Below are 230686 nucleotides of genomic sequence, written 5' to 3' on the forward strand. Positions count from 1 at the left end.
CACGGTATTCGACCCGTGCGGATGAGGACTTGCCGGAGTTGTACTGCGGGACCCGCACGAGAGCGGAGCGGTTGCGGTGGCCCCAGGAGATGTAGGACGGGGCTTCGTGGCCGGTCCACAGCCGCTTATAGGAGTTCACGTGCTGGTTGGTCACCGCCGAGATCTCGGCGGCGTGGGTGAGCAGTCCGGCGATGAACTGACGGCCTGTCCTCGACAGCTGATATTCGGCGCCCGGCTCGAAGAAGGCATTGTTCTCACCTTCGAACAGGGAGACATGCGTGTGCATCCCGTTGCCCGGGTGCTCGGCCATCGGTTTGGGCATGAACGAGCCGTAGACACCTTGAGAGATCGCGACTTCTTTGATGACCGACCGGAAGGTCATGACGTTGTCGGCCATGGTCAGCGCATCGGCATAGCGCAGATCGATCTCGTTCTGACCCGGTCCGGCCTCATGATGGGAGAACTCCACGGACAATCCCATCGCTTCGAGCATGGTGACTGCTTCGCGGCGGAAGTCGTTGGCCGTTCCGCCGTTGACATGATCGAAGTAGCCGGCCGTGTCGACGGGCCTCGGCGCAGTGCCGTCGCTGATTCCGGAGACGGGGTCGAGGTTGTCGGTCTTGAACAGGTAGAACTCGATCTCAGGATGCACATAGAAGGTGAAGCCGCGTTCGGCGGCCTTCGCCAGAGTGCGTTTGAGGACGTTGCGCGGATCCGCCGGCGCCGGTTCGCCCCCGGGGACGTGGATGTCGCAGAACATCCGCCCGGTCGGTTCGGTCTCTCCGCGCCAGGGCAGCAGAGAGAACGTCGAGGGATCGGGTTTGAGCACCATATCGGCTTCGAACACCCGCGACAGTCCCTCGACTGCCGATCCGTCGAACCCGATGCCTTCGGAGAAGGCACCTTCGAGTTCGGCGGGGACGATGGCCACGGACTTCAGCTGTCCGAGGACATCGGTGAACCAGAGTCGGATGAATCGCACTTCACGATCCTCGACGGTCCTGAGAACGAATTCCTCCTGACGCGACATTCAGCCGTTCCACTTCTCGTCGTCTTCGTCCCACTTCTGATTGCGCTCACGTGCCTTCTCCAGGGCGGCGCGGGCGACTTCTTCGGTCTCGTATGGCCCCATACGGTGGGTCCAATCGCTGACCAGCCCCTTTTCGACGGTGTTCGTCTCGAGGTTGAAGTAGTACTTCGAGTTCGGATCGTCGATATCTTCGTAGAGTCCCATGGCGAGCCTTCTCTCCTCAGCGGGGTTCTGCATTGACACTTTCAGCTTACCGTTTCGGGAGCCGAACTGACGGCACCTGCTCCTCGCGCTCGGTGAACGCCCCGATCTGCGCTTGTGGTGCCGTCTGTCCTCGGCTGGAATCATGTTTTCCGCGCTATCTGGTACTCAAACGCACTGATTCCGTATTCGGGATGACGAAAACAGATTTAAAGGTTTGCTCTCCAAACCTTCAAAGGAATAGAGTTGACACCATCGACGCCCGACGGAGAAGTCGGTCGCCTCCGCCCCTGCGGCACTTCATCAGGAGAGAAGGACACACAATGCGCATTTCAGTGCCCACCGAGGTCAAGAACAACGAGTTCCGAGTCGCCATCACCGCTGCCGGCGTCAACGAACTCGTCGCCCACGGCCATGAGGTCACCGTGCAGGCGGGAGCCGGCGAAGGCTCCTTCATCACCGATGCCGAATACGAGGCAGCCGGAGCCACGATCGCCCCCGATGCCGCCACCACCTGGGCCGCCGGCGACCTCGTGCTCAAGGTCAAGGAGCCGATCGCCCAGGAGTACGGCTTCCTGCGCAAGGACCTCGTCCTGTTCACCTATCTCCACCTCGCCGCCGATGAGGCGCTGACGAAGGCCCTGATGGAAGCCGGCACCACGGCCATCGCCTATGAGACCGTCCAGCCCGACGGCGGCGGCCTGCCGCTGCTGGCTCCGATGAGCGAGATCGCCGGTCGCCTGTCGACTCAGGTCGGTGCCCACAGCCTGCTCAAGGCCGGCGGTGGTCGCGGCATCCTGCTCTCCGGAGTCCCCGGCGTCGAGCGTGCCAATGTCGTCGTCATCGGTGCCGGTGTGGCCGGGACGAACGCCGCCCGCATGGCTCTGGGCCTCGGGGCGAGAGTCGAGGTCATCGACATCAACATTCCGCGTCTGCGTCAGATCGATGAGACGTTCGCCGGTGCCATCGGCACGAAGGTGTCGAACAAGTATGAGATCACGAAGTCACTGGCCGGTGCCGACCTCGTCATCGGTTCGGTGCTCATCCCGGGCAGGAAGGCGCCGAAGCTCGTCACCGATGAGATGGTCGCCGGGATGAAGCCGGGCTCCGTCCTCGTCGATATCGCCATCGACCAGGGCGGCTGCTTCGAGAACTCGCGACCGACGACGCATGATGATCCCACGTTCACCGTCCACAACTCGGTGTACTACTGCGTGGCGAATATGCCCGGTGCCGTGCCGAACACGGCCACGGCGGCGCTGACGAATGCGACTCTGCCGTTTGCTGTGAAGATCGCTGATCAGGGATGGCACACAGCGTTGTCGAACGATTCGGCGCTGGCCCGGGGGCTCAACATCCACAACGGACACGTCACCAACGACAACGTCGCCGACGCATTCGGCCTCGAAGCCGTGTCCGTGGCACACGCGCTGGCGAACTGAGACCTTCGCACACGTATTGCTACCTGACGGCGGTTCAGCAACCTCGCGCGAGGTTGCTGAACCGCCGTCAGGTAGTTCTGGGGGTGCGGCTCAGTCCCGGGTGACGATGGTCGTGTACCTGAAGTGCTCTTCGCACAGTCTGCCTGCCTCCACCCCGTCACCGGCGGCGATCGCCTCGACGATCGCGGCGTGGTCGTCTACGGCGTGGTCGAAGAGCTCAGCGGAGAACGGGTCGTGACGGAAACCGGCGTTGATCTTCGTATCGAGGTCGATGGCCATGCGCACGAGTTCCGGGTTGTGCCCGGCGCGGGCGATGGCGAAATGGAACTGCGCGTCCGCGGTGCGGGCGGCGGCCGCCTCGGCGCGCTGGGAATAGACCTCGGCCAACTCACGGAGTTCGCTCAGCTCCTCCTCGGTGCGTCGGCGCGCCGCGGTCGCCGCCAGCGAATTCTGGAAGACCGCGCGAGCGTCGAGAAGATTCCGACGTTCGGCATGGAATTCGTCGATCCTGCCGGCCATGGGCGCCAGCGCCTCGGGGCGGGCGGTCTTGACGAACGTCCCTCCCCCACGACCCCGGCGGCGTTCGACGACACCGAGCCGTTCGAGCCGCAGCAGGGCTGCGCGCACGCTCGAGCGAGACACCTGGAGATCTGCGGCCAAGGTCCGTTCGCCCGGCAGCAGAGTGCCTTCCGGCAACGCTCCCACGGCGATTCCGGAGAGGATGTGGTCGGCGATCTGCTGCGGCGCGCTCGTCAGGCTCACCACGTCGCTCAGCCCGGCGAACTCGTGGCCCGCCGATGTCGTGTCCTCGCTCAATCTGCCTCCCGTTTCCTTGGCACGGCTGCTTCCGATTCTAGACTCCACAGGGCCCTCGCCGCGGCATCGACAGGCGAGCAGGCGGCGGGACAAAGCCGCGTTTCCAGCATAGGATCGACACCATCATGACTGTTCACACTCGCCTGCTCACGCCCGGCACCATATCGCCCGAACGCGGTGTGCCGAAGGACATCCCCCGCCCCGAATACGTCGGACGCGCCGACGCCGATGAGGGCCGCGGAAACAATTTCTACAGCCCCGAGGAGATCGAGGTCGTCCGAGCGGCCGGTCGGATCGCGGCCGATGCCCTGGCCGCCGTCGGCGAGATGATCGCCCCCGGCATCACGACCGATGACATCGACAAGGCAGCGCACGAGTTCATGTGCGATCACGGAGCGTACCCGTCGACGCTGGGCTATCGCGGGTTTCCGAAGTCCGTATGCACCTCCGTCAACGAGGTGATCTGCCACGGGATCCCCGATTCGACCGTCATCGAAGACGGCGACATCGTCAATGTCGACATCACCGCGTACTACCAGGGCATGCACGGGGATACGAACTACACATTCACCGCCGGCGAGGTCGACGAGGAGTCGCGCCTGCTCGTCGAACGCACCTATGAGTCGATGATGCGCGGAATCAAGGCGGTCAGACCCGGCCGTCAGATCAACGTCATCGGACGAGTGATCGAGAAATATGCGAAGCGCTTCGACTACGGGGTCGTGCGCGACTACAGCGGCCACGGTGTCGGCCGTGAGTTCCATTCCGGCCTCATCATCCCCCACTATGACGCAGCCCCCGCCCACGCCGAGACGATCGAGCCGGGAATGATCTTCACGATCGAGCCCATGCTCAACCTCGGCACGATCGACTGGGACGTCTGGGATGACGCCTGGACCGTGGTGACGAAGGATCGCAGACGCTCTGCCCAGTTCGAACACACACTGGTCGTGACCGAGGCGGGTGCCGATATCCTGACCCTGCCCGATGTCGACACCGCGATCGCCGCGGGACCTGCACACGAGGGGAATTGAGATGAGCGCGGAGACCTCCCCACGGTTTGCGATCGGCATCGACATCGGAGGGACCGGGATCAAAGCGGCGCTCGTCGATACGGTCACGGGAAAGCTGCCGTTCAAGCGGCTGCGCGAGCTCACCCCGAAACCGAGCACCCCCGATGCGGTGGCCGCGACGATCGCCACGCTGCTGGATGCGCTGAGCGCGCGCGCCCTCGAGCTCGAGCTCGTCACCGATCGTGCGGATCTGGACTCCCTGCCCGTCGGCTGCGGGTTTCCCGGAGTCATCCGCGAGGGACGTGTCGAATACACAGCGAACCTCGATCAGAGTTGGATCGGTTCGCCCATCGCCGAGATCATCAGGCAGAGCACCGGCCGCACGGTGTATTTCCTCAACGATGCGGATGCGGCCGGCCTGGCCGAGATGATCTTCGGCGCCGGTCGCAGACACCGGAAGAAGACGGTGCTGCTGACGACGCTGGGCACGGGAATCGGAACCGCCCTGTTCACTCAGGGCCGGTTGGTTCCCTACACCGAGCTCGGTCATATCGAGATGAATGGCGCCGATGCCGAGACGCAGGCCGCGGAATCGGTCAGGACCCGACTGGGACTGACCTATCCCGAATGGGCGGCCCGGCTGCAGCAGTACTATTCGATGATCGAACTGCTCGTCGCCCCGGATGTCATCATCGTCGGCGGCGGTGTCTCGAAGTCCCATGACCAGTTCCTGCCGCTCATCAGGACGCGAGCCAAACTCAAACCGGCGAAACTGTACAACAACGCCGGAATCGTCGGCGCAGCGATGATCGCGGTCAACGGCGGAAAGGCGAAGGTCCGCCGCAGCCGATCATGAAGGCCGCAGCCGGTCCTGAGAGGTCGAGCGCCTCTTGAGGGCGTGGAGGGCGAGGGTGAGGACAGGCCACCGATAAGCCGGGTTCTGTCGACGAGTCGGTCGCCCTTCTCGCCTGACGGTCATCTATCTGGGACCGATGTTGCCACCGGCCTCTAGCAATCCACCCGACGACTCGGCGAGCAGCCTCGAACGTCGTCTGTCTGATCTTGCTCCGGATGGGGTTTACCCAGCAGCGACGGTCACCCGCCGCTCTGGTGGTCTCTTACACCACCGTTTCACCCTTACCCAGTCGGAACTGGGCGGTCTGCTTTCTGTTGCACTGGCCCGCGGGTCGCCCCGGGTGGGTGTTACCCACCATCCCTGCTCTGTGGAGCCCGGACGTTCCTCAGCCGAAATCGGCCGCGACCGCCTGGTGACCTGTCCTCAAGCATCCCAGTGTAGTCGCTCAGCTAAGCTGCGATCCACGCAGGGCCTGTGGTGCCGCGGCGCCCATGCGCCGAACGTGATGAACCTCATCCGCACCGGGTCCGAACCGGCTCAGTCGGTGATCATACGATGGGGTGGTGAAGATCCTGCTGCCGCCCTCCGAGGGCAAGACTCCGTCGTCAACCGGCCCCTCCCTCGACCTCGACAGACTCTCGGCTCCGGAACTCACCGCGAAACGCAAGCGGGTCCTGTCCGCACTGAAGAAGGTCTCGAAGCGTCGGGATGCCCTCGAGAAGCTCGGTGTCGGAGCGTCACTGGCAGAGGACGTCGAACGGAACACGGTTCTCGATGAGATCCCCTGCGCTCCCGCTCTGCTCACCTACTCCGGGGTCCTCTACGAGGCAATGGGCGCCGGCGAGCTGGTGGCTCGTGCGGAACGGGACGAGACTCTGCGCGAACGCCTCCACGACGTCCACGTCTTCTCGGCCCTGTTCGGTCGAGTCCACGGACTCGATGAGATCCCCGCTTATCGTCTGGCGATGAAGACCGATCTGGGGACCCTGGGAAAGCTGACGTCCTATTGGAAGCCGATTCTGGCGAAGTCGTGTTCCCTCGACTCCGCCGAGGTGGCCCTCGACTGCCGTTCGAGCGATTACCGTTCAGTGTGGCCGGGACCCAACGATCAGGTCGTCACCATGGGCGCCGTGTCCGTCAGTGACGGAAAGCGTCGTGTCGTCTCCCATTGGGCGAAGTTCTACAGGGGTGAGTTCGCCGGTCGGCTGCTCTCCGACGACCGTCCTCTGCCGGAGACTGCCGAGGGGCTCCTGGCGCGGGCCGAAGAGTTCTACGAGGTCGAGTTCACCGCACCGACGAAATCGAAACCGGCGAACCTCATGATCGTCCTCCGGGACTGACCTGTCCTCCGGAGGCGAACGGCGATCGGCTGAATCGAGTTCAGCTGCGGCGCAGGAGCACCGCTTCGCACTCCTCGCACTCATAGGTTTCGTTGACATCGGCTCCGAGCATCCCATGCCATGCGGCCCCGCCGATCTCCTGCCCGCACGCCTGACAGTTCGGCCCGTTGAGCAGCGCGGCTCCGGGCCCGCCCTGCCGGACATTGGCATCGAATGCCGTGAGCAGCTGCTGCGGCATTTCGCTTCTCGGACCTGCCGCAGCGGATTCGTTGTCGGCGATGAGGTCACGCAGTTCGGCCTTCCGGTCCTTCACCGCGGTCTGCACCTCTTTGCCGGAGGCCGTGACGTCGGCGATCCGATCATCGACTGCCGAAAGCTCGGCTTCGGCGGCCTCGAGGTGTTCCATCTCCTCCAGCTGTGACTCCTCGATCTCGGAGACCCGAGCTTCGTGACCGGCGATCTCCTCCTGCAGATTCACCATGTCTCGGCTCGTCAGGCCGGTGCCGTCGTTGAGTTCGGCGGTCTTCTTCTCGATCTTCGCCCGCTGTGCTTCGATGAGTTCGGTCGCTTCGGCGATGGCCTGCTGGTGGCCCTCGGCGACTGCGGCGGCTTCGGTCCGCTTCTCTCCGAGCTCCTTGTGGCGGGTGATGAGCTCCTGTAGCTCTTCGGCCCGCTTCGGATTGTCGTGTTCGAACCGCAGAGCACGTCCGTGGGCGGTGAGCTCGATGAGGGTCTGAAGTGCCGTTCTCTGGCTGTCGGTGATGAGCATCGTCGGTCTCCTCGTCAGTAGCGTTCGACCCAGGGGTCGGTGTTGACCGCCGAGTGCTGCAGCGAGACGGTGAACCCGCGTGCGGCGAATTCGGCTTCCAGCGCTTCGGCCGCCGCAGTGAGCCACACCGTCTCCGACGCCCAGTGGGAGACGTCGATGAGCGAGAGCCCGCTCTCCCGGCGATTCGCAGTGTCGAGCGCCTCTGTGGCGGGGTGGTGGCGCAGGTCGGCAGTCACATACACGTCGGCCCCGCTGGCTCGGACCTCGTCGAAGAGCGAATCACCGGCGCCGCCGCAGACGGCCACGCGGGTCACTGGCGCTGCCGGGTCGCCTGCGATGCGCACCCCGGTCGTGGTGCGCGGCAGGTGAGCGGCCAAGCGTCTGGCCAAGTCTCGGACAGGGGTGGGATGATCAAGATCGCCGACGCGACCGATCCCCGTCGGCTGGGAGTCGGTGTCCGGTCCGTCAGCAAGGCTGTGCGCAGCCAAGGGCTGCGCATCCTCGATGCCCATGAGTGAGATGAGCACTTCCGAGACTCCGCCGCGAGCCGAATCGGCGTTCGTGTGCGCGTTGAACAACGCAATATCGTTGCTGATGAGCGTGTGCACGGCCCCGCCCTTCAGCGTTGCGGCGTTGACCGACTTCACGGGTTTGAGCATGAGCGGATGATGGTTGAACACCAGATCCGCACCAAGGACGACAGCCTCGGCGATCACAGCGTCCATCGGGTCCAGTGCCAAGAGGATCGAACGGACCTCGGCGTCGGGGTCACCGACCGCCAATCCCACGGAGTCCCAGGACTCGGCCAGGGCCGGCGGCCACAGCGAGTCGAAGACCTCAACGCAGTCGCTCACCTTCGGATGTCTCATGCCCCCACACTATTACATCGGGGCCGGCGACCATGGCCTGCATCGCGGTGGCCGCGACCATGCCGAGGGCGAGGCAGAGATCGGCGGACGATTTTCGACGAACGTGATTTCGCTCATATATTAGGACCATGACAACTGCACGCACCTCCTCCGACTCACCCGCCATCGGAAATTCGTCCACGGTCTCCGATCTCATCCGCCGCAGTGCCGGTCGCTTCCCCTCCGACACGGCCCTCGAGTTCGCCGACCGGATCTGGACCTATGCACAACTCGACGCTGCCGTGACTGCGGTGGCCCGCGAACTCGACCGTCTCGGCGTGGCGAAGGGCGACCGGGTCGCCGCCTATGGAAAGAACTCCGATCTCTTCGCCCTCCTCTACCTCGGCTGCGCCCGCGCCGGGTTCGTCCATGTGCCGGTGAACTATCAGCTGAAGAACGACGAGCTCGACTACATCCTCAGCAACTCCGGCGCCGAGATCGTCTTCGCCGATGCCGACCTCATGTCGGCTGTCACCTCGACTCCGACCGGAGCCGGGGCGCAGGTGATCGACTTCGCCGCTCTGGTTCCGGTCGCCACGTCCGATTCGATCGCCCCTGCCGGGACCGCAGAGTTCTCCGTCGACGACACGGATGTCGCGCAGCTGCTCTATACCTCTGGCACCACCTCGGCGCCCAAGGGAGCGGTGATGACGCATCGTGCCCTTCTGCACGAGTACCTGTCATCCCTCATGTCACTCGACTTCGCTGCGACTGACCGTGCCGTCCATGCGCTCCCCCTCTATCATTCGGCCCAGATGCACGTCTTCCTGCTGCCTCTGCTGTCGATCGGGGCGCACAACATCATCGTTCCGGCACCGGTTCCCGAGCAGCTGCTGGCCATCTTCGAAGAACGCAAGATCAATTCGTTCTTCGCCGCGCCCACCGTCTGGGTGGCCCTGGCCAACAGCCCCGATCTCGAGACCCGCAATCTCGACAACCTCCGCAAGGCCTACTACGGTGCCTCGATCATGCCCGGGCCGATCCTCGACCGCCTGCGCACCCGGCTGCCTCAGTTGGGATTCTTCAACTGCTTCGGACAGTCCGAGCTCGGACCGCTGTGCTCGGTGCTGCGCCCCGAGGAGCATGACGATCATCCGGGCTCGGCCGGTCGTCCGGTCATGTTCGTCGAAACCCGTGTCGTCGATTCCGCAGGCAGCGATGTCGGGCCCGGTGAAGAGGGAGAGATCCTCTATCGCTCGCCGCAGCTGTGCGAAGGCTATTGGAATCGTCCGGAGGCCACCGCAGAGGCGTTCGAGGATGGCTGGTTCCATTCCGGCGACCTGGTCAAGGTCGACGATGCCGGATTCATCGAGGTCGTCGACCGAGTCAAAGACGCGATCAACACCGGTGGTGTGCTGGTGGCCAGTCGGCAGGTGGAGGATGCGATCTTCGAGCTGCCCCAGGTCGCCGAGGTGGCCGTGGTCGGAATCGCCGACGAGAAGTGGATCGAGGCGATCTCGGCATTCGTCGTGCTCAAGGACGGCCAACCGCCGCTCTCGGCCGAGGACGTCGTCGCGCAGGTGAAGAATCGCCTGGCCGGCTTCAAGGTCCCGAAGCGGGTGGAGTTCGTGGCCGAGCTGCCGAAGAACTCGGCAGGGAAGATCCTCAAGCGCAGCCTGCGCGAGACCTGAGTCCGTCGGGTGCGCTCACCTGCTCAGGCGTTCGCGACCTGAGCGGTGCCGGCGCCTCGCCTGCGGATGATGGGATCGCGGTGGTCGGCCGCCTCGGCGCGCTGAGATTCAGAATCACGAGCCTTCGCGCATTCGCCGTCCCGGCCGAGGATCGTGAAGCCGTTGTCGCGGATCATGGCGAGGTCGTCGGCAGCGGCCTGACCTTCGGCGGTGAGGTAGTCGCCGAGGGAGATCGAATTCGCCAGGTGCAGCGCCATCGGCTGCAGGGACTTGAGATGGATCTCGCGGCCGCCGGCCAGGCGGATCTCGCGGTCGGGGCAGACGAATCGTGCCGTCGAAGGGGACGAGGAAGTTGATCGGGATCGAGTCGGATTCGAGCTCCTTCAGGGCGAAGAGCGCCTCGACGATCTGCTCATCGCTTTCGCCGAGGCCGACGATGAGCCCGCTGCAGGGTGAGAGTCCCGCCGATTTGGCGAGTTCGACGGTGTTGGTCCGGTCGTCGTAGCTGTGGGTCCTGACAATGTTGTCGTGGAAGGATTCGGAGGTGTTGATGTTGTGGTTGTAGGCATCGGCTCCTGCCCCTTTCAGCGTTTCGGCTTGACCGTTCTTGAGGATGCCCAGGCACGCGCACACCTCGACCTCCGGATTCTCATCCTTGAGACGTTCGACGATGGCACCGACGCGATCGACGTCACGGCGGCTGGGTCCGCGACCGCTGGCGACGAGGCAGACGCGGGAGGCTCCCCCGTCGATGCCCTTGCCCGCCTGATCCATGGCCCCCTCGATGCTCAGCCACGAGTATCTGAGGATCTCGGCTTTCGACCCCAGCGACTGAGAGCAGCAGGTGCAGCTCTCCGGGCACATTCCCGACTTGAGGTTGACGAGGTAGTTGAGCTTGATCGTCATCCCGAAGTGCTCCCTGCGCAGTCGTGACCCGGCGTTGACGAGGGTGAGGAGGTCCGTGTCGGGTGTGGACAGCAGCGTCAGCGCCTCGGCTTCGGTGATCGCGCCTCCGCCGAGGATGGAGTCGACAAGTCGGTCAGGGTTCACAGTCGAATGGTCCTTTGAATCTGCGGAAATGAACGTGTTGAGAGTCTGCCCAGGTCAACAATCCTGAACACTGTTCAACACTGTATCAGAGGTGTGATTCTGCTCTCCTCTTCGGGCCCTGGTCGCAATGTCGTCGCATGCCGAGCGGTGACCGAGTCGGCGCAGCGGTGACCTGGAGCATAGAATTCTTCCGATGGCACGGGCCCCTGTCCGGTCCCGGGTTCGGGCCCGGCACGGGGACGAACGGAACGAGGAGCACAATGGCGGATTCGGCACAGACGGACGCTCAGGACAGAACAGGCAGCCGTCGTGGCTGGCGTCTGCACGGGGACGGGCGGACGATCGCCTCCGGTGAAAAGGTTCTGCCCGAGGAACGCCTGAGCTGGCCGCGGACCATCAGCATCGGCGCTCAGCATGTCGTAGCGATGTTCGGAGCCACGTTCCTCGTCCCGCTGCTCACCGGATTCCCGCCGTCGACGACGCTGTTCTTCACCGCCATCGGGACGTTGCTCTTCCTGCTCATCACGAAGGGCATGATGCCCTCCTATCTCGGGTCGTCGTTCGGTCTGCTCGCTCCGATCGGCGCCGTCACGGGGTTCTCGGCAACCGCCGGGGAGGAGCTCGAACCGCACGCGATGGCGCTGGCTCAAGGCGGAATCATCTCCGTGGGAGTCACCCTTGCGCTGGTCGGCCTCGTCGTCCACTTCGTCGGCGTCCGGTGGATCGAGGTGACCATGCCGCCAGTCGTCACCGGCGCCATCGTGGCACTCATCGGCCTCAACCTGGCCCCGGCCGCATGGGACTGGGTCAAGGCGGCTCCCCTGACGGCCGTGATCACGATCGTCGCCATCCTGCTGACCACGGTGCTCTTCCGCGGAATGCTCGGCAGGCTCTCGATCCTCATCGGCGTCCTCGTCGGATACGGCGCGGCATGGCTGCAGGGCGAGCTCGACTTCTCCACAGTCACGGAGGCGGACTGGGTGGGGCTGCCCGCATTCCACGCTCCGGCCTTCGATCTCGGCTACCTCGGACTCTTCCTGCCCGTCGTCCTCGTCCTCATCGCCGAGAACATCGGTCACGTGAAGTCGGTCGCCGCAATGACCGGCCGCGACCTCGACAGACTGACCGGCCGCACTCTCTTCGCCGACGGCTTCTCCACGATCCTCGCCGGGTCCGGAGGCGGTTCCGGAACGACGACCTATGCCGAGAACATCGGCGTCATGGCCGCGACCCGCATCTTCTCCACCGCCGCCTACCTGTGCGCGGCTGTCATCGCGCTCATCCTCAGCATGCTGCCGAAGTTCGGCGAGATCATCGCCACGATCCCTCCCGGCGTCCTCGGCGGCGCGGCGACCGTGCTCTACGGAATGATCGGAATGCTCGGCGTTCGGATCTGGGTGGAGAACAAGGTCGACTTCTCCAACCCGATCAATCTCAACACCGCCGCGGTCTCGCTCATCGTCGCCATCGCGAACTTCACCTGGACGCCGGGCGGACTGCAGTTCGAGGGCATCGCCCTGGGCACCGCCTCGGCGATCATCGTCTATCAGGTCATGAAGGCGATCGCCCGGTGGCGCGGTACGGATCCCGACCTCGTTGCCGAGAACTTCGCCGAGGCGGCCCGCCGCTCCGACTCCAGCGACGGAGATGAGCCCACCGGAGTCGATGCCGTACCCCGGGAGCCTGGCTCGCCTTCCTGAGAGCGAATCGCGGCGGCATGCACCGTCATCATCTTCTGGGCGCATCGTCATCACGTGCCGAACCAGCCATCGGGCTATGGCCTGAGTATCTGTTCGGAATGTGATGACGGTGGTGCTGTGAGACAGAGGAGTCTGTCTGCACCGCGGCCCCGGAGACGGTCTGGACAGCAGGTTTCAGGGCCGTGACGTGCGGGGACGGCGGGCCGCAGATGCAGAAGTGCCGCAGCCTCGCCTGAGCGATGCTGCGGCACTTTCCCTTGGTCGGGATAGCGGGATTCGAACCCACGACCTCCTCGTCCCGAACGAGGCGCGCTACCAAGCTGCGCTATATCCCGTGACCAGGAACTACTATAGCGATGGGAACGCGATCTGAAAAATCGGGACGGGCCGCTTTAGAAGAATGAAAGGTATGTCTCATTGGCACTGACAGCCGAAAGCATCACCACCACTGCATTGGACATCCTTTCGCGTTACGGTCTCGGCGACCTGTCCATGCGCCGACTCGCCCGTGAACTCGAGGTTCAGCCCTCGGCGCTGTACTGGCATGTCAAGGACAAGCAGTCTCTTCTCATCCTCATTTCGCGCAGCCTCAAGGCCGAAGTCGACACTCTCTGCCCCGGTGCCGCCGACCCCCTCGCAGCGGCCATGTCCCTGCGGGAGGTGCTGCTGAAATACCGTGACGGCGCCGAGATCATGCTGCTGGGCTATTCGATCGACCCGGCAGAAGTCACCCCGCAGGCGCTGACGGCCGACCGTCTGGGCGCCGAACTCTCTCAAGGCATCCTCACGCTCACGCTCGGAGCCGTCGCCGTCGAGCAGAACCGGAGACTCTTCGAGGTCGACCCCGCAGATGCGGCAGAGAATTTCGCGGCGAATGCGGCACACCTGCTCCGGTCGGCCCGGACACAGCGCTGACCGACGCTGTGATCGCCGGCATTCCCGTTTCGCGGCTCACCCTGGGGTATGACATACTGATCGAGCGCTGTCGGAGTCTTCGACGACGCAGGTGGGGCCTATAGCTCAGTTGGCTAGAGCATCTCGTTTACACCGAGAGGGTCGGGGGTTCGAGTCCCTCTGGGCCCACCGTCAGGGCATCCCGCAGAAACGGGGTGCCTTCTTTCATACCTCGACTGAGGTTACGCCGATGGCGGCTGTCCGCTTCGCGTCTCCTCGCAGGACCACAGTCATCGCCCCGGTGATAGTTTCGATGAAGAGCCATCGAAACGACTGAGAGGGGCCGCTGTGGCAGTTGAACCCGTCATCGACGTCCGGACCGTTCCGAAGCCGGAGCGCCATCCGCTCATCATCAGGACATATCAGGAACTTGACGTCGGCGCCGGTCTGGTCCTCATCAACGATCACGTCCCCGAAGGTCTGCGTGTGGAGATGGTCCGAGAGTTCGCCGATGCAGTGGGATGGGAACCGCTCGAGAGCACCGAGGATGAGGTCCGAGTGCGCATCATCCGCCGTGCGTCCACCCCTGCGCCTCGCGTCGTCCTCGACGTCGCCGAGCTCAGCGACCCCGTAGAGGATTCCGGGTCCGTCTGGCAGCTGCCGAGCCGGCAGCGCGATCTCGACGCGAACGTCATCGCGCTGGCTCCCGGCGGGGAGATCCGCGAGCACACCGGTCCGCCCCTCGACGTCCTCATCCATGTCCTCGCCGGCGCAGGCACCCTGGAGATCGAAACGGGAACGATCGACCTGTCCCCCGGGCAGATCGTGTGGCTGCCCCGACGCTCCCGCCGTCGCTTCCTCGCAGACGCCGAGGCGGGACTGCAGTACTTCTCCGTCCATCAACGCAAACAGGGACTGAGCATCACAGCCCGGCCCTGACCGCAGTGACGACTCCGGCCGCCGAGGTCGCGCTCAGACCTCCTGGCCAGGGTCTGTGATCAGCTGCCGGGTTCAGGATCGTCGGGGCGGGCTGCGGCGATCGCGATGAGTCTGCGCAGCACCGCCTCGTCGATGTTCTCGAGTCGACGCACATAGACGCAGCCGGCACCCTCGGTGTACTTCCCGAGCTGCGGGAGCAGCTTCGCCCCCGCGGGCAGGTCCTTGAGACCGTACAGCGAGAGCTGGGTCTTGCGCGGGGAGAATCCCGTCGCCGGCCACTCACCGTGATTGCGCGGGTTCACCGGCGACCGATAGCGGTACCGACCGTAGCCGACGATCGAGGGACCCCACATCACGGGTTCCTCGCCGGTGACCTCGCGGAAGATCGCGTCGAGGCCGAACCCGTCCTCGCGGCGCTTCTCGGGAGCCACAGAATCGAGGTATGCGGAGACATCGGCATCGGTCGGCTGGGTCTTGTTCTCTGCCATGAGATCAGTATGTCAGCGTTGACAGTCAACCGGATAGAGCCGCGACGATCTCTTCGCCGAAGGCATCCAAGGCATCCGCGCAGCCGGTGCGCGGCTCAGTGCGCGTGAATCGAGACTGCGGGGTTCAGGATTCCTCGGGAATCCAGGCAGAACCGTCCTCGACCCGATAGATGAGATTCGTGCGCGTATGCGCCACGGCAGGATACCGAGTGAGATAGTCGAGCACGAAGGACTGCACCGCCGCGGTGTCGGTGGCGACGATATGCAGCAGATAGTCGTCGGCTCCGGCCATGTGGTACATCCGCACCACTCCCGGGAACTTCGGTGCAGCCGCGGTGAACGCGTCGATCTCGGCCCGATCATGCTTGGCCAGGCGAATCGACACGAGCGCCTGCAGCCCCACACCCAGCGCGGCCGGATCGACATCGATATGGAAGCCGCGGATGACACCCAGCGTCTTCAGTCGTCTGAGACGCAGGGAGACCGTCGATTCCGAGATCCCGACGGCCGCGGCGAGGGCGGCTCCCGAGGCACGCGCGTCGACGTTGAGTTCCTGAAGCAGGCGCCGATCGGTGCCATCGAGTGAGACATTCTGCGACATGAGTCACAGTCTCCCATAACTGATCGCAGACTCTCCCAGAAGTTCTCAGATCATCGCAGGTGATTTGGAAATCATTGCGCAGGCCGGGAGAAGTGTATTGAATACGGCTATGACACCTATGCACCCCGAGACCCGAATGGTCCACGGCGGGATGGACGGCCTCGCGGAGGCAGGCGTCCACGTTCCCGCGATCGACCTCTCCACCACCAACCCGGTCAATGACGTCCGCACGGGCGGAGAGTCCTACGAAAGCCTCGCCGGCGGACACTCCTTGAAAGACGGAGACTCCCCTGTCTACCAGCGGCTGTGGCAGCCCGGCGTGGCGCGTTTCGAATCCGCGCTCGCCGAATTGGAGAACGCAGACGGTGCCGTCGCGTTCGCCACCGGAATGGCCGCCATGACCGCCGCACTCCTCGCCGCGGTCGAGGCCGGCACTCCCCATATCGTCGCCGTCCGGCCCCTCTACGGAGGCAGCGACCACCTTCTCGAATCCGGTCTGCTCGGCACCTCGGTGAGCTGGGCGAAAGAGACCGAGATCGCCTCGACCATCAGACAGGACACAGGGCTCGTCATCATCGAGACACCGGCGAACCCCAGCCTCGACCTCGTCGACATCGAGGCCGTCGTCTCGGCAGCAGGAGACGTGCCGGTCCTCGTCGACAACACCTTCTGCACCCCCGTGCTCCAGCGCCCGATCGATCACGGGGCCGCGCTGGTCCTGCACAGCGCCACGAAGTACCTCGGCGGTCACGGCGATGCGATGGGCGGAATCATCGCGACGAACAGCGAATGGACTATGCGTCTGCGCCGCGTCCGCTCCATCACCGGAGCCCTCCTGCACCCGATGGGCGCCTATCTCCTCCACCGCGGACTGCGGACTCTGGCTGTGCGGATGCGCGCGGCCCAGGACACCGCCGGCGAACTCGCTCGCCGGCTCCAGACGCGCCCGGAGGTCGCCCGCGTCCACTACCCCGGGCTCGCCGATTCCGACCCTCGCGGGCTGGTCGGTTCGCAGATGCACGGCGGCGGGGCGATGATCGCCCTCGAACTCGCCGGAGGGTTCGAAGCCGCCCGGACCTTCGTCGAACACTGCGACCTCATCGTCCACGCCGTCTCGCTCGGCGGTGCCGATACGCTCATCCAGCACCCGGCCTCACTCACCCACCGACCCGTGGCGGCCACCGCGAAGCCCGGAGACGGCCTCGTCCGCCTATCGGTCGGCCTCGAACATGTCGACGACCTCGCACGTGACCTGTTCACGGCCCTGGACGCCATCCGCGAAGCAGCCTGAGATCCTTGACCCTGACGTAGCGTCAACTTCTAAGCTGTCAGGCATGGACTGGTCCATCCAGGAAACAGCACGGCTGACGGGAACGACGAGCCGAACCCTGCGTCACTATGACGCAATCGGTCTGCTGCCACCCACGACCATCGCCGCCAACGGCTACCGCTGCTACGACGAAGCGGCTCTTGTGCGCCTCCAGCGCATCTTGCTGCTCAAGGAGCTGGGTCTGCCGCTGACGACGATCGCCGAGGTGCTCGATCGGACAGACGATCCGGTCGAGGCACTGTCGCAGCATAGGGTCTCGCTCGGACGCGAGAGAGACCGACTCGACCGACAGCTCGCCGCCGTCACCGCCACCATCACACGATTGAGAGCAGGTGAGCCGCTCATGGCTGAAGAGATGTTCGATGGTTTCGACCACCGCGCACACGAAGAGGAAGTGACCAGGCGTTGGGGTGGCGACGCCTACAGACGGGGAGACGAATGGTGGTCCCGGAAGACCCCCGAGCAGAAGCTGGAATGGAAAGCCGACTTCTCCGCGCTCGCCGAGGACTGGATCGCCGCCGCCGAGGCGGGGGCACGGCCCGAATCGGACCGCTGCCAGGAACTCGCCCGACGGCATATCGAATGGCTGAGGGCGGTTCCGGGCACCCCTGCCCATGATCCCGAGGGAGACCTCGCAGGCTATGTGCGCGGCCTCGGACAGTTGTATGTCGACGATCCGCGATTCGGCGCGAACTTCGGCGGCAGCGCCGTGGCCGAACTGGTCAGGGACGCTCTCGACCGCCGCCTCGAGGCCCACAGCCTCTGAGGCGGTCGGAGTCGGCGCTGACCGATTCAGGACAGTTCGGAGAGTGCCTGTCGGATCTTCTCGGCAGGCGCCTCCAGCTGCTCGGGCGTCTGCATGGGCGCACGGTCGGAGATGTCGAAATCATCCATCGAGTTGGTCGGCAGCACATGGATGTGCAGGTGGGGCACCTCGTAGCCGACGATGAGGAGCCCGATGCGCTCGCAGTCGAAGGCCCGCTTCTGGGCTTGGCCGATCTTCTTCGCCACTGCAGTGAGGTGGGCGAGAAGATCGGCATCAGCGTCGACCCAGTGAGAGATCTCCTCTCGCGGAACGACCATGACGTGGCCTTCCGTCATCGGAGAGACATCGAGGATAGCGACGCACTCGTCATCCTGATGGACGAAGGTGCCTGGGATCTCTCCGTTGATGATCTTCGTGAACAGCGTGGCCATTTGAGTCCTCCTCAACAATCTCCGAAGTCGCCGTCGATCGGCACTTCGGTTGCGGCTCGATTATCCGAGGCAGGACAGCGCCGCGGCGAAATCCTCGGAGAAGTCCCGAGTCTCGGTGCGGGTGACCTGCCTGCCACTCATGATCGTACCCGCAGGTGAGATGACGAAGACTCCTCGTTCGGCGACTCCGTGGATCTCATCGAAGACACCGAACGCACGTGCGGCGCCGCCGTGAGGCCAGAAGTCCGAGGCCAGGATGACGGCGGTGCCCGCCTGCTGAGCCCACGCGGCCAAAGTGTATTTGGAATCCGTGGATACGACGATCACATCGACGGCATGGGAACCCTGCCGCATCCGCTCCTGCCATCCGTCGAGGGCGGCGAGTTCGTCTCCGCAGATCGGAGAGAAGGCGAACGGAACGAATGCGAGCACGACAGCGGCACGCGGGGCCGCCTCGGTGAGGGTGAAGACCGATCCGAGATGATCGGGAAGGCTGAGATCCGGGGCCCGGTCACCGGGCCGCAGGATCATGAATAGTTCTTCTTGCCCACGAGCCGGAATCCGGCCCAGTCCTCGGCGGCACTGACCGTCGAGGTCACGTGCATACCGGCGGTGGGCGCCGCTTCGGAGATGTCAGCGGGGCTGATGTGTCCCGGGCGATTCGCCTTCGGACTGAGCAGCCACACGACTCCGCCCTCCTTCAGAGTGGTCTGGGCGTCGACGAGGCCGTCGATGAGATCATCGTCGTCCGACCGCCACCACATGAGGATCACGTCGTAGACATCATCCTCTTCGCCGTCGGCGATCTTGTCACCGATGATGTTCTCGATCGCCTCGCAGAGTGCCTGATCGACGTCGTCGTCATAACCGACCTCTTGCACATAGTCGCCCTTGTTCAAGCCGAGGTTGTGTCCCAGCTCGTTTGCGAGGGTCGAAGTGGAGGATGTCCTTTCAGAAGCGGAGTTGCTCATGCCTGTATTGTTCCGCCAACAGTGGTCAAGGTGCAAATATCGGCGCGTCCGCGCGCGGCAAGCGCACTCAAACAACACTCAATCAGCTCACCGGCCCGTGACCAGGTCCGCTCGACAGGGCACATTCGTCAGAGAGATCACAACTTCGCGGGAGCGCGAACTCTGTCTGCCCGTACTAGGCTGACAGGTGTATCGGGTGGACCCTGGGCTCAGACAACCTGCGGAGGACACACCATCCGATGGACATGATCTCTACACCAAAGAAGATCGTGGAGCTGAAGAGAGGACCACATCGTGGACAATCGGAATCAGGGCGGGCCCATCCTCAACGGGCTGCCCAGCCAGGTGCCCGACATCGACCCGGAGGAGACCGCTGAATGGCTGGCCTCCCTCGATGGCCTCATCGATGAGGGCGGTCGGTCTCGAGCACGCTATGTCATGCTGCGCATGCTCGAGCGCTCACGCCAGAAGCAGATCGGCGTGCCCAGCCTCACCGCCACCGACTACGTCAACACCATCGGCCCGGAGAACGAACCCTGGTTCCCCGGCGATGAAGAGGTCGAACGCCGCTACCGCCGCTGGAACCGCTGGAATGCCGCCATGCTCGTCCACCGTGCACAGCGCCCCGGCGTCGAGGTCGGTGGCCATATCTCCACCTACGCCTCCTCGGCGACTCTCTACGAGGTGGGCCTCAACCACTTCTTCCGCGGCAAGGACCACCCCGGCGGCGGCGACCACATCTTCTACCAGGGCCATGCCTCCCCCGGCATGTACGCCCGCGCCTATCTCGAAGGCCGGATGAGCGCCGATCAGCTCGACGGCTTCCGCCAGCAGCAGTCGCACTTCATCGACGGCAAGCCGCAGGGACTGCCGTCCTATCCGCACCCGCACCAGCTGCCCGACTTCTGGGAACACCCGACGGTGTCGATGGGTCTGGGACCGATGAACGCGATCGCGCAGGCGCAGTTCGACAAGTACCTGCACAACCGCGGCATCAAGGACACCTCGCAGCAGCAGACCTGGGCCTTCCTCGGTGACGGTGAGCTCGACGAGCCCGAGAGCCGCGGAATGCTCCACGTGGCCGCTTTCGAAGAGCTCGACAACCTCAACTTCGTCATCAACTGCAACCTGCAGCGCCTCGACGGACCGGTTCGCGGCAACGGCAAGATCATGCAGGAGCTCGAGTCGTACTTCCGGGGCGCCGGCTGGAACGTCATCAAGGTCGTCTGGGGACGTGAATGGGACGCACTCCTGGCCAAGGACCGCGACGGTGCGCTCGTCAACCTGATGAACGCCACCCCCGACGGTGACTATCAGACCTACAAGGGCGAGTCCGGTGGGTTCGTCCGCGACAACTTCTTCGGCCGCGACCCGCGGACGAAGGCAATGGTCGAGGACTACAGCGACGAGCAGATCTGGAACCTCAAGCGCGGCGGTCACGACTACCGCAAGGTCTTCGCCGCCTACAAGGCCGCGATGGCGCACACCGGTCAGCCGACAGTCATCCTCGTCAAGACCGTCAAGGGCTACTCGCTCGGACCTCACTTCGAGGCCCGCAACGCCACGCACCAGATGAAGAAGCTCACGGTCGACGACCTCAAGCTCGCCCGTGACCACTTCCAGATCCCGATCTCGGACAAGCAGCTCGAGGACAACCCGCAGCTGCCTCCGTACTACCACCCGGGAGTCGACGCCCCCGAGATCAAGTACATGCAGGAGCGCCGCTCTGAGCTCGGCGGGTACTCCCCCGAACGCCGATCCGCCCATATCGATCTCAAGATGCCCTCCGACAAGGCCTACCAGGCCGGCCGCCGCGGATCGGGCAAACAGGCGATCGCCACCACGATGGGCTTCGTGCGCGTGCTCAAGGACCTCATGCGGGAGAAGGAGTTCGGTCACCGGATCGTGCCGATCATCCCCGATGAGGCTCGCACCTTCGGCATGGACTCCTTCTTCCCGACGGCGAAGATCTACAACCCGCACGGGCAGAACTACGTCTCCGTCGACCGCGACCTGTTCCTCGCCTACAAGGAAGCCACGGACGGTCAGCTGCTCCACGTCGGCATCAACGAGGCCGGAGCGACCGCGGCACTGACCGCAGTCGGCACCTCGTATGCCACGCACGGCGAGCCGATGATCCCGTTCTACATCTTCTATTCGATGTTCGGCTTCCAGCGGACCGGCGACTTCTTCTGGGCCGCCGGCGACCAGATGGCTCGCGGATTCGTCCTCGGCGCCACCGCCGGACGCACCACCCTGGTTGCCGAAGGTCTCCAGCACGGCGACGGACACTCGCATGTGCTGGCCTCGACATACCCGTCCGTGGTCTCCTACGACCCGGCCTACAGCTATGAGATCGCACACATCGTCAAGGACGGCATCCACCGGATGTACGACCCCGCCGATGAGCGCGACCCCGATGTGCTCTACTACATCACGATGTACAACGAGCCGATGGTGCAGCCGGCCGAGCCGGAGGACCTCGACGTCGACGGCGTGCTCAAGGGTCTCTACCTGCTGAAGAAGGGGCCCGACAACGGCGGGCCGAAGGTCCAGCTCATGGCTTCCGGTGTCGGTGTGCCGTGGGTGCTGGAGGCTCAGGAGCTGCTCGATCAGGACTGGGGAGTCTCGGCCGATGTGTGGTCGGTGACCTCGTGGACAGAGCTGCGCCGCGACGGAATGGATGCCGAGAACGAGCGCCTGAAGAATCCTCAGGCCGAACCGCGTGTGCCCTATGTGACCGAGAAGATGGCCGAGACCGAGGGACCGATCATCGCGACCTCGGATTACATGCGCGCAGTTCCCGACCAGATCCGTCAGTACGTGCCCAGCCACTTCACTTCGCTGGGAACCGACGGCTACGGAATCTCGGATACCCGTCCGGCGGCACGTCGCTACTACCTCGTCGATGGGCCGTCCGTGGTCACCCAGGCACTCATCTCGCTGGCCGACACCGGAAAGATCTCGATCGACAAGGCCACCGAGGCGGCGCAGAAGTACCAGCTCGACGATGTCCGTGCCGGCAGCTCGGGTTCGACCGAGGGTGCAGGCGCCTGATCTCGCGCCCACCCTGAGCGCTGATATGGCCGGAGTCCCCAAGATTCCGGCCATATTTGTCGGTTTTTCCGATTGTTTGTATGTCGCTGACAACCGAGTTGTTCTCATTCATCTAAACTCGTGGTCATGATGTCTGATGCCGAGACCCTGCGCCGTCGCGCCGAAACCGCCCGCAGACTGCGCGCAGGAGTCGGCGTCCTGTCCTCGGTGACTCTGCAGCGACTGGAGGCGCAGCTGCCCTGGTACCGCTCGATGTCGTCATCCGACCGCTCCTGGGTGGGACTGCTCGCGCAGTCCGGCATCTCCTCGTTCGTCGACTGGTATCGCAAGCCCGATACGAATCTGCGGGTGGTCTCCGACATCTTCAAGACCGCGCCGCGCGACCTCATCCGCGCCATCAGCCTGCAGCAGACGCTGCAGCTGCTCAAGATCGTCGTCGAGGTCGTCGAGGAGCGCGTCCCGGACATCGCCCGCCCGGTCGAACAGCCGGCCCTGCGCGAGGCCGTGCTCATCTACTCCCGTGAGATCGCGTTCGCCGCCGCCGACGTCTATGCCCGTGCCGCCGAGGCCCGAGGCAGCTGGGATGCCCGCCTCGAAGCGATGGTCGTCGATGCTCTCGTCCGCGGAGATTCCGTGGACGAGCTGGCCAGCCGCACTGCGGCCTTCGGCTGGCAGTCCGAAGGGCCCGTGTGCGTCATCGTCGGCCGCGCCCCGCAGCGCTCGGCGAAGAAGGGATTGGACGGCATCCGCCGCAAGGCCAGCCGGTGGGCCGATGACGCGCTCGTCGGCATCCACGACAACCGACTGCTCATCGTCCTCGGCGGAGTCACGGAACTCGACGATGCCGTCGAAGACCTCTCCGACTGCTTCGGACCCTCCGAGGTCATCGTCGGACCCGCTGTGCCGGGCCTCGCCGAGGCGGCCACCTCGGCGAAGGCGGCGATCCGGGCTCTCAAGGCGGCGACCGCCCGCCCGGATTCCCCACGCCCCGTCAAGGCCGATGACCTCCTGCCGGAACGAGCTCTGTCCGGGGACCGCATCGCCCTAAGCGAACTCATCGAGCGCTATTACGAACCGCTGACGTCGGGAACGGGACAGCTGCTCAAGACCGTGAGCGCCTATGTCGAATTCGGGTCCTCCCTCGAGGCCACGGCCAAGGCACTGTCCGTGCACCCGAACACCGTGCGCTACCGGCTGCGGAAGATCACGGACGCCATCGGACTCGATCCGACGACCTCGCGTGATGCCTTCGTCATCCACATCGCGTTGGTGTATGGGCGACTGTCCGAGGACGGCGTATTGTCGGACAGCGACAAATCTCATTGATTTCAGCCCAGAGTCCATTAGATTGATCAACGGAACCCAACGAAAAGAGAACTGAGTGCTTGCAATCACCTGTCCGGGCCAGGGAGCCCAGAAGCCCGGCTTCCTGAGTTCGTTCCTCGAACTCGACACCTTCTCGGCACAGATCGACGAACTCTCGACCGCCTCGGGGATCGATCTGCGTCTGCACGGAACCGAATCCGATGACGAGACGATCAAGGACACTGCGGTGGCACAGCCTCTGCTCGTCGCCTCCGCCATCGCCTGCGCAGCCGAACTCGGTGCCGGCCCCGCCGTCGTCGCCGGCCACTCCGTGGGCGAGATCGCCGCCGCACAGATCGCGGGCATCTTCACCCCCGCCGACGCCATGCGCTTCGTCAAGGTCCGTGCCGACGGAATGGCCGCCGCTGCCGCCGCCACTCCGACCGGCATGTCCGCCGTGGTCGGCGGTCAGCCCGACGACGTCCTCGCCGCCATCGAGGCCGCCGGAGCCAGCCCCGCCAATGTCAACGGCGGGGGCCAGACAGTGGCTGCCGGTTCGCTGGAGTCGCTCGACGCCCTGGCCGCGAACCCGCCGGAGCGTGCCCGGGTCATCTCTCTGGCCGTGGCCGGTGCCTTCCACACCGATTTCATGGCTGCGGCCACGGAGGATCTCGCCACCACCGCCTCGGCGATGGAGGTCTCCGATCCCACTGTATCCATCCTCAGCAATTCCGACGGCACTGCTGTCGAGGCCGGTCGTGAGTACGTCGACCGCCTGGTCAAGCAGGTCACGAATCCGGTGCGCTGGGACCTGTGTCAGGAGTCGCTGCTGAACGCCGGGGTCACCGGAATGATCGAACTCGTCCCCGGTGGAACCCTCACCGGCATCGCCCGACGCGCCATGAAGGGCGTCGAGACATTCGCCATCAAATCGGCCGCCGACCTCGACGGCGCGCGTGAGTTCGCGGCAGCCCACGCCTGAGAATCGAAAGAAGACGCCATGCCTACACTCAAGACTGCCGAGCTCGGCACCTTCTCACGGATCGCCGGAATCGGTGCCTACCGTGCGGAGAACCTCGTCACCAATGACGATATCGCCGGACCGATCAACTCGTCCGACGAATGGATCCGTCAGCGCACCGGAATCATCACCCGGCGTCGGGCCAGCAAGGATGTCGGTGTCCTCGAAATGTGCGAAGAGGCCGCTCTCGAGGCGATCGCCTCCTCCGGCCTCAAGCCGGAGGACATCGGCGGAGTCATCATCTCCACCGTGACATTCCCCTACTTCACCCCTTCGGCTGCGGCCGCACTTACGGACCGCCTGGGCACCGGTCCGGTCCCGGCGTGGGACATCAGCGCCGCCTGTGCGGGCTACTGCTACGGAATCTCGCAGGCCGACGCCCTCGTCCGTGCCGGAACCATGGACAACGTCCTCGTCATCGGTGCAGAGAAGCTCTCCGACGTCATCGACCCCGAGGACCGGTCCATCTCGTTCATCCTCGGTGACGGTGCCGGTGCGGTCGTCGTGTCGTCGGCCGACGAACCGGGAATCTCGAAGACCGTGTGGGGCTCGAAGGGCGAGAACTGGTCGACCATCCGGATGACCGATTCGCTCATGGACATCCGCGACAACCGCGAGCTGCCGTTCCCGACTCTGCGCCAGGACGGTCCGACCGTCTTCCGCTGGGCCGTATGGGACGGCGCCGAGGTGGCCAAGGAAGCGCTGACCGCGTCCGGAGTCGAAGCAGAGGATCTCGCGGCGTTCATTCCGCACCAGGCGAACATGCGCATCATCGATGAGCTCGCCAAGCAGCTGAAGCTCCCCGAGTCGGTCGTCATCGCTCGTGACATCGCTGACAACGGGAACACCTCTGCGGCGTCGATCCCGCTGGCGACCGAGCGACTCCTGCGCGAGCAGCCCGAACTCAGCGGCGGTCTCGCACTGCAGATGGGCTTCGGCGCGGGCCTGGTCTACGGCGCCCAGGTCGTCCGCCTGCCCTGAGAAACACCCATTCACGGAAAACTCTCCGTGAATGTCCTAAGATATTCGGCGGGACACTCGTCGAAAAGTTCCTCAAACGGTCGAAAAACCCTCGACCGAGATCAGAAAGTAGGAAAGAAATGGCATTCACCGAAGCTGAAGTCCTCGCTGGGCTGGCAGAGATCGTCAATGAAGAGACCGGCCTGGCTGTCGAAGCAGTCGAAGCCGACAAGTCGTTCACCGATGACCTCGACATCGACTCCATCTCGATGATGACCATCGTCGTCAACGCTGAGAAGAAGTTCGGCGTGAAGATCCCCGATGACGACGTCAAGGACCTCGTCACCGTTCAGGACGCTGTCGACTACATCAACAAGGCTCAGGAAGCCTGACCCACAGCAGCCGAACACGGCCCGTCCACAGACGGGCCGTGTCCACACTATCGACGAGGTTTGTACCATGACATCTAAAGTTGTCGTCACCGGAATCGGTGCGGTAACCCCCCTGGGCGCGACTGTCGATGCCACTTGGGAAGCCATTCTGGCCGGCAAGTCCGGCGTCCACACCATGGACAACGATTGGTCAGAGAAGTACGGCCTCGCCGTGGACTTCGCAGCGCAGGTCGACCCACAGGTCGTGCCCGACAATCTCAAGCGGGTACAGGCCAAGCGCCTCGACCCCTCGAGCCAATTCGCCCTCATCTCCGCTCGTGAAGCCATGACCGACGCCGGTCTCGAGGAGACCGATCCGGAACGTACGGCCGTCTCCTGGGCCACCGGAATCGGCGGTGTCTGGACTCTGCTCGATGCCTGGGACACCCTCCAGGAGGAAGGCCCTCGACGGGTCATGCCCCTGACCGTCCCGATGCTCATGCCGAACGGTCCTGCGGCCGCGATCGGAATGGAATTCAAGGCCCGCGCCGGCGTGCAGACTCTGGTCTCCGCCTGCGCTTCGTCGACCGAGAGCCTCGGTCACGCCTTTGACGTTCTAGCTTCGGGCAAGGCTGATGTCATCATCGCCGGTGGTTCCGAAGCTGCGATCCACCCGATCACTCTGGCCGCGTTCAACTCGATGCAGGCGCTGTCGCGTCGCACCGATTCGCCGGAGGCCGCATCGCGTCCCTACGACGTCGACCGTGACGGCTTCGTCATGGGCGAAGGAGCCGGCACGCTCATCCTCGAGACCGAGGAACATGCCAAGGCTCGCGGAGCGAAGATCTACGCCGAGGTGGCCAGCTGGGGCATCTCGAACGACGCCTACCACATCACCGGCGGGGAGCCCGAGGGCAAGCATGCCCTCGCCGCCATGCAGCAGGCTCTCGACGGCGGTGGGATCACCGCGACCGAAATCAAGCACGTCAACGCTCATGCGACTTCGACTCCGGTCGGAGACATCCCGGAGTCGCTGGCCATCAGCGAGCTCCTCGGCGACAACGTCTCCGACGCTCTGGTCTCGGCCACGAAGTCGATGACCGGCCACCTGCTCGGCGGTACCGGTGCGGTGGAAGCGATCCTCACGGTCAAGGCTCTGCAGACGCGCACTGCTCCCCCGACCATCAATATCGATGAGGTCGATCCGAAGGTCGAAGGAATCAACATCGTCCGCGACACTCCGCAGGAACTGCCGTCGGGTGATATCGCTGCGATCACGAACTCATTCGGCTTCGGTGGTCACAACGCCGTCGTCGCGTTCCGCTCCGTCTGACACCGCAGCTCTACGGCCCACTCCAGGGTGGACAGCACAGGTTTCAACTTGGGCTGTTCACCTCGGAGTGGGCCGTTTCCATCGGTGCGCAGGCCGAACACCCGCACAGGTAGGCGAAATGGGCACACCCGAGGCAGGTAGGTGTGCCCATTGACCAGAATCGAGCCGACCGAACCGTCACATGACTGTACGACCCGGAGGCGACGGAGAGCGGCTCAGCCGACCTTGGTCAGCCAGCGGACCGGTGCGCCCTCACCGGCATGGCGGAATGCGTCGAGTTCCTCGTCCCACGCTTCGCCGAGGGCGATCGCCATCTCCGAGGAGAACTTCGCGGGATCGCCGGCAGCGCGTTCCATGACTGTGCGGATGCGGTCTTCGGGAACGAGGATGTTGCCGGCGGTATCGGTCACGGCGTGGTAGATGCCCAGATCGGGTGTGTGGCTCCACCGTCCGCCATCGACTCCTGCCGAGGGCTCCTCGGTGACTTCGTAGCGGAGAGAATCCCAGCCGCGAAGCGCCGATGCGATACGGGCTCCGGAGCCTGCGGGCGCGCGCCAGCAGACTTCTGCGCGCACGAGACCTGGAGCTGCCGGCTGGGGTGTCCAGTCGAAGCGTGCTTGTGCGCCGATGGCCCCGCCCGCTGCCCACTCGATGTGAGGGCACAGCGCACGAGGTGCTGAGTGGACGAAGAGTACGCCCTGTGTCATATCCATTTCTGCCTCCTACCTCGGATACGTCTTCCCCTACGATCCGAAAGGAGGTGCTGACCACATGATAGTCGATGTTCGACGTGCAGCCAAGCATCAAAGACGCTGGTGGCGTCGGGTGTCTGCTGGTGGCCGGCGATCGACGTTACGGTGGGCACATGACCGACGAGCACAGTGCCGAGGACGCAGCGCCCCAGGACCATCCGCATGTTCCCCAACCAAGCGGATACGGTGCTGTGGGTCCGCGAGCCGATCGACTGCAAGGACACGGGACTGTCCGACGGTCTGGTCGCGGAGCTGGAGGCATGGGAGCAGTTCTACTGCGACTCACTCGATCCTGATTTCACAGGGGTGTCCAACGCGGCCGTTCGCGCCTACAGCGCAGTCGGAACGCGGCTGGCAAATCGTGTCGCCGACGAAGTGGGCCCCAGTTCATCGTCGAGTTCGCCTCGCGTACAGAGAGCACAGAGATCGTCCGGGCGCGATCAGACCGTCGGGCATCCAACTCCGCAGCGGAGTCGGCCTTCACACAGCTGTTCGACGGGGTCGAGGCCGACGAACGTGAAGCTGCCGAGTTCATCAGGGACAATCCGGGCGGAGAGTGGGTCGCCTATGCTCCGCTGTCGGGCACCGTCTTCAAGCCGAATCCGAGCCGGCAGGCCGAGACGGCGTCCGATGAGGACTGACGACGGCGCGACATCGATCGGACGGTGTCAATGGTTGATGGTGCCCCCGGTCGGACTTGAACCGACGGCCAAGGAATTATGAGTTCCCTGCTCTAACCAGCTGAGCTACGGGGGCCGGCCGAGACAACATTAGCACCATCGGCGTCCGCTTCCCCATTCTGATCACACGCGCATTCTGTGGAGCCGTGGCGCGCAGACTCGACGGTCTCAGGCCTGCAGCTTCGCCGTCGCGGTGAGGGGGGCGACACGAGTGAGAACGCTGCGTGCCGCGTCGACGCATGTATAGCGGTCGGTCGTGATGTAGACGTCGAAGACGGTCTGTCCGTCGCTGCCCGGATCGCTGCGTTTCGACGCCGCGACCATGCCCGACCAGTCCGGTCCGACCACGACGACCCCGTGTTCATTGCGCATGGGATCGGAGGCATCGACGAGTCCGGTGCGCACTCCGGGAATCGGCGGTCCGTCGAATCCGCCGGAGAACATAGCGGTCAGCCCCACAGTGTCCCGGATCTTCTCGTACCTCAGTCGTGTCGCCTCGGAGAACCCGTCGTCCTCTCCGAACACGCCGAGGGTGATCGTCGCGGTTCCCGACGCCAGAGCACGTTCTTCCAGAGCCGCGATCTGGGCGATGAGCAGTTCGCGGTTCATCACCAGCGGTTCACGTCGCAGCCCCTGCGAGATCGAGTACGGAGTGCCCAATGCCGGCAGATTGCGTGAGTAATGGGAGACGAGAGCGTCCTCGCTCGGTTCGGAGAACGACTGCGGCTGTTTCGTGGCCTCACCGAAGTAGGGTCCGGACATGAATCGCGCCCCCAGTGCACGCACACGGTCCAGATCGTCTTCGGTCTCGACGCCGTCGGCGAGGATGACCGCTCCTGTGCGTTCGAGGTGGGCATGCAGCAGACGATTGAGCTCGGCCAGATGAGAGTCGCAGTCGATGCGCAGAACGTCCGGATGGAGCCCGACGACGGAGGGGTTGACCAGCGGGACGAAGGACGTGCTGCGCAGGTCGGCACCGACCGATGACATGCCCACTCCCCACCCCAGGGCGCGAGCCGAGCGCACAGAACGCAGCACCGAAGCCGGGGACGAGGCGACCCGATTGGCGTCGAGCTGCAGGATGACCGAACGGTCGGGTTCCCCGGTGCGATCCTCGAGAGTCGCAAAGGATTCGGATTCGGAGCGGAGGAACAGGCGATTCGACTTCGGCAGCCCGGCACCCTCTGCGGTGCGCAGAGCCGAATCCCGCAGAGAGGCATCGATATCACCGGTGATCGTCGAGGCACGCATAGCATGGCGCAGGTTCTCGGACTCGGCGCGGCCCAGCTCCGGATCGCCGGTGGGAGCCTGCAGAATCTGATGGCCGACCCGCTGGAAGGTCAGTACATCGACGACGGGGGCGAAATAGGTTTCGATCCCGCCCGAGCGCACGAGTTCCTCGAGCGCGAGCTCGTCATCGGGTACGGCCTCGACCACTGTGTTTCCTTCCATGGGCTGATGTGCGTTCACAGTCTTCCATATTCGGACACAGCCGATTGTCTAAAATCCGTAACATTATTGCGCTGACAGCTGAGGATGATCTTTCCTCCGCCGGGCGGGCCGCGATCGGCGGCTCAAGCGCGGCGGGGACCGCCTCGGCGGACTTCGATGAGACCGACGACTCCGGCGAGGACGACAACGACGACGATCGCGGCGAACGCCCCGACCATCCCCCAATGCCAATCGCTCACAGCGGTGATCGAGAACGCCAGAGCAGTCATGATCGCCAGCCCCATCGAGGTGCCGATGCGCTGACCGGTCTGGAGCACTCCTCCGGAGGATCCGGCGTATCGCAGCGGGACTTCCTGCAGGGTCAGGGTCTGGTTGGGGCTGATGACCATACCCTGAGCGGTGCCGATGAACGCCAATGTGAGCAGCATCCACCACTCGCTGCCGATGCCCCTGGACAGCAGCGCGACGACGCCGATCGTGGCCAGCAGGCCGACGAGGCAGAGGGCGATTCCCCACACCACGAGGCGGCGCCCGACCTGGAAGACGAACCGTCCGGACACGTCGGCGGAGACGGCTGAGCACAGTGCGGCCGGCAGACCGATCATGCCCGCGGCCAGAGCCGTATGCCCCAGGCTCTGCTGCATGTACATGGCGACGAGAACCCAGACGCTGGTGACGCCGAGGAAGTAGAGGGCGATGATGATCGAGCCATTGCTGAAGCTGCGGATGCGGAAGAGGTCGAGATCGACCATCGGCGGCCGGCCCATGCGCGCATAGCGGCGTTCCCACCGCGTCCACAGCCAGATCGCACCGACGCCGAGCGGGAGGGAGAGCCAGATGAACCAGCCCAGCGATGATTCGACGAAGGGCAGGAGGATGAGGAGCACACCGACACCGAGGAGGACCACTCCCACAGGGTCGAGGTCCTTGTCGTCATCGGCGTTCTTCGCTCCCTGGTCGACAGCGGGTCGCCAGGCGCCGCTCGGCAGCCAGGCCCGGGCGAGGACGAGAGAGGCGATGGCGAAGGGCACATTGACCAGGAAGGTCGCCCTCCAGCCGAGGTCACTGCCGAACAGGGCGATGAGGGCTCCGCCGAGCACCGGACCGATCGCCACAGACAGACCGACGGTGGTGCCCATCAGCCCGAAGGCACGACCGCGCGGCGGGCCCTGGAAGTACTGCTGCAACAGCCCCACGACCTGCGGGTTGAGGAAACCCGAGCCCAGTCCCATGGCCACTCGGGAGATGTTGAGTGTCAGCGGGTCCGGGGCGACTCCGGCCACCAGCGAGGACAGACCGAAGAGACCCACACCGATGACGAACAGCTGGCCGCGCCCGAAGACGTCACCGGCTCGTCCGGCGGCGACGAGGACGACGCCGAAGGACAGCGCATACCCGGTGAGAACCCATTGCAGAGCCGAGGTGGAGGCGTCGATATCGGCGGCGATGGAGGGGAGGACGACGTTGATGCTGGAGACCGAGAGCAGCGACATGAAGAGGGGAACGAGGCCGATGATGAGGATGCGCTTCTGCGTCTGCGTCATCTTCGTGCTCTCGCTCACTCGGTCTCCCCTGTTAGGCGTCGTCTCTGACTGGTCTCATACGGTTGCAGAGGATTCCGTGGGCCTTCAGCTCAGCGCTCGCCGGCGGGCACCCATCCGAGAGCCGGTGCGACGTACTTTGCGAAGGACTCGAGGACGTGCAGATTGCAGTCGACTCCCAGTTGGCTGGGGATCGTGAGCATGAGGGTATCGGCGGCCGCGATCGCCGCATCGGCCTTGAGCTCTTCGATCAGTGTGTCCGGTTCACCCGCATAGGTGCGACCGAAGGTCGAGCGAGTGTCATCGATGATTCCGATCTGGTCTCCCTGTCCGGCTCCGCGTCGCCCGAAGTAGAGGTCGTCGAGGTCGGTGGTGATCGGGAAGATGCTGCGGCTGACGGAGACCCGCGGCGTCCACTCATGCCCGGAGTCGCTCCATGCCTGTCGGTACCTGGCGATCTGTTCGGCCTGGAGGTCACCGAATGCGGCTCCGGTCGCTTCGGTGAGCAGGGTCGAACTCATCAGGTTCACTCCCACCCGTGCCGCCCATTCGGCGGTTTCGGCCGAACCGGCTCCCCACCAGATGCGTCGATCGAGCCCGGGCGAATGCGGTTCGAGGCGCAGCCGCGCACCGGGACCGAACTGCTGCGGATCGGCTGGGGCGAGTTCCTCGCCGCGGATGGCGCGGAGGAAGCGGTCGAACTTCGCTCGGGCCATGTTAGCGGCTTTGGACTCGGTGGGATCGTCGTATCCGAAGGCCTCCCAGCCGCGCAGCGCCGGCTCCGGAGAGCCGCGGCTGATGCCCAATGCCACTCTCTGGTCAGAGAGCAGATCGAGGGCGGCGGCCTCCTCGGCGAGGTAGAGCGGGTTCTCATAGAGCATGTCGCGGTTGTGACACTCGTTCCGTAAGCTTGGTTGCATGGTCGAACTGGTAGCGCTGAGGAAGACGAACGAGGTGGCCGCGTACGTCCGCGCCTCCATGGACCGCAAGGGCGACCGCTGGACGGTCGATACGCAGCTGAGGAAGATCAGGGCGCTGGCCGAGGCCAAGGACTGGAACGTCGTCGAGGTCTACGAGGACAACGCCGTGTCGGCGACGAAGAAGCGCCGCGCTGGCACCCGCTGGGCCGAGATGCTGGACGACGCCCGCGCGGGCCGCTTCTCGATGGTGGTCGCCGTGGACATGGACCGGCTGCTGCGCAGCACGAAGGACCTCAACACCTTGATTGACCTGGGGCTGCGGGTCGTCACCGTGGACGGCGAGATCGACCTCTCGACGGCCGACGGCGAGTTCCGAGCGACGATGCTCGCGGCACTGGCCCGGTTCGAGGCCAGGCGTAAGGCGGAGCGTCAGATCAGGTCGAACGAGCGCCGACGCTTCGAGGGCATCCCGACGAGCGCCTGGAAGGCGTTCGGGTGGACGCGAGAGGGCGAGCTGATCCCGGAGGAGGCCGACGCCGTCCGGCGGGCTTTCGCCGCGTTCCTCGGCGAGCCGTCGCTGTCGATCCGGCGAATCCGCGAGGATCTGAACGGTGCCGGTCATCTCACCGCCCGCGGGTCGGAGTTCTCCGTCGATGCCGTGCGCTACCTCCTGGCGAACCCGCTCTACGCTGGCTACATCAAGCACTACGCGTCGGGCGAGCTGTACCCGGTGCAGGGCGACGCGTTCCCGCCCATCGTCGGTGAGCAGACGTGGCGGGCTGCGGTGTCGAAGCTGGAGGACAACGTGCGGAGATCGGCGAGGCAGGGTAACCAGCCGAAGTACCTCCTGTCCACGATCGGCCTGTGCGGCAAGTGCGGGGCGACGCTCGTCTCTGGGACGAACAGCCGCAAGCAGCCGACGTATCGCTGCGGCGAGCAGTTCCATCTCACCCGCCAGCGCGAGCCCGTCGATGCGATGGTGACCGAGGCGGTGCTCACCCGCTTGTCCTCGGTGGATGTGCACAACCTCGTGATGCCGCAGGAGGACGACGGGCCAGATCACGAGGAGTTGCTGACGGAGCGGAACGCCCTGGTCGAGCGGGTGAAGGAGCTGAGCCCGCTGCTGCGTGACATCCATCAGCCGGTCCTGGAGATCACGGCGGCGATCAACGACGTGAAGGCCCGCATCGATGAGATCGACGCGGAGCTGCTCGACCGTTCGGTGTCGGTGGCGGCGAAGTTGCTCGCGGACGTGGACGAGCCGGTCGGCACCGCGGAGCGCCGCGAGGTGGTCGAGGCGAAGTGGAAGACGTTGGACGTGGACCGCCGCCGGATGCTCGTGGACGAGCTGGTGACGGTGACCATCGAGCCCATCGCGCCCGGTCACGTGAAGTTCGACCCCGACCTCATTCGTATAGAGCCGCGTCGCGACTGACTCATGAGTCGACTCGTCATTGCAATGGTGAGTCGACTCGTGGGAGAATGGTTGCAGACAAGAAGATCCCACCGGGGCCGCGACTTAGAAGCGCGGGGTTCTGCTCCCGGATGAGTAGCCGGTCAAACAGCCCAATTACCGTGGCGGGGAACCGGAAGATACTCATGTCTGAGGACTTCCGATGTCTGTCGTTATCGACGTTCCCCGCGCATCCGCGCTCGACCGCCCTGGCCTCGATCAGGGCTCCACTCCTTCTCCGCAGGCAGACGGCCTCGATCCCGTCATCGCCGCCGCTCGTGCTGCTGGTCGTCTGGCCGGTGAACGCCTGGCTCGCACGCCCCTGACCCCGCGACAGCGCGCCGCGGTCGCCGCCGTGATGGGCGGTGGTCACTGATGAGCGCCAACTCCTCCGCCTTCGACCACGTGAACGGCTTCCGCTGGCGACAGGGCGACCCCTCCCTCGCCGAGTCCGAGGCACGTCTCTACGACCTCGGCGTGCTCCGCTCCGTGCTGGAGGAGTCCGTCGAGATCGCCGTCGCCGACGCCCGCGCCGATGGGGTGACCTGGGCGAAGATCGGCGACGCCCTCGGCGTCACGCACCAGGCCGTAATCAAGCGCTACAGCAAGGGCGGTGCCCGATGAGCACCACCGACCGCACCAGCGCCCTCGTGTCCGCCGACCTGACCCCGCCCGGAGGGCCTGGCCTGGCACCCGCCGAAGGCGGGCTGCCCGTCGTCGTTCCGAACGGCGAGGACATGGGCTCTGAGCCGAAACTTTTTCCCGCTCAGAAAACGGATATCGGATACACGACCGACGAAGACACCACTGATAACAACGTTTCCCCTGGTCAGATGCCTGTGTGCACGCGCGACTCCTTGGGTTCGCGCGTATCCGTTTCAGAAACGGATACCTCGTCTGCTCCAACGGATACCGCAGTGGACTACTCCGCGTTCGATGTGCCGGGCGCTGATCCCAGCGATGACGTGGAGCCGTTCGAGGTGCCTTCGTCGCCGGAGCACATCGAGGCTGCCCGCGCCTTCTTTGAGGCACAGAAGGCCGCCGAGACTCCGGAGCAGGTGAAGCGCGCTCAGACGCTCTCGCGGGTGTTCTCGGTGATGCAGTACGCGAACCACCCGGAGACGGGTGAGCCGATGTGCAGCCAGGAGCAGCTGGAAGCCGGGCTCGCCCTGCTCGAGGAGCAGTTCGGTGCGATGTGGTCGGCATTCATCGCTCATCCGCTCGATCGCCTCGTGGAAGTGGACGAGGGCACCGTGGAGTGCCGGTGCGTCGGTCTCAAGGGCTTGCACTGGCACCTCGTGCTGCTGTTCAAGGAGAAGCGCCCGAAGATCCGCACGGTCTCGAATGCGCTGGAGATCCCGAGTGCCCGCGTGCGGGTGCCGAAGGAGGTCGTGGCTCAGGAGGGCGGGGACCAGCACAAGGGCTCCGGTGCCGCGCCGAAGGCGTTCTTCGACTTCTGCGAGTACCTGCCGCACGAGTCGCGGCGGGCCGATGCGATCCCTGGCGTGCACCAGACCGATCGAACGTACTTGACGGACAGCACGCAGGACGGCAACCCGGGCAAGTACCAGTACGGGCGCGGGCGCGTCGTGGCGAACTTCGACTTCAGCGCCGAGCTGGACGCACACATGGCCGGTCGCGTGTCGGCCGCCGAGGGAGGGAAGAGCCTCACCGCCCGGAAGCGGAAGCTTCGGCGCGCGGTGATGGATGGAATGACGCTCGCTGCGGCCGAGGTCGCTGATCGGGATGCGTTCGCCGATGATCTGCCGCGGCTGGAGCTGCTCCGTTCGCGCTACGAGCAGAAGCGGAGCGCTCTGGTCGCGGAGGGGCTCGGTACGGCGTGGCACAAGTCGGTGCTGACGATCTGCGGACCGAAGGGGTCGGGTAAGGGCATCCTCGCCGATGAGGTCGCCGCGCAGACTCAGGCGCTGGTTGCTCTGGCCGGCTGCGACTGGCCGTACGTGCAGCCGCCGGGGCGCAATGCGCTGGAGGCCGTTGGGGAAGCGAAGATCGCGCACCACGATGATGCCCGGTTCGACATCACGCCGACGTATGACGAGACGTTGCGGTACACGGACAACCACCGGGCCACGGAGGCGTACAAGCGCCACACACGTAGCGGGCAGGTGGTCGCGCCGCGTCTGATCATGATGTCGAGCACTGAGACGCCGCAGTCGCTCGGGCTCACGATGAAGGCGCGCAAGCCCAGCGACGTGCTGGCGTTCAACGCTCAGGGCTCGAAGCGGTTCCCGCCGGTGGATATCGATGAGTTCCTGCGCCGAATCGGGTGGGCGGTCGAGGTGTCGATCCCGGAGTCGGTCCAGCTCACCGGTGATGATCACCAGGACTATCCGGTGATCCGCGCCGAGATGCTCGTGAGCATCCGCAGGGTCACGGTGAATGCGGCTCGCCGGATCGAGCCGGTGCTGAGTCGTGAGGGCGAGCCGCTCGGCGAGATCACGACGACGCACGAGATGGCTCCGGTCGCGGTGGTGAAGGGCGCTCAGGACGCAGCGCGCTTCCTCGCCGTGTCGATCCTGATGGAGAACAACCGGGACGTGATCGAGCTGATCCCGGAATCCGAGCTGGCCGCGTACCTCGCGCAGAGGGCCGCGATCGAGGTTGCTGCCGCCGAGGAGAGCGAACGACGCAAGCAGGCTGTTGCCGCAGCTGCCGAAGAGGCCGCGCAGCGCGCTGCCGAGGCCGCGGCCAAGAAGCGGGAGAAGGAGATCGAGCGGTGGGAGGCGGAGCGGCGCAAGCTGGCGACGTGCACCTGTTCGCCGCGCCCCGCTGCGTCCTATGGGCGGCATGCCGACACCTGCCCGGTGCTCACCGAGGACGAGCGTCGGCAGCGCGCCGAGGCGCACCGGGCGGAGCTTGACCGGAAGGTCAAGCGCCTCCGCGCGAACGGCGGGCTGCTGGTCGTGGGAGGTGCGCGATGAGCACCGAACGTGATGCGCTCTTCCAGGGGGTCGAGGGGGCCGGAGGCCCCTCGCAAGCAGCCGGGGAGGACATGAGCTTCAGCGAAATGTCCGACACGGCTACTGCTTGCCACTCTGGCGTACAGGTGGAGCAGCGGACCGACTCCCAGGTGAACACGGGTCGGGCTGATGCGGAGGCTGTGCGGCAGAGTCACGGCGGCGCGAAGCGTCGTCGTGGGGGCCGCGCGAAGCTCGATACCGACTTCGGAGAGGCCACGCTCGCGGCGCTTCGCACTCGTGCGAAGCGGCTCGGGCTGGCTCCGAGTACGTGGGTGCGGGCCGTCGTCCTAGATGCCCTCCACGCCTCTCGGAGCGAGGAGCTGGACGCCGCCGTGGCCGCGCACCTGCTCGGCGTCGAGGCGCGCGCGCAGGTGTCGGCGGACGCGCGCGAGCTGGCCGCGCAGATCCGCCCGCTGGCGATCAACGTCAACGACCTGGACCACCGAGCACGTGCCGGTGAGGCGGTGGCGCTGTCGTCGGAGGTGCCCGAGCTGATCGAGCTGCTGCGCGAGGTCCGCGCCCTGCTCGGTGATCGGACGGCCTCGTGAGCACGACGCACTACAGCCCGAGCGCCAGCGCCGCCGACACGGAGCGCTATATCCGGGGCAAGGAGGACGAGCGGGGCGTCGCGATCACGTGCGATGTGCCGGGAGGCCCCGGCGCGTTCTCGGCGCGCGCTCGGGCGCTCACGCAGAACACGACGCGCGAGGTCGAGGCGCTGCACTACCGCCAGTCGTTCAGCGACGAGGAGTTCGACCCGAAGAACCCCGAACACGTGCAGCGGGTGAACGACCTGGGCTACCAGCTCGCCAAGAAGATGCACCCGGATTCCGACTGCCTCGTCGTCAGTCATGTGGATGGGCGGGGAAAGAAGCCGCACAACCATATTTTGGTTCTCAATCACAACAACCGCACGGGAAAGGCGCTCTCGGACTATCGCACGTTCCACGACCGCAAGGCCGGGAATCAGAAGGGCGTGCAGTCGGCGAACGACGAGCTGATGCGCGAGCACGGGCTCTCGGTCGTGAAGCGGCTGGAGCACGCGCCGAAGGACTGGGAGCTGCGCCGCGAAGACTTCGCCGAGGGGTCGCTCGACCGCGAGATGGGCGACCGGATGAGTGCGGCGCTGGCCGATCCCCGCGCGGTGGACAAGGCCGGTCTGGTCTCGGTGATCGAGGAGCAGAACCAGCAGCTCGGTGATGACGGGGATCGGGTGCCACGGATGCGGCTGCACAGCCCCGTCAGCAAGAAGGGCAAACGCGCCGGGCAGGAGACCTGGACGCTCTACATCGAGGACCGCCGCGGCGAGTCCGGGCGTGCCGAGCGCCGCAAGCGCACGAGCGCACTCTCGGCGGACTTCACCCCGGAGGGCGCGCAGGCGTTCTTCGACTACCACCAGCAGCAGAAGGAGCAGGAACATGAGCGCAGCACTCGACAGGCTGAAGCAGCAGAACGGGCCCGTGCAGTCGCCGCAACCGCTCGGCAGTCCGGAGACGATGGAGCTGTTGACCTCGATCCTCGCCGCCGTCGAGGCGCAGAATACGAGGATCGCCACGCTGACCGAGCAGCAGAAGAAGCTCGCGGGGTTCGTGAAGGTGGACAGCGAGGAGCAGGAGAAGCAGCTCTCCGCGATCTCGCATCAGCTGACCTCAACGTCGCCGCCGCCGGAGTCGAACGAGAACAGCGAACTGCTCGCCGGAATCGCGTCCACTCTCGCGGGTATGAGCGTGAACCTCAACGGGGAGAGTCTGAAGGGCTCAGCCTCTAAGTCCGAGGCTGCCGCCAAGCATCTCGATGAGAGCCGGGCTAAGTTCGAGCGGGCCGCGAACGGTGCGCAGAAGGCCTGGCGGGAGTCGATCACCCAAGCCAGCGCCGAGGCGACGAGCGCGATCAGCACGGCCCGGGATCAGGCTGTGCAGTCGATCGAGAGGGCCGCTGCCGACGCCGGGGCCGTGGCAACAGCCAAGATTGACGCCGCGAACGAGCGGGCCGAAAAGATCATCGCCACAACGGCGAAGCTGGAGGCCCGTCAGCTTTGGTCTGTCGCCGCGTCGATGTGCCTCGCGCTGCTGCCGGTCGCAGTGATCGTCGCGGGTGTTTGGATGGCCGTCGCCGGGCTTATCACGGGCGCTCAGTGGGCCCTCGACGTGGACGGGAGCGTGTGGCTCGGGATCGGTCGCTGGCTCGTGGTCTCCATGGGCCTCGCCGGGGCCGGCTACGGACTCTTCGCGTCCGTCCGCTGGGTCGCCGGTCTCGTGGAGACCTGGAAGGGCCGCGGGATGCCGAGGTGGCCCCGTTGGCGGTGATGGCTGGATCCGATCGAGCTACCGGTTCCGATCAGCAGTCGAAGGATTTTCGCAGCAGCCAGTCCTGCGGCCTCGGTGCCGCCGCCGTAGCCTGACGAGCATCCCGGCCGTGACGGCCATCGCGACGGCGATCCCGGCACCGATGATCCAGGGATTGCCGAGGAGCCCTCCGACGCCTGCGAGTGCTCCGCCCGCCGCGATGAGCGGCAGGCCGCAGCAGAGCAGCAACGGAAGCGCGCAGCATGCCAGTAGGAGCAGCCCGGTCCCTGCGGCGACGATGGGACCGGCGCGCCGTTCGTCGCGGTCGTGATCGGCGCTCATCGTCTGCACCTCTTCCGGATGAGATCTCCCCGATTGCATGCGTTGCCGTTCATGCGCAGCACGAGAGCAGTGACGGGTCGGTGGTGAAGGACTTCGCGGCGATCCGGATGCCTTCGGTCATGGTCAGGTAGGGGGCCCAGGCGTCGGCGACTTCGGCGATGGTCTTGCCGAGCACGTGGACGCCTGCGGCGGCGAGTTCCCCGGCGTCCTTGGCGACGGCGGTGAGGCCGAGGATCTCGCTCGTATCGGCGTTCACGACGATCTTGATGAACCCGCGGGTGTCGCGGTTGATCACCGCCCGGGGCACATACTCCAGGGGCAGCACGCGGCAGTCGCAGCGGATCCCCGCGGCGACGACCTCCTTCTCGGTCATCCCGACCGCGCCGATCGCCGGTCCGGTGAACGTCACCCGCGGCAGATGGGAGTAGTCGACGGACCGGTCGGCGTCGGCGAACGCGTTCTCGGCAACGAGGGTGCCGTGGTGGGCCGCGACGTAGACGAACTCCGGGTGCCCGGTCACGTCGCCCGCGGCCCAGATCCGCGGGTTCGACGACTGCAGATGGTCGGAGACGACCACCTCGCCGGAGTCCCCGGTCTTCACCCCGACCGCATCGAGGTTCAAGCCGTCGGTGACGGGACGGCGTCCGAGGGCGACGAGCACCTGGTCGGCGCGGAACTCCTGCGAGCCGCCGGACACGTCCGCGGTAACCACGACCTGCCCGGTCGCCGCGTCCCGGGACACCCGGGTCGGCACCGCGCGGCGGACCACCCGGATGCCCTCGTCGGCGAACACCTCCTGCAGTGTCCGGGACACCTCCGGCTCCTCCTTCGACGCGAGCCGGGACCGCACCAGCACGGTGACCTGGGAGCCGAGGCGGGCGAACAGCTGCGCCTGCTCCAGGGCAACGTAGCCGCCGCCGAGCACCAGCATCGACTCGGGGACCTCGGTCAGGTCCATCGCCGTGGTCGAGGTCAGGTACCCGGCCTCGTCCAGGCCGTCGATCGGCGGAGCCCACGGCCGCGCACCGGTGGCGACCAGGTAGTGCTCGGCCTCGATCGTCTCGACCGCTCCGTCTGCGGCGGTGACCTCCAACACCGGCGCGTCCGGGGTGCCCGCGAACCCGGCGTCTCCCCGCCGGACGTGCCACCCGTATGAATCGGCGACGTCGGCGTACTTCTCGCCCCGCATCGTCTCGACCAACGCCTGCTTCCCGGCGATCAGCGCGGGCATGTCCACTGGGCCTGCCGTCGTCGCGATCCCCGGGAACCGGTCGGCGGCGTCGGCGGCGACGTGCCGTGCATCGGCGGCGGCGATGAGGGCCTTCGACGGCACGCAGCCCGTGTTCACGCAGGTGCCGCCGAGCGTGCCACGCTCGATCATCACCACCGACTTCCCGAGCATGGTCGCGCGAATCGCGGCGGCGAACGCTCCGCCGCCCGATCCGATGATGGCGAGATCGTACTTCGTAGGCATCGCTGCTCCCGTCAAGGCTTGGACTTCTGTTCCGTTTCAGCCATACTGGACCTTCCAGTGCAGGGGAAGGTCAAGCGTGGCCCCTGCCGAATGATCGGAGGCCGCAATGCGCATCGGAGAACTCGCCGAACGCGCGGGCACCACCTCGAAGACGCTCCGGTTCTACGAAGAGCAGGGACTGCTGCCCCCGGCCGACCGGACGCCATCCGGGTACCGCGACTACGCGTCCGACGCCGTCGCCCGGATCGACTTCGTTCACCGTGGCCAGGCCGCAGGCCTCACCCTCGCCCAGATCCGCCAAATCCTCGACATCCGCGACAGCGGCCACGCGCCCTGCGAGCACGTGCGAGACCTCCTCGACGCGCGCCTGGCCGAGATCGAGCAGCAGATCGCCCAGCTCACCGCCCTGCACGGCACCATCGCCGACCTCCGGCACGACGCCGCGCACCCGGACCCCGACACATGCAGCCCAGACCAGGTCTGCCGGTACCTGTAGAGGGACGCGGACCGAGAAAACGAGAGCCATAACACGAACATGCGCTAGCGCATATCGATGACCCCGGTGCCGATCTCGATCGTGCGGGTCCTCGCGGCGATCGTCGACAGCAGCGGAACCGGAGAGGCCGCCTGAGGTGCGAAATGGTGGACACGGAAGTAGGCGCCGTTGATGCCGAGTTCGTCGGCGCCGACGGAGATCTCCACGGCGTCCCGCAGCATCTGCCCGGCGTTCAGTTCGCCTTCTGCGTCATAGTGTCCGAAGCTCAAGAATCCGAAAGACTTCATGGCGGATCAACCTGCATCGTGTGACACCTATTCCCACCACAGCAAAGGTGCCTCGGCCTGGGGCCCTGCGGCCACGAGAAAGGCCCCGTCCGATCGGACGGGGCCTTGGCTGCTCCCCCGGCTGGGCTCGAACCAGCGACCCTTCGATTAACAGTCGAATGCTCTGCCAACTGAGCTACGGAGGACTGCCGCAGTCTCCTGCGGACGTGCTCTCCAGCTTAGCAAACCTCCCGGCCTGCGAACAAAATGGCGCAGAGTGCTTTAGCTCACAGAATTCAGGGTTTCCCCACTCGTCGCCGCAGGGTTGCCTTACAGTCAGGACAAACACAGTCCACAGCCATCTTCGCCGCCGTCGTGCGCGATAGACTCGAAGCGATCCGCTCCCCACATCTGCACCGTCGATACCGGAAGACTCATCGTGACCATAGTGGCAATCGCCCTCGCCGTCCTCGCGGCCGTGGCACTGGCCTATGGCGCCCTGTATCAGCACGACGCGGTGGCGGGTCAGGATGACTCTCACAACGGACTCAGCTGGGCGCATTTCGCCGAGCTGCTGCGCAACCGCCGGTGGCTCGTCGGCCTGATGATCCTCGGTTTGGGAACGGCAGGGAATTTCGTCGCCCTGGCCCTGGCACCGGTGATGGTGGTCCAGCCGATCGGGGCGTTCTCACTCATCGTCTCCGTGCTGCTCGGGGTGCGTCACCGCGGACTCCAGGTCAACAGGCGGCTCGTCCAGTCCGTCATCTGGTGCACCGCCGGTGTGACGCTCTTCGTCGCGCTCTCGGCCACGACCGCGCAGTCCGAGGTCCACCTCGGTGCCGATGCGCTCCCGCTGTTCTGGATCACCGCCGTCGCCGTCGTCGTCGGCCTGGTGATCATGCTGGCCTTCCGACATGCCCCGCAACTCGTGCTCATCATCGCCGCCGGACTGCTCTTCGCCTGCGTGGCGACGAACGCCCACCTCGTCAGCGTCCAGTTCCTCCAGGCCGGGCTCGATCAGGTCACCTGGATCAATGTCGCCGCACTGCTGGCGGGCGTGGCGCTGGGGTCCTGGTTCGTCCAGAATGCCTATGCGGCAGGGCCTCCTGAGATGGTCATCGCCGGGCTGACCGTCATCGACCCGATCGGCGCCGTCATCCTCGGCACCATCGTCCTCGGCGAGGCGGCCCACTCCCCCGTCTGGCTGATCGTGCTCATCACGCTCACCGGATTGGTCGCCTGCGCGGCCGTCGTTGTATTGTCGCGGTATCATCCCGATGTCAGAGATCGAGAAGCTCAGCGCAGGGACGCCCGCCGTTCCGACACCATGACCGACACCGAGGAGAGCTGAATCCTGTCTGCGCACCGTCCCACTCAGAAACGCCGAATCCTCATTCCGGCGGAGACGTACGCCCCCGAAGTCAACGGTGCCGCGAAGTTCGCCGAACGGTTGGCCGAAGGACTCGCCGACCGCGGCAATGACGTCCACGTCGCCTGCCCCTCAGCGACGGGCAAGCCCTCGGTCAGCGTGGAGAACGGTGTCACCGTTCACCGCCTCACCGCCCACCGGTGGCCTCTGCACCCGACCTGGATGATCTGCATGCCGTGGGAGACGAAGCCTGAGCTCTCGCGACTCCTCGACAGCGTCCGCCCCGATGTCGTGCATACTCAAGCCCATTTCGTCATCGGCCGTTACGCGTTCTCCGAATCGATCCGGCGCGGAATCCCCGTCGTGGCCACGAACCATTTCATGCCGGACAACGTCCGCCCCTACCTCAAGGCCCCGAAGGCGGTTCTCGACGGCGGCACCGCCATCGCCTGGTGGGACCTGCGCCGGAAGTTCCAGTCCGCCGATTTCATCACGGTCCCCACCCAGCTGGCCGCCGATCTGCTCACCGAGAACGGATTCTCCTCCCCCATCCGGGCGGTGTCCTGCGGGATCGACCTGCAGCGCTTCGCTCATCTGCGTGAACTCGACTGCGCCGAGTCACGGTCCATTCCCCCGCGCGTCCTCTTCGTCGGACGCCTCTCCTCGGAGAAGCATGCCGCCGACATCGTCGAGGCCGTGGCGAAGACCGATCCGGAGCTGGGACTCGAAGCCGATATCGTCGGCGGCGGTGACCAGGAGGAGCCGCTGAAGCAGCTGGCGTCCGAACTCGGCATCGCCGATCGTGTGCATGTGCTCGGAAAGATCAGCGACAAGGCTCTGATGGAGGCTTACCAGCGCTGCACCTTCTTCTGCATGCCCTCGACCGCTGAGCTGCAGTCCATCGCCACCCTCGAGGCGCTGGCCTCCCGCAAGCCCGTGGTGCTTGCCGACGCGGTGGCGCTGCCGCACCTCGTCCGCGACGGCGTCAACGGGTATCTGTTCCCGCCGCGTGATATCGACGCGTTGGCCGATCGCTTCACCCGCATCTGCCGGATGCCCGATGCCGAACTCGATGACATGTCGAAGGCGTCACTCGACGTCGTGGCCAAACATGATATCGAATACACCCTCGACACCTTCGAAGCGATCTACGACGGAGTCATCCGAGACGCCATCGACTCGTCGGCGGCCTGAGGGCGCAGCGGCCTCACGAATCCGCAGGCGCGACGAAGACCATCGGTGCCGTCGACATTCGAGCGAAGTCGACTCCGGAGATCATGTCATCGACGGACTTCCACCGACCGCCGACGTCGCCGAAGCCCAGTGACTGCTGCGTCCAGGCGAAGAAGTCCGGGACAGCCCACCCGAGGCTGCGCAGCTGCTGATAGGTCACTGCTCCATCGCGCTTGGCCAGTCGCTGACCGCTCTCGTTGAGCACCAGCGGCACATGCAGCCAGCCCGGCTGGGGCAGTCCCAACAGCTCGGCCAGATAGGCCTGACGAGGCGCTGAGGAAGCGAGATCGTCCCCCCGCAGAATCTCGTCGATTCCGCTCGCTGCGTCATCGACGACGACGGTGAGGTTGTAGGCGAAGATGCCGTCGCCTCGCCGCAGCACGAGATCGTCGACGAGGGCATCCACCCGGCCCAGCAGCACATCGTCGACGCGGTGCTCTCGATTGTCCGCGCGCAGACGCAGCGCCGGTCGACGGTTGTTCGCCTCCAGTCTCCTCCGGTGAGACTTCCGTTCACCCTCACCGAGGTTGCGGCAGGTCCCGGGATACGCCCCGGGTGGTGCGTGCGGCGCACTCGGTGCCTCGGCGATGTCCTTGCGTGAGCAATAGCATTCGTAGACGAGCCCATCCGCCGCCAGCTTCGCAATCGCGGCCGAGTATTCCTCGGCGCGTCCGGATTGGACCACAGGCGGCTCATCGGGAGTGACTCCGAGTTCGGCGAAGATTTCGAGCTGTGAGTCGGCCGCTCCGGCCTTCACCCGGTCGAGGTCTTCGATCCTCCACAGGAACCGTCGGCCCGTCTGCCGGGCTCGCACATAGCTGAGCAGTCCGGAGCGGATGTTGCCGATGTGGAGGTCACCGCTCGGGCTCGGAGCGAAACGGCCGGCGCCGACAGCTGGGTCGGATCCGGTCACTGACGGGACACGAGATCGCCGTACTGCGGGAAGCGTTCGAGGTAGTCCTGCACATAGGAACAGGTCGGCACGATTGACGACCCATCGGTCCTGATGAGGTCGAGCACCTGCGTGACGAGGGTACGGGCGAAGCCGCGTCTGGAGAAGTCTTCGGAGATGATCGTGTGCTGCAGCTCCACGGTGTTCTCATCGATGACCTGGTAGGCGAGGAACCCGATGAACTCCCCCGGGGTCTCATCGGTGAACAGTTCGTACCGTTCGCGGTCGAGGTTCTTCACGACTCTGACCGGTATGGGGCTGAGCTGAGGCTCTGGCATTGGTGCACTCCTTCATGGCCGACTCCTAAGTGAACGATACATGGTGTCGCGTGGCCCGACCGGCGACAGCCGGGCCCGCGACGACCATCGGGATCAGTCGACGATCGCCGTGGTCAGCCCCTCGCCTTCGGTGTCGGCGGTGGTCTTGCGCTGAAGTCGGGCCTCGAGCCAGCGAGCGAACCCGGCGACGATCATATTGATGATGATGAACAGGGCCGCACCGACGATGAACGTCGGCAGCAGGTTGTTGTACTCGCGGCCGATGAGGTTCACCTGGTAGAGCAGGTCCTGATAGGTGACGATGAAGCCCAGCGCCGAGTCCTTCAGCAGCACGACGATCTGTGCGATGATCGTCGGCATCATCGCACGCAGCGCCTGCGGCATGAGCACCAAGCTCATCACCTGACCCGACCGCAGCCCGATCGCCATGGCCGCTTCACGCTGACCGGTGGGCACGGCGAGGATGCCGGCGCGGATGATCTCGGCCAGCACCATTCCGTTGTAGAGGGTGAGCCCGAAGACGACGGACCAGAAGGGACCGATATCGTTGCCGAACAGAAGGAACATCGCGAAGATGAGCAGCAGCACGGGCACGCCGCGGAAGAACTCGAGGACGATCGTTCCGGGAACGGAGACGACCTTCCTGCTCGACAGCCTCAGGAGGGCGAAGACCACTCCGACCACCATCGCGAGGACCGATGCCACGACCGCGACCCTGAGGGTGGCGAGCATGCCTTGGAACAGCACCGTCTGGATCTGGGCGAAGGTGAATGGGTACCACTTCTCGGGTTCGAGCTGACCGGCATCGGCGAACTTCCAGATCACAAAGGCCACGAGTGCCAGCAGAACGATCAGTGACACGATCGAGAGGATGATGTTGTTCCGGCGGGCCTTCGGGCCCGGTTCGTCGAACAGGACTTGGGTCGGTGCGCTCATCGCAGAATCACCAGCTTCTTCTCCAGGTAGTCGAAGACACGGCCGAGCAGCAGAGCCAGGATCAGATAGGCCAGCGCTGTGCCGAAGAGCAGCGGGATGACGAGGTCACCACGGATTTCGATGGCGTTGCGCATCGCGGAAATGAGCTCTCGATTGTTGAACGCGGAGGCGATCGAGGTGTTCTTGAGCATCGCGATGATCACGCTGCCCAGCGGCGGGATGACCGTGCGGAATGCCTGAGGCAGAACCACTTCGCTCAAGGTCTGACCGAAGCCCAGGCCCACGGCGCGGGCGGCTTCGGCCTGTCCGACGGGAATCGTCGCGATTCCGGACTTCAACGTCTCCGCAACAAAGCATGCGGTGTAGGCGATGAGCGCGATCGTGGCGTAGACGAAGGAGTTGAACGAACTGGTCGACCCGAAGCGGATGTCGAGGAACGGCAGTCCGAACGCGCAGAAGAACATCACCAGAGTCAGCGGTGTGTTTCGGACGACGTTGATGTACGTCGATGCCGCGATGCGCAGCACCGGGGTCGGTGAGACCCGCATGGCGGCGAGCACCGTGCCGAGGAGCATGGCTCCGACGAGGGCGACGGTGAAGAGTCTGATCGTTCCCCACGCACCGGAGAGGAACATCTGGAGAAGCTCCAGGTAATCCATGGCAGATTCCTTAATCGATGCGAGGGCACCGCTTTCGGTGCCCTCGCATCATGTCAATCTGTGGACTGGGTCAGTAGCGGTCGACCTCGGGCATGTCGACATCATCGGTGGATCCGAGGGTGTATTCGAATGCCTTCTTCCAATCGCCGTCGTCCATGCCCTTCTCCAGAGCATCGTTGACCGCGTCGCGCAGGGCCTTGTCGTCCTTGGGTAGACCGACACCGTAGGGCTCTTCGGTGAAGGGCTTGCCGACGACCTTGAACTCGCCTTCGTACTGCTTGGCATAGCCGCGCAGAATCGCATCGTCGGTGGTCACCGCGTCGACGGAGCCCGACTGCAGGTCGGTGACGCACTTCGAGTACGCATCGTAGGTGACGAGTTCGGCCTTCTTGTACTTCTCTTTGATGTTCTGCGCCGGGGTCGAACCGTCGACGGAGCAGACCTTTTTGCCTGCCAGATCGTCGGGACCGGCGATATCGGAGTCTTCGGCGACGAGAAGATCCTGACCGGCGACGTAGTACGGTCCGGCGAAGTCGACGACCTTCTTGCGTTCGTCGTTGATCGTGTAGGTGGCGACGATCATGTCGACGTTGCCCTGCTGCAGGAAGGGCTCACGGTTGGCCGAGACGGTTTCGGTGTACTTGATCTGGTCGGGCTTGAATCCGAGCTGTGCGGCGACCATCTTTGCGATCTCGATGTCGAAGCCCTCGGGCTGTTCCGAGCCCGCCGAGACATTGCCGAGACCCGGCTGGTCCTTCTTTACGCCGATGGTGATTTCGCCGGCGTCCTTCGCGGCCTTCCAGGTCTTCGAGTCGGCGATGTCCGCGCTTTCGTTCACCTTGTACTCGGGTGCTTCTGCCTTGGCTCCGTCGCCGTCGGCAGGTGCGTCCGGGGTCCCGCCCTGGCCGCAGCCGCTGAGTGCCAGCATTCCGATGGCGACCGAGGCGACCGCCAGTCTGAGCTTCTTCATTGTCTCTCCTTGTGAGTGAGGTGGTGCGTTGTGAAAGCGGTGGTTTCAGTTGGTCAGGATCTTCGATAGGAAGTCCTTCGCTCGGGTGCTCTGAGGATTCGTGAAGAACTCCTCGGGTTCGGCGACTTCGACGATCTCCCCGTCGGCCATGAACACCACGCGGTGAGCGGCTTTGCGAGCGAAGCCCATCTCGTGGGTGACCACGACCATGGTCATGCCCTCTTCGGCCAGCCCGACCATGACGTCGAGGACCTCGTTGATCATCTCCGGGTCCAGCGCCGAGGTGGGTTCGTCGAAGAGCATCACCTTCGGCTTCATCGCCAGGGACCGGGCGATCGCAACACGCTGCTGCTGACCGCCGGAGAGCTGGGCCGGATACTTGTCGGCCTGGTGAGCGACGCCGACCCGTTCGAGCAGAGCCATCGCCTGCTTGTCCGCGTCGGCCTTCGGAATCCTGCGCACCTTGATCGGTCCCAGAGTGACGTTCTCGAGGATCGTCTTATGGGCGAAGAGGTTGAAGGACTGGAACACCATGCCGACGTCGGAGCGCAGCTGAGCCAGAGCCGCCCCCTCGGCAGGCAGTTCCCTGCCGTCGATGGTGATGCTGCCGGAGGTGATGGTCTCCAGCCGATTGATCGTCCGGCACAGGGTCGACTTGCCCGAACCGGACGGCCCGATGACGACGACGACCTCGCGTTCGGCGATATCGAGATTGACGTTCTTCAGTGCGTGGAAGTCGCCGTAGTGCTTCTCGACATTGCGCAAGGACACCAGTGGTGGTGATTCAGCTCTCATATGTTGTGATCCTAGTGAAAATGGGCGGGCGGGAGAACGGCACGCCAGGAGCAGGCGGAACTGCAACCGACTTGTGACCTCGAACCCCACCCAGCTGCAGTTCCTGCCGGGGCGTGCGACTCGCCTCAGACGTCGGCCGTGTGAGCGAGCTTCTCGCCTTCTCTGCGCAGCTCGACCTTGCGGATCTTGCCCGACACCGTCATCGGGAATGACTCACGGACCTCGACGTAGCGAGGGATCTTGAAGTGGGCGAGCTTGCCGGTGCAGAACTCACGCACCTCTTCGGAGGTGAGTGAGTCGAATCCGTCCTTGAGGATCACCCATGCCATGAGCTCCTCGCCGTATTTCTCATCGGAGACGCCGACGACCTGGACGTCGCGGATCGCGGGATGGTGGTAGAGGAACTCCTCGACCTCGCGCGGGTAGATGTTCTCGCCTCCGCGGATGACCATGTCCTTGATCCGTCCGGAGATGTCGACGTAGCCGTCGTCGTCCATGATGGCCAGATCCCCGGTGTGGATCCACCGGGCCGCATCGATGGTCTCGGTCGTCTTGTCCGGCTGCTCCCAGTAGCCGAGCATGACAGCGTAGCCCCGCGTGCAGAATTCGCCTTTCTGGCCACGCGGAACGGTCTGCCCGGTGACGGGGTCGGCGATCTTGATCTCCAGGTGCGGCATCACGCGACCGACGGTCTCGGTGCGCTTCTGCAGCGAGTCGTCCACCCGCGTCATCATCGACACCGGGGCGGTCTCCGTCATTCCGTAGCAGATGGCGACCTCGGACATATTCATATCGTCGATGACGCGGCGCATCGTGTTGACCGGGCAGGGCGATCCTGCCATGACGCCGGTGCGCAGAGTGGAGAAGTCGAATTCGGAGAACCGAGGGTGTTCGAGTTCGGCGATGAACATCGTCGGCACGCCGTAGAGGGAGGTGGCCTTCTCCTCGGTGACTGCCGCCATCGTCGCCACCGGGTCGAAGGCGGGTGCCGGCAGCACGACCGCGGAACCGTGGCTGAGCGCGGCGAGGTTGCCGATGACCATGCCGAAGCAGTGGTAGTACGGCACGGGAACGACGACGGTGTCTGCCGAGGTGTACGAGAGCATCTCGCCGATGAAGAAGCCGTTGTTGAGGATGTTGTGGTGGCTGAGCGTCACGCCCTTGGGGAAGCCGGTCGTTCCGGAGGTGTATTGGATGTTGATCGGATCATCGGCCGAGAGATCGTCGATGACCTGCTGCAGCCGCACCGCGTACTTCGCCCCCGTGTCCTCGAGCATCTCGCGTCCCTGCCCGATGAGATGGGCGAAGGACTCGTGCTCGCCCACAGTCACGTCGCCGAGGAGGTCTGCGGAGACGGTGTCGAGGAACACGAGATCGAGGGCGGGGACCTTGGCAGCCACCTCGGTGGCGATGGCGTGGAAGTCCGAGTGCGGAGGCGCGACGATCTGCGAGATCATCAGACTCATTCCGGACTGTTCGACGACGAATTCGAGTTCGTGGCTGCGGTAGGCGGGGTTGACGTTGACGAGGATCGCACCGATCTTCGCCGTGGCGTACTGGACGAGTGCCCATTCGCCGACGTTCTGCGCCCAGATGCCGACTCGGTCACCCTTCTTCACTCCCCGCTCGAGGAGGCCGATGGCCAGTGCGTCCGTATCGCGATCGAACTCGGAGTAGGTCCACCTGCGGTTCGAATGCCGGTCGACCAATGCCGGCGCTTCGGGATTTTCGGCTGCGGTGCGTTTGATGTGCTCGGCGATCGTGATCCCGAGCAGCGGTTCCGTCGATGTTCCCGACGAGTAGGACAATTCGGACACTGCGGTGTGCTCCCTTGCATGCCAATTTTCACTGTGACTGATTGCACACTATTCCGTCCCGGTCCCGCATGCAAAAGCTGGTGAGGAATTCGGCGCCCTCACCTGCGGCTTCGGGATCGACCTGCCCGACGGGAGCCGAGTGGGCAACGATTCCGCTCTCCACCAGGACAAGGGAATCGGCCAAGGCGGTGACGTCATCGAGGTCATGAGTGACAAGCAGCGCGGCGCGCCCCTTGAGCAGCCGGACCAGCACCTGCCGGGTCTCGACTGCCACATCCACGTCGAGTGCAGCCAGCGGCTCGTCGAGCAGCAGCAGCTTCGGTTCGACGACGAGCGCACGTGCCAAAGCGATGCGGGCGGCCTGGCCTCCGGAGACGGCGTCCGGTCTGCGGTTCGCGCACTGTCCCACGCCGAGGCGGTCGAGCATCGCCTGCGCCCGTTCACGTGCGGCGCCGCGAGTCGAACCGTGAGCTCGCAGACCGAACCCGACGTTGTCGATGACGCTCAGGTGCGGGAACAGGAGGGGGTTCTGTGCGAGATGGACGATTCCGCGGTCGTGGACGGGCGGCCACAGCCCGGCGTCGATGTCGAACACCGTGTCCTCCCCGATGCGCAGCCGCCCCGAATCAGGCAGCAGAGCGCCGGTGAGCACTTGGAGCAGGGTGGATTTTCCGGCCCCGTTGCGGCCGATGATCGCGGTGGTTCCCGGCAGTGCGGAGGTGAGATCCAGATCGACTCCGCGGGAGTTCAGCCGGACTTCGGCGCTGATGCTCTGCGCAGATCTCAACCGGTGCGCGGACCGCGTCCCTGGGCCCGTCTCTCCCCCACCTCGCGGTTTGCAGCCCACGGAGTGCGGGGCCGCCTCGGTGGGGGTTGGTGTCGGGGTGCTGTGCGGTGACCTCAGCCGGGGCGCGTGCGGGGACCGGTAGGCCAGGATGATGATGAGCACGGCGATGACGATGAGCAGAAGTGAGAGCCCGATGGCCGCCTGCGGGTCGGTCTCGCGCACGAGGTAGATCTGCAGGGGCATCGTGCGAGTGACGCCGGACAGCGATCCGGCGAAGGTCAGCGTCGCCCCGAACTCTCCGAGAGAGCGTGCGAAGCACAGCACGGCTCCCGTGATGATTCCGTGTCTGAGCAGCGGCAGAGTGACCGTGAAGAACACGCGGTTGGGTTTCGCTCCGAGTTCTGCTGCGGTGAGTTCGTAGCGACGCCCGAGCCCCGCGGTGGCGGTCTCGACGGACATGACCATGAACGGCAGGGAGACGAAGATCTGCGCCATGATCACCGCCGACGTGGTGTAGGCGAGGCTGAGCCCCACTGATTCGAGTCCCCCGCCGAGGATGGCCGACCGGCCCCAGGTGTAGAGCAGAGCGAGACCGCTGACCACCGGCGGCAGGACGAGGGGAAGCAGGATGAGGGTGCGTACGATGCGCTGGCCGGGGAACCGCCGGGTGGCGAGCAGGTACCCGAGGGGGAAGCCGATGAGGACGCTGATGAGCGCCGAGGTCACCGAGGTCAGCAGGGACAGCTGCATCGCCAGGCGGGACTCCTCGGCAGTGATCACGGCGAGCAGACTCTGCGGGTCGACTCGGGTGAGCATGCCGATGATCGGCAGGAGCAGGAACACGATGCCGATGACGGCGGGCAGCCACAGCCAGCCGGGAATCAGCGCATCCGCTGTGCGCCGCCTCGGTGAGCGTGTCGGGGGTGTGGCCGGTCGCGTCGGGGGTGGTGCGGGCATGGTCAGCCTGCGGCGAATCCGGCGTCGCGAAGCAGCTTCTGGGCTGTGTCGGAGCCGAGGAACTTCACGAAGGCGTCGGCCTCGTCCTGGTGCTCACTGGCCTTGACGGTGGCTGCCGGGTACTTGTTGATCACCTTGTCGGCTCCATCGAGGTCGACCTGTTCGACCTCGCCGTCGGCCCGGGCGATATCGGTGACGTAGACGATTCCGGCGTCGGCCTGCCCGGCGCTGACCTTGCCGAGCACATCGGTCACGGAGTTCTCTTCGCTGACCGGATCGAGTTCGGCGTCGTTGAGGCCGGCCCATTTCTCCGTCGCGGCTCCGCAGGGCACCTGGGGTGCGCAGACGACGAGGTCGTTTCCTGTGAAGTCCGCCGAGCTCGTGATCGCCTTCGGGTTGCCGTCGGCCACGGCCAGGGTCAGCGTGTTCGAGGCGAACATCTCCGGATCACCGGCAAGCAGATCGTCGGATGCCAGCGTGTCCATCGTCGTCTCATCGGCGGTCGCGATGACATCGGCGGGTGCGCCTTCGGAGATCTGGGACACGAGGTCGGACGAGCCGGCGAAGGAGAACTTCACATCAGGAGCGTTCGCATCCGCGGCTTTGTACTCGTCGGCGATGTCGTCGAAGACCTCGGTCAGCGAGGCCGCGGCGAAGACTGTGATCTCTGCCGGCCGGTCCGCTTCGGCTTGAGATTCCGGTCCCGTCGAGCAGGCGGCCAGGGTCAGGGCTGCGACGGTGCAGAGCCCCAGCAGAGTTTTCTTCATACACCCATTGAACCCGCAGATGCGCCTGTCTGTCGACTTCAGATCCGATTATGAGACTTCTTCGAGTCCTCCTGTCCGAAACTGCTGACAGATTCTCACGAACCCGGGACGGTGTCGATCGATACCATCGTCGCCTTCACCGAGGCAGTTGCGAGACTTCCCGGTTCGAGCTCGAGTTCGCGACAGGCTTCGGCCGACATCAGCGACACCACGCGGAACGGCCCGCACTGCATGCTGACCTGAGCCATCACTCCGTCGATGCTGACGTCTGTGACGAGACCGGCGAAGCGGTTGCGTGAGGAGCTCACCACTCCGCTGGGATCGGGCAGAGCGCCCGATGACGATTGAGCCAGTGCGGCCAGTTCGCTGCCCTCGACGACGGCTCGGTTCGAGGAGTCCTTGAGCTGGGACAGGCGACCGTCGGCGACCCACCGGCGCACCGTGTCATCGCTGACGCCGAGGAAGCGTGCCGCATCGCTGATGCGCAGCCGGGTCATTCGAGAGCTCCTACCCACTCGTCGGAGCCGTCGCTGAAGTGCTGGTGCTTCCAGATCGCCACCCGAGCCTTGACCTCATCGATGAGTTCGGAACAGGCAAGGAAGGCACCCCTCCGGTGCGCGGAGGCGACGACCGCGGCCAGAGCTATGTCTCCGATCGAGAGGTCTCCGACTCGGTGGACGACGGAGAGCCTGACCGTGGGGTGGCGGGCGGCGATGTCCGCAGCCACCTCGGCGATCTGGGTGCTGGCGAGCGGATGGGATTCGTAGTGCAGACGGTCCACGCCCCGACCTTCGTCGTGGTCGCGGATGACTCCGGAGAAGCTGACGACGGCACCGCAGGTGTCGGTGAGGACGTCGGGTTCGAGTTCCTGGGTCGAAATCGGGGTCTCGACGACTCCCGTGGTCACTACTGTTCCGGTACTCATGGCTCTCGAGTCCGATCTCCGCTCTTTCCGCCGGTCTTCTCGATGACCCTGATATCACCGATGACGGCCTGATTGTCGACGGCTTTGATCATGTCGAAAATCGTCAGCGCCGCTGTGGCCACGGCCGTCAGAGCCTCCATTTCGACCCCGGTCTTCGACACGGTCTTCACCGCCGCGGTAATGGCCACCGCGGCGTCACGGAGTTCGAACTCCACGTCGATTCCCGTCAGCGGCAGCGGATGGCACAGCGGGATGAGGTCGCTGGTGCGCTTGGCGCCCATCACGGCCGCGATGCGGGCCACCGGCAGGGCATCGCCCTTGGGCAGTCCCGCCTCGGCGATGAGGTCGATGACCTCGGGCCGGGTGGTGATGAGTCCTGAGGCAACGGCTCGGCGCTTCGTGACGTCTTTGTCGCCGACATCGACCATCTGGGCGGTCCCGGATGCGTCGACGTGGCTGAGTTTCATGCGATCTTCCACGTCATCAGCCTATCTCCCGCAGCTGAGAACGGATCGTCTGCGCCCGGCTGCTCGGGTGAGACGAAGACGAGGTGGGTGGCTTCGGCGTAGCTGTGGAGCAGGTGGGACCGGGAGTCGCCGACGAACTCGAGACCAGCCTCCGTGAGCCTGGCGCGGCGGACCTGGAGCTTTCCCTCCGGAGGAGCTTCGTCGAATCCATGGGCCAAGCGGTGGTGGGCGACCTCACGGGGGGACTCGTGTCCGGCCAGTCCGAGCAGAGCGGGGCGGATGAAGAGTTCGAAGCTGATGAGTGTGCTCACCGGGTTGCCCGGCAGCGCCACCCAGGCATGGTCGGCCAGAAGTCCGCATCCCTGCGGTCCGCCGGGCTGCATGGCGATGGGTTCGAAGACCATGGAGGAGTCCGGGTCGAGTTCGGCCGCGAGTTTGACGACCTCGTGCGCACCCTTCGAGATGCCCCCGGTGGAGATGACGAGCTGTGCAGCACTGCGGCGCACACGGTCGAGCAGCTGCTGCGGGTCGTCGGGAACAGAAGCGACTTCCGTGTCCACACCGAGGCGGCGCAGCCCGGCAGAGAGCGTGACGGAGTTCGCGTCGTTGATCCCGGCGGCCGCCTCGGCGGCGATCTCGTCCCCTGTGCTCACGACGAGGACCCGCGGCAGGCCGAGCACCGGCAGGTCGTTGACCCCACACGCGGCGGCCACGCCGAGGTGGGCGGGGGTCAGCATGGTGCCCGCTCTCAGCACGGTCTCACCGATGCGAACGTCGGAGCCGCGGCGACGGACGAAGGTTCCCGGCCGGGCTTCGGCGGGACCGACGATCGTGATGGTTTCGGCACCGAAGCGTCCCGGCTCGGTGTCTTCGACCTTGACGACCATGTCGGTGCCCGCGGGCAGCGGTGCTCCGGTCATGATCTCCACTGCGGTACCCGGCTCCACTGCCTCACCGCGTGCTCCTGCGGCGACGCGGCCGCGCACGGGGACCGGGCGGCCGCGCAGCTCGTCCACCGTGGCTGCGGCGAGTGCATAGCCGTCCATGCTCGAGTTGTCGAAGCCGGGCACATCGATCGGCGATGCCACATCGGCGGTCAGCCGCCTCGGCGAGTCGACCAGAGAACTCAGCGGCAGGGTCGTGGTGCCGGTCAGCGGCGATATGATCTCGGATATGCGCTCACGATGCATCTTCGCAGTAGTCATGGGACGATGATATCGACACGCTTTTCAAGGAGGATGACGCAATGGAGAAGATCGGTCTGCCCATGCCGGTGCTGAGAACTCCGACAGTCGACCTGGGCGAGGAGTTCACCGCTCACAACGAGAGTGCTCTGCTCGACACCTTCGATCGTCGCGCTCGGGACCTCCGCATCTCACTCACGGACTTCTGCAACCTGCGCTGTACGTACTGCATGCCGGAAGAAGGCGTCGAGTTCATGTCTCGCGATTCCGCGATGACCGGCGACGAAATCGTCCGCTTCGTCCGCATCGCCGTGGAGAAGTTCGGCGTCGACCAGGTCCGGTTCACCGGTGGCGAACCCCTGACCCGCAAGGACATCAACGAGATCATCGCCGGTGTCGCGGCTTTGGAGCCGCGACCGAACATCGCGCTGACGACGAACGCGATCGGTCTGGACAAACGGGCCGCGGGGCTGAAGGACGCCGGCCTGGATCGCATCAACGTCTCGCTCGACACGATCGATCCGGAGACATTCGAGACCATGACCCGACGCCCGTTCCTCAGACGTGTACTCGAGGGCATCGACGGGGCGAAGTCCGCCGGACTCGCACCTGTGAAGATCAATGCCGTGCTGCTGCCGGGGATGAATGATGCGCAGGCTCCCGATCTGCTGCAATGGTGCCTTGAGCAGGGACTGAGTCTGCGGTTCATCGAGCAGATGCCCTTGGATGCCGGCCATTCCTGGGATAGGACGTCGATGATCACCGCAGCCGACATCTTCGCACTCCTCGAACCCCGTTTCGTGCTCACTCCGGATTCGGCTCCCCGGGGCGGTGCCCCGGCCGAGAAGTTCCTCGTCGCCGATCGACGCGATCCCGACACCATCCTCGGTGATGTCGGGATCATCGCCTCGGTGACGCGTCCGTTCTGCGCCGACTGCACCCGCACCCGCCTGACCGCGGAGGGCCGAGTGCGCACCTGCCTGTTCTCACGCACCGAGGTCGATCTGCTCACCGCGATGCGTGACGGCGCCTCGGACGAGTCGATTGCGAACCTGTGGAAGGGCGCGCATTGGAAGAAGCTCGCCGGTCATGGGATGGACACGGATTCATTCGAGCAGCCCCAACGTCCCATGAGCGCCATCGGAGGATAAGTGCCCACCATCACCGTCCGGTTCTTCGCCGCAGCCCGGGAGGCCTTCGGCTCCCGCGAATCCCAGGTCCGCGCGGGGTCCGTCGCTGAGCTCGTCACCACCCTCGCCGAGGCGGCCGACCCCCAAGCCGCGACCGTGCTGTCGCGCTCGAGCTTCCTCGTCAACTCCGTGGCAGCCACCGATCGGTCCGCAGCCCTGTCCGAGGGTGACACCGTCGATGTCCTCCCGCCGTTCGCCGGCGGCTGAGGGTCGGGGCCGACGGGACTGTGCCGGCGGTCAGTTTCGCTGCGCTGCCCTCAGTCAGCTTCGCTGCGAGGCCGGTTGGGACAGGTAGGCGAGGTAGCCGCCGTTGATCGAGGTGACGTCAAGACCCTGTCTGCGCAGCTGCGCAGCGGTCTTCGCTGAACGGATCCCCGACCGGCAGTAGAGCGCAATCCCATGTGAATGCGCGGGTTCCGAGAGGGCCGCCGTATCAGCAGGACCTGTTGTGAGGGTCGATGGTGCTTTCGGGAGTCTGCTGGGATCGGCCAGCAGTTCATCCATCGGGATGTGGACAGCGCCGGGGACCATCCCCGAGGCGACTTCCTCGTCATCGCGAATGTCGACGATGACGAGGTTGTCGCCGAGGTCCGGCCAGCTGACAGTGGCCGGGCCCAGGGTGTTCTCTGGGCTGGCACCGACCTCCGGTGCTCTGTCGTCTGCGCTGCGAAGATCGAATGAGTGCTGTTCGTAGTCGCCGCGATGCTGCTCGAGGTCGGTGATCGGAGTTCTGCCGGGGATCGGTGAGACCGGAACTCTCTCCCAACCGGCGTCGAGGCTGCTGTGGATGGCCACACTGCTGTACAGAGGTGTGCCGATTCCGGTCAGCACCTTGATGGCTTCCATCGCCATGGCTGAGCCGATGCTTCCGCACAGGGGTCCGAGGACCCCGGCGACCGAGCAGTCGGGCACGCTTCCCGGGGCGGGGACCTCGGGATAGAGGTCGCGCAGGGTCGCACCGTGCTCGGTGTCGAAGACGGCGACCTGACCGTCGAAGCCGAGGATGGTTCCCCAGACGAGGGGGATGCCGAGAATCTCGCAGGCATCATTGGCGAGGTAGCGGGTGGCGAAGTTGTCGCTGCCGTCGATGACGAGGTCGACGCCGTCCAACATGTCGAGGGCATTGTCAGGGGTCAGCAGCCGAGGGATCGTGCGGACCTCGATCGACGAGTTGATCCCTTTCATCCGCTGCTGGGCGGAATCGATCTTGCGGGTGCCGATGGCCGCCTCGGTGTGGATGACCTGCCGATGCAGATTGCTCAGTTCGACGATGTCGGGGTCGACCACGGTGATCGTGCCGATGCCGACGGCCGCCAGATAGCTGAGAATCGGGGCGCCGAGCCCGCCGGCACCGATGACGAGGACATGCGAGTCGAGCAGTGCCGCCTGCGCGCTCTCTCCGAATCCGGACAGCCGGAGCTGCCGGGCGTAGCGGGACCGGTCGGCAGAGTCGAGACGTGAGATGGACATGGTTCCATCCTAATGCGGCCGTTCTTGCTGTGGCTGTGCTGTTCGACCGGTGCCTGTGACGGTCCGGCAGAGTCTGTGCCCAGGTTTCGGCCTCAGCACTCGAGGTAGTCGATGACCGTGCCCGCGCCCAGTTCCTCTGAGCCTCGCAGGGAATCTGTGCCGCTTGGGATTCTGATGATCACGTCGGCGACGGCGAAGTCCGGCAGTCTGGCTCGGTCGGCGGCGAGGATCTCCCCCGTCTCGGTGAAAGTGCCGGGACGGAAGGTGACGGCGTTGCCGTGCCGTCGGAGGTTCGGTCCCGCGAGGATGCCCTTCCGCCATCTCTGCCCCAGCGTCTTTCCGGCCAGCAGCGAGCCGGTGAAGAGGTGGAAGGCGACGAAGGCTCCCTGCGGTGTGCCGGGCAGGTGGAGCAGCGGCAGGGTGCCGAAGCGTCCGAAACCCTGAGGGGATCCCGGTCGCATCTCGAGACGGCGGAAGGTCGAGTGGCCGGGTTCCAAGGTCTGACGGACGACTTCGAAAGCGCCGGCGCTGATTCCGCCGGTCGTCACGACGAGATCGGCCTCGGCCTCCATCGCAGTGAGTACGCTGCGCAGCTCGTCGGCATCGTCGCCGCAGGTGGCTTCGACGGGTTCGGCACCGAGTCGGCGGACGGCGGTGGCGAGCATCGGCAGGTTCGAGTTGAAGATCTGGGGGCCGGACGAGCCGCGTGCGTGGTCGGTGCTCTGGACTTCGTCTCCGGTGACGACCACGCCGATGCGGGGGTGGACCGTCTCGATCTCGGTGATGCCGAGCATCGCGAGGGTGCCGACTCCGGCGGCCGTGATCCGCTCCGCCGCGGGCAGGATCATGTCCCCGCGGTCCATGTCTTCGCCGATCGAGCGGATGTTCCACAGGGTGGGAACGGGTTCGGGAAGGGAACCGATCCGGATGGCTGCGGGTGCCGCCCCCGTCTGCCGGGCGTCGGTGAGTTCGACGGGCACGACCGCCTCGGCGCTGGTGGGCACGGGAGCCCCTGTCATAACACGCACCGCGCATCCCGACTGAAGGGCGACCGAATCGTGGCCGGCAGGGGTGTCGCCGACGACTCGGACGGCCTCGCCCATACTGGCGGCGGTCAGGGCTTGAGAGTCGAGCGCGAATCCATCCATCGCCGAGGCGGCAAAGGCAGGCACCGAGCGTGGAGCAGTGATGTCTGCCCCGGTGGTGCGCCCGGCGGCGATCGTCACGGGCACCACCTCGGTGCGCGGCACCGGTGCCAGTTCGGCGATGAGCTCGGAGTAGTCCTCTGGGTCCAATGATGTCCTTCCCTCACGTCGATCCTACGCGTCGCGGACGAATGTTCCGGTGCGGGTCGGGCCTGGTTCGTCTACAGTGTGGAGCGTGGACACTGACCGAGCAGTAACCATCGAACCCTCGCAGTTGAAACCGCTCAGCTGGGAGGCCGCTGCGGCTGCCTTGCTGGCGGTCTCGGCAGTTGTGCTCTTCGGTGTGGGAACCACGTTTCCGCAGGTCCGAGGTCTCGGGTATGCGCCGATGCTCGCGGCCCTCGTCATTGCGTGGAGCGTCAACCGGAGCTTCGCTCGGGACCTCAGCATCATCACCGGCTGTCTCGCGCTCATCTCGGCGATCTCGGTCGAGGCCGATATCTCATGGACGAACATCGCGCGGATGGGCGTCGTGCTCTCCGCCGTCGTCGTCGGCCCGTGGCTGGTGACTCGCTATGTCTTCGACGACAAGACGATTCAGTACCCGATGCGGCGCGGCCAACCGTGGTCGCGGCTCGAATGGGGGTGGCTGGTCTTCGTCGTCGTGGTCGCCTGGGCGGTGCTGCCGCAGTACTTCATGCGCACCGGGGTCTACCTCAACTGGCCGCCGCTGACGAACTGGTCGGAGATCATCCGTCTGTTCTTCGGGGTCAACGCCGTGGGCATCTGGGACGAGCTGTTCTTCATCTGCACCGTCTTCGCTCTGCTGCGCAAACACTTCGCGTTCTGGACGGCGAATGTGTTCACCACGATCATCTTCGTCTCATTCCTCTGGGAGCTCGGCTACCGTTCGATCGGACCTCTGCTGACGATCCCCTTTGCACTCGTGCAGGCCTTCATCTTCACACGCACGAAGTCACTGCCCTATACGGTCACGGTGCATCTGCTCTTCGACGCGCTCGTGTTCCTCACGATCGTCCACGCCCATCACCCGCAGGCACTGCCCATCTTCATCGGAGTCTGAGGCTCCGCAACCGCCATGTCTTCCCGGTGGCACAGCATCCCTCACTCGAACTCACATAACCTACAGCTGGTCCGGCATCTGTCACTCGTCCGGCCATACCCTCGTGTTGCAACCCTCTGAAATGGCACCAGTAGTGAGGGACGGTCGCATGCGACGACGAAGGCCCCTCCGAGACGGTGACTCGGAGGGGCCTTCGAACTGCGTGGACTATTCACGCGGCAGCTGCCTCAGCGGATTCCGCGCAGGAGCCCCAGCATCGGCTTCGTCAGGGTCAGCGCAAGCAAGCCGAGCACAACCGACGAACCGCCGACCGAGAGCCAGTACGGCGCCTGGTTGGCAGCGTCGAAGTAGCCGCCGAGCACACCGGACAGCGCAGTTCCCACACCCGAGGCGAGGAAGAACACGGCGATCATCTGCGACTGGAAGACCTTCGGAGCGACCTTCGTGGAGAACGAGAGTCCCACCGGCGAGATGAGCAGCTCACCGAAGACGAATACGGCCAGAATCAGGGCGACCCACAGCAGCGGCGTCTCATTGGGACCGGCCTCAGCGAAGGGCAGGAACATGAGGAAGCCGATGCCGATGAGCACAAGCGACAGACCGGCCTTGACCGGGGTCGAGATCTGCTTCGGACCGAGCTTCATCCACATCGTCGCGAACAGCGGGGCGAAGACGATGACGAAGAACGCAGGGATCAGCTGGATCCAGTTGATCGGCATCTCCCACCCGAAGATCGAACGGTTGAGCTGCGTATCCGAGTAGACGGTCAGAACTCCGAAGATCTGCTGATACATCGACCAGAACACCACAACCGTGATGAAGAACGGGACGAAGGCGAGCACGCGGGACCGCTCGTCGGGGTCCGTCTGCGGCGAGGTGTACATGACGATGAAGTAGCAGGCGGCCGCGCCGGCAGAGATTCCCGCGATCCACCAATCGAGATTCTCAGGGTTGACGATCTTCGTCATCCACAGAATGACGGCGAGGAGAACGACGACCACGACGGCCACGATGAAGAGGTAGAGCTTGTTCTTCGGCAGCGGATTGACCGCTACTCGCGACTCCGGTGGCAGACTCTTGCGTCCGGTGAGGTAGATGATGAGGCCGAGGGCCATGCCGACGGCGGCGGCGCCGAACCCGTAGTGGAATCCGATGTTCTTCTGCAGCAGACCGGTGATGAGCGGGCCGAGGAGCGCACCGATGTTCACGCCCATGTAGAAGATAGTGAAGCCGGCGTCACGGCGTGGGTCCTTCTCTTCGTAGAGTTCTCCGACCAGCGCCGAGGCGTTTGCCTTGAGACCGCCGGAGCCGAGTGCGACGAGGATGAGGCCGACCGCCACTCCCCCGAAGCCGGGGATGAGTGCCAGGCAGATGTGGCCGATCATGATGATGATCGCGGAGTAGAAGAGCACCTTCTCCGCTCCCGCCAGCCGATCGGCGATCCAGGCGCCGAGGATGGTGGCGAGGAAGACAGCACCGCCGTACGCACCGACGATCCCCACGGCTGTGCCCTGCTCCATCCCCATGCCGCCGTCGGTGACGCTGAAGTAGAGGTAGATGGCGAGGATGCCGTTCATCCCGTAGTAGGAGAAGCGCTCCCACAGTTCCAGGCTGAACAGCTGCATGAGCGGCAGAGGGTGTCCGAAGAAGCGGGTATCGCTGCGGACGGCCTCGGTCGTCGAGGTGCTTGAAGACATTGTGTGCTTTCCGTAGTGGTGTGAAATGCCACGTTCCGTGTGCTGTTTCACGATGGACCAGCGGACATATTACTCCTCGGCCACCCCCTGGTCACACCAGGCAGACACTGGGACACAGCGTCCCAGAAAGCGGAAAGTCGGAGTGATTCAGATCTCGTCTTGGGCCCCAGTGACGCGCTGCCGTGATGGCCTGGCTGCCTTCCGGTCGTCACGTCTGCCGACCACGAGATTGAGCACGCCGGCACACAGGACGATCGCCGAGGCGGCCACCGGAACAGCCATCGCCACGGCCGTCCCCTGATCCTCGGCGAGGATTCCGTTGATCGCCGAGGACACCGATTGGCCGACGATGATCGCCGACCCCGCCATTGACATCACCGTCGCCGACCGTCCGAGCGGTGCGCGTTCGGCAGCGAGACTGAAGAGGGTGACGAGGCTCGGGCCGATTCCCGTGCCCATGAGCAGCAGAGCCATGACGATGACCGGCATCGATTCAGTCGATGCGAGGATGACAGATCCTGTGACCAGAACGGGCGCGAAGGACAGCAGCCGGGCCCACAGCGCGAACGCTGAGGGAAAGAGCGCCACCGAGATCGCCAGCACCGCAGAGCCGATGCCCATGACACCGTAGATGAGGCCGGCTTCCTCCGGTCGGCCGATGTCGTTGGTCAGGGCGGTCAGAGCCGTGAGCGTGGAGCCGAACACCATCCCGACGCCGAAGACGCCGAGGATGATGACGAAGACACCGGCGGTGAATATGTCCTTCGCCGGAGCGCGCTCGCCGCGGCTGTTCGACGTCCCTGCCGAGCGTGCCCGCCCCGTCGGATGCAGGGCGAAGGCGGAGACGAAGACGAGCGTCATCACGATGGCGCCGATGATGGGGGCGACTGGGGTGAAGAACGTTGCCAAGAGGCCGACGAGGAAGGGCCCGAAGACGAAGATGACCTCATCGGCGGCGGATTCGTAGGCCATCGTGGCGTTGAGCACCTTCGGCCGCCTCGTCGACGGCAGTGCCGTCATGACGATGCCGACGATGCGTGACCGTGACATCGGTGCCACCTGGGGCGAGGTGGCACCGATCGCGAACGCGGCGATGAAGACGACGGAATCGGGCAGCGGACTGAAGACGACCCAGGCCATGAAGGTCAGGGCCAGACAGTTGAGGACCCCGACGATGAGCAGAACATAGCGCTGTCCCCAGCGATCGGCTGCCGCCCCGATGAACGATCCGAACAGGGCCGTGCCCAATCCGACCATGGCGGAGTTGATTCCGCCCAGGCTCAGTGATCCGCGACCGGCCACGACGAGGGTGAGGACACCGACGACGATCATCGCGAACGGCATGCGGGCGACGAAGGCGATCGGAAAATAGCTGCGTCCGACGGCCGAGAACAGAGTCGGTGGGGACTGCTGCCCGGCGGAGAGTCGAGCCGCGGCGGGAATATCGCTGTCTGTCATATCAATCCAGTTTCTGCTCCCGAACGTCCGGGAGGTCGTGCCGCCGTGGTGACCTGGATCAAATCACTCGGTAGATGCACTCTGCCAGTCGGAGAAAGTCGAACCGAAGGTTCTCCCTCAGGCTACTGTGTTTGGCCACCCGATTCGAGTGCAAGCGCACCAGGTGACGTTGAGTTTCGTCACCATGGCACGGACCCCATTCCCATCCCCGACTCAGAAAGAACGCAGATCGGTCTGCGAGGATGACGGCTATGAACTTCTTGTCTCGCGTCATCGTCAACGCATGTGCGATCTGGGTGGCCGCCTGGATTCTGCCGGGTGTGGCGATCACAGGGAACCGGGTCGTCGAAGACCAGGCCGGACCGATTCCGGCCATGATCATCTCCTACCTCGTCATCGGCCTCATCTTCGGGTTGGCGAATGCCTTCATCAAACCGATTCTCAGCTTCGTCTCCGCCCCGATCACATGTCTGACCCTGGGCCTGTTCTCCATCGTCATCAACGCGATCATGCTGGCACTGACGAGTTGGCTGAGCGGGTTCACACCCTTCGAGTTCACCATCGATTCGTTCTTCTTCTCCGCCATCCTCGCGGCGATCATCGTCTCGATCGTCTCCGCCCTGCTCGGGTGGCTCGTCCCGGAGCGAAGCGCCGAGCACGACCGGAGATGAGCAAAGTCCTCTACACGATGTAGACTGTGGCTGAGAGTCAGCTGACCACCAGAAACATCGCCGGAGGAGACCATGTCCGATATCGCCGCCCCGAAGAGAACCCGCAATTCCGCATCGTTTGCCGATGTCATCGTCTTCGTCTTCGCCTTCGCTCTCTTCCTGTTCGGGCTCTATCTCTTCGGAGCCGCGTTCTCTTCCCCTGAGGGAACTGAGTTCTGGGTGTTCTGGGGCGGTCTGCTCGCGTCGAGCTTCGCCTTCCTCGTGCCGATCGTCTACCGCTGGATCCGCGACTCTCGCGGCTGATCGTCCGGTCGGTTCACGAAGGGCCGCTGCGCTGTTGCGCAGCGGCCCTTCGTCGTCCGTGAACAGTTCGCGCTTCGACGTCAGAGTCGTCGGTGACAGAATTCCGTGATCGCCGAGGCGGCTTCCTCCGATCGTTCGTAGTGCACGAGGTGGCCCACCCCGTGCAATTCCACGAATTCGACATCGGAGAGCTCCGCGACGAATGCTCGGGTGGGTCCGATGGGGGCGATCGCATCCTTGTCCCCGGCGATGACGAGCGTGGGCATCGTCAGGTGGTCGGCCACCTCGGTGACGGTGTGAGCGACGGATGTCGCGAAGGCCTCCGCCAGGGACGCTCGGTCGGCGAACGACGAGAAGTGCTGACCGTGCTGGTCATGGATGTACCGGCGCAAGCCGGGGTCGCGGGTCGTGGCCATGGCCACGCTCATGGCCCGGACGATCGCAGCATTGCTGAGCAGAGAGCGACCGGCGCGCTCGGGCAGCCGCGCACCGAGGGCGTAATAGGCGCGGGTCGCCCGGGTGAGGAACCGTGCAGGACCTTCCAGTGCCGGGCTGGTGATCGGGTTGATGAGCACGAGTTCGTCGACCGTCTCCCGATGCCGAGCCGCGAGGTGGCTGACCAGGATCGACCCGAACGAGTGTCCCACGAGGATCGGAGGCATACCTCTCTGCCGAGCGATCTCGGTCCGCAGAGCGACGAGGTAGTCGACGAACGCAGAGAGTGACGACCCCGAGTCCAGAGGCACAGTGAGCCCGAAACCCGGCAGATCGGGCACGATCACCTCGCGGTCGGTGATGGCGCCGGCGATGAGGTCCATTCCGTGGTGGTCTCCTCGGAAACCATGCACCATCAGCAGGGGACGCTGCTGCCGGTCCCCCGGATAGACCCACGCGGCCGTGCTGTGCGAGCCCAGCCGAGTCGTGATCGGCTGTGATTGCCGTGACCGCACCTCAGTCGGTTTCGGAGGTATTCAGTCGGCTGACCGCGCGGCGGGGAACGACCACGACGGGTACGGGCAGGACACGCAGAAGTCGACGGGCACGCGCACCGATGGCCACCTTGCCTCCGCGGCCCAGACGGCTCGAGCCGATGAAGGCGAGGTCCCCGGGCTGCCACTCGATGGTCTCCGCGGCTTCTTCGATATCGGCGCCGGCCTTCGATCTCACGGTCGCACGGCCCGAGGCAAGCATCTCCGAAGCCTGGTCGGCCAGCACAGCTCCACCGTATTGCTCGGCGAATTCGGTGATCTCGGCGACCTCGTCGTCATAGAGTCCGTCATTCTCGATCAGCGAGAGCAGCCTGACGTCGACGCCGAGGCCGAAGGCCGATTCGACGGCAGCCCCGATGAGTGCCGACGCGCCCGGGCGAGCACCGTAGAGTGCGGTCACGCGCGAGATCGGTCCGATGTCCGACCTGCCCGACGGGGCGAGGACGACGGGCACAGTCGACGAATGCAGCAGCGACGAGGCCACCGTGCCGATGCGCAGCTGCCGCATGAGGGTCGTGGCCCGTGCACCGATGACGATGCCCAGCGCACCTTCCTCCTCAGCGACCTCCGTGAGACCCTTGGACTCGTTCGAGGCGATGTGGATGGTGCCCCTAGCTCGGACGTCGTCGGGAATGAGAGCCAGGGCCTCGTTGAGCCAGTCGTCGATCTGCTGGGCGACGATTCCGGCGCCGTCCTTCGGCACGGCGCTGCCGGCGAGGATCGTCGACGATTCGGGACGGACGATGGTGACCACGAGCTCGACGTCGATGGACCGAGCGATCGAAATGGCGAGCGAGATCGCATCCCGGCCCCGATCCGTGGCGATGTATCCGACGACCAGGCGCCTGGTGGTGACGGTCTCTGACATTCTCAACTCCTGAAACTCCGCGTCCGACTGATGCACGTCTCCCCCGATTCTACGTCGGTGCAAACGGTGCTTCGAACTGCCGATTTCGGGGTTCGCTCCTCGCCCCGAGCAGTCGAACCAAAACTATTTGAGAATATAATGAACAAAACTCCCACAGGCATTGAATGCTGTGCTAAATTCGACAGTGCAATTACGGATTCGCAGACATCACCCTGATTGCACATTGACAATAGAGGACGTTGACGCCGTCCCTACGAGATCCACGACCATGAAAGGAGAGCAGTTACGATGATGAATTCTCTTGCAGGCCCCGACCTTCGAACGCCTTGGCATGAAGATGCTGCCTGCCCGATTGGCGGACAAGGACTCGTCGGCTGACACAGCCGTCTATTACGTCTTTTCCACCGGTTGGCTTCCGGCCACCGTTGTCCTCAAAGCCACCGGTCGCCCGAGTTCCGGCATCTTTCACGCCTGGCCCGTGTCCAGATCATTTCGGCTCGCCTACAGTGCTGTACCACCGCCCGAAGCTGCTCCTGATCCAGACACGTCACGCCGGCGTCGGTGAGTTCGGACTCTGATCTGCTGTCATAGCGGTTGCTCACGCCGCGTTTCTGGCTTCCGCCTGGCTGCTGACCAATCCGGGTTCATTGCCTTTTCGGATTTCGCTGCGATTTCAAAGAATCTGCCATTTCAACGGCGCCTTGCTCCTATGGCGCTTCTCTGTCTGTGCCGCAGGCACCCTTAATCGGGTAATTCTGCGTCATTGTCGCAGCATTTTCGGAACCTGTTTATCTGATCGCCATTCCGGGATATCTCCTACCCATTTGCGGATATCCCCTGCCTGAAAATCACGAGGAAGAATTGTGTCGACCACATTCCCATTCACCTATCCACGCCGCTGGGCCCTGAGTACCGGAATGAAGCTCATCCGTTGGGCTCGGCGTCCAGTTGCAACCACCGAAACCCGTCGTCAGAAGGCGGCCCGTCGTCAACAGGCCCGCCTGCGCGAACACGCTCGTGAGCAGCGGTTCCGTGAACTGCGCGAACGGGACATCGTGCGCTACCTCAGCCAGGTCAGGCCATACATCTGAGTTCCGCGGCCCGAGTCCACGGAACTCGGACCGCGGGGCCACCGGATCTGAGCACAGGAACACCGTGCTTCAAGAACGGGTGCATCCTGTGGCAAGCGTCACTCTCCGCCGATTTGGTCTCTCACCCGCTCGTGGGTAATATTGATCAGGCAAGCGGGGGTATGGCGCAGTTGGTAGCGCGTCTCCATGGCATGGAGAAGGTCAGGGGTTCGAATCCCCTTACCTCCACCGCTGAAGGGCCGGGATCCGAGTTCGGATCCCGGCCCTTCGTCATCCCCTCCCTCCCCCTGCTACCCGACGGGGGCCCAGCAACCTCGCGCGAAGTTGCTGGGCGCCGTCAGGTAGCAATTAGTGGGGGGATTCCAGGGTGAGCAGGTGGCGCTTCTTCTCCTCTCCCCATGCGTAGCCGGTCATAGATCCGTCCGCGCCGATGACGCGGTGGCAGGGAACGATGATGCTGATGGGGTTCTTCCCGTTGGCGGCCCCGACCGCCCGCGCTGCACCGGGACGTCCCAGCATTTCGGCCAGCTCTCCATAACCTGCCGTGCTGCCGTAGGGGATCTGCGTCAGCGCCTGCCACACCGAGCGTTGGAATGACGTTCCCTCTGCCGCCAACGGCAGATCGAACCGTGTGCGCTTGCCTGCGAAGTACTCCCCCAGCTGTTCCTCGGTGCGGCGGAAGATCTCCAGGTCGTCTTCCGGAGTCGGTTCGACGCCGAACGTTCTGTCGAGTCGAGCATCGATCGCTTCGGAGACCTCCAGATAGAGACCAGTGAGATTGACTCCGTCGGAGGTGAGCAGGATCGGTCCCAGCTCCGTGTCGAAGATCGTCGTATATACCGGCGCCGAGGCGGTCGGCAGGTCGATGGCGGCGGTGGGCTTCTGCGCGGTGTCGGGTTGGGCCGTTGTCGGCGTGGTCATGTCTGCGTGTCCTTCGTGTCGGTGAGTCATGGGTCGAATCATTCGTTCGTCTCAGTTGGAGTGTCAGGCTGCTGGGATGCGCGCGTGATGTGCCCACAGCAGGTGAGTGAGGTAGGAGCGCCAGGGACTGCATTTCATTGTGACCTTCTTCCAATCGGCAGGGGCCGCTGCGTTCTCATCGAGTTCGGCGATGGCCTTCTTCACACCGAGGTCGGAGTCCATGAAGACGTCGGGATCGCCGAGGGCGCGCATCCGGATATACCCATTGCTCCACGGACCGATTCCGGGCAGTGCCAGCAGGTTCCGACTCGCGTCCTCGCGGTCGCTGCCGGTGCCGAGGTCCACACTGCCGTCGGCCAACGCCTGCGACAGTGCGTGAATCGTCCTGATCCGACTTGCCGGCAGAGCCCAGTCCGATGCGGGTATCGCGGCAACCGCATCCGCGGTGGGAAAGACCCTGTCGACTCCGCAGAAGCTCAGCTCCTTCGGCAGTGATTCTCCTGCACCTGAGACAAGACGTTCCAGATGAGTGCGGGCGGCGGCCAAGGAGATCTGCTGTCCGAGGACTGTCCGCAAAGCCAGTTCGACAGGGTCGCTGTGGCCCGGCGAACGGAGTCCCGGATGTTCGTCGACGAGGCGGCGCAGGCCTGCCGATCGAAGGGTCTCGGCGATCGCCTCGGGGTCGGCATCGAGGTCGAGAAGGCGCCGGACCCGTGCGACGGCGCTGCCGAGGTCGCGGGTGTCGGCCAGGCGGATGCGGCAGTCAACGAAATCCCCTGGCCCTTGCCGCACCGTGATCACGGCGGAACCGTGAGCCAGCCGCATCGACCGGGTGTAGGTGCCATCCGACACGTTTTCGATTCCGGCAACGGCTCTTGCCTCGAGATATCCGAGCAGATGCGCGAAGTCGAACGGCGGGCGATACGCCAACCGGAGCACGACTTCGTCGGCCACCGTATGTTCGGCACCGGCACTGCGTAGCTGTCGTGGGCTGATCGAATACATCGTGCGGAAGGTGTCGTTGAACTGTCGGATACTGGAGAAGCCGGCGGCGAAGGCGATGTCGCTCATCGGCATCGCGGTGGCCTCGATGAGTGTCCTGGCAGTGCGCACCCGTTCGGTGCGGGCCAGCGCCAGAGGTCCGGCACCGAGCTCGGCATGGATGAGGCGCCCGAGTTGGCGAGTGCTGTACCCGAGTTCGGCGGCTAGGGTTTCGACTCCCCCTCGGTCGACGGCGCCATCGCGGATAAGACGCATGGCTCGGGCCACGACGTCTCCGCGCGTGTCCCACTGCGGCGAATTCGGACTGGCATCTGGGCGGCATCGTCGACAGGACCGGAAACCGGCGTCTGCCGCGGCCGCGGCGGTCACGAAGAAGTCCACGTTCTCCCGCCGCGGAGTCCTCGCCGGACACGACGGACGGCAGAATATCCCGGTGGTACGCACCGCGGTGAAGAACATGCCATCAAAGCGTCGGTCGCGGGAAGTAACTGCCTGATAGCACTGGTCGGAGGTGAACATGGTTCCATTGTCCGCCCCGACGAGAACGATTACTAGCGGTTTTCGGTCACGGCAGTGGCTGGCACCAGCGGAGGGAGGACGCGCACGAGGACGATCAGAACAAGAAGCTCGATGAGGGTCTGCGTCACGACCCCTGCAGGGCCGATTCCCTCCCCGGTGATCGCACGAACGATCGGAAGCATGACCAGGGAATTGCGCGTGACGGCGGAGAGGATCACAGCACGCGATCGCTGCGGACCGACGTGCAGAGTCCGGGTGACGCCCCACCCGACCATGGTCATCACGACGGCGAAGAGGATGAAGACGACGGCCACGGTCCCCAACTGTCCGGCGGAACCGGCGATCATCGGGCTGACCGAGGCAGTGATGACGAGCAGCGTCAGCGTCATGATCGGATCCATCAGACGTGCGCTCGCGGCGAGGGGCCGCCCCAATCGTTGCGTATGGCGGGCAAGTCGACGAACGACGCCTGCGGCCGTAAGAGGGATGATGATGAACAGCAGCAGTGCGCCGACAAGCGGGCGAACAGGCAGATCGATGCTCAGCTGCCCTCCGGTGACCGCCCACAGCATCACGGGCAGCAACAGCAACTGAGCGATCATGAGCATGGGAGTGAGCATCAGCAGCCGATCAGCGGTGCCTCCGGCAGCGCGTGTGAATGCGATGACGTAGTCGATGCAGGGACACAGAAGCACGATGAGCACAGCTGGCAGCAGAGGATCAGCGATGTCGAAGACCGTGATGAGACCAGCGACAACCAGCGGGACGATGAGGAAGTTCAAGGCCGCCGTCACGGCAAGAAGAGGCAGATCGCGAACGGCACGCAATCCCGTTTCGAAAGGGATGTCGAGGAACGTGAGGAAGAGCAGAGCAATGAGGCACGGCGTCAGGGCGGCTTCGGCCAGAGCGGCGAATCCGGAGACTCCGGCACCGAGGATGACACCGAGCACGGCACCGCCGAACCACCAGAGCGTCTGCGTAGAGGGGCTGCGAACGGCGTCCGAACTCGTCTGAGCCGACGGTTTGTCACGTCCGGACGCCGGGCGGGAAGGAGGCACAGCCGATCGGCCGATCAGTCGGATTCTGGCCAGTAGTGGGAATCCGGCAATGACCGTCTGCCGAATATGGCTTGGCCGACACGGACGCAGTTCGCTCCCTCCTCGATGGCGACTTCGAAGTCACCGGACATGCCCATCGACAGCCGAGCCGGTCCGAGGAGGTCAGGATCGGTCTCCCGAACTCGGTCACGCAGGCTGCGCAGCAGCTGGAAGCAGGGACGGACACGGTCGATGTCCGGGGAGAAGACCGCGAGGGTCATCAGTCCCTGCACTTTGAGGGACTCGAATGCTCGAACATCGCGGAGGAATCCGGGGAGCTCTTCCGGGGGCATGCCGAATTTGGAGTCCTCGGCGGAGGTGTTGACCTGGACGTACACGTCGAGGCTGCGCCCTTCCGCTTGGAGCCGGCGGTCGAGGGCTCTGGCGACCTTGAGCCTGTCGAGGGCCTGGAATTCGCTCGCGAACTTCGCCACGTCTTTGGCCTTGTTCGACTGGAGGTGCCCGATCACCGCCCAGTAGATGTCGAGGTCGGCCATCTCTTCGGATTTCCGGTGGGCTTCCTGAACCTTGTTCTCCCCCAGCTTCGCACAGCCGGCAGCGACGGCGAGGCGGATGCGCTCTTGCTGCACGGTCTTGCTCACGGGCAGCAGTTCGATGTCGGATCGGTCCCGGCCGGCACGCTCGCCGGCAGCGGCGATCCGGCGCTCCACCTCTGCGATATTGGCTCGGAATTCCTCGACCGTCGTCGCCGTCGAGTACTGGTCGTCATGACTGAGTCCGTTGTCGTCTCCCATATTTTCATCGTACTCAGGTTCTGTGCCAGTGCATGCGGTGCTCACGCCACGATGCGGGCCCTGCCGGTCGGTCCTCGTCTGGTCATCGACTTCGCGTCGTCCCAGGCCGCGGCCAATCGCGGCCCCACCTGCGCCAATTCGGTCTCCGGCACCGTATAGGGCAGCCGGATCCACCGATCGAGTCCGCCGGCCGGTGCGAAGTTCGGCCCGGCGACGAGGCGGAGACCGTGCTTCCTGGCGGCGATCGAGAGCACCCCGGAGCGCGACTCCGGCAGTTCGGCCCACAGCGCCATACCGCCCGAGGGGACAATGAGCTTCCACTCGGGCAGCCAGTCCCTGATCTGGGCAGCCAGGAGGTCGCGGGCCGCTCTGAGACGGGTCCGGCAATCGGCGACGATGGTGTCGTGGTCGCCCATCAGCTCCGCGGCCACCAGCTGTTCGAGCACCGGGGCGCCGAGATCGAGGCCGAGGCGTGAGGCGGCGACGTGATCGACACGGCGCCGGGGAATGCGCATCCAACCGATCCGCACGCCGCCCCAGAAGATCTTGCTCACGCTGCCCACCGTCACCGAATCGGGGATGAGAGCCGCCATCGGAGTGAGCGGTGTCGCTTCGTCCAGTCCGAGCTCGACGAGGGATTCGTCGATGACGGGCACGACGCCGTGGCCCCGCAGGACCCGCGCCAGGTCCGGTCGCTGCGATTCGGGAAGCAGGGAACCGGTCGGATTGTGGTAGTCGGGGATGAGGTAGGCGCTGCGTGGGTGCGTCTGACGGATCAGCTGCTCCATCGCGTCGATGTCCCAGTGATGGCCCTCAGCCCCGAATTCGAGCGGATAGCTGACCAAAGCGGCTCCGGCGCCCTCCAAGGTGGCGATCGCGTTCGGGTAAGTGGGGCTTTCGATGAGGACGCGCTTCGACGATCCTGCCCGGCCGTTCGCCTCATGCGGTTCGACGTCGAGAAGAGCCCGGACAGCGATGGCCGTTCCTCCGAGGGAGCCCGAGGTGATGAGGATCTGGGCGGGGTCCGTCGGCGCGCCCCTGCGTGAGTAGCGGTCGGCGATGAGCTCACGCAGGACCGGAAGACCCGAAGGATAGTATCCGGTCCCTGGGAGATAGGCGCCGAGCTTCGACAGTGCCCGCTCATAGGCGCCGAGGATGTCCGGGGCGGCAACCGGCGCGGTGCAGGTGAGGTCGATCTCCGTCTCATCCGCGCCCGCGGGAGAGAGCAGATGATCGATGCGACCCCCGGGGACGCTGGGCAGCTGTACGACACTGCCGGAACCGCGACGAGTGAGGATGTACTCCTGGTCTCGCAGCAGTGCGTAGGCGCGCCCCGTCGTCGTCCGCGACAGCCCGGTGGCGACGGCGAGTTCGCGTTCGCTCGGCATCCTCGCCCCGACCGGGATGCGCCCGTCGGTGATCGCTGCAGCCACTGCCGCGGCCAGCGTTTCGAAGGCCGGCGACTTCCACGGACCATCGCCGATGATGCCCGCTACGCGCTTCGCGCCCACGACCGGCGCGCTCACGGTTCGAACCTCATGAGACCACTTTCCCGCAAGTGGCTATTTCTTACAAGACCAATTTCGGCCATGATGGAGATGCCACCTTGACCGCACCAGAGAAAGCCACCGGATGACAACGATGAGAGCACCGAAACGTCAGCTGGCCAACGTCGGTCCCATCGCACAGCTGCGCGGAGGACGGCTGTGGCGACGCATCCCTCAGCTCATCGTCGGCCTCTACCTGTTCGGTGCTTCGATGGCGATGATGGTCAACGCCGGTCTGGGCATGATGCCCTGGGATGTGCTCAATGCCGGCGTCCTGCGACATGTGCCGGTGACCTTCGGCACCGTCGTCACTGTGCTCTCGTTCGTCGTGCTGCTCATCTGGATCCCCTTGCGGCAGCAGCCGGGCATCGGCACGGTCCTCAACGCCCTGCTCATCGGGCCGTTTCTCGATCTCACCCGCCTGTTCCTGCCCGCGCCCGAACACCTCGGCTGGCAGATCGTGCTCATGGTCGGCGGCATCGTCCTCAACGGGCTCGCCTCGGCGATGTACATCGGCTCCCAATTCGGTCCCGGTCCCCGCGACGGGCTGATGACCGGGATCGCCCGCGTCACCGGATGGTCGATCCGGCTCGTGCGCACCCTCATCGAAGTCACCGTCGTCGGGATCGGGTGGCCGCTGGGCGGAGTCGTCGGCGTCGGCACCGTTCTCTACGCGCTGGGGATCGGCCCGATCACCCAGGCGCTCCTTCCCACGTTCACCGTCGAGCTCCGCCCACGCTCGAAGCCGTCGACGACCGACGAACCCGCCGACGACTGAGCTGCAGGTCGCCGACCGTCAATCCATGGTGTCGAGGATGTCGACGAGATCCTCGAACGTGGTGAGCGGATTGACGATCGCGAACCGTGCATTCGGCCGCCCCGCGTGCGAACTGGGCACAACGAACGCACGCTGATCCTCCAACAGCCGATCCGACCACGCGTCATAGTCCGACCGTTCCCACCCATCGCGTTCGAACACGACGACCGAGAGTTCGGGTTCGCGCACGAGCCGCAGATGCTGCCGTCGCCTGATCTCGGTGGCGATCCGGCGAGCCAGATCGATCGAATGGCCGATCGCCTCCCGGTACGTTTCGGCTCCGTAGCTGGCCAGCGAATACCACAGCGGCAGGCCGCGAGGGCGTCTGGTCAGCTGGATGGCGAAGTCCGAGGGGCTCCAGTCCTGCGCGTCGGTGAGCGTATCGAGATATTCGGCCTTCTGCGTGTGCGCTCGGCGTCCCAGATTCGGATCGCGGTAGATCAGTGCGCAGGCGTCGAAGGGAGCGAAGAGCCATTTGTGGGGGTCGACGATGAGCGAATCGGCCCGGTCGACTCCGGTGAACTTGTGTCGTGCCTGCGGTGAGAGCATCGCGGCCAGGCCGTAAGCGCCGTCGATGTGGAGCCAGAAGTCGCGTTCGTCCTTGAGCGCTGCGATGCCGGCGATGTCGTCGATGGTGCCGAAGTTCGTCGTTCCCGAGGTGGCCACCACCGCGATCACGGCATCCCCGTGGTCGTTCAGTGCCTCCCGTACCCCGTCAGGGCGCAGGATTCCGTCCTCCCCTGTGGCCACGGGCGCGATGTCGACGTCCATGACCTCAGCCGCCGAGGCGACCGATGAGTGGGCTTCGGCGCTGCACACGATCACCCACCGTCCCGGTCGAGTCTCGCCGAGCTTCTCCTTCTGTGCGTTTCGGGCGGCGACGAGGGCGGAGAGGTTGCCGATCGTGCCTCCTTGGACGAACACTCCCCCGGAGCCCGCCGGCAGCCCGAATTCTCCAGCCAGCCAACGCAGGACTTCGTTCTCGGCATGGACGACTCCGGCGCCTTCGAGCCAGGAGCCGCCGTAGAGCGCGCTGGCGAAGACGACGAGGTCGAAGGCGACAGCGGCCTTCGTCGGGGCACTGGGGATGAAGGACAGGTACTTCGGATGATCGGTGGAGATGCAGGCGGGGGCGAAGATGTGTTCGAAGATCGCCAGCGCCCGCGCTGATCCCAGCCCTTCCTCGGTGACGGTGGGTCCGGCCAGTCTGCGCAGCTCGGCTTCGGACGTCGGATGGTCGAGCGGGGTGTCCTCGGCCAAGGTGCGACGACGAGAGTATTCGAGCACGAGATTCACGAGGTTTCGAGTCTCATCGGAGACGACGTGCATGCGGGAATGAAGGGTGTCGGTCATGGGGGCTCCTCGGAAGCTGACGATGGCGATGGGGATCACCCACCGATAACGAGACTATCGGCATCGGCGCCTCCTGTGAGGAAAACCGCGACCTATCGCAAGTTCTGATCCTCAGTCATATCTACTTGCGATCATCGTCTGCGCTCGGGTACATTCGCCGTATGAGCGACCACCACCCTCCCGGGTCGACATCGATCCGGGCCAAGGAAGCCATCTCCGGGTCTGGACTCTCCCAGCGGCGCGTCGCCGAAGCGATCGGCATCGATGAGACGAAGCTGTCCAAAGCCCTCTCCGGTCGCCGCCGGTTCACCGCCGATGAGCTCCTCGGTCTGGCCACGGCTACGGGAGTGACGGTGCGGTGGCTGCTCGGGGACGAGTCGCAGGTGTCCGCGCTTCCGCCGAACTCTGCGACCGTCGCCGGCAGCGACGAGGAAGCGACACCGAAGCGCAGCATCGCCGAGGCTGCTTGGACGCTCTTCGGTCGGCACGGCTTCGACGCGGTGCGCATCGCCGATATCGCGGCGGCCTCCGGTGTCTCCGCGCCGAGCATCCACTACTACTTCGCGAACAAGTCCGAGCTCTTCGATGCCGCTCTCGACTATTCGGTCAAGCTCGCCTTCGACAGGCAGATCGCGTGGCTCGACGACATCGCCGATCCCGCGCAGAGGCTCGAACGCCTGCTCGAGCTGCAGTCGCCGTTGGGGCGCACGGAACGCGGCGAATGGTCGATCTGGCTGCAGACCTGGGCGCGACTGGCCCTGGAGGACTCGGCATTGTCGAACTATCCGCTCAGCTACGAACGCTGGTCCCGCACCGTCCAGGCCACGATCGAGGATGGTCAGCGGACGGGCTGTTTCCGCACCGGTGATCCGCGTGCGATGGCCGATGAGCTCACCTCTCTGCTCGACGGACTCGGCATCAAAGTGCTCACGGGAGTGATGGACACCGACACGTTCGCACTCCGACTGCGCTCCTATCTCGACCGCGCCGTCACGCACCCGTCCGCAGCAGCGGCCGTATCGACCACCACTGAACCCACAACCCGAACAGACAAGTCCACCGATCGATCCAAGGAGTCATCATGAACCGCAGAGTCATCCTCACCTGTGCCGTCACGGGAGCCGGGGACACCACCGGAAAGAGCGAACACGTGCCCGTCACCCCCGCAGAGATCGCCGACGACGCGATCGCGGCGGCCCGCGCCGGTGCCTCCGTCGTCCACATCCACGTGCGTGACCTCGAGACCCGACAGGGTTCACGGGACGTCGCCTACTATCGGGAGGTCGTCCGCCGCATCCGCACTGCGGACGTCGACCCGGTCATCAACCTCACAGCCGGCATGGGCGGCGACCTCGTCATCGACCCACAGGACCCGCTGACCACGATGCCCGGCACCGATCTCATCAACGCCCTCGACCGCCTCCCCCACGTCGAGGAGCTGCTGCCCGAGATCTGCACGATCGACTGCGGCAGCCTCAACTTCGGTGAGGGATCGAACCTCTACGTCTCGACACCGGACATGCTCCGCGAAGGATCGAAACGGATCCAGACTCTGGGTGTACGTCCCGAAATGGAGATCTTCGACACCGGCAATCTGTGGTTCGCCAACGTCCTCGTCGAAGAGGGCCTCATCGACGCACCACCGCTGTACCAGCTGTGCATGGGCATCCCCTATGGCGCTCCGGCCGATCCCGGCCTGCTGGCTGCGATGGTGAATCTGCTGCCCAAGGGCGCTCAGTTCACGTCCTTCGCCATCGGCGCCAACCAGCTGCCGTGGGTCGCCCAATCCGTGCTCGCCGGCGGTCACGCACGCGTCGGACTCGAGGACAACCTCTACCTGTCGAAGGGGGTCAAGGCCACGAACGCCGATCTGACCGCACGCGCCGTCGACATCATCACCAATCTCGGCTCGTCCGTGGCCACCCCGGATGAGGCGCGTGAGATCCTCGACCTGCGGGTGCAGACCCCGACCATCACCGGAGGCGATCTGTGAACGCTTCCACTCCCGCCTACCCCGACTTCGATGCCATCGACACCATCACCTGCGTCGGCGCCGGAACGATCGGCGGCGGCTGGGCCGCATACTTCCTCGCCCAGGGGTACCGGGTGAAGATCTGGGATCCGGCCCCGGACGCCGGCGACAAGTTCGCCCGCCTCCTCGATGCGGCGTGGCCGGCACTGGCTGAACTCGATATGGTCGACGGAGCCGACCGCACCGCCTGGTCCCTTCACACCGACCTCGCCGAGGCGGTCACCGGCAGCGGATTCGTCCAGGAGTCCGCTCCCGAAGATCTCGCCCTCAAGCGCGGCCTCCTCGCGCAGATCGACGGGGCGTGTCCGCCGAATATCGTCATCAGCTCATCGACCTCGGGCTACAGCATGACGGAGATGGCCACCGAGGCGACCCACCCCGAACGTCTCGTCGTCGGCCATCCGTTCAACCCGCCCTACCTCATCCCCCTGGTCGAGGTCGTCGGGGGTCAGTCCACCTCGGCTGCCGCCGTCGACTGGGCCGCGGACTTCTTCACCCATATCGGCAAGTCCGTGATCCGGATGGACCGTGAGGTCCCCGGTTTCATCGCCAACCGTCTGCAGGAGGCGCAGTGGCGGGAGGCCCTGCACATGGTCGAGCAGGGTGAGGCCACCGTCGAGCAGATCGACCGCTCGATCACCGACGGCCCCGGTCTGCGCTGGCCGTTCCAAGGTCCGATGCTGACGTTCCACCTCGCCGGCGGCGAGGGTGGAATGGCGCATATGCTCGACCATTTCGGGCCCTCGCTGAAGTCTCCGTGGACCCGGCTGACCGCCCCGGAACTCAGCCGGCAGCTGCGCGATGATGTCGTGGCCGGCTGTGACATAGAAGCCGGTGAACGCTCCATCGCCGACCTCGTGGCCCATCGTGATGCCGGAATCATCGCCCTGCGTCGGCTCAACGGGCAGTTGGCCGCCACCGCTGCTGCATCCGACAGTGCTGACCGGGCGACGGACGACGGTGCTCCGGAATGGTCCGACGACCCGGATGCGCCTGCGGCTGCGGTCGAGTCCTCCTCGCTTCTCGACGCCTGCACCAGCGAGGTCGTGCCCGAATGGATCGATTACAACGGGCACATGTCCGAGGCGTTCTACGTCCTCGTCTTCGGATTCGCGACCGATCAGGTGATGGATCAGCTCGGCCTCGATGCCGCTTACCGGGAGTCGACGAAGGCGTCCCTGTACACCGTCGAATCCCATATCCGCTACCTCGACGAGGCGGCCCTCGGCGACCGTCTCACCGTCGTCCCGCATCTCGTGAGCGCCGGTGAGAAGAAGCTGCACCTGGCCTATGAGATGTACGTCGGCGACCGGCTCGTGTCGACCGAGGAGATCATTGCTCTCCACGTCGACCAGGCCGAGGACCGTGTCGTGGCCTTCCCCGCAGCTGTGACCGAGCAGATCACGCAGATCGAGACAAGCCGCCCGGACTGGGTCGGTCGTTCGATCGGCTGACCGACCCGCCCTCTGCTGCGGGCCGGTCGGAGACGCATCCGCCGGTCCGCGGCCGCCGGACGTTCGGCGACTCATCAGGAATCGAGAAGTCAGAGACGATTGCGGGGCGCTACCCTGATAGTCAGCGCTGCAACCGAACTCGCCGGGCACACCGCCCGGCACCGATCCTTCGAGGAGACGCTATGTCCACGCACGAAGCCACGGCCACAGACATCACCTTCACCGCTGTCACCGAGGTGCTGGGCGACCGCCCCATTCTGCGCCTGCCGCAGGAGGCCAGCGATCGGCTGCCCTCCCGCGGACAGGTCGCGATCACCGGCACCCTCGACGGTGCCGAGTTCAGCACCGTCATCGAACCCGATGGTCGACGCGGTCATTGGATCAGCCTCGATGAGGACCAGTGGGAAAGCCTCGGTGCAAGAGAAGATGCCACGGTCGAAGTCGACCTGACCCCGACGAAGAACTGGCCGGAGGTGACGGTCCCCTCGGATCTCCGCACGGCTCTCGATGCTGCCGACGATCTCGACGAGGTGTGGACCGGCCTGACGCCGATGGCCCGGTGGGAATGGGTGCGCTGGATCAAGTCGACGAAGAATGCCGATACCCGTGCGCGCCGAGTGGAAGTGGCGATCTCGAAGCTCGAATCAGGCAAACGACGTCCCTGCTGCTTCGACCTGTCTTCATGCACGGATCCCGAACTGTCGAAGAGCGGCAAGCTCCTCGGACTGACCTGACCGCAGCTCAGCCTGACCGGAGCTCAGCCTGACCGGAGCTCAGCCTGACCGGAGCTCAGCCCGACCGGAGCTCAGCCCGACCGAAGCCCAGCCCTCGCCGGTGAGCCGGAATCCGTCATTCCGGTTGCGGGGCGCGCAACACCGCACGTGCAGGGTGCACCGTGAGCGTGAGTCCGGCACCGAGCACAGAGACGACTGCGGCTGCCGCGAAGAGCAGCCAGAACCCGCCGACCAGCGCAACGAGCCCGGCGCCCAGGAGCGGACCGACCAGCTGTCCGAGGTTCGCTGAGCTGTTGACGAGGCTGAGATCGCGGGCGTGATCATCAGGGTCGAGCAGCAGATCGGTGGCCAGAGCAAGACTGACCGCCATATACGCCCCGTACCCGGCACCCATGACTCCGGCGGCCACAGCAGTGGTGGTGAAGTTCGGGCTGATGAGGATGATGACCCCGGAACACGCTTGGACGAGCGCAGACACGACCGTCCAGAGTCGCCGATTGCCGCGTCTGTCCGTGACCAGACCGACGAGGATCGAGGCGGCCACGACGAAGACCGTGTAGATGACGATGAGGATGAGCAGACTGTTCTCGGCCTCGACGGCGGGGATCATGATTCCATAGAGCAGGAAGAACAGCAGCAGCGAAGTGCCGAAGGCGTTGCCGACGTTGACGATGAATCGGCTGATGAGCAGCCGAGTGAAGCTCGGGTCGACGAGCGAGGACATCCGTGGCCGGATGAGCTCCCGACGGGCGTGGAAGTCGAGCACGGCTGCGTGCGGCAGCGGCGGATCTGGCAGCAGGATCGCAGTGACCGTGCCGACGACGAGGATGAAGCCGGCCAGCACAGTGTAGGACGCACCCGTGCTCAGGCCCAGCAGCACGATGGCGGCGACACCGACGACGACTCCGACCGCTTGAGCGGAGCTGGCCGCTGCCGAAGCAGCACCACGCTGGTCATCGAGCTGGTCGGCGATGAGCGCGGTCAGTGCCGCCGATGCCACAGACACGCCGACCGAGGTGACCACCCAGGCAGCGCCGACCAGCAGCGGTCCCTCAGCACTGCCGGTGAGCACGAGCCCGAGCGCGGCGAGCACCGATCCCCCGATCGCCCAGGGACGCCTCCTGCCGTAACGGGACCGGGTGCGGTCGGAGAACCGTCCGGCCAGAGGCGCTGCGATGATTCCGGCCAGGCCTCCGGTCGAGAGCACGAGCCCGGACCAGACGACGCCGTCGATCCAGTGCCCGCTCTGGGTGTCGAGCTGAAGGGGCAGGAGGAGTTGGATCGGTGTCAGCTGCACCGTCCAGATCGCCAACCAGGCGAGCGTGAACCACACCATCCACCCAGGTGAGACTCGTGAGCGAGAAGCGGAGCCGCCTCGGTGAGGTGGAGGGCCGAACGCGCTCATGACCGGGCCGCGGCGATGAGATCCCGGTACCAGCGGTAGGAGACCTTCGGAGTCCGCGACCCCGTGTGCATGTCGACGTGGACGAGGCCGAAGCGCTGGCTCCACCCGTCTGCCCATTCGAAGTTGTCCAGCAGCGACCACACGGTATAGCCGTCGATGCGCACGCCGGCCGACTTCGCGTCGAACACCGCGCCGAGGTGATCGTTGAGGTAGTCGATGCGGTCGGAATCGTCGATCTCGGTTGTCGTGGTCTCCGGTTCGGGGAACGAGGCCCCGTTCTCGGTGATGACGATCGGCGGCACTGCGGACCCCATAGCGTCGGGCCATGTCAATGAGGAAGTCGCGCATCGTGTCCGGTCGGATCGGCCACATGGGGCCGAATCCTGTGACGGGTGCTCCGGGCGTGGGCACCATCTCGAACGGCACGGGCCCTGCAGAGGATCGGACCGTGGGCAGCGCTTCGAAGAGCAGACTCCGGCCCGGAGCCAGCTCCCCCAACGCGTAGCCCTGCAGTGAGGTCGAAGCCGGTTCATTGATCGTGTACCAGTGCCGGACACGATCGCCGAGGCGGTCGGCCACCACCTCTGCGTAGTCACCGAAGCGGTGCGCGGTGTCGCGATTGAGCCAACCGCCGACGGCTTCGAGGGCGACCGGCAGATCCCAGTGATAGAGCGTCGGCTCAGGGGTGACGCCTGCGGCGAGGAGACCGTCGACGCGGTGGTAGCTGTCGGGTCCGGGTTCGGCTGTGCTGCCGTCGATCACGTTGCGCGGGGTGTCGACGAAGTCGTCCCAGATGCTGCGTCCGCCCTCGATCTGGAAGGCGGACGTCGCCGCGGAGAAGTGGAGACTCCGCGCAGTCTCGGCCTTGAACGGCTCCGCCCCATCCATAGTGAGAATATGTCACGGAAAGTGAACCGCCGCAAGGTTCCCACCAGGGGGGATGATACGTCAGTCGGTGTCAACGGCAATCGCGGCCGAGGCCCACACGAGGGGGATCTGCACCGGCAACCTCGCCATGGCGATGGCCCGGCCCCTCGGATCGTCCCAGTACTTGACCACTGTGTAGATGTTGGCAGGGAAGACGCCGACCATGAGCGCGGCGGTTGCGGCGCCGCCGAGGCGACGTGTGCCCCTGTTGGCCAACAGTCCCGCGCAACCGAATTCAGCGATGCCGCTGGCGTAGGTCCAGAACCGCGGGCTGCCCAACCGAGGCGGGACGATGGAGTCGAAGAGGACGGGCCGGGAGAAGTGGGCAACGCCGGCGAGACCCAGGAGGCCGGTCATGATCGCCGTCTTCGTCTTCATTGCGAGTCCGTCCTGACTGTCCTCGCCTCGGCTCATCCCCTGCCGGCGAGTCTGGTTCCGATTGCCTGAGGACCTCATCGCCGCACTCGGCATCGCCCGAGGTGACGGGGAGATGTGTGGAGCTTAGGGGAATCGAACCCCTGACCTTTTCATTGCGAACGAAACGCTCTACCAACTGAGCTAAAGCCCCTTGCCGGCACCAGCTTACGCCTTGATCGGCGCCGGGATCAAAACCGCCGCTGGTCCTCCTTGCACCGTCTCCACCTGCACTGCGAGTCCCTGGTGAGGGGTGACGGCGACAGGTACAGTCGGGAGCAGATCCGCTCAACGAAAGGATGTGTCATGGCAGAGGAATTCGGAACCGTTGTCATCGGTGCCGGCATCGGCGGAGGCACTGTCGTCGAAGCGCTGCGCGACGTCGGCTATGCCGGTTCGGTCGCACTCGTGGGAGCCGACCCCGCCGCGCCGTACTACCGGCCCGACCTGTCGAAGAAGGTCATGCTCGAGCAATCCGATCCCACCGAGTCCGCCCTGCGCGGTGAAGACTGGTACGCGGCACACGATGTCACTGTGCTCTTCGGCACCGCGGTCACAGCCATCGACCCGGCGGCACGGTCGGTGACGCTCGACGACGGGCGGCAGCTGAACTACGGCCAGGCGATCCTCGCCACCGGTTCGACTCCCCGCACACTCGATGTGCCAGGTGCTCAGCTGGGCAACATCCACACTCTCCGCCACGCCGGTGACGCCGTGGCGATCCGGTCGCAGTTCGGTGACGGCAAGAAGGTCGCCGTCATCGGCGGCGGCTGGATCGGCCTCGAGGTGGCTGCTGCGGCGAAGTCCCACGGCTGCGATGTCACAGTCATCCTCCACACAGACGCTCCACCGCTGGCCTCCGTGCTCGGTGATGAGCTCGGCGAATACTTCGAGGAGCTGCATCGGACGAACGGCGTGGAGTTCCTCAACCAGGCAGAGACGGCATCCTTCACCGGGGCCGACGCGGTCGAATCTGTCGAGACCAGCGCGGGCAGCGTTCCTGCCGATCTCGTCGTCGTCGGAATCGGTGCCGATCCCGCCGTCGATCTGGCCTCCTCGGCGGGGCTGTCCACTGACAACGGCGTGGTCGTCGACGAGCACATGCGCACCTCGGACGGCAGCATCCTGGCCATCGGCGACATCGCGAACGCGCACAACGTCCTCCGCGACGAGCGTCTGCGCGTCGAACATTGGGACAACGCGGTGCGCCAGGCCGAGGTCGCCGCCTCGACGATCACCGAGGGAACCAGGTCCTACGACTGGCAGCCGTACTTCTACACCGACCAGTTCGACCTCGGCATGGAATACGTCGGTCGTGGCGGGCCCGAGGACGAGGTCGTCATCCGCGGCGAGAAGTCCAGCGGCGAATTCATCGTGTTCTGGCGCCGCGACGGCAAGGTCGCCGCGGCCATGAACGTCAATGTCTGGGACTATGGCGACGAGCTCCGTGCCCTCATCGGCAAAGAGGTCTCCGCCGATCGTCTCACCGACGAACAGGTGCCTGTCGGAGAGCTCTGAGTCGGCTCTGGCATCCTGGTAGGCATGGATTCGCTCTTCGCCGACGAGGCCTTCGATCGCCGTCCGAGAATCATCGCGCCCGGTGCGGTCTGGGTGCCGAGTCACCTGTCCGCGGAGGCCCAGCAGTGGATCATCGCCCGCTACGCCGATTGGCAGTCCGGGCCGGTTCCGCCGCATGCCACGACGATCGCGGGCCATCCGATGAGTGTGACGACGATCGGTCTCGGCTGGCATTGGCAGCCCGGTCGCTACGACCGCCGTGCCGTCGACGTCAACGACAAGGTGGTGCTGCCCTTCCCCGATTGGATGACCCGTCTGGGTCGTCAGGTGCTGCAGGCCGCCGTCACGGTCGTGGAAGACTCACCGGATTTCGCCTCGGGCACCGCCGCCACATGGGGTTTCGACCCTGCCGGCTACCACCCGGATGTGGCGCTGGTGAACTATTACGATGAGCACGCGAAGATGGGAATGCACCAGGACAAGGACGAATTCGATCCCGCACCCGTCGTCTCCCTGTCATTGGGCGATACGTGTCTCTTCCGGTTCGGGAACACTGAGACTCGCAACCGTCCCTTCGAGGACCTCCGTCTGGCCTCGGGCGATGCATTCGTCTTCGGCGGACCCGCGCGCTTCGCCTATCACGGGGTCAGGTCGATCCGACCCGGAACGGCACCTGATCACGGTCGACTCGACCACCTCGGCGGGGGCAGGATCAACATCACCATGCGCACAACCGGTCGGGACTGATCTGAGCGACCACACGGAAGTGACTGCCGACACCGCACTGCGGCAAGGACTGACGGCAGGAACTGTCTGTGGTGGTCGACCTGCGCACCCAGAGGACGGCCCGGGTCAGGATCCGTCCGCGTCGGGATCGACGTCGACGACGCCCTCCGGCGGTGCTGCCAACCGATTCGGGGAGGTCTTGCGGAACACCGGCTGCCCGGACAGCACTGTCGACCTGGCCAGGGTGTTGCTCGCGACCGAGGACACGATGATCAGGCACAGGACGGCGATGACGGCCATGATCAGTGAGACCCAGGAGAACCCGGACGAATACAGGTCGAAGATGAAGGCCGCGATGACGATGAACGGCATGCCCAGCCCGGTGGCCGGGGAGAACACGTTGATCCTGGACAGTGCGTCGCGGACGCGGAACATCGCCAGGGCGGAGCCCAGCAGCAGCAGGGATCCGGTGATTCCGAAGATTCCGACGAGTGTCGTGGCGAGTGCGTCGTTCATCAGCGGTGCCCCCTCGTGAGGATGCGGGACAGCGCGATCGTGGCGAGGATCCCCACCATGGAGGACAGGAAGATCACGTCGAGGACGATCGATGAGGATACGGCGATTCCGAGCATCGTGACGATCGCGATGGCCGAGAAGTAGATGAGGTCGGAGACCACGGCGCGTGAACCCTGGTCGCGGGCGGTGAGCACGCGGACGAGGCCGATGATGATGGCTGCGGCGAGGATGAACGCGCAGATGCTTGCGATGACGATCATGGGCGGCCTCCCTGCGAATCGGCGTGTGGTCCGGGTGCTCGTCCGCGGGTCATGGTGAGCAGACGGGACTCCATGTCGATGAGCCCGTCGAGGGCGGATTCCTCCGACTCCTCGAACAGAGCGTGGACGAAGATCACCGGCGGGGTCGTCGACGTGCCGGCGGCGATCGCAGCGACCAGGGTGCCGGGGGTGATGGTGATCGAGGATGCGAAGAGGGTGACTTCGAGGTCGGTCGCGCAGCGCATCGGCAGTTCGACTATCTTCGGCTGCGCGTAGTCGGCGCGGAAGAGCCGGGAGACGATCGTCGCCGAACCCGTGATGACCGCCCACAGGATGAATCCGACGTAGGAGATGCCGTGGATGAGACGCATCAAGGTGTCATCACCGCCTGGATGTAGTCGCTGTGGTCGAGCAGCCCCTCGGCTGCCCTGTGCGTGAGGTCGAGCAGAGGCTCCGGCCAGCAGAAGAGCGCGACGGAGAGACCGATCATGATCGTGGCGGGCACCAGCAGACGGGCGGGGATGCGCACGCTGCGCATGATCGGCTCGGCCGGGGCACGACCGGTCTCCGCGGAGTCCGGCCGATAGGTCTGCATCGGCGGTCCCCAGAAGGTGTTGCGCCAGGTGCGCTGGAGGGCCAGCAGGCTGATCAGGGCGCCTGCGACGATGGCTGCCACGAGAACCCATCCGAAGCCGCCTCCGGTGTCCGTGGAAGCTCTGATGAGCCCCACCTTGCCCCACAGCCCGGAGGTCGGAGGCAGGCCGACGAGGGAGAAGAGTCCGAGGACCATGAGGACGGTCGCCCACCGTTCGCGTGAGGCCAGGCCGGAGAGTCTGCGGAAGGAACCGGTGCCGTAGGTCTGCTCGACGGCGCCCATGATCAGCAGCAGACCGGACATCGTGATCATGTGGTGGATCATATAGAAGGCGCCGGCGCCGAGTGCGGCCGAGGTCAGCAGGGTGACGCCGATGAGGATATGCCCGACTCCGGCGGTCATCTGGAATCCGAGGACATTGCGCACTCGCACCTGCCCGAATCCGGAGATCGCACCGATGAGGATGCTCGCCACCGCGACGAGGAGCAGGACGGTCGCCCACGGAGCGGGTTCACCGTAGACGGTGGTGTAGATGCGGTAGATCGCGTAGAGCCCGACCTTCGAATGCAGACCCGAGAACAGCGACATCATACCCGCCGAGGTGTTCGGATAGCTGCGCACGAGCCAACCGTGGAAGGGAGCGCCGCCGGCCTTGATGAACAGCGAGAGCAGCACCACGCCCAGAGCGATAGCTGCCTGACCGGTCGGACGGCCCTGATCGGCGAGGACGGCGAGGTTGACGGTGCCGGTGGCGCCGTAGACGAATCCGACGCCGATGAGCAGCATCGTCGAGGTCAGCAGATTGACCATCACGTAGAGGCGTCCGACGCCGAGCCTGCGCCAGGTGCCGGTGACGGCGATGAGCGCATAGGCGGGCAGCATCATCACTTCGACGAAGACGAAGAAGTTGAACAGATCACCGGTCAGCACGGCACCGTAGACACCGGTGAGCATCATCAGGATGAGCGCCGGAACGAACCGGTACTGGTCCTCGCCGGTGGAGATGAGGAACAGGCCGCTGACCAACGCCACGAGCGAGGTGAGCACGAGCATGAGCGCGGTGAACGTGTCCGAGACGAACACGATCGCCAGACCCGGAACATAGTCGCCGACCGAATGGGCGATCACCGGGGTCGTGCCGTGGACGCCGAGGAGGCCGACGCCGCTGCCGCCGACGAATACGGGAACCGCCAACAGCAGCAGCCGGTCGAAGGTGCGTGAGGTGATGAGCACGCTTGATGCGGAAGCCAGCAGCGGGACGCCGATGAGCAGGAGGAGCAGGGCCGAGTTCATGAGTCGCGCTCCTCTCCTGTCTCGGGATGTCGTTTCTGGTCGTCGTCATGGCCGAGCACGGCCAGGGCGAGCATGAAGATCGTCACCGCCAAGGTGATGACGATGGCGGTGAGGACGAAGGCCTGGGGCAGCGGGTCGGCTGCCTCGGCGAGGTCTCCGCGTCCGGCCAGTGGTTCGCCTCTCCACGCGCCGACTCCGGCCGAGAGGAGGATGAAGTTCGCGGCATGGGAGATGAGGGTGAGTCCGAAGACTCCCCGCACCATGGACCGCTGCATCATGAGGTAGACCCCGCCGGCGGTGAGGACGCCGATCGTCAGTGCCAGGATCATGCTTCCCCCTCGTCTCCGTCGGCCGGTGGATCCCCGTAGAGGATGTGCGTCGAGTTCGCCCGCACCTTCGCCTCCTCGGCCGCTTGCGCACTGAGGCGGCGGCTGCGTTCCGGGCGTTCGCCGCGGATGGCTTCCATCGGGCCGCTCAGCTCTCCGTAGAGCAGCTCATCGGCACGTTCGCGGGTGCGCTCGACGTCGCGGCGGATGATGCCGTTGGTGAGCACATCGTCACCTGCCGGCGTCGCCGCAGAATCGGAGACCCCGAGAAGGTTGAACGAGAGCAGCATGAGGCCGAGCACCGCCAGATAGACGCCGAGGTCGAAGAGCATCGAGGTCGTCCAGTGCTGACCGGCGAATTCGGTGTGCATGGGTTTGAGGAACGAACCGGCGAACAGGAGTCCGATGATGCCTGTGACCACCGCCGTGGCGACTCCGGACCCGATGAGGTACAGAGGCGCCCGCGGCGGGCCGATCGCCCGATCCTTCGGTGTGGACAGGTAGGCCAGTCCGATGACGGCGGACCCGACGAGAGCGGCGATGAATCCGCCCCCGGGAGAGTTGTGTCCGCGCCAGAAGATCAGCAGGGAGCTAAGCGCCAGCAGCGGGCCGAGGACCTTGAGCGTCAGCTGCAGCGGGATGACGTTCGGCCACGCCTCGTGGACGGCACGGTAGGCGGTGGTCCCCTTGGGGCGGATCGACACCCATGGCGGACGCGGCGGTTCCGGGATGTTCTCGGCCGGAGGGTCGATGAACTTGTCCTTGACCGTCGACATCACCGCGACGATCGCGATTCCGGCCATGCCGAGGACCGTGAGCTCTCCGAGGGTATCGAGGGCACGGAACTCGACGAGGATGGTGTTGACGATGTTCTTCCCGCCGCTGATCTCCGGGGCGTTGTCGAGGTAGTACTGGCCGAGGTCGGAGCGTTCCCGACGACCGTTGAGCGCCAGCGTCAGCCCGGCCATGCTCGCACCGACGACGATCGCCAGGAGCAGACGCGGGGTCTGCTTGCGCTTCTGGTACCGCCAGAACGAACGGGGCAGCTTCTGGAGCACGAGCATGATGACGATGATCGTCATCGCTTCGACGAGCAGCTGGGTCAGGGTGACGTCGGGGGCTCCGAGAGCCAGGATCTGCACGGTGGCGAGGATGCCGATGGCCGAGAGCGCCACGACCGTGGTCAGACGCGAATGCGAGGTGCACAGGACGAGCACCGCCACGGTGACGAGGACGAGCAGGATGACGTCCACGGGACGGCTGAGGTTCTCCTGCAGCGGAGGCAGATCGTCGAAGACGACGGGAATCGCACCGAATGCGATCAGGCTCAGGCCGCCCAGGGACAGTGCGAGGTAGGGGCCGGAGTTCATCGGGCGGGCGAAGGCGGAGAGTCCATGTCCCAGGCGTTTGAGGCCCGTCGTCAGCGAGTCGATGACGTCGGAGCCGTCGAAGGGCAGCGTGGCCTTGTGGAACAAGACGAAGACGCGTGAACGGCGGAGGATGATGAACACGCCGACGGCGATGATGAGACCCGAGGCGAGCAGCTCGATGTTGAATCCGTGCCACAGCGCCAGGTGCACGTGTTCGGTGGCCTTCGGCACTGCTGCCCGCACCACGCGGTCGAGCGGAGTGTCGAAGAGGAAGAGGACGAAGCTCAGCGGGATCGAGGCCAGGATCGGCATGGCCGCGGCGATGAGCATGACAGGGGAACCGCGGTGGATGCGACGCGGTTCGGGTTCGCGGCCGTCGATGAAGCTGCCCCAGACGGTCTTCGCGCAGTAGGCGAAGGTGAGCACGGAGGCGCCGACGGCGACGAGCAGAGCCACCCATCCGGCCCAGGGGCCGCCCGGGGCCTCCCTGAGCGCGGTGAACAGCGATTCCTTGGAGACGAATCCCAGCAGCGGCGGAATCCCGGCCATGGACCCGCAGCCGATGATCATCACCGTGAATGCCGCTGGTGCGGTGCGCAGGAGTTTCGGGATCCGTGCCAGGTCGCGCGTGCCGGCGAGGTGGTCGACGACTCCGACCATCATGAACAGACCGGATTTGAACAGTGCGTGAGCGATCACGTGGAGAGTGGCGGCGGCGATCGCTGCCTCGGTGCCGACGCCGATCACGGCGGTGATGAGCCCCAGCTGGGACACCGTCGAATACGCCATGAGCTTCTTCACGTCATGCTGATTGAGCGCGAACCAGCCGCCGAGGCAGGCGGTGAGCAGGCCGGCGGTGAGGAGCAGGACGTTCCATGCCGGTGTGGAGTGGAAGGTCGGTGAGAACCGCAGCATGAGGAAGATGCCGGCTTTGACCACTGCGGCGGCGTGCAGATACGCGGAGACCGGGGTGGCGGCGGCCATCGCGTCCGGCAGCCACGGGTGGAAGGGGAACTGAGCGGACTTCGTCATGGCGGCGATGCCGACGAGCAGCGCCACGAGTGTCGTGATCTCCGGCTGGCCGGACCACACCGGGGAGCCGATCGCGTCGGCGAGGTTCGTCGTCCCTGTCACCGCGATGATCACTCCGGTGGCCACGAGCAGGCTGAGGCCGCCGATGAAGGTGAAGAACATCGTCCGCAGGGCCGGTGCCTGCCCGGGAGAACCGGAGCGGGCGATGAGGAAGAACGACGCCAGGGACGTCAGCTCCCAGCACACGAACAGCACGAGCACGTCGTTGGTGAGCACGAGAGCGACCATGGAGAAGGTGAAGATCACCATCAGCCAGTAGAAGCTCGTGTTCCGTCCAGGGCTGAGGTAGCGGGTGGAGTAGACGAACACGACCGCCCCGATGACCAGGGCGATGTAGGTGAACACGACGCCGATGCCGTCTGCCCGCAGGGCCAGGTCAACACCGAAACGGGGAATCCACGGGTAGGTCACCTCCGGATTCCGCCCGGCCATCACCTCGGCGGCGGTAGGGGTGAACAGCGCTGCCACACCCAGGTAGGCGATGGCGAGCGGCCAGCCGCTCTCCCGACCCGCGAAACGGGTGAGGACTGGGGTGAGAACGACGAGTGCGGCAAGAGCGATCAGCGTTAGGATCATGAGCGGGCCTCAACGGCCGCGGGCACAGGTGATGATTCCTTCACTCACTGATCCTTCATCGCGAAGCGCGCATACTGACAGACACAGACTTTCGAAGATTCAGACTATCGACTCGGAGTTCCATGAGCAAAAGCACAGAGAGCCGTCACTCCTCCCCGAGGCTGTCGGTCTTCTTCGACGCGCGCTTCACTCGCACGACCCACCACGACGGGATCTCCCGGTACGGTTCGTGTCTGCTCTCGGCCCTGCTCACAGCCGTCGAGGGCACGGAGATCGACGTCACCGTGATCATCAGCGATCGGGCCCAGCTGGCGCTTCTGCCCGAATGTTCGTGGGTCGAGCTGGGCGACCCCACCTCCCCCACGGAGGTGGCTATCGCCGGGAAGCTCAATGCCCTGGGCGCCGATGTCGTGTTCTCCACGATGCAGACGATGGGCTCGTTCGGTCGCCGCTATGGGCTCATCCTGACCATCCACGACCTCATCTACTACTCCCACCCCAAACCGCCCGGCGACCTGCCGCTGCCGGTCCGACTGCTGTGGCGGGCGTATCACCTCAGCTACGGTCCGCAGCGGCTGCTGCTCAACCGGGCCGACGCCGTGGCGGCTGTGTCCGAGACGACGAAGGACCTCATCGCCGCCCACCATCTGACGAATCGTCCGGTGCAGGTGGTGTCCAATGCCGCCGAGGTGGCCGCCACCGCAACGCGGACCGTGAACCGTCACAATGCGAAGACGCTCATCTATATGGGCGCCTTCCTGCCGTACAAGAACGTCGAGTCTCTCATTCGCGCCCTGGAACATCTGCCGGGATGGACTCTGCACATCGCCAGTCGCATCGAGGGCCGGCGGGAAGCCCAGCTGCGCGCCCTCATCCCCGACCGCGCGAGGGTCGTCTTCCATCGGGGAGTCAGCGATGAGGAGTATGCGCGTCTGCTCGACGAGTCGACAGCCCTGGTCACAGCCTCACGTGAGGAAGGTTTCGGCCTGCCCGTGATCGAGGCGATGGCTCAGGGCGTGCCCGTGGCCGTATCGGATATCCCGATCTTCAGGGAGATCGCCGCCGAGGCGGCCGAATACTTCGATCCGGAGGATCCGCCGTCGATCGCGCAGGCGATCACCCGGCTCACGGATGAACAGAGATGGGCGGAGCAGTCCGCAGCCGGTCAGGAGCAGTCACAGGTCTTCGATTGGGCGGCCTCGGCCGCCTCGCTCGTCGAACTCATCCGGTCCGTCGCCGCGAACCGGAGGACAGAGGACTGAGTCAGCGGGAGGACGCACCCCAGCTGCGCAGCACCCAGTTGGTGCCGGTGAAGACGAATTCTCCGTGCCCGCAGTTTCCGAGCACACCGAGGCGGCCCGTCCCGTTCATCTCGACGAGGATCTCGGCGGCTCCGCGCAACACCGCACCGTGGGCGACGATGGCGATCGTCTCGGCATCGGCGGACCGGACGATCTCGATGATGGCGTCAGCGGCTCGACGGCCCGATCGGGAACGGGATTCTCCGCCGGGCGGTGCGACATCTGCACCGGAGGCCCATTCGGCCAGTTCATCCGGCCAGGTCTCGGCCACCTCGGCGCGGGTGGAGCCTTCCCACTCACCGAAGGCGGCTTCGCGCAGCCGTTCGTCGCGAACGGGCTCGACATCGACGAACGCCGCCAGGCTGTCGGCCGTCGCAGCGGCTCGGGAAAGGTCGGAGGACACGATCAGCCCGGGTCCGAACTCAGCGAGCAGGCGGGCGGCCTGTTTCGCCTGGGCTCGTCCTGTGTCGTTGAGGGGGACGTCGGTCTGTCCCTGGAAGCGACCGGCGACGTTGAAATCCGTCTGTCCGTGACGCCAGAACAGAACGGTCTTCGTCATTCGTCGATGCCGGGCTCGGGCAGCTGCAGGTCGATGACGGGAACGTCCTTCCACAGCCGCTCGAGAGCATAGTATTCGCGCTGTTCGGCCGAGAAGACGTGGACGACGATCTCGCCGAAGTCGAGGAGCACCCAGTCACCTCCGCGGCCTTCGCGGCGCAGCGGAGTCCGGTCATGCACGAGCTGCACCTCTTGCTCGACGGCGTCGATGATCGCGCCGATCTGGCGTTCGTTGTCGGCGGAGACGATGAGGAACGCGTCGGTGATGTAGAGCGTGGAGCTCACATCGAGACCGATGATGTCTGTTCCGAGCTTCTCGTCCGCGGCTTTGGCGGCGGTTCGAAGCAGCTGGGTGGATTCGGCGATCTCGCTCACAAGATCCTTTCGCATGGATGCGGCTGTGGAGGTGGTGGGAACCGGGTGGTGATCAGAGGAACATGACGAGGGCGACGACGATGAGCGCGAGGGCGAAGAATGCGGCGACGCCGAGAACGATATAAGGCATCTTCGAAGGCTCTTCGCCCATGAGGATCTGTCCGTCGTGCCCGGTCACCGAGCTGGCCCGGATTCGTGAGCCGGGAGGGTTCACGGTCTCTTCCTCTTCGTAATCGGAGTTCGGCAGGGACCATGCTTCGGGCACTGCGTCCATCGGTCGGGTCTCCGGGTTCGCGGCCAAGGCACGTGCCGCGTCATCGGATCCGGCGTCTCCGGTCGATTCGTCCGTCTGGTCGGTTGTCCCGCCGGGCTGTGAGTCCTCGGCACGACCAGTCTGCGGCGTCTGCTCGGTGCGATCGTCCCCCGCGCGGGTCTCGTCGACCTCGGGGATCTGCGCCGAGGCGGCGGTGACGACACGGACTCCGGAGGTCGAGGGCGGCTGCACGATCGGCATCCGACGGGATCGAGAGGAGGGCGCGGGCTCGTCCGCGGCCTCCGCATCAGGCTGCGCCTCCGCCTTGTTCGCCGGAACGGGTTCGTCCGCGGCGACGGTCTCGGCGGCGGTTGCGTCCGTGGCTGGTTCGGCCTGTCCGTCCCCGGCGGATTCGTCGGCCGAGTCGGTCCTGTCGGCTGTCTCGGTCAGATGGTCCTTCTCGGTCTCGGTGCCGAGTGCCGAAGCGTCATCGTCGAGGGCCGAATACGGCATGGACAGCGCATCGTAGGGTTCGTTCTCCACGGTCGTGGGGCGCGGAGCGGACGAGTCGGTGACAGGTGCTTCGAAGTCGCGGGCGGCGACCTCGTCGGAGTCTCCCCCGAAGCCTGCCGTGTCATAGGATTCGTGTTCGGTCTCGGCGGCCTTCGCTTCCGGTGTCGTCGGAGCGCTCGACTCATCCTGGGAGCTCGATTCATCCGGAGCCTCTGCTGCGGACTCCGAACCGGCGGAGTTCTGGTCCGCGGTGGACTCCGCATCCGAAATTTCGGGGACCGGGCCGGTCAGACGCCCCTCGGCCGCGGCCTCTCGTTCGGCCAGCTCCTTCTCATCCGCGACGACCGGCATCGCACCGGTGGACAGATCACCGTACAGCGAGAGTCCGTGTTCACGCAGGTACCGCTTCTTCTCCGCACGTGTCTGGAAGTGCGGCAGCGGAGTGCGTGTCGGGTCGAGGCGATCCTCGGCGTGGACCGGGGGCCGCGACTCCTGCGGGTGATCGGATGCCAATGCGCCGCGTTCATGGCTGGTCTTCGGCGAGGGATCGGGGTCGATGCGTGAGGCGGTGTCAGCGGTCGTTTCGGCCGCTGGTTTCGCACCGGGCTTCTTCGGCGGCAGCGGGCTGAGGAGTCCGGCGCGAGAGTTCGGCGCCTCCTTCGGCTGCTCAGGAACCTCTCGTGCTTCGAACGCCTGTTCCGCCGCCAGCCTCTCGGCTTCGCGCCGTGCTCGACGTGACGTGAACTGCTCCTCAGCCATTCTCACTCCTGTACAACTCGTATTTCGCGATGTACTGCACCACGCCGTCCGGCACGAGGTACCAGACGGGTGCACCATCCATCACCCGTTGCCTGCAATCCGTGGACGATATCGCCAGTGCAGGGATCTGCACGAGACTCAGCCGATCGACCGGCAGCCCCTCGCCATGGAGTTCGTGCCCGGGCCGACTGACTCCGACGAAGTGGGCCAGGGAAAACAGCTCATCCACATTCTTCCACGTCAAGATCTGAGCCAAAGCGTCCGCGCCGGTGATGAAGAACAACTCGGTGTCGGACCCGTAGCTGCGGGCGAGGTCGCGCAGCGTGTCGATCGTGTAGGTCGGTCCCGGTCGGTCGACATCGGCACGGGATACGGTGAACCGCGGATTCGATGCCGTGGCGATGACGGTCATCAGGTACCGGTGCTCGGCGCTGCTGACCTCTTCGACGTCCTTCTGATACGGCCGTCCGGTGGGGACGAAGACCACCTCGTCGAGGTCGAAGGTCGCCTGGACCTCACTTGCCGCGACGAGGTGGCCGTTGTGGACGGGGTCGAAGGTGCCGCCCATGACACCGACTCTGCGTCTGTGCTCTGCCATATCAGTGGCGGTGCGAGATGCCCTTCCACGACCGAGTCACAATGCCCATCGTGATGAAGATCGCCAGGGTGATGAGTCCGTACCAGATCGGATCCATCGGCAGCTCGACGTGGGCTGCGTGCTCCCCGCCTTCGGCTGCGGCCATAATGGCTGCGTTCACGTCATTACTCCTTACTCAGTGATCCGACGCGTGAGAGGCGCGTCGGCGTCATTACCTTCCCAGTTTCTCATGAACGACCCGGGAATCCGGCATCGACATGACTTCTCCCGCCTTCGATGTCTCCCCTGGTCGGGCGTTCTGTGCCCTGTCCGCGGAGAATCGATGCCGGAGCGGATTCAGGAACGGACCTGCCCGTTGCCCATCATCACCCACTTCGTGGTCGTCAGCTGCTCGAGACCCATGGGGCCGCGAGCGTGCAGCTTCTGTGTGGAGATGCCCACCTCTGCGCCGAAGCCCAGCTCTCCTCCGTCGGTGAACCGCGTGGAGACGTTGACGCCCACCGCTGCGGCGTCGATGGCCGCGACGAAGGTGTCGGCGTTGTCGAGGTCCTTCGTCACGATCACCTCCGTATGACCGGAGCTGTAGGCGCGGATATGGTCGATGGCCTCTTCGATTCCCGAGACGAGTTTGATCGCGATCTCCAGTCCCAGGTATTCCTTGGCCCAATCGCGTCGTGAGACCCGACGGATCTTCATCCCCGCCGGTGCCAGCGCTGAGACGTCGGAGTCCGCATGGACGATGACGCCGGCTCCGTCGAGGCGTTCGAGGATCTTCGGCAGCACGCGTTTGGCGGCCTTCTCGTGGACGAGCAGGGTCTCCAGCGAGTTGCACACGCTGGGTCGATGCGTCTTCGAGTTGAGGACGAGGTCGACGGAGGTCTTCACCGTCGCGGTGGAATCGATGAACATGTGCACATTGCCCACACCGGTTTCGATGACGGGCACGATCGACTCCTGCACCACCATGTTGATCAGTTCGGCGCCGCCTCGGGGAATGAGCAGATCGACGTAGTCGCGGGCGTGCATGAGCACGTTCGCCCCTTCGCGTCCGTACTGGTCGATGCCGTTGATCGAGTCGGCCGGCAGGCCCGCCGATTCGACTGCGCGTCGGAGGATCGAGATGATCTCCGTGTTCGAGTTCTGGGCGACCGAACCTCCGCGCAGGACCGAGGCGTTGCCGGATTTGAGGGCGAGGACGGCGATGTCGACGGTGACGTTCGGGCGGGCTTCGTAGATCGCGCCGATCACACCCATGGGCACGCGGTTCTGAGTGAGTCGGATGCCGTTGGGCAGGGTGCGGCCGACGACGACGTCACCGACCGGGTCCGACAGATCGATGACGTCGTCCACGGAATCGGCGATCGCTGCGATGCGATCGGCGTCGAGGCGCAGACGGTCGAGCAGCGCTTCGCTCATGCCGTTCTCGGTGCCGGCGGCGATGTCGGCGTCGTTGGCTTTGACGATAAGGTCGGTGTTCGCGCGCAGCGCGTCGGCAATGGCGCCCAGCGCTGCGTCCTTCCCTGCGGTCGAGGTCGTCGCCAGCAGACTCGAAGCGGTCTTGGCGCTGCGCACTATGCGGGTGACTCCGCGCACGGTCTTCGGGTGGATCTCGGCAGCTGCTGTCATGGGCTATCTCCCCCCGCTCACGTGTGTGAGAACGAGATCGTTTCGATGGATGACCTCTTTACGGTAGTCATTTCCCAGACGGGTGCCAAGTTCCTCGGTCGTGGACCGGAACATCAGCGGCAGCTCGTCCGAGGAGAAGTTCGTCATTCCGCGGGCTATGACGACGCCGGCGAGGTTGCGGATCTCGACCGGGTCACCTGCTTCGAAGTCGCCGCTGCACGCGGTGACGCCGACGGCGAGCAGGGAGGTCCCGCGGGAGAGCACGGCAGTCTCGGCCCCGTGGTCGATGGTGACCGATCCGAATGTCCGGGCCAGATGGCGCAGCCACAGGAGGCGGGTCCCCCGCCGTCTGTGAGTGACCGCGAAGTACGTGCCCACGGTCTCCCCGGCCAGCGCCGAGGCGGCCCTCGATGCCGAGGTCAGGACGGCCGGGATGCCCGAATCGGCGACCATGATTGCGGCGTCGACCTTCGTGGCCATTCCACCGGTGCCGGTTCCGGCCGTGCCGACACCGCCGATGGCGAGGTCATCGAGTTCACCGGGTCCGTGGACGCGGTCGATCAGCCGAGAGCCCGGCTGATCAGGAGGACCCGAGTAGAGCGCGTCGACGTCGGACAGCAGCACGAGGGCATCGGCGTGGGCCAAGTGTGCGACGAGAGCCGCCAGGCGGTCGTTGTCTCCGAAGCGGATCTCCTCGGTGGCTACGGCGTCGTTCTCATTGACGATGGGCAGCGTGCCCAGGGCCAGGAGCTTGTCGAGGGCACGCTGGGCGTTCTTGTACTGGGTGCGGCGGATGAGGTCATCGGCGCTCAGCAGCACCTGTCCGGGGACGAGGTCGTAGCGTCCCAGCGCTCGCGTATAGGCGGCCATGAGCAGGCCCTGCCCCACACCGGCGGCGGCCTGCTGGCTGGCCAGGTCCCGTGGCCGCTTCTTCAGACCCATGGGTTCGAGTCCTGCCGCGATCGCGCCGGAGGACACGAGGATCACTTCGTGTCCGGCCGATCGGTGAGCACCGATGACGTCGGTCAGGGCGATGAGTTTGGCCTCGTCGAGTCCGCCGTCGATGGTCGTCAGCGAGGAGGAGCCGACCTTGACGACGATGCGACGGGCCCGGGCGATGTCGTCACGGATGGACGTGGCGGAGGAGTCCGCCTGCACTGCGGCGCTCACTCCTCGCCGGCTCCCTCAGCAGACTCCGTCGCCGGTGCCGGGTGACCGCTCTCACGCCGGGCGCGTTCGGCCAGGCGCTCCTGTTCGAACTCGGCCCGCGTTGCGGCCTTCGCATCCATCTTGTCGTGATAGGCGGCCTTGCGTTCCCTGCGTGTGGCTCGCGATTCCTCTTCGAGCCGGGCGTCGGATCCGCGCGAACCCAGCAGTTCGGCACCGCCCACGGATGTGGGATCCCAGTCGAAGACGACGCCGTCGTCTCCGCCGACGACGATCGTGTCACCGGGTTTGGCCCCGGCTTTGAACAGGGCCTCTTCGACGCCGAGGTGTTCGAGACGGTCGGCGAGGTACCCGACGGCTTCGTCATTGCCGAAGTCCGTCTGCTGCACCCAGCGGCGAGGCTTGTCGCCGAGGACGCGGAACACCGGTCCGTCGGACGATCGTTCGGAAAGCACCTCGAAACCACGGTCGTCGACGGCCTTCGGGCGGATGACCACGCGCTGCGGTGTGGCTTCGTTTTCGGCCCGACGTGCACGTTCAGCGAGCACGAGTTCGGCCATCGCGAACGAGAGCTCCCGCAGACCCGCATGGCTGACAGCAGAGATCTCGAAGACTCGGTAGCCGGCAGCTTCGAGGTCGGGGCGGACGATATCGGCGAGGTCGCGGCCGTCGGGGATGTCGACCTTGTTCAGCGCCACGAGCTTCGGACGTTCGGACAGCGGGAGGAGACCGCTGCCGTCGTCGAGGTCGACGGCGTAGGCGGCGAGTTCGGATTCGATGATCGTCAGGTCGGAGACCGGATCGCGCCCCGGCTCCCAGGTGGCCATGTCGATGACGTGGACGAGGCCCGCACAGCGTTCGACGTGGCGGAGGAATTCGAGGCCGAGCCCCCTGCCTTCGGATGCACCGGGGATGAGTCCGGGGACATCGGCGACCGTGTAGCGGGTGTCTCCGGCCTGGACGACGCCGAGGTTGGGCACGAGCGTTGTGAATGGGTACTCGGCGATCTTGGGCTTCGCGGCCGAGAGCGCCGCGATCAGGCTCGACTTGCCCGCCGAAGGGTAGCCGACGAGGGCGATATCGGCGATGGTCTTGAGTTCGAGGACGAGGCTGACCGTCTCTCCCGGCTCACCGAGGAGCGCGAACCCGGGGGCCTTGCGCTTCGTCGATGCCAGGGCGGCGTTGCCGAGCCCGCCGCGGCCCCCGGCAGCGGCAGTGAATTCGGTGCCGTCCTCGACGAGGTCGGCGATGACGTCACCGTTGGTGTTCTTGACCACTGTGCCTTCGGGGACGTCGACGACGAGGTTCTTTCCGTCGGCTCCGTGCCGCAGGTCGCCCTTGCCGATCCCGCCGTCATCGGCGCGCACATGCGGACGGTGGTGCAGGGGCAGCAGGGTCGTGGTCTGGCGGTCGACGCGGAAGATGATGTTTCCGCCGTTGCCGCCGTCAGCGCCGTCGGGCCCGCCGAGCGGTTTGAACTTCTCACGCCTGATCGAGGCGCATCCGTTCCCACCTGCGCCGGCGGCGAGGTGAACAGTGACACGATCTACGAACTCGGTGGCCATAATGTCCTTATATCAGATGAAGGGTGAGTCGTTCGACTCACCCTTCATGCTCCCTTCTTCAGGGAGAGATCATATTGACGACGGATCGGATCCGGGGAGGATCAGGCTCCGACGATGTTGACGATCTTGCGACCGTTGCGGGTGCCGAATTCCACGGCGCCGGCAGTCAGAGCGAAGAGGGTATCGTCTCCGCCGCGGCCGACGTTGGCTCCGGGGTGGAACTTGGTTCCACGCTGGCGGACGATGATCTCGCCGGCTTTGACGGCCTGGCCGCCGAAGCGCTTCACGCCGAGGTACTGTGGGTTCGAGTCGCGACCGTTGCGGGTCGAGCTGACTCCCTTTTTGCTTGCCATGTGAGAAGTCTCCTCTTACTTGATGTTCGTGATCTTCAGACGGGTGAGGTCCTGGCGGTGGCCCTGACGCTTCTTGTACCCGGTCTTGTTCTTGTACTTCTGGATCACAATCTTGGGACCGCGGAGTTCACCGGCGACCTCAGCGCTGACCGAGACCTTCGCCAGAGCGTCGGGATCGGTCGTGACCGTCTCACCGTCGACAAGAAGCACGGCATCGAGTTCGACGCTGTCTCCAGCCTTCGCCTTCATTCGGTTGACTGTGATGATATCGCCGACGCTCACCTTTTCCTGGTGACCTCCGGCGCGGACGATGGCATAGACCATGGTCGAACCCTCTTTCTGTTAAAACACAAACGAACGGCGGTTGTCCCTTGGCTGTCGCAGAACGGGTCCCGCGACATCCCATTGAGAGGAATCACCAGCCGTGGTGCGTCACGCGCACCGACGCTCAATTCTAGTCGAACCCGCACAGCGCAGGCAAACCCGTTCAGGTGCCGCCTGGGCCCGAACTGCCTGCTGTGAGGCATCTCTCATTCGCGGGAGTCGGCGATGTGCTCGTGTCGACGGATCACCTCGGCGACGATGAAGGCGAGGAACTTCTCCGCGAGATCCGGGTCGAGCTGTGATTCTTCGGCCAGCACCCGCAGCCGTGCGACCTGGCGAGCCTCTCGGGACTCATCGGCGGGCGGCAGGCCGTGATCGGCCTTGAGCTCGCCCACGCGTTCGGTCAGCTTGAAACGCTCGGCCAGGAGGTGGACGAGGGAGGCGTCGATGTTGTCGATGCTGCCGCGCAGCTCCGACAGTCGCTCGAGGGCGTATGTCTTGTCGTCATTGTTCTGCTCCACACCCTCAGTCTAACGATGAGGGGACACAGCAGTGCGCCGCGTCCGAACGGGCGCGGCGCACTGTCCTCACGTTGGGCGAATCCGCTGGAGAGCTCGGGGTGCCCCCTGCTTCGGGGAGCCGGCTGGTCAGGCGGTCTGCTCGACCGGAACAGCGTCGACGGTGTCCGGATCGCCCAGAGTTCCGGCCTTGCGATCGGCGAGGTACTTCTTCATCTCCTTCTTGACCACCGGCATGAGCAGATAGAGGCCGAGGATGTTGATGAAGGCGCACATGAACAGTGCCGCATCCGCGAACTCGACGACCTTCGAGAAGGTCGCCACGCAGCCGACGACGACGAAGAGGCAGACGAGGGCGCGGAAGACGGTGACGCTGGCCTTGGCGTTGCCGAACAGGTAGCTCCATGCCTGTTCGCCGTAATACGCCCAGGTGATGAGGGTGGAGAAGGCGAAGAGGGCAACGGCAACGGCCAAGAGCACCGGGTACCAGCTGGCGACCGTGGAGAAGGCATCCGAGGTCAGCGCCACTCCCCCGATCTCGCCGGCGCCCAAGTCCTCCCGGTAGGACGCCTGGTTGGCGACGATGATCGTCAGCGCCGTCATGGTGCAGACGATGACGGTGTCGATGAAGGGCTCGAGGAGCGCGACGAATCCCTCGGAGATCGGTCGGCGGGTCTTGACCGCCGAGTGGGCGATCGGAGCGGATCCGATGCCGGCCTCGTTGGAGAAGGCCGAACGCTGGAAGCCGATGATCATGACGCCGACGACACCGCCGGCGATGCCCTGCGGGTTGAAGGCTCCGGCGAAGATCTCGCCGATGGCGGCGGGGATATTGGAGAAGTTGAGACCGAGCACAAGCAGGCAGGAGACGACGTAGAAGATGGCCATGCCCGGGACCAGCTTGTCCGTGACCCTGGCGATGGAGCGGATGCCGCCGAGGATGACCAGGGCGACGAGCGCTGCGAAGACGATCCCGAAGACGAGGGAGGCGAAGGGACCGGCCAAGAATCCGTCATCGCCGCCGGTGGCTGTGCGCACCTGGGCGAAGGTCTGGTTGGCCTGGAACATTCCGCCGCCGACCACGCCGAAGATGAGGATGGCAATGGCGAAGAGTCCGGTGAGCGCCGTTGCCACGGGCTTCGAGAAGCGGCGGAAGGCTACGGGGAGGTATTTGAAGGGACCGCCGTGAACCACACCGTTCTCGTCGATCTCGCGGTACTTCACTCCGAGGGTGCATTCGACGAACTTCGTGCACATGCCCAGAAGCCCGGCGACGATCATCCAGAAGGTGGCGCCCGGGCCGCCGAGGGCGATGGCGACACCGACACCGGCGATATTGCCGAGACCGACGGTGCCCGACAGCGCCGAGGCCAGTGCCTGGAAGTGGGTGACCTCGCCCGGATCATCCTTCGAGGAGTGCTTTCCGCGGATGATCTCGAGAGCGAGCTTGGCCCCGCGCGCCTGGATGAAGCCGAAGTAGACGGTGAATGCCAGGGCCGCGAAGATCAGCCACAGGACGACGAATGGAAAGGAGATCTCTCCGATCGTGATCGGAAAGAAGATGATGTTGCCGAGCCACGTCGCAATCGGATCGAACCAGGAGTTGATGGCATCGTCGACTGGAGAGACCGGCTCTGCTGAGATATGAAGATCGTTCATAGTGTGCAAACATACTGAGACCTACGTCACATTCAAGCGTTCCACGTTGTGGGACCGTTTCAGTTATGAAACCGTTACCGAACAAGGCATCTGCAGTGCTTTTGAGATTGGCGTCTCATTAACTGGCTTAGACTGGGAGCATGACTCAGAACCCTCAGCAGCCAGGTCAGCGGCCGAATCGATCATCGACCCCATCCCCCGCTCGCGGTCCCGTCCCCAGCGGTGATCCGAGCACTCATATCCAAGCCGGCCACAGTCAGCCCGCGGCCTATCCTGGGGCGGAGGCGGTGACGAATCCCAACGGACACTATGGCTCTCAGGGTGCTCAGTCCGGGTCGATCGGCGGTTCCGAGTCGACCGCGCCGTATGGCCCGCCGGCCGGAGCCCAGGCGAACACCGGCGCCCCGCCGCACCACGGTGAAGGCTCACCGCTGCCACCGGCACCACAGCGTCGCCGTACTGCCGGGCAGGCCGCCGGTGCAGGCCCGGGCCCTAATTCCGGGTCCGGACCCGCCGCGTCGCAGGCGCCGAACCACGGACCCCGGCGCTCTGCTGTGCAGACGCCGAACTCCGCGCCCACACGCATCGTCTCCCCCGACGGTGAGCGTGTGCGCGAGAAGCCGGCCGGAGGAGTCTCGGGCTATTTCGCAATCGTCGGTGCCATCATCCTGTTGCTCGGTGCTGTGCTCATGGGCATCATCGGCTTCGTCATGAGCTTCGCCCAAGTCGTCGTCGGCGTCGTCCTCTTCATCGTCGCCGTGCTGTGCTTCATCGCCTCGATGTTCCTGTTCAAGGGGTGCACCTCGGTGGCGCCCGGTCATGCCGTCGTCCTCCAGCTCTACGGCAAGTATGTCGGCACGGTCCGGCAGTCGGGCCTGCGGTTCGTCAATCCCTTCTTCACGAAGGACCAGATCTCGACGCGTATCCGCAATCATGAGACTTCGACGCTGAAGGTCAATGACCTCGACGGCAATCCGATCGAGATCGGCGCCGTGGTCGTCTGGCAGGTCCGGGACACCGCACAGGCGATGTTCGAGGTCGATGACTTCGAAGAGTTCGTTGCGATCCAGGCGGAGACCGCCGTTCGACACATCGCGAACTCCTATGCCTACGATTCCTCGGATCCGCGCCGCATGTCGCTGCGTGACAACGCCGACGAGATCACCTCGCGGCTCTCCGATGAAGTCGCCGCCCGAGTCATGGCTGCGGGGGTCACAGTCATCGAATCGCGCATCACCCAATTGGCTTATGCACCGGAGATCGCCCGAGCCATGCTCCAACGCCAGCAGGCCACAGCGGTCGTCGCTGCTCGTCAGCTCATCGTCGAAGGGGCTGTCGGCATGGTGGAGACGGCGATCGAGGAGATCGAGGGACGTCAGATCGTCAAGCTCGGGCAGACCGAACGCAGCGATCTCGTGTCGAACCTGATGATCGTCCTCTGCGGGGATCAGGCGGCGCAGCCGACGATCAGCACCACCCGCAGCCAGCAGTCCGCGGGCTGACCGACCGGCGCAGGATCCACCGGAGACGACAGAGCCCCGACGACGGATGACGTCGGCGGGGCTCTGTCGGTCTCAGAGAAGCGGAGGAGCTCAGTCCTCGCCGATGATGACGAACGAGGTCGGCAGCTGTTCCTGGCTGGGCTCGGCAGCCTTCTTCGCCGGTTCGCTCTTCTTCGCCGGGGTGCGCTTGACCGGCGCCGCGGCAGCGACCTTAGTCTCGCTGTCCGCACCGATCATCAGCGGCAGGTCCTTCGGCTCGTCGGCGGCAGGCTGAGCTTCGGTTGCGTCTTTCTGCTCGGCCGCAGGATTCTGCTCTGCCGCCGGCGCCTGCTCGCCGCCGGTCGTCTGCTCACCGGATGACTCGGTCTGCGAATCGCCGCTGCGGTTCGAGCGCGACCGGCGCCGTCCGCTGCGTGAGCGCGACCGGGACTTTCCGCTCTCATCGCTGCTCGTCGAATCGTCAGTGTGAGGCGGGGTGTCGGACTTCGCCTCGGTCGATTCGCTGTCGTCCTTCTTCAGAGTGGCCTTCGCGATCGCGGCGACGGCTGTCCGGGAAGCATCAGAAGACACGGCTTCCTCGGTCGATTCGGACTCGTTGTGCTTGGACTTCGAACCGGAGTCACCGCGACGCTTGCGGTCACGGCGGTTGTCGTGGTTCGACGACCGGTTGCCCCGGTGAGCCTTCGATCCGTCTTCTTCCGAGCCCGGAAGCAGCAGTCCCCGTCCGGTGAGGTCCTCCCCGGCGCTGACCAGGGATTCGGCGAGTCCGGTGCCGATGCGCTTGCGCGTCATCTGCACGAGTCCCAGGGAAGTCACCTCGGCGACCTGATGCTTCGTCCGGTCGCGGCCGAGGCACTCGACGAGGCGGCGCACCACGAGATCGCGGTTGGATTCGAGCACCATGTCGATGAAGTCGACGACGATGATTCCGCCGATGTCACGCAGGCGGATCTGGCGGATGACCTCCTCGGCGGCTTCGAGGTTGTTGCGGGTCACCGTCTCCTCGAGGTTGCCTCCGGACCCGGTGAACTTGCCGGTGTTGACGTCGACGACCGTCATCGCTTCAGTGCGGTCGATGACGAGCGAACCGCCCGAGGGGAGATTCACCGTGCGCTGCAGCGCCTTCTGGACCTGCTCTTCGATCCGATAGTGGTCGAAGATGTCCTTGTCCTCGTTGTAGCTGTGGACACGATCGAGCAGGTCCGGGGCCACGGACTCGACGTACTCGTGGATCGTGTTCCACGCACCGTCGCCGTCGATGACGAGCGAGCTGAAGTCCTCGTTGAAGACATCACGGATGATGCGCACGATCATGTCCGGCTCACTGTAGAGCAGCTGCGGCGCCAGCACCTTCGTCGACTTCGACTTCTTCTCGATCGTCTCCCACCGTTTGGCGAGACGTTCGACATCACGCGAGAGGTCGTCATCGGTGGCTCCCTCGGCGGCGGTGCGCACGATGACGCCGTTCGAATCGCCGACGAGCTGCTTGAGCAGCTTCTTCAGGCGTGCCCGCTCGTTGTCAGGCAGCTTCCGCGAGATTCCGGTCATCGAATTGCCGGGCACGTAGACGAGGAAGCGTCCCGGCAGAGAGATCTGACTGGTCAGACGGGCGCCCTTGTGTCCGATCGGATCCTTCGTCACCTGCACGAGCACGGCATCGCCGGGGCTCAGCGCGGTTTCGATGCGGCGTGCCTTGCCGTCCATGCCGAGGGCGTCCCAATTGACTTCACCGGCATAGAGCACGGCGTTGCGGCCCTTGCCGATGTCGATGAATGCCGCCTCCATGCTCGGCAGCACGTTCTGGACCTTGCCCAGGTAGACGTTGCCGATCAGCGAGGACTGCTGACGGTTCTCCTTGAGGTAGTGCTCGACCGCGATCCCGTCTTCGACGACGACGAGCTGAGTCTGGTCGCCGCTCTCACGCACAAGCATCGTGCGGTCGACGGACTCACGGCGGGCGAGGAATTCGGCCTCGGTGATGATGGGGCGGCGACGTCCGGCCTCGCGGCCCTCCTTGCGGCGCTGACGCTTGGCTTCGAGGCGAGTCGAACCCTTGAGCGAGGTGACCTCGTCGCGGTCGGTGCTGCGGGTGCGGGAACGACGACGGCGGCGCCGGCGCGAACCGTCGTCGGAGTCGTCGTCACTGTCGTCGGAATCGGAATCGTCGGAGTCCTTGTGATCCGACTTCGAGTGTGAGTCCTCGGCGTGCGAATCGGTGGTCTGCTTCGATCCTCGATTGCTCGAACGCGATCCCCGCTTCGATGGCTTCGAGTCCTGGCTGTCGGCTGAGTCCGAGGAGTCGTCCTCGGGGTCCTTCGAGTCATCGGCGGAGTCCGAGGACTCGTCATGGGAGTCGTCGCGGTTGCGCGACCGCCGCCCACGGCCGCCCCGACGTCGGCGCGGACCGTTGGAGGACTCATCCTCGTCGCTGTCGCCCTGGCTGTTCCGCTGAGTCGACGACGTGTCGTCATCGGTCTCTGGGGAATCGTCCCAGGCATCGTCGGAATCGTCGTCCTCGATCGTGACGGCCTCGGCGTGTTCGGCCTTCGGCACCTGAAAGATCAGCCCGCCGTCATAGGGCACCGCCGGGGCGGTGCGAGGTTCGGGCGCGGCAGCCCTCGGAGCGGGGGCGGCGAAGGGATTGCGCGGGTCGAAGCTCGGCGCTGGCTGCGCAGTCCCCGGGGCGTCATCCGAATCCTCTCCGTCATCGGAATCGTCATCGTCGTCCTCTCCGCGGACGAACTCTTCGAAGACCAGCCCCCGATTGGCCACGGCGTCGCGTGCGGATTTCGGCCCGCCTCGGTCAGCGGCGGGTTCGTCGTCCTCGTCCTCGCTGTCATCGGCGTCGCCGATGCGCAGCGATTCGGCCGCCTCGGCGATGTCGTCGAGGCGTGCGCGCACGCTGTCGTCGACATCTTCGGATGCGGCGTCCTTGGCACCTGCCGACTGCTGCAGATTCGCGAGGTCCGCGAGAATGCCTTCGGTCGGATCTGTCGACTCTGTACCGTCGTTCGACGTATCGTTCATCAGTTCTCCCAGTCCGAAGACGCCGTCCACACCGTACGGATCTTCGGATCCTTGCATGGTCCAAAACGGACCGAAACCTGTGGATGGCACGTCCGGCTCGCGCTCAGCGCGTAGGCCTTCCGTGCTGCCTCATCTTGTTGTCGACCTGCGAGGTCATACCCTCGACTCGGTGGAGGCACTTCTCCTGCTCGGTGTGAGAGCAGGTATCCGTCAGACCATTATGTCATAGAAGTGCCTCTGCGCTGAGGTTTCGTGAGGCGCGGGGTTTGCCGCGCAGGACGCGGCCAGGCATTCTTGAGGGGTGAACACCACACTGACTCACTCCGATGACCTCGACACCGCTGATGCGACCTCGTCGTGGGTGCTCAGATCCGCTCCGTTCGGGATCTTCCTCATCATCGCCTCCGTCATCGGCTTCCTCGCTTCGTTCTCCCTGTCGGCGGAGAAGTACGAGAAGCTGGAGAACCCGGATGTCGTGCTCTCCTGTGATCTCAATCCGTTCTTCTCCTGCGGTTCGGTCATGGAGCATGCAGAAGCGGAGCTGCTGGGCTTTCCCAATCAGCTCCTGGGCGTTGCGGCGTTCGTCATCCCTCTGCTTCTCGGTGTGCTCATCCTGTCCGGGACCCGTCTGCCCCGGTGGGTGATGGTGGGGCTGAACATCGGGCTGGGCTGCGGTGTGGCGCTGGTGATGTTCCTGTTCTACGTCTCGATCTACAGGATCGGAGTCGGCTGCCCGTGGTGCATCGTCGTGTGGACGGTGACGATTCCGATGTTCATGAGCGTCACCGCGCGCAATGTGCTCACCGCTTCCTTCAGCCGGCGTGCCGCTGACAATGCCGTGCTGAGGGTCCTGGCCAAAGAGAACATCGCCCTGTCCGTACTGTGGATGCTCATCATCTTCGCCTGCATCGTCGTTCAGTTCTGGGCATTCTTCTCCAACCTGCTCTGACCATCCGGATGCAGTGAGGGCGCCCCACCGTGTGGCAGGGCGCCCTCACTGATTCGACCGGCGCGGCTCGGTCATCGGCTCGGCTCGGCCTTCTGTCGGATCTCAGCCTCCGGCCGGGTACCAGATTCCGATCTCGCGTTCGGCCGATTCGGTGGAATCGGAGCCGTGGACGAGGTTCTTCTGCACCTTCTCACCCCAGTCGCGGCCGAGGTCACCGCGGATCGTGCCCGGGGCAGCGGCCGTCGGGTCGGTGGCGCCGGCCAGCGACCGGAAGCCGGGGATGACGCCCTGTCCGGACGCGATGATCGAGACGATCGGTCCTTCGGACATGAAGTCGACGAGCGGCTGGTAGAAGGGCTTGCCTTCGTGTTCGGCATAGTGCGCTGCCAGTTCGGCTGCGGTGGCCGAACGCAGATCCAAGGCGTCGATCACATAGCCCTTGGCTTCGATACGGGCCACGATCTGTCCGACGAGTCCGCGAGCGACTCCGTCGGGCTTGATGAGAATGAGCGTACGTTCCATTCCGGTCCTTCCGATTGCGTGTGGACGTCGGTCCACAGTCTACCCGGGCGCCGAGGCGGGAACGCCTCGGCGCCGTCGGGGTTCAGCCTCGTGCGGCGACCTCGCGGTCGATGCGGGCCGACCAGTAGACGGCCGTCGCCCACAGGGCGATGAAGAGCGCTGCGACGAAGAACATCGAGGTCAGCACGAAGCCGGAGGCCAGAAGCAGCACCTGGACGACCCAGCCGAGGATCACACCGGGGCGCTTCTCGCCGATCCGACGCGGCAGCAGGGCGACCGCGACGATCGCGAGTACAGCGACGATCGAAGCCCCGATGAGCAGCTGAGCCAAGGTCAGGGTCTGCGCCGACTTCACCGACAGGCCGAAGGTCGTGAGCACGGCGAAGTAGACGACGACGAGTTCGCAGATGAGGATCGACCCGCACAGCACCGGGTACTTCGATTTCATCGCTCCTCCCCTCTTCCGAGCAGCAGGCGGGCTTCGGACACGGTGTAGATGGAGCCGGTGATCACGATCCCCGGACTCTTCGCATCGACGCTGTTGGCCAGGTCGATGGCCTTCATCAGTGCGGCATTGAGGTCGGAGGCGACGAGGACGGAATCCTCGTCGACCCACTCCCGGGCCACCTCGGCGAGGTCGTCGACCGGCAGCGCACGGGAGTTGAGATTCTCGCTGACGACGAACACATCGGCGCTGCGGTGGAGCTCCTCGATGACACCGTCGCTGTCTTTGTCGGCAAGCATCGCCAGCACCATGACGATGTAGTCGAAGTCGAACGCCTCGGCGAGGGTATCGGCGAGCACATGCGCGGCGTCCGGGTTGTGAGCGCCGTCGACGACCACGCTGGGTCCCGTGCGCACGAGTTCGGCACGGCCGGGCGAGGTCACACGGGCCAGCCCTTCGGCCACCGTCTCCTGGTCGAGCGGTCTGTCTTCGGCCCCGAGGAAGGCTTCGGCCGCGACGATCGCGACCGCGGCATTGTGCGCCTGGTGGATTCCGTGCAGAGGCAGGAACAGGTCGGAGTAGACGTCCCGCCGGCCCTGGACGGTGATGAGCTGACCGTCGACGGCACGTTCCCGGTCGAGGAGGCGGAAGTCGCGTTCCTCGGCGGCCAGCGGAACCTCACGGCGGGCCGCTTCCTCGTCGAGGACGGCCTGGGCGGCCTCGTCCTGAACGGCGGACACGGCGACAGGTTCCGGGGCCGGACTCGTGTCGACGCTGCGGTCGAGGATACCGGCCTTGGTCGCAGCGATCTCCTCGATGGTGTCGCCGAGGAACGCCTGATGATCGAGACCGATCTTCGTGAAGACGCACACCTGTGCGTCGGCGACGTTCGTCGAATCCCATGCTCCACCCATGCCGACCTCGGTGACGACGACATCGACAGGGGCGTCGGCGAAGACGGCGAAGGCCAGAACGGTCAGTGCCTCGAAGTAGGTCAGCTTCGCACGGCCTTCGGCTTCGAGCTGGGCATCAACGATATCGAGGTACGGGGCGATCTCGTCATAGATCCGCACGAAGGTCTGCGCGGACACGGGAGCCCCGTCCACGGAGATCCGTTCGGTCACCGAGTGCAGGTGGGGGCTGGTGAACCGGCCGACGCGGAGTTCGTGAGCGGTGATGAGCGAATCGATCATCCGCGCCGTCGAGGTCTTCCCGTTCGTGCCCGTGATCGTGATCGTCGGGGCGGCGGTGTGGATGTCGCCGAGGACCTCGCACGCCCGCCGCGTCGCGTCGAGCCGGAGCTCGACCTGCGTCTCCCCCGCCCGGGCCAGCAGCAGGGCGTAGACCCGGGCGAGCTCGGCCCGCGTCGCCTCATCGACGACGGGTTCGGTCACAGCATCATCCGCTGTCTGCGCCTCGTCGGCGGAGTCATCGGTGCCGGTCATGCCCGCTTCACCGCCAGACGGGTGCCTGCGGGCAGCTCCTCGGGAGTGAAGACCTCGGCGTCGGCATCGGTCGAGCCGAAGGTCAGCGAGGTCGTCAGGGTCTCACCGGCGATGAGGTCGGCGTGGGGCTCGAGTGCGGCGACCGCCTCGGTGCCGGCGTCGATGGTGACGGCGATCCGGTCGGAGATGTCGAGGTCGAGCTGCTTGCGGATGCCCTGGATGGCGCGCACGGCATCTCGGGCCGTTCCTTCGGCCTCGAGCTCCGCAGTGACCCGGGTGTCGAGGGCGAGGAATCCGGAGTCGAGAGCTGCGAGCTCCATGCCTTCGGTGCCGGACTCGGCGACGGACTCGAGCGTGTACTCACCGTCGACGAGTTCGATTCCGCCGCTGACGACGGTGCCGTCGGTAACTGACCAGTCCCCGGACTTCGAGGCCTTGATGACCTGCTGGACCTGCTTGCCCAGACGAGGACCGGCGGCGCGGGCGTTGACGACGAGATTCTGCGACAGCGAGAATCCGGCGGCTTCCGCCTCGGCGACGTCGAGGACCTCGACGGAACGCACATTGAGCTCATCGGCGATGATCTCGGTGAAATCGGAGCTCAGATCCGTATCGGTGGCCACGGTCAGCCGCGACAGCGGCAGTCGCACCCGCAGCTGATTTGCCTTGCGCACCGAGGAGGCGGTGGAGCAGATGTCGCGGGTGAGGTCCATTGCTGCGACGAGATCGGCGTCGGCGGGGAAGGCATCGGAGTCCGGGTAGTCGGCCAGGTGCACCGACCGCTGCCCGGTCAGCCCGCGGTAGATCTCTTCGACCGTGAACGGCAGCAGAGGCGCCGCCACCCGGCAGAACGCTTCGAGGCAGGTGAAGAACACGTCGAATGACTCGTGGGTCTCGGAGCCGCCGTCCCAGAAGCGACGGCGCGAGCGGCGCACGTACCAGTTCGTGAGCATGTCGAGGTAGCTGCGGACGAGCTCACATGCCGCCCAGATGTCCAGGCCGTCCATCGCCTCGGCGAACTCGGTGATGAGGTCGTGGGTCTTGGCCAGCAGGTAGCGGTCGAGGACCTGGGACGAGTCATAGCGGTCCTGGGCCTGGTAGCCGGTCTTCTCTCCCGCGGGGCCGTCGGCGGCGTTGGAATATGTGGCGAAGAACTGCCACGTGTTCCACAGCGGCAGCACGACCTGGCGGACACCGTCGCGGATGCCCTGTTCGGTGACGACGAGGTTGCCGCCGCGCAGGATCGATGAGGCCATGAGGAACCAGCGCATGGCATCCGAGCCGTCGCGGTTGAAGACTTCGTTGACATCGGGGTAGTTGCGCAGAGACTTCGACATCTTCTGCCCGTCGGAGCCCAGCACGATGCCGTGGGAGATGCAGTTCGTGAATGCGGGACGGTCGAAGATCGCTGTGGCCAGCACGTGCAGCAGGTAGAACCAGCCGCGGGTCTGTCCCACGTATTCGACGATGAAGTCGGCTGGGAAGTGGTTGTCGAACCATTCGGAGTTCTCGAACGGGTAGTGCACCTGGGCATAGCTCATCGACCCGGAGTCGAACCACACGTCGAAGATCTCCGGGATGCGCTGCATCACCGATCTGCCGGTGGGGTCGTCCGGGTTCGGACGGGTCAGGTCATCGACCCAGGGGCGGTGCAGGTCGACGTCCCCGGAGTCGTTGCGCGGCAGACGACCGAAGTCGGCCTCGATCTCGGCCAGGGACCCGTACACGTCGGTGCGCGGGTGGGCCGGGTCGGATGAGATCCAGACGGGGATCGGCGACCCCCAGAAGCGGTTGCGCGAGATCGACCAGTCGCGGGCGTTCTCGAGCCATCTGCCGAACTGTCCGTGCTTGACGTTGTCGGGCACCCAGTTGATCTGCTCGTTGAGTTCGACCATGCGGTCCTTGAATTCGGTGACACGGACGAACCAGGACGACACCGCACGGTAGATCAGCGGGTTGCGGCAGCGCCAGCAGTGCGGGTAGGAGTGTTCGTAGGATTCGTGGCGGACCAGCAGCGCACTGCGCGATTCCATCGGACCGGTGTGGTTGCGCAGGTCCTTGATGATGGCCCTGTTCGCGTCGAAGACCTGCTGGCCGGCGTAGTCGGGAACGGTCGGGTCGAAGCGACCGGCATCGTCGACGGGCCGGGCCGCGATGATGCCGTAGGAGTCCGTGAGTTCCTTGTCCTCTTCGCCGAAGGCAGGCGACTGGTGGACGATTCCGGTGCCGTCTTCGACCGTGACGAAGTCCGCGGCGAGGATCGTATGCATGTTCTCGCCGAATTCCGATTGCGCGCCCTCGAAGTAGGGGAAAGGAGGCTCGTAGGCGGCACCGACGAGTTCGCTGCCGGGGAAGGAACGCAGGATCTGCGGTTCCGCACCGAGCTCACGGGCGTAGGCGCCCAGGCGCGCCTCCGCGAGGATGAGGGTCTTGCCCTGCAGCTCCTCGGCACCATCGGCGCCGGGAACCACAGCGACCAGCGGAATCTCCGGGTTGACGGCCACGGCCTGGTTCGACGGAACCGTCCAAGGGGTCGTCGTCCAGATGAGGACCCACTCATCGGTTTCCTTGAGCTTGTACCCGATGGTCACTGCCGGGTCCTGACGCATCTTGTACACGTCGTCGTCCATGCGCAGCTCATGGTTCGACAGCGGCGTCTCGTCCTTCCAGCAGTAGGGAAGGACGCGGTAGCCCTCGTAGACCAGGCCTTTGTCCCAGAGCTGCTTGAACGCCCAGATGACGCTTTCCATGTACTCGACGTTGAGCGTCTTGTAGTCGTTGTCGAAGTCGACCCACCGGCCCTGACGGGTCACATACTCTTCCCATTCCTGCGTATAGCGCAGAACCGAGGACCGGCAGGCATCGTTGAAGGCGGCCAGACCCATGCGGCCGATCTCGGACTTGTCGGTGATGCCCAGCTGACGCTCGGCTTCGAGCTCGGCGGGCAGACCGTGGGTATCCCAACCGAACCGGCGGTCGACCTTCTTGCCCCGCATCGTCTGGAAGCGGGGGACGACGTCCTTGACGTAGCCGGTGAGCAGGTGGCCGTAGTGCGGCAGCCCATTGGCGAAGGGAGGACCGTCGTAGAAGACGAACTCGTTCTCACCGTTCTCGCCTGCCTCCCGCTGGGCGATCGAGGCTTTGAAGGTGTCGTCTTCCTGCCAATAGCGCAGCACAGCGTCTTCGATGGCAGGGAAGTTCGGGGAACTGGAGAGTCCGAACGTCGAGGTCGAAACCTTGGGATAGAGAGGCTGGGTCATGAGCGTCCTTCTGGGTCACTGCGGTCACTGTCACGAGGACGACAGTCTGCCGCGGTACCACCTCGCTTATCCGCATTCCGACCGGTTCGGGTCAGTCTGCGGATCGCTCATTGACTCAGACGATGACGGGTCCACCCGTCCGGGTCTACTGAGAACTCGGCGCTTGGGACGCCTGCTCCGTTCTTCCGGATGCTCCCCGGTGATGGCCGGATCGATGCATGACAATCGTATACCGTCGACTCCGCCCGAGACCACCCGGCAGGCACTCGCCGAGGCGGCCCCGGCAGGAGCCGTGAGTGCTCACAGCCCCCGGTTGCGGGCGACCTTGTGCTGAGCGGCCTGGGCGATGGGCCGGATGACCATGAGATCGACGTTGAAATGGTGGGGCCGGGTGAGCGTGTACACGACGGCGTCGGCGACGTCGTCGGCGGTCAGCGGGTTCTCGACCCCGTCGTAGACCTTCGCTGCTTTCTCCTCGTCTCCGCCGACGCGTTTGTAGGTGAACTCATCGGTGGCGACCATTCCCGGGGCGATCTCGATGACGCGTACGGGTTCGCCGGCGAGTTCGAGTCGCAGGGTCGCCGCCATCGAGTGGGTGCCGTGCTTGGCTGCGACGTAGCCGCCGCCGCCTTCATAGGCCTGATGGCCCGCGGTCGAGGACATGACGACGATGTCCCCGCGACCGGAGTCGATGAGAGCCGGCAGCAGAGCCTTGACGACCCGCAGGACACCGAGGACGTTGATATCGAACATGTCGCGCCATCCGTCGACCGATGCCTCGGCGACGGTGTCGGTTCCGAAGGCGGCACCGGCGTTGGCCACGAGCGAGTGGACGGCTCCCCCGGCGAGCACCTGCTCGGCCATGGACGCCACGGCGGCGTCATCGGTGAGGTCGGCGACGATGTAGTCGGCTCCGGTCTCCTCGGCGAGTGCCTTGAGCTTGTCCTCACGGCGGGCCACAGCCACGACGTCCCAGCCCTGTTCACGCAGCTGCCTGACCGTGGCGGCGCCGATTCCGGAACTCGCTCCGGTGACTACTGCTCTGAGAGTGTCCATCTGTGTTCTCCTCTGTCGGGATTGCGAACCAGGATCGGATCGCGGGGACGTCCTGTTCGGAATTCAGTCTACGGAGTTCGGCTCGCGACCGGGAGCGGTGTCTTCGCGGTCGAGATCGAGGTCGACCGGTCTGCTCCGGGCATGATCGGGCGGGGCGAAAGCGGCCTCGGCCGGGGTCGTCGGCGCGCTCGGGCGGGAGTTCTTCGCACGCGGACGGGATTGGTTCGCGCTCGGTCGAGGATGCGGATTGCGGGGTCCGCCTTCGCCGAAGACGGCTCGGAAGCCGGGAATCTTCACAGCCAGCCAGGTGATAGCGGCGCAGATGATCGCGTACGCAATCGGCATGATGACGGCGTGGAGGAGGACACCGGGGACGGTGGTCGGCAGACCCATGGCATTGCGCAGCGGGTAGAGCAGCAGCGGATGGAGGAGGAACACACCGAAGGAATACGGGTAGAAGCGATGCAGGAGCTCGAACCCGGACCGCATATGGAAGTGCAGGAGCAGGTAGGCGGACATGGAGGCGATGACGACTCCGGGGGCGAGGTATTCGTAGGGGAACATCCAGGGTTTCTCACCGGGTCCCAGACCGGCCCACACGGCAGTTCCGGCGATCGCGACGATGAGGCTCGCCCAGGCCAGGACGGCGCCCCTGACGGACAGGACGATATCGCGCAGCACCCAGCCGAGGATGTAGAAACCGGCCATCGGCAGGAACCGAGTGGCGATATTGGCTTCGCCGACATCGAAGATCATCGACACCCATTGGTCGGCCATGCCGATGCCGAGGAAGATCAGGCCGGTCCCCCACTGCAGCCGACGGGAACCGTGGACGCTGAGGAGGCGGAAGAAAGGCGTGAGCAGGGTCAGTCCGGCGAGGACGTAGAGGAAGTAGAGCTGCACGAAGGGGGACCCGGTGAGGATCGCGATGCCCGGATTCCAGGTTTCGTCGTCCGGCTGCAGATAGAAGCGACGGAACAGAACGTAGACGACGGTCCAGAACACCAGGGGGATGCCGATGCGCCAGACCCGCTTGGACAGGAACTTCCGCGGTTTGCCGCCCCGGTCGGGATCGAGCGCCAATGCACCGGAGATCATGATGAATACGGGTACCGACCACCGGCAGGCGGAGTCGATGGCGTTGGCCAGCCACCAGTCGGGACCCATGCCAGTGAAGTTCTCTTCGACGACGGTGCCCAGGGAATGGATGGTCACGACGGCGATGATCGCGATCGTCCGAGCCGGATTCATCCACGCGGTCGACGTGGGCGGCGGATTCTCTGTCGGAATTCTGTCCAAGGGCGCCATGCGACCATAATCTCATTGCCTGCGGCCAAAGCGTCTCACCACGTCTTCAGAGTGTGAGACGGCCCACCTCGTCGACCGAGGCGAACCGAGGCACGAGTGCTCCTTTCACTGTCCGGCGAGGTTTCGCGCGGTCGCGGGTGCGAACCGGTTTGGCCGATCGCGAACCGGGTGAGAAAATCAGCAACTATGAACACACCTGCCTTTTCGGACTCGACGCACGAGTCAGTGAACCTGCCTGAGAAGCCGGCCCTCGAAGGCCTGCGGGACAAATGGGACGCCGCGTGGAGCGAGCAGAACGTCTACGCCTTCGACGTCGACACCGATCGTGAGCAGGTCTACTCGATCGACACTCCCCCGCCGACCGCCTCGGGGTCGCTGCACGTCGGGCACGTGTTCTCGTATACGCAGACCGACATCATCGCCCGCTACCAGCGGATGACCGGCAGGAACGTGTTCTACCCGCTCGGCTGGGACGACAACGGACTGCCGACCGAACGCCGAGTGCAGAACTACTACGGAGTCACCTGCGACCCCAGCAGGCACTACGACCCGGACTTCCAGCCGCCGGAGAAGGCTCCGAAGAATTCGCGCGACTTCGTCAAGGTCTCCCGCCAGAACTTCATCGAACTGTGCGAGAAGCTCTCCGCTGAGGACGAGAAGGTGTTCGAGGACCTCTTCCGCTCCACCGGCCTGTCCGTGGATTGGAAGTACACGTACCGCACGATCGATGACGATTCGCGGGCCGTGAGCCAGCGGGCCTTCCTCACCGATCTCGAAAACGGCCACGCCTACTCCCAGGACGCCCCGACCATGTGGGACGTGACCTTCGGCACCGCGGTGGCTCAGGCCGAACTCGAGGACCGTGAGCGCGAAGGCGCCTATCACAAGGTGAAGTTCTTCCCCGAGGGCGCTGACGGCCTGGCCGACACTTCGGCGGAGCCGATCATCATCCTCACCTCCCGCCCGGAGCTCATTCCCGCCGTCGTGGCGCTCGTCGCCCACCCCGACGACGAACGCTATGCCTCCCGATTCGGGACGAACGTCGTCTCCCCTCTCTTCGGCGTCAGCGTCGAGATCCGCGCGCATGAGCTTGCGAAATCAGACAAGGGCACGGGCATCGCCATGGTCTGCACCTTCGGCGACCTCACCGATGTGACCTGGTGGCGCGAACTCGATCTGCCGACCCGAGCGGTGATCAACCGCGGCGGCCGCCTCAACCTCGAAGTGCCGGAGTGGATCGCCGACTCGCCGAAGCCCGAGGCGAAAGGCAACTACGAGGCGCTGGCCGGAAAGACCACGTTCTCTGCCCGCAAGGACATTGCGCAGATGCTCATCGATTCCGGTGACCTCATCGGTGAGATCGAGCCGATCACCCACCCCGTCCCGTTCTACGAGAAGGGCGACAAGCCGCTGGAGGTCGTCACCAGCCGCCAGTGGTACATCCGCAACGGCGGTCGTTCGGCCGAGCTGCGGGATGCGCTCATCGCGCGCGGCCGAGAGATCGAATGGCATCCGTCATACATGCGCTCCCGCTACGAGAACTGGGTGGAGAACCTGCACGGCGACTGGCTGGTCTCCCGGCAGCGTTTCTTCGGTGTCCCCATTCCGCTGTGGTACCGCCTCGACGCCGACGGTCAGCCCGATTACGAGAATCCGATCGTTCCCGAATCGCTTCCCTGCGATCCCATCGCCGAGGCTCCTGCCGGCTTCACAGAGGACCACCGCGATATGCCCGGAGGGTTCACCGCCGACCCGGACGTGCTCGACACCTGGGCGACGTCGTCACTGACTCCGCAGCTGCTCGGGGGCTGGTCGCGGGATCAGGAGTTCTTCTCAAAGGTCTTCCCGTTCGACCTGCGCCCGCAGGGGCACGACATCATCCGCACCTGGCTGTTCTCCACCGTCGTCCGAGCGAACTCGCTCAATGACGCGGCACCGTGGAAGCATGCCGGCCTCTCGGGCTGGATCCTCGATCCGGACCGGAAGAAGATGTCGAAGTCGAAGGGCAACGTCGTGGTGCCCTCGGACATCCTCAGCGAGGCGAAGCCGGGATACGGCCCCGACGCGGTCCGCTACTGGGCTGCCAGTGCGAAGCTCGGTGCCGACACCGCCTATGACGTCACGCAGATGCAGATCGGCCGCCGCCTGGCCATGAAGCTGCTCAATGCCTCGAAGTTCGCTCTGGCTCAGGGCGTGCACGCCGGGCTCATCGGTCAGCTCGGCGCCGTCACACACGATCTCGACCGAGCGTTGCTGGCGAAGCTGGCCGACGTCGTCGAACAGGCCGGAACACATATGGCCGCCTACGACTACGCTCATGCTCTCCGTGTCTCCGAGAGCTTCTTCTGGGAGTTCACCGACGATTACGTCGAGCTCGTCAAGGATCGCTCCTATGGCGCTTCGGGCACCGAGGACCAAATGTCCGCGCACGTCACCCTGGCCACGGCCCTCGACGTCCTGCTTCGTCTCTTCGCACCGTTCACACCGTTCGTCACCGAAGAGGTCTGGTCATGGTGGCGCAGAGGTTCGGTCCACCGTGCTGCGTGGCCGGCCGATGAGGCACTGAGCCACCCGGGCTCGTCCGTCGCTCCCGAACTGCTGGCTTCGGTGGCTGCGGCGCTGACCGAGATCCGCCGCACGAAGACCGAGGCCAAGGTCTCGCAGAAGACGGAGATCGCCTCGGTGACCATTCAGGCCCCGGCTTCGGTCGTCTCGGCGATCAAGGCCGCCGAGGGAGACATCAAGGCCGCAGGTCGCATCGATTCCCTGGTGACAGAGGAAGCCGGTGAGGAGATCACCATCGCCGAGATCAGCTTCGTCGAACAGAGCTGAACTGACAACGAACGGGCTGAACTGACAACGAACGGGATCTCCGGGAGAGTCTGAGACTGGGACGGTCCCGGATGAGCCCCACGGCTCCCCTTTCTTCGCATGGTCGGAGGAAGGGCAGCCGTGGGGCTCTTCGCATGTTCCGGAACGGACACACGAACTGTCCGGCTTTCGCGGTCTCTCCCCCGTAATATGGTTGTCGACAACCGAAGAAGCACTGATGTCCTTCCTGATCGAAAGGCCCCCGGGACCGTGAGAAGCGAACTCTTTTCCAAGCGCAATGCCGAGATCCAGAACCAGGAGCGGTGGACCCTCCAGTCGAACAAGATGCTGCGTTCGGTGGTCACGCCGAACGCTCCGATGATCGCCACCAAGGGGGCCATGGTCGCTTACCAGGGAGATGTCCACTTCACCCACCAGGGTTCGAAGTCGGTCGGTCAGTTCATGAAGAAGGCCGCCACCGGCGAGGGCGGCAATGTCATGCGCGTCGAGGGACACGGAGAGGTCTTCTTCGCCCGGGAGGCCTCGAACATCTTCATGATGGCTCTCGAGGGGCCGCAGGACGCGCTGACCGTCAACACCGCGAATCTGCTCGCCTTCGACGATGCTCTCAGCTGGGAGATCAGACGCATCAAGGGCGGTGTCGGTGCGATGGTCAGCGGCTCGGGACTGTTCAACCTCGAGCTTGCCGGACAGGGGACTGCGGCCATCGGCTGCAAGGGCGAGCCCATGGTCCTCGACTGCTCGCAGCAGCCGACCTTCGTCGACCCGCAGGCCGCCGTGTGCTGGTCCTCTGCACTGGCCCCGCAGATCAAGACCGATGTCAGCGTCGGCACGTTCTTCGGCCGCGGTTCCGGCGAATCCGTGCAGCTGGCCTTCCACGGCCCCGGCTTCGTCGTCGTCCAGCCCGCGGAGAACGCCGTCTACTCGGCCGCCACGAGCTGACAGCACTCTTCTGACACGCCCCCGGCCAGCTGATGTGACGGCGAGCCGGGGGCGCCGTCGTCCATGCCCCTCCGGCGTCGACGGTGCATCCCGCACCCGCCCTGGCACACTGCCCTGCTGCAGCGAGGTGTTTTGGGAGAACCGGTGAGTGATGCCCAGGTGCCGGGAGGTTATGCCACCTGCAGGGCGACAAAAGCGCATCGATGAGTGACGCTCGATCGGTCGGGAGCGATGCACAATCAGATGGTGAGCAGCGGCACGTGATGCTTCCTCACCAGCAAGGTCGAGTCTCGGGTCTTGCCGGCGGTTCAGGCTGTGGGGACGGTATGCTCGCGGCCGCCGCGCTCGACTCGGTACTTACGGAAAGTCGGAAAGATCGCGGCACAGGCGAGTACGAGGACGACGACCGCGATCCCGCCACCCGCCGAGGCGACCGTGGTGTCAGTGACGGCCGCGACGGAGCCGTGGAGAACGTCCGCGATACGAGGTCCGCCGGCAACGACGACGATGAACACGCCCTGCATCCGACCGCGCATCGCATCGGTGGCCGCCTCTTGGAGCATCGTCTGCCGAAACGCTCCGGAGACGATATCGGCTCCGCCGCCGAGGGCCAACGCGCTCAAGGCGATGACAAGTGCGGTCAGCCAGAAGCCGGACGCGAGTTCGAGAGACAGACCGAAGACCGACATGGCCGCGCCCCAGACAGCGATTGCGACGATGACAGCGAGACCTTGGCGCTGCACTCGTGAGACCCAACCGGAGAAGATTCCCGCGAGGGCGCTGCCGCCGGCCAGTGCGGCGAAGAGCAGTGAGAAGACGATGCCGCCCTCGGGCGGGCCGTCGAAGGTCTCCGCGGCGATCTGCGGGAAGAGTGCCCGCGACATTCCGAAGACCATCGCAATGATGTCGACAAGCAGCGAGACCATGACGACGGTGTTCGTCCTCAGATAGCGGAATCCGTCGACGATGCCTTTGAATCCCGATCTCGTGTCGGGCTGTTTCTGCGGAAGCAGCGAAGGAAGCCGAATCACTGCGTAGAGCGTGGCGAACAGGAACACGGCGTCGATGACGTAGAGCATCTGGTACCCGAACAGCGGGATCAGCGCCCCGCCGAGGACGGGCCCGACGACGGCGCCCAATGTCATCACGGTCATATTCAGCGAATTCGCTGCGGGCAGCAGTTCGAGCGGAACGATCGACGGTATCAAGGCGCCCTTCGCAGGCTGATTGAGGCCGAAGAACGCCTGCTGCATGGAGAACACCGACAGCAGCAGCCAGACATTGTCGATGCTCAGCACCGCAAGGAGCGCAAGCATCGCACTGGTGACGATCAGACCGGCGGTCGAGATCACGAGCAGCCTGCGCCGATCGATGACATCGGCCAGCGACCCGCCCCACAGTCCGAAGACGATGAGCGGAACCAGACCGAACCCACCGGCGAGGCCGACATAGCCGGAGGACCCGGTGATATGGAAGATCTGCGCGGGAATGGCCACGACCGTCATCTGTGCACCGATGACGGTGACGATATTGGCCACCCACAGCCGCCGGAAGGACGCGTAGCGCAGCGGGCGTGTGTCAGCCAGGAGTCTCATGCGTTACGAGACTCAGGCAGATTTCTTGTTCGTCCTGTTCCGTGACTTCGGCACGAGGGTCGGGGCGACGTTGGATTCGACGACGTCCTTGGTCACGACCACCTCGGCGATGTCCTCACGTGAGGGCACATCGAACATGACCGGCTGCAGGACCTCTTCCATGATCGACCGCAGGCCGCGTGCACCCGTACCGCGCAGAAGAGCGAGATCGGCGATGGCTTCGAGCGCCTCGGTCTCGAACGTCAGCGAGACGCTGTCGAACTCGAACATCCGCTGGTACTGCTTGACCAGTGCGTTCTTCGGTTCGGTGAGGATCGACATGAGCGCTGCCCGGTCGAGGTTCGATACGGTGGCCAGCACCGGCAGACGGCCGATGAATTCGGGGATGAGACCGAACTTGAGCAGATCTTCCGGCAGGATGTCCGCGTACAGGTCCTCTTCGTCGTTCTTCGACTGCAGCAGGGCACCGAAGCCGATGCCGTGCTTGCCCTTGCGACCGGCGACGATCTCTTCCATCCCGGCGAACGCGCCGGCGACGATGAAGAGCACATTGGTCGTATCGATCTGCAGGAAGTCCTGGTGCGGGTGCTTGCGTCCGCCCTGCGGAGGGACCGAGGCCTGAGTGCCTTCGAGGATCTTCAGCAGTGCCTGCTGGACGCCCTCACCGGAGACATCACGGGTGATCGACGGGTTCTCCGATTTGCGGGCGATCTTATCGATCTCGTCGATGTAGATGATTCCGTGCTCGGCACGCTGGATATCGAAGTCCGCGGCCTGGATGAGCTTGAGCAGGATGTTCTCGACGTCTTCACCGACGTAGCCCGCTTCGGTCAGCGCGGTGGCATCGGCGACGGCGAAGGGGACATTGAGCCGCTTGGCCAGAGATTGGGCCAAATACGTCTTTCCCGAGCCGGTGGGCCCGACGAGCAGAATGTTCGACTTCGCGATCTCGACGTCGGAATCGTCGCTGCCCAGCGTCTTCTCGTCGCCCGACTGCAGGGACCGGATGCGCTTGTAATGGTTGTAGACGGCTACCGACAGTGCCTTCTTCGCCGGTTCCTGACCGACGACGTATTCCTGGAGGAAGTCGAAGATCTCACGCGGTTTGGGCAGCTCGAGTTCGGCCTGCTCCGGGCTGGATTCGCTGAGTTCCTCTTCGATGATCTCATTGCACAGTCCGATGCATTCATCGCAGATGTAAACACCAGGTCCGGCGATGAGTTTCCGAACCTGCTTCTGAGACTTCCCACAGAAGTTGCATTTGAGCAGGTCTGCTCCGTCCGCACTGCGAGCCACTGTCACAACCTTTCGCCAGGACGCTTGGCCCCAACTCTACCGCTCGTGTTTCCTGTACCTCAATAGCTTCCCATACGTGGCTGACACGAGCCCCAGCCAAGCCTCGGTGTGTCGGAGGAAGGAACCGAGAACGGGTCCGCGCGATCGCAATCACACGAACCCGTACCCAGCGTTCACCAGTCCTCCGACAGGTGATCAGTTCGCGTTCTTGCGCGAGGTGAGCACCTGGTCGACGAGACCGTAGTCCTTGGCCTGCTCGGCTGTGAGGAAGAGGTCGCGTTCGATGTCGTTCGAGATCTGCGAGGCCTCCTTGTTCGAGTGCTTGGCCAGAGTGCCCTCGAGCCATTCGCGCATCCGCAGCACCTCAGCGGCCTGGATTTCGAGGTCAGAAGCCTGTCCCTGACCCTGGCCCTGCATCGCCGGCTGGTGGATGAGCACGCGCGCGTTCGGCAGCGCCAGACGCTTGCCGGGGGTTCCGGCGGCCAGCAGCACGGCGGCGGCAGAGGCGGCCTGACCGAGGCAGACGGTCTGGATCTCCGGCTTGACGTACTGCATCGTGTCGTAGATGGCCGTCATCGCGGTGAATGAACCACCGGGCGAGTTGATGTAGAGGGTGATGTCGCGGTCGGGATCCTGCGATTCGAGGACCAGCAGCTGAGCCATGACATCGTCGGCGCTCGTGTCATCGACCTGCGCGCCGAGGAACACCACGCGGTCGTCGAACAGCTTGGTGTAGGGATCCTGGCGTTTGAAGCCGTACGGCGTCCGCTCTTCGAACTGCGGCATGACGTAACGCGCCTCGGGCATGTATCCGGCGGTCGAGCCGGCATTGAAGTTCATCGAGTTCATTCCTTGACTCCCACTCAGTTGTCGTTGACGTCGGACGCGCGGGTGACCATCTTGTCGATGAAGCCGTATTCGAGCGCTTCTTCAGCGGTGAACCAGTGGTCACGGTCGTTGTCCTTGAGGATCTGCTCGAGCGACTTGCCGGTCTGCTGAGCGGTCAGTTCCGCCATCTGCTTCTTCATGTGCAGGATCAGCTCGGCCTGGATCTTGATGTCCGTGGCCGTGCCGCCGATTCCACCCAGCGGCTGGTGCATGAGGATGCGGGCGTGCGGGGTGGCATAGCGCTTGCCGGGGGTGCCCGATGACAGCAGGAACTGTCCCATCGAGGCGGCCATGCCCATGGCCACGGTCGAGACATCGGGCTTGATGTACTGCATCGTGTCGTAGATGGCCATTCCGGCGGTGACGGATCCGCCGGGCGAGTTGATGTAGAGCGAGATGTCCGCGTCGGGATCCTCGGCCGCCAGCAGCATCATCTGCGCGCAGATGGCGTTGGCGTTGTCGTCACGCACCTCCGAACCGAGCCAGATGATGCGCTCCTTGAGAAGACGATTGAAGATGTGGTCGTCGAGACCCATTCCCCCACCGGCGTCGAGGCCGACGGGAGCTGTCGTGTCGTATGCGCTCACGTTTCACTCCTGTGTTCTGTGGATGGCTTGTTATGGACTCTAACCGCTCTCCCCCGGGTTTTAGTCCGCGGCGAGGCCTGTGTTCGCCCTCAGCGTGATCGGGACCTGCGGATATGCAGAGACGGTGGGTACGGATCACGATCCGTACCCACCGTCTCATCAGGATTCCACCGCCGAGGCGGCGCTCCCTCAGTTCTGTTCGGCAGCCTCTGCGGGTGCTTCGTCTGCGGCTTCCGCAGTCTGCTCGTCGCCTTCGGCGTCCGCGGACTCGTCGTCACCGGCGGAGGTGAAGGCCTCCATGTCGACGACGTTTCCTGCGGTGTCCTTGACCGTGGCACCGGCGAGGACGGCGGCCAGAGCCTTGCGACGCGAGACCTCGCCGACCAGGGCGTTGACCTGGCCGGAGCTGTCGAGCATCTGGGCGAACTCGTTGGGGTTCATTCCGTACTGCTGCGAAGCGGAGATCAGGTACTCGATGAGCTCGGGCTGGCTGACCTCGACGTTCTCGGCTTCGGAGACGGCATCGAGGATGAACTGGGTGCGCAGGTTGCGCTCGGTCTCCTCGGTGACCTCCTTGCGGTGCTCGTCATCGTCCGAACGGCTCTCGGCCTCGAGGTGACGCTCGACCTCGTCGGTGACGACCTTGGCCGGGACCGGGACGTCGAGAGTCTCGATGAGGTGCTCGAGGACCTTGTCGCGCGCCTGGACGCCCTGCTCGGTCTCCTTGGACTTGCCGGCCTGGACGCGCAGGTCCTCACGCAGTTCGTCGATCGTGTCGAACTCGCTGGCCAGCTGGGCGAAGTCGTCGTCTGCCTCGGGCAGTTCGCGTTCCTTGACAGCACTCAGGGTGATCTTCACCGTGCCCTGTTCGCCGGCGTGGTCTCCGCCTGCGAAGGTGGTCTCGAAAGTGGTGGTCTCACCGGCGGAGAGTCCGTCGAGGGCTTCGTCCATGCCTTCGAGCATCGTTCCGGCGCCGACCTGATAGGAGATGTCGGACGCGGTGTCGATCTCCTCATCGTCGATGGTGGCGACGAGGTCGAGGGTGACGAAGTCGCCCTCGGCCGCGGGGCGGTCGACGGAGACGAGGGTTCCGAAGCGGGTGCGCAGCTGCTCGAGTTCGGCGTCCACATCGGCGTCGCTGACCTCGATCGGGTCGACTTCGATGTTGATCGTGTCGTAGGCAGGCAGTTCGACCTCGGGACGCACGTCGACCTCGACGGTGAAGCCCAGTTCGCCGTCTTCGGTTCCGTCGAGACCGGGAACCTCGGAGATCTCGACCTCGGGCTGGCCCATCGGCTTGAGTTCGTGCTCTTCGACCGCGTTGCGGTAGAAATCGTCCAGACCGTTGTTGATGGCTTCCTGGATCACAGCAGGACGGCCGATGCGCTGGTCGATGATGCGCGCGGGGACCTTGCCCTTACGGAAACCGGGGACGGTGACCTGGGCACCGATGGTCTTGTATGCCTCGTCGACGCTCGGCTTGAGTTCGGCGTATGGGACTTCCACGCTGATCTTGACCCGGGTGGGGTCGAGTTGCTCGACGGAGCTCTTCACAGTGTGACCTTTCAGATTCGACAGTCATGCATTTTCGGTCATCTCCGACCTGATCATCCGGGTTCGTGACCGCAAACGGCCATCTCACAGCCTGATCGGTCATCTCGTGACCTCAGAGGGAGCGAAAGTCCACGAATAGTTCGCGCACGTCCGCAAGACGCAATCACCTATGTTACGCGAAACCCCGCCCGTTACGCGAAACCGGGGTGATTTCACGAATCGGCTCCACCTCGGTGCCCGTAGAGCTCGTCGAGGGTGATGATGACGTTCGCCGCTGTCCATGACAGCGGGGCCACCGAGGCCGGGGCTCCGTCGTCGCTGATCTTCTCCGGCAGGGATCCCGCACCGGTGCGGTGGCGAGAGAGCCAGTCGAGGATCGACTCGGCTTTCTCGCGCCGCCCGAGGCGCGCGAAGGCCGAGGCCCATGAGCGAGGTCGACGGAGTCCAGCTGGAGCGGTCGCTGATCCACCCGTGCCCGGGCTTGATGCCACCAGCCGGCTGTTCGAGCCGGTCCCAGACTCCGGCGAGGATGTCGGGCTCGAGCGCATAGACCCCCTCCGCCGCATCCGGCACGAGTCCGGCAGCGGGCAGGTAGGCGACGGACGAATCGCTCCCGCCCGAGCTCGGGTAGCGCTGCATCCCGTTGGCGCCGAAGGTCCGGGCGAAGGTGTCACGATAGTCGTCGACGGCACGCCGGACCGTATCCGCTCGCCCGCCGAGGCGGCTCCACAGCTGCCCATCCGCCTTCGTCAGCACAGCAAGGGAGTTCATCCCGACCAGGGTCGGCCCGGCCAGACCGAGAGTGACCTGTGACTCTCCGACCTCCCAATAGTCCGGGCCGACTGGGGGCAGGCTGCGACCGTGGGCGGTGAGGTCGAAGAGACGCCGGCTGGTCCGTCGCAGCAGATCATCGAGTTCGCCGTCGAGGATTTCCTGCTGCCTCCGCGCGGGGCCGGGATCGGCGAGGTTCGGCATGACTCGCGACCGGGCGGGCAGGTCCCGTGCGGATTCCGCGCCGAGAGCCTCTCTCACGCCGGAGCGAGTGTAGGCGGCCGTGACCGAGCGGACCGGGTCGGGTCGTCCTGCCTCGGCGAGGGCTGAAGCGATCGCCGCGCCGAAACCGATCGCACCGAACCTGACGGCGGCGCCGGTCAGCAGTGCTCTCCGGCTGGGCCGTGCAGAGGTAGGCGCGGCTCCCAGGCGCCTGCCGCGGCAGGGTCGCCCTTCGGTGGTCATGAGGAGGAGCATACCCGTCCGAATACGAGAAAACCGGCCTGATCAAGTGATCAGACCGGCCCGCGGAGGGGATGACGGGAATCGAACCCGCACCATCAGTTTGGAAGACTGAGGCTCTACCATTGAGCTACATCCCCGTGTTGCGAGTTCGACTATAGTCGAGAACTTCCTCGACCGCCAAATCGACATTCGGTGACCTGCGTCACCCTCCGGGTCGCGGTGTGAAGTGCGTCGCATCGGCGGGTTTGCTCGATTCGCAAGGTGCAAGTCCGGACCCGGGTGTGGTTAGATAGGAGCCGTCGCGGGATGTGGCGCAGCTTGGTAGCGCATCTGTTTTGGGAACAGAGGGTCGCAGGTTCAAATCCTGTCATCCCGACAGACTCCAGCCGCCCGGACCAGTTGGTCCGGGCGGCTTCTTCAATCCACCGCACGCCGGGCCGACGCCCGAGCTGCCGCTATTCCTCGAAGTCGATGACCTGACGGACGACCGTTCCGTCGGAGAGCGCATCGAAGGCCGAGTTGAGATCGTGCAGCCTGATCGTGTCCGAGATGAGCTCTTCGACGGGCAGCTTTCCCTCCCGCCACAGCTGGGCATAGACCGGAATGTCTCGGCTGGGCACCGCCGAGCCGAGATAAGAGCCGACGACGGTCCTGGCCTCGGCGGTCAGGGTCACCGGGGTGATGTGGGACTGCGCGTCCGGGGCGGGCAGTCCCACGGTCACCGTCGTCCCGCCGACGGCGGTGGCCGCGAACGCTGTCTCGAATGCGCGCGCATGTCCCACGCATTCGATGACGACCGGAGCCTTCCGGTCGCCCAGCTGCTCGGGAGTGAAGACCTCGGCGGCTCCGAGCTCCTTCGCCCGCACGAGCTTCTCGGGGTTCGCGTCGACGCCGATGACGCCGGCGGTCTCGATCGACAGGGCAGTGATGAGCGCGGCCATCCCGACCCCGCCGAGGCCGACGATCATCACTTCGTCGTCCGGTCCGGGTCGGCAGGCGTTGAGGACCGCTCCCCCACCGGTGAGCACGGCGCAGCCGAGCACAGCGGCGATCGAGGCGGGAACATCGTCGTCGACGGGGACGACGGATGCGCGGTTGAGCACCGCGTGGGTGGCGAACACGGAGGCTCCGAGGTGGTGGAGCACCTCAGTGCCGGTGTCGTCGTGGAGACGCACCTTGTGCCCGTCGAACGGCAGCGTCCCGGCGCCGTTCGTCGCACTGCCGGGGGTGCAGGGCAGTTTGCCGTCGGTGCGACAGTTCGCGCATTCCCCGCATCGGGGCAGGAACACCGTGACGACCTGTTGGCCGATCTCGAGATCATCGACGCCGTCGCCGAGCTTCTCCACAACACCCGCACCTTCGTGTCCGAGCAGCATCGGCAGGGGTCGCGGTCGGTTCCCGTCGACGACGGAGAGGTCCGAGTGGCAGACCCCGGCGGCCCTCATTCGAATGAGCACCTCGCCGGGGCCGGGTTCGTCGAGCTCGAGGTCTTCGACCGTCATCGGCTGCGACCGAGCGAACGGTCGGGGCCGGTCCATCTCTCGCAGCACGGCGCCTCGGATCTTCACAGTGTTCTCCCCCTCACAGAGCCTGCTGGCCCTGTTCCTCGTAGTCGCCCATGATCTTGATTCGCCGTTCGTGGCGCTCATCGCCGGAGAACGGTTCGGCCAGGAAGGCGTCGACGATGGCGATCGCCTCGTCTTCGGGGTGCTGACGGGCCCCGACGGCGACGATCTGGGCGTTGTTGTGCTGACGCGCCAGCTTCGCGATCTCCGGGTTCCAGGCCAAGGCGGTGCGCGCTCCCTTGACCAGGTTCGCGGCCATCTGCTCACCGTTGCCCGATCCGCCGATCACGACGCCCAGGGCGTCGACTCCGGCGGCCTGATCATCGACGACGGCCTGGGCCGCGGCGATGCAGAATGCGGGGTAGTCATCCAGGGCGTCGAATTCATGGGCGCCGTGGTCGACGACTTCGTGGCCGGCCGTCTCGAGGTGAGCTCTGAGGACCTCCTTGAATTCGAATCCGGCGTGGTCGGTGCCGAGGTGAACCTTCATGTGTCTGCCTTTCGCTGATCCTCATCGGATCGTTCTGATGCTGTTTGCCGTAAGTATCGGTGAGGGGCCGGTCTCAGTCGAAATTCGGGCCCTGATCGCGGGTGCGCTTGAGTTCGAAGAATCCCGGCGTCGAGGCGACGGCGACGACTCCGTCGAAGAGCCGTCCCGCGTCCTCCCCCTTCGGAGCGGGAGTGACGACGGGGCCGAAGAACGCGGTTCCCGCAACTCGGCAGATCGGGGTGCCGACGTCATCGCCGACCAGTGCCAGTGCTTCGTCGTGGGAGGCCCGGAGCTGTGCGTCATAGTCCTCGGTCTTGCCGTACTTCATGAGCTCGGCGGGCAACTCGAGCTCGGCCAGTGCCTCGGACACAGCCTTGTCGAAGTCCTCCTCCCCACCAGGGTGGATGCGGGTGCCGATCGCCGTGTAGAGCGGTTCGGCGATCTCGTCACCGTGTTCGGCGATCGCGGCGGTGACGATCCGCATGGGGGCCAGAGCCCGGTTCATCAGTGCCCGGTAGTCCTCCGGAATGTCCTTGTCGCGATTGAGGAAGTTCAGGCTCATCGGGCGGAACTTCACGTCGACGTCTCGGACCTTCGCCACTTCGAGTCCCCAGCGTGAGGTCATCCATGCCCATGGGCAGGCCGTATCGAACCACAGGTCGAGTGTTTCTCTGCTCACTGTCTCTCCTCTTCCGTTCGCTTGCGGGCCCCGTGCCGGGCACCCATCGTGTCGTTGCTCAATCTACCAAGACCCGTCGAATGCGGGGACAGCGGTCGAATCGCGATCAGTGCCGCCGATATCGCACCAGTCGCGCATGTCCATGAAAGAATGACCGAGTACACCCGGTTCCCGAAGCGAAGGTCACCTCACTGTGCCGCAACACAACCTCACCCGCGACGAAGCACGCGAACGTTCTGCCCTCGTGGACGTCTCGAGCTACGAGCACACTCTGATACTCACGGGAGAGGGTGAGAGTTTCCGCGTCCGTTCGCGCATCCGCTTCACTGCAGCACCGGATTCGATGACGTTCATCGATGCCATCACCGCCAGTGTCGAGCGCGTCCGCCTCAACGGCACAGACCTCGACCTCGCCGCGGTGGTCGCACCGGCCCGCATCAGCCTGCCCGGTCTCGCCGCTGAGAACGAACTCATCGTCGACGCCCATTTCTCCTATATGAACACCGGAGAGGGCCTGCACCGTTTCGTCGACCCGATCGATGACGAGGTCTACCTCTACTCCCAGTTCGAGGTCCCCGACGCCCGCCGTGTCTTCCCCGTCTTCGAACAGCCCGATATCAAATCTCCGTACTCCTTCACCGTCGTCGCCCCGGAGAAGTGGACCGTCGTCTCGAACTCTCCCACTCCGACGCCGAGCGATCCGAAGGAGACCTTCGCCGAACTCGAGGAGACTCCGGTCGCGGGCATGGCAGTGTGGCAGTTCGCCCCCACCACGCCGATCTCGTCCTATATCACCGCGATCATCGCCGGTCCCTATGAGTCCGTGCATTCGCAGCTGACGTCCTCCGACGGATCGATCGTGCCTCTGGGCCTGTACTGCCGGGCCTCGCTGCTCGAGCACCTCGATGCGGAGAAGCTGTTTCGGATCACGAAGGCCGGTTTCGAGTTCTTCGAGCGCGAATTCGATGTCGCCTACCCGTTCGAGAAGTACGATCAGCTCTTCGTCCCCGAATTCAATGCCGGGGCGATGGAGAACGCCGGAGCCGTGACGATCCTCGAGAACTATGTGTTCCGCTCCCGTCCCACCGAGGCTCTGGTCGAACGCCGGACGGTGACGATCCTCCACGAACTGGCTCATATGTGGTTCGGCGATCTCGTGACCATGCGCTGGTGGAACGATCTGTGGCTCAACGAGTCCTTCGCCGAGTTCATGTCGACCCTCGCCACAGCCGAGGCCACCGAGTTCGCCGATGCGTGGACGACCTTCGCCACGATCGAGAAGTCCTGGGCCTACCGCCAGGATCAGCTGCCGAGCACGCATCCGATCGTCGCCCCGATCCAGGACCTCGCCGATGTCGAGGTCAACTTCGACGGAATCACCTACGCCAAGGGCGCCTCGGTGCTCAAACAGCTCGTCGCCTGGGTCGGTCGTGACGAATTCTTCTCCGGTCTCAAGAACTACTTCGACAAACATGCGTGGTCGAACACCGAACTCTCCGATCTCCTCGCCGAACTCGAGGCCACCTCGGGACGGGACCTGGAGAGCTGGTCGAAGCTGTGGCTCGAAGAGTCCGGAGTCAACCTCCTCGAAGCCGCCGTGACCACCGAAGCCGCCGAAGGGGTCACGGCGGACTCGGAGACGACCGAACAGACGATCTCGAACCTGCAGGTGACCCAGAAGCCCTGGTCGATTCCGGGACAGCCCACCCCGTCGCTGCGCCCTCACCGGCTGGCCGTCGGCTTCTACTCGGACAACGGGCAGGGACGTCTGGAACGCACCCATTCGTTCCCCCTCGACCTCGACGGAGAATCCGCCGAGGTCACCGAGGCCCAGGGTCTGTCCCTGCCCGATGTCATCGTCGTCAACGACGCGGACCTCAGCTATGCGAAGGTCCGCTTCGACGCCCGCAGCATGGACACGGCGGCGCACAGACTCGGCGACTTCGACGATTCACTCACCCAGCTGCTCGTCCTGGCCACACTGTGGGATGAGGTCCGTGACGGTGAACGCCCCGTCCGCGACTACATCGACACGGTGCTCACCCACCTCAACGCCATCACGCATTCCTCCGGACTGCTCACGCAGATGCGTCAGCTCGACACCGCGGTCACCTCCTACCTGCCCCCGCAGGAGCGGGAGACGATGCACGCCGAGGTGGCCGATCGTTTCATCGAACTTCTCGAGACCATCGAGGAAGGTACGGATCAGGCCTTCCAATTCGTGCGCGGATTCATCCGTCACGCGACCACGACCGCACAGCTGGATCGGCTGAGGTCCTGGCTGCGTCCCGAGACGGAACGCGTCTGTGGGATCGCGCTGGACACGGACCTGACGTGGGAGATCATCATCGGACTGTGCTCGAACGACGCCGTCGACGATTCGACAGTGGCGGAGATGAGTCGGAAGGACCCCAGCGCCACCGGCGTCCGCCACGCCGCGACCGCACGTGCCTCCAGGCCCACCTCGGCGTCGAAGTCGCAGACCTTCACCCGCATCGTCGACGATGCGGACCTGCCGAACTCCGAGCTCGGGGCACTCGCGCTGGGCTTCGGAACCGGTCTGCAGACCGCCGCCGGGGAGATCATCGCCGCCGAAGCACCGCTGACGTCCTTCGCCGACGAGTACTTCGCACGAGTGGCCGGATGGTGGGAGACCCGCACCCTGGAGATGGCGCAGACGATGACTCTTAGGCTGTACCCGCCGGTGAGTTCTGCCACAGTCGAGGCCACTTCGCAGTGGCTCGATGAGCATCCCTCGGCGCCGAAGGGCCTGGTGCGGCTGATGCGGGAGAATCTCGCGGACGCCGAAAGAGCCCTGCGGGTTCAGCAGGTGTCCAGCGCTTCCAAGGGATCATTGAACCTCACCCGTTAGTCTCGGAGGCATCATGACTTCTGACGCAATGGAATCCACTGTTCAAGCTGCAAGCGACTTCGACTGGTCCTTCCTCCTCGGTGCCCCGCTGCGGATCACCGTCATCATCGTCGGGGCGTTCATCGTCAATCTCATCGTCCGCCTCTTCATTCGCCGTTTCACGACGGCTGTGGCCAAGGGCACGGTCGGCAGCGAGAAGGCCGACGGTGCCGGTTTCGCGAAATTCTCCGCCACTGCCATGGAAGCGCAGCGGACCGGGATCGATCAGCAGACGATCAAGGAACGACGTGCGCAGCGAGCGAAGACCGTCGGACGGATGCTCTCGTCGGTGACGACGATCCTCATCAGTGTGATCGCCACGCTGATGATCCTCGATGCGCTCAGCTTCAATATCGCGCCGATCCTCGCTTCGGCCGGTATCGCCGGTGTTGCGATCGCCTTCGGTGCTCAGGAGCTCGTCCGCGACTACCTGTCGGGATTCTTCATCGTCATCGAAGACCAGTACGGCATCGGTGACACCGTCGACCTCGGCGAGGCCGTCGGCGAGGTCGAGGACGTCGGACTGCGTCGCACTCAGGTCCGGGACCTCACCGGCACCCTCTGGCATGTGCGCAACGGCGAGATCCTGCGCGTGGGCAACCTCTCCCAGGGCTGGGCCCGAGCAGTCCTCGACATTCCCATCGACTACCGGACCTCGATGGATGAGTATCGTGAGATGACCAAGGAGATCACCCACACGCTGCGGAAGGATCCCGAGATCGACAAGGCGATGATCGAGGCCCCGGAGATCGCCGGTGTCCAGTCGCTGTCGGGTTCACACCGAGTCATCCGCACGATGGTCAAGACCAAGCCGAACCTGCAGTGGATGGTCGAGCGCGCCTTCCGCGCGGAGCTCATGACAGAGATGGCCAAGCGCGGCGGACAGATCGGAATGATGCAGGAGACGGTCCTGCGCACCCTGCCGGCGACCGATGCCGAATCGACCGAGACCACAGCAGGCTCGTCGGCGCCGCGAGAGAAGTCGGCCGTCGGCGCCGCACCGACCACACGCTCGTACAAGACTGCCGCAGACGGGAAGCCCTCGCCGCTGCCCAGCGGCGATGAGATCCGCGGCACCGTCCAGGAAGACTCCCCCAGTGAAGGAACGAACGATGACGCAGACGACTGACGGCTCCATCTTCGACGCCGTCGGCGGACATGACACGTTCACCCGCCTCGTCGATGTGTTCTATCAGCATGTCGATGCGGATGCTCAGCTCATCGCGATGTATCCGGACGGCCATGAGCTGGAGGGAGCGAAGCACCGTCTGCAGATGTTCCTCGAACAGTATTTCGGGGGTCCGTCGACGTATCAGGAGCAGCGGGGGCATCCGCGACTGCGGATGCGGCATTTCGACTATCCGATCGATTTCGATGCCCGGGATCGCTGGCTGCGCTGCATGCGTGCGGCTCTCGACGATGTGAGTCTGCCGCCGCTGTACGACGAGATGTTCTGGGACTACTTCCAACGGGCGGCGACCGCCATGGTGAACACGAATCCGAACATCCGCTGATGACGATCCGCTGACTGCAGCAGAGTGCGGCCGCATTCCTCGTCGAATGCGGCCGCACTCTGCGTCTGAGGGGTTCCCTGGTTCGACAGCTGTGGGCTCTTCGGCTGTGCTGTTCGGCTCCGGTCCCGCTGCGCTCAGCCGCGGGCGCGTGTGAGCAGATGACCGCCCGGTGTGATGAGACGCAGCCAGCCCGCGGATTCCATGATGCGCAGCTGCCGGTCATCATCGTGGCCGGCAGGCGGGACGAAGCGCAGAGCGGTGGCACCGAATGCGAGTCCTCCGGGCATGACGGCGCCCTGCTCCCCCGGCATCTCCCGTGACCAGACTCGGGAGCGCAGGGCCTTGACCGCATGACTTCCGGACCCGTCGGGGGCGCCGGAGCTGATCTCAGCGATTCCCGCCGCCGCTGCTTCGTGGAGTCGCCCCACTGAGATGGTGTCGTGTTCCTGCCAGCCTCCGCGCGGCGGCGCGATCCCGGTCCACGATACGAGCACGGAGTTCGGAGGCACGGGCAGGCTTGTGCCGTTCTCATCGCGGGCGAAGCGATCGAGGAGGTTCGACAGCGGCACCGCCTCGTCGAAGCCATCGAGCTCGTGATCGTCCAGACGCAGCGTCCGCATCGCCAAGACCAGCGGCGTCGAATCGCCCAGGCCGTGCGGGAACAGCGGGGCAACGGTCGCGGCGAGGACGTCCGAGGCGACCTGCAGCCGCATCGCCCCGTCGGAATCCACGCGGTGGGCCAGCGAGGTGAAGGCAGAGAGGTCCCGCATCGCCAGCGGGTCGTTGATGTGCAGAACGGTCATCGCCGGGTCCTCCGCAGCGGCACGGGCGTGCCGAGCACCGATTCCATCGCTTCGGTCTCGGCTTCGGTCAGCCGGCGTGGTCGGCCGGTATCGATGTCGATGAAGACGATGACGGTCTCGGCGACCGTGTATGTGCGCGTTCCGTCCGGTTCGCAGACGACATAGCCCACCGTCACCGAGGCGGGTCTGACCTCGCTGATGACGAGATCGACGGCGATGGGTCCGGTGCGATAGGGAATCGGGGCACGGTATTCGATCGCGTGGGAGGCCACGAGCAGCTCGGTCGACGCCGATGCGGCGGCGAAGATCGTCGGAATCTCCATCCCGCTGACCGTTTCGGTCACCCCGTGCGCTCCGGGAGTGGTCGGTGCATCCGAGCTGTGTGTGGGAGAGCCGAGGGCACGGACGCGCGCTTCTTCCAGAAGTTTGAGCTGGGTGACGTTGTTGACGTGGCCGTACGCGTCCATATCACCCCATCTCAGTTCCAGCAGCACGCGGGTGAATTCTTCGAGAAGGGGGTTGATGGCGCCTGAATGCATGTTTCCCATCATGCCACCTTCATCTTGCCGATGCCGCACGCGATAGGATCGTGACTCGTACGCATCATTGGCACTGTCATCCGAGGGAGAAACCCATGACCGACGAAGCATCCATCGAAGCGGAGGCGAACGTAGCACGGTTGCACGAGATCCTCGATCTGCGCAAGCTCGAATTCACCGCGGCTTCCAGCGAAACGGACTTCTTCATCGGGCACAGCCAGTACAAACCGGACGGTCGGGTCTTCGGCGGGCAGGTGCTCGCGCAGTGTGTCGTCGCTGCTGCGGCAACGCTTCCCAGCGACCGGCTGATCCATTCCCTCCACGGGTACTTCCTTCGCGCCGGCGATGTCAGCGAACCCATCGAATTCGGAGTCGAGCGGCTGCGGGATGGTCGTTCGTTCTCGGCGCGCCGAGTGCATGCGTATCAGAAGGGAGCGCCGATCCTGTCGTTGAGCGCTTCCTTCCAGGACGACCAGCCCGGCCTCAGCCACGCCGAACAGATGCCGACAGATCTGCCGGCTCCCGAGGACTGCCCGGAGCTGCTCGACTACATCGGCGACGAAGATTCTCCGCTCGTCAGCGATTGGCTGAGGAAGCGTCCTTTCGAAGTCCGTCCTGTCGAGCCGTCTCTGCACACGTCCGGCATCTCCGATCCTTCGGTCACCGAGCAGCATTCCTGGTTCAGAGCCGGTGCTGCCTTCGGAGACGATCCGGTGCTCAATGCCGCTGCACTGGCCTATGCCAGCGATTTCAATCTGCTCGAGCCGGTTCTGCGTCACCACGAACTGACGTGGCGCACGCCCGGGCTGCGGGTGGCGAGCCTCGACCACGCCATGTGGTGGCACCACCGGGTGCGAGTCGACGACTGGATGCTCTATGTGCAGGAGTCCCCTGCCGCGCAGGGCGGACGCGGACTCGGCTATGGACGCATCTTCGCTCAGGACGGGACCCTGCTGGCGACCGTGGCCCAGGAAGGCATGGTCCGGGTCAAGGAGTTCCGGTGACGCGTAAGGATCCGACGATGATGGATATCATCGGCAGTATCCTCAGTCGGCTGGTGAACGTGGCGCTGTTCCTCGTCATCGGGCTCCTCGCCCTCGTCGCGTTCATGGGACGCACCGATCTGCATGTCGCGGTCGGCGGGCTGCTTGCCGTCGTGTGCGGAATCATCGGCACGTTCCTCGTCCGGCTCCTGTTCAGAGGGATCGCGACCCTCGGCGGTCTCAACAGCCGCTCAGGAGACTGACTCCTGTCACACCTGGGGTGCGGCGCAGGCGAACTCACTTGCGCAGGCGAAGGCGCCTGCAGCGACTGACCGACTCCGAAGAATCGAACCAGCGCTGACGCAGTGATGCCCCGGTCGATATGACCGGGGCATCACTGTCTGGAGCGAAGAGTCGGAACCGAATCGGCTCAGACCGGACGAAGATCAGTCGCGGGTGAGACGGCGGTGCGTGACTCGGTGCGGACGGGCCGCATCTTCGCCGAGGCGTTCGACCTTGTTCTTCTCGTAGGCTTCGAAGTTGCCTTCGAACCAGTACCAGCTCGCCGGGTTCTCCTCGGTGCCCTCCCAAGCGAGGATGTGGGTGGCCACACGGTCGAGGAACCAGCGATCGTGCGAGACGACCACGGCACAGCCGGGGAACTCGAGAAGAGCGTTCTCCAGGGAGCCCAGGGTCTCGACGTCGAGGTCGTTCGTCGGCTCATCGAGCAGGAGGAGGTTTCCGCCCTGTTTGAGCGTGAGGGCCAGGTTGAGTCGGTTGCGTTCGCCGCCGGAGAGGATTCCGGCCTTCTTCTGCTGGTCGGGGCCCTTGAATCCGAACGCGGAGACATAGGCGCGAGACGGCATCTCGACCGAACCGACCTGGATGAAGTCGAGTCCGTCGGACACGACCTCCCACAGCGTCTTGTCCGGATCGATGCCTCCACGTGACTGGTCGACGTAGGAGATCTTCACGGTGTCGCCGACCTTGAGCTCGCCGCCGTCGAGGTCTTCGAGGCCGACGATGGTCTTGAACAGCGTCGACTTTCCGACGCCGTTGGGGCCGATGACGCCGACGATGCCGTTGCGCGGCAGCGAGAAGCTCAGACCGTCGATGAGCAGGCGATCGTCGAATCCCTTCTGCAGGTTGTCCGCTTCGATGACGATGTCGCCCAGACGCGGTCCGGCCGGGATCTGGATCTCTTCGAAGTCGAGCTTCCGAGTCTTCTCCGCTTCGGCGGCCATCTCCTCATAGCGGGCCAGACGAGCCTTCGACTTCGTCTGCTTCGCCTTCGGGTTCGAACGCACCCAGTCGAGTTCGTCCTTGAGGCGCTTGGCGAGCTTCGCGTCTTTCTTGCCCTGCACCTGCAGGCGTTCGCGCTTCTTCTCGAGGTATGTCGAGTAGTTGCCCTCATAGGGGTAGAGGTGACCGCGGTCGACTTCGGCGATCCATTCGGCCACGTGATCGAGGAAGTACCTGTCGTGCGTAATCGCGATGACTGCGCCGGGGTAGGTCTTCAGGTGCTGCTCGAGCCACAGCACCGATTCTGCATCGAGGTGGTTGGTCGGCTCATCGAGGAGCAGCAGGTCGGGCTTCTCAAGCAGCAGCTTGCACAGTGCCACACGGCGGCGTTCACCGCCGGAGAGCACGGAGACGTCCGCGTCCGGCGGCGGACAGCGCAGTGCGTCCATCGCCTGCTCGAGCTGGGAGTCGAGATCCCAGGCGTCGGCGGCGTCGATGGCTTCCTGCAGTTTGCCCATCTCTTCCATGAGGGCGTCGAAGTCCGCGTCGGGGTCGGCCATCTCCTCGGAGATGGCGTTGAAGCGGTCGACCTTCGCCTTGATCTCGCCGACGCCTTCTTCGACGTTGCCGAGCACGGTCTTCTCTTCGTTCAGGGGCGGTTCCTGCATGAGGATGCCCACCGAGTACCCGGGGCTGAGTCGAGCTTCACCGTTGGACGGCTGCTCGAGTCCCGCCATGATCTTGAGAATCGTTGATTTGCCGGCGCCGTTGGGGCCGACCATACCGATCTTCGCTCCGGGGTAGAACGACATCGATACATCGTCGAGGATGACTTTGTCACCGTGCGCTTTGCGCGCCTTGTGCATGGTGTAGATGAATTCGGCCATAGTGGACTCAGGCTATCGGTTCGGCGCCCTCCAGCGCTACTTGACGCTCTGCCTCCACCGGGGATGTCGAACTTCCACCGAGGTTGCACAGCCTCGGCCGAGGTTGCACAGGCTCCGCCGAGAAACGCTCAGCCTCCGCCGAGTGACGGGGCCCCTCCTGAAGTGTCGCCTCCATTCGAGGTCTCTCCCGATCCGCCGTCCCCTGACGTGCCTTCGGTGCCAGAGCCGTCAGTGCCTTCAGAGCCGTCGGTGCCTTCAGAGCCTGAGGTCCCTTCGGAGCCCCCGGTGCTTGCTGATTCGGCGTCGTCTCCGCTCGGCGCGGGGCTCTCGGTCTCGCCGTCTTTGCCGTTGATGTCCTCGCCCGGCAGATGACCGGCACCGTTGGAATCGCCGTCTTCGTCGCGCTTCTCACCCTTCGGCGCCTTGACGCCCTTCGGCCGTTCGACCTCGCCGAACAGGCAGGAACCCGTCGACTCCGTGGGCTGGACGAGGTCGGCACTGGCTTTGCCCGCCCGGATCTCTCCGACGACGCAGCCTTTGTCGGTCTTGACTCCGAACATCTTCGAGGGAACCTCGTTGCCCAGCGGCGATTCGTCGATCGTGGCCTCGAGCTGCTCGGGCTCGTATCCGGCGTCGAGCATCGTGGTGAAGAACTTCTTCGTCGACGGCACCGATTCCTTGTCTCCCGTCAGCGGTTTGAGCGCCTTGAGCACCTTGTCGACTTCGGCGACGGGCTTCGCCTGTGTCTGCTTCGGCTGGGGCTGCGGATCATCGGAGCCGAAGCCCAGAAGTGAACAGCCCGACAAAGCCAGTGTCAGTGCTGCGGCACCCAGCACAGGAACGAGACGCATCTACAACCTCGGCGAGAGGGGACGATTGACAGTCTCACTCTAGCGGATCACTTGTGCCGAGCGCGGCATCGAGACGAGCTCGAAGCGAGGAATCCAGGCGATGATCAGAACGGTGCTGCCGCGTTCGCGGTCTCGCGTGCGATCGGATCGTCTTCGCCTCCCGCGGCCCTGTCGGTGCCGGTGCTGCCTTCAGATGAGACGCTGGTGTCGGCATCGGCGCCGCCCTCGGAACCGGCGCGGCCATCATCATCCGAATCCTTCTGGGCGAAGCTGTCTGTTCCAGTCGCACTGGCGACATCGCCGTGCCCGCCGCCGGGCACCGCGGCAGGCGTTTCGGCAGGGCCCAAAGTGTCCCAGCCCCCATCATTCGTTCCGGAGGACTCCGTGTCCGCCTGTCCGGCAGTGGACTGTGAGCGTTCGGATGCTTTCGCTCGCCGGTAGTGTGCGGTGCCGTATCTCAGATCGGGGCCGATATGCTCGGCGACCACCGTCGGCGAGATTCCGCTTCGCTCTTCAGTGGCCCATTCCCGGTTCCTCAGGTTGCCCGTCACGATCACCGCGGCTCCGGTGCTCAGCGACATTGCGGAATTGCTGGCCAGTTCGCCATAGCAGTCGATGCCGAACCATGAGGTGCCGTCGGTGACGAACTCCCCGGTGTTCTTGTCGACTCGCCAATGGTTCACGGCGAGCCGGAACGAGGCGCAGGCGCGCCCGGACGGCAGCGTGCGCGCGGTGGGGTCTGTGGCGATTGTGCCGGTGACGGTGATCGGGATTGCGGACATCGGAGTCTCCAAATCGGTGCGATGAAACCATACGGTCGTCTGCGTCCGCATGGACTTTCAGTCAGCCCGATGCTGCGGTCCGGTGTCCAGGCACGCGAAATGCCCTGTGGACAGAGGTTCTGCCTCCACAGGGCATCACAGCCTCAGTGGCCGGCGCGGTGTGTTTGAGTCGAAGGTGCGCGCCGGCGTCTCAGCCGAGCATCTCATAAGCCTGTCGATGCTCCCCGATGACAGTCTTCACCGGGTTGAGGTATGAGCTCTGGGCGACGCGACCGACCGCGTCTCGCAGCCTTCCGTCGACCTCAGCGGCCGCCTCTTCGGCGCCCCTGGTCCGCGCCGACTTCGCCATCAGCGAGGTCACAGCAGATCCGATGACGCCGATCACGAGCAGTCCGATGCTGACGATCCAGCACCAGGTCGGCAGAGCACCGGAACCGATCGCGGCGACGAGTGCGGAGGCGATGAGGCCGAGGACCCCGATGATCGAGGCGACGAAGAAGATGATCTGCAGTGCGTGCGCCAACGACCACCAGTTCGGGGCCTGTCGGGTGATCTCCACAGCTGTGACGGCCGAGTCGAGGTTCTCTGACAGTTCGTCCGTGCTCTTCTTCTCTGCTTCTGCGGCCTCGTTCTGCCAGGCCTGTGGCATGGTCGACACGGATTCTGCGATGAGTTCGTGAGCCATGAGCCGCACATGCGAGCTCTGTGCCCTGGTCGTCGCCGGCACCGAGGCACGGACGAGTTCGTCCCGGTCCTGACCGTGTTTGGCGCCCAAGGGGTCGGGCGCATTGCGCTGTGCCCACGCGAGGACGGGATACCCGGTCTTGCGGTAGGCCCGGCGGATGTAGTCGTCGTGAACGGTCTGTGCCACGGCTTCGACTCCGGCAGCTTCCGACATCGTCTCGACGAGTCGGGACGCGCCAGCCAATTCGTCGGGTGAGGCGACCGGTTCACCGAGCTCCTTGCGGATCCGTTTGGCCATGGCCTGCATATCGGCCAGCAGCCTTTCGGCGGCGGCGTCGTTCGAATCGACGGTGTCAGCGAGGATGCTGCGGATCTCTGGGATGCCTTCTCGGGTCGCTGCCGAGGAGATGCGCACATTCGTCTCGCTCAGCCCGTCCTCGTTGAGCAGCTGGCGCAGATGGTCACCTGCGGCCCTCTGCTCCTCCGGGCTGAGTTTGTCGATCTGGTTGAGGACGACGACCATGTTCGCGCTGTTCTCGGCGAGTTTGGTCAGGTACTCGGAGTGGAGGGAGAAGTCGGCGTACTTCTGCGGGTCGACGACCCAGAAGACGACGTCGACGAGTCCCACCAGCCGGTCGGATTCGACGCGGTGTTCGACTGCCGTGGAGTCGTGGTCGGGCAGATCGAGGAGGATCAGCCCGTGCAGGCGCCGCTGGTCGTCACCGTCGAGTGCCGATTCGCGCCAGGTGCGGCTGCGTTCGGGCACGTGCAGCCAGTCGAGGACATCGTTTCCGCCCTCTCCCCAGACACAGGCGGTCGGGCGTGAGGTCGTCGGCCGGCGCACACCGACTCGGGCGATCTCGAGACCGGCCACCGCGTTGAACAGCGAGGACTTGCCCGAGCCGGTGGAGCCGGCGAAGGCCACAACGGTGAAGTCCTCCCCCAGGCCCAGGCGATCTTCTGCCCGATCGAGCAGATTCTGGGCATCGGTGCGGACGTCTCCGGCGAGTTTGTCATCGCTCAGCGACAGCGCATGTCGGATGCCTTCGGCCAGATTCCGGATCTCGGTCTGTGCAGAACTGTTCACAATGCCACCTCAAGTCGTTCACCGGAGGCGCGCAGGGCGCCCGCTTGCCGCGCCGGTACCGCGGATAGTCTCAGAGCGTTGTCGAAAGGGGTCCGGCAGCTCGCGACGATTCCCACAGCGGCATCGAGGAAGCGCTGGCGGATCGAGGAGATGAGCCCGGCGGCCTCGTCCTCTCCGAAGATCGTCTCTGCGAGGTTGAGTGCGACTCCGGCTCCCTGCCGGTTGCCCTGCCCCACATCGCGGCTTTGCTGCGGATCCCAGAAGGCGGCGTATTCGACGACTGCGCAGACGCCGGCGACACCGAAGGAGAGGATTCGGGCCTTGGACTTCTTGCCCTGACCGATATCGCGCACGAGCGCATTGACTTCGTCGGACCAGGTGCTCACGGCCGACTTCACCGCGTCCTCGAGACCTGCCCCGACAGTTCGCAGTTCGGGCTGGTCCTCGATGAGGGCGGCTCCGGCGGCCGTATTGCGCCATTCGGCGTTGACCTCATCGACCACGTCGATGGCCTGTTCGCGCAGTGAGACCGCGGCACTGCGCAGAATCGCCACGTGCAGAGGAGTGGCCGCGTCATGTTTGCCGGTGACCGCCGCCGAGATGCGATCGCGCATTCGGGCCATGGTCGGCTCCAGACCGCGGAACAGCTGTCCGGTGCCCACGAAGTCCTGCCAGCGGGCATTGACCTCCCCGTGCAGGACGCGACCGTCAGAGAACACCTCGACGAGTCCCGACTGCGCGGATCGGAAGCTCTTCTCCAACGAACCGGCCAGAGCGGAGTGCGCCTGTTCCTGAGTCTCGGCGAAGTCCGCGAGTTCGCGGACCCGCAGCGGCAGGGCCGCGACGGCGCCGGTGAGCGTGCGGTTGCGGATGCGTTCGAGGGAGGTTCCCTCTGTGCCGACCTGGGAGATCCAGGAGCGTATCGGATAGATCGCCGAATGCGGGAGCAGTCCGTCCTCGAGTTCGAGCTCGGCGACGGAGAAGATCGGTGAGTTCGCCAGTCCCGCTTCAGAGAGCAGACTCGACAGATGATGCCTGACTTCGCGGTTGGCTTCGGGCGGAACCCGGTCGAGGACGATGGCCACGGAGGTGCTTCGCGCCGCCGCTGTCTTCAGCAGCGCCCAGGGAGCGGCATCGGCATACCGGTTCGCCGTGGTCACGAAGAGCCACAGATCTGCGCTGAGCAGCACCCTGTGCGACAGCGCACGGTTCGTTTCTGAGATGGAGTCGATATCGGGGCAGTCGAGGATGGCCGTGCCCGGTTCGATGTTCTCATCGGCGATGAGAACGACTCCGGGCACGCTCGACTGCGGATCGGAGCTGCGGGGCAGGTCCGGCAGGTAGTGTTCTGATTCGAAGAATTTGGAATCGGCCGGGTTGAAGATGACGACCGGGTTGCCTGTCGTCGGTCGACGCACTCCGGCAGGACTCACGTTCCGGCCCACGAGCGAGTTGACCAGTGTCGATTTGCCGGCACCGGTCGATCCGCCCACAGCGATGAGGAACGGCGTCCGTGAACTGTTGATCCGCGGCAGCAGGTAGTCGTTGAGTTCTGCGGTCAGCGTCGAGTGTGCTGTGCGAGCGTCGGCGAAGTCTTCGCTGCGCAGGGTGAAGCGCGTCTCCGAGACTCGCTTGACGATATCGTTCAACGCTTGGCCGACCGGCGGCGTCACGGCGCTCTTGCTCTCAGTCATCACGCCTCCACTCTCTATGTTTTCCCAGCTCGGCACCAACTGCCACGCCGTATCGGCGCGGATTTGCTCACGGTCAGCACGGATCAGGCATTCGCGTCTCAACGGCGCGTCCGGACATGAGAAGCGCCCCCGGCGGGGCTCGAACCCGCGACCTACCGCTTAGAAGGCGGTTGCTCTATCCGACTGAGCTACGGAGGCTCAAATATCGTAACCGATGCTCGGATGAGAACAGAAAGCGGCCCCGGTTCAGGTTGGCTGTCTCAGTCGCCGCCTCGAACCGGGGCCGGTTCGCTGCCGTGGAATACCGGCAGGGACATCTCAGTAGTGACGGGCCGCGTTCTCCATCGACTTGCGCACTGTCACAAAGGACACGACGACCACTCCCGTCATCGCAAGGATGACAGCCACAGCTTCGATGCCGAAGGCGAAGTCGACGATGATCGGGAAGAACCCTGCGAGCATGAAGCCCAGCAACGCGACCAGCGTGAGTGCCGTGGCAATTGAGAAGAGCTTTGCACCATTCATTGTCCATCTCCTTCGATCGGCGCATCCGATGAAAAAAGACTAACCCCAGACACGGCTCACGTCACTGAAAATTTGAGAAGAATTCGCCTCAGTCGTCTCCGCGGGCGTCGATCGCCTTCTCCAGGCGCTCGAGTTTGCCGTCGATCTCGCCGGAGTAGCCGGGCCTGATATCGGCCTTGACCACCAGCGACACCCGGGTGCCGAACTGGCCGACGGCCTCGGTGGCGTCTTTGATGACCGCGAAGACTTCGTCCCATTCGCCTTCGATGGTCGTGAACATCGAGTCCGTGCGGTGCGGCAGACCGGAGTTGCGGACGATCTCGACGGCCGCTGCCACGGCGTCGTGGACCGAAGCATCGGCCCCTTCTCCCCCGCTGGGGGCGACTGAGAAAGCTGCGAGCATGGTGGTGATCCCTTCTTTCCGATGCGGTGGGGAACCGATCGGCTCCCCACCGCTCTTTCTGTCTGACTCGGGTCGGTCGGCTCTGCTCAGGCCTGAGCAGGCACTGTCACGATGAGCGAGTCGCCCTGCCCGCCGCCGCCGCAGAGGGCGGCGATTCCCGTGCCGCCGCCTCGGCGCTGGAGTTCGAGGGCAAGGGTGAGGACGACTCGTGCTCCCGAGGCGCCGATCGGGTGGCCCAGTGCGACGGCCCCTCCGTTGACGTTGACCTTGTCCTCGTCGACGCCGAGGTCCTTGGCGCTGGCCAGGCCGACGGCGGCGAAGGCCTCGTTGATCTCGTAGAGATCGAAGGAATCGGCTGCGACGCCTTCGCGTTCGGCAGCGACCCTGATGGCCTGTGACGGCTGGTGCTGGAGAGTCGAATCGGGCCCGGCGGTCCATGCATGGGACCGGACTTCGGCGAGGATCGGAGCGCCCAGCTGTTCGGCCTTCTCACGCGACATGACGACGACAGCGCAAGCCCCGTCGGAGATCTGGGAGGCATTGCCGGCGGTGATCGTTCCGTCTTTGCGGAAGGAGGGGCGCAGCTTGGACAGGGAGTCGACGGTCGTATTCGACCGCACTCCCTCATCGACGGAGACGGTGACATCGCCCTTGCGCGAGCTGATGGTCACGGGAACGATTTCGTTCTCGAAGGCCCCGGACTCCTGCGCCGCGGCGGCTCGCTGGTGCGAACGAGCAGAGAACGCGTCCTGCTCGGCGCGGGAGAATTCGCGGTCACCGGCGTTGGCCTCTTCGGTCAGTCCGCCCATGGCCTGATCGGTGAATGCGTCCCAGAGACCGTCGTAGTCCATATGGTCCTTGACGACGACGTCGCCGTACTTGTAGCCCGAACGCGACTTCGTGAGCATGTGCGGAGCCTGGCTCATCGACTCCTGCCCGCCGGCCACCACGATGTCGTACTCGCCGGCCCGGATCAGCTGAGCGGCCTGGGTGATCGTATTGATCCCCGACAGGCACAGCTTATTCACCGACACAGCCGGAACGGACATGGGAATACCGGCCTTGACCGCCGCCTGCCGACCGGGACCCTGACTGTTTCCGGCCTGCAGAACCTGGCCCATGATCACGTAGTCGACGTCAGAGCCCTGAATTCCGGCGCGATCGAGTGCACCGGCGATGGCTTCGGCGCCGAGCTCGACGGCGCTGAGTTTCGACAGCTCTCCCTGCAGTCGCCCGAACGGTGTGCGCGCTCCGGCGACGATCACTGCATCAGCCATATTTCCTCCTCGGATTTCCGCGCCCGGACTCTGTCCGCGGCACGTAAGCATTTCGACATCCACCAGCCTAGTCGAGGCCCATGTGGCCTGCATCACGGGGTCCGCTCGGCCCTGCCGGCGGAGCCTCGCCCACACTCTCGCATTCGCACCCAACACTCATGGAGTCTCCGTTAGAGTAGGACGAGGACAGCCTAAGAACACCCCCTTTCCAAGATGACAGGAGTTCGCTTCAGTGACGCCCACCGAAGAATTCCGCACAGCGATGCGCGGCTACGAGAAGAGTGAAGTCGATTCGCGTCTGCAGCAGCTGCGCACCGAGGTCGAGTCGGTCCGCAAAGCCTTGGCCGATGCGCGCAGTCAGGTCATCAATGCAGATCGGGCGAAGCTGCAGATCGCCGGAGAGCTCTCTGAAGCCAAGGCACAGCTGAAGAAGGCTGCCAACGACAACGCAGAGGCCGCCGGTCCTCCCGGCAGCCGCATCGACCATCTCCTCAAGATCGCCGAATCGCAGGCCCGCGAGACCCTGGCTCAGGCCAATTCCGATGCTGAGACGATCCGGAACAAGGCCCGCGCCGAGGCGGCTTCCGCTCGTGCTCGGATGCACACCGAGAGCAATGACACCCTGTCCAATGCCCGCTCCGAAGCCGATGCGATCACCTCCTCGGCCGAGCTGCGCGCCGAAGAGACGATCAAGGCCGCGGAGAAGCGCGCCGCGGAGCTCAGCGCGACCACCGAACGAGAGACCAATCAGGCCAAGGAAGCGAATGCCGCTTCCGCGAAGGAAGCTCGCGAGAGCCTCGATCTCGAACTCTCCGAACTGCGGGCGACTGCGGAGAAGGAAGCTGCAGATCTGCGCGCAGAAGCCAAGGCCGAGGCCGAGGAGACTGTAGCTGCCGCACAGGCACAGGCCGATGAGCTGCTCAAGGCCGCGAAGGCCCGCGATGAGGCGTCGAAGAAGGCCGGAAACGAATTCGACGTCGAACTCGCGAACAAGCGCAAAGAAGCCGAAACCGAACGCAAGAAGCGCTACGAAGAGGCTCAGGCTGAGAACAAGAAGCTCATCGAAGAGGCTCAGGCACGCGCAGCGAAGGCCGACACCGAGGCGAAGGAGGCTGCCGAGCGCGCGGAGCAGACCCGCACCGACGCGGTGAAGAAGGCTGACGAGATCATCGCCGATGGAAAGTCTCGCGCCCAGACGCTCATCGCCGAAGCTCGGGCCACCGCGGAGGCGACCATCGAGGAATCCGCGGCGGAGGCGAAGCGCAATGTCGCCTCGGCACAGTCGCAGGTCGATCTGCTCACGAAGCAGCGCAAGACGATCACCGCTCAGCTCGATCAGCTCCGCTCCCTGTTTGCGATGCCCGGAGTCATGGGCGGCGACTCGGTGGATCCGGCGAAGGCCGAATCGGCTTCTCACGCAACCGAACAGATCGCCGACGGTCAGGAACTCGAAGATCTGCTGGCCGACGATGACTCATCGGATGCAGCGAAGGACGACGCTTCCAAGCAGTCGACCGAGACTGCGAAGTCGACCGACGCCGAGGCTGATCCGGCCGGGGCCGTCGAGTCCGAGGATTCGAAAGCGACTGGAGCTCCGAAGAGCGACGGCGCCGGAGCCGAGGAGAACGGCTCCGCGAAGTCCGACGCCGAGTCGACCGATGATGCGAAGACGACGCCTGATTCGAACACCGCTGCAGAGTCGGCTGCGGACTCCGCCGACGATGATGAGGACACGAAGGGCGAAGACCTGCCCAACGGCGCCACTGACGAGGACACCATCTCGATCAACGCTCAGGTCTCCGGCTCGAAGAAGAACAGCTCGAAGACGTCACGCTCGCGCAACTCGCTTCGCTGAGGCCGACTGAGGCGAATATGAGGAAGGGACCCGCTGTTGCGGGTCCCTTCCTCATTGACGGCCTCGGAGCTCGGTCGACCGAAGACATTCAGCCGACGGGCCTCCGACCGTCAGAACTCACCTGAAGCGGTCGAAGCAGCGCTGATGCCAGTGTCGTCTGCTCTCGACTCCGATTTCGATTCCGTGTGGGGCGTCCTGACGCCACGCCACGATATGGCTGGCACCTGCGCTGACGTCGCGACCACAGCCCGGGCAGACATAGACTTTGCCGGAGTCGTTTCCCTTCACGGTCTGCACAGACCAGGTTCCGTCCGGCAGTGTACGGCTCGTCCTCATGCCTGCCACCGACGCGGACAGGTCGCGGGGAGCCTGCTGCCATTTGTTCTTGCGACGCGAGGATGAAGATCGTGGCATTGAGCCATTGTCTCACGTAGGCTGAAACCCGTGCGTCTAGTCATAGCCCAATGCTCCGTTGATTATGCCGGTCGTCTGACCGCCCACCTGCCGATGGCCACCCGCCTCATCATGCTCAAGTCCGACGGCTCGGTGCTCATCCATTCCGACGGCGGTTCCTATAAGCCGCTGAACTGGATGACTCCCCCGTGCACGGTTCGGCACATCGAGCCCGATGCCGAGCAGACAGAAGCCGGGCTGACCGAGCTGTGGGAAGTCTCGCAGACGAAGACGGGCGACCGCCTGGTCATCTCAATCGCCGAGGTCCTCGCTGACGACACCTATGAGTTCGGTGTCGATCCGGGGCTGGTCAAGGACGGTGTCGAAGCACACCTGCAGGAGCTGCTCGCCGAACACATCCAAGCCCTCGGCGAAGGCTACAGCTTGGTTCGCCGCGAATACATGACGGCGATCGGACCAGTGGACATCCTGGCGCGCGACGATGGGCAGAAGTCGGTGGCGGTCGAGATCAAGCGCCGTGGCGATATCGACGGAGTCGAGCAGCTCACTCGCTATCTCGAACTGATGAATCGCGATCCTCTGCTCAGCCCTGTCCGGGGAGTCTTTGCAGCTCAGGAGATCAAGCCGCAGGCACGTACGCTCGCTGAAGACCGCGGCATCCGCTGCGTCGTCCTCGACTACGATGCCCTCCGCGGTATGGACGACCCGGAGTCACGCCTCTTCTGACCACCCACCGTGAGCCACCTGCTCACTCCCCGGCACACACTCCCTTCGTCGATCAAGCCTCCCCGCATCCGTCCGCCCTCCCCACACACTCCCTCCGTCGATCAAGCCTCCCAGCGTCTATCGGCCGGTCTGCCGATCGCTATATGCGGCCCACCTTGAACGACGGCAGATATCACGCCCCGCAGCGACGCCTGTCGTTCACAACGACACGTCGTCGAACCGCCTCCTTGATCCGCAGGAAGACGTCTGCAGCGAACAGATCACTCCATCTGATGCGGAAGACTGCCCACCCCTCATTGCGCAATGCGTACTCCCGACGTCGTTCGAGTTCGAACGTCTCCTCCGGATTCGCGCCGTCGAGATAGTATTTGCCCGCTCCGTCGAATTCTGCGATGACCTTGGCACGCTCATTTGCGAAGTCGGTCCGGCCCAAGTGCTCGCCGTGTTCATCCCAGACGTCGACTTGCGGTACGAAATCGGGGATGGAATGTTCGACGAATCGCACCGCACAGATCGACTCTGCCACGCTCTCCCGTCGACTGTCGACATTGTCGAGCGCTCTGCGGATCTTCCGGGCGCCTGTGCGCACCGGATGGGATTCGCAGTAGGACCGGATGGGATTCGCAGTAGGACCGGATCTCTTCGATAGTCACGACGGAACTGCGCACAGCCGAATCCAGCACTGCAACGGAGAACGCGAGCGTGCTGTCCCGAGCGACGTCGAGCAACGTCTGCAGAACCGTCGTGACCGGGGCCCCGTTGACGATCTCTCGGGCATTGCGATCGTGGGAGCGTCGTCGCACCGGCATCTTCGCAAGACGCACACCGCTGCGCGGACTCACCGATTCGGCAAACACATCGTCTGAGTCGACAAACGGTATCGACAGGCCATGAACGATCAGTGCGCTGCGGTGAGAGAACACCGCATCCGGCGGCAGCCGATCGACATACGATCTGACGAGGATTCTCAAGTCCTCCGTCCGTTTGCGCAAGCCTGTCGTCTCCTTCGGCAGCGTGGTGGTGGGGGCCACCGCGATCGCATTGACGAAACCGTGGTCCGGGTCCACGCACTCCGCTGTGACAACGTACCTCCCTCGTTCCAGACGTCGCAGACAACATCGTTCGGCCGCTTTGATTCGGTGACAGTCCCATCCTGCCGCGAGCAGCTCGGCCGTCGACACACATCCGTACATGCCATCAAGCATGACCGACCGGCACCGAGAGGGCCAGAGTGAGAAATAGCCCTGTGGACAACCGGCGACTGAACGTCACAGGCCACACGATTCTCTACGTGGTCCTCACCGCGGGTCTGGGCTCCGGCTCGAACATCCGCCGGCGACACCGAATCTGCTGCCAGGTGTGTGTACCGGAGATGCCGAATCCCGTCACCGTTCAAGCGTCAGCGCCGATGTAGTGCCGTAGACCTATGGACGAACGGGGCCGGCGTGAACGGGAGAGGAGAGTACGGGTAGACGGGCCGACGCTTGAACGAGATTCGTTCGGCGGGAGAAATCTCGAGCAGCGGAGTAGAGTGCGGCGAACAGCGGGGCCGACGGCCGAGTGCACCCATGGGAGTGTCGAGAGGCTGAAGGGGTGAAACACTCACGATCGTATGAACGTGCGTACCGTCCGAGGTGGCCTAATCGAAGCTGAGGACGTCTCGCTTCTCGACTCGCTCGATGTGGACACCCAGACTGCGCAGACTCTGAACGAAGTTCTCATAGCCGCGTTCGATGTGATCGATTCCCGACACTTCGGTCACTCCCCCGGCTCGCAGAGCGGCCATGACGAGGCCTGCTCCTGCTCGGATGTCGGAGGCCTCGACTTCGGCACCGGAAAGGCTCTCGCTGCCGGTGACGAGCGCATGATTGCCGTCGATGCGCACTTTGGCACCGAGTCGGGCGATCTCCTGCACAAAGCGCCAGCGGGCTTCGAACAGGTTCTCCGACAACAGGCCGATTCCGTCGGAAACAGAGTTCAACGCAATGACGAAGGGCTGGAGGTCGGTCGGGAACCCGGGGAACGGCATGGTTGCGACCCGGATGGCGTGAGGGCGCTCCGCACCGATGACGCGGAACCCCCGACCCCGTGTCCCGTCACCGAGGATGATCTCTCCCAGGTCTTCGACCGTGGCTCCCGAATCCCGCAGCTTCATCCCGATATTGGGCATGATGTCGAGTCCGACTCCCCGCACGGTCACGTCGCCGGCGCTCAGAGCAGCGCCGAAGGCGTAGGTTCCCGCGACGATGCGGTCCCCCACGGTCCGGTGGGTGACCGGGTGCAGCGAGTCCACACCCGTGATGGTGAGGTCGGAGGTGCCGATTCCCTCGATCTGCGCGCCCATTTCGACGAGCATCGTGCAGATGTCGACGATCTCGGGTTCACGCGCGGCATTGGCGATGGTGGTGGTGCCATGGGCGAGGGTCGCGGCCATGACGAGGTTCTCGGTCGCGCCGACAGACGGGAATTCGAGGACGATCTCGGTGCCGCGCAGACCATCCGGTGCTTCTGCGACGAAGTAGCCGTGGTCGAGATGGACGACAGCGCCCAGCGCTTCGAGTCCCGCCTGGTGCATGTCGAGCCCGCGGGAGCCGATGGCGTCACCGCCGGGAAGAGCCACATGTGCGGCTCGCATCCGCGCGGTCAGCGGACCGAGGACGGAGATCGACGCCCGCATCGCGCGGACGAGCTCGTAGTCGGCCTGGATGCCGACTTCGGCGGGGACGTCGATGCTCACGACGCCGTCTGCGGCATCGTAGTCGACCTCGCAGCCGAGGCGGACGAGCAGTTCGACCATGATCCGCACGTCGAGGATGGCAGGGACGTTGGTGATGGTGGTGCGTCCCACGGCGAGGAGACTTGCGGCCATGAGTTTGAGGACGCTGTTCTTCGCGCCTCTGACATCGATGGTTCCCGCCAGCTGTGCGGGCCCGGTCAAGCGGAACACATCCATCAGGTGAAACGTCCCATCGTCGGATTGAAGCCAGGGGGTGAGGATTCGAGCCACGAAGCCATCGTGGACAGGGATTCGGTGTCCATTGCCAAGGACACGGATCGCGGACGACCGTCCGCTTTGCCGTAGGAACAGTCGACGACGACCGCTTCCGGCAGAACCGAGTACTGCTCTCCGGAGGTGGGCTTGCGCCGCACGAGGATGTCCAGATCCGCCCGCGGCAGCCGGAAAGCCGCGCGCCGGGTCAGAGCGAAGACGGGGTACCAGTCCAGTGAGGCGACCGAGAACACAGCCACTCCCAAACGCCAACGTGGGCGAGAAGAATACTCCTCGCCCACGTTGATGGAACAGTCAAAGGCACCCGAGAGCTTCGAGATCGACCTGCGTCGGATCGTGACGACCACGATCAGAGCAAGCGCGAGTCCTACCAACGAGAGCAGAACGATCAGCAGGACAGAAGGGTTCACGGTTGCCAGTGTAACCTGCGGATCAGAGAAGTTCGGCCTGATCAGCGGCAATGATCACACGGTTGTTCTCCACCGAGAGGAATCCACCATCGGCTTTGACCCTGACGGTGTCCTCTCCGGGGGTGAGAATCCGCGCTTCGCCGTCGGCGACGACACCCAGCACGGGCTCATGGCCCGGCAGGATGCCGATCTCGCCGTCGAGTGTGCGGGCGATGACGCGCTTGGCCTCACCGACCCATACCTCGCGATCAGCAGCCACGACATTCACTTCGAGTGTCGCCATGGCTTACTTCTGCATCTCTTCGTAGTTGCGCATGACATCGTCAAGGCCACCGACGTTGAAGAATGCCTGCTCCGGGATGTGGTCGACTTCACCGGAGCAGATCTTCGAGAAGCCTTCGATCGTGTCGGCCAGCGGCACGGTCGAACCGGGAACCTGGGTGAACTTCTCAGCAGTGTAGGTGTTCTGCGAGAGGAACTGCTCGATGCGACGCGCGCGGTGAACGACGAGCTTGTCCTCTTCACCGAGTTCGTCGACGCCGAGGATGGCGATGATGTCCTGCAGTTCCTTGTTCTTCTGCAGAATCGCCTTGACCTCGTTGGCCACGCGGTAGTGCTCGTCACCGACGATCAGCGGATCGAGGATGCGCGAGGACGAAGCGAGCGGGTCGATCGCCGGGTACAGACCGCGCGAGGCGATGTCACGGCTGAGCTCCGTGGTCGCGTCGAGGTGGGCGAAGGTGGTCGCCGGGGCCGGGTCGGTGTAGTCATCGGCGGGAACGTAGATCGCCTGCATCGACGTGATCGAGTGACCACGCGTCGAGGTGATGCGCTCCTGCAGCAGACCCATCTCGTCAGCCAGGTTGGGCTGGTAGCCCACGGCCGAGGGCATGCGACCCAGCAGGGTCGAGACCTCGGAGCCGGCCTGGGTGAAGCGGAAGATGTTGTCGATGAACAGCAGCACGTCCTGGTTCTGCACATCGCGGAAGTACTCCGCCATGGTCAGCGCCGACAGCGCCACACGCAGACGGGTGCCTGGAGGCTCATCCATCTGGCCGAACACAAGGGCGGTGTCCTTGAAGACGCCTGCCTCATCCATTTCCATGATGAGGTCGTTGCCCTCACGGGTACGCTCGCCCACACCGGCGAACACCGAGGTGCCCGAGTGGTTGTGCGCGATACGGAAGATCATCTCCTGGATGAGGACGGTCTTGCCCACACCGGCGCCTCCGAACAGACCGATCTTTCCACCCTGGACATAGGGGGTCAGGAGGTCGATGCTCTTGATGCCCACTTCGAGGATCTCGGTCTTGGACTCGAGCTCGTCGAAGGACGGAGCCGGACGGTGGATCGGCCACCGCTCGGAGATCTCCAGCTCCTCGCCGTCGGCGAGGTTGAGGCAATCACCGGTGGTGTTCCACACATGGTGCTTGGTCACGTCTCCGACGGGAACGGAGATCGGTGCGCCGGAGTCGACGACTTCCTGTCCGCGGACAAGGCCGTCGGTCGGCTGCAGAGACACGGCGCGGATCAGTCCGTTGCCCAGGTGGAGCGCAACCTCGAAGGTCAGCTTCCGGGTTCCTTCGGACAGTTCCACCGACGTCGTCAGTGCATTGTAGATCTCGGGCACGGAGTCGAGCGGGAACTCGATGTCGACAACCGGGCCGATGACTCGGGAAATCCGGCCGAGGGCAGTGCCCTGTGCCGGAGAGGTTTCCGTTGCTGTGGCAGTCATGGTCTCTTTCTCTCTGCTCTCGCCGGTCAGTCGCCGGCTGCCGATGCCGCGAGGGCATCCGCCCCACCGACGATCTCGGTGAGTTCCTGGGTGATTTCCGCCTGGCGAGCCGTGTTGGCCAACCGGGTGTAGGTCTTGATGAGATCATCCGCGTTGTCCGTGGCTGTCTTCATCGCCGCCTGTCGCGAGGCCTGCTCGGAAGCCGCTGCACTGAGCAGCGCAGACAGAATGCGCGAATCGATGTATCGCGGCAACAGGGCGTCGAGTACGGCCTCCGCACTCGGTTCGAACTCATAGAGCGGGAACGCCGGGGCTTCGGAAGCGCCGCCGGTCTGTCCGCCGGTCGATGCCTCGTCGGCATCGACGACCTCCAACGGAAGCAGTCGCCGGTATTCCGGATCGTGCGTGACGCTGGAGACGAAACGGGTGAAGACGATGTAGATCTCATCGATCCCGGAGTCCTCGGACTCTGGGTCGAAGTTCTCCAACAGCGCCTCACCGATCTCGCGGGCATGCTCGGCCAACGGGTTTTCGGAGATACCTGTCCAGGACTTCTCGATCTTGCGATCGCGGAAGGTGTAGTAGTTCTTGGCCTTGCTGCCGACCGTGAACAGATCCACACTCTTGCCCTCGTTATGCAGAAGCCGAATGAGTTCCTCGGCTTCGCGCAGCAGGTTCGCCGAATAGGCACCGGCGAATCCGCGATCAGGACCGATCACGAGTACGGCAGCATGCTTGACGTTGTCCGACTCCGTGGTCAGAACGTGGTCGACGTTCGACTCGCTGGCCACTGCCGAGACCGCCCGTGTCAGGGCGTTCGCGTAGGGGCTCGCGGCCTGTGAGCGGGCAATGGCCTTCTGAATCCGCGAAGCAGCGATGAGCTCCATCGCCTTGAAGATCTTCCTCAAGGACTGAGTCGAGCGGATCTTCTGCTTGAAGACCCTCTGCTGGGCTCCCATCAGTTCTTCCTTTCGCCGTTACGGAACAGGTTCAACGCTTCTGCCGAACGATCTGCTCCTGCTCGACCTCGTCAGAGGACGCGGCTGCGGTGTCTTCGCTGCCGGCCTTCGACCCGCTCTGATCCGAGCTGGCGAAGTTCTGCGAGAACTCGCCCAGGACGCTCTTCAGCTCTTCGGACGTGTCGTCGTCGAGCTTGAGCGTCTCACGGATGGTCGTGAAGATACCGGTCTTGCGCTCGATGTGATCGTGCAGTTCGGACTCGAAGCGGAGCACGTCTTCGACCGGAATATCGTCGAGGTAGCCGTTGGTTCCGGCGAAGATCGACACGGTCTGCTTCTCGAACGGCATCGGCGCGTACTGACCCTGCTTGAGCAGTTCGGTCAGGCGGGCACCACGAGCCAGATCGCGCTTGGTCGCATCGTCGAGGTCGGATGCGAACATCGCGAAGGCCTCGAGCGAACGGTACTGAGCCAGCGAGATCTTCAGCGTGCCCGAGACTCCCTTGAGAGCCTTCGTCTGAGCGGCACCACCGACTCGCGACACGGACACGCCGACGTCGACGGCAGGACGCTGACCGGCGTTGAACAGATCGGACTGCAGGAAGATCTGACCGTCGGTGATCGAGATGACGTTGGTCGGAATGAACGCACCGACGTCATTGGCCTTGGTCTCGATGATCGGGAGACCGGTCATCGAACCGCCGCCGAGCTCGTCGGAGAGCTTCGCGCAGCGCTCCAGCAGACGCGAGTGCAGGTAGAAGACGTCACCGGGGTAGGCTTCACGGCCCGGCGGACGACGCAGCAGCAGGGACACGGCGCGGTAGGCCTCAGCCTGCTTCGACAGGTCGTCGAACACGATGAGGACGTGCTTGCCGTCGTACATCCAGTGCTGACCGATGGCGGAGCCCGAGTAGGGAGCCAGGTACTTGAAGCCTGCGGGGTCCGAAGCGGGCGAGGACACGATGGTGGTGTACTCGAGCGCACCGGCCTCTTCCAGCGAACGGCGGACGCCGGCGATGGTCGAGCCCTTCTGTCCGACGGCCACGTAGATGCAGCGAACCTGCTTCTTCGGGTCTCCGGTCTCCCAGTTGGCCTTCTGGTTGATGATCGTGTCGATCGCCAGAGCGGTCTTGCCGGTCTTGCGGTCACCGATGACCAGCTGACGCTGACCACGGCCGACGGGGATCATCGCATCGATGCTCTTGTAACCGGTCTGGAGCGGCTCACGCACTTCCTGGCGGTCCATGACGCCGGCTGCCTGGAGCTCGAGCTCACGGCGACCGACGCTGTCGATGTCTCCGAGTCCGTCGACGGGCCGACCCAGCGGATCGACGACTCGACCGAGGTATCCGTCGCCGACCGGGATCGAGAGGACCTCGCCGGTGCGATAGACGTTCTGTTCTTCGGCGATTCCGGAGAACTCGCCGAGGATGACGACGCCGATCTCGCGCTCGTCGAGGTTCTGCGCCAGGCCCAGGGTGCCGTCTTCGAACCGCAGGAGTTCGTTGGCCATGGTGCCGGGCAGACCCGAAACGTGAGCGATACCGTCACCAGCGGTGACGACCTTGCCGACCTCGGCCTTTTCCGAGCTCTCAGGGTTGTACGAGTCAACGAACTTCCCGAGAGCGTCCCGGATCTCTTCCGGGCGAATTGTCAGTTCCGCCATCTGGTTTCCCTGCTTCCTTTTCTCAAATCTTGCGTCCGGCGACCGGTGGGCCGCCGATGCCGGAGAAGCCGGCCACTAGTGTCAACCTGCGAGCTTGCGCTGCACATCGGCCAGTCGATCGGCCACGGTCGAGTTCATCATCTCGTCGCCGACCTGCACCCGGACTCCCCCGATGACCTCGGGGTCGACCTGGACATTGAGGACGAGTTCGCGACCATAGCTGGCCGACAATGCCGCCTGCAGCCTTTCGGTCTGCGACTCGCTCAGCGGTCTGGCGACGGTGACGTCCGCAACCGACCGCTGCTGACGGGCGGCGAGGATATCGCTGTACTGATCGAGCGCCTTCGCCACACGGAGACCGCGCGGGTGCAGAGAGGCCTGTTCGACCAGCGTGATGGTGTCGGGCTGTGCCTTGCCGGAGAGCAGGTCAGACACCAGAGTGCGTTTGCTCTCGTCGGTGGCCTGCGAATCAAGCGCGCGGGACAGCTCGTGGTTGGATTCCAGCAGACGCGCGAAGCGGAAGATCTCCTCTTCGACCTGTCCGAGCTGTCCACCTGCCTGTGCGGCAGCGGCAATCGCTGTCACACCGGCGACTTCGAGACTGGTGACGAGGTCCTGGGTCCGAGCCCAGCGGCGGCTGACTGCCTTATCGCTGATGCGCAGAACCGCATCCGTGATCCGAGTCGAGAACAGAGTCCGCAGCAGCTGCTGCTTCCTCTCGGCCGACTCGGAGGAGTCTGCCAGAGCCTTGCGCAGTCCGACGTTCTCGGCGAGGACGCCGACGACTGCCAGGGTCTCCTCGCCGATCTGTCGAGACTCTCCCCCGGAGATCTCGGAATTCGCGGTCTCGAGGACGGCTTGCAGGGACAATCTGCTCGACTGGAGCATCACGCCCCCTTGACCGGCTGCGCGGACGTGTCGGACTCGAGATCGGAGATGAAGCGATCGACCACGTTGGCCGAACGCTGATCATCGGTGAGAGACTCGCCGACGATGCGCGAAGCCAGGTCCGTCGCAAGAGTGCCGACCTCGGAACGCAGCTGCACCATGGCGGCCTGACGTTCGGCGTCGATCTGAGTCTGTGCCTGAGCGATGATGCGATCAGACTCGGAGTGAGCCTGGGCCTTCATGTCGGCGATGATCTGGGCGCCTTCTTCCTGAGCCTCGGCGCGCAGTCGTGCCGCTTCGGCACGACCGTCGGCGAGCTGCTTCTGATACTCGGCCAGAGCCTGATCGGCTTCGGCCTGCACCTTCTCTGCCTTCTCAATTCCACCCTGGATGCGCTCGGCGCGCTCGTCGAGGGTCTTGTTGAAGGCGGGAAGGACGTACTTCCAGACAACCAGGAAGACGATCAGCAGACAGACGGCACTCCAGAGGATGTCGTAGGCTGCCGGGAGAAGCGGGTTCTCCGCGGAAGCGACGATGTTTACCGGAGTCATCTTTCAGTCCTCTTCGAGATCAGGGCAGGAAGAACGGGGTGGCGATACCGATGAGGGCCAGGGCCTCGATCAGAGCGATACCGAGGAACATGTTTCCGCGCAGGGCACCGGCCATCTCGGGCTGACGAGCGGTTCCTTCGATGGTCTTGCCGATGACGATTCCGACACCGATACCGGGACCGATGGCGGCGAGGCCGTAACCGATCGTCGAGACGCTACCTTCAACTGCGGCGAGCATATCCATAGGATGCTTTTCCTTTCATAATGAAGCCGGGTGGTTGGCCCGACCGTGCAACTCGTGAGTTACGGATCTAGGGGTGCGAATCTCAGTGTTCGTCCGAGATCGCGGCATTGATGTACACACAGGACAGAAGAGCGAAGATGTAGGCCTGCAACACGACGATGAGCATCTCCAAGACGAAGACGAACATGCCGCCGGCGAAGGTGACGATGCCGAAGAACTGGAATCCGTTCGCAGCGTCGAAGAGGAAGAAGCTCGTGGCCGAGAAGCAGAGGACGAGCAGGAGGTGGCCGACCATCATGTTCGCGAAGAGTCGGATCGCCAGAGTGAACGGCTGAGTGACGAACTTCGTGATGAACTCGATCGGGATGAGCAGAATGTGCATGGCCGGCGGAACGCCGGGCAGGATGAGCGCATCCTTGAGGTAGCGGCCGAGGCCCTTCTCTGCGATGCCCGCCCAGTGATAGGTAACGTACACGACGAGGGTGAGGACGATCGGCATGCCGATGACGCCGGTGCCCGGCATATTGAGGAACGGAATGAGCTTCGTGACATTCCAGAACAGGATGCCGAAGAAGATCGCCACGATGAGCGGCATGAACTTCTTGGCCTTCTCCTTGCCCATCGTGTCCTCGGCGATGCCGACGGTCACGAACTCCATGGCGAGCTCCATGCTCGACTGGAAGCGGGTCGGGATGAGCTTCATGCGCTTGGCCCAGACGGCCAGCAGCACGACGACTGCGACGGTGGCGATGATGCGGATGAGCATCACGCGGTTCATTTCGAACGGGGTGCCCTCAAAGAGGAACGAGGCTGGAAAGAACTCAGCCATCGACGGTGCGTGGAAGCCGCCATCTGCAGCATTGACTGTTGTATTCGCGGCGTTGAGTGTTCCCACGTTTTTACTACTCTCCCATGGTCAAGGGCCCTGATGGCCTGGCCTAGGCCCCGCACTGAAATCGAGGCTTGAGGTTCAGGAGCGACAAAGGGCGAAGATCCGCCCAAGCACCGGAACTACTCTACCAACTGTAGAGAGTGACCGACAAATTCATCAGGCTTCTCTGTGCAATTTCTGTCAACGATCTTATCCGACACGTCATTCGGCTCGAAACGCACCCCGCGACGTGTCTCGGACGGGCGCGGAGACGAGGTCCCGGGCGCCTATTCCGCTTCCGGGTCGACATAGGGAACGCGTCCCTTGACGACCGTGATCGCCTCGACGAGCGACGAGCCGATCACCGCGACGACGATCGTGAAGAAGGCGACCGTGCCGTCGAGCCAGACAGCATCCTTGATCCGCCAGATGACGATCATGAAGATGAAGGCCTTGAACAGGAATCCCATGCCGAGGAACCCGGCGATCGCGGTCAGTCCCATATTCCGGCCGACGTACATGATCACGAGGGTGATGATGATGAAGACGGCGGCCAGTCCCCCGCCGACGGCGCCGCCGACTAGCCCGGGAGTGCCCGAGACCAACCAGCCGATGCCCATTCCGAGGGCAGCGACAACGAGGACGAGGATGATGCCGCGAATGAGCAGCGTCCTCCACACGCGGGTCCATGCTGCTTCGACTTCGGTCTCTCGGCGCGGAATCGGGTCGGTCACGAGATTTCCTCTCTGGCTTTCTGACGCATGCGAAGGGGATAGAAGGTGAAGATCAGGGTGATGGCCACGAGACCGCCGATGACCCAGGCCACGAACAGCCAGCCTTTGAACAGCAGTAGCACGGAGCCGAAGGCGATGAGCGCCGTCCACGTATAGAGGATGAGCACCGCACGTGCATGGGAATGCCCCAGACGCAGCATCCGGTGGTGGAGATGCTTGGCATCGGCGGAGAACGGAGACTGGCCGGCGCGCAGTCGACGCACCACGGCCAGACCGAGGTCGAGCAGCGGCAGGAACATCACAGCGACCGGCAGGATGATCGGCATGAACGTCGCGAAGGCTCGCTCCTGGCCGATCAGCGCAGGATCGACCTGCCCCGTGACCCGGATCGTCGAAGCCGCGAGCAGCAGCCCGATGAGCATCGAACCGGAGTCGCCCATGAAGATCCTGGCCGGATTGAAGTTGTGCGGCAGGAAGCCGAGGCAGGCCCCGACGAGGATCGCAGTGATGAGCGAGGCGAGGTTCGCATACGACTCCGGCGAGGCGTCGCGTGCCAGCCAATAGGAGTAGATGAAGAACGCTATGCCGCCGATGGCGACGACTCCCGCGGCGAGCCCGTCCAGGCCGTCGACGAAGTTCACCGCGTTGATGGTCACGAGGACCACGAGGACGGTGACGATGATCGACATCCTCGGTGAACCGATGATCACTCCGCCGAAGGGTATCGACAGCAGCGCCACACCCTTGATCGCCATGAAGCCTGCGGCGAGGGCCTGGCCGGCGAGCTTCGCCATCCAATGCAGATCCCAGATGTCGTCGATGACTCCGAGCAGACACAGCAGACCGGCGGCTCCTGCGATGCCGATGATCGGACCCAGGTCGACGAAGATCCGGTTGAGGAACGGCATCTGGGAGGCGAAGATGAGCCCGGCCAGGAGCCCGCCGAACATCGCCACTCCGCCCAGCCTCGGCGTCGGAACGGAATGGACGTCACGGGCACGCAGAGGTGAGAAGATCTTTCCTCGTTCGGCCACCCGCTTGACCATGGGAGTCAGCAGGTACGCCACGAGGGCGGAGACGACGAGGATGAAGAGGTAGGCGCGCACTCAGCCGTCCAGGTCGATGAGCTCGGGCACGATCTCGCGCAGCTCCTCGGCGGTGATCGGACCGCGCCGCAGGATGCGGGGCACATCCCCGCTGAGGTCGATGATGGTCGAGGACATCCCCGCTTCCCGCACTCCCCCGTCGACGTAGATGTCGACATCGTCGCCGAGCATCTCCTGCGCTTCATCGGCGTTCTGGGCGGCGGGCCGTCCGGAGATATTGGCACTCGACACGGCCAGCGGTCCGGTGCGGCCGAGCAGGGCCAGGGCTGACTCGTCATCGGGCATGCGCACGGCCACGGTTCCATGGGTGTCGCCGAGGTCCCAATCGAGGGAGGGCTGAGCGTTCGCGATGATCGTCAGCGGTCCGGGCCAGAACTTCGCAGTCAGCGCCAGCATGGTCTCATCGACCCCGTCGACGAGACCGAAGACGGTCTCCGCACGCGGGACGAGAACCGGAGGCGGCATGTCTCGACCGCGGCCCTTGGCCGCGAGCAGCGCCGCCACGGCCGAGGCACTGAAGGCATCGGCGGCGATCCCATAGACCGTGTCGGTGGGGATGACGAGCAGATTGCCTGTGTCGACGACTCGAGCGCACTCGTCGAAGACGAGCTCACGGATGTCGGCTTGGCTGACGTCGAATCGTCTCGACACGAGTTCTCCGTTTCGAATGTTCGGGTTGTGGTCTGGGCCGTGCACGGCACGGATTCGTCTCCGGTGTCTCCTACGACGAGCGGCGTGCCACCGTATAGCGGTCGCGTCCAGTGTAGTCCTGGAACGTGGCGGCATCTCTCAGACTGGCCGTGGCTGCCAGCAGTTCACGCGCCCGAGCGCCCTGCTCCTCACTGTGTTCCATGAGGAAGAGTCCACCGGGTCGGAGCATCCGCTCGGCCTCAGGGATGATCAGCGCCGGAATCTCCAGACCCGAATCCCCGCCGTAGAGCGCGACAGCCGGATCGTGCTCGGCGACTTCCGGATCCCGCGGGACTGCCGCATCGGGAACATAGGGCGGGTTCGTCACCACGATGTCGGCACGGTCGCGCAGATCGGGTCGCTCCTCGGTGACCTTCGTCGCATCTCCGGCGATGAACTCGACGGTCGACTCGCCGAGGCGGCTGTGGGCGAGGTTCTCCCGGGACCATTCGAGCGCTGCCGGTTCGAATTCGACGCCGAGGACGTCGACTCCATCGAATTCGGTGGCCACGGACAGCGAGATCGCTCCCGATCCCGAGCACAGGTCGATGACGAAGGGGCGTCGCTCACCGTCGTTCAACGGCGTTGCATCGAGGCCGGCTGCTGCGGACAATTCGACGAGTTCGGTCAGGACAGCTCCGGCGAGGAGCTCGGTCTCCGGCCGCGGCACGAAGACCCCGGGGCCCACCTTCAGCTCCAGGTGCCGGAAGTGGGCGATGCCGGTGAGATGCTGCAGCGGAATCCGTTGCCGACGCAGGTCACAGAGTTCGGCGAATCGCCTGCTCACACCGGCAGGCACGGGGTCGTCGAAGAGTCGGCGGCGGCTCAGAGCCGACCGATCGATCTCCCAAGCGTGAGCGAGCAGTTCGACGGCGTCTGCTTCGGGGGTCGCGATTCCTGCGTCGGAGAGCAGATTGACGGCCCCACGCAGGATCTCCGAGACGAGAGTCGGCCTGACGGTGTCCAGGTCAGTCCCCCAGCGCGTCGAGGCGAGCGGCCTTGTCGGCGTCTCGGCAGGACCCGATGACGGGATCGAGGTCGCCGGCCAGCACCTGGTCGAGGTTGTAGGCCTTGTACCCGGTGCGGTGATCGGTGATCCGATTCTCCGGGAAGTTGTACGTGCGGATGCGTTCCGACCGGTCGACCGTACGCACCTGTGAGCGGCGGATGTCTGCGGCTTCCGCCGCGGCCTCCTCCGCCTGTTTGGCTAGGATCCTGGCGCGGAGCATGCGCATCGCCGCGTCCTTGTTCTGCAGCTGTGACTTCTCGTTCTGGCAGCTCGCGGTGATTCCGGTCGGCAGGTGGGTGATTCGCACAGCGGAGTCGGTGGTGTTCACGGACTGGCCGCCGGGGCCCGAGGAACGGTAGACGTCGATGCGCAGATCGTGCTCGTCCAGCTGGACCTCTTCGGGCTCATCGACTTCGGGGAAAACGAGCACTCCGGCCGCCGAAGTGTGGATGCGGCCCTGGGATTCGGTGACCGGAACTCTCTGGACCCGGTGCACTCCGCCTTCGAACTTCACCCAGCCGTAGGCGCCGTCATCCTTGGCTTTGACAGCAAGGGTGACGTCTTTGTAGCCGCCGAGATCCGAATGAGTGGCGTCGAGGATCTGGCTCGACCACCCCCGCGAATCGATCCACCGCTGATACATCCGCAGCAGATCGCCGGCGAACAGTGCGGATTCGTCTCCGCCTTCGCCGGCCTTGATCTCGATGATCGCATCTCGGGAGTCATCCGGGTCGCTGGGGACCAGGAGATCCTTGAGCTCACCCTCGGCCGTGTCCATCTCTGCCGACAGCCGCTTCGCCTCGGCGGCGAAGTCGGCATCGTCCTCAGCCAGTTCCACGGCGGCTGCGTGGTCGGCTTCGAGTTGGGCGAAGTGCCGGGCGGCCGCGGCGACTCTGTCGAGTTCCGCGTACCGCCTGGTCAGCTTCTTGGCCCGGCCGGCGTCGGCGTGGACCGCGGGGTCGGAGAGTTCCTCCTGCACCCGCGCATGCTCATCGAGCAGAGCGCTGACGCTGGCCGAGAGGGTGTCGTCGACCATCTCAGCTGTTGTCGGTCGAAGACTTCGGCAGCGGGGTCGTCTTCTGCACCTGCATGAGGAACTCGACGTTCGAGCCGGTCTCCTTGAGCTTCGACATGAGCAGTTCGACTGCCTGCTGCTGTTCGAGGCCTGAGAGCAGTCGGCGCAGCTGCCACATGACCTTGGTCTCCTCGCCGGTCATGAGCATCTCTTCACGGCGGGTGCTCGAGGCGTTGACGTCGATGGCCGGGAAGATGCGCTTGTCGGCGAGCTGACGGCTCAGGCGCAGCTCCATATTGCCGGTGCCCTTGAACTCTTCGAAGATGACTTCGTCCATCTTCGAGCCGGTCTCCACGAGAGCCGTGGCCAAGATGGTCAGCGAGCCGCCGCCTTCGATATTGCGTGCAGCACCGAAGAACTTCTTCGGCGGGTAGAGCGCATTGGCGTCGACACCACCGGAGAGGATCCGCCCGGATGCCGGCTGGGCGATGTTGTAGGCACGGCCCAGGCGGGTGATGTTGTCCAGCAGCACGACCACATCGGAGCCCATCTCTACGAGACGCTTGGCGCGTTCGATGGCGAGTTCGGCGATCGTGGTGTGGTCGTCGGCCGGACGGTCGAAGGTCGAGGCGATGACTTCGCCCTTGACCGCCCGCTGCATGTCCGTGACTTCCTCGGGACGTTCGTCGACGAGGACGACCATGAGGTGCGCTTCGGGGTTGTTCTCGGTGATCGCGTTGGCGATCTGCTGCATGATCGTCGTCTTGCCCGCCTTGGGCGGTGCGACGATGAGTCCGCGCTGACCCTTGCCGATGGGGGTGATGAGATCGATGAGGCGGGTCGAGTGCAGCTTCGAGGTGGTTTCGAGGCGCAGACGATCCTGCGGGTAGAGCGGGGTCAGCTTCGAGAATTCGACGCGGCTGCGTGCATCGTCGACGGTGAGACCGTTGACGGAGTCGAGACGGACGAGGGCGTCGAACTTCTCGCGCTTGTTGCCCCGCTGCTCGTTCTCACGCGGCTGGCGGATCGCGCCGGCGACGGCATCGCCCTTGCGCAGTCCGTTCTTGCGCACCATGGATGCCGAGACGTAGACGTCGTTCGGTCCCGGCAGGTACCCGGAGGTGCGGAGGAAGGCGTAGTTGTCGTGGACGTCGAGGATGCCGCCGACGGGGATGAGGACGTCGTCGTTGCGGATTTCCGGCTCGTCGTTGCCGCGGCCGCGGCGCTTCCGATCCCGGCCCCGTCCGCGACGGTTGTTGCCGCGGTCGTCATCGTCGTTGTTGCGGTTGCGACGATCATTGCGGTCATTGCGATCGTTGTTGCCGCCGCGATCGTTGCGGTGTCCGCGGTCGTTTCCGCCGTGGCGGTCGTTTCCGCCGTCCCGGTCGCTGTTGCCCCGGCCGCTGCGGTCGTTGCGATTGTCGTCGGAACGCTCGTTGTTCTTGCCGCGACGGTCATTGTCGCGTCCTCCGTGGTCCTGGCCGCCGGAGCGGTCCTGGCCGCCGGAGCGATCGGAAGTCTCCTCGCCGCTGGTGTCGCGGTCGTCGGTCTGGGACTCGGAGCCCCGCGAACGCGAACGGCTGCGGCGGGAGCGCTGACGATCCTGGTCGTCGTTCGCTTCCTCGGTGGGTGCTCCACCGGACTGGTCTGCACCCGACTCCTTCGCCGACGAGGCGTCGGAGCTCGGTTCGATGATGAGCGCCGGAGCGTCCTCGGACGCGGATGCGGCCGAACGACGCGAAGAGCGACGGTTCGTCGACTCCTGCTTCTTCTCGGCCTGCTTCTCCGCCGACTTCTCGGCCTTCGCGGCCGGCTCGGCGGCAGACTTCTTCTCGGCGGGGGCAGACTTCGCCTCAGCGGATCCGCCCGAATGGCTGTTGATGGCGTCGATCAGTTCGCTCTTGCGAAGGCGACGGTAACCCTTGATTCCCAGCCCGGCAGCCATTTCTTGGAGCTGAGGCAGCCGCAGCGCTGTGAGGCTGCCGCTGCGCGGGGTGGAATCCTGAGTGGTGGTTTCAGACACGAAGGTCCTTCTCCCTCTTTCGGCCGTGCGGCATGTGCCGTTTGCTCACGGCGACGGAAACACCATTGACGGTGCGTTGTGAAAGAAAACCTGCTAAAGAATGAGCAGGAGATGTTCCAGAATGTGTGACATCGGCGACGGACCTGTGAAAAACAGCGGGAAGCCGTGCCCTGTCGGAACACCCACAGTCTACTTGTTCGGAGACGATCTTGCGAATCGTTTCCTCAATTTTCTCGGCTCACCCGATAACCGCCGAGGTCAATCGCGGTGCGCTGAGCGACGACGCCTGCCGGAACGAGGGCCTCGGGCACCGCCTCGGCGAGGACGAGCACCGTCGGCCCGGCTCCGGAGATGACGGCCGGAAGCCCCTCGGCCCGCAGCGAATCGACGAGTGCCATCGATTCCGGATAGGCGCTGCGACGGAACTCCTGATGGAGCTGATCGCGGGTGGCTTCGAACAGCACCCGCGCGTCATTGCTCAGTCCGTGGACGAGCAAACCGGCCCGCGCCGAGTTGTCCGCCGCGATCGCATGATCGATGCCTGCGGGGATGAGCCCCCGGGCGACCTCGGTGTCGAGGCGGAAGGAGGGGACGAGCACCGTGACCGTGTCGAGTGTGCGCACGGGCACCTGCCAGGACTTCACGGGTGCAGACAGCGAGACGGTGAGGCCGCCGAAGATCGCGGGCGCAGCATTGTCCGGATGGCCTTCGACGGCCGTGGCGATCTCCAGTATCCGCTCCCGGCTCAGCCGCACTCCCGTGGCCGAGGCACCGAGTTCGGCGGCGAGGCCGATCCCAGCCACGACCGCTGCCGCCGATGAGCCCATCCCCCGAGAATGGGGAATCCGGTTGACGCAGTCCAGCGACACACGCGGGCCCAGATCGGCCGCGGCGGAGGGGAATTCGGATTCCAGCACCTCACCGATGATCCGCATGATCAGATGCGTGCGATCCCGCGGTAGCACCTCGGCGCCCTCCCCCGTCACCTCGACGCAGTGGCGCGGGTCGACCGCTTCGTCGTGGACGGTGAGAGTGAGGGTGTCGACGATGTCGAGGGCCAGCCCGTACGAGTCGTAGCCGGGTCCCAGATTCGCCGAGGTGGCCGGGACCTCGAGTCGGAGGCGCACGCTCAGCTGTCCTCGAGTCCCAGCGCGCGGGCGGCACTGACGGCGTCGACGGAGACCCGCTCGGGCTCGATATCGGATCCGTCCGCGGTGTGCAGGGCCCAGCTGGGGTCCTTGAGTCCGTGCCCGGTCACGGTGACCGCGATCGTCGCATCGGCGGGGACTCTTCCCGCGTCGGCCATCTTCAGCAGTCCCGCTACCGAGGCGGCCGAACCGGGTTCGACGAAGATGCCCTCTTCGCTGGAGAGGATCTTGTGAGCGGCGAGGATCTCGTCGTCGGTGACCGAATCGATGACGCCGCCGGAATCGTCACGCGCCGTTTCGGCCTGCGTCCAGCTGGCGGGGTTGCCGATGCGGATCGCGGTCGCGATCGTGTCGGGCTCGTCGACCGGGTGGCCGAGCACCAGCGGTGCGGCACCGGCAGCTTGGAAACCCCACATCTGCGGCAGCTTCTGGGAGACCCCGTGTTCGCGGTATTCGCTGTAGCCCTTCCAGTACGCCGTGATGTTGCCGGCGTTGCCGACGGGCAGAACATGGATGTCGGGGGCATCGCCGAGGACGTCGACGACTTCGAATGCCGCGGTCTTCTGACCTTCGATGCGGTCGGGGTTCACCGAGTTGACGAGATGGACCGGATAGGACTCCGAGAGCTTGCGGCACAGAGTCAGGCAGTCATCGAAGTTGCCGTCGACTTCGAGCAGGGTCGCCCCGTGGGCGATCGCCTGGCTCATCTTTCCCGGCGCGATCTTTCCGCTGGGCACGAGCACGGCGCAGGTCAGTCCGGCCTTCGTGGCATAGGCGGCGGCAGAGGCCGAGGTGTTGCCGGTCGAGGCGCAGATGACGGCTTTGGCGCCATGGGCCACGGCCTTCGTGATCGCCATCGTCATGCCGCGGTCCTTGAAGGACGAGGTCGGGTTGAGGCCCTCGTACTTCACCCACACCTGGGCACCGGTGCGCGCGCTGAGCTTCTCCGCCCTGATCAGTGGGGTCCCGCCTTCGCCGAGGGTGACTGCAGGAGTGTCAGCGGAGATGTCGAGGAGGCTGCGGTATTCTTCGACGACGCCCTGCCACTGGTGTCTGGGGTAGTTCATTGTCACTGTCCTTCTACGCGGATCACGGATTTGACGGTGTGGACGACAGACAGATCGATGAGTCGATCGACCGTCTTCTGCAGTGCCGAGTCGGTGTTCGAGTGGGTGGCGAGCACGAGTTTCGCGTGCTGGACACCGTGTTCGTCGATATCGCCGATCGTCTGACGCATGAGTTCGATGGAAGCCCCCTCGTCGGCGAAGACCTCGGAGACCGCGGCGAGCACACCGGGACGATCCACCACGTCGAGGGTGATGTGATACCGAGTCGTGATCGAGGAGATGGGCAGGATCGGGTAGTCCTCGTGGAAGGGACGTTCGTACTGTCCGCGTCCGCCGAGGACCTTGCGGCGAGCCACGGACACGAGGTCGCCGAGCACTGCGGAAGCGGTCGGTGCTCCCCCGGCGCCCTGACCGTAGAACATCAGCTCGCCGGCCGCTTCGGCTTCGATGAACACGGCGTTGAAGGCGCCGCGGACGGACGCCAGCGCATGGTTGCGGTCGAGCAGCGCCGGGTACACGCGCGCCGAGAGTCCGGCCCCGGTCGGCGACGAGGCGACGCGTTCGCACACGGCGAGGAGTTTGATGACGAACCCCTGGTCCCGAGCGGTCTCCACCATTTCGGCGGTGATGTCTTCGATGCCTTCGACGTGGACGTCGTCGATCGATACAGGGGCGTGGAACGCCAGCGAGGACAGGATCGCAGCCTTCGCCGCCGCATCGTGTCCGCCGATGTCAGCGGTCGGATCCGCTTCGGCGTAGCCGAGCTCCTGTGCGGCGGTCAGTGCCTCGTCGAAGTCCCAGCCTTCCGAGTCCATCTGGTCGAGGATGAAGTTCGTCGTTCCGTTGACGATGCCGATGATGCGTTCGATCCGGTCGCCGGCCAGAGAATCGCCGACGGGACGGATGATCGGGATCGCACCGGCCACGGCGGCTTCGTGCTCGAGACGGACACCGGCGGAATCGGCTGCGGACATGAGCTCGCCGTAGCTGGCGGCCAACAGCGCCTTGTTCGCGGTCACGACCGATGATCCCTGGCGCAGCGCCGAGGTGATGAGCGAGCGGGCCGGTTCGATCCCGCCCATCAGCTCAACGACGATATCGGCTCCGGCGATGGCCGCCTCGGCGTCGGTCGTGAGCAGCTTCTCATCGATTCCCGGCCGGGCCTTCGACGTGTCACGGACGACGATGGCGCTGAGCTCCAGCGGCGCACCGATGCGTTCGGCCAGGCCCTCTGCACGGTTCTGAATGCGGGCGGCGACCTCCGTGCCGACGACTCCGCAGCCGAGCATGGCAACCTTCAGTGCCTGCATTTCCTCACCTTTTCCGCTCTTGTCTCTCTGCCTCATCAGCTTGGCTGTCCTCCCCCGGCCATCCCCGGGTCGGTGGCGAACATCTGTGTGTGGTCCTCGGGGGTCACGATCCACTCAACTCTATCGGCCTCGACGGCGAGCACTCCCGGCCGGGGCAGGTGGTTGTAGTTGTTCGCCAGCGACCGGCAGTACGCACCCGTGGTCGGAACGGCGACGAGGTCTCCGGCAGTGACGTCGGCACCCATGTATTCGTCGCGGACGATGATGTCGCCGGATTCGCAGTGTTTGCCCACGACCCGCACGATCGCCGGTTCTGCGCCCGAGTTCCGGTTCGCCAGAGTGCACGAATAGTCTGCGTCGTAGAGTGCGGTGCGGATGTTGTCGCTCATTCCGCCGTCGACGGCGACGTAGGTGCGGGTGCCGCTGTCGGTGCTCACCTGTTTGACGGTGCCGACCTCATAGAGTGTGAACACCGTCGGGGAGACGATGGCGCGTCCGGGTTCGATGGAGATCCGGGGGACGCTCGTGCCCAGTCCCCGGCATTCCTTGGCCACGACGGCCGCAAGTTCCTCGGCCATCTCCGCAACCGGGATCGGGGTGTCCTGCGAGGTGTAGCGGATGCCGAAGCCGCCGCCGAGGTCGACGTCGGGCAGGTCGATGCCGTGTTCGCCCATGACTTCGGCACGGAAGGCCAGCACACGGGCCGCGGCGACTTGGAAGCCGGAGATGTCGAAGATCTGCGAGCCGATGTGCGAGTGGAGGCCGTCGAGGCGCAGATGCTCGGATTCGGCGGCCAGCCGGGCGGCCCGGGCAGCGGTCCCATCAGCGAGGGAGAGGCCGAACTTCTGGTCTTCGTGTGCCGTGGCGATGAAGTCGTGAGTGTGCGCTTCGACTCCGACCGTGACTCGCAGCATGACGGGTGCGACCGTGCCTCTGGCAGCGGCGATGGATTCCAGACGTGCGATCTCATCGAGGCTGTCGACGAAGATCCGGGCCACGCCGTAGTCGAGGGCGTATTCGAGCTCTGCGGCGGATTTGCTGTTTCCGTGCAGGCCGACGCGATCTCCGGGGACTCCGGCGGTGCGGGCGATCATCATCTCGCCCAAGGAGCAGGTGTCGAGGCCGAGTCCGGCTGCGTGCACCCACCGGGCCACCGCCGTGCACAGGAAGGCCTTGCCGGCGTAGAAGACGTCGGCTCCGGCAAGTCCCTTCTCGACGGAGAATGCATGGGAGAACGTGCTCAGGTAGGTCTCGGCCCGAGTGCGGAAGTCCTCGACGTCCATGACGAGAGTCGGGGTGCCGTACTGCTCGGCCAGGTCGATCACGGAATGACCGGCGATCGTGAGCACTCCGTCGTCGGTCTTCGTGACGTTGTCCGACCACAGGCTCGGCAGCAGCGCATTGACGTCGTCGGGATACGGCAGCCACACCGGGGCCGGGGTCGCGTGCAGCGTCCCTGCGATATGTGCGGGCATCAGATCCTCTCCGGGGCCGAAGCGCCCAATTGTCTCAGTCCTGCGGCGAGGACGATGATGACGGCTCTCAGAGCGAGGAGCCGGGATGAATGGATGACGGTGATGTCCTCATCGACCGTCGGGGTGACCGCACAACGGTCGAGGAACTCCTCGACCGCCTCGCCGAGTTCGAGGAGGGCGGTGAGGAAGGGATCGACTTCGCCGAGGCGGCTCGACCGTTCCAGCGATGACGGCACTGTTGCCACGGCGATGAGCATCCGGGTCTCGTCCGGGTGTTCGAGCGTCGAGGCAGCGGCGGCGTCAGTCGAGATTCCCGCGCGGTGGGCTCGTCGCTGTTCGCGGCAGGCGGCGGCATGCCCGCGTTGGAGGGCATATAGTGCGGCCGGATCGACATGAGCGTTGCGCCCGTCGAGGAGGTGCGGCTCTGCCGAGCCGTGTGCCGTTCCCCGGCCGGGAGCGGCGAGCAGTGCTCGGAACCGGTTCCCGTCCTGTTCCGCTCCCCCGACTCCCGGTGCTGCCGCGGCGAGGTCGAAGGCCACGAGAGCACGGGCGGCAGGGGTGAGGGTCACGTTGACGAAGCCGGGACCGGCGATGTCTGCATCGGCCACCTCGGGCAGGGTGCGCAGCTCGGTGCACAGGTGTGCTGCGAGCTCGGTTCGCCGCTCGGGTGCGGCGGCGGCACGCAGCGCCACGGGCGTCGACCAGTCGCCGAGTTCGGATCGAGTCGGCGGAGAAACGTCGATGTGTGCGGCGAATCCCGGTGCCACAAGACCGGCTTCGGACGTCGCCAAGGCGCGCGCGAGCGCAGTCTGCAGGTCTTCGGGAGTCACTCGAACAGAGTACTCGGGGCCGGACGGCGAGGACGAATCCGATGTCATCTTCGCTCTCATGACGAGACGGATGCCGCTCTGGCTCAGATCGCGCCGGGACGGCAGGCGGCATGGCTGACGAGGAACTTGACGACCACCGAGGCGAGCACCACGGCGAACGCCGGCCACATGGTGTCGAAGCTCTGGATCAGGAAGGCGAAGAGCAGCGGCCCTGTGGCCGCCAGGAGGTACCCGCCGCCCTGGACGAAGCCGGACAGTGAAGCCGCCGCCTCAGCGTCCCGTGCGCGCAGAGTGATCAGCGTCAGGGCGAGCGGGAACGTGGAGATGCCGATGCCCAGCAGCACAGTCCACAGGACCGGAGCCGCGGTCGGCAGCAGCCACAGACCCAGGTAGCCCAAGGCCAGGCTGAGGCAGAAGCCGACGACGATGCGATACGCCGAGCTCATCTTCTGTGCCAGAGCCGGCAGGACGAAACCGAGGACGAGCGGGATGGCGGTGACCAAGGCCAGCATCGCTCCGGCGAAGGCCGCATCGAAACCGGAGCGGGTCAGCAGGCTCGGCAGCCAGGTGAAGAGAATGAAATTGTTGAACGAGGTCAGTCCCGTCATCGTCATCAGCGCCCACGCACGTCGGCTGCGGAGCAGACGGGAGAGCTCGCTGCCGCCGACCACGGCGGCGGCCACCTCGGTGGCCGGTGCGGGCCTGACGATGCGGATGATGACCCAGGCGATCACGCCCAGAGCGGCGAATCCGGCCCACACGAGCAGCGAGCCTCTCCATCCCACACCGCCGGCGAGAGGCACCGCGACCAGCGGCGGGATGAACGTGCCGAACTGAAGCAGCCCGACGTGCACGGTCGACATGAGCGCCACGCGGTCGGGGAAATACGATTTCACCAGCGGCGGGAGGACGACATTGCCGATGCCCATGCCCAACAGGGCGAGCACGCTGAGGGCGAGGAACAGAGCCGGCGAATCGATGACCGCGCGCACCCCCAGACCGATCGTGACCATCAGCATGGCGGCCAGTGTGAGGCCGAGTCCGGAGAAGCGGGCGTAGAGTCGCGGGGTGAGGAACCCGCTGAGGCCGTAGAGCAGCGGCGGCAGCATGCCGATGACCGCGAGGAACACCGCGCTCAGATGGATCTCTTCGCCCATGGCGTCGAGCAGCGGTGAGAGCCCGGTGACTCCGGGGCGCAGATTGAACGCGGCGATGATGATTCCGAGGACGATCAGAATGCGGATGCGCGCGGAGTTCATGAGGTCTTTCCTATCAGACACCGACCCGCCGGCCGGTGGCCGGGGCGGATCAGAAGTCGAGTTTGAGGCCCTCGACGGGCGAGAGTCGAGATGCTCGCCTGGCCGGTGCCAGAGCGGAGAGGATGCCGGCGATGACCGCCACGCCGAGGATGCCGAGGAAGGACGGGGCGGAGAAGTCGACGATGAGGTCGCTGGAGTAGTCATGGGTGACCAGCCGTGTGCCGACGATTCCCAGGGCTCCGCCGAGGACGAGGCCGAAGAGTGCGGCCACCGACGAGATGAGCACCGCCTCGAGTGCCAGCAGGGACCGCAGCTGCGAGATGCTCAGCCCCAGCGCCCGCATGAGTGCGTTCTCCCTCCGACGTTCGATGACGGAGAGGCTGACCGTGTTCGAGACTCCGATCAGCGCGATGACCACGGAGACGAAGAGCAGGGCCACGGCTCCGGCGAGCATGACGTCGATGAGTTCGGAATAGGCGCCCCGAGCGACGGCGGAGCCGCCGACCTCTTCGCTGGAGACGTCGAGCGCTTCGGCCACTGACTGGCGGATGCGTGTGATCTCGTCGACGTCGACGTCCTCATCGAGGCGGACGAGCACGGCCGTCGTCGTTGCCGAGATGCCGAGGTCGTTGCCGATGTCCGGGGTGGTGAAGAAGGCGAGACTGGAGAGTCCGTCCCTGTACACGGGAACGCTCATCTCGGTGAGTCCTCTCACGCGCACAGTCGGGTCGGGATAGTCCTCGGGAACGGTGACCCGACCGGAGACGATATCGGCGGCTGCGTCCCCGAGCACGGTCTCGGCGCTGTCCGGGTCGAGGACGAAGACCTCGGGTCGGGAGCCCTTGAACTCCTCGACCGCCTCGGCGCGGTGGGCGATGACCGCGGTGGACACACCGGGGATCTCGCGCACGTCATCGAGTTCGTCATCGTCGACGAGTCCCGACAGCGGCACGGAGATGTCGACGGGATAGCGCTGGTCGAGTCCGTGGCTGAGGGTCGCCTTCGTCGACATCCCGCCCACGAGGATCGTCGCCACCAGGGTCACACCGATGATCAGAGCCGTGGCCGTGGCCGCGGTGCGTCGCGGATTGCGCAGAGTGTTCAGGGTCGCCAGCTGTCCGGGCACACCCCAGGGACTGAACAGCACCTCCCCCGTCCACGCGACGACGGGCGGGATGATCTTCGCCGAGCTGATGACCAGTCCGGTGACGACGAGTCCACCGCCCAGCGCTCCGCCGAGGATCCAGAACTGCGTCGTCGACACCGCATAGACGGAGACGATGACGAGGACGATGCCCACACCGATGAAGCCCAGACCCACGAGGTGGCGCGGTCGAGCGCGGGTCCTGGGTGAGATGGAGACGTCGAAGGGCTGGAGTGCTTCGAGCGGCGTCACCGCAATGGCGCTGCGGGCCGGGCGGATGGTCGCCACGATCGTCAGCAGGGCACCGACGACGACGCCGCTGACCAAGGCGGAGAAGGGAACGGTGAGCGTGTCGTAGGGGAACTCCTCCGGCCAGTAGCGCACGGCTGCGGCTATGAGTCCGCGGCTGATCGCGACCCCGGCGAGGACGCCGAAGACTGATCCGAGGACTCCGACGAAGAGTCCCTCGGCCACGACGGAGCCGTACATCTGCACACGGGTGGCGCCGAGGCAGCGCAGCAGGGCGAATTCGCGGCGGCGACCGGCGACGATGACGGAGAAGGTGTTGGAGACGACGAGGATGGCCACGATGACGGAGATCCCTGCGAATACGAGCAGAATTCCGGTGACGACGGCGTTGCCGCCGGAGAGCCGGTCGGTCTTCACCGCCACGGCGTCGTCCACGGCAAGTGCTTCGAGGCTGCCGTCCAGTTCCGAACCGTCGATGACCTTCTGCAGCTGAGCACGCACCGTCTCCGGGTCCGCGCCGTCATCGAGGGCGATCTGGATGGCGATGACGTCACCCTGCTGGGCGAAGTACTCCTGATAGCCCGACGCCGTCGTCAGTGCCCGGGTAGCCCCCGGCAGTGCCGGGTCCTGTCCCATTTCGGCGATTCCGACGACCGAGAAGGTGACGCTGCTCTGACTCGGGCCCCGATAGATGGGCATGTCATCGTTCCCGCTCTCCACCGGGACCGCATCGACGGTGAAACGGATCTCATCACCGATTCCGACGTTGAGGTCCTTCGCCGTGCGGGTGTCCAGCACAAGGTCGGTCGTCGCTTCCGGTCTCTGGCCGGAGACCATGTCGAAAGTGTCGAGTCGCTCATCGGCAGACACCGGAGACAGTGCGAAGGAGCTTTCGGAGAACGCGGCACCCCGCCCCGTGCTCACGGTGCGCGCCGACAGAGACGCGGTCTTCACGCCCTCGACCTCGGCAAGGGGCGTGAGCAGCGGGGCGGCTTCGTCTCCCCCGACGAAGACGTCTCTGTCCGGGATGACGGTGAGGTCGGCTCTCTCGAATGAGCGGCCGACCGCATGTTCGAGGCTGTCCTGCAGTGAGGAGTTGATGATCAGGGTCGTCGCGACGAATCCCGCCGCCAAGGCGATGCCGAGGCCGATTGCGAGGAACCGGGCCCAGTGGATCCGGATCTGCGCGAGGGCGACTGCGATCACAGAGAACTCAGTTCGCTCAGCGCGGTGACCACGCTCTCTCGGGTCGGCTGATGGACTTCGCCGGTGGCACGCCCGTCCTTGAGGAGAACGACCCGACCGGCGTGGGAGGCCGCCACGGGATCGTGAGTGACCATGATGATCGTCTGACCGTACAGAGTCGTGGCACGCCCCAGAAGCGAGAGAACCTCGGCCCCGGCATGCGAGTCGAGGTTTCCGGTGGGCTCGTCGGCGAAGATGACGTCCGGTCGAGTCAGCAGGGCCCGGGCCACGGCGACTCGCTGCTGCTGACCACCGGAGAGCTCATGCGGTCGATGCCGGAGACGATCACCGAGTTCGAGCCGTTCGACGACTTCTGCCTTCCACTCGCGATCGATCTTCTTTCTGGCCAGAGACACCGGCAGCTCGATGTTCTGCTCTGCGCTGAGCGTCGGCACGAGATTGAAGGCTTGGAAGATGAAGCCGACCCGGTCACGGCGCAGCTGAGTCAGCTGGCGGTCATTGAGCCGGGTGATGTCCCTGCCGCGCATGATGATCGACCCCGAGTCGACGCGGTCGAGGCCGGCGAGGACATGCATGAACGTGGACTTTCCGGAGCCGGAGGGGCCCATGATGGCGGTGAAGCGCCCCGATTCGAAGTCGACGCTGATGTCGTCGAGCGCATCGACTGCTGTATCGCCGCGGCCGAAGCTCTTGCGCAGGCCCTGCGCCCGGAGGACGATATCGTCATCGCCCGCGTTCGTCCGGCCGGGCTCATCAGCAGGTTTCGACATCGCATGCCTCAAATCACGGTTCGGGTCTCGTCTCCGACTACCTTAGATCCTGTCTGCGGCGCCGACCACTCGGGCCGTGAATGCAGAACCGCCCACCTCAGCAGTTGAGATGGGCGGTGGTGGTGCCCGCGACAGGATTCGAACCTACGACCTTCTGCTCCGGAGGCAGACGCTCTATCCACTGAGCTACGCGGGCAACGGATGCAACCCTATCACCGTTGGACACCACCGACCAAAACGAGACCGCGTGCAGTCCTCGCAGGATTGCACACGGTCTCGTGAAGCTGTGATCAGCCGTATTCGAGCGGATCAGGCGCCTTTCATGGCCTTGCGTCCGGGGACGTATTCCCAGTGCCAGAGCTCATAGGAGTTCCGCTTGGCCCAGTCCGGGTTCTCCCACCCGTACTTGTCGGCGTTGGCAACGAGCCATTCGTACTGCTGACCGGTTCCGTTCTGCGTTCCCGCACCGAGATCCAGCGCCAGTCCCCAACCGTGGTTCGACGTTCCGGGGCGCGCCGCGAAGCCGGGTTTGCGAGCGGCGACGGAGACCTGCGATTCCAGCGACCGGTAGGAGTCGGTGACCGCGAGATCTTTCCCGGTGTCCTTCTTGAACGCGGCGTTCATCTTCGCGAACGACACAGCCGCGTCGGAGCGCAGCTTGTGATTGCCCACGCCGATCTCGCACAGCCACTCGTCGGGCAGTTCGCCGTTGCCTGCATCGCCCTTCGGCGCCGCCTCGTCACAGCCGGGCAGAACGGTCTTTGTGATCGCACGGGACGCGGCGTCGACCTTCGTCTGCTTGGCGCTCGGGGCGCCGATGGTCATCGAGGTCTTGTCGTCATCGTCGACCTTGATGTCAGCGGAGACCGATTCGGCGTTGATCGCACGCGGCTCGGACTGAGCGGCGGTGTCGTCGACCTTGACTTCCTGGTTGCCGCTCATGTTTCCGGCGACCATCACAGCGGCGATGGCGGTACCGGTGACCGAGACGGTGGCCAGAGCGGAGAAAGTCGTGACCTGGCGACGACGGACCGAGCGCAGCAGCGAACCGTCCGAGCCGCGGGTGCCGAGCCGGGCCGCGGCCAGCGTCGAGGTGTGCCCCGCAGGAGTCATCGGCCGCGAAGCCTCTTCGGCCATCGCGGCTCGTCGTGGTGAACCCGCGGCGGCGCGGACCTCCGCGGCCATGGCCGCACGACGGGGCGAGAGGGTGGCCGATGCGCTGCGCGGAGACTGCGATGTCACGGACCGCGAGGAGGTGATGGTCGAAACCTGCGAGGAGGCGTTCTGCTTGCGCAGATCACGTCGGCGAACCGGCGGCGCCTCGACGGTCGAGAGCTCACTCGACATAGTGCTCCATACTGTTGGTGAAGATTGTGTGGTGGAGGCCCTGAACCGGGCGCCCGAAAGCTTATGTCACAACACTATAACGACATCGTTACAGAATGTCACCTTCAGTTCATACACGGCGTGTGACCAGGTCATTTGCTGAAGATGACTGATTGCGGATCACTACAGCTGACCTACTCCAGGCGTCCTGGATCACTGTTTCGTTACCATCCGTTACACATTCGATTACGACAGGGACTCTCCGTGGCACGGCGTCCTCCCCGACCTGCGCAGGCACAGCCACGCGACGGCGGCCCCTGCATCTGACAGGGGGCCGCCGTCGCTGCGAGCGAGTGAGCCGGGCGGCTCGGCCGCTGGAGAATGCTCAGCTGCGGAAGTCGAATCGACCCCGCTGCATCGCATCCTGGACCTCGCCGACGAGCTCTTCGAGCACGTCTTCGAGGAACAGTAGGCCGAGCACCTGGGCCTGCGAGTCGATGACGCGGGCGACGTGGATTCCCACCTTCTGCATCTGTGCCAGAGCCTCTTCGACCTCGTCATCGGCAGTGACCGTGAACAGCGGGCGGAAGCGCTTGCTCTGCACAGGAGCGTCGAAGGCCTCATCGGTATCGGCGTAGAGAACATCCTTGATGTGGAGATAGTCCTGCGGATACCCGTCGTCACCGACGACGAAGTACCGAGAGAAACCGGTCTTTCCGACCAGGGTCACGAGCTCGTTCGGGGTCACCTTGTCCGAGATCGTGATCAGCTCGGACATCGGGACCATGATGTCCGCCGCGGTCTTGTCGCTGAACTCGATGGCGCCCTTGAGCAGCCCGGTGTCATCGCTGAGCAGTCCCTCGCGCTTTGACTCGGCCACGATCGATTCGACCTGCTCAATCGTGAAGGCCTCGTTGACTTCGTCGCGAGCCTCCACCTTGAACAGATGGAGGATCCCATTGGCCAGTCCGTTGAGCGGACGGATGACGAAGCCGAAGACTCTGGCCAGGAACACCAGCGGTGTCGCCAGCAGCATCACTGCCTGACCGGATGCCGCCAGAGCCAGGTTCTTCGGCACCATCTCACCGATCACCACGTGCAGATAGGTCACGACGCCGAGCGCCAGGACGAAGGAGATCGTCGAGGACAGTCCCGCAGGGATGCCCAGACCCTCGAGCGGTCCGGCGAGCAGATGATGGATGGCAGGTTCGGCCACGTTGCCCAGGAGCAGGGAGCACACGGTGATGCCGAGCTGGCAGATCGCCAGCATCAGTGACACGTGCTCCATCGCGTAGAGGGCTGTCTTCGCCGCTGCAGAGCCTTCGGCCGCACGCGGTTCGATCTGTGAACGTTTGGCCGCGACCACCGCGAATTCGGCCGCGACGAAGAAGGAGTTGCCCAGCAGCAGAACGACCAGCCAGACCAGTCCGAACCAATCGGCGCTCATCGGGTCTCACCTCCTGCTTCAAAGGCCCCCGCGTCGGCGGCGCGCAGCACCACCCGGAGGCGTTCGATGCGCCGGCCGTGCATCCGCTCGACGACGATGAGGGCATCCTCGGTGCGGACTTCATCACCCGGTTCGGGAATCCGTCCGAGTTCCTTGAGGACGAATCCTGCCAGCGTCTCGTAGTCCGAGTCCTCCGGGATGGTCACGCCGATCGTCGATGAGATCTCATCGGGTCGCAGCTGACCCGGCACGATCCAGGAGCCGTCGCGTGCCGGTCTCGCCGCGACACGCATCCGATCGTGTTCGTCGGCGACCTCACCCACGAGCTCTTCGACGACATCTTCGAGGGTGACGACTCCGGCGGTGCCGCCGAACTCATCGACGACCACAGCCATCTGCAGGCCGGTGGCTCGCAGCTCCAAGAGGAGCGGATCGAGACGCTGAGTCTCCGGGATCTCACGGACCTCGGTCATCAGTCCTCCTGCGTAGGCGTCGTCGCGGTTGCCCGGAGGCACGGCGAAGGCCTGTTTGACGTGGACGACGCCGACGATGTGGTCTTTGTCCTCCGCGGCCACGGGGAAACGGGAGAATCCGGTGTCCCGGGCCTGTTCGATGATCTGTCGGGCCGTGGTGTCCTTGTCCACTGTGGACATGCGTGTGCGCGGGGTCATGACGTCTTCTGCGGTGCGCTCGGAGAAACTCAGGGTCCTCTCCAGCAGACCTGCCGTCTGTTCGTCGAGCACGCCCTCTTCGGCGGAGTGGCGCACGAGAGAGGTCAGCTCCTCCGGAGAACGGCCCACCGAGCCCTCTTCCTGCGGTTCGATGCCCATCGACATGAGGATCTTGTTCGCTGTGCCGTTGAGGACCACGATGACGGGCTTGAAGACGATCGAGAACGCGTACTGCATCGGAGCTGCGATGCGGCCGGTCGCCAGGGGCACGGCGATGGCGAGGTTCTTCGGCACGAGTTCACCGAAGATCATCGATCCCACGGTGGACACGATGAGGGCGATGGTCAGCGCCATCGGTGCGGCGAGACCGGGACCGACGCCCCAGGCTTCGAACAGCGGCGCCAACAGTCTGCCCAAGGACGGCTCCATGAGGTAGCCGGTCAGCAGTGTGGTGATCGTGATGCCCACCTGCGCCGCCGAGAGCTGGGTGGACAGGTGGGTCATCGAGCGCCGCAGCGTCTTCGCGCCGACGACGCCCTCCTCGACCGCCTTATCGGCGGTATGGCGGTCGAGAGTCAGCAGTGAGAACTCGGCTGCGACGAAGACTCCGGTGCCGAGGATGAGCAGCAGCGCGAGGGCGAGGAGGATCCATTCCATCAGTGACTGTCCCCGCCGTTCGCGATCTGCAGAGCAGAGCAGGTGAAGTGTGAGACCCTCGCGGGGTGAGAGTCATCATCTGGGGCGCCGGCTTCCCGCCGGCCGGGACTGTCACTGTGCATGAGGAGATCTTACCAACTTCCCGACAGCGGTCGGCCCTCTTCGTAGCCGGCAGCGCTCTGGACTCCGACAGCGGCCAGGCGCGCGAACTCCGCGAGATCACCGGCTCCGGCGTAGGTGCAGGAGCTGCGCACACCCGACGTGATGCCGTCGAGCAGGTCCTCGACCCCAGGAGATTCAGGGTCGATGTACATGGTCGACGAAGAGATGCCTTCTTCGAACAGTCCCTTACGTGCCCGCGCGAATGCCGACTCGGTGCGGGTCCGGTTGGCCACGGCCCGAGCCGAAGCCATTCCGAAGCTCTCCTTGAATTTCCGGCCCTCGCCGTCGACGAGCAGGTCGCCGGGGGATTCATGAGTGCCGGCGAACCAGGATCCGACCATGACCTGCGAGGCTCCGGCCGCCAGCGCCAGGGCCACGTCGCGGGGGTAGCGGACTCCGCCGTCGGCCCACACATGGGCACCCAGCTCGCGAGCGGCCTCGGCGCATTCGAGCACTGCGGAGAACTGCGGACGACCGACTGCGGTCATCATCCGGGTCGTGCACATCGCTCCTGGACCGACCCCGACCTTGACGATCTGAGCACCGGCGGCGACGAGGTCGCGGACCCCTTCGGCGGTGACGACGTTTCCGGCCACGATCGGCACCCCGAGCTCGGCATCGGCGATCGCCGAGAGCGTGTCGAGCATCTTCACCTGGTGGCCGTGGGCGGTATCGACGACGAGGACATCGGCGCCGGCCTCGACCAGAGCCGTGGCGCGTTCGACCGCGGCGCCGTTGACGCCGATGGCCACGGCGATCTTCAGCCGTCCCTGATCATCGACATTGGGCGTATAGATGGACGAGCGCAGCAGCGAGTTCGGAGTCAGGCTGCCGAGCACCGTGTCCTCATCGTCGACGACGGCGGCGAATTCCGCACGTGATTCGGTCATCGACTCGAAGAGCGACTCCAGCTGTGCAGAGTCCTCCCAGTCGACCTCGGAGGCGCGGATGACATGGGGTGAGGAGTCCGACAGCTCCGCCACCGAGGTGAAGCGGTCGACGCCGCGCAGATCCGCGGCATTGATGATTCCCTCGAGGCGTCCCGCGGCGTCGACGACGACGCCGAAGCCGTGGGGACGCTTGGCGAGCACGTGCAGAGCGTTGAGCACCGTGTCCTCGGGCGCGAAGCGCAGTGCGGATTCGAAGATCCGGTCGCGGCTCTTCACCCAGGCGATGGTCTCCTCGGCCGCGGTCAGCGGGATGTCCTGGGGCAGCACCGCCAGTCCCCCGCGACGTGCCATCGTCTCCGCCATCCGACGACCGGACACGGCGGTCATATTCGCCGCGACGAGCGGGGTCGTCGACCCGGTCGGATCGGTTGCGGTGAGGTCGACGTCGAAGCGCGACGTCAGCGCCGAAGAATTCGGGACGAGGAAGACATCGGAGTAGGTGAGATCGTTGTTCGGGTCATTTGAGATGAAACGCATAACACTATTGTCCCTTAACTGCACATTCGATGGCACATCACGTTAGGCTTGGAGATGTCGTTAAGCAGCAAGTCTTGAATCAGGAAGTAGGCGATCAACGCCGTGTCCGTCAATACTCCGAACCGCACCGTTGAAGACTTCGGGTCGAATGAGTGGCTGGTCGAGGAATTGTATGAGCAGTACAAGTCAGATAAGAATTCGGTCGACCAGTCCTGGTGGCCCTTCTTCGACAAGTACGAGAAGAACGGCGGAGGCGCTCAGTCCGCTGCCGAGCCCGCTGCCAAGCAGGAGGCGAAGCCGGCTGCGAAGAAATCGGATGCCAAGGCCTCTGCCCCCGCTGCGGCGCCGGCGACCTCACGCGGGGTCACCCCGTCCTCGGCTGAGTCCGAGACGCTGAAGGCCGAGACCAAGTCCGTGCCGAAGGTCACCCCGAAGGAGACCGCACCGAAGCCCGCACCGGAGGAGACGATCACTCCCCTGCGCGGCCCTGCGAAGCTCATCGCCAAGAACATGGATGAGTCGCTCGAAGTCCCGACCGCCACCTCGGTCCGGGCACTGCCTGCCAAGGCGCTCATCGACAACCGGATCGTCATCAACTCGCACCTCAAGCGCACCCGCGGTGGAAAGGTCTCCTTCACCCACCTCATCGGCTTCGCCGTGATCCGCGCCCTCCAGAACTTCCCCTCGCAGAATGTCTCCTACGACGTCCGCGACGGCAAGCCCGTGATGATCTCGCCCGCCCATATCAACTTCGGTCTCGCCATCGACGTGCCGAAGAAGGACGGATCCCGGACTCTGCTGGTGCCCAATGTCAAGAAGGCCGAGACACTGACCTTCCGCCAGTTCGTCGATGCCTACGACGGTCTCGTCGACAAGGCGCGACAGGGCAAGCTCACCGCCGACGACTTCGCCGGCACCTCGGTCTCGCTGACCAACCCCGGCGGAATCGGCACCGTCCACTCCGTGCCGCGTCTGACCAAGGGTCAGGGCTGCATCATCGGCGTCGGCGCGCTCGACTACCCTGCCGAGTTCCAGGGCGCCAGCCAGCAGACCATCAACTCCCTGGCCGTGTCCAAGGTGCTGACCCTGACCTCGACCTACGATCACCGCGTGATCCAGGGCGCCGGCTCGGGTGAGTTCCTCAAGCTCGTGCACAGCTACCTGCTGGGCGAAGACGGCTTCTACGACGATGTCTTCGAATCCCTGCGCCTGCCCTATGAACCCGTGCGCTGGGTTCCCGACGTCTCCGCAGAGGACCAGGACGACGTCAACAAGACTGCGCGCGTCATCGAACTCATCGACGCCTACCGCACGCGCGGCCACCTCATGGCCAATATCGATCCCCTCGTCTACCGGCAGCGGTCCCATCCGGACCTCGACATCAACCAGCACGGTCTGACCCTGTGGGATCTCGAACGCGAGTTCCCCACCGGCGGCTTCGGCTCGAAGCCGATGATGCCCTTCCGCAACATCCTCGGACTGCTGCGTGAGAGCTACTGCCGCACCACGGGCTTCGAATACATGCACATCGCCGACCCGGTCCAGCGCCGCTGGTTCCAGTCGAAGATCGAGGTGCCCCACCAGGAGCTGACCCGCTCCGAGCAGGGACACATCCTCGGACGCCTCAACGCTGCTGAGGCTTTCGAGACCTTCCTGCAGACGAAGTACATCGGCCAGAAGCGCTTCAGCCTCGAAGGCGGCGAGTCCGCGATCGTCCTGCTCGACGAGATCCTCAACCAATCCGCCGACACCGGTCTCGACGAAGTCGCCATCGGCATGGCCCACCGGGGTCGTCTCAACGTGCTCACGAACATCGCCGGCAAATCCTATGCGCAGATCTTCCGTGAGTTCGACGGCACGATGTCGCCCGACAGCGTGCAGGGCTCCGGCGACGTCAAGTACCACCTCGGCACCGAGGGCTCGTTCACCTCGCCTTCGGGAAACACCACCGGCGTCTACGTCGCGGCCAATCCCAGCCACCTCGAGACCGTCGACCCGATCCTCGAAGGCATCGTCCGCGCCAAGCAGGACCTCGTCGACCAGGGCGAGTCCGGCTTCACCGTGCTGCCGGTCCTCGTCCACGGCGATGCCGCGTTCGCCGGTCAGGGCGTGGTCACCGAGACGCTCAACCTCTCCGAGCTGCGCGGCTACCGCACCGGCGGCACGGTCCACGTGATCATCAACAACCAGGTCGGATTCACCACTCCCCCCGCCTCGGCGCGCTCCTCGTTCTACTGCACGGACGTGGCCAAGTCGATCAACGCCCCGATCTTCCACGTCAACGGCGATGATCCCGAGGCCGTTGTCCGGGCCGCTCGCCTGGCCTTCGAATACCGCCAGGAATTCAACCGGGACGTCGTCATCGACCTCGTGTGCTACCGCCGCCGCGGCCACAACGAGGGCGACGATCCGTCGATGACCCAGCCGACGATGTACTCGCTCATCGAGAAGAAGGGTTCGGTGCGCAAGCTCTACACCGAATCGCTGGTGGGCAGGAAGTGCATCACCGACGAAGAAGCCGCCGAGGCGCTCAAGGACTACCAGTCGAAGCTGGAATCGGCCTTCGCCGAGACCAAGGAGGCCGAGACCGGCCCCTACGACGGAGAAGCGTTCAACGCTCCCTACGAGCCCAGCGATATCGAGACCTTCAACGATGCCGAGACGGCCATCAGCCCCGAGATGCTCCAGCGCATCGGCGAGGCCTTCACCGAGATTCCCGAAGGCTTCACGGTTCACAAGAAGCTGCGGGCGCTGCTCGAGAAGCGCAAGGAGATGTCGCTGTCGGGCGGAATCGACTGGGGCTTCGCCGAGCTGCTGGCCTTCGGATCGCTGCTCATGGACGGCGTGCCGGTGCGTCTGGCCGGCCAGGACTCCCGCCGCGGAACCTTCGTCCAACGCCACTCGGTGCTCATCGACTCGACCAACGGCAACGAGTGGACCCCCCTGCAGAACCTCACTGAAGATCAGGCCCGCTTCTGGGTCTACGACTCCCTGCTCAGCGAGTACGCAGCCGTCGGCTTCGAATACGGTTACTCCGTGCAGCGCAAGGACGCCCTCGTGGCGTGGGAGGCTCAGTTCGGCGACTTCGCACAGGGTGCGCAGACGGTCATCGACGAGTTCATCTCCTCCTCCGAGCAGAAGTGGCAGCAGAACTCCGGTGTCGTCATGCTCCTGCCGCACGGCTATGAAGGGCAGGGACCTGACCACTCATCGGGCCGCATCGAGCGTTACCTGCAGCTGTGTGCGGAGAACAATATGACGGTCGCCTACCCGTCCTCGGGCGCCTCGTACTTCCACCTGCTGCGTCGCCACGCCACGACGACGAACAAGCGTCCGCTCATCGTCTTCACCCCGAAGTCGATGCTGCGCCTCAAGGCCGCGGCGAACTCGCCGGAAGAATTCACTTCGGGCAAGTTCCAGGCTGTCATCGACGATACGGATGTCGACGCCTCGCAGGTCGAGCGTGTCGTCCTCGTCTCCGGCAAGCTCTATTGGGAGCTCAAGGCCAAGCGCGAGAAGGACGGCGACACGAAGATGGCTCTCGTCCGCCTCGAGCAGCTCTACCCGCTCGACGAGGCAGGAATCACCGCCGTGCTCGACCGCTTCCCGGCCGATGCCGAAATCGTCTGGGCTCAGGAAGAGCCGGAGAACCAGGGTGCATGGCCGTTCATGGCCCTGCATCTGCCCGAGCTCCTCGGCGGCCGTGAGGTCAAGGTCATCTCCCGTGCAGCTTCTGCAGCCACCTCGACCGGGCTCAAGCACTTCCACGATGTGCAGCAGAAGGAACTCGTCGACCGGATCTTCAGCCGGTGAGCAGCGACATCACCACAACCATCGCCGTGGTCGGAGGCCCGTTGGTCGCCGGCCACGGCGATGGCCGTGGTCTCGGGTGGGTCGGTCGGGTGACGGCGAGGACTCTGCCGAGCGTGCCGGAGCTCAAGGTGTATCCGCTGGCGGTGCCGGCTGAAGACACCGCAGGGCTCCATGCGCGCACCATCGCCGAGGCGTCTCTGCGGTTCACTCCGGACGGAGACAATCGTCTGGTGCTGGCTCTGGCCTCCGGGGATCTCGATTCGGGTCGTTCGGTGGCCCGGGCCCGCCTCGATGTGGCCAACATCCTCGACGAGGCCTTGGCCCGGAAGGTCTCGACCTTCGTGCTCGGCCCACCGCCGGAGCACGACGGGGACCGCAATCGTCGCATCGCCGAGCTCAATGCCAGCTTCTCCGATGTGGCCAAGAGGCGCGGCATCACCTACGTCGACACCTTCACTCCGCTCCTCGGTCATCCCGTATGGCAGCGTGAAGTCGCTTCGTCACGGAACCATCTGCCGGCACAGGAAGGCTACGGTCTGCTGGCCTGGCTGGTCCTGCACCGCGGCTGGTTCAACTGGCTGGGGGTCCAGGACGTCCTCGGCGACAGCTGAGCAGAGTCTGCGAGGACAGCCGAGCAACCATCCACGGCGCCTGAGCGCACTATCCCCTCGAGCCGATTCGGCAAGGTCTGTGACCAGGTCCGGCTTTGCTCTGCTCGGGCGATCATGAGACAATTAACCGTCTATCAAAGGAGGGCACAATGAGCAAGCGTGGCCGTAAGCGTCGCGATCGCCGCCGTAAGAAAGCAAACCACGGCAAGCGTCCAAACGCATGATTCGCTGATTCGCTCAGTGAATGACGAAGGCGGGAAGAGATTCGATTCTCTTCCCGCTTTCGTTGTGTCCGGTGTTCCCGTGGTGGGTCCGGGTCTCCGGTCAGGAGTTCTGTTCGAGAGCGATCCGCTGCCGGATCTTCTCGCGCAAGCCCATCGGTGCCCGATCGTGGCTGCATGACCGTCGTACGAGTTCCTTCAGCAGCGCTTCGATCTCGTACTCGTCGTGGCACGACGGGCACTGTTCGAGGTGGATCGAGATCTCACGGATCTCCGTCGTCGTCAGCTCTCCGTCGAGGTAGTGGTAGATGCGGGTCAGAGACTCGGCCCTGACGCTCTCGCAGCATCCTTCGTTGCTCATTTCGCACCTCCCTCGGTATCCACGAAACCGCGTTCGGCAGCGTAATCGGCCAGCATCTCCCGCAGCTGTCGGCGCCCGCGGTGCAGTCGCGACATCACCGTGCCGATCGGCGTCTCCATGATCTCGGCGATCTCCTTGTACGGCAGGCCTTCGACATCGGCATAGTAGACGACCATGCGGAAGTCCTCGGGCAGCGCCGAGAGCGCCTCCTTGACGTCGGTGTCGGGAAGGTGATCGAGGGCTTCGAGCTCGGCGGAACGCCCGTCAGAGGACGAGTGGCTGTTCGCCTGGGCGATCTGCCAGTCCTCGATGTCCTCGCTGCCGTGTTCCTTCGGCTGGCGCTGCTTCTTGCGATAGTTGTTGATGAAGGTGTTCGTCAGGATCCTGTACAGCCAGGCCTTGAGGTTGGTTCCGGGCTTGTATTGGTGGAAGGCCGCATAGGCCTTCGCATAGGCTTCCTGGACGAGATCCTCGGCGTCGGCAGGATTGCGGGTCATGCGCAGAGCAGCCGCGTAGAGCTGATTGACATATTCCAGAGCATCCCGCTCGAAACGAGCCGACCTCTCGGCATCGGTTTCGGGGACTTCTTTGACTGATTCGGTCATCGCAGTCAATGGTACGCCCGTTCTCTCCAGGACGGCAGTGGCGCTCATAGACTTCTCCTTCTGCCTGTCGACTTCGCGACGGATGCACCCGTCTGCACCCGTCGAATGGCTTCACCCGGTACAACATCGGACTGGCGTCCCACTATTCCCGCCGCAGCAGTTATGCTTGCCAGTGAGATGACCGCCACGTAGGAAGGACCACTGTGTCTCCCATTCGTCTTATCGCACGGCCCATGCTGGCCGCCGGCTACATCCTCAACGGCGTCGACCGACTGCGCAAGCCGGAGGCAGCGGCCGCATCCGTCGGCCCGCTCCTCAACCAAGCCCGCAAACAGGTCGATGTCCCCGTCGACGCAGTGACTCTCGCCCGTGCCACCGGAGTGGCCCAGGTCGCCGCCGGTTCGCTGCTGGCCATCGGCCGCTTCCCGCGCCTCAGCGCTTCGATCCTCGTCGGCACCTACCTGCTCGACACTGTCGGTGAACGTCTGTCTGCCGACAGGGCGACGTCGAAGGAGGAGAAGCAGGCCCGCAACGAACGCACCGTGCTGCGCACCTCGATGCTCGGCGGCGCCCTGCTCGCTGCCGTCGACACCGCAGGACGTCCCGGTCTGTGGTGGCGCACCCAACACGCAGCCGAAGACCTCTGGTCGAGTGTCGAGGACACCTCGAAGCAGGCTCTGAGCGCGCTCGGAGTTGACTGACATCTCCACGCACACTCCCCCGGTGACCGGCGACTGGCAGGCGCCGGTCGCCGGTTCCGCTGTCTCTGCCACTGTCTCCGTTCCCGGTTCCAAGTCTCTGACGAACCGGTATCTCATCCTGGCAGCGCTGGCCCGTTCAGACTCCGACCTCAAGGGATGGCTGCGCAGCCGCGATACCCTGCTCATGGTCGAAGCCCTGCGCCGCCTCGGTGCCGTGATCGACGAGGACGGCGATGTGCTCCATATCGAGCCGATCCCCTTCACCGGTTCGGATATGCCCGCAGACGGTGCTGTGCGGGATTCGTCTCCGATCACCATCGACTGCGGTCTCGCCGGAACCGTGATGCGCTTCATCCCTCCGCTCGCCGCGCTCACCGGGCGTGAAGTCGTCCTCGACGGGGACGAGCAGGCCCGAGTGCGGCCGATGTCGGTGACGATCGATTCTCTGCGGGAACTCGGTGCATCGATCACGTCTGCCGAGGGCACGCTGCCGATGACGATCCATGCCGACTCGCAGCTGCGCGGCGGCCATCTCGGCATCGATGCCAGCGCCTCCAGCCAGTTCGTCTCCGGTCTGCTGCTCGCCGCACCCGTCATGCCCTTGGGCCTCGAACTGACGAATACTGCCGACACGGTGCCCAGTCGGATGCATGTGGATATGACGATCGAAGTCCTCCGGGACGCCGGCGTCGACATCAGCGAACCCGAGCCCGAACACTGGAACGTCGAACCCGGACTGCCGCGCGGACTCGACGTCCAGGTCGAACCCGACCTCTCCAACGCCGCCGCCTTCGCCGCAGCCGCCCTTGCCACCGGCGGTTCCGTGACCATCGCCGACTGGCCCGTGCACACGACCCAGGCCGGCGACGGCTTCCGCGACATCGCCGAGGCCTTCGGAGCGACGGTGCGCCTCGACCGGGACGGACTGCATGTGCAGGGACCGGAGAGGCTCACAGCGGTCGATCTCGACCTGTCGGCCGTCGGCGAGCTCACCCCCGTGGTCTCGGCCCTCGCGGCGCTGGCCGAAGGCACTTCGCAGCTGCGCGGGATCGGACACCTGCGCGGGCACGAAACCGATCGCCTGGCGGCTCTGACCAGAGAGTACGGTGCCATCGGCGTCGATGTCGTCGAGCATGCCGAGGCGCTGACGATCACCGGCACCACCCAGCTTCGCCCGGCGCTGTGGCACACCTACCACGACCACCGTATGGTCATGGCCGGTGCCGTCCTCGCCCTGCGCAGCAGCGGAATGGTCATCGAGAACGCCGGCACCGTGGCCAAGACCCTGCCGGACTTCACCCAGCTGTGGGAAGACATGCTCACCCCCGGAGCCTGATATGGCGAAGATCTTTCGCGACGAGGACTACCGTCCCCGGCCGAACCGACGCGGATCACGTCCCCGGACGAAGAACCGCCCCGACCACAAGGACGCTGCGTCCGGCTTGGTCACCGCGGTCGATCGGGGCCGCTACCGCGTCATCCTCGCCGATGACGACGGGAACTTCCCGTCGACTCCCCCGGCTCGGAGGAAGGGGAAACGGTCTCGCGGGGCCACCTCGGTGACCGCTGTGCGAGCCTCGCACCTGCGCAGACAGGCGATCGTGCCCGGCGACATCGTCCGCCTAGTCGGCGACACCTCGGGTGCGGAGGGCACTCTCGCCAGGTTGGTCGAGATCACCGAACGGCAGACCCTGCTGCGCCGCAGCGCCGATGACACCGACCCGACCGAGCGCGTCCTCGTGGCCAATGTCGATGTCATGGGCATCGTCACGGCCACGATGGACCCCGAACCCTCGTTCGGCCTCATCGACCGTGCTCTCGTCGCGGCTTTCGATGCGGGGATCACTCCCCTGCTCATCGTCACGAAGACCGATCTGCGGCCGGCCACGGAGCTCAAGGAACGCTTCTCCGCGTCCGGGATCGACATCGTGGAGTCCTCCATCGATCCCGATGCTGAGCCGACCGATACGACAGTCGCCGAGAACGACGCGGCCCGGGACGAGGCAGAACCCCACGCCGAGGTGGCCGAACGCCTCCGAGGACGCATCAGCGTCCTCGTCGGCCATTCCGGGGTGGGCAAGTCCACGCTGACCAACGTTCTCGTTCCCGCCGCCGACCGCGCCACCGGCCAGGTCAACGACGTCACCGGACGTGGACGTCACACCTCGTCCTCGGCCGTGTGCCTGCCGTTGGAGCGCGGCGGATGGCTCATCGACACCCCGGGAGTGCGCAGCTTCGGCCTGGCTCATGTGGACCGGGAGACCCTGCTCTCGGCCTTCCCTGAACTCGTCGCCGCCACGGCCGACTGCCCCCGCGGATGCACGCACCTCGCCGGCTCCCCCGGCTGCCGCCTCGATGAGTGGGTGGCCGACGGCAGAGCCGGGCCCGGAGGAGTCTCAAGGTTGGAGTCCCTGCGCCGGCTGCTGCCCTCGACTGGATAGGCTGGAGGCATGAACGACCTCGACTTGGCGATCGAACTCGCCGATCTCGCCGATGCCATCAGCCACCCGCACTTTCGGGCACAGGACTTCTCCGTCGAAACCAAACCCGATCTCACCCCGGTCACCGAATGCGACCGTGCGGTGGAGAAGACGATCATGGGCCGCCTCACCGAGGTCCGACCCGATGACAGCGTGCTCGGGGAGGAATTCGGGGCACATGGGGAATCATCGCGACGGTGGATCATCGATCCCATCGACGGGACGAAGAACTTCGTCCGCGGAGTGCCCGTCTGGGCGACGCTGATCTCCCTCTACGACGGCGACCGGCCGCTGCTCGGTGTGGTCTCCGCTCCAGCGCTCGGGCGCCGGTGGTGGGCGGTATCGGGTCAGGGCGCCTTCGCGACAGAACTCGGTTCCCCGGCCGAACGCATCACCGTGTCGTCGGTCGATGCCCTCGCCGACGCCTCACTGTCGTATTCGTCGCTGTCGGGCTGGAAGGAACTCGGGATCCTCGATGAGTTCCTCGGCCTCTGCGATTCGCTGTGGCGCACACGCGGATACGGCGACTTCTACTCGTATATGCTGCTGGCCGAGGGTGCGGTCGACCTCGCCTGCGAACCGGAACTCGCGCTCTACGATATGGGCGCGCTCGTGCCCATCGTCCTCGAAGCCGGAGGCACCTTCACGAACACGGCCGGGGTCCCCGGTCCCTTCGGCGGCAATGCCTTGGCCAGCAATTCACGACTCCATGAGGCCGCTCTCGATCGGCTCGGCCGGGTCGCTCCTGCGGAGGTGTCGTGATGCCGGACATCATGAGGGCCCCGCTGTGGCATGCGATGGCCGACGCCGCAGGTCTGACGAACCCTGACGGGTCGATCGGTGAGACGATCTACGGGCAGATGACGAAGTTCGCTGCGGAGGTCGGTGCCGTCAACCTCGGGCAGGGTGCTCCGGGCACTGAGCCGCCGGAGGACCTCATCGCCGCCACCGCCGAGGCGATGCGGGCCGGTTTCAATCAGTACGCCCCCGGTCAGGGTTTCCCGCGGCTGCTCGAAGCAGTGGCTGCCCAGCGCGGTCGGGATTTCGGTCAGCAGGTGGCCCCGGACGAGGTGCTCTATACCGCGGGTGCCACAGAAGGTCTGACGGCTGCGATCTTGGCTCTGCTGCCGCGCGGCGGCTCCCTCGTCGCATTCGAACCGTTCTACGATTCCTATCCTGCGGCGATCGCCGCTGCAGGCGGTGCGCTGCACACGGTCCCGATCCTGCACGAGGGGCACGGAGGCTTCGTCCCTGATTGGGAGGCCTTCGATCGGGTGGTCGCCGAGGTCGATCCTGCGATCATCCTTGTCAACACCCCACACAATCCCACCGGCTTCGTCTTCTCCGCCGCTGACCTCGCCCGGATCGGTCGTGCCGCCGCGGGGGTCGACGCCTGGGTGCTCTCCGATGAGGTCTACGAACAGCTCGTCCTCACCGATCAGGGGCATGTTCCTCCCGCCGTGGCGATCGGGGATTCCGCACGTGTCGTCACGGTCTCCTCGGCGGGCAAATCCTGGAACGCCACGGGGTGGAAGATCGGCTGGGTCATCGCCGCCCCCGAGGTGCGGCAGGCCATTCAGACGGTCAAGCAGTTCCTGTCGTTCACAGCCGGTGGTCCGATGCAGATCGGCATGGCCGATATGCTCACTGGCGATTCGCAGTTCGTCGCAGAGAATCGGGCTTCTCTGCGGGCGCGTGCGGAGGTGCTCGTGTCCGCCTGTCGCACAGTGCCCGGCGCGGGTGTGTCGACCCCGCAGGCCGGCTACTTCACAGTGGTGGATTTCTCTGCGCTGACGGATCTCGATGCCTTCGAGCTCAATGCTCTTCTGGCTAGGAAGTTCGGTCTGGTCGGAATCCCCGTTCCAGCGCTGTGCAGGCCGGGCAGCTCGGCCTACGAGGCCTATCGGTCCTCGATCCGGTATTCGTTCTGCAAATCGGTCGCCGACGTGGACTCGGGCGCACAGCTGCTCATCGCCCTCGGAGGGCATCTGCGCGAGAGCCCGGACGCTCTGCGGCAGCGGCCATGATCGGCTGACGGGCTCACCGCTGGCAGAGATGAGGCCGCAGCGATGCAGCCTGTGCTGGTTCCTCTGAGCAGGGACCGACGAAGGGGCGAACCGCTGATTCGGTTCGCCCCTTCTGTATCGGGCAGTGACACTGCCGGCTGAGTCTGTCCGCCTGACGGCGCTGTCGCCGTTCAGGCAGAAACTGCCTCAGTGCAGATCAGGCCTTGACGAGCTCGAGTTCGAGTTCGATCTTGATCTTGTCGGAGACGAGGAGCTCTCCTCCGCCGAGGACGGCCTCGAAGGACATTCCGAAGTCCTTGCGGTTGACCGTGGCGGTGGCCGAGAGACCGGCGACCTGGTTGCCGTTCGGGTCGGTGGCGACACCGGCGAATTCGGTTGCGAAGGCGACTTCCTTGGTCACGCCGCGCATCGTCAGCTCGCCGACGGTCTCGAACTCATCAGCGGCGTCGGCCTTGATCGCGGTCGACTTGAAGCTCAGCTTCGGGTGATCTTCGGCCAGGAAGAAGTCACCGCTCTTGAGGTGGCCGTCGCGCTGTTCGTTGCGGGTGCTGATCGAGTCCGCGGAGGCTTCGGCAGACACCGTGCTGTCTTCGAGGGTCTCACCGACGTCCACGCTGCCGGCGATCTCCTCGAAGTGGCCGCGGACCTTCGAGACACCCGCGTGGCGAGCGGTGAAGGTGAACTCCGAGTGGATGGGGTCGATGTTCCAGGTTCCGGCGGCGAGTCCCTGAGGCAGAGCAGTCATGATTTCTCCTTTTGGTTGAAATTTGAAGTACAAGAATGACTATAGTTCAACTTTCAACCACATGCAACCCCTGCAGGTGAACGGCAAGTGACCATGTGGCGGAGGTCACCTGTATTCGGTTTGGCCGTGCGGTGACCCCTCGTGTAAAGTTAAGAACACGCCGCGGGGTGGAGCAGTTCGGTAGCTCGCCGGGCTCATAACCCGGAGGTCGGAGGTTCAAATCCTCCCCCCGCCACCAAGGTGGCAGAACCCTCAGTCAGTTCAACTGGCTGGGGGTTCTTCTCATTCACAATCTCCTCACCGAGCAGTTGCGAAAGTGAGATGCCCATGTACCGGGCAATGGCGAGCAGCTCATCGATTCGAAATGGCATCTCGCCACGGATCCGCTTCGACACATTTCGCTGGGCAAACCCAAGGATCTCAGCAATGTCTGCTTGCCGCAGGTTGTACCGCGTCATCCACGCCGCAACCTCACGCCCGACTCTCTCGTTCTCAGTTAACTGCAGTTCTCCAATAGTCATGAGTCCAGCGTAGATCGAAACCGGCTCAATGTAAACGATATTGCGACACACCCAGAACCTATAGATCTACACGTCGTTGACCGGTAAAACCTATGTGTATACGGTGGCACCATGAGATATACAAGGCAGGTGCGAGCTAACGTGCTCGCCGAGATGGGCCGAAGAGAACTCAAAGAAGGTGACGTTGCTCAGATTCTGAATACAAGTCAGCGTTCAGTGTCGAAACGCATGACCGGCGATACAGACTGGCGGATCGGGGATCTGCTGCGGCTGGCGCAAGCGTGGGATATTCCGATTGCAACTTTGCTCGAAGGAACAGAGGACGACCCGTTCGCTCCTAATGGCGATCCGAAGCCGGTAGGTGCATGATGGCCCTCGCACTGGAATCAAAATTCTCTGAAGCAGAGGCACGCGAGCTTACAGACGAACTGCGAAGTGACTACGGATCGCTACAGGTCAAGATCTCCACCGCGTGGCAGGGACGAATTTGGCTGGCTCTCGGGTACGACTCCTGGCAGGACTACCTCGACAATGAGTTTAGAGATGTCAGCCTGCGTCCGCCGAAGGACCTTGAAGAACAAGTGATCTCCGAGCTTCGGGCAGCGGGGATGAGCACCCGAGGGATCGCATCAGCGGTCGATATTAGCCACCCTACGGTGTACCGCCGTCTGCGGGATGCAGGTGTTTCAAATGAAACACCTGAGGACGCGGCCGGCGCAGGTGAGCGAAATGATCCACCCGCCGTTCGGGCCCCGGTCATCGGTCTAGACGGCAAGTCTTACCAACCTCAACGTCCCACTCCCCCGGCTGACCGGTCAGAGGACATCGTGGATGCCGAGGTCATTGTCGAAGAGTCATGGCGCATGACCGGTCAAGAACCGGACACTGACCGGCTGGCATCAGACCTTGGAATCGAGCCAATCACGGTCACCATGACCGGCACGGACGCTCCACTGTCCGGGGCGCACATAGTCCGGGTGGTCAACGAACTACACGCAGGCACACGTGCACCTCTGCCCCTGGTCAAGAAGAAGTCCAAACTCCTGGAACAAGCATTCGCGACCGGTCTGGCCAACAGCGACCAGTTCGAGCTGGAGCAGATCACCGACCTCGGTCAGGACGTCGCGGACACGGTCGCGGGCGTGAACCCCTTGAAGTGGACACATCAATGTGTACTATCAGGCAACAAAATCCACCATAGACGCATAACCAACCTCGAAGTCAACAGGTGCTCGATAACCCAAAGCCGAGTGCCGACGCCCCGTGTTGTATCGAACTAACCACCGAAACACCTCCCGCCGACACTCGAGCTCCGAGGCCCACCGCTTCTCTCCCTGCAACGTCTCACGCTTCAACGCAGCGTTGACCGACTCCGCCAACGCATTATCAGCACTCGACCCCACCCTGCCCATCGACTGAACCACCCCGAACCGACGACACATCGCCTGAAACGACGAGGACGTATATTGCCGACCATGGTCGCTATGGAAAATCGCACCTTCCAGCGTTTCTCGATTGTTTAACGCATTCTGCAACGCGTCCTCGACAAGACTGGACCGCATATGATCGGCGATCGACCAGCCCACAATCCGCCGCGAATACAAATCGATGACGGTGGCCAAATACAAGAACTTCCCTTCATTACCATAGGGTAAGTAGGTGATGTCGCCGACGTAGGTCGTGCCCAACTCAGCGGCCGAGAAGTCCCGGCCCACCAGGTCGGCAAACACCTGAGCCTCCGGGTCCGCCATCGTCGTGGTCTTCGGCTTACGCAAGTGGATACCGACCATGCCGTTGTTCCGCATCAGGCGAGCAACCCGCTTACGGTTGACCGGCCCGTCCACTTCTGGGTCATCGGCCAGCTCGGCCGTGATCCGTCGATACCCGTACGTGTGGTCCCAGAACTCGAAATGGTGCTCAATCCGCTCGCACAGAGCATCATCAGCAGCCTGCCTGGCCGCCCGTGCCGACCGGGAGGCACACCACTTATAAAAGCTCGAGCGCTGGAGACCCAGCACGGCACACATCCGCTTCACCTCATGGGTGTTCCGGTGGTCGTCAACGAACTGGAAGAGGATCACCAGGTCGTCTCTGCCGCGAAATATTTCGTGGCCTTCCGCAAGATCTCTCGCTCTTCTTCCAACCGCTCCACATCCGATCGCAGTGACCGCTTATCGGCCCGCAACGAGTCGTTCTCGACCCGCAGACGCTTGGCCCGATCGATCAGATCAGCGTTCTCGACCCGCAGACGCGCCAGCTCTTCCTCAGCCGACTCCGGATGGCCTGCCGCGGCTGTCGGTACCGCTCCGGCGGCCTTCCCGGCCTGATGCACCCAGGACTTGATCGCGCCACGCGAGACGCCGAGATCGGTCGCGACTTGGGAATAGGACATATCGGGATGAGTCTCGTACAGCTCGACGGCGTCGGCTTTGAACTCGTCCGAGTACTTCTTCTTCGGCATGGTTTCTACTCGCATTCTCCGGCCCATTATGGGCCAGTCTCAGCGTGTCCACCACTCAGGGTTCATCCCCGTGAAAGCGTGTCGACGATACCAATCCAGCGGCCAGTCATCTTCGTCTGCCCCGATTGCGACTACTGTGCACCCCTCGCTCATGTTGTGTCGTAACATCGCCATGAGCATCAAGGTCCCATATCCTTTGCCGCGCCAGGTTGGTAACACATCTACCTCTTGCAGTCTCGCAAAATGATGGTCTGGTGCCGCCAGTCGAAAGCTTCCAATAGCTCCGATGACTTCTTGTTGGCGGAGCGCGAAGAACATTGTCATTCCGACGCGTTCGGCCCGAGCGCGAAGTTCCTCGACCATGATGCGGGCGCGTAGCTCAGTGACGCCATAGCTTGACTCGACCACAATTCTTTGTTGGGTGTAGTAATGCCAATCCGCTTCGGTTGCAATAGGTTGTAGAACGATCTGTGCCTCAGGAAGCTCCACATAGGACAGGTGTCGCGTTAGAAGAACTTTGGCGCAACCAATTTGGGAACTAGCCTCCAAAGGGGTGACAGTGTCATAGATCTGTCGCTCGGTGGTTAGTGCTAGAACCGTCTCGTCTCTAATCTGTGACATCAGTGCTTCCCGATCTGCGCGTGCAACCTTGCATAAGTCTATTCAGGAATATGCAGCAGGGCCTAGCGCTGGATAAAGGCATTCTACCGACCCTATGAAGGTTAGTTGGGCCTCTACCGGATTGTGTCAATTCCCGTCACAGTCACCTGTCCAGTTATGGCACACGTTTGTGCGACATCGCAGACGCTTTAGGAAGCGGCGACACACCAACAAAGATGGGACGTCGCAGAAACGATCGTTTGCGTGCCACTCTGCGTGGGTTCGCCGGGGAGGCATCACGATTGAGCAACAGTCGACGGCAGCTCCGGTACCGGCTTGCGCGTTCCACCGCTCGAGTCCGAATCGGTGCCTCGTGGGCAACACAATGTCTTGTAACCCATGGGTTCTGAGGCGCCTTGGTTACGAGACACTTTCACGCGTAGCGCGACCCAATGCTCCGATCGCTGTGCAAGCCGTTACATGCGGACAGACCCACTACTGCTAAATTCTCTTTTATGGAGCACACCGCCCTTACAGAACTGCTGATCTCTCTCGGTGTCCCGGAATCAGTTGTCAAAGAAGTTCCGAAGTTGCCAGGAACAGTGACCGGCTTGTTGATATACGGCAGCCGGTCCCGGGGCGATGCTGTAGCAAGTTCAGATCTCGATCTTCTCGCGCTCGTGCCCGTACAGCTTCCGTCCGTCAATATTGGTGCAGTCAGCGTCAGTTTCTACACCGTTGCCCAGCTCGCCACTGGTATTAGCAGCTTATTCGGTGCCCACCTGAAGCGCGATGGAAAGATCCTGCGCGATGACGACGGAACTCTTGCTGCCTCGTTGGAGCGAATGGGACAGGTCGATACGGCGCGGCTTTTCGAAAGGGCGAGAGTGATGTCTGAGCTTTTTACGACGCCAGATATCGACCTACCAAAGTACCTTCCAGGGCTCCTTCGTGAAGTTCGATACTTGCTCCGCAGTTGTCTGTATGCGCAGGCGATCGCGAAAGGATCGCCGTGTTTTTCCGTCCGAGAGATCGCAATTCGACATGGCGACCCGGACCTGGCGCGGCTGCTGGCATCGCGGCACGATGACGAATCAAGACTCACTGACTACTCTGCCTGTCAGTCACGTCTCCGAGGTCTAATTGGAGACTTCCCGGCCAGCCGACACGGATCTCTTGAAGCGACCGTGGTCAACGAATGGGGCGCAGGCAGCGATTTGCTGTCTATGGCCTTCATGGCGTTGGGCTCGAGCGGGGGCGGTTCAGATTACGCCGAGGTAGAGAAGATTCTCCTGTGACAGACCGACTGGCCTTCATCGGGGATGTACATGGCAACCTTGATGCCTTGCAGAAAATCCTTGACCTACTCGCCCCTTACGAGGGGCTACACCAGGTTTTCTTGGGAGACTACCTTAATAAGGGCCCGGACTCAGCGGACGTGCTCGATCTGCTATTGGCGAGGCAACGTGATGGCGTTGCGACGTTGCTTGCAGGCAATCATGAAACCTCGTTGCTCAAGGCGCTCGATACCGCCGATATGACTTCGTTCTTGAAGATGGGCGGTGCTACGACTATTCAGTCGTACTTACGTCGTCCTGTGCTTCCGGATGTACTCGACGATTTTCGGACCCACCTACCAGTGAGCCATCTAGAGGGGTTGCGATCGATGCCTCTGACTTGGGAGTCTGAGCACGTGGTTGCGCAGCATGCGCCATCATGTTGTACGGACAGCCGCTTCTCTATCAGTGCGCATGTGCCCGTCGGTCTTTCACCTCGCATTACCGCAACTGATATGTGGGTTTACTTGTCAAGGGACAAAGAAGAATTTTCCCGGCTCGGTTTCCGCTGTTTTCCAGGATGGCAGGAGTACCACCACGGCAAGGGCGAAGGTTCAGACGCGTCGTTATCGACTCACATGGTCAGACTGATATTCGGGGGTTGGTTACCCCATGACGATTATTCGAACCGGAGCATCCCGTTGTCTAGCATCGAGCGTCACCCGACCAGGTAGCCAGGTTGCCCATAGTTGCAACTCGGATCAGCTCCTGATGCTGCCTCGAGCCATCAGCCCCTGCCGTGGGGCACGATCATGGTGACTCACCTCATCCGGGCCTCCTGCCATTCGAGATCAGTCACGTACATTTGCAGGGGCGCGGCCACTGACCAGCACCAGCCTGCAAGTTCTCGGGCGACTGCGGTATTCGCTTTGACCCGTCGCTTCTTCCGAGCATCGAAATTCGTCCACACTCGGTGCAGTCGTTGATTGCCCTCGATCGCGCGGATTCTCGTCGCCGCATCAACTTTCTCGAATTGCCGTAATAAGCGGGCCCCGGGTCGCGAGTACGGGCGGGCATGCGTCCACGCCGCCTCGAGGAGCAGTTTCCTCGCATAGGTGTTCCCCGCCTTCGTGATCGCTCCCTGCGACCGCGATTGACCGGACGAATACTCTGACGGAGTCAGTCCCAGATAGGACCCGATCGTGGCTCCGGTGAACCTCGTCCAGTCGCCGATTTCGACAGCCAGCCCGAACCCAGTCGTGATTGAGATTCCTCGAAAACACATGAGGGCATCGATGATCGGCGCCTCCTCGGCTTCGGCGACCAACTCCGCGATCATCACGTCGAGGCGTCTGACATGGGCCATCAGTAAAGTCTCGGTCTCCAACTCGGCAGCCAAGGCCTGCTGCGATGCGGCTGGTTCGAGTCGCTGTCGGGCCAACCAGTCGTGATGGACCTGCGTCCACTTCGTGTCCTTGGGATACCGCAGCCCGTGCCGGAGGATCATCGCGTTGATTCGCTGTCGGGCGTGCGTGAGGTCTCCAACTGCTCGCTGTCGGGCACGGGAGACATCCCGGAGTCCTTCCTGACCGATCGGCGGGACGCGGACCGCGGTGATCTCACCCAACGACAGCATCCTCGCCAGGCCCAGGGCATCACGTTGATCGGTCTTGACGCGGTCTCCCGGGGCCCGTAGTAGTTTCGATGGTGCCGCGACCGTGCAGGTGATGTGATCGTCTGCCAGACTGCGGGCAAGTCCGTATCCCGTTGGGCCGGCCTCGTAGGTGACCGCGGTGTCGTCGCCGTGGGCCTTGATCTACGAGATCACCGTGGGGTTATCGGCTGGCATCGTTGCCTGGTCGATTTCGCCGGTGTCAGCGTTCAGTGCTACCGCGGTCACGGTTTTCGCGTGAACGTCTAATCCGATGAAGGTAGTCTTGAGCATGTCGGGACCTCCAAAAGCTCAAATGTGGCTCTACCAGTACACACCCGAATCCGGTGTTCCCGGTAGGACGGTGGCAGTGGCTGGGTAACCCACGATTCCTTTGATGCACGGAGGCCCCGGCCCCACCTTTCCCTCATATTGTCTAGCGCCCAAATCGACACCGGAAGCGGAAGCACCGACAAAAGCGGGCGCCTCACAGCATTCCTCTGGCCGAGCCGCACCTACTTGCAAGTTGATGCGACGGGCCGCCGGGTATTCTAAATCCTCCGACTCTGATTTTCTTCAGAGGGCAGCTGGTCCAATTGCCATCGCGCTTTTTTCGCGCCTTGCACGTTGCCCATTGAATTGTTGACTTCCACACAGCGCTCGGCGTAGTGACGAGCTTCTTCGAAATTACCCGCTGCACGGGAGCACTGAGTCAGAACAATCAGTGACTTCGCGATCCCCGAGGTGTGCGCGGTTTGCTCGTTCAGTCGTAGCGCTTGGAGCGCATAGGGAATCGCCTCGGTGGCGAGGCCCTGTCGCAGCTTGAGTTGAGCGATCGAGGTCCAAGCATTGGCATGTAGGTCCGATGGCGTTGTCCCTTTCAGGGTTTCCAACATGCTTGTCGCATACGATTCTGCGGCGTCAAAATCCCGCTCCCGGTTCTTTAGCCGGATCAGGTTCACTTGTGACTGGGCGATGTCCAGGCTGCGCGCGTACTTCAAGCGCAATTCGTACGCCTCGACGAAGTCATCGCTCGCCTCCGTCAAACGCTCCTGTCGCTGATAAGCCAGCCCCCGCTCGTCGAGGATTCGCGCCCGTACTTGCCACGCGGCTGCGGCCCGGCCGTCGAGTTCCCCGAGGATAATGCCGAGTCGGTTAATCGCATCTAAATCCATCCCTTTGCGACGCAAGATTCCCGCCTCGGTCACGAACGCTTCGCCTGCGAGAGTCGAATTCAGTTCAACGGAGCCGTCCAGAATCACCTCAATCGCCCGTTCCGCCTGTACGAGCGCGTCTTCGAAGAGGCCACGACGTCCGAGAGTGCGAGCGTACGCTAATTGCTCAAGAGGGCCCCCGACGGTTGCCGCGGTCTTGAGTTTCTCCAAACCCAGGTCAACCCGACCAAGCCGGATGAAGCTCTCGCCATCATGGCGGAGCTTCGCCGCGCCCAATATATTTCGGCCTGAACGAGGCTTCAGATCGATTTGGCGAGCCGTCTTAGTCCCCGCAGTTTTCTGCCACCCCGCAAGCCGATCACTAAGCTTGCGCTCAAGGTCCAGCTCATCGGTAAGGGTCTCGTATCTCAGCGCGTGCCGCTTCTCTAACTGAGTGCGCAGTTCTGATATCTCCATCGCCGGCGTTGGAGATTCGACGAATCCAACCCAGATGTCTTCCAGCGGTTGCTCAATCTCGCCGAGCGCGAGTAGGCCTGTAAATAGTTCTTCTTCCGTCCCCGAGGTGTATCCGAAAGGGCTGGCTGGATCGCTACCCCAAGACTCTTTGAATAGAACAATCATGAACTCGCTGCTAGCAATGAGCTCGTTGATTTGATCTTGTGGCCGCCGAACCGTGCCTCGGCTGTCGTTCTCCCAACCGACTAAATTGTATGTGCGTTCGCCGCTGCGACGTCGAGTCGAGTTGTACCGATCAATGATTGAATACACCAGTGATCGCTCTCTTCCGAGATCGCTGGGTGACGCCAAAAAGACTTGGAGAGGGCCTCTATCGCTCATGAACGCATGTTAGCCCACCACTTCTGGTGAAGGCACTGGGCTCTTGGTTTCGCGTATCCGCGAGAGGATCAGACAACGAGCATTTCTATCCGGCGACCATGTCCGTCCGCTTGTTTGTTGCGATGGTCGCCGATGTGCCTGATTTGCCATGCAACCAGGCTGTATCGAAACGCTAGGGATACGATACGTCTCGCTGGAGCCTCCGATCGGATTTCGCTCGACACGCCTGTCTGTGAGCTTCAGCGATAATTGGCGGTGTTCTGTCAACACTTCGTGGCGGTACTGAGTTCACGATTTCCGCATTCTTTTATGGACTACCCGACAAGAATTGAATGTCGAGCTCCCTCCCGCGCTGCGCGACTAGCCCGCATCAATCGTGAAAGTCTTCAGGCTCCCTTGGGATGCGCCTGGCCATGAGACAGAATTTATTGCCTTCCGGATCCGCGAGGACGTACCAGCTACCTGACGGCACTACGTCAGTTGGCTTCGCACCTAGAGACAAGAGCCTCTCGAGCTCGTCTTCTTGACTCCGGTCGGTAGGACACAGATCGAGATGCAGAGTTCCATCCGCGAAAGTATCGTCCGAGCGCTCGAAGAGAATCGCCGGGGCATTCGACGCTCCGGAGATCGCGACTCCAGTTTCGTCCTTGGCTGAAACCTCGTATCCGAGCGCTTCGCACCAGAATCGGCTCAGCCGATCTGGGTCTTGGGCCTTGACAACGAGGTCCCCAACTCGACTCGTCATGGGCCCACCCTACTTCCGACCTAAGGCAACAATGCGGCACTAACTCGCGTGTATCCCAGAATGACTTACAAAGCCCGAGGTGTCGCGACTATGAGACAGTTTTCTGCGAGACGAGTTGTCGAGACAATTCCAAGACCGCAATTTCGAGCCTTCATGATGGTGCCGGTCCTTCGATTCGACCGTCTTATAAAATTAAAGGTTTTCGAGAGATATCTGCGCTCACTCTTCAGACTTGAATCCATGTGTCAGTGAACGGTCATTTCAGACCACGGTGGAAAATCCACCGATAAGCCCCTGCAGTCCGTTGACCCATTGAGTCCATACTCCAGTGATCAGCAGTATTCCGATTCCGATGAGAACGGCCCCTCCCGCACGGGTAATTGCTGCATGATGATCTTTGACCCACCTCATGCGACCGCCGCCTCTGATGAGTAGCAAAGAGACAAGCAGGAAGGGAATGCCAAGACCCAGGCAATAACTGAGGGTCAATATGGTCCCGCGAAGCAAGGCACCGGATCCTGTCGGCCCGAAACTGGTCGTCAAAGCAAGTACTGCCGCTAATGTCGGCCCCATGCACGGGGCCCAGCTGAACGCGAACGTTCCGCCGAGAAGCGGTGCTCCCCACAATCCCGCCTGAGGGCGGCTCTTGATACGCCACTCCCGCTGGAGGAGACTCAATCCGCCCATGAAGATGATCCCTGCCACGATGACGATCGCACCCATGATGCGATTGATCACGTCCGCCCAGGCGCTGAGAAGTATCCCTGTGAGAGAAAAGACGAGTCCAATTGAGACGAAGACTGCCGAAAAGCCGAGCATGAACAAGAACACACCAATGACCACGCGGAATGTCTTCTGATCTTCGAGTGACTTCCCGGCAAGTCCAGTGACATAGCCAAGATAGCCAGGCACCAGTGGTAACACGCATGGCGACAGGAACGAGATGATCCCGGCGATCACAGCAATCGGGATTGCCAGCAGCATCGGGCCCGAGCTTGCTATCTGTGAGAACTGTTCACCGATCGTTGCCACAGCGATCACGTGTCTTTGGCAAGTACGTCAGTGATGAGGCCATCAAGAGTCGAGCGATCGACGATCCCGACGACACGAGCAGCAGGACGGCCCTTGGAATCGAGAATCACCGTCGACGGTACGGCCTGCGGTGGAAGAAGACCGCTCAAGGCCGCCACTGCCCGCCCTTCTTTGTCGAGCATGGAGGGGTAGGTGATGCCGAATTGTCGAGCAAATGCGTTTGCCGCAGCAGCTTCATCTCGGACATTGATTCCCAGGAAGGCCACTCCCTCCTCGCTAAACGATTCGTAGCTTTCCTGAAGGTCTGGTGCCTCTTCTCGACACGGTGGGCACGCTGCGTACCACAAGTTCAATACCACTGGGCTACCCTGCCATTCTTGTAGGTCGAAGGCATCCCCGTTCGTCGTGTTTCCGGCCAGCTGCACGGGTGTTGAGCGTTGCGATTCGGGAATCTGCGTGATCACTCCCGTGCCCGCCACGTACCCCTGATCATTTGATCCGGAAGTGTCCTCGACGCCTTTGTCGGCGGGAGCGCATCCGGTGATCGCACCCAGCGTGACCGCGAGCAAAGCGCTCCCGTAGGCCAGGCGGGAAAAGGATCGAAGTCGCGATCGCTGCGCATAGGTGTTTTGCACGTTGGCTCCTTGGGCAGTATGAATTCTTAAGATAATTCTACAATTCGTAGAATTCAGACTCGAATCACATGGCCTGCCAGCGGGGATATGGATCACAGCTGTCTAAGCTCACCGCCGAGCAGGCAGGAGGGTGATGGCCATTCCTTATTGGGCATATCCGCTTCCGCGCCGCAGCGCTTACCGTTGAGCCTCTTTGTGTACCACTGTGGGTCAAAAACGGCTTCACGGTATCGGTGATCAAGCATGCGACTCTAGATTACACATAGGTCAGCTGGCACTGTATAGTTCAGTACATGCTGACTATTGCTTCACGCCTCGACGTCATGAACCGGCTCGGCCGGGCTATGGCGGATCCGACGCGCTCCAAGATTCTGATGACGCTGCTCGACGCTCCGAGTTACCCGGCTGTGCTCTCTCGAGAGTTGGAATTGACGCGTTCGAACGTGTCGAACCATCTGACCTGCCTGCGCGATTGCGGGATCGTGGTCGCTGAGCCGGAGGGCCGACAGACGCGATACGAGATCGCCGATCCGCACCTCGCTGCTGCGCTCGTCGCGCTGGTGGACGTGACGCTGGCCGTGGATGAGCACGCGCCGTGCGTGGATTCGGCGTGCATAGTGCCGGGGTGCTGCGGAGCGGGGGCCGACGCGTGAGCGCGGCGTGCGGCTGCGAGCACGAGCCTGCTGCCACGGCGGGAGAGGAAATCGAAGAAGTAGAGAGACCCTGGTGGAAGGATCGCGGAATCATGGTGCCGGTGTTCTCCGGCGTTGCGTTCCTGACCGGGCTGATCTTCGATTGGTCCGCCCTCGAGATCCTGGGGCTTGTGCTGTTCTGGATCGGTCTGTTGCTGGGCGCGTCGACGTTCACTCCGGGAGCGATCCGGAAGCTTTTCAAGGGCAAGCTCGGTATCGGGCTGTTGATGTCGATCAGTGCGATCGGCGCTGTCATCCTCGGGTATGTCGAGGAGGCTGCGGCTCTGGCGTTCCTGTATTCGATCGCTGAGGCGCTGGAGGATAAGGCGATGGACCGCGCCCGGGGCGGGTTGCGGGCGTTGCTGAAGCTCGTGCCGGAGACGGCGATCGTGTTGCGCGACGGCGTCTCCGTCGAGGTCCCCGCGAAGGAGCTGGTTGCCGGGCAAATCTTGCTCGTCCGCCCAGGCGAGCGGATCGCGACCGATGGGATCGTCCGCTCGGGGCGCTCCAGCCTGGATACGTCGGCGATCACTGGGGAGTCGATTCCGGTCGAGGTCGATCCGGGTGATGAGGTGTCGGCGGGCGCGATCAACAGCTCGGGCGCGCTGGAGGTCGAGACGACTGCGGCGGGCACCGATAACTCGCTGACCACGATCGTCGAGCTGGTGGAGCAGGCACAGACGGAGAAGGGCGAGCGTGCTCGTCTCGCGGACAGGATCGCCCGTCCACTGGTGCCCGGCGTTCTGATCCTCGCTGCGGTGGTCGCGATCCTTGGGTCGCTGTTGAGTGACCCGGATGTGTGGATCACGCGTGCGCTCGTCGTGCTGGTCGCCGCCTCTCCATGTGCGTTGGCGATCTCGGTGCCGTTGACGGTCGTCGCCGCGATCGGTGCGGCGAGCAAGTTCGGCGTGATCATCAAGTCCGGTGCCGTCTTCGAGCGCTTCGGCACGATCCGGCACGTCGCCGTCGACAAGACCGGCACCCTGACCCGCAACGAGCCCGCGGTCACCGCCGTCCTGACCGTGGACGGCGTTGCTGAGACGCAGGCGCTGGCCTGGGCGGCGGCGCTGGAGCAGCACAGCACGCATCCCCTCGCGGCAGCGATCACGGCATCTGCACCCGGTGTGCCCGCAGCTGCGAACGTGACCGAGCAGACCGGATACGGCGTCGAAGGCATTGTCGACGGCGCTCGTATCACCGTCGGCAGCCCCCGCTGGCTCGACGCCGGCGAGCTCGGTGGCCAGGTCTCAACCCTGGAAGAGCAAGGCATGACCGTCGTGATCGTCCACCGCGACGGCTTCCCGGCCGCGGCGGTTGGTGTCCGTGATGAGCTGCGCCCTGAAGTCTCCGAGGTCGTCGGCACGCTCGCGGATCAGGGCATTGGGATGACGATGCTCACCGGAGACAACGCCCGGACCGCTGGTGCGCTGGCTGGCCAGGCGGGCATCAATGACGTGCGCGCGGAGCTGCGTCCCGAGGACAAGTCTGCTGCGATCGGTGATCTGTCGAAGGTGGGGTCAGTCGCGATGATCGGAGACGGCATCAACGACGCCCCGGCTCTCGCGGCCGCGGATATTGGCATCGCGATGGGAGCTACCGGCTCCGACGCAGCGATCGAGTCCGCCGACGTCGCCTTCACCGGCCACGACCTCCGCCTGATCCCGCGTGCGTTCGATCACGCCCGCCGTGGTCGGCGGATCATTAATCAGAACATCATTCTGTCGCTGCTGATTATCGCCGTACTGCTCCCTCTGGCCCTGTTTGGGGTCCTGGGGCTCGCCACTGTCGTCCTGGTCCATGAGGTCGCGGAGGTCGTCGTGATCCTCAACGGTCTGCGTGCTGCCCGCACCCGCAGATCACGATTGGAGAGCTGATGCTCACGACCATCGGATCAGCGATCGGACTGTTCGCTGCGACCAACATTGACGACATCGTCGTGCTCACAGTGCTGTTCCTCGCCTCTCGCCGAGGCCAGCTTCGTCCATGGCAGATCGTCGTGGGCCAGTACCTCGGGTTCATCACCCTCGTCGTGATCAGCGTGGTCGCTGCGCTCGGTCTCACGATCATCCCGGATGAGTGGGTGGGATTCCTCGGCTTGATCCCGCTCGGCATCGGTATCTGGGCCCTCGTGCGCGGCTTGCGCCGCAACGGCGATGACGATGACAAGATCGCCGCGGTCGGGCTGTGGGGCGTCGCCGGGATCACGATCGCCAACGGGGCCGACAATATCTCGCTCTACACGCCCATTTTCCGCACCAGCTCGCCCGGCGACGTCACGATCATGATCGTCGTATTCCTGATACTCGTCGCCGTGTGGTGCGCGGCCGGACGCCTAATCGGAACTCACAAGGCCGTCACCGAAACGCTCGAACGCGTCGAGCACTGGCTCGTCCCGGTCGTGTTCATCGGACTGGGCCTGTTCATCCTGGTCGAGTCCGGCGTCATCATCCGCCTCATCGAGGCCCTCGCATGACCCCGGACGCGACCTCCGACATTGAGCCGGCGTCGGTAGAGCCGCCGCAGAGGGGGCGCTGGCGGCTCACCGCAGCGTCGCTCCTGCTGGCCCTGGTCGTCGTCCTAATCGATCAGGGAACGAAAGCGTGGGCCCAGGCCACGCTCATCGAGGGTGAGCGAATCCCGCTGGTCGGTGACCTGCTGGGCTTGCAGCTCGCCTACAATCCCGGCGCGGCGTTCTCCTTCGGCGAGGGGTTCACCTGGGTGTTTGCTCTGGTGGCCGTGGCCGTCGCCATTGCCGCGCTTGTCTTCGCGTTTCGTGTCCGACGGCCCGGGTGGGCGGTGGGGATCGGTGCGCTCGGCGGGGCCGCCGCCTCGCACGCCGGAGACAGACTCTTCCGCCAACCAGGATTCGCGCAGGGGCACGTCGCGGACTTCCTCGCCTACGGCAACTGGTTCATCGGCAACATCGCTGACATCGTGATCGTCATAGTAGCGGTTGCAGGAACGCTCTTCATGATCCGCGACGACCAGAATTGAAATGATGACCAATCGAGATCAGGCTGCAGTATCTCGACGGCCGCTCGTACTGGGAGGTGCTCGACCGCAGGATCGCCGAAGCACTGTACGTGCGCACCAACGCGAGCAACTGAGCATCGAGAGTTCCGGCAGGCGGATCAGCATTTACAGTGAAGTCAGCCGCGGTCGAATTTACAATCACAATCGTGAGAACGATGCCCTAAGCCTGGATCCAGCCAAGACTGGGCGACCAGTAGTGACTGGATATGTCTTTTGGGTTCTGGATAGCATCATGATGCCTTCCGTTCTCCATCGCTGTTCTCAATATTGTGGCTTCCAGACTGGTGCATGAGATTGCAAGGGCGGTTGTCATTGTCATTGAGCGCAGATCCGTTTACACGAACCGCAGTTTTTCCACCCATCCGATGTGAGTGATGCCAGCATGATGCCATCCTCGAAGACCTACGTGAAAGTGAGCGACCGTTGAGCCGCAGCGTGAAAATCTCGCTAGCAATGATCGGCGTCGCCGCCCTCGTCCTCGCCGGTCTGCTGGTGTTCAATGACGACAGCAACGAACCACAATCGGACACCGCACCCACCAGTGCAGACACCGCCGACTTACTGGTCCGCGATGACAGCCCCCGCTTGTCTAAGGGTGGCGAAGCCGTGTTCGTGGAGTTCCTTGATTTCGAGTGCGAAGGCTGCCTGTCTCTTTACCCGGTCATCGAGGACCTGCGAAAGGAATACGGGGACCGTGTCACATTCGTCGTGCGTCATATGCCCTTACATAACAACTCCGTCAACGCAGCCCTGGCCGCCGAGGCGGCTGCTGAACAGGGCGAGTTCGAGGCGATGTATCAACGTTTGTTCGAAACGGTAGACGAATGGGGCCACCAGGAGACATCACAACGCGAGAAGTTCTCTGGTTACGCTAAGGAACTCGGCCTGGACATGGACCAGTTCACCGCAGCCTATGATGATCCGGCCACTCTCGAACGCGTTGAGCAGAGCCAGAAGGACGGGCAGGCCCTCGGAGTCACCGGCACGCCAACGTTCTTCCTCGACGGCGAGAAGCTCCAACCCGAAAGCGTCACTGACCTGGAGGAAGCTTTCGATGCTGCCCTCCAAGACTGAGACCGGCAACGAGACGGAGACACAAGAAACCCCGGTCACGTCGTCCCGTGGCCTGGCAGCGTTATTCGTCGTAGGCGGGCTCATCGGGTTGATAGCGGCTGTGGTGTTGCTGGTGGAGAAGATGACACTGGCCGCCAATCCGGACTATATCCCCAGCTGCAACGTCAACCCAGTTCTCTCCTGTGGCTCGGTAATGGCGACTCCGCAAGCCGCGGCATTTGGTGTTCCCAACCCGATCATCGGCGTCGCAGGTTTCGCCATCGTCGCGGCTATCGGCGTAGGTCTTTTCGCTGGAGGGCGATACACCGCCTGGTACTGGGCCACCATTCAGATCGGTGTCACGTTCGCGGTCATCTTCGTGCACTGGTTGATCTATCAGAGCCTCTACGTCATCGGGGCACTATGTCCCTACTGCATGGCAGTGTGGGCAGTGACGATCCCCATCTTTTGGTACACCTCTACCCGAAACCTCAGATCACTGAGCAAGGGACAAAAGTGGATCAACCTGCTCCACGAATACCGTGGAGCGATCCTGACTGGCTGGTTCCTCCTCATCATCGTTTTGATCGCCAACCGCTTCTGGGACTACTGGTCCACTCTCGTGTGATCCTCAACGCGATGAGTCGTCACCGCTCTAGGTAGTCTCGACGACCACGATATGGACCGGAAGAGACTCGCCTATTAATCCTTCTCGACTTGAGCCGCCATCTCAGTCTGTAAAACAACCGCCATTCATCGCTGAAGCTCACAGGTTAAATGACATTTTTCCGATGGCGGCGACGCAACAGTTCTGGTGTCACATAAACGAACGTATAAGTGGTGAGGTATGGACATGCTGGTTGGATACGTTCGAGTGTCGAAAGCTGATGGATCGCAGACCACCGATCTCCAGCGGGACGCGTTGTCTGCTGCGGGTGTCGATGATGCGCAATTGTATGAAGACAGAGCTTCAGGCAAGAAGGACGACCGACCACAACTGATCGCATGTCTCAAGGCTCTTCGTTCAGGAGACACGTTGATCGTGTGGAAGCTCGACCGTCTTGGCCGAGACTTGCGCCATTTGGTCAACATCGTCCATGACCTCACCGAGCGGGGGGTGGGGCTTAAGGTGCTTACTGGCCAAGGTGCTGCGATCGATACGACCACGGCGTCGGGCAAACTGGTGTTCGGAATTTTTGCGGCGTTGGCCGAATTTGAACGTGAACTCATCTCTGAGCGCACCAAAGCTGGTCTGGCCTCGGCGCGCGCGGGGTCGTAAGGGAGGTAGGCCTTTTAAGATGACCCCGGCCAAAGTTCGCCTCGCAATGGCATCGATGGGACAACCCGGCACCAATGTCGGTGACCTTTGCGTGGAAATTGGGGTAACTCGTCAGACGTTATACCGCCATGTTTCCCCAACTGGTGAGCTCCGCACCGATGGGGCCAAGCTCCTCGAGCGGTAAAACGAAGCGCAGACTGAGGAAAGCGGACTTCGCTGGCCGCTGCTTCTGGATCAAGTAGCCGCAAGACGGCGAATGCGGCCTAAGTGAGATGAAGATCAGTGACGCAGGTAGCACCATCTTCGGTGGTGGAAAAGGTGGTAGAGCCAGTCTTGCCTTCATGGCTGACTTTGATGGTTCCCTCGATATCGCTCGGTACCCAGAAACCGACGAAACCGTTATCGAAGGTCGTCGCTGGTTCATCGACGACGACGTCGCCGGTGGACTTATCGGTGATCTGGACGTCGAGGTCCTCGTTGCCGAGTTCTCCCTGGCAGGTGGTGAGGCTGTGATAGAAGCACTCGTGAGTGGTGTTCACATAAGGGGCAATCGACACATATGATTTCTCTGCTGGTAGATCGAGTGTCACCTCCTGCGCTTCGCCCGCTAGCACGAGTTCATCAGGATAGATCGATGCCATCAGATCGCTTGGACGATCGGTGACTGCGAGCTGGTCAAGATGGTCGATGGCCTCAACCGCGTCCATTCCTGCCAGTCCGTGATCGGAGAGAAATTCCTCCGACGAGACCGGATCGACCTCTGACCTTTCTTGAGAATCGTCGGCTGCACAACCAGCCAGTAGCAGTGTGAGCGCTGCAATGGCAATTCCTCGTCGTTTCACATCATCTCCTTACGTCCCACTCGGGGCTCTGCCTCATACGGTCATGATCGGATACGACTGATCGTTGCCGCAGGTCACATTCGTGTCATGTGCCACAAAATATAACTGGCCTGATTTCCATTGACAACCATACCCTCTATGGGTATATCGTCAGCCCCAGATAATACCTACCCTAGGTATTCAATGATGGAGGTCCAAGATGAGTGAGAACAGTGAGTTCATCGTTTCCGGGATGACGTGCGGTCATTGCGAAATGTCTGTGCGTGAGGAAGTCCAGGAGATAACGGGCGTGACCAACGTCGAGGTTTCCCACCAGACCGGAAGGCTCGTCGTGACGTCGGCAACGAACGTTAACCCTGAGGCCATCGTGAATGCGGTGGAGGAAGCCGGCTATCAAGCGGTACCGGCATAGAGCCGATGATTTCTAGCATCCCTACCTGCAGCCCTTCGGGCACCACCTGCCCTGATTCATATTCGGTTCGGGTCAATCACGACTTTCCAATATGGAATGAAGTCTGAGGAGCAACCAATGGCGAAATCGCAAGACTCGATCGACATCACACCCCCACAGGAAAACGACGTTGAAGAGGCTTCCGCTTGCCATGGTGCTGGTCATGAGCACGGATATATTCGCGACAAAGCGCAGTACCAACGACGTCTGGCGCGCATCGAGGGCCAGGTGCGCGGTATCGGACGGATGGTCGATGAAGAGCAGTATTGCATCGATATTCTTACTCAGGTCTCGGCCATCCAATCCGCGTTGCGCAACGTTGCCCGAGGTCTCCTCGACGACCATATGCGCAGCTGCGTCGTCGACGCGGTCAAAGACGGTGGAGCAGACGCTGATGACAAGCTCGACGAAGTGTCTGAAGCCATCAGTCGGTTGATGCGCAGCTGAGCCAGCCGCACGCTGTTGACCCGACTGGTCAGTGTTGGTTGTGTTTGCCTCAATGGCGGGGAAGGACGGTCTCTCATGTACGGGATCCTAGGTATGGGTCTGTTTGCGATGATCGCTGTCGTGCTCATCTACGGTCTTCACCGAACTACCAGCGTGCATGCTCAATCGTTGACAGTGCTTCCAGCACAGTCTGGGTGGTTTCCACAAGAACACGCCCTGTCCCGATTTCATGTGCGTTGGTACCTGGCCTCAATCGTCTTCCTCGCCTTCGATGTCGAGATGTTGTTCATGTATCCGTGGGCGGTCGTTGTGGCCGAGAAGGGCATCTCTGCTGTGATCGAGATGTTCCTGTTTCTTGGAGCGCTCCTGGTTGCCGTCGCGTGGGCCTGGCGGGAAGGGGCCTTCCGATGGGTATAACCCAGATGCTGGCGAAATTGGCGGTGCCCGCCATTCGGGTGCTCGTCGTCGAGGTGCCGGGTCAGTGGTCGACGCGGGTGGAACTCGAAGACCAGATGCTGCGTCGTGGCTGGCGGCGTGCATGGAGTCCAGCAGATGCGGACGTGCTCGCAGTTTGTGGGGTGCCGGGGCCCGAGCTCACACAATTGGTGGACCGACTCTGGGAACAGATGCCCGGGCCCCGGGTTCATGCCGATATGCCCTCAACCAGTACTGTCAGCTCTGCTCTCGACGATGCCATAACCCTCTACATCGACACCACGCACCACAAGCATGACGCGAGTTCGCGGCCACAAGAACCTCGGCTTCCCCACGATGACACGGACCACGGCAGCGATGACGCCATGAGCCACAGTAGCCACGACACCATGGATGACGATCACGGCGGAATGGACCACGACAGCCACACCGACATGGACCACAATGGCCACGGTCACATGGGCCACAGTGACCACGCCGACATCGACGATAGCGGCCACGGCGGAATGGATCACAGCGATCATGGTGACATGGAGATGTCTCCCGGCGGGATCCCCTTAGCTCAAGGCGGGCCGGATCGAGACGGTCTTGAGATGGATGTCTTGCACCTCACACTTGGCCCGATCCTCGCCTATTGGCCAGCCGGTCTGGCCATGAACTGCACATTGCAAGGCGATGTGGTCGTCGACTCCGACGCCTCCATCGTTGATGGTCACACTTCACCTGTGCCTGCTCCTGGACTCAGCCCTGCAATGCGGTGCGACAACGTGATGTCGCTGCTGGCCCTTGCCGGAGCTGACGATCTGGCTGCTCGAGCCCGCCAGACCAGGGACCACCTGTTGCGCGGTGATCATTCCGAGGCCCATGATGGGCTCGAACGCCTGCACCGTGCGATCCGGAGATCGTGGTTGTTGCGCGGGTCCCTGCGCCGAGTCCTCGTCCTTGATCATCTCGAATGTCAACGATACGGTTTGCCTGCTAGTTGCCGGGGAGATGCCTATGATCGAATGCTTCGCACCCTCACTCGAATTCAGGTCGCAGTCGACGGTGGGGGCCCGACGGTTGACGACGACGTTTCCTGGCAGGTCCTGCCAGACCTGGTCATCGGTCTCGAACTCGCGACCCTGCGGCTTGGCGTTGCCAGTGTGAATCTGCAACCCCTCCCGGCTCATGGGGTAGCGCATGACTGAGAGTAATCTAGTGACCGTTCCTGCCGTGTGGTCTGTGGTAGCCGGGGCCCTTTTGTGCGGACTCGCGATCTTCGCTGTCGCACTCGATGCGGGTCTATCGGCCCGCGCTCACGGTGCTCACGGCGGATGGGTGCACAATCGCTTCGCTCGGCTACTGCGTCAGCGCAGGCGCACCACCGTGGCCGCAGACACCATGCTGTGGAGAACCGGTGGGATGGGAATGTTCACCGGCGCGTTCCTGATGATTGCTGTCATCCCCTTCGGCTCTTGGACGCTGACCGATCTCGATGTCGGTGTGGTGTGGTTCAACACCATCGACGTTATGGTCTGGGCGCTGGTGTGGATCACCGGGTGGGGAGCCAATTCGACGCACAGTCTCATAGGCGGCTATCGGTTCCTCGCTCACGGCCTGGCCTATGAACTGCCCTTGATGTTTGCTCTGGTAGCCCCGGCCATCGCCGCTGGCAGCCTCCGAGTCGGTGCCGTTGCCGCCGCTCAAGAGGACGAGCTGTGGTTCGCAGTATGGATGCCTGTGGCATTCCTGATCTATCTGATCGGAGTGATGGGCTTTTCGGTCTGGGGGCCGTTCGCCGCGGCCGTGGCCACCGACATCGTTGGTGGTGCGGGAGCAGAGTTGTCCGCCGTCGATCGTTTGGTCTTCCATGCCGGTCGCTACCTGTTCTTGGCCGCTGGGTCGGCGTTCGCTGTTCCCATGTTCCTCGGAGGAGGAGCTGGACCATGGCTGCCGGGCTGGACCTGGGTGCTGCTGAAGACGATGGCAGTCCTGGCCGTTCTCGTGTGGCTACGCCGTAAGATTCCCTTCCTGCGTCCCAATCGATTTATGACGATCGGGTGGACGATTCTGCTCCCAGCCATTGTGATTCAGGACCTTGTCGTGTCTGTCGTTGTTGTCGGGAAAGGCTGAAGCATGCTGATCGGAATTGCGTTCTGGGCCCTGGCCATAATCGCTGTGGCGAGCGGTCTTGCCGTGTTCGTGGTCGATTCCATGGCGCGCGCCACATATGCACTGGCCGTGTCGTTCATCGCCGTGGGTGTGCAGATTCTCCTGCTGCAACAGAACTATCTGGGGTTAATCACGATCCTGATGATGGTCATGGAGATGGCGGTGATGGCTGTCTACATGGTGATGTTCATGGGGATGAATCCCGCACTTATGCCCATGGATATGACTCATGGGAAGAAGACTGCAATCGCAACGTCAGTCGCGGTGTTCGTGCTGTTGGCAGGAGGTGCCCTTCTGATCCCGTGGCCGCAGCGTCGCAGTGGGCCACCTGCTGACCTCACACGCGCACTCGGGTTGGAGATTATGGGTGAGAAGATGCTGGTCATGGCGGGAGTGGGCGCTGTCATGGTCGCCACGATCGTCGCCGGTGTCGTCCTGGCTTCGCATCGGACTCGCTATGACCGGTTTGGCGATGACCTGCGTGGCCCTCACGTCGACAATGCCTGGGACCGAGGTGTGGAGCAATGACTCTCGAAGCTGTGTTGGTGGTGGCTGCGGCATTATTCGCGGTGGGACTCTACGGTGCGCTGTCTCAACAGGTTGTCGTGATGGTGATGATGGGCCTGGAACTGATGATCAACGGGGTGCTGCTGGCTGCTGGTGGATTCTGGTGGTTTTTGGCACCGGACCCGTCGGGACAGGTGCTGTTGCTGGTGATATTGGCTGCGATGACGGTGGAGATGGCGATGGGCTTTGCTGTGGCCGTGTTGTTGCATCGTCGGCGGGAGACGGATATGACCGACATGTCTCAGGAGTTGTCTCAGTGATCGGGCCGCAGGCGGCACTCGTGGCCATGGTGGTGCTTCCAGCAGCCGTCGGTGGCGTGCTCGTGATAAGCCGGGCCGACCGCGGTGCGGGGTTGATCGCGGTGGCGACGGCCGGGCTGATGACGATCGGGGCGTTCTTCACTGCTGCCACCCGCCCGGAGGTGTCCTACCCGTTCCTCGCGGGTGCCGACTTCGCGTTGGACGTCGACGCTCTTGCGGGACTAGTTGTGCCGATGGTTGCGACAGTGACGTTTTTGGTCCTGGTCTTCGCTGCGGGCACCATTCGCGCAGGTCGGTCTCGCTTCTTTGGACTGATGTTGATCTTCTCTGCCGCGGCTTTGGTGACCGCGACAGCGGCAAGCCTTCCGGCGCTCCTGTTCGCCTGGGAGCTGATGGGGGCTACGTCGTACGCCCTGATCGGGTTCTGGTGGCGTGACTCCACCCGTGTCTCCGCAGGTTTGACGGCGTTTATCACAACTCGTACCGCCGACCTGGGCCTGTATGTCGCAGCCGGTGCCGCTCTGGCCGGGGGAGTCGGCATGAGGCTGACCGACCTTTCCTCGGTTGCCGACCCGTGGCGACACGTGATCGCGGCAGGGATTGTGGTCGCGGCGTTGGGTAAGGCCGCGCAGCTGCCATTCTCGTTTTGGCTCTCAGGCGCGATGAAGGGCCCGAGCCCAGTCAGCGCATTGCTGCACTCGGCGACGATGGTCGCCATGGGTGGATATCTCTTGCTGCGGATCGAACCGTTGCTGGCCTCAACTGATTGGGCCGGACCGGTGACAGCTTGGGCGGGTGTGGGCACTGCGGTGCTGATGGGGTTCGTGGCGTTGGGGCAGCGGGACCTCAAACAATTGTTGGCCGCCTCGACGGTTGCCCAGCTGGGCTTCGTGGTCCTTGCCGCCGGGGTCGGTGCCGTTAGCGGTGGAGCAGCCCACTTGGTTGCGCACGCATCAGTCAAGGCGCTGTTGTTTCTCGTTGCGGGAGCGTGGTTGCAGGCGTTGGGCACCGAGGATCTGGCGCAGCTGCGAGGCGCGGCGCGCCGATGGCGGGTCGTCGGTGTCACCGCGACTGTCGGGGCGTTGGCGTTGGCCGGAATCGCTCCTTTGTCGTTGTGGGCGACGAAAGATTCCGTGCTCTCAGCCGCGCTCGAATCCTCACCGTTACTCTACGCAGCAGGACTGGTCGCGGGGGCCTTGTCCGCGGCCTATGCGGGCAAGGTTTTGTCGACGATATGGACCCGCGGTGCGCGCGCAGGCGTTCGTCCGAAGGGCCTTCGCGGGATAACGGTTCTGGAACAAGCTCCACTGGTTGTGCTCGCGCTCGGCGCGGCCACACTCAGTGTGCTCGCCCTTCCCCCACTCGGGCGTGTCCTCACCGAGGTCCTCGGTGGCCGGGGTGAGGTTTCGGTAGTCGAACTGGTTACCTCAGCGGCGATCGCTGTGATCGTAGTGGTGGTGATGTTTTGGTGGCGTGCCCCGCAGCCACGGTGGGCACGTGCTTGGCTCGGATTGGATACGGCCGCGCATGTCATTATTGTCCGCCCAACATTGGTCTTGGCGCGGGTTCTGGCGTGGTTCGATGACTACGTGGTGGACCGATCTGTCGCTGTCCTTGCCAAAAGCACCATCTTGATAGCACACGCGGTGGCCCGGGCCGACGACGACGGAGTCGATAAGGGTGTCACTGCCATTGCCAGTCGGATCGGCCGGCTCGGGCATCTGGCCCGACTCCCGCAGACCGGGGCGATCCACCAGTACTTTCTGCAGATGGTCGTGGTGCTCGCCACCGGTACTGTCATCTGGACCTTCTACACCGTGATGGGATGAACATGCTCAGTCTGATCGTTTTCCTGCCCCTGATTGTCGCTGCCGGTGTTGCGGCAGTGCCCGCGATCGGGCCCGCAGCGGCCCGCTGGGTGTGGGTGGTTGTCAGCGCCGTGGAGCTGATCCTCGTCGGTATCCTGTGGGCTGGCTACAAAGATCCAGGTCCGAATAGTTTGGCCTTCGACGAGCAGGTGCCGTGGATCCCGGGAGTCAACAGCAGCTATCACGTCGGTGTCGACGGGCTCTCTTTGTCTCTGCTGGCGATGACGACGGTGGTCTTCCTCGCCTCTGCCATCTACGCATTGAAGAACACCGATCGGCCTCGGGTACACACGGCACTGTTTCTGTTCCTCGAAGGCGTCAGCCTCGGGTTGTTCGTGGCCGCCGATCTCATTGTCTTCTTTGTGTTCTTCGACCTGTCGATCGTGGCCATGTACTTCATCATCGCCGGATGGGGCCATGGCAACGCGGCCCGCTCGGCACTGAAGTTCTTTCTCTACACGTTCCTGGGGTCATTGTCTCTGCTGTTGGGTTTCATCGGCCTTTACGTGTTCTCAGACCCCCACACCTTTGACATTGTTCAACTCGTCGCTGCCGACCCTCTCAAAGGCAACCCGATGGCAGGGGGGATGATTTTGGCTGCGATTCTGGTGGGGCTGGCAGTGAAGACACCCACTGTTCCCTTTCACACCTGGTTGCCCCCGGCTCATACCGATGCCCCGGCGACCGGATCGGCTGTGCTGGCTGGGGTGCTGCTGAAGATGGGCACGTATGGGTTCGTGCGCATCGCTATGCCGATTCTGCCCGAGGCGTGGCAATCCTGGGCCTGGGTGATTATCATCGTCGGTATCGTCTCGGTTCTGTATGGGGCGTTTGTGGCCCTGGCCCAAACGAACCTGAAACGGATGATCGCCTACACCTCGGTCAATCACATGGGCTATATCATCCTGGCTTTGGGTGCGGTCGGTCTCGTCGGCGACGACAGTGCTCAGGCCCGTTCCGTGGCTGTGACGGGGGCGGTCGTGCAGATGGTCAGCCACGGGCTGACCACCGCCGCGCTCTTCCTCCTGGCGGGAGTGATGCAAGCTCGAGCTGGAACCTACGCCATGAGCTCCTATGGGGGCTTGGCGGCTCCTGCACCGCGTTTTGCGGCGATGTTCGCGATCGCGTCGTTCGCGTCTCTGGGCCTGCCTGGGCTGTCGGGATTCATTGCTGAGTTCCAGATTTTTGCCGGAAGTATCGCGGTCGCCCCGGTCACTGCGATCGCACTGCTGGGGATCCTAGTCACGGCTGCCTTGTTCTTGCGCGCGTTCCAGCGAGTCTTTACCGGCTCCACTCAGGGCCAGGCGATCGGGTTTGGTGACCTTCGTGGCCGAGAACTGTGGTCGATCGGTCCGTTGCTGTCGCTGTCCGTGCTCATCGGAGTCCTGCCTCAGACGCTTCTCGGTGTCATCGAGCCGGCCTCGACCGCCCTCGTGAATCTGGTGGGGAGGTAGACAGTGGACGCGTCGATGCAGATGCACCCGACACTGTTGCTTCCGGAGATCATCCTCTTTGTTGGTGGTCTCGTCGTCCTGCTGGGCGGATCGTTCCTGCCTCGCTACCGGCAATGGGTTAGCCGTGCCGTGGCTGCTTTAGCGCTGATCGGTGCTGCGATCGTAGCCGCACTGGTGATGACGGGACCGCCACAAGCTGCGTTCGCCGGCACTTTTGCAGTCGACACCGCTACGGGGGTTGCCCGAGTGATTGTTACGCTGACGACCCTGTTAGTCCTGGGGGTCGCCTCTGGCGAGCTCGCTGGCTCACCTCGGGAATCGGATACTTACGCCTTGCTGCTCTTTGCCACGACCGGTGTGATGGTCCTGGCAGGTGCTACCGATCTCCTCGTTCTGATCATAGGATTTTTGCTGGCCAGTATTCCTCTCTACGCGATCGTGGGGCTGACTGGCAGGGCGGCCGGGGCCGAAGCCGCCATGAAAACCTATTTCCTGGGAGCACTGTCCGGGATCATGCTCATGCTTGGAGTTACGGTGCTCTACGGACTGACCGGGGGCACCGACTACGCGCGCCTGGCACAGACACTGCAGGCGGAACCTACCGCTGCTGCGGGTGTCGGTGTGTTCTGTGTGCTCGCCGGGCTACTTTTCAAAGCAGGTGGGGTGCCCGTTCATTTCTGGGTGCCCGACGCCGCGCAGGGCACCGGTGCTACCGCAGCGGCCTTTCTCACCACCGTGCCCAAAATCGGGGCACTCATCGCCTTCTATCGACTCGTGAGCACGGTGTCAGTGGGAGACGACTCCTGGTTGATCGTCGTGGCGATACTGGCCACGGCCTCAATGTTTCTTGGCAACCTCGCAGCCTACTGGCAGCGTGACCCGCGCAGGCTTCTTGGTTGGTCGACGGTGGCCCAAGTCGGATTCCTGCTCGTTCCCATCTCGTCCGTCGGGCGCAGCGATCTCGCCCTGCCCTCGATGCTGTTCTACCTCGCCGCATATGCTCTTGCAAATATCGGTGCCTTTGCCGTCACCGCTGCCCTTCCCACGTTCCGTGACCTGTCTGCATACCGTGGTTTGGTCAGAACTCGCCCTGGATTGGCGGTGGCGCTGCTGGCGTCATTGCTGGGCTTGGTGGGTATCCCACCGTTAGCGGTATTCGTCGGTAAGTTCACCACCGCCACCGCTGCTTGGGATGGGGGCCACGGCTGGCTCGCCCTTGTGGTGATGATCAACAGTCTGCTCAGCCTCTTCTACTACCTCAGGTGGTTCGGCCCGATGTTCATGCCCATGGGCACGGATTCAGCGACTTCGCCCTCATCGTCGGAGCCCGCGAGGTGGCCTGCAGCGACCGCTGCTGTAGCGGCGGTGACCAGCTTGGCCCTCGGCATCGGCGCTGGCCTTTTCTGGCAGATTTTTGGGGGGCCGATGCTGATTTAACGCCGATGCCGACGCAGGAACTGCACAACAGGTGGGCGTGAACCCCTTGAAGTGGACACATCAATGTGTACTATCAGGCAACAAAATCCACCATAGACGCATAACCAACCTCGAAGTCAACAGGTGCTCGATAACCCAAAGCCGAGTGCCGACGCCCCGTGTTGTATCGAACTAACCACCGAAACACCTCCCGCCGACACTCGAGCTCCGAGGCCCACCGCTTCTCTCCCTGCAACGTCTCACGCTTCAACGCAGCGTTGACCGACTCCGCCAACGCATTATCAGCACTCGACCCCACCCTGCCCATCGACTGAACCACCCCGAACCGACGACACATCGCCTGAAACGACGAGGACGTATATTGCCGACCATGGTCGCTATGGAAAATCGCACCTTCCAGCGTTTCTCGATTGTTTAACGCATTCTGCAACGCGTCCTCGACAAGACTGGACCGCATATGATCGGCGATCGACCAGCCCACAATCCGCCGCGAATACAAATCGATGACGGTGGCCAAATACAAGAACTTCCCTTCATTACCATAGGGTAAGTAGGTGATGTCGCCGACGTAGGTCGTGCCCAACTCAGCGGCCGAGAAGTCCCGGCCCACCAGGTCGGCAAACACCTGAGCCTCCGGGTCCGCCATCGTCGTGGTCTTCGGTTTACGCAAGTGGATACCGACCATGCCGTTGTTCCGCATCAGGCGGGCTACCCGCTTACGGTTGACCGGTTCGTCCACTTCTGGGTCATCGGCGAGTTCGGCCGTGATCCGTCGGTACCCGTACGTGTGGTCCCAGAATTCGAAATGGTGCTCAATCCGCTCGCACAGAGCATCATCAGCAGCCTGCCTGGCCGCCCGTGCCGACCGGCAGGCACACCACTTATAAAAGCTCGAACGCTGGAGACCCAGCACGGCACACATCCGCTTCACCTCATGGGTGTTCCGGTGGTCGTCAACGAACTGGAAGCGGATCACCAGGTCGTCTCTGCCGCGAAATATTTCGTGGCCTTCCGCAGGATAGCTCGCTCCTCGGCGAGCTTGTCGTTCTCAGCCCGCAGACGCTTGGCCCGATCGATCAGATCAGCGTTCTCGACCCGCAGACGCGCCAGCTCTTCCTCAGCCGACTCCGGATGGCCTGCCGCGGCTGTCGGGACTGTTCCGGCGGCCTTCCGGGCCTGATGCACCCAGGACTTGATCGCGCCACGCGAGACGCCGAGATCGGTCGCGACTTGGGAATAGGACATATCGGGATGAGTCTCGTACAGCGCGACGGCGTCGGCTTTGAACTCGTCCGAGTACTTCTTTTTCGGCATGGTTTCTACTCGCATTCTCCGGCCCATTATGGGCCAGTCTCAGCGTGTCCACCACTCAGGGTTCATCCCCGGTCGTTTTTGGCGAATTGCGCCACAGGCGTTCCACGCCCGGGCCGGACCAAATGCCCGAAACGTGAACGCGGCCGCTCGGACACTGATCGCTACCGGATCTCGGATATTGCCGTTGACATAGGAGAGTAGCTTCTTTGGAACTGGCGAATGAGACCGGTTCTCCTACGTATGTGCGGCTACACCTCTTATTGCTCGCCAATCCGCACGCAGGAATACCAACAATTTGCCCACCACCTACGCCCCGGGGGTATTATTGGCACGGGCGCATTACATGCCCCGCAACCGTTTTTCGTCCTGTCACGGGCGGATCATACTGGCATGTTTGCTCGGCCACAGGAGGTGACGCTTGCTCGCGCACACGTTCGCCCGTCTCGGGCTTGTCCGGCCGCGTATGATCGTATTTCTCCTGGTGCTGGCCGTGCTGGTGTGCGTGACCGGAACCGCTCACACTCGTGCTGTCGTCAGCGTGTCGACGCCTGGATCCGCTTTTTCGTCTCATATCGCTGAACCGCAGCAGCAGGGCGTCGCAGGATTTGACGTAGCTCCCCGGACCGCAGAATCACACAACACTGACGCAGTACCCACGCCCCTGGCAGGTCACTTCGGGCATTGCTCCGCTGATACAACGTCCCCTGAGGGTTGCCTCACCGTTTCTCCCTACTACCAAATGGCGATACCACCGCCGTCGTCCATCGGCTGGCTCGCCGACGCACCTCGCCCGTCGCACCCACCGCTGCAGCCGATGGCCTATCACCCACCCTCTCCCTCACCGGGCGAGCTTTCCATCAGTAGGACGTAAACCGTTGACTCGCCTTCAGCCGGGCACCCACCTGGCAATTCGAGTTCATCTGGCGCGCCTCGATTCAGTCCGGTTCTTTACCCTGACGCGTCGCCACTCAGTGTGGGACACGTGCCCCTGGCGCCCCGATGGAAGTCCATGACCATAAAGATACGGGGATGAACCCTGAATGGAAGACAGCTTTCATCCTTAAGCGCATTGCGTCCAGAATCTCAACATCCCGGCTCGTTAAAGTCGCAGAAATCAAAGAAGAGGCATTATGAAAACGTTTCAACCAATAACATCCATCGTGGCGATCGCAGCCGCGACAGCTCTGGCATTGTCTGGATGCTCCAGCCCCGAGGAGGACGAAGGGGCGCAGCCGTCCCAGGAGCAGACACAGGTCGAGTCCCCATCGAGTGAAAGCCATGCGCACGCCGCCGATGGTGGCGACCCACCAGAGGGCATCAAGGAAGCCTCGGATCCAAAGTACGCCGTGGGTGATGAAGTCACTCTCACGGCCGATCACATGCCGGGCATGGAAGGGGCCAAGGCAACAATTTCGGGTGCCTTCGATACCACAACCTATTCGGTCAGCTACACCCCCACCGGTGGTGGCGATCCCGTGAAGGATCACAAATGGGTCGTTCATGAAGAACTCGACAACCCTGACAAGGCTCCTTTGAAAGACGGTGCCAAGGTGACGATCAATGCCGACCATATGCCCGGAATGAAGGGCGCGAAAGCCACGATCGACAACTCGACCGATGAAACCGTGTACATGGTCGACGTTGATATGGGCGATATGACGATGACGAACCATAAGTGGGTCGTCGAAGACGAAATCACGCCAGCCAAGTAGTCCCAGGAATGGGAGGGCTCTCGACCGTGGCCGAACGCGGCTGACGGCAGACATGGAGGTGGGTTGTCTCTTTCGTGGAGGAGGCAGCCCACCTCCACACTGTCGATCAATGCCGATGAGGTCGAAAAGGCACGGCCAGATACGTAGAAGCAGAGAGGGACGGGAATCTCCACTTCTTCAAACCTTCCTTCAATTTGCCGGAAGATCGTCATCTATCCCGGCACGCTGAAGCATTAGTTCGCAGCTACCGGGCGCGGGCGTTTGGGTGTGGGGCTGTTGATGACGATTGCCGCGATCGGTGCTGTCGTGCTCGGCCACGTCGGAGAGGCAGCAGCGTTCGCATTTCCGTTCTCTGTTGCCGATGCTCTGGAGGACCGGGCGATGGGCCGGGCACAGCAGGGGCTGGTGCCTGTGCCATTGACCGACCCGGCCAGGATCGCGTCCCCAGGGGCGACCTCGATCGGGATCGATTCTCCCGTGATTGCTGTAGTGTCCACCCATGATCGGCCGGAGGACCCTCGTGTGATTTCCAATCGGATAAGTCGTCACCGTTCCAGGTGTGCAGTTGACATCTGAATACCGTGGGGGATGAACCCTGAGTGGTGGACAGGCGAACTCTTGGCTGTCTGTCCCTTAGCCACTGGGGCCCTGTCGATGGGCATAGCGGACTAACGCGGCGAATCCTTACGCTTGAAATACACGTGTCTTCTCATCTGAGTGTGTGACTCCGCACGTGACGAACCCCTTCGCGTGACCTTCAATTGGTCCACTCACTCTCTGACCGGTAGGTCGCGTCCAAAACATGCTCAGTCCTGTCGAATGACTACTATTGCGGTATGAAATTCTCCTGGTTGATATGGGCGCTCGTCGTCCTAGTAGGCGGGGTCGTGACATGGACTCTCGTCGTTCACGAGTCAAGTAGTGGGCTCAGTGTCCGGATCGGCTCATGGGCTCAACTTCTCGCCGCCGCAGGAACCCTGGGCGCTGCGGCGCTTGCGTTAAGCACGGCCCGCGAGAACCGAACACAATCACAGAAGACGAACGAAGCGTTGGCCGCCGCCACACGACCGCAATTGTCACTCCATATGCTCCCAATGATGAGCCAACGCGCTTATATGAAACCAGATGCCATCGTCACCCTTTCTATCTCGAACCTGTCAAAGTTCGATGCCCCGCGTCTTCGAGTGAACTGGACGACCAAAGATGGCATGCCACATGAAGCATGGGTAGAAAACCTGCTGGCGGATCCCAACCCTTCGAAGGGTCTGATAGGCGAACATGTGACCTATAGCGGAGAGACAAGGACCTCGGCGTATTTGCAGTTAGGGGAAGCGTCCAATCTGGAAGATCGGGACAACCGAGTGCGACTCTACTATGCCAGCCAATTCGGCAACGGCGGATGGATGGAAATGCACCGCTGGGAGACTTGGAATGTCAGCGATGACCCCAAGACTGCCCATTGGCAGCATAGACATACTGTTGATCCTCCGAAATGGATGACTCTAAGCGACATGGGATTCTGACTGCTCGCTGGTGCGGTTCGTGTCCGCACCTCAGCGCAGACTGTCCTTATGAGCGAAGAATACGGCACCGCTACCTGGCGCTATTGGCAGAAAATCCACAATGACGCCGGTGCCCGCAGTTCGTACCGTGATCGCCCTCCGGTCCCAGTTCGCGCACGGCTAGTTTTCGAACGCGATGGTGCTACGTGGATCGAAGGCATGGCGACGCGTCTCGGGTTTGATGGCGCGATCTTTGTCGAGAACCACGACCGGCGATGTCAGACGATCGGTGTTTGGTTGTCACCGTTCGACGTCTGGTGGGCGGGGAAGCCAGCTACTTAAACTTCTGCTGCGGCTTGTAATTAAAGATGGACTCTCCAGGGCGGTACTGCTCACCAGCCGTCTCCCGCTCGCGCCGCTCGTCTTTGCGCGACCAGCGCATGCCGATGCGTACACCCTGGGCAATGACGAGGATGAGGATCAGGAGGCTGATTGCCCAGAGAATCAGCATTCCGAAGAATGTTCCCCTTTTTGGTGTTCTCCTAAGTAGTGGGTGCTGACGGTTGAACTACATGTAGGGATCCCAGGCGTCATACTTCCCCTGCAGATCCTCCATTGCCATTTCGAAGTCCATGACTTTGCTGACGCAGTCGTCGCTTGTCGAACAATTTTCAGGTATCGCTTCTCCAGCTTCGGAGGCCGCCGCGGCCGCGTCCTCGGTCGATTGCCAGATGATCGCGATGGACTCTGGCGGGTCACCGAGGTACACGAGTGAGTCTTCATTGGTGGCGGAGTCGAGTTCCAGCCGCTTGGTCTCGGCAATGAGACCGCCGCTTATTAGGCTGAGTTCACAGGCCATGATGTCTGTTCCATCCGCTACCCCCATGGGACTGCAGTAGTTTTCGTCCCACGTCTCGAGCCAGTCATCAACATCTCTGCGACCCTCTGCGATGATGGACGCGAATTCCTCAGCTGCGGGGCCAGTCGCTTCCGCCTCTGCCGCGGCCGGTGCCGCGGCTTCAGAGGTCTCTTCTGCAGCGGAGCACCCGGTGATGAGGAACGAAGTAGCCACAATGGTGGCAAGGAGTTTCTTGGGCATGCTTGGATCATAGGTTGTTTATCGTTCAAGTACATAGCCACTACCGACTTAGTATCCAATTCGTTATGAGTGTGTCCTGCATCATCCGACAAGTATGTCGATAAGTGCTCAGCTACAATTCTCGAACCATGCTCGAGTCACAACCGAGAAGAGGAGCACGAGTTTGACTTGGGCAACTCTCAACTGGCGAACTGAAACTCTCGCTGACCAGCATCGGGTACCACTCAGAACAAGCGGCCTGACAACCAAGCCAACTCCTCAACAATGGAAGATGGCTCAGCTCAACTCGCCCCACACTTACCCATCTTTTTCAATGGAACCCCACGGAAACTCGTGACAACTACAGGAACTTCTCCTTCGTCGAGTTCCGCGATTTCTAGGGCCAGAAGGCACCCCACGATAACTCCCGAAAACCATGACTCCACATCGATTCAGTGTGGGTTCGAGTCCCGTTGGGGCGACCAAGAAAATCGACTCTGACTTTGGGCAATGGTTTCGGTAATCATGGCTCGTTCGCAATGAAGAGTCGAATAGTCAACGAAGACTCAACTTTTTCATTTCCTGCCGATCTGATCGAATTTCTCCGACATGTCCGGAGCCACAGCGGCGTTCTTTAGGTAGTGGTATGACGAAATCGCTGTGCCCGACCGCCCGAGAACCACTGCGGCAACTCCGAGCGTGTCCTCAGTGTCCATGAACGACGCCGCAGCCTTCCGGAAGGCGTGCGGCGAGAGCCCGCCATAGTCTTGAGCGCATCGCGCAGGGGCCGGCATCAGTTGTTAGGCCCCTTTCACATGCCTTTGCCAGACGGGAACACGGCGTCGGTCTCAGTTGGGACGGCCTGGACATTTCTACGGAGCAATACATCAACGACGAATGGGGCCCTACAGGGATCCAAAACCCAGGCCTCGACTCGGCATGAGTGGAAGATCACTGCGTACCTGGATCAACTCCGTCGCCTCGAGGTCTTCTACAAACAACCTGGTCACATCAACGTGCCGCAGCTGATTAGTACTGACGAGTGGCCAGGGGCCGGGCGATGTTTTGCCCGTATTCGCTCACTGCGACGTGCGGGAGCACTCCCCCAGGCAATCGTCGATTCAGCGGAGAAAATGAGCATCATCTGGATCCCTGGTCAAGGTTCGCTACGAAAAATGAGCCCAGAGTTGGGATCGACGCTTCACACGCCGTCAGCCACGACCGCTTTTCCACGCGTACATCCCCGACATGCAATCGCCCCGTCAGCCACGCAGGGGCTTTCTATGTCTCGCTTGTCCGCGTACACCGTCCTTAAGCGCGCTAGCGCTGTCAGACGTGCGGGTCCGCTCCCATTCAGCAGTCAAAGCCGGCGCTGATGGCAGCGAATCAGGACTCTTCGGTATGTTTAGTGAGAGCCATCGCTACCAAACTCCTCCATACTGCGTTTGATCGCGGCCTTCTCACGCACGGTCGAAGGTCGAACACGGGCAAGTATGAAATAGAACAGTCCCGAAACCAGCAGTCCGACCGCGAACGACATGTCGGCCCCATCAATTTTCGCAGCGATCGGGCCGGTATAGAACGAGAGTGAGAAGAACGGGATCATGGCGACGAACCCAGCAACGTAGGCCGTGAGTCCTTTCCATGCCCATCGTCCGTAGACGCCACCGCCATTGACGATATCGGTTAGTGCGTATCGACCACGACGGACGAGATAGTAGTCCACGAGGTTGACGGCAGTCCACGGAATGAGGAAGTACAACATGAGCCCGACGAAACTGTTAAAGCTGTCGAGGTAGTCATCGGGTATCGCAAGGGCGATCACAAGCGAGACGAAGCCTACGATGACCAAAGACACGACTCGCAGACGAACCGTTGGCCTCATCGGTCTAAATCCGTCAATCGCGCTTGCGCCGGTAAGCATCGCACCATAGGCATTGACACCCATAATCGAGACCAATGCGAGCGAAGAGACCAAAACTGCGACTGTTCCGAATCCCGGGAAGATCAAGTCACCGACGTCGCGGAGCGTGGAGATCGGATCGGCTGCAGGGATATACGTTGCTAGCAGCGCTCCCAAAGACATCAGCCACACTGCTGACAGTCCGGCACCGGCGTAGACAGAGCCGATGAGTTTCGGGGCCGAGGACTTCGGCGGCAGGTAGCGGGTGTAGTCAGAGACGTAAACAGAGTAGCTGATGTTGTATCCGGCTGAGAGCGAGAATTGAACCAGGAACCCTGCTGCAGTCCAACCGGCGGTATTTACCGCGGCATCAGGGTCGATTGTCGCGTTCGGGTAGTGGATGAATGCGAATATGGTGATCACGACGAACACGGCGATGAGGATGCAGGTCATCCATCGTTGGATCAGGTGAAGCAAGTCGTGACCGATGACGGCGATGATGATCGATACGGCGATTATGACGGGATACCAGAACCACGTCGCCTCGGGAAAGATTCCGATGCCCTGTGCGACGAGGATGGTGTCGAAGACAAGGAACCCGACGTAAACGAAGACGGTCGCGACGAATGGCAGCAATACTCCACGGCTGCCGAACTGTGCTCGAGATTGGATCATCTGGGCTAGCCCCATCGTCGGCCCTTGGTTGGCGTGAAAGGCCATGAAGAAAGTGCCGAATCCCACGCCGAGCACGACCGCTAGGATTGAGAAGCCCAGACTCAGCCCTATCGTGGGACCGGTGAATCCCACGACGAGGGTTGTCAGGACGAAGTTGCCGGCGAACCAGAACGGGCCTTGGTGCCAGACCTTTCCGTGTCGTTCAGATAGAGGGACTACATCGATCGATCTCGATTCAATGACCGAGTCGGGACTGTCGGGTGATAGCTGTGATGACATCGTCGTCTCCAATCGTCAGCGCCAGTCAGCACTGTGTTTGTTCGGTGCCTTCGTGCTGGGCTGGTCGAGTTGCGGATCGCTCCAGTGCGGCGTACAGGTCGGTTCTACGATCGGCAAAGACGTCGCTGAACTCAGAAACTTTTTTGTCACGACTCTCGTTCAGATCGATGTCGGCGATGATCCTTTCGGACTGGCCTGCGTCAGGGTCGGCCATAGCCCTCGGCCATCCATTCGCGTCAACGATTACCGATGCGGATGTCCAGTGGATGCCTCGCTCGACTCCCGCGCGGTCGCATGCAGCGATAGCTACACGGTTTATTGAGGCTTGCGCTTGGGTGCGCACAACTTCGCCTGGCCTCTCCCCAGCCGGCCGCGGCACTGTAGGCCAGTTGACCGGGGCGCAAATCACATCTGCTCCAGCTAGGGCTGCGATCCGGATCCATTCTGGGAATTCCAGGTCGTAGCAGATGACGACGCCGATACTGCCGTATTCCGTCTCTATGACTGGCGGACCCGCGTCGCCAGGGGTGAAGAGTGCTCGTTCGGCGTCCCAAAGGTGGGCTTTGCGATAGATCACTGGGTCTAGTCCCGGTGCGAGGAGGGCCGCGCTGTTGTAGGGCTTGCTGTGATGGCTTGCTTCGCAGAAGCCAGCGACGATTATGACATTGAGCTCCTCGGCGGCCCGTTTCCAGCTGGACACTGCGTATCCGTCCGGGGCTTCTGCCGCTTTGCTGGCTTCAGTCGCGTCTGTGAATGCGTAGCCGGAGCTGGTCAACTCAGGAAGAACGACGATCCGAGCTCCCTTGTCGACAGCCCAGTGGACTTGCTTGATGCTCTCTTCGACGTTCGCCCGGACTTGACCGATGTGTGGGGCGAATTGGCAACACGCAATCTTTGTCATGTCAGTGAGCGTAGTGACTCAGACCTCATAGTCCTACCCAATCACGACGCCACTTTCCCTCCGAGTGCACGATTGAGATACCAGGTCGATCTTTTGCGACTCGACAATGCCTTGATGCGCATATTTGTGCGAAAATGTATCTACAAGAAACTTGGGTTTTGGGAGAAAGCGTGGCGGGAAGCGTTTCCGAGCAGTCGCGTCGACGGGTGCTACAGGCACTTCGTGATGACGGACGGGCCAGCTTTGCTCAGATTGCCAAGTCGGTGGGAGTCCTGCGGCACCAGGTTGCGGCGATCGTTCAGTCGGCCGTCGCAGACGATGAACTGCATCTGACGGTATCGGTCAGCCCAGATCTCTTGGGGCTCGAACGGTTTGCATACATCCAGATCGCCGTAGTGGGTCCCGTTCAGCCAGTACGCGACGAGCTCATCTCGATGACGGAAACCACGTTCGTTGCCGATATTGCCGGTCAGTACTCGATCGATGCGGAAGTCAGGGTCGGCCCCGACCCTCACCTTCGACAGACCCTCGATACTATTCTCCAGATACCGGGTGTCAGTGACCTCCGGACCACGCACTATGAATCCATCGAGGTAAACCGCTTCTCCCCATTTCACATCGCCAAAGCTCCCCTGACGGTCGACGAAGTCGACCGCTCGCTCATCATGCACTTGCGTAAGGATGCGCGAGCTT

General features: G+C 64.0%; 219 protein-coding genes, 11 tRNA genes, 1 other RNA gene and 5 pseudogenes (2 of these 236 only partly in view). 88 read left to right on the forward strand and 148 right to left on the reverse strand.

Annotated features, from left to right (window positions below; translation table 11 throughout):
• On the reverse strand, positions 1-1030 hold the 5' portion of the coding sequence (gene glnA, locus GUY37_RS09480) for a type I glutamate--ammonia ligase (RefSeq protein ID WP_166824897.1). The gene continues 329 nt to the left of window position 1, outside the view; the window shows 1030 of its 1359 coding nt (coding positions 1-1030); the start codon lies at positions 1028-1030; the stop codon falls past the left edge of the window.
• The gene (locus GUY37_RS09485) at positions 1031-1234 is read right to left on the reverse strand and encodes a hypothetical protein (RefSeq protein ID WP_035320335.1); all 204 of its coding nucleotides are present in this window, start codon (positions 1232-1234) and stop codon (positions 1031-1033) included.
• Positions 1235-1554: 320 nt separating this feature from the next.
• Between GUY37_RS09485 and ald the strand changes: the two genes are divergently transcribed.
• The gene (ald, locus tag GUY37_RS09490) at positions 1555-2673 is read left to right on the forward strand and encodes an alanine dehydrogenase (RefSeq protein ID WP_166824900.1); all 1119 of its coding nucleotides are present in this window, start codon (positions 1555-1557) and stop codon (positions 2671-2673) included.
• 90 nt (positions 2674-2763) lie between these two features.
• On the opposite strand, the gene GUY37_RS09495 is transcribed toward ald, so the two are convergent.
• Positions 2764-3489, reverse strand: a complete 726-nt coding sequence (locus tag GUY37_RS09495; RefSeq protein WP_166824903.1) for a FadR/GntR family transcriptional regulator — start codon at positions 3487-3489, stop codon at positions 2764-2766.
• Between the two features lie 125 nt (positions 3490-3614).
• Between GUY37_RS09495 and map the strand changes: the two genes are divergently transcribed.
• Together map and ppgK are read left to right on the forward strand one after the other, a co-directional pair.
• Positions 3615-4523 carry a type I methionyl aminopeptidase gene (map, locus tag GUY37_RS09500; RefSeq protein WP_166824906.1) on the forward strand — a complete coding sequence of 303 codons (909 nt, stop codon included), beginning with the start codon at positions 3615-3617 and terminating at the stop codon, positions 4521-4523.
• Position 4524: 1 nt separating this feature from the next.
• On the forward strand, positions 4525-5358 hold the full coding sequence (ppgK, locus tag GUY37_RS09505) for a polyphosphate--glucose phosphotransferase (RefSeq protein WP_166824909.1): 834 nt from the start codon (positions 4525-4527) through the stop codon (positions 5356-5358).
• A 57-nt stretch (positions 5359-5415) separates the two neighbouring features.
• Here ppgK and rnpB read toward each other — a convergent pair.
• An RNA gene (gene rnpB / locus GUY37_RS09510) (RNase P RNA component class A) lies at positions 5416-5779 on the reverse strand.
• Positions 5780-5921: 142 nt separating this feature from the next.
• Here rnpB and GUY37_RS09515 point away from each other — a divergent pair.
• A complete protein-coding gene (locus tag GUY37_RS09515) occupies positions 5922-6698 on the forward strand; it encodes a YaaA family protein (protein ID WP_166824912.1) in 777 nt (258 codons plus the stop codon).
• A 40-nt stretch (positions 6699-6738) separates the two neighbouring features.
• On the opposite strand, the gene GUY37_RS09520 is transcribed toward GUY37_RS09515, so the two are convergent.
• The gene (locus GUY37_RS09520; RefSeq protein ID WP_166824915.1) at positions 6739-7467 is read right to left on the reverse strand and encodes a zinc ribbon domain-containing protein; all 729 of its coding nucleotides are present in this window, start codon (positions 7465-7467) and stop codon (positions 6739-6741) included.
• Positions 7468-7481: 14 nt separating this feature from the next.
• Positions 7482-8336, reverse strand: coding sequence for a Nif3-like dinuclear metal center hexameric protein (locus GUY37_RS09525; protein ID WP_166824934.1), 855 nt, complete (start codon positions 8334-8336; stop codon positions 7482-7484).
• A 128-nt stretch (positions 8337-8464) separates the two neighbouring features.
• On the opposite strand from GUY37_RS09525, the gene GUY37_RS09530 reads away from it, so the two are divergent.
• A complete protein-coding gene (locus GUY37_RS09530; RefSeq protein ID WP_166824937.1) occupies positions 8465-10006 on the forward strand; it encodes a fatty acyl-CoA synthetase in 1542 nt (513 codons plus the stop codon).
• Between the two features lie 23 nt (positions 10007-10029).
• Here GUY37_RS09530 and bioB read toward each other — a convergent pair.
• Positions 10030-11086, reverse strand: a pseudogene (gene bioB / locus GUY37_RS09535) (biotin synthase BioB).
• 230 nt (positions 11087-11316) lie between these two features.
• Between bioB and GUY37_RS09540 the strand changes: the two are divergent.
• On the forward strand, positions 11317-12756 hold the full coding sequence (locus tag GUY37_RS09540) for a uracil-xanthine permease family protein (RefSeq protein ID WP_228278126.1): 1440 nt from the start codon (positions 11317-11319) through the stop codon (positions 12754-12756).
• A gap of 258 nt (positions 12757-13014) precedes the next feature.
• On the opposite strand, the gene GUY37_RS09545 is transcribed toward GUY37_RS09540, so the two are convergent.
• Positions 13015-13091: transfer RNA gene (locus GUY37_RS09545), tRNA-Pro, on the reverse strand.
• Between the two features lie 82 nt (positions 13092-13173).
• Between GUY37_RS09545 and GUY37_RS09550 the strand changes: the two genes are divergently transcribed.
• From GUY37_RS09550 to GUY37_RS09560, 3 genes are all read left to right on the forward strand, one after another.
• Positions 13174-13671, forward strand: a complete 498-nt coding sequence (locus GUY37_RS09550) for a TetR family transcriptional regulator (RefSeq protein WP_166824940.1) — start codon at positions 13174-13176, stop codon at positions 13669-13671.
• Positions 13672-13765: 94 nt separating this feature from the next.
• Positions 13766-13839 (forward strand) — tRNA-Val (locus GUY37_RS09555).
• Between the two features lie 159 nt (positions 13840-13998).
• Positions 13999-14589: a DUF2249 domain-containing protein gene (locus tag GUY37_RS09560; RefSeq protein ID WP_166824943.1), complete on the forward strand. Its 591-nt coding sequence runs from the start codon at positions 13999-14001 to the stop codon at positions 14587-14589.
• A gap of 59 nt (positions 14590-14648) precedes the next feature.
• On the opposite strand, the gene GUY37_RS09565 is transcribed toward GUY37_RS09560, so the two are convergent.
• Both GUY37_RS09565 and GUY37_RS09570 read right to left on the reverse strand, forming a co-directional pair.
• Positions 14649-15077 carry a DUF1801 domain-containing protein gene (locus tag GUY37_RS09565; protein ID WP_166824945.1) on the reverse strand — a complete coding sequence of 143 codons (429 nt, stop codon included), beginning with the start codon at positions 15075-15077 and terminating at the stop codon, positions 14649-14651.
• A 124-nt stretch (positions 15078-15201) separates the two neighbouring features.
• Positions 15202-15678: an Lrp/AsnC family transcriptional regulator gene (locus GUY37_RS09570; protein WP_152346512.1), complete on the reverse strand. Its 477-nt coding sequence runs from the start codon at positions 15676-15678 to the stop codon at positions 15202-15204.
• 109 nt (positions 15679-15787) lie between these two features.
• Between GUY37_RS09570 and GUY37_RS09575 the strand changes: the two genes are divergently transcribed.
• Both GUY37_RS09575 and GUY37_RS09580 read left to right on the forward strand, forming a co-directional pair.
• Positions 15788-16969 (forward strand): trans-sulfuration enzyme family protein, encoded by a 1182-nt coding sequence (locus tag GUY37_RS09575; protein WP_166824948.1) that lies wholly within the window; start codon positions 15788-15790, stop codon positions 16967-16969.
• Positions 16970-17012: 43 nt separating this feature from the next.
• Positions 17013-17774 carry a MerR family transcriptional regulator gene (locus tag GUY37_RS09580; protein ID WP_166824951.1) on the forward strand — a complete coding sequence of 254 codons (762 nt, stop codon included), beginning with the start codon at positions 17013-17015 and terminating at the stop codon, positions 17772-17774.
• 26 nt (positions 17775-17800) lie between these two features.
• On the opposite strand, the gene GUY37_RS09585 is transcribed toward GUY37_RS09580, so the two are convergent.
• Genes GUY37_RS09585 through GUY37_RS09595 form a run of 3 tightly spaced genes read right to left on the reverse strand, consistent with a single transcriptional unit; the run spans position 17801 to position 19176 of the window.
• On the reverse strand, positions 17801-18205 hold the full coding sequence (locus tag GUY37_RS09585) for an HIT family protein (RefSeq protein ID WP_152346515.1): 405 nt from the start codon (positions 18203-18205) through the stop codon (positions 17801-17803).
• A 60-nt stretch (positions 18206-18265) separates the two neighbouring features.
• Complete coding sequence (locus GUY37_RS09590) at positions 18266-18736, reverse strand: redoxin domain-containing protein (RefSeq protein ID WP_166824954.1); 471 nt, start codon at positions 18734-18736, stop codon at positions 18266-18268.
• The gene (locus GUY37_RS09595; RefSeq protein ID WP_152346517.1) at positions 18733-19176 is read right to left on the reverse strand and encodes a DUF3052 domain-containing protein; all 444 of its coding nucleotides are present in this window, start codon (positions 19174-19176) and stop codon (positions 18733-18735) included. Before GUY37_RS09595 ends, GUY37_RS09590 begins: the two co-directional genes overlap by 4 nt.
• 294 nt (positions 19177-19470) lie before the next feature.
• On the opposite strand from GUY37_RS09595, the gene aceE reads away from it, so the two are divergent.
• From aceE to GUY37_RS09625, 6 genes are all read left to right on the forward strand, one after another.
• Positions 19471-22233, forward strand: coding sequence for a pyruvate dehydrogenase (acetyl-transferring), homodimeric type (gene aceE / locus GUY37_RS09600; RefSeq protein WP_152346518.1), 2763 nt, complete (start codon positions 19471-19473; stop codon positions 22231-22233).
• Positions 22234-22359: 126 nt separating this feature from the next.
• Positions 22360-23559 (forward strand): PucR family transcriptional regulator, encoded by a 1200-nt coding sequence (locus GUY37_RS09605; RefSeq protein ID WP_166824957.1) that lies wholly within the window; start codon positions 22360-22362, stop codon positions 23557-23559.
• A 55-nt stretch (positions 23560-23614) separates the two neighbouring features.
• Positions 23615-24520, forward strand: a complete 906-nt coding sequence (locus tag GUY37_RS09610; RefSeq protein WP_166824960.1) for an ACP S-malonyltransferase — start codon at positions 23615-23617, stop codon at positions 24518-24520.
• An 18-nt stretch (positions 24521-24538) separates the two neighbouring features.
• On the forward strand, positions 24539-25540 hold the full coding sequence (locus GUY37_RS09615) for a beta-ketoacyl-ACP synthase III (protein ID WP_166824963.1): 1002 nt from the start codon (positions 24539-24541) through the stop codon (positions 25538-25540).
• 119 nt (positions 25541-25659) lie between these two features.
• Entirely contained in the window at positions 25660-25911 is a 252-nt protein-coding gene (locus GUY37_RS09620) for an acyl carrier protein (protein ID WP_025776743.1), read from the forward strand.
• A 67-nt stretch (positions 25912-25978) separates the two neighbouring features.
• Positions 25979-27223, forward strand: coding sequence for a beta-ketoacyl-[acyl-carrier-protein] synthase family protein (locus GUY37_RS09625; protein WP_166824966.1), 1245 nt, complete (start codon positions 25979-25981; stop codon positions 27221-27223).
• Positions 27224-27438: 215 nt separating this feature from the next.
• Here GUY37_RS09625 and GUY37_RS09630 read toward each other — a convergent pair whose 3' ends face one another.
• The 5 genes from GUY37_RS09630 to GUY37_RS09650 all read right to left on the reverse strand — a co-directional run bounded on the left by GUY37_RS09630 (position 27439) and on the right by GUY37_RS09650 (position 32529).
• Entirely contained in the window at positions 27439-27930 is a 492-nt protein-coding gene (locus tag GUY37_RS09630) for a DUF3145 domain-containing protein (protein ID WP_152346787.1), read from the reverse strand.
• 724 nt (positions 27931-28654) lie between these two features.
• A tRNA-Ile gene (locus GUY37_RS09635) sits at positions 28655-28731 on the reverse strand.
• A 92-nt stretch (positions 28732-28823) separates the two neighbouring features.
• On the reverse strand, positions 28824-30092 hold the full coding sequence (locus GUY37_RS09640) for an EAL domain-containing protein (RefSeq protein WP_227492542.1): 1269 nt from the start codon (positions 30090-30092) through the stop codon (positions 28824-28826).
• 137 nt (positions 30093-30229) lie between these two features.
• Positions 30230-31651 carry an MFS transporter gene (locus tag GUY37_RS09645; RefSeq protein ID WP_166829590.1) on the reverse strand — a complete coding sequence of 474 codons (1422 nt, stop codon included), beginning with the start codon at positions 31649-31651 and terminating at the stop codon, positions 30230-30232.
• An 89-nt stretch (positions 31652-31740) separates the two neighbouring features.
• On the reverse strand, positions 31741-32529 hold the full coding sequence (locus GUY37_RS09650) for an LLM class flavin-dependent oxidoreductase (RefSeq protein WP_166824969.1): 789 nt from the start codon (positions 32527-32529) through the stop codon (positions 31741-31743).
• A gap of 97 nt (positions 32530-32626) precedes the next feature.
• Here GUY37_RS09650 and GUY37_RS09655 point away from each other — a divergent pair, with 97 nt between their 5' ends.
• From GUY37_RS09655 to GUY37_RS09685, 7 genes and pseudogenes are all read left to right on the forward strand, one after another.
• Entirely contained in the window at positions 32627-34003 is a 1377-nt protein-coding gene (locus tag GUY37_RS09655) for a recombinase family protein (protein ID WP_456061974.1), read from the forward strand.
• A gap of 181 nt (positions 34004-34184) precedes the next feature.
• Positions 34185-34397: a hypothetical protein gene (locus GUY37_RS09660; protein WP_003780572.1), complete on the forward strand. Its 213-nt coding sequence runs from the start codon at positions 34185-34187 to the stop codon at positions 34395-34397.
• A complete protein-coding gene (locus GUY37_RS09665; RefSeq protein ID WP_166824972.1) occupies positions 34397-34645 on the forward strand; it encodes a helix-turn-helix domain-containing protein in 249 nt (82 codons plus the stop codon). The genes GUY37_RS09660 and GUY37_RS09665 overlap by 1 nt, the downstream gene beginning before the upstream one ends.
• Complete coding sequence (locus GUY37_RS09670) at positions 34642-36963, forward strand: hypothetical protein (protein WP_166820667.1); 2322 nt, start codon at positions 34642-34644, stop codon at positions 36961-36963. The genes GUY37_RS09665 and GUY37_RS09670 overlap by 4 nt, the downstream gene beginning before the upstream one ends.
• Positions 36960-37550: a hypothetical protein gene (locus GUY37_RS09675; protein WP_166824974.1), complete on the forward strand. Its 591-nt coding sequence runs from the start codon at positions 36960-36962 to the stop codon at positions 37548-37550. Before GUY37_RS09670 ends, GUY37_RS09675 begins: the two co-directional genes overlap by 4 nt.
• Before the next feature lie 95 nt (positions 37551-37645).
• A pseudogene (locus GUY37_RS19500) lies at positions 37646-38008 on the forward strand (relaxase/mobilization nuclease domain-containing protein); the annotation flags it as partial.
• A gap of 412 nt (positions 38009-38420) precedes the next feature.
• Entirely contained in the window at positions 38421-39308 is an 888-nt protein-coding gene (locus GUY37_RS09685) for an ABC-2 transporter permease (protein WP_038989747.1), read from the forward strand.
• 18 nt (positions 39309-39326) lie between these two features.
• On the opposite strand, the gene GUY37_RS09690 is transcribed toward GUY37_RS09685, so the two are convergent.
• Positions 39327-39629 (reverse strand): hypothetical protein, encoded by a 303-nt coding sequence (locus tag GUY37_RS09690; RefSeq protein ID WP_081275423.1) that lies wholly within the window; start codon positions 39627-39629, stop codon positions 39327-39329.
• A 49-nt stretch (positions 39630-39678) separates the two neighbouring features.
• On the reverse strand, positions 39679-41103 hold the full coding sequence (merA, locus tag GUY37_RS09695; protein ID WP_061225165.1) for a mercury(II) reductase: 1425 nt from the start codon (positions 41101-41103) through the stop codon (positions 39679-39681).
• Positions 41104-41209: 106 nt separating this feature from the next.
• Between merA and GUY37_RS09700 the strand changes: the two genes are divergently transcribed.
• Positions 41210-41599, forward strand: a complete 390-nt coding sequence (locus tag GUY37_RS09700) for a heavy metal-responsive transcriptional regulator (protein WP_166824977.1) — start codon at positions 41210-41212, stop codon at positions 41597-41599.
• A gap of 44 nt (positions 41600-41643) precedes the next feature.
• On the opposite strand, the gene GUY37_RS09705 is transcribed toward GUY37_RS09700, so the two are convergent.
• Both GUY37_RS09705 and GUY37_RS09710 read right to left on the reverse strand, forming a co-directional pair.
• Complete coding sequence (locus tag GUY37_RS09705) at positions 41644-41886, reverse strand: LLM class flavin-dependent oxidoreductase (RefSeq protein ID WP_166824981.1); 243 nt, start codon at positions 41884-41886, stop codon at positions 41644-41646.
• 112 nt (positions 41887-41998) lie between these two features.
• Positions 41999-42071, reverse strand: a tRNA-Asn gene (locus tag GUY37_RS09710).
• Between the two features lie 233 nt (positions 42072-42304).
• Here GUY37_RS09710 and GUY37_RS09715 point away from each other — a divergent pair.
• Positions 42305-43216 carry a DMT family transporter gene (locus tag GUY37_RS09715; protein ID WP_228278128.1) on the forward strand — a complete coding sequence of 304 codons (912 nt, stop codon included), beginning with the start codon at positions 42305-42307 and terminating at the stop codon, positions 43214-43216.
• A gap of 99 nt (positions 43217-43315) precedes the next feature.
• Entirely contained in the window at positions 43316-44428 is a 1113-nt protein-coding gene (locus GUY37_RS09720) for a glycosyltransferase (protein WP_264674059.1), read from the forward strand.
• 13 nt (positions 44429-44441) lie between these two features.
• Here GUY37_RS09720 and gluQRS read toward each other — a convergent pair whose 3' ends face one another.
• The 13 genes from gluQRS to GUY37_RS09785 form a co-directional block, all read right to left on the reverse strand.
• Positions 44442-45380: a tRNA glutamyl-Q(34) synthetase GluQRS gene (gluQRS, locus tag GUY37_RS09725; protein WP_166824984.1), complete on the reverse strand. Its 939-nt coding sequence runs from the start codon at positions 45378-45380 to the stop codon at positions 44442-44444.
• On the reverse strand, positions 45377-45697 hold the full coding sequence (locus GUY37_RS09730) for a GNAT family N-acetyltransferase (protein ID WP_166824987.1): 321 nt from the start codon (positions 45695-45697) through the stop codon (positions 45377-45379). The genes gluQRS and GUY37_RS09730 overlap by 4 nt, the downstream gene beginning before the upstream one ends.
• Positions 45698-45790: 93 nt before the next feature.
• Positions 45791-46633 (reverse strand): amino acid ABC transporter permease, encoded by an 843-nt coding sequence (locus tag GUY37_RS09735; RefSeq protein ID WP_166824990.1) that lies wholly within the window; start codon positions 46631-46633, stop codon positions 45791-45793.
• Complete coding sequence (locus GUY37_RS09740) at positions 46630-47292, reverse strand: amino acid ABC transporter permease (RefSeq protein ID WP_166824993.1); 663 nt, start codon at positions 47290-47292, stop codon at positions 46630-46632. Before GUY37_RS09740 ends, GUY37_RS09735 begins: the two co-directional genes overlap by 4 nt.
• Before the next feature lie 70 nt (positions 47293-47362).
• Entirely contained in the window at positions 47363-48262 is a 900-nt protein-coding gene (locus tag GUY37_RS09745) for a glutamate ABC transporter substrate-binding protein (protein WP_166824996.1), read from the reverse strand.
• 45 nt (positions 48263-48307) lie between these two features.
• A complete protein-coding gene (locus GUY37_RS09750) occupies positions 48308-49057 on the reverse strand; it encodes an amino acid ABC transporter ATP-binding protein (protein WP_166824999.1) in 750 nt (249 codons plus the stop codon).
• 125 nt (positions 49058-49182) lie between these two features.
• The gene (locus GUY37_RS09755) at positions 49183-50874 is read right to left on the reverse strand and encodes an AMP-binding protein (RefSeq protein ID WP_166825002.1); all 1692 of its coding nucleotides are present in this window, start codon (positions 50872-50874) and stop codon (positions 49183-49185) included.
• Positions 50875-50902: 28 nt separating this feature from the next.
• A complete protein-coding gene (locus GUY37_RS09760) occupies positions 50903-52618 on the reverse strand; it encodes an ABC transporter permease (protein WP_166825026.1) in 1716 nt (571 codons plus the stop codon).
• A 2-nt stretch (positions 52619-52620) separates the two neighbouring features.
• Positions 52621-53385, reverse strand: coding sequence for a molybdate ABC transporter substrate-binding protein (modA, locus tag GUY37_RS09765; protein WP_166825029.1), 765 nt, complete (start codon positions 53383-53385; stop codon positions 52621-52623).
• A gap of 95 nt (positions 53386-53480) precedes the next feature.
• Positions 53481-53882 (reverse strand): TOBE domain-containing protein, encoded by a 402-nt coding sequence (locus GUY37_RS09770; RefSeq protein ID WP_152346539.1) that lies wholly within the window; start codon positions 53880-53882, stop codon positions 53481-53483.
• The gene (locus tag GUY37_RS09775) at positions 53879-54310 is read right to left on the reverse strand and encodes a molybdenum cofactor biosynthesis protein MoaE (RefSeq protein ID WP_166825032.1); all 432 of its coding nucleotides are present in this window, start codon (positions 54308-54310) and stop codon (positions 53879-53881) included. Before GUY37_RS09775 ends, GUY37_RS09770 begins: the two co-directional genes overlap by 4 nt.
• On the reverse strand, positions 54307-54777 hold the full coding sequence (moaC, locus tag GUY37_RS09780; RefSeq protein WP_166829600.1) for a cyclic pyranopterin monophosphate synthase MoaC: 471 nt from the start codon (positions 54775-54777) through the stop codon (positions 54307-54309). The genes GUY37_RS09775 and moaC overlap by 4 nt, the downstream gene beginning before the upstream one ends.
• Positions 54774-55982, reverse strand: coding sequence for a molybdopterin molybdotransferase MoeA (locus GUY37_RS09785; RefSeq protein ID WP_228278129.1), 1209 nt, complete (start codon positions 55980-55982; stop codon positions 54774-54776). Before GUY37_RS09785 ends, moaC begins: the two co-directional genes overlap by 4 nt.
• Positions 55983-56023: 41 nt before the next feature.
• On the opposite strand from GUY37_RS09785, the gene moaA reads away from it, so the two are divergent.
• Together moaA and GUY37_RS09795 are read left to right on the forward strand one after the other, a co-directional pair.
• Positions 56024-57112, forward strand: coding sequence for a GTP 3',8-cyclase MoaA (moaA, locus tag GUY37_RS09790; RefSeq protein ID WP_166825034.1), 1089 nt, complete (start codon positions 56024-56026; stop codon positions 57110-57112).
• Positions 57113-57358: a MoaD/ThiS family protein gene (locus GUY37_RS09795; protein WP_166825037.1), complete on the forward strand. Its 246-nt coding sequence runs from the start codon at positions 57113-57115 to the stop codon at positions 57356-57358.
• Positions 57359-57412: 54 nt separating this feature from the next.
• Here the strand turns inward: GUY37_RS09795 and GUY37_RS09800 are convergent, their stop codons facing one another.
• Together GUY37_RS09800 and GUY37_RS09805 are read right to left on the reverse strand one after the other, a co-directional pair.
• On the reverse strand, positions 57413-58621 hold the full coding sequence (locus GUY37_RS09800; RefSeq protein WP_166825040.1) for a ThiF family adenylyltransferase: 1209 nt from the start codon (positions 58619-58621) through the stop codon (positions 57413-57415).
• Between the two features lie 92 nt (positions 58622-58713).
• A complete protein-coding gene (locus tag GUY37_RS09805; protein ID WP_166825044.1) occupies positions 58714-59916 on the reverse strand; it encodes a molybdopterin molybdotransferase MoeA in 1203 nt (400 codons plus the stop codon).
• Between the two features lie 85 nt (positions 59917-60001).
• Here GUY37_RS09805 and GUY37_RS09810 point away from each other — a divergent pair, with 85 nt between their 5' ends.
• Complete coding sequence (locus GUY37_RS09810; RefSeq protein WP_228278130.1) at positions 60002-60850, forward strand: CPBP family intramembrane glutamic endopeptidase; 849 nt, start codon at positions 60002-60004, stop codon at positions 60848-60850.
• 227 nt (positions 60851-61077) lie between these two features.
• Here GUY37_RS09810 and GUY37_RS09815 read toward each other — a convergent pair whose 3' ends face one another.
• Positions 61078-62547, reverse strand: a complete 1470-nt coding sequence (locus tag GUY37_RS09815) for a peptide MFS transporter (RefSeq protein ID WP_166825047.1) — start codon at positions 62545-62547, stop codon at positions 61078-61080.
• 147 nt (positions 62548-62694) lie between these two features.
• Positions 62695-64005 carry an MFS transporter gene (locus tag GUY37_RS09820; protein WP_166825050.1) on the reverse strand — a complete coding sequence of 437 codons (1311 nt, stop codon included), beginning with the start codon at positions 64003-64005 and terminating at the stop codon, positions 62695-62697.
• Between the two features lie 251 nt (positions 64006-64256).
• Between GUY37_RS09820 and GUY37_RS09825 the strand changes: the two genes are divergently transcribed.
• Together GUY37_RS09825 and GUY37_RS09830 are read left to right on the forward strand one after the other, a co-directional pair.
• A complete protein-coding gene (locus GUY37_RS09825) occupies positions 64257-64676 on the forward strand; it encodes a phage holin family protein (RefSeq protein ID WP_152346547.1) in 420 nt (139 codons plus the stop codon).
• Between the two features lie 72 nt (positions 64677-64748).
• A complete protein-coding gene (locus GUY37_RS09830) occupies positions 64749-64979 on the forward strand; it encodes a hypothetical protein (RefSeq protein WP_152346548.1) in 231 nt (76 codons plus the stop codon).
• A gap of 80 nt (positions 64980-65059) precedes the next feature.
• On the opposite strand, the gene GUY37_RS09835 is transcribed toward GUY37_RS09830, so the two are convergent.
• Positions 65060-65929: an alpha/beta fold hydrolase gene (locus tag GUY37_RS09835; protein ID WP_266096607.1), complete on the reverse strand. Its 870-nt coding sequence runs from the start codon at positions 65927-65929 to the stop codon at positions 65060-65062.
• A 1-nt stretch (position 65930) separates the two neighbouring features.
• Positions 65931-66836: a universal stress protein gene (locus GUY37_RS09840; protein ID WP_166825056.1), complete on the reverse strand. Its 906-nt coding sequence runs from the start codon at positions 66834-66836 to the stop codon at positions 65931-65933.
• A gap of 863 nt (positions 66837-67699) precedes the next feature.
• Between GUY37_RS09840 and GUY37_RS09845 the strand changes: the two genes are divergently transcribed.
• Positions 67700-67927, forward strand: a complete 228-nt coding sequence (locus tag GUY37_RS09845; protein WP_152346550.1) for a hypothetical protein — start codon at positions 67700-67702, stop codon at positions 67925-67927.
• 155 nt (positions 67928-68082) lie between these two features.
• Positions 68083-68155, forward strand: a tRNA-Ala gene (locus GUY37_RS09850).
• 120 nt (positions 68156-68275) lie between these two features.
• On the opposite strand, the gene GUY37_RS09855 is transcribed toward GUY37_RS09850, so the two are convergent.
• From GUY37_RS09855 to yczR, 5 genes are all read right to left on the reverse strand, one after another.
• Positions 68276-68848 carry a methylated-DNA--[protein]-cysteine S-methyltransferase gene (locus tag GUY37_RS09855; protein WP_166825058.1) on the reverse strand — a complete coding sequence of 191 codons (573 nt, stop codon included), beginning with the start codon at positions 68846-68848 and terminating at the stop codon, positions 68276-68278.
• Between the two features lie 63 nt (positions 68849-68911).
• On the reverse strand, positions 68912-70369 hold the full coding sequence (locus GUY37_RS09860) for an AlkA N-terminal domain-containing protein (RefSeq protein ID WP_166825061.1): 1458 nt from the start codon (positions 70367-70369) through the stop codon (positions 68912-68914).
• A gap of 32 nt (positions 70370-70401) precedes the next feature.
• The gene (locus tag GUY37_RS09865; RefSeq protein ID WP_166825064.1) at positions 70402-71319 is read right to left on the reverse strand and encodes an arsenic resistance protein; all 918 of its coding nucleotides are present in this window, start codon (positions 71317-71319) and stop codon (positions 70402-70404) included.
• Positions 71320-71441: 122 nt separating this feature from the next.
• Positions 71442-72221 (reverse strand): YggS family pyridoxal phosphate-dependent enzyme, encoded by a 780-nt coding sequence (locus GUY37_RS09870; RefSeq protein ID WP_166825068.1) that lies wholly within the window; start codon positions 72219-72221, stop codon positions 71442-71444.
• A 41-nt stretch (positions 72222-72262) separates the two neighbouring features.
• Positions 72263-73747 (reverse strand): MocR-like transcription factor YczR, encoded by a 1485-nt coding sequence (yczR, locus tag GUY37_RS09875; protein ID WP_228278131.1) that lies wholly within the window; start codon positions 73745-73747, stop codon positions 72263-72265.
• Positions 73748-73862: 115 nt separating this feature from the next.
• Here yczR and yczE point away from each other — a divergent pair, with 115 nt between their 5' ends.
• The gene (gene yczE, locus GUY37_RS09880) at positions 73863-74546 is read left to right on the forward strand and encodes a membrane protein YczE (protein ID WP_323127495.1); all 684 of its coding nucleotides are present in this window, start codon (positions 73863-73865) and stop codon (positions 74544-74546) included.
• An 18-nt stretch (positions 74547-74564) separates the two neighbouring features.
• Here yczE and GUY37_RS09885 read toward each other — a convergent pair whose 3' ends face one another.
• Positions 74565-75938, reverse strand: a complete 1374-nt coding sequence (locus GUY37_RS09885; protein ID WP_166825074.1) for a pyridoxal phosphate-dependent decarboxylase family protein — start codon at positions 75936-75938, stop codon at positions 74565-74567.
• Positions 75939-76099: 161 nt separating this feature from the next.
• Between GUY37_RS09885 and GUY37_RS09890 the strand changes: the two genes are divergently transcribed.
• The 4 genes from GUY37_RS09890 to GUY37_RS09905 all read left to right on the forward strand — a co-directional run bounded on the left by GUY37_RS09890 (position 76100) and on the right by GUY37_RS09905 (position 80158).
• The gene (locus tag GUY37_RS09890) at positions 76100-77023 is read left to right on the forward strand and encodes a TetR family transcriptional regulator C-terminal domain-containing protein (protein WP_166825077.1); all 924 of its coding nucleotides are present in this window, start codon (positions 76100-76102) and stop codon (positions 77021-77023) included.
• Positions 77020-77931 (forward strand): BKACE family enzyme, encoded by a 912-nt coding sequence (locus GUY37_RS09895; RefSeq protein WP_166825080.1) that lies wholly within the window; start codon positions 77020-77022, stop codon positions 77929-77931. The genes GUY37_RS09890 and GUY37_RS09895 overlap by 4 nt, the downstream gene beginning before the upstream one ends.
• Positions 77928-79424 (forward strand): 3-hydroxyacyl-CoA dehydrogenase NAD-binding domain-containing protein, encoded by a 1497-nt coding sequence (locus tag GUY37_RS09900; RefSeq protein ID WP_166825083.1) that lies wholly within the window; start codon positions 77928-77930, stop codon positions 79422-79424. Before GUY37_RS09895 ends, GUY37_RS09900 begins: the two co-directional genes overlap by 4 nt.
• Positions 79425-79606: 182 nt before the next feature.
• Complete coding sequence (locus tag GUY37_RS09905) at positions 79607-80158, forward strand: YdeI/OmpD-associated family protein (RefSeq protein WP_166825085.1); 552 nt, start codon at positions 79607-79609, stop codon at positions 80156-80158.
• A 115-nt stretch (positions 80159-80273) separates the two neighbouring features.
• Here the strand turns inward: GUY37_RS09905 and GUY37_RS09910 are convergent, their stop codons facing one another.
• The 5 genes and pseudogenes from GUY37_RS09910 to GUY37_RS09925 form a co-directional block, all read right to left on the reverse strand.
• Positions 80274-81494 (reverse strand): MFS transporter, encoded by a 1221-nt coding sequence (locus tag GUY37_RS09910; RefSeq protein ID WP_166825088.1) that lies wholly within the window; start codon positions 81492-81494, stop codon positions 80274-80276.
• Positions 81495-81559: 65 nt separating this feature from the next.
• Positions 81560-81895, reverse strand: coding sequence for a family 1 glycosylhydrolase (locus GUY37_RS19185; protein WP_228278468.1), 336 nt, complete (start codon positions 81893-81895; stop codon positions 81560-81562).
• Between the two features lie 199 nt (positions 81896-82094).
• Positions 82095-82451 (reverse strand): annotated as a pseudogene (locus GUY37_RS19190) (family 1 glycosylhydrolase); the annotation flags it as partial.
• A gap of 60 nt (positions 82452-82511) precedes the next feature.
• The gene (locus GUY37_RS09920; protein WP_166825090.1) at positions 82512-82868 is read right to left on the reverse strand and encodes a DoxX family protein; all 357 of its coding nucleotides are present in this window, start codon (positions 82866-82868) and stop codon (positions 82512-82514) included.
• A 117-nt stretch (positions 82869-82985) separates the two neighbouring features.
• Positions 82986-83058, reverse strand: a tRNA-Ala gene (locus GUY37_RS09925).
• Between the two features lie 152 nt (positions 83059-83210).
• Between GUY37_RS09925 and GUY37_RS09930 the strand changes: the two genes are divergently transcribed.
• Both GUY37_RS09930 and GUY37_RS09935 read left to right on the forward strand, forming a co-directional pair.
• On the forward strand, positions 83211-84422 hold the full coding sequence (locus GUY37_RS09930) for an NAD(P)/FAD-dependent oxidoreductase (protein WP_166825093.1): 1212 nt from the start codon (positions 83211-83213) through the stop codon (positions 84420-84422).
• A 24-nt stretch (positions 84423-84446) separates the two neighbouring features.
• Positions 84447-85169: an alpha-ketoglutarate-dependent dioxygenase AlkB family protein gene (locus tag GUY37_RS09935; RefSeq protein WP_166825095.1), complete on the forward strand. Its 723-nt coding sequence runs from the start codon at positions 84447-84449 to the stop codon at positions 85167-85169.
• Positions 85170-85274: 105 nt separating this feature from the next.
• Here GUY37_RS09935 and GUY37_RS09940 read toward each other — a convergent pair whose 3' ends face one another.
• The 6 genes from GUY37_RS09940 to GUY37_RS09965 are packed head-to-tail and all read right to left on the reverse strand — an operon-like array spanning position 85275 to position 91176.
• Positions 85275-85664, reverse strand: a complete 390-nt coding sequence (locus tag GUY37_RS09940) for a cation:proton antiporter (RefSeq protein WP_166825097.1) — start codon at positions 85662-85664, stop codon at positions 85275-85277.
• Positions 85664-85924: a monovalent cation/H+ antiporter complex subunit F gene (locus tag GUY37_RS09945; RefSeq protein ID WP_152346643.1), complete on the reverse strand. Its 261-nt coding sequence runs from the start codon at positions 85922-85924 to the stop codon at positions 85664-85666. Before GUY37_RS09945 ends, GUY37_RS09940 begins: the two co-directional genes overlap by 1 nt.
• Positions 85921-86295 (reverse strand): Na+/H+ antiporter subunit E, encoded by a 375-nt coding sequence (locus tag GUY37_RS09950; protein WP_166825099.1) that lies wholly within the window; start codon positions 86293-86295, stop codon positions 85921-85923. Before GUY37_RS09950 ends, GUY37_RS09945 begins: the two co-directional genes overlap by 4 nt.
• A complete protein-coding gene (locus tag GUY37_RS09955; RefSeq protein ID WP_166825102.1) occupies positions 86295-87812 on the reverse strand; it encodes a monovalent cation/H+ antiporter subunit D family protein in 1518 nt (505 codons plus the stop codon). The genes GUY37_RS09950 and GUY37_RS09955 overlap by 1 nt, the downstream gene beginning before the upstream one ends.
• Complete coding sequence (locus tag GUY37_RS09960; protein ID WP_135809141.1) at positions 87809-88141, reverse strand: sodium:proton antiporter; 333 nt, start codon at positions 88139-88141, stop codon at positions 87809-87811. The genes GUY37_RS09955 and GUY37_RS09960 overlap by 4 nt, the downstream gene beginning before the upstream one ends.
• Entirely contained in the window at positions 88138-91176 is a 3039-nt protein-coding gene (locus GUY37_RS09965) for a DUF4040 family protein (RefSeq protein WP_166825104.1), read from the reverse strand. The genes GUY37_RS09960 and GUY37_RS09965 overlap by 4 nt, the downstream gene beginning before the upstream one ends.
• 122 nt (positions 91177-91298) lie before the next feature.
• Between GUY37_RS09965 and GUY37_RS09970 the strand changes: the two genes are divergently transcribed.
• Positions 91299-92438 (forward strand): glycosyltransferase family 4 protein, encoded by a 1140-nt coding sequence (locus tag GUY37_RS09970; protein WP_208094668.1) that lies wholly within the window; start codon positions 91299-91301, stop codon positions 92436-92438.
• Position 92439: 1 nt separating this feature from the next.
• Here GUY37_RS09970 and GUY37_RS09975 read toward each other — a convergent pair whose 3' ends face one another.
• The 12 genes from GUY37_RS09975 to GUY37_RS10030 form a co-directional block, all read right to left on the reverse strand.
• A complete protein-coding gene (locus tag GUY37_RS09975) occupies positions 92440-93036 on the reverse strand; it encodes a histidine phosphatase family protein (RefSeq protein ID WP_166825107.1) in 597 nt (198 codons plus the stop codon).
• Positions 93033-93410, reverse strand: a complete 378-nt coding sequence (gene rsfS, locus GUY37_RS09980) for a ribosome silencing factor (protein WP_228278132.1) — start codon at positions 93408-93410, stop codon at positions 93033-93035. Before rsfS ends, GUY37_RS09975 begins: the two co-directional genes overlap by 4 nt.
• 52 nt (positions 93411-93462) lie before the next feature.
• Entirely contained in the window at positions 93463-94935 is a 1473-nt protein-coding gene (locus GUY37_RS09985; RefSeq protein WP_166825113.1) for a hypothetical protein, read from the reverse strand.
• On the reverse strand, positions 94928-95533 hold the full coding sequence (gene nadD, locus GUY37_RS09990) for a nicotinate-nucleotide adenylyltransferase (RefSeq protein WP_166825115.1): 606 nt from the start codon (positions 95531-95533) through the stop codon (positions 94928-94930). Before nadD ends, GUY37_RS09985 begins: the two co-directional genes overlap by 8 nt.
• 1 nt (position 95534) lies before the next feature.
• The gene (locus GUY37_RS09995) at positions 95535-95693 is read right to left on the reverse strand and encodes a hypothetical protein (RefSeq protein WP_166820670.1); all 159 of its coding nucleotides are present in this window, start codon (positions 95691-95693) and stop codon (positions 95535-95537) included.
• Positions 95694-95869: 176 nt separating this feature from the next.
• Positions 95870-97159, reverse strand: coding sequence for a glutamate-5-semialdehyde dehydrogenase (locus tag GUY37_RS10000; protein ID WP_166825118.1), 1290 nt, complete (start codon positions 97157-97159; stop codon positions 95870-95872).
• Between the two features lie 3 nt (positions 97160-97162).
• Positions 97163-98329 carry a glutamate 5-kinase gene (gene proB, locus GUY37_RS10005; protein WP_166825120.1) on the reverse strand — a complete coding sequence of 389 codons (1167 nt, stop codon included), beginning with the start codon at positions 98327-98329 and terminating at the stop codon, positions 97163-97165.
• Complete coding sequence (gene obgE, locus GUY37_RS10010; protein ID WP_166825123.1) at positions 98326-99891, reverse strand: GTPase ObgE; 1566 nt, start codon at positions 99889-99891, stop codon at positions 98326-98328. Before obgE ends, proB begins: the two co-directional genes overlap by 4 nt.
• A 101-nt stretch (positions 99892-99992) precedes the next feature.
• Positions 99993-100244 (reverse strand): 50S ribosomal protein L27, encoded by a 252-nt coding sequence (gene rpmA / locus GUY37_RS10015; RefSeq protein WP_025776788.1) that lies wholly within the window; start codon positions 100242-100244, stop codon positions 99993-99995.
• 15 nt (positions 100245-100259) lie between these two features.
• A complete protein-coding gene (gene rplU / locus GUY37_RS10020) occupies positions 100260-100568 on the reverse strand; it encodes a 50S ribosomal protein L21 (protein WP_025776790.1) in 309 nt (102 codons plus the stop codon).
• Positions 100569-100774: 206 nt separating this feature from the next.
• Entirely contained in the window at positions 100775-101089 is a 315-nt protein-coding gene (locus tag GUY37_RS10025) for a chorismate mutase (RefSeq protein ID WP_152346654.1), read from the reverse strand.
• Between the two features lie 126 nt (positions 101090-101215).
• A complete protein-coding gene (locus tag GUY37_RS10030) occupies positions 101216-102745 on the reverse strand; it encodes an alanine/glycine:cation symporter family protein (protein ID WP_166825125.1) in 1530 nt (509 codons plus the stop codon).
• A gap of 140 nt (positions 102746-102885) precedes the next feature.
• Here GUY37_RS10030 and GUY37_RS19195 point away from each other — a divergent pair, with 140 nt between their 5' ends.
• A complete protein-coding gene (locus GUY37_RS19195; protein WP_228278133.1) occupies positions 102886-104247 on the forward strand; it encodes an SPFH domain-containing protein in 1362 nt (453 codons plus the stop codon).
• Between the two features lie 90 nt (positions 104248-104337).
• On the opposite strand, the gene GUY37_RS10040 is transcribed toward GUY37_RS19195, so the two are convergent.
• Positions 104338-107274: an Rne/Rng family ribonuclease gene (locus GUY37_RS10040; protein ID WP_228278134.1), complete on the reverse strand. Its 2937-nt coding sequence runs from the start codon at positions 107272-107274 to the stop codon at positions 104338-104340.
• Positions 107275-107575: 301 nt separating this feature from the next.
• On the opposite strand from GUY37_RS10040, the gene GUY37_RS10045 reads away from it, so the two are divergent.
• Positions 107576-108223: a vitamin K epoxide reductase family protein gene (locus GUY37_RS10045; RefSeq protein ID WP_166825130.1), complete on the forward strand. Its 648-nt coding sequence runs from the start codon at positions 107576-107578 to the stop codon at positions 108221-108223.
• Between the two features lie 102 nt (positions 108224-108325).
• Here GUY37_RS10045 and ndk read toward each other — a convergent pair whose 3' ends face one another.
• From ndk to GUY37_RS10075, 6 genes are all read right to left on the reverse strand, one after another.
• Positions 108326-108745, reverse strand: a complete 420-nt coding sequence (gene ndk / locus GUY37_RS10050) for a nucleoside-diphosphate kinase (protein WP_166825133.1) — start codon at positions 108743-108745, stop codon at positions 108326-108328.
• An 82-nt stretch (positions 108746-108827) separates the two neighbouring features.
• Positions 108828-109193 carry a DUF4233 domain-containing protein gene (locus GUY37_RS10055; RefSeq protein WP_166825135.1) on the reverse strand — a complete coding sequence of 122 codons (366 nt, stop codon included), beginning with the start codon at positions 109191-109193 and terminating at the stop codon, positions 108828-108830.
• A complete protein-coding gene (locus tag GUY37_RS10060; protein WP_166825138.1) occupies positions 109190-110635 on the reverse strand; it encodes a bifunctional folylpolyglutamate synthase/dihydrofolate synthase in 1446 nt (481 codons plus the stop codon). The genes GUY37_RS10055 and GUY37_RS10060 overlap by 4 nt, the downstream gene beginning before the upstream one ends.
• Positions 110632-113895, reverse strand: coding sequence for an isoleucine--tRNA ligase (ileS, locus tag GUY37_RS10065; protein WP_166825141.1), 3264 nt, complete (start codon positions 113893-113895; stop codon positions 110632-110634). Before ileS ends, GUY37_RS10060 begins: the two co-directional genes overlap by 4 nt.
• Positions 113896-114195: 300 nt before the next feature.
• The gene (locus GUY37_RS10070; protein WP_166825144.1) at positions 114196-114951 is read right to left on the reverse strand and encodes an SDR family oxidoreductase; all 756 of its coding nucleotides are present in this window, start codon (positions 114949-114951) and stop codon (positions 114196-114198) included.
• 63 nt (positions 114952-115014) lie between these two features.
• Positions 115015-116259 (reverse strand): acyltransferase, encoded by a 1245-nt coding sequence (locus GUY37_RS10075; RefSeq protein WP_166825147.1) that lies wholly within the window; start codon positions 116257-116259, stop codon positions 115015-115017.
• A 186-nt stretch (positions 116260-116445) separates the two neighbouring features.
• Here GUY37_RS10075 and valS point away from each other — a divergent pair, with 186 nt between their 5' ends.
• Entirely contained in the window at positions 116446-119091 is a 2646-nt protein-coding gene (gene valS, locus GUY37_RS10080) for a valine--tRNA ligase (protein WP_166825149.1), read from the forward strand.
• A gap of 249 nt (positions 119092-119340) precedes the next feature.
• Positions 119341-120033, forward strand: a complete 693-nt coding sequence (locus GUY37_RS10085; RefSeq protein ID WP_208094669.1) for an AIM24 family protein — start codon at positions 119341-119343, stop codon at positions 120031-120033.
• A gap of 308 nt (positions 120034-120341) precedes the next feature.
• Here GUY37_RS10085 and GUY37_RS10090 read toward each other — a convergent pair whose 3' ends face one another.
• The 7 genes from GUY37_RS10090 to GUY37_RS10120 all read right to left on the reverse strand — a co-directional run bounded on the left by GUY37_RS10090 (position 120342) and on the right by GUY37_RS10120 (position 127326).
• Positions 120342-121628 (reverse strand): MFS transporter, encoded by a 1287-nt coding sequence (locus tag GUY37_RS10090; RefSeq protein ID WP_166825156.1) that lies wholly within the window; start codon positions 121626-121628, stop codon positions 120342-120344.
• 12 nt (positions 121629-121640) lie between these two features.
• Entirely contained in the window at positions 121641-122924 is a 1284-nt protein-coding gene (gene clpX, locus GUY37_RS10095; protein WP_166825159.1) for an ATP-dependent Clp protease ATP-binding subunit ClpX, read from the reverse strand.
• Between the two features lie 195 nt (positions 122925-123119).
• A complete protein-coding gene (locus GUY37_RS10100) occupies positions 123120-123764 on the reverse strand; it encodes an ATP-dependent Clp protease proteolytic subunit (protein ID WP_152346667.1) in 645 nt (214 codons plus the stop codon).
• A gap of 23 nt (positions 123765-123787) precedes the next feature.
• Positions 123788-124348 carry an ATP-dependent Clp protease proteolytic subunit gene (locus GUY37_RS10105; RefSeq protein WP_166829614.1) on the reverse strand — a complete coding sequence of 187 codons (561 nt, stop codon included), beginning with the start codon at positions 124346-124348 and terminating at the stop codon, positions 123788-123790.
• Between the two features lie 240 nt (positions 124349-124588).
• Positions 124589-125953 carry a trigger factor gene (gene tig, locus GUY37_RS10110; RefSeq protein ID WP_166825162.1) on the reverse strand — a complete coding sequence of 455 codons (1365 nt, stop codon included), beginning with the start codon at positions 125951-125953 and terminating at the stop codon, positions 124589-124591.
• Between the two features lie 99 nt (positions 125954-126052).
• On the reverse strand, positions 126053-127189 hold the full coding sequence (locus GUY37_RS10115; protein WP_166825165.1) for a hypothetical protein: 1137 nt from the start codon (positions 127187-127189) through the stop codon (positions 126053-126055).
• Between the two features lie 66 nt (positions 127190-127255).
• Positions 127256-127326: transfer RNA gene (locus GUY37_RS10120), tRNA-Gly, on the reverse strand.
• A 165-nt stretch (positions 127327-127491) separates the two neighbouring features.
• On the opposite strand from GUY37_RS10120, the gene GUY37_RS10125 reads away from it, so the two are divergent.
• A tRNA-Pro gene (locus GUY37_RS10125) sits at positions 127492-127565 on the forward strand.
• Between the two features lie 79 nt (positions 127566-127644).
• Here the strand turns inward: GUY37_RS10125 and GUY37_RS10130 are convergent.
• From GUY37_RS10130 to GUY37_RS10140, 3 genes are all read right to left on the reverse strand, one after another.
• Positions 127645-128757 carry an alcohol dehydrogenase catalytic domain-containing protein gene (locus tag GUY37_RS10130; RefSeq protein ID WP_166825168.1) on the reverse strand — a complete coding sequence of 371 codons (1113 nt, stop codon included), beginning with the start codon at positions 128755-128757 and terminating at the stop codon, positions 127645-127647.
• Positions 128758-128770: 13 nt separating this feature from the next.
• On the reverse strand, positions 128771-129244 hold the full coding sequence (locus GUY37_RS10135) for a ribose-5-phosphate isomerase (protein WP_152346671.1): 474 nt from the start codon (positions 129242-129244) through the stop codon (positions 128771-128773).
• Between the two features lie 73 nt (positions 129245-129317).
• A complete protein-coding gene (locus GUY37_RS10140) occupies positions 129318-129923 on the reverse strand; it encodes a mycothiol-dependent nitroreductase Rv2466c family protein (RefSeq protein ID WP_166825171.1) in 606 nt (201 codons plus the stop codon).
• Between the two features lie 193 nt (positions 129924-130116).
• Between GUY37_RS10140 and pepN the strand changes: the two genes are divergently transcribed.
• From pepN to GUY37_RS10155, 3 genes are read left to right on the forward strand one after another with little or no spacing between them, the layout of a single operon-like run.
• A complete protein-coding gene (gene pepN / locus GUY37_RS10145; RefSeq protein WP_166825174.1) occupies positions 130117-132795 on the forward strand; it encodes an aminopeptidase N in 2679 nt (892 codons plus the stop codon).
• Positions 132796-132808: 13 nt separating this feature from the next.
• Positions 132809-133963: a mechanosensitive ion channel family protein gene (locus GUY37_RS10150; RefSeq protein WP_228278135.1), complete on the forward strand. Its 1155-nt coding sequence runs from the start codon at positions 132809-132811 to the stop codon at positions 133961-133963.
• On the forward strand, positions 133947-134348 hold the full coding sequence (locus GUY37_RS10155) for a globin (protein WP_152346674.1): 402 nt from the start codon (positions 133947-133949) through the stop codon (positions 134346-134348). The genes GUY37_RS10150 and GUY37_RS10155 overlap by 17 nt, the downstream gene beginning before the upstream one ends.
• 134 nt (positions 134349-134482) lie before the next feature.
• On the opposite strand, the gene GUY37_RS10160 is transcribed toward GUY37_RS10155, so the two are convergent.
• Both GUY37_RS10160 and GUY37_RS10165 read right to left on the reverse strand, forming a co-directional pair.
• Positions 134483-135151, reverse strand: coding sequence for a hypothetical protein (locus GUY37_RS10160; RefSeq protein ID WP_152346675.1), 669 nt, complete (start codon positions 135149-135151; stop codon positions 134483-134485).
• Complete coding sequence (locus GUY37_RS10165; protein WP_228278136.1) at positions 135148-135699, reverse strand: acyl-CoA thioesterase; 552 nt, start codon at positions 135697-135699, stop codon at positions 135148-135150. Before GUY37_RS10165 ends, GUY37_RS10160 begins: the two co-directional genes overlap by 4 nt.
• A gap of 86 nt (positions 135700-135785) precedes the next feature.
• Between GUY37_RS10165 and GUY37_RS10170 the strand changes: the two genes are divergently transcribed.
• Positions 135786-136694 (forward strand): acyl-CoA thioesterase, encoded by a 909-nt coding sequence (locus GUY37_RS10170; protein ID WP_166825177.1) that lies wholly within the window; start codon positions 135786-135788, stop codon positions 136692-136694.
• Between the two features lie 17 nt (positions 136695-136711).
• The gene (locus tag GUY37_RS10175) at positions 136712-136936 is read left to right on the forward strand and encodes a hypothetical protein (RefSeq protein WP_166825180.1); all 225 of its coding nucleotides are present in this window, start codon (positions 136712-136714) and stop codon (positions 136934-136936) included.
• 183 nt (positions 136937-137119) lie between these two features.
• On the opposite strand, the gene ettA is transcribed toward GUY37_RS10175, so the two are convergent.
• The 9 genes from ettA to GUY37_RS10220 all read right to left on the reverse strand — a co-directional run bounded on the left by ettA (position 137120) and on the right by GUY37_RS10220 (position 146105).
• Positions 137120-138802, reverse strand: a complete 1683-nt coding sequence (gene ettA, locus GUY37_RS10180; RefSeq protein WP_166825184.1) for an energy-dependent translational throttle protein EttA — start codon at positions 138800-138802, stop codon at positions 137120-137122.
• Positions 138803-138930: 128 nt separating this feature from the next.
• Positions 138931-139653, reverse strand: a complete 723-nt coding sequence (locus GUY37_RS10185) for a DUF6993 domain-containing protein (RefSeq protein ID WP_166825187.1) — start codon at positions 139651-139653, stop codon at positions 138931-138933.
• 104 nt (positions 139654-139757) lie between these two features.
• Positions 139758-140435: a single-stranded DNA-binding protein gene (locus tag GUY37_RS10190; RefSeq protein WP_166825190.1), complete on the reverse strand. Its 678-nt coding sequence runs from the start codon at positions 140433-140435 to the stop codon at positions 139758-139760.
• Between the two features lie 190 nt (positions 140436-140625).
• Positions 140626-142206 (reverse strand): GTPase, encoded by a 1581-nt coding sequence (locus tag GUY37_RS10195; RefSeq protein WP_166825193.1) that lies wholly within the window; start codon positions 142204-142206, stop codon positions 140626-140628.
• Positions 142203-143900 (reverse strand): dynamin family protein, encoded by a 1698-nt coding sequence (locus tag GUY37_RS10200; protein WP_166825196.1) that lies wholly within the window; start codon positions 143898-143900, stop codon positions 142203-142205. Before GUY37_RS10200 ends, GUY37_RS10195 begins: the two co-directional genes overlap by 4 nt.
• A 124-nt stretch (positions 143901-144024) precedes the next feature.
• Positions 144025-144098: transfer RNA gene (locus GUY37_RS10205), tRNA-Arg, on the reverse strand.
• A gap of 120 nt (positions 144099-144218) precedes the next feature.
• Positions 144219-144425: a hypothetical protein gene (locus GUY37_RS10210; RefSeq protein ID WP_152346682.1), complete on the reverse strand. Its 207-nt coding sequence runs from the start codon at positions 144423-144425 to the stop codon at positions 144219-144221.
• Between the two features lie 88 nt (positions 144426-144513).
• Entirely contained in the window at positions 144514-144828 is a 315-nt protein-coding gene (locus tag GUY37_RS10215) for a thiamine-binding protein (RefSeq protein WP_166825199.1), read from the reverse strand.
• A gap of 86 nt (positions 144829-144914) precedes the next feature.
• Positions 144915-146105: an acetyl-CoA C-acetyltransferase gene (locus GUY37_RS10220; RefSeq protein WP_166825202.1), complete on the reverse strand. Its 1191-nt coding sequence runs from the start codon at positions 146103-146105 to the stop codon at positions 144915-144917.
• Between the two features lie 232 nt (positions 146106-146337).
• On the opposite strand from GUY37_RS10220, the gene GUY37_RS10225 reads away from it, so the two are divergent.
• Positions 146338-147960 carry a coiled-coil domain-containing protein gene (locus GUY37_RS10225; RefSeq protein ID WP_166825205.1) on the forward strand — a complete coding sequence of 541 codons (1623 nt, stop codon included), beginning with the start codon at positions 146338-146340 and terminating at the stop codon, positions 147958-147960.
• Positions 147961-148404: 444 nt separating this feature from the next.
• Entirely contained in the window at positions 148405-149100 is a 696-nt protein-coding gene (gene nucS, locus GUY37_RS10230; RefSeq protein WP_166825207.1) for an endonuclease NucS, read from the forward strand.
• 172 nt (positions 149101-149272) lie between these two features.
• On the opposite strand, the gene GUY37_RS10235 is transcribed toward nucS, so the two are convergent.
• From GUY37_RS10235 to guaB1, 31 genes are all read right to left on the reverse strand, one after another.
• Positions 149273-149533, reverse strand: coding sequence for a hypothetical protein (locus GUY37_RS10235; RefSeq protein ID WP_166825210.1), 261 nt, complete (start codon positions 149531-149533; stop codon positions 149273-149275).
• 13 nt (positions 149534-149546) lie between these two features.
• On the reverse strand, positions 149547-150167 hold the full coding sequence (locus GUY37_RS10240) for a hypothetical protein (RefSeq protein WP_166825212.1): 621 nt from the start codon (positions 150165-150167) through the stop codon (positions 149547-149549).
• A gap of 572 nt (positions 150168-150739) precedes the next feature.
• Complete coding sequence (gene murA, locus GUY37_RS10245; RefSeq protein WP_166825215.1) at positions 150740-152053, reverse strand: UDP-N-acetylglucosamine 1-carboxyvinyltransferase; 1314 nt, start codon at positions 152051-152053, stop codon at positions 150740-150742.
• A complete protein-coding gene (locus GUY37_RS10250; RefSeq protein WP_139466987.1) occupies positions 152053-152520 on the reverse strand; it encodes a DUF2550 domain-containing protein in 468 nt (155 codons plus the stop codon). The genes murA and GUY37_RS10250 overlap by 1 nt, the downstream gene beginning before the upstream one ends.
• Positions 152521-152542: 22 nt before the next feature.
• Entirely contained in the window at positions 152543-152803 is a 261-nt protein-coding gene (locus GUY37_RS10255) for a F0F1 ATP synthase subunit epsilon (protein ID WP_166825218.1), read from the reverse strand.
• A 3-nt stretch (positions 152804-152806) separates the two neighbouring features.
• Complete coding sequence (atpD, locus tag GUY37_RS10260) at positions 152807-154255, reverse strand: F0F1 ATP synthase subunit beta (RefSeq protein WP_166825221.1); 1449 nt, start codon at positions 154253-154255, stop codon at positions 152807-152809.
• 26 nt (positions 154256-154281) lie between these two features.
• Positions 154282-155214 carry a F0F1 ATP synthase subunit gamma gene (locus GUY37_RS10265; RefSeq protein ID WP_166825224.1) on the reverse strand — a complete coding sequence of 311 codons (933 nt, stop codon included), beginning with the start codon at positions 155212-155214 and terminating at the stop codon, positions 154282-154284.
• A gap of 31 nt (positions 155215-155245) precedes the next feature.
• The gene (gene atpA, locus GUY37_RS10270; RefSeq protein WP_166825227.1) at positions 155246-156880 is read right to left on the reverse strand and encodes a F0F1 ATP synthase subunit alpha; all 1635 of its coding nucleotides are present in this window, start codon (positions 156878-156880) and stop codon (positions 155246-155248) included.
• Positions 156881-156961: 81 nt separating this feature from the next.
• Positions 156962-157768 carry a F0F1 ATP synthase subunit delta gene (locus GUY37_RS10275; RefSeq protein WP_166825230.1) on the reverse strand — a complete coding sequence of 269 codons (807 nt, stop codon included), beginning with the start codon at positions 157766-157768 and terminating at the stop codon, positions 156962-156964.
• On the reverse strand, positions 157768-158319 hold the full coding sequence (locus tag GUY37_RS10280; RefSeq protein ID WP_166825233.1) for a F0F1 ATP synthase subunit B: 552 nt from the start codon (positions 158317-158319) through the stop codon (positions 157768-157770). The genes GUY37_RS10275 and GUY37_RS10280 overlap by 1 nt, the downstream gene beginning before the upstream one ends.
• Before the next feature lie 19 nt (positions 158320-158338).
• Positions 158339-158563: a F0F1 ATP synthase subunit C gene (atpE, locus tag GUY37_RS10285; RefSeq protein WP_101572413.1), complete on the reverse strand. Its 225-nt coding sequence runs from the start codon at positions 158561-158563 to the stop codon at positions 158339-158341.
• A gap of 82 nt (positions 158564-158645) precedes the next feature.
• Positions 158646-159458 carry a F0F1 ATP synthase subunit A gene (atpB, locus tag GUY37_RS10290; RefSeq protein WP_228278137.1) on the reverse strand — a complete coding sequence of 271 codons (813 nt, stop codon included), beginning with the start codon at positions 159456-159458 and terminating at the stop codon, positions 158646-158648.
• Positions 159459-159721: 263 nt separating this feature from the next.
• Positions 159722-160168, reverse strand: coding sequence for a hypothetical protein (locus GUY37_RS10295; protein ID WP_166825236.1), 447 nt, complete (start codon positions 160166-160168; stop codon positions 159722-159724).
• Positions 160165-161274, reverse strand: a complete 1110-nt coding sequence (locus tag GUY37_RS10300; protein WP_166825239.1) for an MraY family glycosyltransferase — start codon at positions 161272-161274, stop codon at positions 160165-160167. The genes GUY37_RS10295 and GUY37_RS10300 overlap by 4 nt, the downstream gene beginning before the upstream one ends.
• A complete protein-coding gene (locus GUY37_RS10305) occupies positions 161275-161925 on the reverse strand; it encodes an L-threonylcarbamoyladenylate synthase (protein WP_166825242.1) in 651 nt (216 codons plus the stop codon). It abuts the gene before it with no gap.
• 70 nt (positions 161926-161995) lie between these two features.
• Entirely contained in the window at positions 161996-162931 is a 936-nt protein-coding gene (prmC, locus tag GUY37_RS10310; RefSeq protein ID WP_166829626.1) for a peptide chain release factor N(5)-glutamine methyltransferase, read from the reverse strand.
• A 1-nt stretch (position 162932) separates the two neighbouring features.
• The gene (prfA, locus tag GUY37_RS10315; protein ID WP_152346698.1) at positions 162933-164009 is read right to left on the reverse strand and encodes a peptide chain release factor 1; all 1077 of its coding nucleotides are present in this window, start codon (positions 164007-164009) and stop codon (positions 162933-162935) included.
• 1 nt (position 164010) lies between these two features.
• Positions 164011-166011, reverse strand: coding sequence for a transcription termination factor Rho (gene rho / locus GUY37_RS10320; RefSeq protein ID WP_166825246.1), 2001 nt, complete (start codon positions 166009-166011; stop codon positions 164011-164013).
• Positions 166012-166235: 224 nt separating this feature from the next.
• Positions 166236-167138, reverse strand: coding sequence for a homoserine kinase (gene thrB / locus GUY37_RS10325; protein WP_166825249.1), 903 nt, complete (start codon positions 167136-167138; stop codon positions 166236-166238).
• A gap of 2 nt (positions 167139-167140) precedes the next feature.
• Positions 167141-168226 carry a threonine synthase gene (gene thrC, locus GUY37_RS10330; protein WP_166825252.1) on the reverse strand — a complete coding sequence of 362 codons (1086 nt, stop codon included), beginning with the start codon at positions 168224-168226 and terminating at the stop codon, positions 167141-167143.
• Positions 168227-168228: 2 nt separating this feature from the next.
• Positions 168229-169536: a homoserine dehydrogenase gene (locus GUY37_RS10335; protein WP_166825255.1), complete on the reverse strand. Its 1308-nt coding sequence runs from the start codon at positions 169534-169536 to the stop codon at positions 168229-168231.
• Between the two features lie 35 nt (positions 169537-169571).
• Complete coding sequence (lysA, locus tag GUY37_RS10340; RefSeq protein WP_166825258.1) at positions 169572-171011, reverse strand: diaminopimelate decarboxylase; 1440 nt, start codon at positions 171009-171011, stop codon at positions 169572-169574.
• On the reverse strand, positions 171011-171841 hold the full coding sequence (locus GUY37_RS10345) for a DALR anticodon-binding domain-containing protein (protein ID WP_166825260.1): 831 nt from the start codon (positions 171839-171841) through the stop codon (positions 171011-171013). Before GUY37_RS10345 ends, lysA begins: the two co-directional genes overlap by 1 nt.
• A gap of 83 nt (positions 171842-171924) precedes the next feature.
• A complete protein-coding gene (locus GUY37_RS10350; RefSeq protein ID WP_166825263.1) occupies positions 171925-173100 on the reverse strand; it encodes an MFS transporter in 1176 nt (391 codons plus the stop codon).
• A gap of 49 nt (positions 173101-173149) precedes the next feature.
• Positions 173150-175699, reverse strand: coding sequence for an ABC transporter permease (locus tag GUY37_RS10355; protein ID WP_166825265.1), 2550 nt, complete (start codon positions 175697-175699; stop codon positions 173150-173152).
• Entirely contained in the window at positions 175696-176469 is a 774-nt protein-coding gene (locus GUY37_RS10360) for an ABC transporter ATP-binding protein (protein WP_166825268.1), read from the reverse strand. The genes GUY37_RS10355 and GUY37_RS10360 overlap by 4 nt, the downstream gene beginning before the upstream one ends.
• A gap of 120 nt (positions 176470-176589) precedes the next feature.
• Positions 176590-176665, reverse strand: a tRNA-Arg gene (locus tag GUY37_RS10365).
• Between the two features lie 113 nt (positions 176666-176778).
• The gene (locus GUY37_RS10370; RefSeq protein ID WP_166825271.1) at positions 176779-177816 is read right to left on the reverse strand and encodes a M15 family metallopeptidase; all 1038 of its coding nucleotides are present in this window, start codon (positions 177814-177816) and stop codon (positions 176779-176781) included.
• 364 nt (positions 177817-178180) lie between these two features.
• Positions 178181-179242: a hemolysin family protein gene (locus GUY37_RS10375; protein ID WP_152346709.1), complete on the reverse strand. Its 1062-nt coding sequence runs from the start codon at positions 179240-179242 to the stop codon at positions 178181-178183.
• On the reverse strand, positions 179239-180570 hold the full coding sequence (locus GUY37_RS10380) for a hemolysin family protein (RefSeq protein WP_152346710.1): 1332 nt from the start codon (positions 180568-180570) through the stop codon (positions 179239-179241). Before GUY37_RS10380 ends, GUY37_RS10375 begins: the two co-directional genes overlap by 4 nt.
• Before the next feature lie 131 nt (positions 180571-180701).
• A complete protein-coding gene (guaB1, locus tag GUY37_RS10385; protein ID WP_166825274.1) occupies positions 180702-182159 on the reverse strand; it encodes a GMP reductase in 1458 nt (485 codons plus the stop codon).
• A gap of 102 nt (positions 182160-182261) precedes the next feature.
• Here guaB1 and GUY37_RS10390 point away from each other — a divergent pair, with 102 nt between their 5' ends.
• From GUY37_RS10390 to GUY37_RS19505, 3 genes are all read left to right on the forward strand, one after another.
• On the forward strand, positions 182262-185972 hold the full coding sequence (locus tag GUY37_RS10390) for a multifunctional oxoglutarate decarboxylase/oxoglutarate dehydrogenase thiamine pyrophosphate-binding subunit/dihydrolipoyllysine-residue succinyltransferase subunit (protein ID WP_166825277.1): 3711 nt from the start codon (positions 182262-182264) through the stop codon (positions 185970-185972).
• Positions 185969-186583, forward strand: coding sequence for a GDSL-type esterase/lipase family protein (locus GUY37_RS10395; RefSeq protein ID WP_166825280.1), 615 nt, complete (start codon positions 185969-185971; stop codon positions 186581-186583). Before GUY37_RS10390 ends, GUY37_RS10395 begins: the two co-directional genes overlap by 4 nt.
• A gap of 149 nt (positions 186584-186732) precedes the next feature.
• Positions 186733-186807 (forward strand): 50S ribosomal protein bL37, encoded by a 75-nt coding sequence (locus GUY37_RS19505; RefSeq protein WP_098731028.1) that lies wholly within the window; start codon positions 186733-186735, stop codon positions 186805-186807.
• Positions 186808-186907: 100 nt separating this feature from the next.
• Here GUY37_RS19505 and rsrA read toward each other — a convergent pair whose 3' ends face one another.
• Together rsrA and GUY37_RS10405 are read right to left on the reverse strand one after the other, a co-directional pair.
• A complete protein-coding gene (gene rsrA, locus GUY37_RS10400) occupies positions 186908-187165 on the reverse strand; it encodes a mycothiol system anti-sigma-R factor (protein WP_152346714.1) in 258 nt (85 codons plus the stop codon).
• Positions 187162-187818, reverse strand: coding sequence for a sigma-70 family RNA polymerase sigma factor (locus GUY37_RS10405; RefSeq protein ID WP_407645352.1), 657 nt, complete (start codon positions 187816-187818; stop codon positions 187162-187164). Before GUY37_RS10405 ends, rsrA begins: the two co-directional genes overlap by 4 nt.
• A gap of 155 nt (positions 187819-187973) precedes the next feature.
• Between GUY37_RS10405 and GUY37_RS10410 the strand changes: the two genes are divergently transcribed.
• The 5 genes from GUY37_RS10410 to GUY37_RS10430 are packed head-to-tail and all read left to right on the forward strand — an operon-like array spanning position 187974 to position 192978.
• Entirely contained in the window at positions 187974-188471 is a 498-nt protein-coding gene (locus GUY37_RS10410; protein ID WP_166825285.1) for a DoxX family protein, read from the forward strand.
• On the forward strand, positions 188464-189807 hold the full coding sequence (gene aroA, locus GUY37_RS10415) for a 3-phosphoshikimate 1-carboxyvinyltransferase (protein ID WP_323127496.1): 1344 nt from the start codon (positions 188464-188466) through the stop codon (positions 189805-189807). Before GUY37_RS10410 ends, aroA begins: the two co-directional genes overlap by 8 nt.
• A gap of 1 nt (position 189808) precedes the next feature.
• A complete protein-coding gene (rsgA, locus tag GUY37_RS10420; RefSeq protein ID WP_166825288.1) occupies positions 189809-190912 on the forward strand; it encodes a ribosome small subunit-dependent GTPase A in 1104 nt (367 codons plus the stop codon).
• Between the two features lie 9 nt (positions 190913-190921).
• Complete coding sequence (gene hisN / locus GUY37_RS10425) at positions 190922-191713, forward strand: histidinol-phosphatase (RefSeq protein ID WP_166825291.1); 792 nt, start codon at positions 190922-190924, stop codon at positions 191711-191713.
• Positions 191713-192978: an aminotransferase class I/II-fold pyridoxal phosphate-dependent enzyme gene (locus GUY37_RS10430; RefSeq protein ID WP_166825294.1), complete on the forward strand. Its 1266-nt coding sequence runs from the start codon at positions 191713-191715 to the stop codon at positions 192976-192978. Before hisN ends, GUY37_RS10430 begins: the two co-directional genes overlap by 1 nt.
• A gap of 196 nt (positions 192979-193174) precedes the next feature.
• Here GUY37_RS10430 and GUY37_RS10435 read toward each other — a convergent pair whose 3' ends face one another.
• Positions 193175-193723: a YceI family protein gene (locus GUY37_RS10435; protein ID WP_152346720.1), complete on the reverse strand. Its 549-nt coding sequence runs from the start codon at positions 193721-193723 to the stop codon at positions 193175-193177.
• Positions 193724-193884: 161 nt separating this feature from the next.
• On the opposite strand from GUY37_RS10435, the gene GUY37_RS10440 reads away from it, so the two are divergent.
• Positions 193885-193961: transfer RNA gene (locus GUY37_RS10440), tRNA-Met, on the forward strand.
• On the opposite strand, the gene GUY37_RS19510 is transcribed toward GUY37_RS10440, so the two are convergent.
• Complete coding sequence (locus tag GUY37_RS19510) at positions 193918-194244, reverse strand: helix-turn-helix domain-containing protein (RefSeq protein WP_098731027.1); 327 nt, start codon at positions 194242-194244, stop codon at positions 193918-193920. The two genes, GUY37_RS10440 and GUY37_RS19510, sit on opposite strands and share 44 nt — an antisense overlap.
• Before the next feature lie 141 nt (positions 194245-194385).
• On the opposite strand from GUY37_RS19510, the gene GUY37_RS10450 reads away from it, so the two are divergent.
• Positions 194386-194613 carry a helix-turn-helix domain-containing protein gene (locus GUY37_RS10450; RefSeq protein WP_166825297.1) on the forward strand — a complete coding sequence of 76 codons (228 nt, stop codon included), beginning with the start codon at positions 194386-194388 and terminating at the stop codon, positions 194611-194613.
• Complete coding sequence (locus GUY37_RS10455) at positions 194613-195524, forward strand: helix-turn-helix domain-containing protein (RefSeq protein ID WP_166825300.1); 912 nt, start codon at positions 194613-194615, stop codon at positions 195522-195524. The genes GUY37_RS10450 and GUY37_RS10455 overlap by 1 nt, the downstream gene beginning before the upstream one ends.
• On the opposite strand, the gene GUY37_RS10460 is transcribed toward GUY37_RS10455, so the two are convergent.
• Positions 195423-196705 (reverse strand): IS3 family transposase gene (locus tag GUY37_RS10460; RefSeq protein WP_166825303.1). Its coding sequence is split into 2 segments (ribosomal slippage): positions 195423-196342 and positions 196342-196705, totalling 1284 coding nucleotides; the frame shifts between segments, so codons are not numbered across the junction. The two genes, GUY37_RS10455 and GUY37_RS10460, sit on opposite strands and share 102 nt — an antisense overlap.
• 39 nt (positions 196706-196744) lie before the next feature.
• The gene (locus tag GUY37_RS10465) at positions 196745-197326 is read right to left on the reverse strand and encodes a GNAT family N-acetyltransferase (protein ID WP_166825305.1); all 582 of its coding nucleotides are present in this window, start codon (positions 197324-197326) and stop codon (positions 196745-196747) included.
• A gap of 494 nt (positions 197327-197820) precedes the next feature.
• Between GUY37_RS10465 and GUY37_RS10470 the strand changes: the two genes are divergently transcribed.
• Both GUY37_RS10470 and GUY37_RS10475 read left to right on the forward strand, forming a co-directional pair.
• Complete coding sequence (locus tag GUY37_RS10470; protein WP_166825308.1) at positions 197821-198603, forward strand: nucleotidyltransferase domain-containing protein; 783 nt, start codon at positions 197821-197823, stop codon at positions 198601-198603.
• Entirely contained in the window at positions 198600-199316 is a 717-nt protein-coding gene (locus GUY37_RS10475) for a metallophosphoesterase (protein WP_166825311.1), read from the forward strand. The genes GUY37_RS10470 and GUY37_RS10475 overlap by 4 nt, the downstream gene beginning before the upstream one ends.
• 86 nt (positions 199317-199402) lie before the next feature.
• On the opposite strand, the gene GUY37_RS10480 is transcribed toward GUY37_RS10475, so the two are convergent.
• The 6 genes from GUY37_RS10480 to GUY37_RS10500 all read right to left on the reverse strand — a co-directional run bounded on the left by GUY37_RS10480 (position 199403) and on the right by GUY37_RS10500 (position 204657).
• Positions 199403-200398 carry an IS110 family RNA-guided transposase gene (locus tag GUY37_RS10480; protein ID WP_228278471.1) on the reverse strand — a complete coding sequence of 332 codons (996 nt, stop codon included), beginning with the start codon at positions 200396-200398 and terminating at the stop codon, positions 199403-199405.
• Positions 200399-200527, reverse strand: coding sequence for a hypothetical protein (locus tag GUY37_RS19350; RefSeq protein ID WP_266096625.1), 129 nt, complete (start codon positions 200525-200527; stop codon positions 200399-200401).
• A 257-nt stretch (positions 200528-200784) separates the two neighbouring features.
• Positions 200785-202245 carry a tetratricopeptide repeat protein gene (locus GUY37_RS10485; protein ID WP_166825314.1) on the reverse strand — a complete coding sequence of 487 codons (1461 nt, stop codon included), beginning with the start codon at positions 202243-202245 and terminating at the stop codon, positions 200785-200787.
• A gap of 370 nt (positions 202246-202615) precedes the next feature.
• Positions 202616-202990, reverse strand: a complete 375-nt coding sequence (locus tag GUY37_RS10490; RefSeq protein ID WP_092106884.1) for a VOC family protein — start codon at positions 202988-202990, stop codon at positions 202616-202618.
• A 261-nt stretch (positions 202991-203251) separates the two neighbouring features.
• Positions 203252-204031, reverse strand: a complete 780-nt coding sequence (locus tag GUY37_RS10495) for a cytochrome c biogenesis CcdA family protein (RefSeq protein ID WP_166825317.1) — start codon at positions 204029-204031, stop codon at positions 203252-203254.
• Entirely contained in the window at positions 204028-204657 is a 630-nt protein-coding gene (locus GUY37_RS10500; RefSeq protein ID WP_092106880.1) for a TlpA family protein disulfide reductase, read from the reverse strand. Before GUY37_RS10500 ends, GUY37_RS10495 begins: the two co-directional genes overlap by 4 nt.
• 293 nt (positions 204658-204950) lie before the next feature.
• Here GUY37_RS10500 and cmtR point away from each other — a divergent pair, with 293 nt between their 5' ends.
• From cmtR to GUY37_RS10535, 7 genes and pseudogenes are all read left to right on the forward strand, one after another.
• The gene (gene cmtR / locus GUY37_RS10505; protein ID WP_009885367.1) at positions 204951-205310 is read left to right on the forward strand and encodes a Cd(II)/Pb(II)-sensing metalloregulatory transcriptional regulator CmtR; all 360 of its coding nucleotides are present in this window, start codon (positions 204951-204953) and stop codon (positions 205308-205310) included.
• Positions 205307-207223, forward strand: coding sequence for a heavy metal translocating P-type ATPase (locus GUY37_RS10510; RefSeq protein ID WP_062862466.1), 1917 nt, complete (start codon positions 205307-205309; stop codon positions 207221-207223). Before cmtR ends, GUY37_RS10510 begins: the two co-directional genes overlap by 4 nt.
• The gene (locus GUY37_RS10515) at positions 207223-207822 is read left to right on the forward strand and encodes a cadmium resistance transporter (RefSeq protein ID WP_009885365.1); all 600 of its coding nucleotides are present in this window, start codon (positions 207223-207225) and stop codon (positions 207820-207822) included. Before GUY37_RS10510 ends, GUY37_RS10515 begins: the two co-directional genes overlap by 1 nt.
• On the forward strand, positions 207819-208343 hold the full coding sequence (locus GUY37_RS10520) for a signal peptidase II (RefSeq protein ID WP_166825320.1): 525 nt from the start codon (positions 207819-207821) through the stop codon (positions 208341-208343). Before GUY37_RS10515 ends, GUY37_RS10520 begins: the two co-directional genes overlap by 4 nt.
• 492 nt (positions 208344-208835) lie before the next feature.
• Positions 208836-209456: a DsbA family protein gene (locus tag GUY37_RS10525; protein WP_092106876.1), complete on the forward strand. Its 621-nt coding sequence runs from the start codon at positions 208836-208838 to the stop codon at positions 209454-209456.
• Positions 209437-210063, forward strand: coding sequence for a vitamin K epoxide reductase family protein (locus tag GUY37_RS10530; protein ID WP_166825322.1), 627 nt, complete (start codon positions 209437-209439; stop codon positions 210061-210063). Before GUY37_RS10525 ends, GUY37_RS10530 begins: the two co-directional genes overlap by 20 nt.
• A 225-nt stretch (positions 210064-210288) precedes the next feature.
• Positions 210289-210898 (forward strand): annotated as a pseudogene (locus GUY37_RS10535) (recombinase family protein).
• Between the two features lie 79 nt (positions 210899-210977).
• Here GUY37_RS10535 and GUY37_RS10540 read toward each other — a convergent pair.
• Positions 210978-211556 carry a CueP family metal-binding protein gene (locus GUY37_RS10540; RefSeq protein ID WP_152346755.1) on the reverse strand — a complete coding sequence of 193 codons (579 nt, stop codon included), beginning with the start codon at positions 211554-211556 and terminating at the stop codon, positions 210978-210980.
• Positions 211557-211755: 199 nt separating this feature from the next.
• Here GUY37_RS10540 and GUY37_RS10545 point away from each other — a divergent pair, with 199 nt between their 5' ends.
• The 10 genes from GUY37_RS10545 to GUY37_RS10590 all read left to right on the forward strand — a co-directional run bounded on the left by GUY37_RS10545 (position 211756) and on the right by GUY37_RS10590 (position 220629).
• Complete coding sequence (locus GUY37_RS10545) at positions 211756-211968, forward strand: heavy-metal-associated domain-containing protein (protein WP_152346756.1); 213 nt, start codon at positions 211756-211758, stop codon at positions 211966-211968.
• Between the two features lie 117 nt (positions 211969-212085).
• Positions 212086-212454 (forward strand): metal-sensitive transcriptional regulator, encoded by a 369-nt coding sequence (locus tag GUY37_RS10550; RefSeq protein ID WP_166825325.1) that lies wholly within the window; start codon positions 212086-212088, stop codon positions 212452-212454.
• Positions 212455-212529: 75 nt separating this feature from the next.
• Positions 212530-212871 carry an NADH-quinone oxidoreductase subunit A gene (locus GUY37_RS10555; RefSeq protein ID WP_152346758.1) on the forward strand — a complete coding sequence of 114 codons (342 nt, stop codon included), beginning with the start codon at positions 212530-212532 and terminating at the stop codon, positions 212869-212871.
• A complete protein-coding gene (locus tag GUY37_RS19200; protein WP_166825328.1) occupies positions 212862-214079 on the forward strand; it encodes a hypothetical protein in 1218 nt (405 codons plus the stop codon). The genes GUY37_RS10555 and GUY37_RS19200 overlap by 10 nt, the downstream gene beginning before the upstream one ends.
• Entirely contained in the window at positions 214072-215004 is a 933-nt protein-coding gene (locus tag GUY37_RS10565; protein ID WP_152346760.1) for a complex I subunit 1 family protein, read from the forward strand. Before GUY37_RS19200 ends, GUY37_RS10565 begins: the two co-directional genes overlap by 8 nt.
• 3 nt (positions 215005-215007) lie before the next feature.
• On the forward strand, positions 215008-215571 hold the full coding sequence (locus tag GUY37_RS10570) for an NADH-quinone oxidoreductase subunit J (protein WP_166825331.1): 564 nt from the start codon (positions 215008-215010) through the stop codon (positions 215569-215571).
• The gene (locus GUY37_RS10575; protein WP_152346762.1) at positions 215568-215870 is read left to right on the forward strand and encodes an NADH-quinone oxidoreductase subunit NuoK; all 303 of its coding nucleotides are present in this window, start codon (positions 215568-215570) and stop codon (positions 215868-215870) included. Before GUY37_RS10570 ends, GUY37_RS10575 begins: the two co-directional genes overlap by 4 nt.
• Positions 215867-217699, forward strand: a complete 1833-nt coding sequence (locus GUY37_RS10580; protein WP_208094670.1) for an NADH-quinone oxidoreductase subunit 5 family protein — start codon at positions 215867-215869, stop codon at positions 217697-217699. Before GUY37_RS10575 ends, GUY37_RS10580 begins: the two co-directional genes overlap by 4 nt.
• On the forward strand, positions 217696-219192 hold the full coding sequence (locus tag GUY37_RS10585; RefSeq protein WP_227492566.1) for a complex I subunit 4 family protein: 1497 nt from the start codon (positions 217696-217698) through the stop codon (positions 219190-219192). Before GUY37_RS10580 ends, GUY37_RS10585 begins: the two co-directional genes overlap by 4 nt.
• 3 nt (positions 219193-219195) lie before the next feature.
• Positions 219196-220629 (forward strand): NADH-quinone oxidoreductase subunit N, encoded by a 1434-nt coding sequence (locus GUY37_RS10590; RefSeq protein WP_227492567.1) that lies wholly within the window; start codon positions 219196-219198, stop codon positions 220627-220629.
• Between the two features lie 73 nt (positions 220630-220702).
• On the opposite strand, the gene GUY37_RS10595 is transcribed toward GUY37_RS10590, so the two are convergent.
• Positions 220703-221943, reverse strand: a protein-coding gene (locus GUY37_RS10595; RefSeq protein ID WP_407645353.1) for an IS3 family transposase whose coding sequence is annotated in 2 segments (ribosomal slippage) — positions 220703-221616 and positions 221616-221943 — 1242 coding nt in all. Because the reading frame shifts where the segments join, the coding sequence is not laid out codon by codon here.
• 1130 nt (positions 221944-223073) lie between these two features.
• On the opposite strand from GUY37_RS10595, the gene GUY37_RS10600 reads away from it, so the two are divergent.
• Positions 223074-223655: a YdhK family protein gene (locus tag GUY37_RS10600; protein ID WP_152346763.1), complete on the forward strand. Its 582-nt coding sequence runs from the start codon at positions 223074-223076 to the stop codon at positions 223653-223655.
• A 407-nt stretch (positions 223656-224062) separates the two neighbouring features.
• On the opposite strand, the pseudogene GUY37_RS19515 reads toward GUY37_RS10600, so the two are convergent.
• Positions 224063-224167, reverse strand: a pseudogene (locus GUY37_RS19515) (P-type ATPase); the annotation flags it as partial.
• Between the two features lie 324 nt (positions 224168-224491).
• Between GUY37_RS19515 and GUY37_RS10605 the strand changes: the two are divergent.
• Positions 224492-225178, forward strand: a complete 687-nt coding sequence (locus GUY37_RS10605) for a hypothetical protein (protein ID WP_166825337.1) — start codon at positions 224492-224494, stop codon at positions 225176-225178.
• Between the two features lie 48 nt (positions 225179-225226).
• Positions 225227-225499 (forward strand): hypothetical protein, encoded by a 273-nt coding sequence (locus GUY37_RS10610; protein ID WP_166825339.1) that lies wholly within the window; start codon positions 225227-225229, stop codon positions 225497-225499.
• Here the strand turns inward: GUY37_RS10610 and GUY37_RS10615 are convergent.
• The 4 genes from GUY37_RS10615 to GUY37_RS10630 form a co-directional block, all read right to left on the reverse strand.
• Entirely contained in the window at positions 225492-225668 is a 177-nt protein-coding gene (locus GUY37_RS10615) for a hypothetical protein (protein WP_166825342.1), read from the reverse strand. The genes GUY37_RS10610 and GUY37_RS10615 overlap by 8 nt on opposite strands.
• 57 nt (positions 225669-225725) lie before the next feature.
• Entirely contained in the window at positions 225726-226256 is a 531-nt protein-coding gene (locus GUY37_RS10620; RefSeq protein ID WP_166825344.1) for a hypothetical protein, read from the reverse strand.
• 1384 nt (positions 226257-227640) lie between these two features.
• A complete protein-coding gene (locus tag GUY37_RS10625; protein ID WP_166825347.1) occupies positions 227641-229092 on the reverse strand; it encodes a purine-cytosine permease family protein in 1452 nt (483 codons plus the stop codon).
• 25 nt (positions 229093-229117) lie between these two features.
• The gene (locus GUY37_RS10630; RefSeq protein ID WP_166825349.1) at positions 229118-229993 is read right to left on the reverse strand and encodes a nitrilase-related carbon-nitrogen hydrolase; all 876 of its coding nucleotides are present in this window, start codon (positions 229991-229993) and stop codon (positions 229118-229120) included.
• A 134-nt stretch (positions 229994-230127) separates the two neighbouring features.
• Between GUY37_RS10630 and GUY37_RS10635 the strand changes: the two genes are divergently transcribed.
• Positions 230128-230686, forward strand: the 5' portion of a protein-coding gene (locus tag GUY37_RS10635) for an Lrp/AsnC family transcriptional regulator (RefSeq protein ID WP_166825352.1). Its footprint extends 407 nt past the window's final position; the window shows 559 of its 966 coding nt (coding positions 1-559); the start codon lies at positions 230128-230130; the stop codon falls past the right edge of the window.

This window comes from Brevibacterium limosum (assembly GCF_011617705.1).
Lineage (GTDB): Bacteria > Actinomycetota > Actinomycetes > Actinomycetales > Brevibacteriaceae > Brevibacterium > Brevibacterium limosum.

Bases quoted from the DNA above. Each gene is read 5' to 3' on its own strand.
- GUY37_RS10380 (WP_152346710.1), bottom strand. From the start codon at position 180,570: ATGGAATGGATCCTCCTCGCCCTCGCGCTGCTGCTCATCCTCGGCACC.
- GUY37_RS10350 (WP_166825263.1), bottom strand. From the start codon at position 173,100: ATGAACTCCGCGCGCATCCGCATTCTGATCGTCCTCGGAATCATCATC.
- GUY37_RS09945 (WP_152346643.1), bottom strand. From the start codon at position 85,924: ATGATCGTCATCGCAAGCATCTGCGCGTTCATCCTCGCCGCAGCCATC.
- GUY37_RS10335 (WP_166825255.1), bottom strand. From the start codon at position 169,536: ATGCAGGCACTGAAGGTTGCCATGCTCGGCTGCGGAGTCGTCGGCACG.
- prfA (WP_152346698.1), bottom strand. From the start codon at position 164,009: ATGGTCGACGACACCCTCTCGGCCAGCGTCAGCGCTCTGCTCGATGAG.
- GUY37_RS09830 (WP_152346548.1), top strand. From the start codon at position 64,749: ATGTCCGATATCGCCGCCCCGAAGAGAACCCGCAATTCCGCATCGTTT.
- moaC (WP_166829600.1), bottom strand. From the start codon at position 54,777: ATGAAACTCAGCCACGTCGACGCATCCGGGACCGCCCAGATGGTCGAT.
- rsrA (WP_152346714.1), bottom strand. From the start codon at position 187,165: ATGAGCAACGAAGGATGCTGCGAGAGCGTCAGGGCCGAGTCTCTGACC.
- GUY37_RS09740 (WP_166824993.1), bottom strand. From the start codon at position 47,292: ATGGATTACCTGGAGCTTCTCCAGATGTTCCTCTCCGGTGCGTGGGGA.
- GUY37_RS09960 (WP_135809141.1), bottom strand. From the start codon at position 88,141: ATGATCCTGGCACTGACGATCGGCGTCCTCACCGCCGGCGGGGTCTAC.
- GUY37_RS09775 (WP_166825032.1), bottom strand. From the start codon at position 54,310: ATGAGTACCGGAACAGTAGTGACCACGGGAGTCGTCGAGACCCCGATT.
- ndk (WP_166825133.1), bottom strand. From the start codon at position 108,745: ATGGAACGTACGCTCATTCTCATCAAGCCCGACGGAGTCGCTCGCGGA.
- ppgK (WP_166824909.1), top strand. From the start codon at position 4,525: ATGAGCGCGGAGACCTCCCCACGGTTTGCGATCGGCATCGACATCGGA.
- GUY37_RS10520 (WP_166825320.1), top strand. From the start codon at position 207,819: ATGACCCCGGACGCGACCTCCGACATTGAGCCGGCGTCGGTAGAGCCG.
- GUY37_RS10170 (WP_166825177.1), top strand. From the start codon at position 135,786: ATGACCGACGAAGCATCCATCGAAGCGGAGGCGAACGTAGCACGGTTG.
- GUY37_RS10275 (WP_166825230.1), bottom strand. From the start codon at position 157,768: ATGCTCCAGTCGAGCAGATTGTCCCTGCAAGCCGTCCTCGAGACCGCG.
- GUY37_RS10470 (WP_166825308.1), top strand. From the start codon at position 197,821: ATGGAGCACACCGCCCTTACAGAACTGCTGATCTCTCTCGGTGTCCCG.
- GUY37_RS09870 (WP_166825068.1), bottom strand. From the start codon at position 72,221: ATGGGAGACGACAACGGACTCAGTCATGACGACCAGTACTCGACGGCG.
- GUY37_RS09485 (WP_035320335.1), bottom strand. From the start codon at position 1,234: ATGGGACTCTACGAAGATATCGACGATCCGAACTCGAAGTACTACTTC.
- ileS (WP_166825141.1), bottom strand. From the start codon at position 113,895: ATGACCCAGCCTCTCTATCCCAAGGTTTCGACCTCGACGTTCGGACTC.
- GUY37_RS09920 (WP_166825090.1), bottom strand. From the start codon at position 82,868: ATGAAGACGAAGACGGCGATCATGACCGGCCTCCTGGGTCTCGCCGGC.
- GUY37_RS09705 (WP_166824981.1), bottom strand. From the start codon at position 41,886: ATGAAGTCTTTCGGATTCTTGAGCTTCGGACACTATGACGCAGAAGGC.
- GUY37_RS09570 (WP_152346512.1), bottom strand. From the start codon at position 15,678: ATGTCGCAGAATGTCTCACTCGATGGCACCGATCGGCGCCTGCTTCAG.
- GUY37_RS09565 (WP_166824945.1), bottom strand. From the start codon at position 15,077: ATGGCAGAGAACAAGACCCAGCCGACCGATGCCGATGTCTCCGCATAC.
- GUY37_RS10185 (WP_166825187.1), bottom strand. From the start codon at position 139,653: ATGCGTCTCGTTCCTGTGCTGGGTGCCGCAGCACTGACACTGGCTTTG.
- GUY37_RS09730 (WP_166824987.1), bottom strand. From the start codon at position 45,697: ATGCCAGAGCCTCAGCTCAGCCCCATACCGGTCAGAGTCGTGAAGAAC.
- GUY37_RS09825 (WP_152346547.1), top strand. From the start codon at position 64,257: ATGAACTTCTTGTCTCGCGTCATCGTCAACGCATGTGCGATCTGGGTG.
- GUY37_RS10100 (WP_152346667.1), bottom strand. From the start codon at position 123,764: ATGAACTTCAATGCCGGCTCGACCGCCGGATACATGCCCGAGGCGCGT.
- GUY37_RS09770 (WP_152346539.1), bottom strand. From the start codon at position 53,882: ATGACCCGGCTGCGCATCAGCGATGCGGCACGCTTCCTCGGCGTCAGC.
- GUY37_RS09800 (WP_166825040.1), bottom strand. From the start codon at position 58,621: ATGTCCATCTCACGTCTCGACTCTGCCGACCGGTCCCGCTACGCCCGG.
- GUY37_RS09530 (WP_166824937.1), top strand. From the start codon at position 8,465: ATGACAACTGCACGCACCTCCTCCGACTCACCCGCCATCGGAAATTCG.
- GUY37_RS10040 (WP_228278134.1), bottom strand. From the start codon at position 107,274: ATGAACGATACGTCGAACGACGGTACAGAGTCGACAGATCCGACCGAA.
- GUY37_RS10060 (WP_166825138.1), bottom strand. From the start codon at position 110,635: ATGACCGGCACCGATGACTCCGCCGACGAGGCGCAGACAGCGGATGAT.
- GUY37_RS10055 (WP_166825135.1), bottom strand. From the start codon at position 109,193: ATGAAATCGAAGTACCCGGTGCTGTGCGGGTCGATCCTCATCTGCGAA.
- GUY37_RS09855 (WP_166825058.1), bottom strand. From the start codon at position 68,848: ATGACCACGCCGACAACGGCCCAACCCGACACCGCGCAGAAGCCCACC.
- rsgA (WP_166825288.1), top strand. From the start codon at position 189,809: ATGGCGAAGATCTTTCGCGACGAGGACTACCGTCCCCGGCCGAACCGA.
- GUY37_RS10465 (WP_166825305.1), bottom strand. From the start codon at position 197,326: ATGTCACAGATTAGAGACGAGACGGTTCTAGCACTAACCACCGAGCGA.
- GUY37_RS10155 (WP_152346674.1), top strand. From the start codon at position 133,947: ATGACGCAGACGACTGACGGCTCCATCTTCGACGCCGTCGGCGGACAT.
- GUY37_RS19510 (WP_098731027.1), bottom strand. From the start codon at position 194,244: ATGACTATTGGAGAACTGCAGTTAACTGAGAACGAGAGAGTCGGGCGT.
- GUY37_RS09520 (WP_166824915.1), bottom strand. From the start codon at position 7,467: ATGCTCATCACCGACAGCCAGAGAACGGCACTTCAGACCCTCATCGAG.
- GUY37_RS09840 (WP_166825056.1), bottom strand. From the start codon at position 66,836: ATGTCAGAGACCGTCACCACCAGGCGCCTGGTCGTCGGATACATCGCC.
- GUY37_RS10545 (WP_152346756.1), top strand. From the start codon at position 211,756: ATGAGTGAGAACAGTGAGTTCATCGTTTCCGGGATGACGTGCGGTCAT.
- GUY37_RS09700 (WP_166824977.1), top strand. From the start codon at position 41,210: ATGCGCATCGGAGAACTCGCCGAACGCGCGGGCACCACCTCGAAGACG.
- GUY37_RS09985 (WP_166825113.1), bottom strand. From the start codon at position 94,935: ATGGCTGAGGAGCAGTTCACGTCACGTCGAGCACGGCGCGAAGCCGAG.
- GUY37_RS10490 (WP_092106884.1), bottom strand. From the start codon at position 202,990: ATGACGAGTCGAGTTGGGGACCTCGTTGTCAAGGCCCAAGACCCAGAT.
- GUY37_RS10555 (WP_152346758.1), top strand. From the start codon at position 212,530: ATGTACGGGATCCTAGGTATGGGTCTGTTTGCGATGATCGCTGTCGTG.
- GUY37_RS09750 (WP_166824999.1), bottom strand. From the start codon at position 49,057: ATGAGAGCTGAATCACCACCACTGGTGTCCTTGCGCAATGTCGAGAAG.
- GUY37_RS10000 (WP_166825118.1), bottom strand. From the start codon at position 97,159: ATGACAGCAGCTGCCGAGATCCACCCGAAGACCGTGCGCGGAGTCACC.
- GUY37_RS10265 (WP_166825224.1), bottom strand. From the start codon at position 155,214: ATGGGAGCCCAGCAGAGGGTCTTCAAGCAGAAGATCCGCTCGACTCAG.
- GUY37_RS10530 (WP_166825322.1), top strand. From the start codon at position 209,437: ATGCTGCCCTCCAAGACTGAGACCGGCAACGAGACGGAGACACAAGAA.
- GUY37_RS10135 (WP_152346671.1), bottom strand. From the start codon at position 129,244: ATGAAGGTTCACCTCGGCACCGACCACGCCGGATTCGAATTCAAGGAG.
- GUY37_RS09690 (WP_081275423.1), bottom strand. From the start codon at position 39,629: ATGAGCGCCGATCACGACCGCGACGAACGGCGCGCCGGTCCCATCGTC.
- GUY37_RS09815 (WP_166825047.1), bottom strand. From the start codon at position 62,547: ATGTCTTCAAGCACCTCGACGACCGAGGCCGTCCGCAGCGATACCCGC.
- GUY37_RS09675 (WP_166824974.1), top strand. From the start codon at position 36,960: ATGAGCACCGAACGTGATGCGCTCTTCCAGGGGGTCGAGGGGGCCGGA.
- GUY37_RS09540 (WP_228278126.1), top strand. From the start codon at position 11,317: ATGGCGGATTCGGCACAGACGGACGCTCAGGACAGAACAGGCAGCCGT.
- GUY37_RS10585 (WP_227492566.1), top strand. From the start codon at position 217,696: ATGAACATGCTCAGTCTGATCGTTTTCCTGCCCCTGATTGTCGCTGCC.
- GUY37_RS09735 (WP_166824990.1), bottom strand. From the start codon at position 46,633: ATGAGCGCACCGACCCAAGTCCTGTTCGACGAACCGGGCCCGAAGGCC.
- GUY37_RS09670 (WP_166820667.1), top strand. From the start codon at position 34,642: ATGAGCACCACCGACCGCACCAGCGCCCTCGTGTCCGCCGACCTGACC.
- GUY37_RS09655 (WP_456061974.1), top strand. From the start codon at position 32,627: ATGGACCGCAAGGGCGACCGCTGGACGGTCGATACGCAGCTGAGGAAG.
- GUY37_RS10075 (WP_166825147.1), bottom strand. From the start codon at position 116,259: ATGGCGCCCTTGGACAGAATTCCGACAGAGAATCCGCCGCCCACGTCG.
- GUY37_RS09595 (WP_152346517.1), bottom strand. From the start codon at position 19,176: ATGAGCAACTCCGCTTCTGAAAGGACATCCTCCACTTCGACCCTCGCA.
- GUY37_RS10090 (WP_166825156.1), bottom strand. From the start codon at position 121,628: ATGAGACTCCTGGCTGACACACGCCCGCTGCGCTACGCGTCCTTCCGG.
- rplU (WP_025776790.1), bottom strand. From the start codon at position 100,568: ATGGTCTATGCCATCGTCCGCGCCGGAGGTCACCAGGAAAAGGTGAGC.
- GUY37_RS09575 (WP_166824948.1), top strand. From the start codon at position 15,788: ATGACACCTATGCACCCCGAGACCCGAATGGTCCACGGCGGGATGGAC.
- atpE (WP_101572413.1), bottom strand. From the start codon at position 158,563: ATGGATATGCTCGCCGCAGTTGAAGGTAGCGTCTCGACGATCGGTTAC.
- GUY37_RS10220 (WP_166825202.1), bottom strand. From the start codon at position 146,105: ATGGCTGATGCAGTGATCGTCGCCGGAGCGCGCACACCGTTCGGGCGA.
- GUY37_RS10485 (WP_166825314.1), bottom strand. From the start codon at position 202,245: ATGAGCGATAGAGGCCCTCTCCAAGTCTTTTTGGCGTCACCCAGCGAT.
- GUY37_RS09930 (WP_166825093.1), top strand. From the start codon at position 83,211: ATGGCAGAGGAATTCGGAACCGTTGTCATCGGTGCCGGCATCGGCGGA.
- GUY37_RS10115 (WP_166825165.1), bottom strand. From the start codon at position 127,189: ATGACCACCGAAGGGCGACCCTGCCGCGGCAGGCGCCTGGGAGCCGCG.
- GUY37_RS09650 (WP_166824969.1), bottom strand. From the start codon at position 32,529: ATGCTCTATGAGAACCCGCTCTACCTCGCCGAGGAGGCCGCCGCCCTC.
- GUY37_RS09910 (WP_166825088.1), bottom strand. From the start codon at position 81,494: ATGGTGTGGTTCACGCTCGCCTGGTTGGCGATCTGGACGGTGCAGCTG.
- GUY37_RS09645 (WP_166829590.1), bottom strand. From the start codon at position 31,651: ATGACGCAGACGCAGAAGCGCATCCTCATCATCGGCCTCGTTCCCCTC.
- obgE (WP_166825123.1), bottom strand. From the start codon at position 99,891: ATGGCCACCGAGTTCGTAGATCGTGTCACTGTTCACCTCGCCGCCGGC.
- GUY37_RS09860 (WP_166825061.1), bottom strand. From the start codon at position 70,369: ATGTTCACCTCCGACCAGTGCTATCAGGCAGTTACTTCCCGCGACCGA.
- GUY37_RS09605 (WP_166824957.1), top strand. From the start codon at position 22,360: ATGATGTCTGATGCCGAGACCCTGCGCCGTCGCGCCGAAACCGCCCGC.
- GUY37_RS10625 (WP_166825347.1), bottom strand. From the start codon at position 229,092: ATGTCATCACAGCTATCACCCGACAGTCCCGACTCGGTCATTGAATCG.
- guaB1 (WP_166825274.1), bottom strand. From the start codon at position 182,159: ATGCGTTTCATCTCAAATGACCCGAACAACGATCTCACCTACTCCGAT.
- GUY37_RS10605 (WP_166825337.1), top strand. From the start codon at position 224,492: ATGAAATTCTCCTGGTTGATATGGGCGCTCGTCGTCCTAGTAGGCGGG.
- GUY37_RS10215 (WP_166825199.1), bottom strand. From the start codon at position 144,828: ATGCTCGCAGCTTTCTCAGTCGCCCCCAGCGGGGGAGAAGGGGCCGAT.
- GUY37_RS10030 (WP_166825125.1), bottom strand. From the start codon at position 102,745: ATGAACGATCTTCATATCTCAGCAGAGCCGGTCTCTCCAGTCGACGAT.
- GUY37_RS09940 (WP_166825097.1), bottom strand. From the start codon at position 85,664: ATGAACGACGCACTCGCCACGACACTCGTCGGAATCTTCGGAATCACC.
- GUY37_RS09665 (WP_166824972.1), top strand. From the start codon at position 34,397: ATGAGCGCCAACTCCTCCGCCTTCGACCACGTGAACGGCTTCCGCTGG.
- GUY37_RS09965 (WP_166825104.1), bottom strand. From the start codon at position 91,176: ATGATCCTAACGCTGATCGCTCTTGCCGCACTCGTCGTTCTCACCCCA.
- GUY37_RS19195 (WP_228278133.1), top strand. From the start codon at position 102,886: ATGACTCAGAACCCTCAGCAGCCAGGTCAGCGGCCGAATCGATCATCG.
- GUY37_RS09975 (WP_166825107.1), bottom strand. From the start codon at position 93,036: ATGACGAAGACCGTTCTGTTCTGGCGTCACGGACAGACGGATTTCAAC.
- GUY37_RS10200 (WP_166825196.1), bottom strand. From the start codon at position 143,900: ATGACTGAGAGCAAGAGCGCCGTGACGCCGCCGGTCGGCCAAGCGTTG.
- GUY37_RS10430 (WP_166825294.1), top strand. From the start codon at position 191,713: ATGCCGGACATCATGAGGGCCCCGCTGTGGCATGCGATGGCCGACGCC.
- GUY37_RS09760 (WP_166825026.1), bottom strand. From the start codon at position 52,618: ATGCCCGCACCACCCCCGACGCGACCGGCCACACCCCCGACACGCTCA.
- murA (WP_166825215.1), bottom strand. From the start codon at position 152,053: ATGGATGTGTTCCGCTTGACCGGGCCCGCACAGCTGGCGGGAACCATC.
- GUY37_RS10610 (WP_166825339.1), top strand. From the start codon at position 225,227: ATGAGCGAAGAATACGGCACCGCTACCTGGCGCTATTGGCAGAAAATC.
- GUY37_RS10575 (WP_152346762.1), top strand. From the start codon at position 215,568: ATGACTCTCGAAGCTGTGTTGGTGGTGGCTGCGGCATTATTCGCGGTG.
- GUY37_RS09620 (WP_025776743.1), top strand. From the start codon at position 25,660: ATGGCATTCACCGAAGCTGAAGTCCTCGCTGGGCTGGCAGAGATCGTC.
- GUY37_RS10600 (WP_152346763.1), top strand. From the start codon at position 223,074: ATGAAAACGTTTCAACCAATAACATCCATCGTGGCGATCGCAGCCGCG.
- GUY37_RS10375 (WP_152346709.1), bottom strand. From the start codon at position 179,242: ATGAGCGCCGATTGGTTCGGACTGGTCTGGCTGGTCGTTCTGCTGCTG.
- GUY37_RS09935 (WP_166825095.1), top strand. From the start codon at position 84,447: ATGGATTCGCTCTTCGCCGACGAGGCCTTCGATCGCCGTCCGAGAATC.
- GUY37_RS10255 (WP_166825218.1), bottom strand. From the start codon at position 152,803: ATGGCGACACTCGAAGTGAATGTCGTGGCTGCTGATCGCGAGGTATGG.
- GUY37_RS10525 (WP_092106876.1), top strand. From the start codon at position 208,836: ATGATCGGCGTCGCCGCCCTCGTCCTCGCCGGTCTGCTGGTGTTCAAT.
- GUY37_RS10550 (WP_166825325.1), top strand. From the start codon at position 212,086: ATGGCGAAATCGCAAGACTCGATCGACATCACACCCCCACAGGAAAAC.
- GUY37_RS09585 (WP_152346515.1), bottom strand. From the start codon at position 18,205: ATGGCCACGCTGTTCACGAAGATCATCAACGGAGAGATCCCAGGCACC.
- GUY37_RS10630 (WP_166825349.1), bottom strand. From the start codon at position 229,993: ATGACAAAGATTGCGTGTTGCCAATTCGCCCCACACATCGGTCAAGTC.
- GUY37_RS09950 (WP_166825099.1), bottom strand. From the start codon at position 86,295: ATGCGTCTCATCCACGGCATCTCCTACGTCGGATTCATCCTGTGGGCG.
- GUY37_RS09660 (WP_003780572.1), top strand. From the start codon at position 34,185: ATGTCTGTCGTTATCGACGTTCCCCGCGCATCCGCGCTCGACCGCCCT.
- GUY37_RS09590 (WP_166824954.1), bottom strand. From the start codon at position 18,736: ATGATCCTGCGGCCCGGTGACCGGGCCCCGGATCTCAGCCTTCCCGAT.
- GUY37_RS10620 (WP_166825344.1), bottom strand. From the start codon at position 226,256: ATGCCCAAGAAACTCCTTGCCACCATTGTGGCTACTTCGTTCCTCATC.
- GUY37_RS10190 (WP_166825190.1), bottom strand. From the start codon at position 140,435: ATGTCCGCAATCCCGATCACCGTCACCGGCACAATCGCCACAGACCCC.
- GUY37_RS10435 (WP_152346720.1), bottom strand. From the start codon at position 193,723: ATGACTGCTCTGCCTCAGGGACTCGCCGCCGGAACCTGGAACATCGAC.
- GUY37_RS10565 (WP_152346760.1), top strand. From the start codon at position 214,072: ATGACTGAGAGTAATCTAGTGACCGTTCCTGCCGTGTGGTCTGTGGTA.
- GUY37_RS09615 (WP_166824963.1), top strand. From the start codon at position 24,539: ATGCCTACACTCAAGACTGCCGAGCTCGGCACCTTCTCACGGATCGCC.
- rpmA (WP_025776788.1), bottom strand. From the start codon at position 100,244: ATGGCAAGCAAAAAGGGAGTCAGCTCGACCCGCAACGGTCGCGACTCG.
- thrC (WP_166825252.1), bottom strand. From the start codon at position 168,226: ATGAACTACCCCAGACACCAGTGGCAGGGCGTCGTCGAAGAATACCGC.
- GUY37_RS19200 (WP_166825328.1), top strand. From the start codon at position 212,862: ATGGGTATAACCCAGATGCTGGCGAAATTGGCGGTGCCCGCCATTCGG.
- lysA (WP_166825258.1), bottom strand. From the start codon at position 171,011: ATGCCCGCACATATCGCAGGGACGCTGCACGCGACCCCGGCCCCGGTG.
- GUY37_RS10160 (WP_152346675.1), bottom strand. From the start codon at position 135,151: ATGACCGTTCTGCACATCAACGACCCGCTGGCGATGCGGGACCTCTCT.
- GUY37_RS19350 (WP_266096625.1), bottom strand. From the start codon at position 200,527: ATGCTCAAGACTACCTTCATCGGATTAGACGTTCACGCGAAAACCGTG.
- GUY37_RS09685 (WP_038989747.1), top strand. From the start codon at position 38,421: ATGAGCGCAGCACTCGACAGGCTGAAGCAGCAGAACGGGCCCGTGCAG.
- GUY37_RS09905 (WP_166825085.1), top strand. From the start codon at position 79,607: ATGTCCACGCACGAAGCCACGGCCACAGACATCACCTTCACCGCTGTC.
- GUY37_RS10070 (WP_166825144.1), bottom strand. From the start codon at position 114,951: ATGGACACTCTCAGAGCAGTAGTCACCGGAGCGAGTTCCGGAATCGGC.
- GUY37_RS10175 (WP_166825180.1), top strand. From the start codon at position 136,712: ATGATGGATATCATCGGCAGTATCCTCAGTCGGCTGGTGAACGTGGCG.
- yczE (WP_323127495.1), top strand. From the start codon at position 73,863: ATGAGAGCACCGAAACGTCAGCTGGCCAACGTCGGTCCCATCGCACAG.
- GUY37_RS09630 (WP_152346787.1), bottom strand. From the start codon at position 27,930: ATGACACAGGGCGTACTCTTCGTCCACTCAGCACCTCGTGCGCTGTGC.
- GUY37_RS10105 (WP_166829614.1), bottom strand. From the start codon at position 124,348: ATGGGTCTCGACGACCACATCTTCAATCGTCTTCTCAAGGAGCGCATC.
- GUY37_RS10280 (WP_166825233.1), bottom strand. From the start codon at position 158,319: ATGACTCCGGTAAACATCGTCGCTTCCGCGGAGAACCCGCTTCTCCCG.
- nadD (WP_166825115.1), bottom strand. From the start codon at position 95,533: ATGGCAGAGCACAGACGCAGAGTCGGTGTCATGGGCGGCACCTTCGAC.
- atpD (WP_166825221.1), bottom strand. From the start codon at position 154,255: ATGACTGCCACAGCAACGGAAACCTCTCCGGCACAGGGCACTGCCCTC.
- modA (WP_166825029.1), bottom strand. From the start codon at position 53,385: ATGAAGAAAACTCTGCTGGGGCTCTGCACCGTCGCAGCCCTGACCCTG.
- GUY37_RS10405 (WP_407645352.1), bottom strand. From the start codon at position 187,818: ATGAGCGCCACTGCCGTCCTGGAGAGAACGGGCGTACCATTGACTGCG.
- moaA (WP_166825034.1), top strand. From the start codon at position 56,024: ATGGAGAAGATCGGTCTGCCCATGCCGGTGCTGAGAACTCCGACAGTC.
- GUY37_RS09525 (WP_166824934.1), bottom strand. From the start codon at position 8,336: ATGAGACATCCGAAGGTGAGCGACTGCGTTGAGGTCTTCGACTCGCTG.
- GUY37_RS10570 (WP_166825331.1), top strand. From the start codon at position 215,008: ATGCTGATCGGAATTGCGTTCTGGGCCCTGGCCATAATCGCTGTGGCG.
- GUY37_RS09785 (WP_228278129.1), bottom strand. From the start codon at position 55,982: ATGACTACTGCGAAGATGCATCGTGAGCGCATATCCGAGATCATATCG.
- GUY37_RS09580 (WP_166824951.1), top strand. From the start codon at position 17,013: ATGGACTGGTCCATCCAGGAAACAGCACGGCTGACGGGAACGACGAGC.
- ettA (WP_166825184.1), bottom strand. From the start codon at position 138,802: ATGGCCGAATTCATCTACACCATGCACAAGGCGCGCAAAGCGCACGGT.
- atpA (WP_166825227.1), bottom strand. From the start codon at position 156,880: ATGGCGGAACTGACAATTCGCCCGGAAGAGATCCGGGACGCTCTCGGG.
- GUY37_RS10210 (WP_152346682.1), bottom strand. From the start codon at position 144,425: ATGAATGGTGCAAAGCTCTTCTCAATTGCCACGGCACTCACGCTGGTC.
- GUY37_RS10615 (WP_166825342.1), bottom strand. From the start codon at position 225,668: ATGCTGATTCTCTGGGCAATCAGCCTCCTGATCCTCATCCTCGTCATT.
- hisN (WP_166825291.1), top strand. From the start codon at position 190,922: ATGAACGACCTCGACTTGGCGATCGAACTCGCCGATCTCGCCGATGCC.
- GUY37_RS09820 (WP_166825050.1), bottom strand. From the start codon at position 64,005: ATGACAGACAGCGATATTCCCGCCGCGGCTCGACTCTCCGCCGGGCAG.
- GUY37_RS10165 (WP_228278136.1), bottom strand. From the start codon at position 135,699: ATGGGAAACATGCATTCAGGCGCCATCAACCCCCTTCTCGAAGAATTC.
- merA (WP_061225165.1), bottom strand. From the start codon at position 41,103: ATGCCTACGAAGTACGATCTCGCCATCATCGGATCGGGCGGCGGAGCG.
- GUY37_RS10360 (WP_166825268.1), bottom strand. From the start codon at position 176,469: ATGTCGAAACCTGCTGATGAGCCCGGCCGGACGAACGCGGGCGATGAC.
- map (WP_166824906.1), top strand. From the start codon at position 3,615: ATGACTGTTCACACTCGCCTGCTCACGCCCGGCACCATATCGCCCGAA.
- GUY37_RS09745 (WP_166824996.1), bottom strand. From the start codon at position 48,262: ATGAAGAAGCTCAGACTGGCGGTCGCCTCGGTCGCCATCGGAATGCTG.
- GUY37_RS10150 (WP_228278135.1), top strand. From the start codon at position 132,809: ATGACTTCTGACGCAATGGAATCCACTGTTCAAGCTGCAAGCGACTTC.
- GUY37_RS10515 (WP_009885365.1), top strand. From the start codon at position 207,223: ATGCTCACGACCATCGGATCAGCGATCGGACTGTTCGCTGCGACCAAC.
- GUY37_RS09955 (WP_166825102.1), bottom strand. From the start codon at position 87,812: ATGAACTCGGCCCTGCTCCTCCTGCTCATCGGCGTCCCGCTGCTGGCT.
- cmtR (WP_009885367.1), top strand. From the start codon at position 204,951: ATGCTGACTATTGCTTCACGCCTCGACGTCATGAACCGGCTCGGCCGG.
- GUY37_RS10455 (WP_166825300.1), top strand. From the start codon at position 194,613: ATGGCCCTCGCACTGGAATCAAAATTCTCTGAAGCAGAGGCACGCGAG.
- GUY37_RS09970 (WP_208094668.1), top strand. From the start codon at position 91,299: ATGAGCAAAAGCACAGAGAGCCGTCACTCCTCCCCGAGGCTGTCGGTC.
- GUY37_RS09885 (WP_166825074.1), bottom strand. From the start codon at position 75,938: ATGACCGACACCCTTCATTCCCGCATGCACGTCGTCTCCGATGAGACT.
- GUY37_RS09625 (WP_166824966.1), top strand. From the start codon at position 25,979: ATGACATCTAAAGTTGTCGTCACCGGAATCGGTGCGGTAACCCCCCTG.
- GUY37_RS09890 (WP_166825077.1), top strand. From the start codon at position 76,100: ATGAGCGACCACCACCCTCCCGGGTCGACATCGATCCGGGCCAAGGAA.
- ald (WP_166824900.1), top strand. From the start codon at position 1,555: ATGCGCATTTCAGTGCCCACCGAGGTCAAGAACAACGAGTTCCGAGTC.
- GUY37_RS09895 (WP_166825080.1), top strand. From the start codon at position 77,020: ATGAACCGCAGAGTCATCCTCACCTGTGCCGTCACGGGAGCCGGGGAC.
- valS (WP_166825149.1), top strand. From the start codon at position 116,446: ATGAACACACCTGCCTTTTCGGACTCGACGCACGAGTCAGTGAACCTG.
- GUY37_RS10370 (WP_166825271.1), bottom strand. From the start codon at position 177,816: ATGTCGAGTGAGCTCTCGACCGTCGAGGCGCCGCCGGTTCGCCGACGT.